The organism is Amycolatopsis decaplanina DSM 44594 (genome assembly GCF_000342005.1).
Classification (GTDB): Bacteria; Actinomycetota; Actinomycetes; order Mycobacteriales; family Pseudonocardiaceae; genus Amycolatopsis; species Amycolatopsis decaplanina.
This window is the reverse complement of record NZ_AOHO01000048.1, coordinates 394,874-622,155: the sequence shown is the minus strand read 5'-3', so window position 1 is coordinate 622,155 and position 227,282 is coordinate 394,874. Positions and strand designations below refer to the sequence as shown.

Here is a 227,282-nt window from a genome sequence, read left to right as displayed (position 1 = left end):
CGGAGATGATCGCGAACGCGACCAGCTGGATCTTCGTCCTACGAACCAGCATCAGCCGGCACCTCCCGACAGCACGCCGAAGATCCCGGCGGGTCCGGTCTGTCGCGGCTGCCCGCCACCCTGCGGCGCACTCGCCTGGCCGGTCTGGGTGCCGCCTACGCTGTCCGGGATCGGCAGCGGCGGGTTCGCGCCCGGCCCCTCGGTGCCCCCGGTCAGTCCCGGCACCGGGACGATGTCCTTGAGCCCGTTCTCACGGCTGCGGCCGAGGTTCTTGAGGATCTCGTTCAGGTTCAGGTCAACCTTCGCGAACAAGTTGAAGTAGTCACCCTTGACCCCGTCGTAGGCGGCGTCGCTGAACGGGAAGGTCAACAGGATCTCCAGCGCCTTCGGCAGATCCGAGCCGGCCTCGCCGAGCTTCTGCAGCGTCGGCTGAAGCGCCTTGAGGTCGGCGACGAGGTCTTCCTTGCTCTTGTTCACCGTGTCGACGGCGACACCGGAGAGGTGGTTGAGCGCGTTCAGCATGGTCACCAGCTGGCCGCGCTGCTGCTCCAGCACACCGAGGCCGGGACCGAGGTTGTCGACCGCGCCGACCAGCTTGTCCTTCTGGCCGTTCAGCGTGGACGAGAGCCGGTTCAGCCCGTCGAGTGCCCGCGTGATGTTCGCGGACTGCCGGTCCAGGTTCGTGACCAGCTCGTTGGTGTTGTTCAGCAGCGCCTTCAGCTCCGGCGAGCGGCCGCTGGTGGCGTTGTTGAGTTCCTTGGTGATGGTGTTGAGCTGTTCGACCCCGCCGCCGTTGAGCAGCAGCGAAAGCGCACCGAGCAGTTCTTCGACCTCGACGCTGCGGTTCGTGCGGGCCAGCGGGATCACCGCGTTGTCGGCGAGTTTGCCCTGGCCGTCGGCGGGCGCGGCCAGCTCGACGTATTTCTCACCGAGCAGGCTCGACTGCCGCACGTTGGCGAGCGCGTTCGCCGGCAGCTTCACGTCGCCGTTCACCCGGAGGGTGACTTCGGCGTTCCAGCCGTCCTGGGTCAGTCCGATCGCTTCGACGCGGCCGATCGAGACCTCGTTGACCTTCACCCCGGCCTGCGGGGTCAGGTCGAGGACGTCCCGGAACTGCACCTTGACCGTGTAGGGGTGGTCACCGAGTTCGGCGCCACCGGGCAGCGGGACGTCGTAGATCCCGCTGAACCCGCAGCCGCTCAACGTCAGCGCCGCGACGGTCCCGGAGGCGATGAGAGCGAGTTTCTTCAGTGTCTTTCGCGGCACTCCGTGCTCGTCGGCTGAGCTCTGCGCCATGAGTCCTGTTTCTTTGCAGCTCATCACTTCGCCGCCGTTCCGTAGAGCTGACCGGCGATGGGGAGCGGAAGCGGCGGCAACTGGCCCGCTTGCGAGGACTGGATCACCTGCGCGATCGACGGCAGCGGCACCAGCCCGTCGACCAGTCCGGCGATCCCCTTGCACGCGTCGCCCAGCGCGTCGAGCGCGTCCGGGGTCTGCTTGAGCAGGTTGCACACCATCACCAGCGGTGGCTGGGTGAGCTCGTTGAGGTTGGCCCGCGCGTCGAGCGTGCCCGACGAGGCGTTGTAGGTGTTGACCAGGTTCCCGAGGCCGACCGGGGCGACGTCGAGAATCTCGGCGAGCGCGCCGCGCTGGTCCACGAGCACCTTGGTCACACTGGCCAGCTTGTCCACATTGGACTTGAGCCGGTCGCGGTTCTTCTCGATGAACGCCTGCACCGCGGTGAGCGTGTCCGACAGCTGCTTCACCGTCGCCGAGAGGTTCTCCCGCTCCCCCGCGAGGAATCCGCTGACGTCGGCGAGCTGCCGCTCGAAGTCGCGGACCTGCTTGTCGCTGTTCACCAGCGTCTGCGAGAAGGAGCCGAGGTTCTCGACGGTCTTGAACAGGTCGTCCTTGTTACCCGACAACGTGCCCGCGGCCTGGCCGAGCTTCGTGATCGTGTCGTGCAGCGCCTGCCCGTTGCCGTCGAAGTTCTTCGCGGCGGTGTCGAGCAGATTCGACAGCGAACCGTTCTTGTTGGCGCCGTTGGGCCCGAGCGACTTGCTGACCCGGGAGAGGCTGGCGGCGAGCTCGTCGACCTCCAGCGGGACCTCGGTGCGGTCGAGGCCAATGACGGCGCCGTCGGCGATCCGCGGGCCGCCCTTGTAGGCGGGGGCGAGCTGCACGTAGCGGTCACTGACCAGCGACGGCGACACGATGATCGCCTTCGCGTCCGCGGGCACCGCTACCGAACGGTCGTACTCGAGTTCGACGCGGACCTGGTTGCCCATCGGCTGGATCTTGGTGACCGTGCCCATGTCCACACCGAGCATGCGGACACTGTTGCCTTCGTAGAGGCCGACCGTGCCGGCGAAATACGCGGTCACGTGGTTGCGGCCGGCGTCCTTGAGCGTCCACCACAGCGCGCCGGCGACGACCAGCGCGAGCACGATCGCGATGGTGAAGCCACGAGCCAGGCCGGCTCCGAGACGGGTACTCATTTCTCGTAGCACCCCTTGTCGTTGATCGGCCCGAACGACGGCAGGACCAGTCCGCAGATGTAGTTGTCGAACCAGCGGCCGTTGCCGATCGTGTTCGTGAACACCCGGATGAACGGCGCGAACCGCGCGATGCCCTGGCCGAGGGCGTCCTGGTTGCGCTGCAGCATCGAGGTCAGCTGGTCGAGCTGGGTGAGCACCGGGTCGAGCTGCGCGTCGTTGTCGTCGACCAGGCCCTTGAGCTGGGTGGCGAGGTTGCGCGAGCCGTCCAGCAGCGCGGCGATCGCGTCCTTGCGACGGGACACCTCGCCGAGCAGCTTGTTGCCGTCGGCCAGCAGCTTCTGGAACTCGGCGTCACGGTCGACGAGCGTCTGCGAGACCTGTCGCGTGTTCGCGAGCAGGTTCGCCAGCTGCGAGTCCCGCGAAGCGATGGTGTCCGAGAGGCGGGAAAGGCCGTTCAGGGCGCTCTTCACGTCCGCCGGGGTCTCCGCGAAGGTCTCCGTGATGACGTCGAAGCTCTTCGCCAGCTGCGTCGTGTCGATGTCGTCGACGGTCTGCGAAAGCCCGCGGAAAGCGTCGAGGACGTCGAACGGCGACATCGTGCGCTCACGCGGGATGGTCGCGCTCGGGTCGAGCGTGCGCTGCCCCTGCGGGTCGAGCGCCAGGTACTTCTGGCCGAGCACGGTCTTGATCTTGATCGCCGCGCTGGTCTTGTCGCCCAGCCAGGCGTCCTTGACCTTGAAGGAGACCCGGACCTTGTCGCCGTCGAGCTTGATCTCGGAGATCTTGCCGACCTTCACGCCGGCGACCCGGACGTCGTTGTCCTCCTGCAGGCCCGAGGCCTCGCTGAAGTCCGCGGTGTAGGTCGTCCCGCCGCCGATGACCGGCAGGTCCTCCGAGTTGAGCGCGGCGATGAAACCGAGCAGCAGCACCGAGATGCCGACCAGCGCGATCGGGATCGGATTGCGTTTCTGGAACGACTTCATGCCGTGCACCTCGCCCGGTTCACCGGCAGCAGCGGCAGGTCGATCGGCGCGTTGATCAGCGGAGGCAGGGCGACGGCCCCCTTCAGCTCACAGGCGAAGAAGTTGAACCAGGAGCCGTAGTCGGCCGTGCGGGTCAGCGCCGTCACCTTCTGCGGCAGGAACTGGATGAAATGCTCGACGATCGGCTGGCTGTCGTTGAGGTTCTTCGTCAACGTGCCGAGCGCGGCGATGTCCTGCTTGAGCGGCTCGCGGGCCTCGCCGAGCAGCCCGGAGGTCGTCTGGGCGAGGGTGCCGAGCGAGTCGATGGCGTCACCGATCGGCTCGCGGTCCGCGGCCAGCCCGGAGACCAGCTGCTGCAGCTTGACGATCAGATCGTTCAGCTGCGGCGTGTGCGCGTTGACCGTGTCGAGCACCGAGTTCAGGTTGTCGATGACCTCGCCGATCACCTTGTCCTTGTCGGAGATCGTGGTGGCCAGCGACGCGGTGTGCTTCAACAGGCTTTCGATCGTGCCGCCCTCGCCCTGCAGGACCTGGATGACCTCGTAGGACAGCTTGTTGATGTCGTCCGGGTTGAGCGCGGTGAACAGCGGTTTGAACCCGTTGAACAGCTGCGTCAGGTCGAGCGCGGGCGTGGTCCGCTCCAGCGGGATGTTCCCGCCGGGCTCCAGGTTCTTCCCCGACGAATCGGTGCCCTGCCCGAGCGAGACGTAGCGCTGGCCGACCAGGTTCCGGAACTTGATCTGCGCGGTGACCCCGGCGGGCAGCTTGCGGCCGGCGTCCACTTCGAACTCGACCTCGGCCTGGCGGCGGTCGACGATGCGGACGTCCTTGACCTGCCCGACCCGGACGCCGGCGATGCGGACGTCGTCGTTGGGCAGCAACAAGGTGGCGTCGCTGAACCGTGCCTTGTAGGCGTTGGTGCTGGTGGTGTTCACGTTGGCGATGCTGATCCCGAGGATCGTCGTGAACAGCACGGTGACCACGATGAAGGCGCCGAGTTTGATCAGCGGAGCGAGCAGTCCCCTCACTGGACGTGCACCTCCGCCCCACGGTAGAGCGGACCGACGAGCAGCGATCCCCAGCCGGGCACGTCCGAGGCGGACATGCCGACCTGCGGGGCGACCAGCTGCGCGAGGAAGTCCGATTCGGACGCGCTGTAGGACGGGCTACCGCCGGGCGCTCCCCCGCCGTTGTAGCCGCCTACGTTCGCGAAGCCGTTCGAAGGCGAAAGGCCGTCGTTGGCCGACCGCGCCGGCGGTTTGACCGTGCTGCCGTCCTTGATCGGGCCGTCCGGCGGGTACTGCGGGAATGGGTCCGGGAACTGCTTCAGGTCGTAACAGCGCGGACCGCGTTTGTCCTCGAACCTCGGCTCGTCCTTGCCCGGCAGGTACGGCCCACGGTTGACGGTGATCTCGATGGTCGCGTGCAGACCGGGCCGGTTGGTCCCCTTGCCGAGCGCCTTGTCGATCTTCGGCAGGTTGTCCGCCATCTGCCCGATCACGCACGGGTACTCCGGCGCGTACTTCGCCAGCAGCTCCGCCGTCGGACGGGCGGTGTCGGCGAGCCGGATCAGGTTGTCGGCGTTGTTCCGCAGGAAGGTCTGCAGATCGACCGAAGCCTGGGTGACGCTGCCGTAGAGGTTCGCCAGGTTCATCTTCTGGTCCACCACGGTGCGGGTGGTGGTGCTCAGGTTGTCCAAGGTCTGCACCAGATCCGGGGCGACGGCGTTGAGGTTGTCCGAGAACTTCGCGAGCTCCTTGAGGTTCTGCTGGAGCTGGGGTTCGTGCGGGTTCAGGTCCCCGACGTAGGTGCCGAGCTGCGCGAGGGTGTCGCCGAGCTGGCCGCCGCGGCCGTTGAGCGCGCCTGCGATCGCCGAAAGCGTGCTCGACAGCTTCTGCGGCTGGACCGCCTGCAAGACCGGCATCAGATGGGCGAAGGCCTGCTCCAGCTCGACCGCGCCGGACGTGCGGTCCTGCGTGATCACGTCACCCTCGGCGATCGTCTTCGACGAAGGCACGTCCGGGATTTCGAGGGAGACGAAGCGCTCACCGAACAACGTCTTCGGCAGGAATCGCGCCGAAACGTTCTGGGGAATCAGTTTCGCCGACTCCGGATTCAGTGCGAGCGTGAGTTCGGCGCCGTCCGGGGTCGCGGCGATGTCCTTCACCGAACCGACGATGAGGCCGCGGACCTTCACGTCGGACTGCTTCAGCAACTGGTTGCCGATGTTGCCGGACTGGAGCTTCACGCTCACCACCGGCGTGAAGGCCTTCTGGTACAGCGCGATGCTCAGCGCCACCCCGCCGACGAGCACGGCGACCAGAAGCAGGCCGAGCAACCTGCGCCGGACTGTCGCGATCATCCTGCGATCCTCACCGTGACGTCGGTTCCCCAGATCGCGAAACCGATGAAGAAGTTCATGATGGACACCGTGACGATGCTCAGCCGGACCGCCTTGCCGACCGCCACGCCGACACCGGCGGGGCCACCGGAGGCCCGGTATCCGAAATAACAATGGGACAGGATGATCAAGACGCTGAACAACAGCACCTTGATGAAGGAATACAACACATCCTGTGGTGGTAGGAACAGGTCGAAATAATGGTCGTAGGTACCCGCTGACTGGTTGTAGATGTAGATAACGACCAACCGGGACGCGAGATACGAACTCAGCAGGCCGATGACGTACAGCGGGATGACCGCGACGAAACCGGCGATGATCCGCGTGGTCACCAGGTACGGCAGGCTCGGCACGCCCATGACCTCGAGCGCGTCGATCTCCTCCGAGATCCGCATCGCACCCAGCTGGGCGGTGAACCCGGCGCCGACCGTCGCCGAAAGCGCGAGACCGGCGACCAGCGGGGCGATCTCACGGGTGTTGAAGAACGCGGTCAGGAAGCCGGTGAAGGCCGAGGTGCCGATCGAGTTCAGCGCCGAGTAACCCTGAAGACCGACGAGGACACCGGTGAACAGGGTCAGGCCGACCATCACGCCGACCGTGCCGCCGATGACGGCGAGCGAGCCGGAACCGAAGCTCACTTCGGCGAGCAGCCGCAGGACTTCTTTGGTGTAACGACGCAACGTCCGCGGCGTCCACAGCAACGCGCGGCCGTAGAACGACATCTGGTCGCCGAGACTGTCCAGAGTCTGCAAAGGACGGTTGGCGACCCCCTTGGCGCGTGTAAGGAAGGTCATGCGTCAGTCCAGCTTTCCGGGCACGATCTGCAGGTAGATCAGCGTGATCACGAAGTTCACCACGAACAGCATGAGGAACGTGATGACGACCGACTGGTTCACCGCGTCGCCGACGCCCTTCGGGCCGCCGGACGGGTTCAGTCCCCGGTAGGAGGCGACGACCGCGGCGATGAAGCCGAAGATCAGCGCCTTCAGCTCGCCGACCCAGAGGTCCGGCAGCTGGGCCAGCGCGGAGAAGCTCGCCAGGTACGCGCCCGGCGTCCCGCCCTGGAGGACGACGTTGAAGAAGTACCCGCCGAGCACGCCGATGACGCTGACCATGCCGTTCAGCAGGAGCGCCACCAGCATCATCGCGAGCACACGCGGCACGATCAGCCGCTGCACCGCGGAGACGCCGAGCACCTCCATGGCGTCGATCTCTTCACGGATGGTCCGCGCGCCGATGTCGGCGCAGACGGCGCTACCGCCGGCGCCCGCGACCAGCAGCGCCGTGACCAGCGGACTGGCCTGCTGCACGGTGGCGAGCACCGACCCGGCGCCCGTGTAGGACTGGGCGCCGAGCTGGCGGGCGAGGGAACCGAACTGCAGCGAGATGACCGCGCCGAACGGGATCGCGACGAGCGCCGTCGGCAGGATCGTGACGCTCGCGATGAACCAGGCCTGCTGGATGAACTCCCGCAGCTGGAACGGGCGCTGGAAGATGCCACGAACGATGTCGAGGCCAAGGGCGAACAGGTTCCCGGTCTCGCGCAACATGCCGATCCCGGGGATCTTCGCCGATGAAGCGGAAGAGCTCACGCGCCACCTGACCCCGGATCATGTGGCCGCAAGCGGTGGTTACCCGGTCTTCCCGGATGCGGGATGTGGGCGACCTGGTCGTCGGGCAGCTGCCCCTGGTGGTGATTCGGCACCGAGCTCTCGGCGGGCGCCGACCGGTGGCCGGCGGTCGCGAGCCGCTGCGGGCGGACGCCGTAGCGCTGCTGCTCCTCCGGGGACAGCGACTCGATGATGCTCTGCTGTGCCTCGGGCGGCAGGCCGTGCAGGATCTGCATGACGCGGTCCTTGCGGCGGACCGCACCCATCCGGGTCGGCACGCCGGGCGTCGGCTGCATCTGCGGCGGCACCCCGCTGATGTCCTCGACACCGCCCGCGTGGTGACCGGCCTCGAACATGGCGCGTTCCGCCGCGAGCTGGGCCGAGTCCTTCTCCTCGCTCATGCCGATGGGGCCGTCCATCTTGCCGTTGAGGAACTGCTTGACGACCGGCTCCTCGCTGGTCAGCAGCACCTCGCGCGGGCCGAACATGACCAGTTCCTTGCGGAAGAGCATGCCCAGGTTGTCCGGAACGGTGCGGGCGAGGTTGATGTTGTGCGTGACGATCAGGAACGTCGCGTCGATCTGCGCGTTGACGTCCAGGAAGAGCTGGGAGATGTAGGTGGTGCGGACCGGGTCGAGACCGGAGTCCGGCTCGTCGACCAGGATGATCTGCGGGTCCAGCACCAAGGCGCGGGCGAGACCGGCGCGCTTGCGCATACCACCGGAGATCTCACCGGGCAGCTTCTTGTCGGCGCCGTTGAGACCGGTCATCTCGAGCTTCTCGAGCACGATCCGGCGGACCTCGGTCTCCGACTTCTTCGTGTGCTCCCGCAGGGGGAACGCCACGTTGTCGTAGAGGTTCATCGAGCCGAACAGCGCGCCGTCCTGGAAAAGGACGCCGAAGAGTTTGCGCACCTCGTAGAGCTGGTGTTCGGAACACGTCACGATGTCGACGCCGTTGATCATGCAACGGCCGCGGTCCGGTTTGAGCAGACCGATCATCGACTTCAAGAAGACGGACTTACCGGTTCCGGACGGACCGAGCATCGCCGAGACCTCGCCCGGAGGCAGGGTCAGCGTGACGTCCCGCCAGATGGCCTGCTTACCGAAGGACTTGGAAAGACCTTCGATGACCACCTCGGCACCCATCGCACCTCCAGGAGCTGTTCCGCGTCGTCGCGCACTGCCGTCCCGTGCCACTGGCCCGAGAGGACGCATGCGTTCGCGCAGCGATACCCGCGTCAACCAGGTGCAACGAGCTGAGTGCGAACAGGTTACTCACCAGTTTTCTTTTCTGGCCAGACCCGCGGGTAACTTTTCGCGCAGTCCGCCACCGGCCCGTGCACCGCTTGCAGCACCGTAGTGCACGTCACTCCCTCGCGCAGATCCACAACCGGGCGCCGCCCAGGTCGGCACGGGACCGCGTCGCGATTAGGGGGCTGAACGCAGGTCAGCGCCCTTGCCACCGTCCGCGCGGCGCGGATCGCGTTTAGCGGGCTAAACGCGATCCGGCACCTTCGGCACACCCAGATGCTTAGCGTGGCTACGCGTCACGATTAGGGGGCTAAACGCAGGTCCGGGCGGGGGTGGAGACAGCGAAGGGGCGGGCATCCAGAGTGGATGCCCGCCCCTTCGACGGTGCTGCGGTAGGCGCTACGCGCCCGAGATCACTTGATGGCGATCTTGGCGCCCGCGGCCTCGAGCTTCTCCTTGGCGGCCTCGGCGGCCTCCTTGTCGACCTTCTCCAGGAGGGCCTTGGGAGCGGCCTCGACCAGCTCCTTGGCCTCCTTCAGGCCCAGACCCGAGACGACCTCGCGGACGACCTTGATGACCTGGATCTTCTTGTCGCCGGCGGACTCGAGGACGACGTCGAACTCGTCCTGCTCCTCGGCGGCGGCCGGGGCAGCGCCCACCGGGCCGGCGGCGACGACGGCAGCCGGGGCGGCCGCGGTCACGTCGAAGGTGGTCTCGAACTCCTTGACGAACTCGGACAGCTCAAGAAGGGTGAGCTCCTTGAAGGCGTCGATCAGCTCGGCGGTGCTCAGCTTCGCCATGGTGGCTTTCCTCTCTGAAACGAACTAAAAGTTCGGGGTGGGGGGTGTTCAGCTCTCGGCGGGTGCTTCGGCTGCTTCGGTACCGGCGTTGCGCTGCTTCTCCTCCAGCGCGGCAGCCAGGCGAGCGACCTGGGACGCCGGCGCCTGGAACAGCGCGGCGGCCTGGGACAGCTTCGCCTTGAACGCGCCCGCCGCCTTGGCGAGCAGGACCTCACGGCTGTCGAGATCGGCGATCTGGTTGATCTCGTCCACGGACAGCGTCTTGCCGTCCATGAAGCCGCCCTTGATCACAAGCGCGTTGTTGTCCTTCGCGAAGTCGCGAAGCGCCTTCGCGGCGTCAACAGCTTCACCTTCGACGAAGGCGATCGCGGTCGGGCCGACGAACAGGTCTTCAAGGCCCTCGATGCCCGCGTCCGTGGCGGCACGCTTGACGAGGGTGTTCTTCGCGACCCGGTACTTGGCACTGGTGCCGAGAGCGCGGCGCAGCTGGGACAGCTGGGACACGGAGAGGCCGGTGTATTGGGTAACGACTGTGGCCGAGCTGCTGCGGAAGCTCTCCGCGATCTCGGCGACGGCCGCCTCCTTGTCGGGCTTCGCCATGGTCGCCTCCTCTCTTGGCTAGTGGTCCACTGGCCTTGAGAGCCCTGAAACGACGAAACGCCCCAGCGCAGACAGGCGCGGGGCGTCAGGGCACACGACGACATGCATCGCGGGCGAGCCTCGTTCCTCCTGCGCGGGTCGCCCGCCCTAGCGGGGCCTTCGTTCTCCAGGCCAGATGACCAGGAGAAGACCAGCGGTCTTCGGTAGAACCTTCACAAGGATACGTGACCCCCTTTCGCCCCCTGCGGCACCCCCTGCCGGATCGCGTTCAGCGGGCTAAACGCGACCGGCGGAGTGCGCGGGAGGCCTCGCGAGGCATCATGGTGACGTGGCGGAGCAGCGTGATGACGGAAAGCCGGGCAGCGAGCCCGGCACGGACATCGAGCCCAAGGCGGGAGGTCAGCCCGCGCCCCGGCTGGACGAGGAGCAACTGCGCCAGTTCCAGCAGTTTCAGCAGTTCCAGGACTACCTGAAGTTCACCGAGGCACAGAAGCAGGGCCTCGTCCCGACACAGCCCGCGCAGCCCGTGACCCAGCACTACGGAGGACAGCCCCCGGCGCCTCCGGGACCGCCACCCGGCGAACTCGTACCTGCTCCCCGGCCTCGCATGCCGCGCTGGCTGCGGCGTCTAGGCGGGAAGCTCCTCGCCTGGATCATCGTGATCGTCCTGCTCTGTGTCGGCGCGACCATCGCCTACCGGCAGATCTTCCCCAGCGACGCCGGGCAGGACACGGCGACGTTCGTCCAGGGCGGCGGCGGCAAGCACCACACCAACCAGGTGCTTTCGACCAATCCCTGGGAGGCCGTGCGGGCCATCTACGACACGATCGGCAAGCCTTACCCGCCTGCCACCCGGGTCGAAAAGGTCTGTCTGTCGATGAGCGAACAGGCGCAGGCCCAGTTCGCCCGTGACCTCGGCTACCCGGACTGCGCCACCGCCGTCCCGGCCCTGAACGCCAAGGTCACCGACATCACGCCGTACATCTACGCGGTGCGCCCGATGTCGAGCGTCGTCCCGCGGCAGAACCTGACGATCCACTCGTGCTGGTACAACATCCGCGGTGGCCCCCTGCTGGGCAGCTTCACCCTGCAGGAAGTCGAGATGGGCCAATGGCTGATCACCGGGCACGCGAACTCCCCCGATCCCTGCCCCGCCCCGCCCACCGGCAACTGACACCCCGCTGACCTGGGCTTCCTGACACCAGATCGCGGTTAGGGGGCTAAACGCAAGTGCCGCCGGGATCGCGATTAGGGGGCTAAACGCAGGTCGGGTCAGAGGTCGTGCGAGGTGAGGAAGCCGGTGAGGGCGGAGCCGAAGGCGGGGTGCATGACGGCGGCCATGTGATCGCCGGGCACGCGGACCAGGCGGGCGCCGGCGATGGCGGCGGCCAGGCGTTCGGGTTCCGCGGCCAGCGGATCGGTGTCCCCGGCCAGGATCAGGGTCGGCACGGCGATCGCCGTCAGGTCCAGTTTCGGATTCGCCGTCCCGCGCGCGACGGCCGCGAGCGCGATCCGGTCCGCCCGCAACGCGTCGGCGAGGGCCCGGAAAGGCGCCGAAGACGGCGGAAGCGTCGAAGGGTCCGAAGCGAGCAGCGCTTCGCTGATCTCCTCCGGCGTGACAACGCGGGTGTCCACGCCTCCGAAGTCGACGATCCCCGAGCCGACCCCGCCGATCGCGAGGCACCGGATCCGCGGGTCGGCGGCCACCGCGCCGAGCGCGATCATCGCGCCCATCGAATAGCCGACCATCGACACCTCGTCGAGGTTCAGCGCGTCGAGCAGCGCCGACACGTCGCGGACCATCGCGTCATCGCCGTAGCTCGCCTCGTCGTGCGGTTTCGCCGATCGTCCGTGACCGCGCGCGTCCAGGCTGATCACGGTCAGCCCCGCGTCTTGGAGAGCGTCGACGACACCGGGCGCGATCCAGTTCGCGTTCGTGTCCGCGGCGAAGCCGTGCTGCAGCAGTACCGGACGCCCTCCACCTTCCCAAACGGTGTAGTTCAGCTGAAGCCCGTCGAACGACGCGAAGGTAGGCATGTCCTCCAGCAAACACGAAAAGAGGGCGGCCCCGCCGTAGCGGGACCGCCCTCTTCTCAGTGATGTCTAACTCAGACTCACGCGTCCTCGGAAAGGAGGTTGCGGGTCCGGGCCGGGTCGACCGGGACACCCGGGCCCATCGTCGTGGAGATCGTGACCTTCTTAAGGTAGCGACCCTTCGCCGACGACGGCTTGGCGCGGAGGATCTCGTCCAGCGCGGCCGCGTAGTTCTCCACCAGCTTCTCGGTGTCGAACGAGGCCTTGCCGATGACGAAGTGCAGGTTGGCCTGCTTGTCCACGCGGAAGTTGATCTTACCGCCCTTGATGTCCGTCACGGCCTTCGCGACCGCGGGGGTCACGGTGCCGGTCTTCGGGTTCGGCATCAGGCCACGCGGGCCGAGGATGCGGGCGATACGTCCGACCTTGGCCATCTGGTCCGGCGTCGCGATCGCGGCGTCGAACTCGAGCCAGCCACCCTGGATGCGCTCGATCAGTTCGTCGGTGCCGACCACGTCCGCGCCGGCGGCCTCGGCCTCGGCGGCCTTGTCACCAACGGCGAAAACAATGACGCGAGCGGTCTTACCGGTGCCGTGCGGCAGGTTCACGGTGCCGCGGACCATCTGGTCGGCCTTACGAGGGTCGACACCGAGGCGCATGGCGACCTCGACGGTGGCGTCCATCTTCGCGGAGGAAGTCTCCTTGGCCAGCTTCGCGGCCTCGAGCGGGGCGTAGAGCCGCTCGCGGTCCACCAGCTCAAGAGCCTTGCGGTAGGCCTTGCTGTGCTTGGGCATTGCTTCTGTCCTTAACTCTTCAACGGATCAGTGTGGTGTTGGAGCCAGCACTGGCTCTCCCACGGTGGTGCTGGGTGGAACTCAGTCGACGACCGTGATGCCCATCGAGCGGGCGGTGCCGGCGATGATCTTCGCGGCCTGGTCGATGTCGTGCGCGTTCAGGTCGGATTCCTTGGTCTTCGCGATGTCGCGGACCTGGTCCCAGGTGACCTTGGCGACCTTGGTCTTGTGCGGCTCGCCGGAACCCTTCTCCACGCCCGCGGCCTTCAGCAGCAGCTTCGCGGCCGGCGGCGTCTTGAGCTTGAAGTCGAACGTGCGGTCTTCGTACACGGAGATCTCGACCGGGACGACGTCCCCGCGCTGCGACTCGGTCGCGGCGTTATAGGCCTTGCAGAACTCCATGATGTTGACGCCGTGCTGACCCAGCGCGGGGCCGACCGGCGGCGCGGGGTTGGCCGCACCCGCCTTGATCTGCAGCTTGATGATCGCCGCAAGCTTCTTCTTCTTGGGTGGCATTTCGTTTGTTCCTTCTTACTGACTTGAGTCCCCCGCACACCTGCCAGTACGCGGGGACTGCCGGCCGTCTGGCGGCCGTCAGATCTTGGAGACCTGGTTGAACGACAGCTCGACCGGGGTCTCCCGGCCGAAGATCGACACCAGGACCTTCAGCTTCTGTCCGTCCACGTTGACCTCGGAGATCGTCGCGGGCAGCGTCGCGAACGGGCCGTCCATGACGGTGACCGACTCGCCGACCTCGAAGTCGACCTCGACCGCGGGGGCGCCGAGTTGCGACTCGGCGGAAGCGGCCTCGCCCTTGCCGGGCTTGGCGGGGGCGGCCGTCTCGACCTTGGGCGCGAGGAACTTGAGCACCTCGTCCACGGTCAGCGGCGACGGGCGCGACGTGGCGCCGACGAACCCGGTGACACCCGGCGTGTTGCGCACCGCGCTCCACGAGGCGTCGTTCAGGTCCATGCGGACCAGGATGTAGCCGGGCAGCACCTTGCGCTGCACCTGCTTGCGCTGGCCGTTCTTGATCTCGGTGACCTCTTCGGTCGGGACCTCGATCTGGAAGATGTAGTCCTCGACGTCCAGCGTCTGGGTCCGGGTCTCGAGGTTGGTCTTCACCTTGTTCTCGTAACCCGCGTACGAGTGCACGACGTACCACTCACCGGGAGCGGCGTTGAGTTCCGCACGCAGCTTCGCGACCGGGTCGACGTCCTCGTCGGCTTCGGCCTCGACGGGCTCGGCGGCGGTGTCGTCGTCTTCGGTCTCGACGGACGCCTCTTCGGCCTCCGCGACATCTCCGGCTTCGTCGACCTCGTCGCCTGCGGCGGGCACCTCGACGGAGTCCAGGTGCTCGGACTGCTCGTCGCCGAGTGCCGCGTGCACCTGCTCGTCGGAAAGCTCGGTCAGCTCATGACCGGCTGCTGTGCCGTTGTCGGAGGTCACGTTCCGTCCTCTCAGTTGATCGGTTGCCGTGGCGCAGGCCACCGTGCGGTGCGCTCAAAGCACCGCGACCGGCTGCCTCAGCTGCCGAAGACGGCACCGACGACCTCTTTGAAGGCCAGGTCGAGGCCGCTCACCAGCGCCACCATGAACACCACGAAGACCAGCACCACCGCGGTGTAGGTGACCATCTGCTTGCGGTTCGGCCAGATGACCTTGCGCAGCTCGGCCCAGACCTCGCGGATGAAGCGCATCAGCCGGGCGAAGATCGACGCCTGCTTCGGCTTGCGGTCGCGCTTCGGGGTCGCCGTGCCTTTGGCGTCCTTGGACTTCTCGGTCTTGTCCCCGGCCTTCGCCTTGCCGGCGGGGCGGGTCTTGTCGTCCGACTTGGCGTCGGCCTTACCGGACGGGCGCGCGGACGCACGGCGCTCACGCCGGGCAGCGGCGGTCACCGGGCGGGACTGCTCGTCGGGCTTCTGCCCGGCGCCGTCCTGCGCCTTCTCACCGCTGGCGTCGCTGTCGCTCACGACCACTCCTCCGCCTTCACCAGTTCGCTAACGCAGGGGTGACAGGACTTGAACCTGCAACCTGCGGTTTTGGAGACCGCTGCTCTGCCAATTGAGCTACACCCCTTTGGAGCCCCGATGCTCTGGAGCTCCCGAGGACGCATTCCATCGTCCCCACCGCCGTGGCGGGGATGACCGTAGTGCGTTCCAAGACCAGAAGTCTACGGCAACCCCCGAACAGCTTCGCAACCGCGCCCCTCAAACCGGCGCGGAGCAGCCTTCCGCGGGGAAACTCCCCACGGCCGACCCCATGATCGTGCCACGATGTCGCCATGAGCGCTCCCGCACCCTCGTCTTCGCCGGCCGCCCGCGTCTCGGCACGCATCGGCGGCATCACGCCGTCGGCCACCCTGGCCGTCGACGCGAAGGCCCGGGAGCTCAAGGCGCAGGGCCGTCCGGTGATCGGGTTCGGCGCCGGGCAGCCGGACTTCCTCACCCCGGCCAACGTGCTCGAAGCCGCCGAAGCGGCCGTCCGGGACAAGGTCAATCACGGCTACACCGCCGCGGGCGGGCTGCCGGAGCTGCGCGAGGCGATCGCGGCGAAGACCGTCCGCGACTCCGGGTTCGAGGTCGACCCCGGCCGCGTCCTGGTGACCAACGGCGGCAAGCAGGCGGTCTATTCGGCGTTCGCGACGCTGCTCGACCCCGGCGACGAAGTGCTGCTGCCCGCGCCGTACTGGACGACGTACCCGGAGTCGATCGCGCTCGCCGGCGGTGTCGGAGTGCAGGTCACGGCGGACGAGACGACGGGCTACCTGGTCACCGTCGAGCAGCTCGAAGCCGCCAGGACGCCGCGCACGAAGGTGCTGCTGTTCGTGTCGCCGTCGAACCCGACCGGCGCGGTGTACCCGCGCGAACAGGTCGAGGCGATCGGGCGCTGGGCGCACGAAAACGGGCTCTGGGTGATCACCGACGAGATCTACGAGCACCTGGTCTACGACGGCGCCGAAGCGCCCTCGATGCCCGTCTTGGTCCCGGAACTCGCCGACCGGACGATCGTCCTCAACGGGGTCGCGAAGACGTACTCGATGACCGGCTGGCGGGTGGGCTGGCTGCTCGGTCCGCAGGACGTGGTCAAGGCGGCGACCGCGTACCAATCTCACTTGTGCGGCAACGTTTCGAACGTCGCGCAACGGGCCGCGCTGGCGGCGGTGAGCGGTCCGCTCGACGCCGTTTTCGCGATGCGTGAAGCGTTCGATTCCCGGCGCGAGAAGACACTTTCCCTGCTTTCCGAGGTGCCGGGAGTGGAGACTCCGTTGCCACTCGGCGCTTTCTACGTCTATCCGTCAGTGAAAGCCTTGCTGGGCAAGGAGATCCGCGGTGAGCGGCCGGCCGACACAGTGGCGCTGGCAGATCTGATCCTGCGCGAGGCCGAAGTCGCCGTGGTGCCCGGTGAGGCGTTCGGGACACCCGGATACTTCCGGATTTCCTATGCGCTGGACGAAAACGATCTCGCCGAAGGGATCACCAGGATGGGCCGGCTGCTCGCGGAAGCTCGGTGACCGCGATGCGCCTGGGAATCGCCCTTCCGCAGTACGGTGCCCTCGCGTCGCTGGACGCCGTCACCGGTTTCGCCGCGGCGGCCGAAGAACTCGGGTACGAGTCCTTGTGGGTCGGGGATCGGGTGCTGGCCCCGGTCTCGCCGTCGGACTTCTACCCCGGCGGCACCCCGGAACGGCCGTACCCGCCCGAGTTCGTGACCTTCGCCGATCCGCTGATCCTGCTGACGGTGGCCGCGAGCGTCACGAACAAGGTCCGGCTGGGCACCAGCACGCTCACCGGAACGGTGTACCCGGCCGTGGTGCTCGCCCGGATGCTCACTTCACTGGATCAGGTGAGCGGTGGTCGCCTGGACGTCGGCTTGGGCATCGGTTGGCTTCGCGACGAGTACACGGCGACAGGCACGCCCTGGAAGGGGCGTGGCGGGCAACTGGAGGAGCTTCTCGACGTCCTCGGGAAGTTCTGGACCGGCGACCCTGTCGAGCACGAAGGCGAACGCTGGCGGATCCCGGCGGCGAAGGTGGGACTGCGACCGGCGCAGAGCCCGCATCCGCCGGTGTTGCTGGGCGGGCTGTCCCCGGTGGCGCTGGACCGCGTCGGCCGCCGCGCGGACGGCTGGCTTCCCGCGGGACTTCCCGCGCCATATCTGGCGAAGCTCTGGCAGACCGTGGCGAGCGCGGCCGAGAAGGCGGGCCGCGACCCCGGTGCGCTGCGGCGGGTACTGCGGATCAACCCGAAGCCCGGAACGGACCTCGAGGACGTCGCCGCACAGCTGAAGGCGGCTGCCGAAACCGGGATCACCGAAGCCTTCGTCGACCCGCATTACCTCGCGCGGGACGTCGGCCACGCTCTCGATCTCGCCGCCGAGCTGCGCGACCTCGTCCCGAACGACTGAACGTGATCCACGTCTCAGAAGACGGGCGATCACCCGTTCACGCGCGATTCACCGACGGTCGGACCGATGACAAAGGTGACCCAGGTCGCGTACAACGAACGGGTGACGCAGCGGAGAACTGGCGGCGGCTGCCTTTTCCTGGTGATCGTGCTGTCCGTCCTGGGGATCGCTTACCACCTGTGGGAGCGTGGAACGTCGGTGACACCGGCGGGGGTCACCACTTCGGATGGCACGGGCCGGTACGTGGCGCTGGGTGATTCCTACACGGCTTCGCCGGGCACCGGACGGCCCGTGGGCACGCCGGCGGGCTGCGACCGCTCGGACAACAACTACCCGAGCCTGCTCGCCGCGAAGCTGCGTCCGGCCGAGTTCGTCGATGTCAGCTGCGGTGGCGCCACGACCGAGCACCTCACCGGCGAGCAGAAGACCCGGGACGGCACGAACGCTCCGCAACTCGACGCCATCGATGGCGACACGACGCTGGTGACCGTCGGGATCGGCGGCAACGACGTGGGCTTCGTCGGCTTCGCGGGCCAGTGCGCGACGCAGCAGCAGACCGCTTCGCCCTGCAAGACCCTGCTGACCGCGGGCGGACGGGACCAGCTGGCCGAGCGGATCACCGCCGCGGCGGACCGGCTCGGCGGAATCCTGGGCCAGATCCGCTCGAAGGCCCCCGAAGCGCGCATCGTGGTCGTCGGGTACCCGACGGTACTTCCGGACGACGACGCCGGCTGCTGGCCGGTCCTGCCGGTCGGCGCGGGGGATGTGGCCTACTTCCGTGACTCACTGAAGCGACTGAACACGGCGCTACTGGAGACGGCGAAGGAGCACGAAGCTGGCTTCGCCGACATGTCGACCGCGAGTAAGGGACGGGACATGTGCAGCGCCGCGAACCGGCGATGGGTCGAAGGCCCCGCTCCCTCGGTGCCGGCGGCGCCGCTGCACCCGAACGCCCGGGGCGAGGAAGGTATGGCGGAGGTCATCGAGAAGCTGCTCAAGCCGGCGTAGTACCCGTCTTGCCTCGTGAGTGGTAAGGACGGTTCTAACCGTCCTTACCACTCACGAGGCTTTGGGGTCAGGCGCGGACGACCGCTTGCGCCTTGCCGAGGACGGCCTTGCCTTCGAACTTGGCGGTGATGTCGACGCGCGCGGTGCCGTCGTCGTTGACCACGGCCACCTTCCCGGTGAACTCGATCGTCGCCGCGCCGTCGTTCGGCACGACCACAGGGCGAGTGAAGCGCGCGAAGTAGTCGACGAGGCGGCCGGGGTCGCCGAGCCAGTCGGTGACGAGCCGCGCCCCGAGCGCCATGGTCAGCATCCCGTGCGCGATGACGTCGGGAAGGCCGACCTCCTTGGCGAAGGCCTCGTTCCAGTGGATGGGGTTGAAGTCCAGCGAAGCGCCGGCGTAGCGCACCAGCTGCTCGCGAGTGACGTCGATCGTCAGCGGCGTCAGTTCTTCTCCGGCGGTGAACGTGCTCACGCGCCCTCCCCTCGGACCACGAGCTGGGCGTTCGTGGTGGCGATCAGGCCACCGTCGGCGCCGGAGATCTCGGCGCGCAGGTTGATGAAGTCGTTCCCGGCGCGGGTCATGATGTTGTCGATGTACGTGGTGAGCGAGAGGACGTCGCCCGCGTGCACCGGCCGCGTGTAGGTGAATCGCTGGTCGCCGTGGACCATCCGCGAATAGTCGAGACCCAGCTCGGGGTCGGAGACGATCGCGTTGATCGACGCGAGGTTGATGATCGTGAGGAACGTCGGCGGTGCGATGACGTCGGGGTAGCCGGCCGCCTTCGCCGCTTCGGGGTCGCGGTAGAGCGGGTTCGCGTCGCCGAGCGCGTCGGCGAACTCCCGGATCTTCTCGCGACTCACTTCATAGGTACTGGTCGGCGGGTACACCCGCCCGGTGAACGACTGGTCCAAGGCCACCCGAGCAGGCTACCGAACCCGAAAAATACCCGAAGCCGCCCTGGTGACCAGGACGGCTTCGGGTGAGACAGGTAGAACCGCTAGACGCTCAGCGGGTCTCTTTGTGAGTCCGGTGCGTACCGCAGTTCGGGCAGAACTTCTTCATCTCCAGGCGATCCGGGTTGTTGCGCCGGTTCTTCTTGGTGATGTAGTTGCGGTGCTTGCACTCCTCACACGCGAGCGTGATCTTCGGTCGCACGTCAGTGGCAGCCACAGCATTTCCTTCTCTACTAGGCCTGGGATACCCAGGATTACCGCGTAGCGGTGGCCGGACTTGAACCGGCGACACAGCGATTATGAGCCGCTTGCTCTGCCAGCTGAGCTACACCGCCTTACATGAACCTGGCCGCGACACGCTTGCGTGACGCGGCTGAGGTTCTGAGCCCCTTTACGGAATCGAACCGTAGACCTTTTCCTTACCATGGAAACGCTCTGCCGACTGAGCTAAAGGGGCCTTGCCTCTCGCGAGGACTTGGAAAGATTAGCAAGTCCCCGCGAGCGGCTGAAACAGGGGGGTACGTTACCGCGAAACCTCAGGTCAGCAGGGTCAAGACGGTCTCGGAGTGCCGACCGGGCGAACGCGCCGTGCGCGCCTGCAGCCAAGCCTCCAGCCGGTCCTCCGGCAGCGGCCGCGAGATGAGGTAGCCCTGCGCCACGTCACAGCCCATCGCCTCGAGCTGATCCCGCGCGACGTCCTCCTCGACACCCTCCGCCACGACCGTGAGGCCGAGCGAGTGGCCAAGTTCGACGATGGAGCGCACGACGGCGAGGTCGCCGAGGTCGGTGCCCATGCCGAGGACGAAGCTCTTGTCGATCTTGACCTGGTCGACCGGTAGCTGCCGCAGGTACGCCAGCGACGAGTAGCCGGTGCCGAAGTCGTCGACGGCGAGCACGATGCCCAGCGAATGCAGCTCCCGCAGGATCGGCAGCGCCTTCTGCGGATCGGACATCACACCGGACTCGGTCAGCTCGAAGGTGAGCAGTTCCGGCGGGATGCCGAAGCGGTCGAGTTCGCGCGCGACCTTCGTCGGGAAGTCCTCGTCGGCCAGGTTCCGCACCGACAGGTTCACCGCGGCGGAGATGCGCAGGCCTTCGTCGAGCCATTTCCGCACGCGCTTCAACGACTCTTCGAGCACGAACGACGTCAGGACACCGATGAGGCCGGCGGCTTCGATCGCCGGGACGAACTCGTCCGGGCCGAGCCTGCCGAACTCCGGATGCACCCAGCGAACGAGCGCCTCGACGCCTTGGATCTGCCGGTTCGGCAAGGTGATCTTCGGCTGGTAGTGGACGCTCAGCTGGCCTTCTTCCAGCGACTGCCGGAACTGCGTGACCATCTGGAACCGGCGCATGAAGATCTGGCCCATGCTGGCCATGTAGCCGCGGACCTCTTCACCGCCCTTGGTCGCGCGGACGGCGACGTCGGCGCGCTGCAGGAGCCCGTCGACGTCGACCTGGTCGTCGTCTTCCGCCGACGAGGTGGCGTAGCCGATCATCGCGTTGGCTTCGACGGAGAGCCGGTCCACCGGGTACGGGGCGACGAGTTCCGCGCGGAGCAGTTCCGCGGCGGCCTGAGCGCGTTCCGGCGCGCAGCCGACGAGGAGCGCCGCGAAGGACGCGCCTTCCAGCCTCGCGAGGGGGACGTCTGGGCCGAGCGCGTCGCGGATCCGGCGGCCCGCGGCGATGACCATCCGGTCGGCCCACACGTAACCGAGGGCGTCGCTGACGGTGGAGAAGACGTCCAGGTCGATCCGGAGCACGACCGCGTCGACCTGTTCCCGTAACGGTTCCTTGGCGACCTGGCGGAAGCCCGGCCGGTTGAGCAGGCCGGTCAGCGGATCGTGGTACGCGTCGTGGCGCAAGGTCGCGAGCAGGCGCCGGTTGTCCAGCGAGGTCGCGAGGTGGCTGGCCATCGTGCCGAGCAGTTGGACGTCGTACTTGCCGAACCCACGCCAGCGGGACAGCCTGTCGTGCGCTTCGACGACGCCGAGGAGTTGGTTCGCGCTGCGCAGAGGGACGACCAGCGCCTCCTGCGCACCTCGGTCGAGCAACGCGGAACGGACGTCGGGATTGGCTTCGGTGATCCGGAAGTGCCGTACGTGGGCGCCGGGCAGGCGCAGCAGCGGGTCGTCGGCGGCCGGGTCGACGGGCGGCAGTTCGTCGCCCGCGACGACCATCCGCATGGTGTCCTTCGGTTCCAGCCGCAGCCTGAGCACGACCCGGCCGGCGGCCAGCTGATCCTTGATGCGTTCGGCGATGGTCGCCCACTCGCGGACGTCCACGCCGCCGACGAGGTCGTCGGCCCGCCCGGCGGGCCGCGCGGCGGCCTGCTGTCCGGATCGCGCGACCATCAGGCTGACGTCGGACAGCGCTTCCATGTCGCGCTGCTCGCGGAGCAGATCGGAGTACGCCCAGTACAACGCGGTGAGTCCGAGGAAGACCGCCAGCACGAGCGGCCAGGCCTTCGGCGTACCGGAAATGACCAAATAACCGGAAAGACCGACCGAGGCGTTGACGAAGCCGACGACGAGGATGCGGCCGGTCAGCCGGATCGCGGTGCTGACCCGCATGCGACGGCGCAGCACGCGGACGGCGGCGAGCGCGAGCAGCGTGCTGACCAGCGGTGCGGTCAAAGTGCCCGCCAGCGCGGCGATCCAGGTCATGTCGTGGGCACCGGAGGCCTGTTTCACCAGTCCTGCCACGGCGAACGCGCCGGTGATCTCCAGCAGGAAGGCGCCGGCGTTGTAGAGGACGCGGCCCGCGACCTTACGGGCCAGCAGTGTTCCGATGCCCGCCGCGAGATGCGCGGCGAGCACGACTTCGAAGGGAGCGACGAAGAATCCGATGACCAGCGGGATCTCGGTGAACGAGATGGTCCACGAGATGCCGCTGCGGACGTCGACGTTGATGCCGAGTTGTTCGGCGAGCAGGAACGCGAGCGCGAGGATCGGCCCGATCCACAGCAGATCGTCCGAGGCCTCGAAGTCCAGCCAGAGGCTGACCGCGGCCGCTGCGGCGATGCCCATGGTGAGTACCGCGAAGGTGTAGACGCGGAACCGTCGCTCGTCGGTACGAGCCTCCGTAACGGCGCCTCCCTTGCCCGCTGCCGCCTGTGCGGCGCTCCCGGGCCTGCCGTTCGTGTCCGGCATCCGACCTTCCTTCCCGGCTGCCCAACCGGTCTTGTCCTACCGCGACCTCGGGGACGAGGGCAATACAGTACCCCGGAGGGCGTACCCAAGTCCCATTCGAGACAGTATGAGATCACCCCAGGGTTAACAATGGGCGCGTCGCGCTGACCTGCGTGGACCAAGGGGTGAAATGGGAGCGTTATTCGCGTTCCTTCCGACTACCGGAAGTCACCTGACGCCACACCCCGGCCAATCTCGTGAAGTTCCCGGCGGACCCGTCGGTAGGGGCTTGAATAGCCCTATGAATAGCCACGCCATCGCCGCCGGGCACGCCGAGCGGCTCGCCACCGTGGACGCCCTGCTCCCTGAAATGCCTGCACTGGAGCCTGTCGAGGGCGCCGTGTCACTCTCCGCGACAGAAGGCGACTCGGCCGCCGCCGGATTGTCGGTACGGACCGAAGCGGGTCCTGATTCTGTTGACTCTCCGTGGCGGGCCCTCGTCGAACATCGCCTCGAAGCCCGGCTCACCGGCCCCCGCCCGGAAGCGGCCTTTGACGCATTACTCACCCGATGGGATGAACATCTGAAGACCGTCGCTCCACCTGGGGATGTCGAGACGGCGGCGACCGTGGTGCGGCCCAGCCGGGACTCCCCCGGCTCGGCCGAATTGCTGCGCCGCGGATTCGCGCCGGTGCTGGTGATCGCGGTCCGCCCGGCCGACCGGCTCGCCGTGACGGGGCCGCCCGCCACTCCCGGAGTGCACATCCGCCCCGCCGAAGCGGATGATCTCGAAACCGCCGTCGGACTCGAACTGGAATTGCAGCGATATGACGCGCAGTTCGGTTCTGTCACTTTGCGCGAGGGCGCGGAGGAAACGATCGCCGCGGACCTGTCGAAACACCTGGGCCGGGAAAATCCGACGTTGTGGATCGCCGAGCTGTACGGACGTCCACTGGGCATGGTGCGGGTGCAGTTCCCCGGTGAGACGGCGTGGATCGGCGGCCGGGTCGCGGCCGACCGGGTCGGCTACCTGTCGTCGCTGGCGGTGGCCGAACCCGCGCGATCGAGCGGGGTGGGGACGGCGCTCGCCGCGCACGCGCACCAGGTCTTCGACGAATGCGGCACCGAAGCCGTGCTGCTGCACCACGCTCTGGCCAATCCGCGCTCGACGCCGTTCTGGTACGCGCAGGGCTACCGGCCGCTCTGGACGTACTGGCAGCGACGACCGGCGGTGCACGGATCCCGATAGGCTCATTCACAGATGATCAGGGGGTTTCTGTGACGAGGGACGATGACGCGGCCCCGGTGGCGCCGACCGGGGTCGACACCGAAAAGCCGTCCGCGGCGAGGATCTACGACTGGTTCCTGGGCGGGACCCACAACTGGGCGGTGGACCGCGAGTTCGCCCGCGCGCTGGAACGGCAGTGGCGGTGGGTCAAACCGGGCGCGCGGCACAACCGCGAGTTCATGAACCGTGTCGTGCGCGCGGCGCTGAACGCGGGGATCCGGCAGTTCATCGATCTGGGTTCCGGTGTCCCGACCGCCGGGAACGTGCACGAGATCGTCCAGGAGGAGCTTGAGCCGGGCGACACCGCGAAGGTGGTGTACGTCGACTACGAGCCGGTGGCGGTGGCGCACGCGGAGCTGATCCTCGAACGACACGAGGCGACCGACTGGGCCGGGATCGTCCACGCGGACATGCGGCGGCCGAAGGACGTCCTGCGGCATCCGGAGACCCTGCGGCTGATCGATTTCGACCAGCCGGTGTGCCTGATGATGATGGCCGTCCTGCATTTCGCCGGACCACACGACGATCCGCCCGCGCTGGTCGCGACCTACCGGAACGCGCTCGCGCCGGGCAGTTGGCTGGGGCTGTCGCACATGAGCTTCGGCGGCCAGACCGGCGAGGACGCCGACGGGCTCCACTGGATGGTCGAGCAGTACCGGAAGACGAGCAACCCGGTGTGGATGCGAGATCGCGAAGAGATCGAGCCGCTCTTCGGGGACTGGCCGCTGCTGGAACCCGGCGTCGTCCACCTGCCCGACTGGCGGCCCGTGCGGGAGCTGCGTCGAGACGAGGAAGGCGCCCGGCCGTTCGCCTGGTGCGGAGTCTCCGTCCACCCCTGACCCCTCCGATCTCTGATCCCGACGCGTCGCCTTTAGGGGGCTAACCGTGACGCTTTGGGGCGCAGAGGTCGGAGGGGTAGGTGATCGCTGACGGCGAACGTGGAAAGGAAACAAACGGGTCGATCGGAGAGTTGAGCTAGGCAGACTCAACTAACCGAGGAGTGCACAGATGACCGACAACCGCCTCCTGCCCGTCCTCCCGCTCGATGACGACGTCGTGCTGCCGGGCATGATCGTCCCGCTCGACCTCGCCGACACGGAGACGCGCGCCGCGGTGGAGTCCGCCCAGGCCAACACGCCTGCCCAGGCTTCCTTCCCGGGGATCCGGTCCAGCGCCGCCACCAAGGCCGAGGTGCTGATCGTCCCCCGCGTCCACGGCGAGTACACCGAACTCGGCACCATCGCCACCGTCGAGCGCATCGGGCGCGTGCCCGGCGGCAAGACCGCGGTATTGCTGCGCGGCACCCGCCGTGCCGTCGTCGGCCGCATCGCCGATGGTCCTGGCGCCGCGCGCTGGGTGCACGCCGAGGTCGCCACCGAGACCACCGACGAGAACTCCGCGAAACTCGCGTCCGAGTACAAGTCCGTCGTCATCGCGATCCTCCAGCAGCGTGGCGGCTGGCAGATGATCGACGCCGTCCAGGAGGTCGAGGACCCGTCCGCGGTCGCCGACCTGGCGGGCAACTCGTCGTACCTCAAGACCGAGCAGAAGCTCGAGCTGCTCTCCGCCCTCGATGTTTCGACACGGCTCGAAAAGGCCCTCGAATGGAGCCGCGAACAGCTGGCCGAACTCGAGGTCACCGACACCATTCGCAAGGACGTCCAGGAGGGCATGGAGAAGCAGCAGAAGGAGTTCCTGCTGCGCCGCCAGCTCGAAGCCATCCGCAAGGAGCTCGGCGAACTCGACGGCACGGCCAACGACGACGACTACCGCGCCCGTGTCGAGGCCGCCGAGCTCCCGGACGCCGTCAAGAAGGCCGCGCTGTCCGAAGTGGACAAACTGGAGCGGACCTCCGACCAGTCCCCCGAGGGCGGCTGGATCCGGACGTGGCTGGACACCGTCCTCGAACTGCCGTGGAACGAGCGCACCACCGACGTCCACGACATCGCCGCGGCGCGCGACATCCTTGACGCCGACCACGCCGGTCTCGACGACGTGAAGGAACGCATCATCGAGTACCTGGCCGTGCGCAAGCGTCGCGCGGAGTCGGGGCTCGGCCCGGTCGGCGGCCGCCGTTCGGGCGCGGTACTGGCGCTCGCCGGTCCTCCCGGGGTCGGTAAGACGTCGCTCGGCGAGTCCGTGGCGAAGGCGATGGGCCGCAAGTTCGTCCGGGTTGCCCTCGGTGGCATCCGCGACGAGGCCGAGATCCGCGGCCACCGACGCACCTACGTCGGCGCGCTGCCCGGCCGGATCGTCCGCGCCATCAAGGAAGCGGGCTCGATGAACCCGGTCGTGCTGCTCGACGAGATCGACAAGGTCGGCGCCGACTACCGCGGCGACCCGACGGCCGCGCTGCTGGAGGTGCTGGACCCGGAGCAGAACCACACGTTCCGCGACCACTACCTCGAGGTCGAACTGGACCTGTCCGACGTCGTGTTCCTGGCGACGGCGAACGCGCTCGAGACCATCCCCGGCCCGCTGCTGGACCGGATGGAGCTGGTCACTCTCGACGGCTACACCGAGCACGAGAAGGTCACCATCGCCCGCGACCACCTGCTCCCCCGCGAGCTGGATCGCGCCGGTCTCGGCAAGGACGACGTCACGCTGACCGACGGCGCGTTCAGCCGCATCGCCGCCGAGTACACGCGGGAAGCCGGGGTGCGCAACGCGAACCGGACCATCGCGAAGGTGCTGCGGAAGGTGGCGACCAAGGTGGCGCTCGGCGAGGTCGAGCTGCCGCTGACGATCGACGCCGACGGGCTCGAGATCTACCTCGGCCGCCCACGGCACCTGCCTGAGTCGTCGCTGCCCGCGTCGACGCAGCGCACGTCGACCCCCGGCGTGGCGACCGGACTGGCGGTGACCGGCGCCGGCGGTGACGTCCTCTACATCGAGGCGTCGCTGGCGGATCCGGAGTCCGGCTCGACCGGGCTGCAGCTGACCGGCCAGCTGGGCGAGGTGATGAAGGAGTCGGTGCAGATCGCGTTGTCGTACCTGCGCTCGCACGGCGCGGAGCTGGAACTTCCGGTCGGCGACCTGAAGGACCGCGGCATCCACGTGCACGTCCCCGCGGGCGCGGTGCCCAAGGACGGGCCGAGCGCCGGCATCACGATGACGACGGCGCTGGCGTCCCTGCTTTCGGGCCGGGTCGTGAAATCGGACGTCGCGATGACCGGTGAGGTGTCGCTGACCGGGCGCGTGCTGCCGATCGGCGGGGTCAAGCAGAAGCTGCTGGCCGCGCACCGGGCGGGGATGAAGACGGTGATCATCCCGCAGCGCAACGAGCCCGATCTGGACGACGTCCCGGCCGAAGTGCTGGCACAGCTGGACGTCCACGCCGTGGCGAACGTCCGCGACGTGCTGGACATCGCGCTGGCGCCGGCGACGGCTCCGGTCGCCCAAGCGGCGTAACGGCGCGAGGCCGAAGCCCCGGATCCCGCCAAGGGTCCGGGGCTTTCGGCTTTTCGAGATCCGGACGAACCCGGACATTGACTCACCTTAAACTCCCTATCACGTTTTGATAACGTGTATTGCGTGCCACCCAGCCGGGGTGCGTGATCCTTGAGAGGGCAAGGTCATGAATCAAGGAATTCTTTCCCCGTTGCGACCGAGGCGCAGGTGCGTTTCGGCCGGTCAGATCGTCTGCCTGAGCATTCTCACCGGATTCACCGCGGCGCTGACCTTCGCCGGTACCAGTGCCTCGATCGCCGCGGGGATCGCCATAGCCCTGTTCGGCGCCGTTCTCCGTCACCCGGTGCCCGCCAGGGCGCCCCGATGAACACGGAATCGGAATTCATGGCGCGGCTGCGCGAACTCCGCGACCGGAGCGGCCTCAGCATCCGCGCGCTGGCCGCCGCGACCGGTTGGTCCCGCAGCACCTTGGCCGACATGCTGGCCCGGAACACCTTGCCCGGCAACGAAAACCAGATGCGAGTCCTGTTGCGCGCCCTGCTCCGGGCGGTCACTGACGAGCCGGGGATCGACGAGTATCTCGCCGACTGGCGTCACCTGATCGGACGTCGTCATCACCGCAATGGCGGATGCGCGCCGCTCGACCGGATACTCGTCGCCCTGGAAATCGCCGCGCAACGCGGCGGAGCCGAAGCACCTGGCCTTCGCAAAGCGAAAGAAATAGTGCTGAGTGAGGGTTCCCTACGAAAGTTCCCTCCTCACGGTGAATACGCCGCGAATTCACCTGGAAGTCCCGTTCCACCCGTACTCTCCGACCCGCTCCTTCCCGCACCACCACATCAGCGGATGTCTCGGAGGCACGAGTGAAGCGACGGAATTTCCTGCGCGCGGCCGTGGTCGGCGCCGGTGTCACGGCGTTCGGAAACAGGCTCTCGGGGGCGGCTCTCGCCGCGCCCGCCCAGAACGGACCCAGCCCGTACGGCGCGCTCCAAGCGGCCGACTCGAACGGGATCCAGCTGCCGACGGGATTCACCAGCCGCGTCATCGCGAGGTCCGGCCAGCAGGTCGCGAACACCGGGTACACCTGGCACAGCGCCCCGGACGGCGGCGCGGTGTTCGCCGACGGGAGTGGCTGGATCTATGTGTCGAATTCGGAGATCACCCCCGGCGGCGGCGCGAGCGCGGTCAAATTCGACGCGAGCGGGAACATCACCGGCGCCCACCGCGTCCTGGCGAACACGCGCCAGAACTGCGCGGGCGGCAAGACTCCTTGGAACACCTGGCTTTCCTGTGAGGAGATCGATCTCGGGTTCGTCTACGAGTGCCAGCCGAACGGTCCGGCCACGGCCGCCGTCCAGCGGCCCGCGATGGGGAAGTTCAAGCACGAGGCCGCGGCGGCCGACCCCGTACGGAAGGTCGTCTACCTGACCGAGGACACCTCGGACGGCTGTTTCTACCGCTTCGTCCCGACGACCTGGGGCGACCTGTCCGCCGGGACGCTGCAGGTACTGAAGGCGGGCACGGCGACCTCGGGCAGCTTCACGTGGGCGAACGTGCCCGACCCCGACGGCTCCCCTACCGCCACCCGCAACCAGGTGTCCGGCGCGAAGCGCTTCAACGGCGGCGAAGGGCTGCACTACGCCAACGACACCGCGTGGTTCACCACGAAGGGCGACAACCGCGTCTGGCAGCTCAACCTGACGAACAGCACCTACGAGCTGGCTTACGACGACTCGCTGGTCAGCCCCGGCTCGGCGCCGCTGACCGGGGTCGACAACGTCACCGGGACCTCGTCGGGTGACCTGTACGTCGCCGAAGACGGCGGCAACATGGAGATCTGCATCATCACGCCGAACGACATCGTGGCGCCGTTCCTGCGGATCAACGGCCAGAGCTCGTCGGAGATCTGCGGTCCCGCGTTCACCCCGGCGGGTAACCGGCTGTACTTCTCGTCGCAGCGCGGCACCTCCGGTTCGTCCTCCGGCGGGATCACCTACGAGGTGACCGGCCCCTTCCGATCCTGAGACAAAGCGTGCGGGCGCCCGGTCCGGGCGCCCGCACGACTCAGGCGTCGGTGCGGGACTTTTCCCGCAGCCGGTTCACCACGAAGAGGGTCAGGGCGACCGCGACGGCGGCGATCACGAAGTACTGGAAGAACCCGGCGTACTCCTCGACCAGGTGCCAGCTCTCCCCGAGGCCGTAGCCCGCCAGTACGAACACCGTGTTCCAGATCAGGCTGCCCAGCGTGGTCAAGGCCAGGAACCGCCAGAACGGCATGCGTTCGATCCCGGCGGGCAAGGAGATGAGGCTGCGGAAGATCGGCACCATCCTGCCGAAGAACACCGCCTTGGTGCCGTGCTTCTGGAACCACGCTTCGGTCTTGTCGAAGTCGGAGGCCTTGACCAGCGGGATCTTCCCCATCCAGCGGCGTGTGCGATCGCGGCCCAGCAGCAGGCCCAGGTAATACACGATGATCGCGCCCGCGACCGATCCGAAAGTCGTCCACACCAGCGCTTCCACCAGCGTGAACGTGCCCTGGCTGGCGGAGAACCCGGCTAGCGGGAGCACCAGTTCGCTGGGGATCGGCGGGAACAGGTTGTCCAGGCCGACGATGATCGCGGCTCCCGGACCGCCCAGCGCGTCCATCAATGAGACCGCCCACCCGGCGAGTCCTCCCATCGGTTCGCTGGCGGTTTGGGCGAGGAGGAGGTTCATGGCGGCCTTTCGTGGTCGTCTGCGGTTGTCAACGAACGTACGAATCACCCGGGTTCCGCACCCTGGGGTGAAGCGGCACAGATCACTGAGGAAAACCGCAATACCGATCTTCGGATACCCCGCTAACCTGGCGTTATGCCTGTTCCGGCAGCGATGCGCCGCTACCTGCGCAAAGCGCTCCGCGGCACGCTGGGCCTGGCGATCGGCGCCATGACAGCGTTCGCGGAGTTCTTCTACGTCCTCTTCGGCGGCATCGCGCTCACGATTCCCGCGCTGCGGCGGCCCGTCTTCACCGGCGCCCGCGTACTGTCCGAAGTGGAACGGCGACGGCTGGAGAAGTACCTCGGTGACGAGAACGCCACGGACTACACCGGACGCCGCGCGATGGCCTATCTCGTTCCGCGGTGCGTCATCGGACTGCTCAGTGCCGGAGTCTTCGTCCTGATCCTGTTGGGCACCGGATCCGGCGTGATCATCGCCTACCAGCTTCTCAACGGTCAGTCCCCCGGAGGCGGGGCACCGGCCGACTGGTACGACCCCGTCACCACCGCGCTCTTCGGCGCGCTGCTCGTTTTCCTCTCCCTGCAAGGGCTTCTCGGGGCCGCGACGCTGGACCGCAAGCTGGCGAGGCACTTCTTCGGGCCCAGCAAGAAGGAACGGTTACGCCGCCGGGTCTCCGAACTCGCCACCAGCCGGGCCGAGGTGGTCGAGGCGGTCAACGGTGAGCGCCGCCGGATCGAACGGGACCTGCACGACGGCGTCCAGCAGCGTCTCGTCGCACTCGGGATGCTGCTCGGCCGCGCGCGGCGGGCAGCCGATCCGGAACACGCGTCGGATCTGCTCCGGCAAGCGCATGAGGAATCCCAGCGTGCTCTCGTGGACCTGCGCGAGGTCTCGTGGCGGGTGTATCCGATCGCGCTGGACACGGACGGGCTGCACCCCGCGCTGGAAGCGCTCGCGGAACGTTCCGGCGTACCGGTCCACCTGCGCGTCGACCTGCCGGAACGGCCGCCGGCGGCCATCGAGACCGTCGTCTACTTCGTCGCGTCCGAGGCGGTCACCAATACGATCAAGCACGCCGCGGCGACGCGGATCGACATCGAGGCCGAGCGGGACGGGGACAGGGTGCGGGTGCGGATCACCGATGACGGCACGGGCGGGGCGCGGGAGTCCGGTGGTGGTCTTTCCGGCCTCGCGATGCGCGTCGCGGCCGCGGACGGAGAGTTCACTGTGGACAGTCCGCTCGGCGGTCCGACCGTGGTGACGGCGGTGCTGCCGTGCGAGTGATCCTCGCCGAGGACTCGACCCTGCTGCGCGAGGGACTGGTCCGGTTGCTGGTCGAAGAGGGGCACGAGGTCGTGGCGTCGGTCGGCGATGGCGACGCGCTCCTCTCGACGACGGCCGCTTATCGGCCGGACGTGATCGTCACCGACGTCCGCATGCCACCTACCCACACCGACGAGGGCCTGCGCGCGGCGCTCGAGATCCGGAAACGCTGGCCGGGGATCGGGGTCCTGGTGCTCTCGCAGTACGTCGAGAAGCGCTACGCCGCCGAGTTGATCACCGGCGACGGAGAACGCGTCGGCTATCTCCTGAAGGACCGGGTCGCCCAGGTGGGCGAATTCCTCGACGCGCTCGACCGGGTCGCCGCGGGCGGGGCGGCGTTCGATCCGGAGGTGGTCCGGCGGTTGCTCGCGCGGACCACGCACACCGATCCACTCGCGAAACTGACCGTCCGCGAGCGTGAAGTGCTGGAGAAAATGGCACAGGGCCACACGAACGCCGGAATCGCCGGGTCGCTGTACGTGTCTCAGAGCTCCGTCGAGAAGCACGTGAACGCCATCTTCGACAAGCTCGGACTGGCCAACACCGCCGGCTACAGCCGTCGCGTCCTGGCGATCCTGCGTTACCTCGGGTCCTGACCGCGAGTTGACAGGCAAGCGACGACTTGCCTATAACTGGGCCGTGGACGGCGACCTGTTCAAGGCGATCGGCGACGCGACGCGACGCACCATCCTGGACGAGCTGACCGAAAAGGACGGTCAGACCCTGTTCGAGATCTGCGGCAGGTTGACCATGAAGCATGGCCTGTCCTCCTCGCGGCAGGCCATCTCGCAGCATCTCGCGACCCTCGAACAGGCGGGCCTGGTGCACACCCGGCGTCAGGGCCGCTACAAGTTCCACCACATCGACACGAGCCCGCTGCGGTCGATCGTCGAGCGGTGGCCCATCGACCGAGAGGAACCGAACCCGTGATCCGGATCAACATCACCAGCGTCTTCGTCGACGACCAGGCCAAGGCACTGGACTTCTACACCGAAAAGCTGGGGTTCATCAAGAAACACGACGTGCCCACCGGAGGCGCCAGCTGGCTCACCGTGGTCTCCCCCGCCGACCCCGACGGCGTCGAACTGCTGCTGGAACCGGACGGGCACCCCGCGGCGAAGCCGTTCAAGAAGGCGCTGGCAGGTGACGGTATCCCGTTCACCCAGTTCGCTGTCGACGACGTGCACGCCGAGGTCGAGCGGCTCAAGGGGCTGGGCGTCGAGTTCACCCAGGACGCCGTCGACATGGGCCCCGTGGTCACCGCCGTCTTCGACGACACCTGCGGCAACCTGATCCAGCTCGCCACGATGAAGTAGGCCCGCGACGAAAGCGACATGGCCGGGGATCGTGAGTGGTAAGGACGGTTAGAACCGTCTTTACCACTCACGAGCAACGGAAAAGCGGGGCTCGGTTCACTGTGGACCGAGCCCCGCTTCGGCGTTTCCTTACTGCTGCACCCATTCCACGAGTTCCACCGGAACACCGTTCGGGTCGGTGACCATGAAGAGGCGCTCTCCCCACGGCTCTTCCCGCAACGGCAACGTGATCTCGACGCCTTCGTCGCGCAGGCGCTTCTCCTCGACTTCGAGGTTTTCGACCGTGAAGGCCACGATCACGCCGGAAGCGCGCTGCTGCCGCAGGTTCTCCGGCAGGACCTCGATCCCCGCCTGAAGCAGAACGATGGCCACCTTCGCGGTTTCGTGCCCGAGGGAGACGAAACCCTCCGCTGCCATCTGCTCGGTGAAGCCGAAGTGCTCGGTGAAGAAACGGCTGGAGGCGGCGACGTCGTCGACGGTCAGCGAGATGGTGGAGGCAAGGACGTTCATGGGTTATCCCCTTCGGTCGGCGGTGAGTTTCGGATGAGCTGATCGGTCAGTACGACCGGCGGCGCGGGACGCCGATGGAGCGGCGCACCGGCATCGAGCGGCCGGGGAACGGCTGCTGATGGCGTCGGTCGTTCCGGCGAGCCTGCGCACGGTTGGTGCCTTCGTTGCCTTGGGGGATTCGAGCGGTCAAGGAGCCTCTTCTCTCACTGATCGGTAGTACGGACGTAAGTTTACATCCGACGCACTGGAAGTCAAGGATACTTTTACGACGGTGGTAAACTTCGTTCATGACCAGCGCGGATGTGGGCTTACGAGAGCTCAAGAAGCAGGAGACACGACAGCTGATCTCCGACCAGGCGACGCTGCTCTTCATCGAGAAGGGCTTCGAGGAGACGACGATCGCCGAGATCGCCGCGGCGGCCAGAGTCGCGAAGAAGACCGTCACCAACTACTTCGCACGCAAAGAAGACCTGGCACTGGACCAGCACGAGGAGTTCACGCACGGGCTGGCGAACGCCGTCCGCGACCGGAAGCCGGGTGAGTCGGCGCTGGCCGCGCTACGGCGCACCTTCCTGGACGCGGTGGCGGAGCACTCGCCCGTGATCGGCTTCACCGGACCGGTCTTCGCGAAAATGGTGCTGGAGAGCCCCACCCTGACCGCACGACTGCGTGAACTGCACGAACTGCGCGAAGCGGCGCTCGCCGAACTGCTCGCGACCGAGACCGGAGCCGACGCGGACGACGTCACCCCGGTCATGGCCGCGGCCGAGCTCAACGCGATCGACCGCGTCCTCTTCCGCGAGGTCCTCCGGCGCTCGCACGCGGGCGAGAGCAACGACGAAATCGCCGAAGCGCTGACGAAGGCGACCCAGCGGGCTTTCGAGTTGTTGGAACCGGCCTTCGGCGACTACGCGATACGCGAATAGCCCTGGGTTTTGTCGGGGGTTCCCGCTAGGTTCCGCTCCATGCCTGAGGGGACTTTGCTGGACGTCGTCTACTGCGAGGGCTGGGATCCGGCCGCTCGCGCGCTGACCGGGCGGCTCTCACCCGGCGCCGCGCGGGAACGCGACGCCGCCGGAGAGCAGTACGCCGTCGCGCTGGTGCGTCCCGGCACCGATGCGCCGTCGGTGCTGCTCGAAATCGCCTGGAAGCATCGCTTCGCCCGCTCAGTGCAGTTCGATGGGCAGGGCAGGCGTCGCGGTTTGTTCGAGTACCGCGTACTCGAAGACGACGCACTGTTCCTCATCAAAGTCGAGCAGTGGACCTATCGGTTCGACGACCAGGAGGAGTTCGACAAGAAGAGCGCCGGCCACCTGGAAATGTCCTTCGGCCCGGATGGCAAGGGCTGGATGCATCAGGCGCCACAGGGTTACGGCGGTGGCTCCAGCAGTGGCCAGGTGCGCAAGCAGGTGTCCGAGCTGACCATGCCGAAGCCCGCCTTCGGTGACTGGGAGGCTCTCGCGAACTCGGGGCCGCTGACCCTCCGGACCCCGGATGCCCCCGACACCGATCCGCCGCTGCCCGCCGACGAGCGCCCCTGGCGGCCGTCCGTGCCGCTGCGACCTTCCGGCATGGACGAGATGTTCACCTCGGGCACACGCTTCTCGCTGAGCGGCGACCACGGCCTCGTCGAGGTCGAACTCCGGGACGCCGGGAAACTCCGCATGCCCAGCGGCAGGCTCGTCGCGGCGGACCCCGCCTTCCTGGACGGGGACGCGGAGCACTTCACGGTCACCGTGCCTCCCGGCGAGTACCAGGTCGAGGTCTCCGTGATCCGATTCGTCGACGAACCGGCCCACGAACGGGTCGCGGCCGCCAAACTCGTCGTCGCCGACGTTCCCGTCGCCAGCTGGGAAACCGCGCTCTGGCCCGGGCAGAACGCGCTTTTCCTCGGGGACGGGGAGTTCTACGGCTACGGCGTGGACAGCGGCACGGGCTGTTTCGCCGACGCCGCCGCCCTCCCCGAGGAGATGGACGACGACCTCCTGGAGAAGTTCGAGGAGGTGGACCCGCACATCGATGTCACCCCGGACGGAGCCGACGGCAACATCATCGCGTTCACCACCGGCTGGGGAGACGGCAGCTACCCGACCTGGATCGGCCGGGCGGCCGACGGCACGCCGGTCTGCTTCATCACCGACATGCTGGTCCTCAACCGTGCCCAGGTTCTCACGGCCTGAGCGGGCCGGCCTTCGAGTTCGACGGAACGCATTTCCCGGAAGTTCCGCAATATCCAAGCGGGACAACGCAAAGTCGCCCTGGTCGTCGACGACCTGGTCTCGCTCGACCCGTTCATCGCCCGCGGCGTCCGGAGCTACGGCGAGGCGTGGTACCCGTCGAGGCGCGCGGTTCACGTCGAGACGTAGAGGAGCATGTCCTTCGGGATGCCACCGATCTCGTGATGAGCGGGCAGCGACCGTTCGTACCGGTAGCCCGCTTTCTCGGCCGCGCGAAAAGAACCGCGGTTCCATGGCTCGATGTACAGCTCGATCCGCTCGACGCCCGGGACGGTCCAGGCGAATTCGGTGATGGCCTTGAGCGCGTCCGTCGCGTAGCCGCGGCGCCGATGCCGGGGCGAGATCGAATAGCCCACGATCCCGATGCCTTCTGACAGCTTTCGCAGCCAGAGACCGATCGTGCCGACGGCGGTTTCGTCAGCGACGATCACGAAGGGGAAGCCCCGCCCCTCGGCCTGTCGGCTCCGCTGTCGCCGCACCCATTCCTCGGCTTCCCGCCGGGTCGGCCGCGCCGGAAGGCTGCCGATGAGCGGAATATAGGGGTCTTCGCCGAGTTCGAGGGCAAGCCGGACATCGGCTTCGGTGAACTCGCGGAGGACGACGGATCCGTGGGCGGTCGGCTCGGTCATCGGCCCATTCTTGTCGGAGGCCGACGGTACGGTCGGGTCCATGCGGGAGCTGATCGTCACCGAGAACTGCACCATCGACGGCGTCATCGAGCTGGCGCGCGACTGGTTCAGCCCGGGCGACACCGATCCGGACATGGATCAGTCGGACGTCATGGCCGCGCTCCGGGAACAACGTGAAAACGCCGACGCGTTCCTCCTCGGACGCGTCACCTTCGAAGACATGCGCGGGTACTGGCCGAAGCAGACCGACGACACGACAGGCATTTCGGCTTATCTCAACGCAGTGAACAAGTACGTGGTCTCGAGCACGCTGACGGAGCCGGAGTGGGAGAACACGACGGTGCTCTCCGCTGATCTGCGTTCGGAGATCGAGAACCTGAAGGCCGCCGAAGGCAAGGACATCGTGACGACCGGCAGCATCTCCCTGGTGCGGGCGCTCATCGCCGAGGGCCTCGTCGACGAGTACCGGCTGTTCGTCTATCCCGTCGTGGTCGGCGAAGGCCGTCGGCTGTTCGAGGGCGCCACTGGCGTTCCGAAGCTGCGGTTGGTGGAGGAGCGGACTTTCGCGTCGGGGATCGTGCTGCTGCGCTACCGGGCCGCGGCGAACTGACGCTTCACCGGGTCGCGCGGCGGGAATTCCCTGCTCACCGGCCGCTCGGTAGGGTCGTACTCCGGTTCGGCGACGGGGAACACGACGGAGGTGGCGGTCATGGTCGACGCGTCGAAGTTCACGGCCGAGGTGTTCCGCCGCGCGGCGGAACGGCCCGAGGTCCCGCCGCGGCTGGCCCGTGCCGCGGACTGCGTCCGGGACGGCAAGTTCAGCTGGGAGGAGGTCGCCACCGGGAACTGCGAGCACCCGCTCGCGCAGGCGCTGTTCGCGCCGAGAGCCCAGGAGAAGCTGTGGCCGCTGTTGGCCGAGGTCGCCGTGGAACTCGAGTCGGCGCCCACGCAGGCCGAACCCCGGCGCGCGCGAAAAGCACCTTCGACGGACGACGACTTCAGCGAGTACACCTACCTTGAAGACCTGGCCGAACCGAACACGCATCCGGCGTGGCCGCAAAGGCCGGACCGCGGACGGTAACGCCTCGCCGGGCGAAAACAGGATGAGAAGCGCACGGCCGCGGGCGTAGCGTCGGCGACCGTGATCGGTGAGACGGGCACGGGAGACGACCCGGCGGACGGCTGGTTCCCCGAGAGTGTGGCCGCGGGCTATGACGCGCCGGGAGGCGCGAACGCGCCAGAAGTGGTGGCGCCCGTGGTGGACGTCCTCGAAGACCTGGCCGACGGCCCGGTGCTCGAGTTCGCCGTCGGGACGGGGCGGATCGCGATCCCCCTGGCCGCACGCGGCGTGCCGGTGGACGGCATCGAACTGAGCCGGGCGATGGCGGAGCGGATCGCGAGCAAGCCGGGCGGCGACGCGGTCGAGGTCACGATCGGCGACATGACGAAAACGCGGGTGGCCGGCGAATTCTCGCTGGTCTATCTGGTGTTCAACACGATCGGCAACGTGACCACCCAGGACGGTCAGGTCGACGTCTTCCGCAACGCGGCCGCCCACCTGCGGCCGGGCGGGCTGTTCCTGATCGAGGTGGGCCTGCCGGACCTGCGCCGCTTGCCGCCCGGGCAGGACATCGTCCCGTTCGCGATGGCGCCTGGCTATGTCGGGTTCGACCAGTACGACGTGGTCACACAGCAGTTCACGTCGAACCACGTCACTGTGGCGCCGGATGGGCGGGGGCGGTTCCGCCGCATCCCCTTCCGGTATGCCTGGCCCGCCGAGATGGATCTCATGGCACGCATCGCCGGGATGCGCCTGAAGTACCGCTGGGCGGACTGGGACCGCTCGGAACTGACCGCCGAGAGCACCAAACACGTGTCGGTCTGGGAACGCGCACCGCGCTGACGGATCAGGACGATCTGTTCGTGGCGATGATGAGTGCGCTGACGACGAGTGGGGGCAATGCCCACAGTGCCGTCGTGAGGTAGCCGGTCCGGGTAGGGAGCAAGGCGCCGTCCGGAGTGGCTGCGGCGAGCAGCAAACCGGCGAGCGCGCTGCCCACGGCCATTCCGATGCTGCGGGCGATCTGGTTGATCGAGAGCACGCTGGCCGTTTCCCCTTGCGGCACACCGACCAGAACGAGCTTGGGCATCACCGCGAAGACACCTCCGACGGCGAAGCCGAGCAGGGCGATCGCGACGAGGACGAGGACGAGCGACCGATTGCCGACGGCGAACAACAGCGCACCGGCCACGGCGATCACGACCGAGAACGCGTACGTCCACCGTTCGGTGATGCGCGTGACGAGACGCGGAATCGCTTTTCCCGCGACGAACCCGAGCAGCGAGAACGGGATCAGTGCCGCACCCGCGGCGACACCGGGAAGCGCGAATCCGTAGTGGGCGCCGGCGGGAGTCTGCACGTAGCGGGTGAACAAGCTGAACAACAGGTACAGACCTGCCCCGGCCACGAGAATCGCCAGGTTCGCGCGGAAAATGGGACCTTGGCCGAGCAGCCGGAGGTTCACCAGCGGCACCGTCGTGCGCAGTTCGATGAACGCCCACACGGCCAGGACCGCGGCGGAACCGGCGAGAAGGCCACCGGCCAGCCACGCGGTCGCCCATATCGAGGGTTCGGCGATGATCAGGAGCACCCCGAGCGTGCCGAGAGCGAGGAGCAGGGCGCCGGGGACATCGATCCTGGGCAGCGCGCCGGGGGCCTCGACAGGCAGTGCCCGCCAGGCGATGACCAGCGCGACGGCGGACAGGAGGAAGCCGAATCCGTACGCGGCGCGCAGTCCGGCGAGCTGATCGAGAAGGCTGACCACCGGGTAGCCGACCCCGATGCCGACTGTCGATGCGACCGACAGCGCGGCGATCGTCGATGTCGAGCGGTCGGGTGGCAGGTGTGCGCGGGCGACGCTCATCAACAGCGCCCCGGCAGCGACCCCGAGCCCTTGCAGGCCGCGTCCGATCAACAGCGCCGCGTACGGAAGCGGGAGCACCGTCAACAACCCACCCGTCATGACCAGGGCCAGGGTGACCAGGATCGTGGCACGGCGATACGGGCCGCTGCCGAGCCTGCCCAGAACCGGACCCGCGATCGCGCCGCTGAACAGCGTCACGGTCAAGGTCCACTGCGCGGCGTCCAGGGATACGTGCATCCCCGTGGCGACCGGAGTGATGAGAGGTGCCCCGACGCTGCCGATCACCGCCCCCGACAACGCCGTGCACACCAGCGCGGCGCTCAGTCGCCCGGTCCGCTGGACGGAGACGTCCATGCGGGTGTTCATCGGTTCGTCTCGGTGGTGATGTGCGTGAACAGACCCGGCTGGATCCGGGTGCGGACCCCCTCGGCCCATGCGGCGTCGACCTCCTCGACGTCCATCGCGGCACCGGTGTTCAGCAGCATCCCGAAGGCGAGGAACGTCTTCACGGTCACCGGGTCGAGTCCGGTGCCGTTCTCGGCCGTGTCCCACAGCCGTGCGAAACACGACCGCACCGCGTCCCTCACCTCCGGATCGCCACACGCGGCGAAGCCCTGAAGCTGCAACAACAACCCGGTCCGATCGGCCAGCAGGTCGAAGTACTGGGCGCCCATCGCCGAGAGCGCCTTCAGGCCGGTCTCCCCCTCGCCCGCGTCTCGCATCCCGTCGCTGAGCCGCTCGAAAGCTGCCTGGACCAACTCCAGGAACAGGGCCTTCTTCGTCCCGAACATCCGGAAGACATACGCCTGCGTGATCCCCGCCGTCTTCGCGATCGCTTCCGTCGACGCCCCGTGCAACCCGTGCTCCGCGAACTCCTTCGCGGCGATGGCCAGCACCTGGGCACGTCGTTCGGTTCCGCTCATCCGTACAGCCATGAGACCAAGTTACTGGTTACTAACCACTAACTCGGTGTGTCCTGCACAACAAACGAAGCGGCCCCGTGACTTGGTCACGGGGCCGCTTCGGTGTGGCGAGTGAGGGATTCGAACCCCCGAAGGCAGTGCCGTCTGATTTACAGTCAGATCCCTTTGGCCGCTCGGGCAACTCGCCGTGGCCGGGTGTCCCCGGCCGAGACGAAAGAATACCCAATGCCGTGGCGGGCCGGTCAACCGGGTTCCGCAGGGCTAGGGTGGAAGCTCCTGACAAGCGAGTACGAGGTGTGAGAACACGTGGCGGATCCCTCTTTCGACGTGGTGAGCAAGGTCGATCGCCAGGAGGTGGACAACGCCCTGAACCAGGCCAGCAAGGAACTCGGTACACGGTTCGACTTCCGGGGTACCGGGACCAAGATCGACTGGTCCGGCGAGGAGGCGATCGCGATCGAGTCCGAGACCGAGGAGCGGGCGCTGGCGGCGGTCGAGGTGTTCAAGGAGAAGCTGATCAAGCGCGGCATCTCCCTGAAGGCCTTCGAGGCGGACGAGCCGGCGCTGTCCGGCAAGATCTACAAGATCGGCGGCAAGATCCTGCAGGGAATCGCGTCGGACAAGGCGAAGCAGATCGCCAAGTTCATCCGCGACGAGGGCCCCAAGGGTGTGCAGGCGCAGATCCAGGGTGACCAGCTGCGGGTGTCCGGCAAGAAGAAGGACCAGCTGCAGGACGTGATCGCCTTGCTGAAGGGCAAGGACTTCGAGATCGCGCTGCAGTTCACGAACTACCGCTGAGCGCGGAGACGACAAGGCCACCTTCGGGAGCTCCGAAGGTGGCCTTCGTCATGTCTACGACGCGGTGATCGTCCAGGTCCCGTCGCCTTCCAGCGACACGAAGGCCGGGCCGGTCACGGGCACGCTGCCCTTGTAGTCGCCGAGCTGGTTCACGGGAAGATCCGAGAAGTCGTCGCTGTGCACCCACACCGCGGTACGGCCGCTGTTCTTGGTGGTGACGGCGACCGACGAGATGCCGTCGGGCACGGCGAAGACCGCTTCGCTCTTGCCCGCCAGGGGTTTGCCCGGCTCGAGCACGGGCAGGGCGCTTTCGTCGGTGATGGTCAGCGTCCAGGCGGCGTTGGCCTTGACGGTGAACGTCTTCGCCTGATGACCGGGCATGTCGTTGATCCATTGCGTGCCCTTGTACGGGCCGATGTCGTTGACGATCAGCTCGTTCTCGGTGTTGACCGCGACGTGCCCGGAACACTTCGGGCAGTCGAAGGTCACGAAGCCGAGGCGCATCGGCCAGGCCATGGGGACCGACGCGTTCCCCTTCCCCGAGTGCTTCTCCTCCGGTTGCGGACCTGGCCGCGGGGTTGTGGTGGACGTCGGCGGCGCGGAGGTCCCCGAAGGCGGGCGCAGCCCTTCCGGGGCGGCCGCCTGCGGGACGACGCGCCCCATGTTCGGCGGCGAACAGGCCACCAGGCCCACGGTCAGCAGCGTGGCACCCAAGGCCGCGCACAAGCGCCTGATCACGTATTTCCCCCTAGTCGAACCCGTCATCGGATCTTCGTCGACCGATAGCCCAGCGTTACCGGACCACTCAGCCGAGCGATTCAGGCCACTCGGACGTGGGTTTCCGCCGCGACGCCTTCGCGGGAGCCCGAAAGGGGTAAAAGCCCGTGTTGTAATCCGGCGATCGCGTTCGAGGAAGGTCACGATGAAGCGCCGTTTCAGCTCCGCACTCGCCTTCGCGCTGTCACTCACGGTGATCGCGTCCCTGTTCACCTCCGCACAGGCCGCGGAGCGCCAACAGCTCGTGCCCGGCTACGGCTCGTACCCGCGGCTCATCCGCCTGGAGCATTCCTCGATCGGCCGCGGCCGCATCCTCGCGTCGCTGACCAGCGAAGACGCGAGCGGCAAGTTCACCCCGATCATGGAGAGCACCGACGAGGGCCAGAGCTTCCACAAGATCGGCGAGGTCCGCGACCGTGACGGCCGCTACGGCATGTGCTGCGGGACGCTGTACGAACTGCCGCAGCGGGTCGGCAGGCTTCGCGCGGGCACCTTGCTGTGGGCCGCGAGCTACCGTCAGGACGCCGGTCCGCAGCGGCGGATCGGCATCAAGATCTGGTACAGCCGCGACGCCGGCCGCACGTGGGCCTTCCTGTCCGAGGCAGCCCGCTCGCACAACCACGACGGCATCTGGGAGCCGGAGTTCGTCGTCGACGCGGGCGGCACGCTGTGGCTGCACTACGCCGACGAGACCGAGGCGCCGCAGTTCGCGCAGGTGATGAACCGGGTCGCCTCCACCGACGGGGTGAACTGGGGCACCAAGCAGCGCACGATGGCCATCCCGCCCCATCGGGTGCGGCCCGGGATGCCGATCATCCGCCGCCTCCCCGACGGCCGGTACTACCTGGCCTACGAGATCTGCAACTACCGCGACCGCTACTGCGATCCGTACTTCAAGATCTCCTCCGACGGCGCCAACTGGGGCGATCCCCTCGACCCCGGCACCCGCGTCACCACCGCCAGCGGCAACTACTTCCAGCACGCCCAGACGATCACGCTGTTCCCCGGCGGCCCGAACGGGGTGCGGCTGGTGATGGTCGGGCAGATCTACACCAACGCCGCCGGGGACCCGCAGGACAAGAACGGCCGGGTCCTGCTCGCCAACGACAACTTCGGCGCCGGGGACTGGTACGAACTGCCCGCGCCGGTGCACATCGTCGGGATCCACAACAACTTCTGCCCCAACTACAGCTCGACGTTGCTGCCGGTCGACGGCGGGAAGAACGTGTTGCAGATCTCCACCGAGTACAACCTCGGCTGCAAGGCGTATTTCGCGAAGGGTCCGGCGTTCTGAGCCACCCGGTAGTGTGAGATCCCGAGCGATCGGCTACGAAGCGGGGGCATCGCATGAAGGGCATCGTGCTGGCGGGGGGCAGTGGGACGCGCCTGCATCCCATCACCCAGGCGATATCGAAACAGCTGCTACCGGTCTACGACAAACCGATGATCTACTACCCGATCTCGGTGCTGATGTTCGCCGGGATCCGCGAGATCCTGATCATCTCGACCCCGGTCGACCTGCCGCATTTCCGGCGGCTGCTCGGCGACGGCAGCCAGTTCGGGCTCAGCTTCGGCTACGCCGAACAGGCCGCCCCGAACGGGCTGGCCGAGGCGTTCGTCATCGGCGCGGACTTCATCGGCGACGACGACGTCGCGCTCGTGCTCGGCGACAACATCTTCTACGGCCAGGGGTTCTCCAGCAGGCTGCAGGCCGCGGCGACCGCGCTCGACGGCTGCGTGCTGTTCGGCTACCCGGTCAAGGACCCGCAGCGTTACGGCGTCGGCGAGATCGACGGCGACGGCAAGCTCCTCTCCATCGAGGAGAAACCGGAGAAGCCGAAGTCGAACAAGGCCATCACCGGCCTGTACTTCTACGACAACCAAGTCGTCGAGATCGCCCGCGACCTCAAGCCCTCCCCGCGCGGTGAGCTGGAGATCACGGACGTCAACCTCACCTACCTGCGACAGGACCGCGCGACCCTGATCGACCTCGGCCGCGGGTTCGCCTGGCTCGACACCGGCACGCACGATTCGCTGCTGGAAGCGGGCCAGTTCGTGCAGGTCCTCGAACACCGGACGGGCGTCCGGATCGCCTGTCTCGAGGAGGTCGCGCTGCGGATGGGCTTCATCGACGCGGAGCAGTGCTTCGCGCTCGGCGCGAAACTGGCGAAGTCCGGCTACGGCGAATATCTGATGAACGTCGCGCGCACCCAGGGTGCTACCGGCTGAACAGATGCTCACACAGGGTGTCGCCGGTCCGGAAGACACCCCGTTCCTGAAGATGCGGGACGACGTCGTCGACGAACGCGTCCAGCCCACCCGAGGTCAGATGCGGCACCAGCATGAAGCCGTCGGCGGCGTCGCTCTGGACGTACTCGTCGATTCCCCACGAGGTGGGACCGGATCGCGTTTAGCCCGCTAACTGCGCCCCGGAAGCCGACCTGCGTTTCGCCCCCTAAACGCGATCCCGAGGCCCACCTGCGTTTCGCCCCCTAATCGCGATCCCGAGGCCGACCTGCGTTTCGCCCCCTAATCGCGATCCGGCGGGTGGGTCAGTAGGGGCGGCGGGCCATCTCTTCGAGGCGCCGGATGCGCTCGTCCATCGGCGGATGGGTCGAGAAGAGTTTCGCGAGGCCGCCGTCCGGCCGGAACGGGTTCGCGATCATGAGGTGCGACTGCGAGACCAGCTTCGGCTCCGGCACGAGCGGCGCCGCACGCGTCCCCTTGTCGAGCTTCCGCAGTGCGGACGCCAGTCCGAGCGGGTCTCCGGTGAGTTCCGCGCCCGACGCGTCGGCCTGGAACTCCCGCGAGCGGCTCACCCCGAGCTTCACGACGGCGGCCGCGATCGGCCCGATCAGCACCAGGAGCAGCCCCACCAGCGGGCTGTCGCCGTCCTCGCGGTTGTTGCCGCCGAAGACGCTCGTGAACATCGCGATGTTGGCGATCACGCTGATCACGCTCGCCAGCGCGCCCGCGACACACGAGATCAGGATGTCGCGGTTGTAGACGTGGGACAGTTCGTGCCCGAGCACCGCCCGCAGTTCGCGTTCGTCGAGCAGGTCGAGGATCCCGGTGGTGCAGCACACCGCCGCGTGCCGGGGGCTGCGGCCGGTGGCGAAGGCGTTCGGGGCCTGGGTGGGGCTGACGTAGAGCCGCGGCATCGGCTGCCGCGCCGTGGTCGCCAGTTCTCGCACGATCCGGTACATCGCGGGCTGCTCGGCCTCCGAAACCGGACGGGCGCGCATGGCCCGCAGCGCCAGCTTGTCGGAGTTGCAGTAGGCGTACGCGTTGACGCCGAGTGCCACCACCAGGCCGATGACCAGCGCGCCCCGTCCGAAGAAACCACTGATCCCGACGATGAGCGCGGACAGCACGCCGAGCAGGACGACGGTCTTCAGCCCGTTCTGGTGTTTGTGCACGGCGTCCTGCTCCTTTCTTTCTCCGAGGTTTGGGGCGAGAGGAAGGTTACTCATCGGAAACAACGCGATCGGGGGACGCGAAGTTCCTTCGCGTGGCCGGATCGCGGGTTATCGTCGAACCCCGGAACGATCATCGGGAGGCGCCTGTGCGAGGACCCGAACTGAGCCGCCGAGCCCTGCTCACGCTGGCCGCGGCCGGTGCCTCAGCGGTCGCCTTCGCACCGGCGGCCAGAGCCGAGAAAGTGCTTCTCGTCGAGGTCGGGGGCACCCCGGAGGCGGTCGCGGTGAATTCCGTCACCGGCTTCGCCTACATCTCGGACCCGTCCACCGGCACGATCGTCGTCCTCGATTCGCGATCCGGCACCGTCGGCGACGTGATCCCGGTCGGCGGCGAGCCCGCAGGCCTGGCCGTGGACACCGTGACCGACCGGGTCTTCGTCACGAACCCGCCCGGCGGGACCGTCCTCGTCCTCGACGGACGGACCAACGACGTCGTCAGCGTGGTGCCCGCCGGTCCTGGCGCGTCCAGCGTCGACGTAGACGAGCAGGCGAACCGCATCTACGCGGTCAGTGATCTCACCGGGACACTCGCCGTCATCGACGGCATCGGCTGCCGCCTGCTGGACCTGGTCCCCGGCCCCACACGGGGATTGTCGTCGACGGCGGTCGACGGCGGTCGCAAGCTCGCGTACTGCACCAGCACGGCCACCGACTCGCTGGAGGTCTTCGACATCGGCGCGGGCAAGTTCACCGGCGGCATCCCGGTCGGGAAGTCACCGACCGGGGTCGCCGTGCACAGCGCGTCCGGGACGGTGTTCGTCGCGAATTCGGCGATCCATCATCTGTCCGTTGTGGACGGCGGCGCGCGCAAGGAGAAGGCGACCGTGCTGCTGCGCTCGGAGTCGTCGGCGCTCGCGGTCCACGAAGGATCCAACACCGTCTACGCCAACGGCGGCCCCAACGGTGTCGCCAGGATCGACGGCGTGACGAGCCTGCTCACCGGCGACCTGTCACTCGGTGTCAACCCCGGCGCGGTCGCCATCGACCAGCTCACCAGGACGGTGTACGTGACGGATCCCTTGCGCGGCAGGGTTTCCCTGATCCGGGATTTCTGAGTCCGCACGTGGAGTAACTCCGGGTATACCGTCGAAAGCATGAAACTAGGTTTGCAGATCCCGGACCTCACCTGGCCGAACGGTGCGAGCGCGCTGGGCGCCGAGCTGGCGGCCGTCGCCAGGAAGGCCGACGAAGCCGGCTTCGACTCCATCGCGCTGATGGACCACTTCTTCCAGATCTCGATGGTCGGCCCGCCCGAGAACGACATGCTCGAGGCCTACACCGCGCTCGGTTTCCTCGCCGCGCACACCGAACGCGCGAAACTGTTCACCCTCGTCACCGGTGTGCACTATCGCGAGCCCGGCCTGCTGGCGAAGGCCATCACGACACTCGACGTCCTTTCCGGCGGCCGCGCCATTCTCGGGATCGGCGCGGGCTGGAACGAAGAGGAATCGCGCGGGCTCGGTTTTCCCTTCCCGTCCACTGCGGAACGCTTCGAGCGCCTGGAAGAGACGCTCCGGTACGTGCGGCAGATGTGGAGTGACGACGACGGTCCGTTCGAGGGCGAGCATTATCGGGCCGAGCGGCTGCTGAACGTGCCGCAGGCGCTGTCGAAGCCGCATCCGCCGATCATGATCGGCGGTGGCGGGGAAAAGAAGACACTGCGGTTCGTCGCGAAATACGGCGACATGTGCAATCTCTTCAACGGCCCGGATCTCGAGCGCAAACTCGATGTGCTCAAGCAGCACTGCGAAAACGAAGGCCGCGACTACGCCGATATCACCAAGACCGTCTATCACACCCTCGACATCGGGCCGAAGGGCGAGAAGGCCGGCGAACTCAACGACGCGCTCGGCAAGCTGGCCGAACTCGGCGTCGACGTCGCGATCGGATCCATTCCCGGCCTTCCCGATCTCGACCTCGTCGAAAAGATCGGCAGCGACGTCATCCCGGTCGCGGAAAAGCTCTGACGGCACTCGCTCACCTCCGCCGTCGACGGGCATGATGGCGGGGGTGAGCGAGTACGAATTGCGCGGCGGACTGCAACCCGACGTCTCGGCCGTGGCCGCCGTACTGGCGCACCACGGTGCCGAAGGGCCGGACGGGAAGGCGCCCAGCGAGGCGCTGATCTTCGCCGTCTCCGGCGGCATCGGCGCCGGCTACATCCTGTGGGACTTCGCGCACGAGACGATGTCGACGATCGTGTTCGGTTTCCGCGCGCACTGGCGATATCCCCAGGAATGGCTCAAGTCCACAGTGGACCGTCTTGGGCTCGGCATCGACCTCCGCACCGGCGGCAAACGCACCGCTGCGAAACGGCTCACCACCGACCTCGAAGCGGGGCGGCCGGTGATCGTCCTCCCCGACCGCGAGTCGCTCGGTTACTGGCATCTGCCGACGGAGATGTCCGGCGGCGGCGGGCACTTCGTCGTCGCGTACGGCGAAGAGGACGGCCGGGTGCTCGTCGACGACCGGAACCTCGCCCGGCTGACGGTGGACCGGAAGACGTTCGACGCCGCGCGCGGCCGGGTCGGCTCGTACAAGAACCTGCTCGCGACGATCCACCCCGGCGAGGTCTCCGACTGGCGGGCGGCCGTGCGCGCCGGGCTGACGGACTGTGCGCGGAACCTCTCGGCGCCGTCGAAGTCGTTCTCGCTGCCCGCCTGGGGACGCTGGGCGAAGGCGATGACCGACGAACGTGACCCCAAGGGCTGGCCTCGGGCGTTCGGGGAGCGGCGAGGGCTCGTCGGGGCGCTGTTCAACGTCTGGGAGAGCGTCACCCCGGCTGGGATGGAAGGCGGGCATCTGCGTGGACTGTTCGCCGACGCGCTCACCGAGGCCTCCGGCCTGCTCGAACTCCCGGCGCTGGCCGAACAGGCGTCGACCTGGCGCGGGATCGGCGAGCGCTGGGCCGAGCTGGCGGAGGTGGCGGTTCCGGCGTCGAACGCCGAGTTCGCGTGGGTGCGCGGGCTGGTCAGCGCGGTGTCGGCGGGTGTCCGAGAGGGCGACGCGGGGCAGGACGCCGCCGCGGCGGCCGGCGAGGAGATGTGGAAACTGCGCGCGCACTACAACGACGAAACGCCGTTCACCGACGTCGAGGTCCGCGACCTGTTCAGCACGATGAGCACCATGATCCGGGACATCCACACCGCCGAGACCGCCGCGATCCGCGAGCTCTCCGAAGCCCTGATGGAGTGAACCGGGCCGGTGTCCGTTGCGCCGCGCGGCCGGAACACGACGCGATCGTTGAAGATCCACTTCGTGCACGCACATCCGCTGGGGACGACCAGTGCGCGTCCCGCTCCCGAGATCCACCTCTACCGCCATCGCCTGCGTCTCACCGACCTTGACTATCTCGGTCACGTCGGGAACGTGCGGCTGCTGGACTACTTCCAGGAAGCCCAGGTCGGGATGCTCGACCCGCGGCGTGAGCACCTCTTCCAGGCCAAGGGACCGGCGTATCTGATCGCCAAGCACAACGTCAGCTACCTGCGCAGGCTGACCTTCCGCGACAACCCGGTCGAGGTGGAGACCGTGGTCGGCCGGATCGGGACCTGCGACGTCGTGGTGAACAGCAGGCTGCGCGACGAACGGGCCGTCTACGCGCGCTGCCGCACCATCTGGGTCGCGTGCACCCTGCCCGAAGGCAGCACACGGCGACTCGGCGACGACGAACGCGAGCGGCTGACGCGGTTCAGCGGGGCGATCGACGAGATTTCCTGAACCACTTTTCAACCGTTTATACTCCGTTTTCCGCAACACCGGAAAACGGCTGGGCCGTTCAGCGGCTGATCATCACACTTTTCGGCCGGTACCTTCGAAAGACCTCTCCCCTGCTCCAGCTCCCGGAGGTATTTCATGCCACGGCCGAAGTCTGTCCGCTTTCTCGCGCCCTTGGTCGGCGCGATGCTACTGACGAGCGGGGTGGCCGTCGCCGCCCCGGCCGCCGAAGACCCCCAATTCATCCGCCTGGCCAACAGGACGTTCGATCCGCTCAGCCAGCGGACGGCCGCGAGCCAGGATTGGAAGGGTGCCTACCTGCTCCAGGTCCGGAGCGCGCTGACCGACGAGCAACGCGGGCGATTGCGTTCACTCGGCGTGCGGATCGGGACCTATATTCCCGATTTCGCCTACGTGGTCCGGCTGAAGCCGGAGAACCGCGAATCGGTCGCGAAATTGAATTTCGTCCGCTGGCTCGGCGAATACCGGCCGGCGGACAAGGTGGAGATCTCACTCGCCGCGACGGGCAGCTACCTGGTGACGCTGGTCGAATCGGACGCGCGGGACCAGCGCGCGGTGGCCGAGCGGATCCTGCGGCTCGGCGGCGGCATCGAGGCGATCTCGCAGAGCGGGCAGCACATCGTCGCGAAACTCGGTGCCGGTCAAGCCTCCACCGTGGCACAGGGCGCCGAGGTGCTCGCGGTCGGCGCGATCACCGCCCCCGAAACCGACATGGCCAACGCCAGGGAGAGCGGGGGCGCGAACTACGTCGAGAGCGTCGGCGGCTACCGCGGCCAGGGCGTGCGCGGCGAGGTGATGGACGGCGGCCTGCGCGTCACCCATCAGGAGTTCAAGGCGCGGCCGACGGTGATGCACGGCTCGAACTCGACCGACACCGGCCACGGCACCTCGACGTACGGGCAGATCTTCGCGTCCGGGGTGAGCGCGCCGCAGCGCGGTCTGCTGCCCGAGGGCCAGGGCATCTTCGCCACCTACAACAAGCCGGACCGGTACGCCCACACCAAGGAGCTGGTCGACGCGGGCGGCAAGTACCGCGCGGTGTTCCAGAGCAACAGCTGGGGCGGTGGGCTGACGACGTCGTACACCTCGGTCTCGGCCGAACTCGACAAGATCGTCTTCGACCTCGACCTGCTGATCTGCCAGTCGCAGAGCAACGCCGGAACCCAGCAGTCGCGGCCGCAGGCCTGGTCGAAGAACGTGCTCTCGGTCGGCGGGCAGTACCACTACAACACGCTCGGCCGCACCGACGACAAGTGAACGGCGGCGCCAGCATCGGCCCGGCCGCCGACGGCCGGATCAAACCGGAACTGTCGAACTACTACGACCGGATCGACACCACGTCGTCCGGCAGCGACACCTCGTACACGGCGTCGTTCGGCGGCACGAGCGGCGCGACCCCGATCACCTGCGGAAACGCCGGCCTGCTGTTCCAGATGTGGGCCGACGGCGTGTTCGACGGCGGCCCCGGCAAGGGGCGCGATGTCTTCGCGAGCCGCCCGCACGCCTCGACCGCGAAGGCGCTCCTGATCAACGGCGCCGATCAGTTCGCGTTCAGCGGCACCTCGCACGACATGACCCGGACGCACCAGGGCTGGGGCACCGCGAACGTGCGATACCTGCACGAACAGGCCAAGGCGAACGGGTGGAAACTGCCGGTGCTGGTGAACGAGACCGACCTGCTGGGCACCGGGCAGTCCAAGAAGTACACGGTCGCGGTGAACGGGACCAAGCAGTTCAAGGCCACGCTGGCCTACACCGACCCGGCGGGCTCGCCCAGCGCGTCGGTCGCCAGGGTCAACGACCTGACGCTGAAGGTCACCGCGCCGGACGGGACCGTCTACTACGGCAACAACGGGCTGAAGGCGGGCAACTTCTCGACCGCCGGAGGGGCACCGAACACCGTCGACACGGTGGAGAACGTCATCCTCGAGAAGCCGGCCGCGGGCACTTGGACGGTGGAGGTCGTGGCGACTCAGGTGAACGCCGATGGTCACCCGGAGACGTCGGCCACCGACGCGGACTACGCGCTGGTGGTTTCTTGACGGTGTGAGGGGCGCCACTGACGCTTGGGTGAACGCGGCATGCCGCAAGTAGGTGACTACTTGCGGCATGCCCGCGCCCGGATGGCGGAGACATCTGCGCCGATGGCCGAGACGGCAGGTTTCGGTTATGAGACGGAAGCGTGAGACCCCTGAAAGGCATGTAACGAGGCGACCCGGGGTGCCGACGTCTGGGATACCTGACGCGAGCCAAGGAGCCTCTCGATGACCACCTGCCGACTCTGCGGCTCGGCCCATCTCGCCAGCGTCGTCGACCTCGGAGCGACGCCGCCGTGCGAACGATTTCTGACCGCGGAGCAGCTCGCGGAACCGGAGCCGACCTATCCCCTGCACCTGCGGGTCTGCACCGAATGCCGGCTCGCCCAGATTCCGCCGCTGATCACCCCGGAGGAGACTTTCACCGAATACGCGTACTTCTCGTCGTATTCCGCCTCCTGGGTCGAACATGCCAAGACGTTCGTCGACGGTGCTGTCGAACGACTCGGGCTCGACGAGTCCTCGTTCGTCGTCGAGGTCGCCAGCAACGACGGTTATCTGCTCAAACATGTTGTGGCGCGGCAGATCCGTTGTCTCGGCGTGGAACCTTCGGTGAACGTGGGCCAAGCCGCGCGTGACGCCGGGGTGCCGACGAAGACCGCGTTCCTCGGTCCCGAAAGCGGGCGCGACGTCCGCGAGGAGCACGGTCCCGCCGACCTCGTCGTGGCGAACAACGTTTACGCACACATTCCGGACATCATCGGTTTCACGCACGGGCTCCGCGCCCTGGTCGCCGATGACGGCTGGGTCAGCATCGAGGTCCAGCACCTGCTGACGCTCATCCAGGAGAACCAGTACGACACGATCTACCACGAGCACTTCCAGTACTACACGGTGGAATCGGCGCGCCGGGCTCTCGCTCGCGGCGGATTGTCCGTTGTGGACGTCGAACTCCTGCCCACCCACGGCGGGTCGATCCGGCTGTGGGCGCGCCCGGACGCCGTCGCCGGGGAGCCGAGCGAACGGATGACGCAGGTCCTCGACGCCGAAAAGGCCGCCGGACTGCACGAAATGTCCGGCTACACCGAATTCGCCGAGCGGGTCACGAAGGTCCGGCTCGAGCTGAACAAGTTCCTCACCGACGCGGCGCTCGAAGGCAAGACCGTCGTCGGTTACGGCGCCCCCGGCAAGGGCAACACACTGCTGAACCACTGCGGTATCCGCCCGGACGTGCTGCGGTACACCGTCGACCGCAACCCGTACAAGCACGGCCGGTTCACCCCCGGAACCCGGATCCCGATCCTGCCGCCCGAGCGTATCGAGGCGGACAGGCCCGATTACGTACTCGTCCTTCCGTGGAACCTCCGGAAGGAACTGACCGCCCAATTGTCCTTTGTGGACGAATGGGGCGGCAAACTGGTCTTCCCCATCCCGCACCTGGAAATCGTCGAGGTGAAGTCGTGAAGGTAGTCCTCTTCTGCGGCGGCTACGGCATGCGGATGCGCAACGGTGACGCGTCCGACGTGCCCAAGCCGATGGCCATGGTCGGCCCCAGACCCCTGATCTGGCACGTGATGCGCTACTACGCGCATTTCGGGCACACCGAGTTCATTCTCTGCCTCGGGTACGGCGCGCACCACATCAAGGAGTTCTTCCTCAATTACCAGGAGACCACCTCCAACGATTTCGTCCTGCGCAACGGCAAGGCGGAACTGCTGTCGACCGACATCGCGGACTGGTCGATCTCCTTCGTGCAGACCGGTCTCGAATCCGCGATCGGGGAACGGCTGCGCCGGGTGCGCCCGTACCTCGAGGGCGACGAGATGTTCCTCGCCAACTACGCCGACGTCCTCACCGACGCCCCGCTGCCGGAGATGATCGAGCGGTTCACGGAATCCGACGCCGGCGCGTCGATGATGGTCGTGCCGCCGCAGTCGTCGTTCCACTGCGTCGAAATGGGCGAGGACGGCCGGATCGGCGCGCTGACCCCGGTCAGTGAGATGCCGCTGTGGGAGAACGGCGGGTACTTCGTGCTGCGCCAGGAGGTCTTCGACCACATCCCCGAGGGCGGCGACCTGGTGGCCGACGGCTGCGGCGAGCTCGCCAAGCGGGGCAAGCTGCTCGCGTACCCGTACCGCGGGTTCTGGAAGCCGACGGACACCGTCAAGGAACGCGTCCAGCTGGACGACGCCTACGCGCACGGCGACCGTCCGTGGGCGCGATGGGAACGCGAACCGGCGCCGGCGGGCACGGCGTGATCGGACTCGGCACCGGCGGGATCCAGCGGATCGTCGCGCTCGGCGCGCATTGTGACGACATCGCCATCGGGGCGGGCGGCACACTGCTGACGATCTGCGCCGCCAACCCGGGTGTCCGGGTGGACGCCCTCGTCCTTTCCGGCGGCGGCACCGAACGGGAGACGGAGGAGCGCGCCGCGCTCGCGGCCTTCTGCCAGGGCGCCGACGTCGAGGTCACCGTGCTCAAACTGCCCGACGGCCGGTTCCCCGCGCACTGGGAAGAGGCCAAGAACGGGCTGGAGGAACTACGCCGCCGCACCGACCCGGACCTCGTCCTCTCCCCGCGTACGGCCGACGCGCACCAGGACCACCGCGGCCTGGCGAAGCTGGTGCCGACGGTGTTCCGCACCCATCTCCAGCTGGAGTACGAGATCGCGAAATGGGACGGCGACCTCGCCAAACCCACCGCGTACGTGCCGCTGCCGGCCGAGCGCGCCGAGGAGAAGGTCCGCCTGCTGCAGGAGCACTACGCCTCCCAACGGCACCGGCCTTGGTACGACCGGGAAGCCTTCCTCGGCCTCGCCCGCGTTCGCGGTATCGAATGCGGACAGCGCTACGCGGAGGCCTTCGACCTCAAGAAACTGACGCTCGACCTCACTCCGAAAGGCTGAAAGCCATGCGTGTGCTGCTGACCGGGCACAAGGGTTACCTGGGCACGGTGATGGCCCCGGTGCTGGCCGCCGAAGGCCACGAGGTGATCGGCCTCGACTCCGGTCTCTACGACACCTGCGTGCTGGGCCCCGAGCCCGAAGACCCCGAGGGCTTCGAAGTCGACCTTCGTGACGTCACGGCCGAGCACGTGGCCGGCGTGGACGCCGTGATCCACCTCGGCGCGCTGTCCAACGACCCGCTCGGTTCGCTGGCGCCGGAGCTGACCTACGACATCAACCACCACGCTTCGGTCAAGCTCGCCAAGCTGGCGAAGGACGCCGGGGTCAAGCGGTACCTGTACGCCTCGACGTGCTCGGTCTACGGCGCCTCGGGCGGTGACGGCCTGGTCGACGAGGACGCGCCGCTGCGCCCAGTGACGCCGTACGCCGAGTCGAAGGTGCGGGTCGAGGACGACGTCCAGGAACTCGCCGACGACGACTTCAGCCCGGTGTACATGCGCAACGCCACCGCCTTCGGGTTCTCGCCCCGGCTGCGCGGCGACATCGTGCTCAACAACCTGACCGCGCACGCCCACCTCTCCGGCGAGGTGCTGGTGCTCTCCGACGGCACGCCGTGGCGGCCGCTGGTGCACGCCAAGGACATCGCGCGCGCGTTCGCGGCGGCCCTGGTGGCCCCCAAGGAGGCCGTGCACGGCAAGGCGTTCAACATCGGCACCGAACGCAACAACGTGACCGTCGCCGAGATCGCCGAAGAGGTCATCGAGGCCGTTCCCGGCTCCACGCTGCGGATCACCGGCGAGGCCGGCGCGGATCCGCGCTCGTACCGGGTCGACTTCTCCCGGTTCCGCGCGGCCATCCCGGGCTTCGACTGCGACTGGTCGGTGAAGGACGGCGCGCTCGAACTGATCGAGGCCTACAAGACCCACGGCCTCACCGAACACGGCTTCCAGCGCCTGTTCACCCGGCTGGCCAGGTTGCAGGACCGTACCGCCGCCGGTGAGCTCGACGACACCCTCCGGCGTCGCTGATGTCGCACGGGGACCTGGAGACGGGCGCCGGCCTGCGCGAGCTGGTCGAGCGCCTGTATCCGCTGTGCCGCAGCATCACCGGCGACGGCGTCCGCCGCACGCTGGAGATCGTCGGCGAGCACATCCCGCTGGAGATCCACGAGGTCCCCACCGGCACCCGGGTACTGGACTGGACGGTGCCGCAGGAGTGGAACATCCGCGACGCGTACATCAAGGACGCCTCCGGCCGCCGCGTGGTCGACTTCGGTGAGTCGAACCTGCACGTCGTCGGCTACAGCGTCCCGGTGTCGCGGAAGATGCCGCTCGCCGAGCTGCGCGAACACCTGCACACCCTGCCCGACCGGCCGTCCTGGGTGCCGTACCGGACCAGCTACTACTCACCGACGTGGGGTTTCTGCCTGGCGCAGGAGACCCTCGACGCGATGCCGGACGGCGAGTACGAGGTGTGCATCGATTCCACGCTGGCCGACGGGAGCCTCACCTACGCCGAGCACGTCGTCCCGGGTGAGGTCGCCGACGAGGTGATCATCTCCTGCCACACCTGCCATCCCTCGCTGGCGAACGACAACGTCGCCGGGATCGCGATCGCCGCCGCGTTCGCGCGGACACTGCAGACACCGCAGAAGCCGCATTACACATACCGGTTCCTGTTCATGCCGGGCACGATCGGCGCCATCACCTGGCTCGCGCGCAACGACGACCGCGTCGGCCGGATCAAGGCGGGGCTCGTGCTGGCGTGCGCCGGCGACCCTGGATCACTGACCTACAAACGAAGCCGCCGAGGCGACGCCGAAATCGATCGCGTGCTCGCGTATGTGCTGGCCGATCGCGCGCACAAGATCGTCGACTTCTCGCCCTACGGCTATGACGAACGCCAGTTCTGCTCCCCCGGCTTCAACCTCGGTGTCGGCTCGCTCACGAGGACGCCGTACGCGGGATATCCCGAGTACCACACCTCCGCCGACAACCTCGATTTCGTCTCCACCGCGGCGATGGAGGAAACCCTCCGGACCTTGCGGGACGCGCAAGCCGTCCTCGACCGCAACCGCAGCTACGTCAACCTCAGCCCCTATGGCGAGCCGCAACTCGGCAAGCGCGGGCTGTACGACTCGCTCGGCGGCCGGAGTGACGCGAAACAAGCCCAGATGGCCATGCTCTGGGTACTCAACCTCTCGGACGGCGAGCACAGCCTGCTCGACGTCGCCGAGCGGTCCGGGCTGCCGTTCGATTCCGTCGTCGCCGCCGCGCAGGCGCTGCACGACGCCGGATTGCTCAAGGATTAGAGACCCCATGCGATCATTTCTGCGTTCCCAAGCCGTCCGGGCCATGGCCGGGCGGCTCAGCTGGGGCCTCGGCGACCAGGCCGTTTCCAGCATCACCAATTTCGTGGTCGGTCTCTACGTCGCGCGTTCGCTCGGCACCACGGCGTTCGGCATGTTCAGCCTCGCCTGGGTCAGCTACGGCGTGGTGCTCAACCTCTCGCGCGGGCTGACGACCGACCCGCTGATGGTGCGGTTCTCCGGGGTGCCCACCGAGACCTGGCGGGCCGCGACCGCGAGGGCGACCGGGACGGCCCTCACCACGGGTGTCGTGTCCGGCCTGATCAGCGTGGTCGCCGGCCTCATCGTGGGCGAGGAGATCGGCGGCGCGTTCGTCGCGCTCGGCTTGGTCATCCCCACTCTGCTGCTGCAGGACGCCTGGCGGTTCACCTTCTTCGCCGCCGGACACGGGAAGAAGGCGTTCCTCAACGACGTCGTCTGGGGGATCGCGCTGATCCCGGCGCTGTTCATCGCGCACCACACGTCCGACACGGTCGTCGCTTTCATCCTGGCGTGGGGGCTTTCCGGGGCGGTCGCGGCCGGCTACGGCTGCTTGCAGTCCGGGGTCCGGCCGGATCCGCGCGGCACGCTCGACTGGCTCAAGCGCCACCGCGACCTCGGTACCCGCTACCTGGTCGAAAACGTCAGCAACAGCGGCTCTTCGCAACTGCGGATGTACGGTCTCGGCGCGATCGCCGGACTGGCGAGCGTCGGCGCGGTCCGCGGGGCCGAACTGCTCCTCGGACCGTTCTTCGCCCTCTTGATGGGACTTTCCCTGGTCACGGTGGCCGAAAGCGCGCGGGTGCTCCAACGGGCCCCGCACCGCCTTCGGAACTTCTGCGCCGTCCTCGGCGCCGGCCAGGCGGCGGCGGCCCTGCTCTGGGGTCTCGCCTTGCTTCTGGTACCCAACGACGCCGGCCGGTTCGTCCTCGGCGACGTCTGGGATCCCGCTTCGGAGCTGATCCTGCCGGTGACCATCGGTATCGCCGCGGCGGGGTTCAACACCGGAGCGGCCGCCGGACTGCGTGCGCTCGGCGCTGCGAAACGGAGCCTTCGCGCCCAGCTGATCAACTCGGCCGGCTATGTCGGCTTCGGGCTCATCGGCGCCTTCTTGGCCGGGGCGTCCGGATCCGCCTGGGGGGTCGCGTTGGCGATCACCAGCGGAACGGCGGTGTGGTGGCTTCAGCTCCGCAGCGCCCATAAAGAAGCCCTTCAAGAACTCCTGACTTCGGACAAGAAAGAGATGAGGACGTCATGAGCACCGCTCCTCGGCTGAGCATCGGGCTCCCGGTCTACAACGGCGAGGACTACCTCGCCGAATCGCTGGACGCACTCCTCGGCCAAAGCTTCGGGAACTTCGAACTGATCATCTCGGACAACGCGTCCACCGACCGCACCGAAGAGATCGGCCGTGAGTACGCGAAGCTGGATTCCCGCGTCCGCTACGTGCGCCAGCCGGTGAACATCGGCTGCGCGCCCAACCACAACTACTGCGTCGACGTCGCCCGCGGCGAGCTGTTCAAATGGGCCTCCGACGACGACCTCTACGCGCGCGACCTGCTGGAACGCTGCATCGAGGCGCTCGACGAGCACCCCGAGTTCGTCCTCTCGCACTCGTGGACGGCGATGATCGACGAGAAGGGCGTCGTCACGCAGGCGCTGGAGTACCCGCTCAACACGGTTTCGCCGCACGCCGCGGAACGCTTCCGCAGCACGCTGTTCGCGCCCGGCGGGGACGACGACGGCGCGGTCATCCGCACCGAGGTGCTGCGCCGCGTCGCGCCGCTGGACAGCTACCACCACGCGGACCGCACGATCATCTCGGAACTGGCCCTGCACGGCCCGTTCCACCAGGTGCACGACTGGCTGTACTTCCGGCGCGACCACCCCGGCCGTTCCGAGCACGAGCACCCGACCGTGCGCAGGCGGGCCACCAACCTCGACCCGAAACGGGCCGACAAGCTCCGTCACCCGATGGTCCGGCTGCTCGGCGAGTACGTCCTGGGGTATGTCAAGGCGATCCGCAACGCGCCGATCTCGGGCGCGGAGAAGCGTGAATGCTTCCGCTACCTGCGGCAATGGATGCTGAACCGGGCGGGGAACCCGGCCATGGGGCGGATGCCCGTCCAGGCCGAGGCCGAAACCGGCCCGCGTGAGGTGTCCGTGGTCTCGGTCGTCGCCGGCCAGGAGGGACGAGTCCGTTGACCCCGCCCGCGAGAATCGGGCTGTTCGGACTCCTCGGATCAGGGAACCTCGGCAACGACGGTTCCTTCGAAGCGGTTCTCGGGTATTTGCGCGCGGAGCATCCGGGCGCCGCGCTCAGCGTGATGTGCGGCGGCCCGGAAATCGTCGCGTCGCGCTACGGACTCGAAACGACCGCGTTGAACTGGTACGAGGGTGAGTACCGGACAGCCTCGGGACCATTGTCCATCGCTTTGAAGGGCTTCGGGAAACTCGTCGACATCTTCCGCACGATTGCGTGGGTACGACGCCAGGACGTGGTGATCGTGCCGGGGATGGGTGTCCTCGAATCCACTCTTCCCCTGCGCCCGTGGGGTTTCCCGTACGCACTGCTGCTGCTTTCGGCGTCCGGCCGTCTGGTCGGCACCAAAGTGGCGTTGGTGAGCGTCGGCGCCAACGTGAGCACGCAGCGAGTCACCCGTTCGATCATCCGCTGGGCCGCGCGGCTGGCGACGTTCCGGTCCTACCGGGACGAGCCGTCGAGGGACGCGATGCGCACGATGGGGGTCGACGTCACGGACGACCGCGTCTACCCCGATCTCGCCTTCGCCCTCCCCACACCGTCGGAACCGGTGGTGCCCCGCTCCGTCGGGGTCGGGGTGATGGCCTATCACGGCGGGAACGACGACAGGGCCCGCGCCGACGCCATCTACGAGTCCTATGTGGACAATATGACGCGGTTCATCGCCGGGCTGGTCGCCGACGGCCGTCCGGTGCGGTTGTTCATCGGCGACCGGGCCGACGAACAGGTCGTCGACGAGATCATGCGGGAACTGGATTCCCCGCTGATCACCGCCGCCGAAACGTCTACTTTGGACGACGTACTGCGGGCCATGTCGGCGGTCGAGACCGTCGTCGCCACCCGCTATCACAACGTCCTGTGCGCGCTGAAGCTGGCGAAACCGACGTTGTCCGTCGGGTACGCCCGCAAGAACGAGGTCCTGATGACGACGCTGGGACTCGGGGAGTTCTGCCAGTCGGCCAGGGAGATCGACGTCGACGCGCTGGTGCGCCAGTTCGCCGAACTCGAGTCCAGGGCGGGCGAACTGACCGAGATCGCCGCGAAACGAGGCGCGGAGCAGGCACGACTACTGGAAGCGCAGTTCGCCGAACTGTCGGCCGCCTTCCTGCCGATGGGAGTCCGATGAAAGTGATCCCGGTGCCCGCCATCGCGGGTGCGTACCTGTTCGAGCCGTCACCGCACGCCGACGAACGCGGCTTCTTCAGCCGCACGTTCGACGCCGACGTCGTCCGGTCGGCCGGGATCGACCCGAACGGATTCCTCCAGGACAGCGTTTCCCGCTCCCGCAAGGGAGTGCTGCGCGGGATGCACCTCCGCTCCGGCGAGGGCGAGGCGAAACTGGTCCGGTGCTCGTGGGGCGCCGTCTTCGACGTCGTCGTCGACCTGAGGCCGGATTCGCCGACGTACCTTGGCAAGGAGACGTTCGAACTCTCCGGGGAGACTCAGGTCTCGCTGTACATCCCGGCGGGCTGCGCGCACGGATTCCAGGCGCTCACCGAGTACGCCGACGTCTCGTACCGGATCGACCGCGCGCACGACCCCGCCGAGGACGTCGCCATCGCCCACGACGACCCGGAACTCGCGATCCCATGGCCGCTTCCGGTGTCGCTGATCTCGGAGCGGGACCGTTCCGCGCTCCCGCTTTCCGCTGTCTTACAGAACACGAGGTGAGAGCATGACCCGTCATCTTCCCCGATCCATGCGGGCCAACGAGCGCCTCCACGCGATGATCCCCGGCGGGGCGCACACCTACGCCAAGGGGGACGACCAGTATCCGGAGAATCTGGCACCGGTCATCTCGCACGGGCTCGGCGCGCACGTCTGGGACGTCGACGGGAACGAATACATCGAGTACGGCTCGGGGCTGCGCGCGGTCAGCCTCGGGCACGTGCACCCACGGGTGAGCGAGGCCGCCCATCGCGAGATCGACCGGGGCGCCAACTTCGCCCGTCCGTCCATTGTGGAGGAGCGGGCGGCGACCAAGTTCCTGGAGACCGTCCCGACCGCCGAGATGGTCAAATTCGCCAAGAACGGCTCGGACGCCACCACGGCCGCGGTCAAACTCGCCAGGGCGGCCACCGGCAGGCCGCTGGTGGCGATCTGCCGCGACCACGCGTTCTTCTCCATCGACGACTGGTTCATCGGCACCACGGCGATGTCGTCGGGTATCCCGGACGGGATCACCGACCTCACCGTGTCCTTCCCCTACGGCGACCTCCCGGCGACCGAACGGCTGCTGCGGGAGAACGCGGGCCGGATCGCCTGCCTGATCCTGGAGGCGTCCACCCAGCTCGAACCACCCGCCGGCTACCTCGCCGGCCTGCGGGAACTCGCCGACCGGTACGGCTGCGTCCTGATCTTCGACGAGATGATCACCGGTTTCCGCTGGTCCGAGGCGGGAGCGCAGGGTCTCTACGGCGTCACCCCGGACCTCTCGACGTTCGGAAAGGCACTCGGCAACGGGTTCGCCGTCTCGGCGCTGGCGGGCAAGCGTGAACTGATGGAACTCGGCGGACTGCGCACCGGCGAGGATCGCGTCTTCCTGCTGTCCACCACGCACGGCGCCGAGACGCATTCGCTGGCCGCCGCGATCGCGGTCATGGAGACCTACACCGAAGAAGGCATCGCCGCGCGGCTTCACGCGCTCGGCGACCGGCTCGCCGCCGGGGTCCGCGAAGTCGCGGCCTCGGCCGGGGTCGGGGAACACGTCGTCGTGCGCGGCCGGGCGAGCAACCTCGTCTTCGGCACGCTCGACGCCGAGAAGAAACCGTCGCAGGACTACCGAACGTTGTTCCTGCGGCAACTGGTCACGGGCGGGGTCCTCGGACCGTCGTTCGTGGTCAGCAGCGCGTTGTCCGAAGAAGACATCGACCGGACGGTCGACGTGGTCTCGCAGGCCTGCCTCGTGTACCGCAAAGCGCTCGACGCGGATGATCCGGCACCGTGGCTGGGTGGCCGTCCGGTGAAGCCGGTATTTCGGAGAAGGGTATGAGTTCAAGGATCACACCTCGCTCGACCGGCACGCGAGCGCTTTGCGCCGCGTTGTCCGTACTACTGCTCCAGGTCGCCGTTGAGAACACAGCGGTGGCGTCCGAAGAGCCGGCTCGAGGGGTGTGCGGCACGACCGTCGGCGTCCCTTCCGCCCCGGAAGGCGCCCAGGTCGTCGAACCAGGCACCGATCTGACCGACAAGACCCGGTTCAGCCCGCCGGGGAGCACGTTCTGGCTGGCACCGGGCACGCACACGCTGAGTCCCGACCAGTTCGGCCAGGTGATGCCCAAGGACGGCAACGTCTACCTCGGCGCACCCGGCGCCGTACTGGACGGACGCGGGATCAACCGCGCGGCCTTCACCACGTCGGCCAAGGACGTGGTGATCCGCGGGCTGACCATCCGCGGTTTCGTCGCCGAGCGGGACCAGGGCGTGGTCAATCACGACTCCGGTGAACGCTGGACCATCGAAGGCAACGTCATCGAGGACAACGACGGCGCCGGGATGATGACCGGGACCGGCCAGCGGGTGATCGGGAACTGCCTGCGCGACAACGGCCAGTACGGCATCAACGCCTACCGTTTCGGCGGCGGGCTGACCGATCTGGTGATCGAGGGCAACGAGATCACCGGGAACAACACCGGCGACTGGGAGACGAAGATCCCGGGCTGCGGCTGCAGCGGCGGGGTGAAGTTCTGGTCCGTGAACGGCGCCGACGTCGTCGGCAACTGGGTCCACCACAACCACGGTGTCGGGCTCTGGGCCGACACGAACAACAACGACTTCCTCATCCAGGACAACCTGATCGAGGACAACGCGTCCGAGGGGCTGTTCTACGAGATCTCCTACAATCTGGAGCTGATCGGGAACACCTTCAACCGGAACGCGCTGGTACAGGGCCGCAACCGGGCCGCCAAGGGCGACAACTTCCCGGTCGCCGCGGTGTACCTCAGCGAATCCGGCGGCGAGCCGAGACTGCCCGCCCGGACCAGCCGGATCGACATCCGGGGGAACATGTTCTCGGACAACTGGTCGGGGATCACGCTCTGGGAGAACGCCGACCGGTTCTGCAACAGCCCGGCCAACACCTCCGCGCTCTCCTGTACGGCACTGGTCTCCCCGACGTCCGCCTGCTCCGATCCGGGCATCGCGACCGAGCCGCTGTACGGCGACTGTCGTTGGAAGACCCAGCGCGTTTCGGTGCACGAAAACACGTTCGAGTTCGATTCGTCGATGGAAGGCTGCCTCGGCCTGTGCGGGCGGATGGCGGTCCTCTCGAACTACGGGACCTTCCCGGCCTGGTCGCCGTACCGGGGCGCCGTGATCTCGGAGGCGATCACCTTCCGGCAGGACAACCGGTGGTACGACAACCAGTACTACGGTCCTTGGACGTTCGTCGCCCACGACACGTCACGGCGCCTGACCGCGGCGCAGTGGCAGGCGGAGCCCTATCGGCAGGACACCTGCAGCGGGTTCGACGAAGCCACGACCTGCTGAAGTTTCACCTGTAAGTGTCCACCTGGGACTGTCCATACTGGCTTACCGTTCCGGTATGCCCGTGTTCCTCGTCATACTGCTGCTGCTCGCGACAGGAGTCGTCCCGGCTTCGACGGCTCCTGTCGCGGTCTGCGCCGCGGGACCGGCGAGTCCGGCGAAACCGGACGACGCCGTGGTCGTCGAACCGGGCACCGACCTCTCCGCGAAGACACGCGACCTCCCGGCAGGCACGACGTTCTGGCTGACCGAGGGCAAGCACACCCTGGGCCCGGACGAGTTCGGGCAGATCATCCCCAAGGACGGAAACGCCTACCTCGGCGCACCCGGCGCAGTCTTGGACGGCGGCGGCGTCAACCGCTACGCGTTCACCCAGCAGGCGCGTGACGTCGTCATCCGCGGCCTCACGATCCGCGGATTCGCGGCGCCGCGGGATCAGGGCGTGGTCAACCACGACTCCGGTGAACACTGGACCATCGAGGACAACACCATCGAGGACAACCGCGGCGCCGCGATGATGGCGGGACCGCGTCAGGAGATCCTCCGCAACTGCCTGCGGAACAACGGGCAGTACGGCATCAACGCGTACCGGGCGGGCGACGGGATCACCGGGCTGCTCGTCGAAGGCAATGAGATCACCGGGAACAACACCGACGACTGGGAGACGAAGGAACCCGGCTGCGGCTGCAGCGGCGGGGCGAAATTCTGGGCGGTGAACGGCGCCGACATCCGCGGAAACTGGGTCCACCACAACCACGGCGCCGGACTGTGGGCGGACACGAACAACAACGACTTCCTCATCGAGGACAACCTGATCGAGGACAACGAGGCGGAGGCGTTGTTCTACGAGATCTCCTACAACGTCGTGGTCCGCGGGAACACCTTCCGGCGCAACACCCTCGTGCAAGGCCGCGCGTTCGCCGCACGTGGCGACGACTTCCCGGTCGGGACGATCTACCTGTCCGAGTCCGGCGGCGAGCCTCGCTTGAAGGCGCGGACTTCTTCGGTGGAGATCGTCGACAACGTATTCGAAGACAACTGGGCCGGAATCACCCTGTGGGAGAACGCGGACCGCTTCTGCAACAGCCCGGCGAACACCTCTTCCGCCTCGTGCACGCTCCTCGTTCCCTCGGTCTCCTCCTGTTCTTCGCCGGGAATCGCTTCACGTCCGCTGTACGACGACTGCCGCTGGAAGACCCAGCGGGTTTCCATACACGGCAACAAGTTCTCGACCGGTGCCGCATGCACGGGGTTCTGCGGGCGGATGGCTCTCTTGGCGAACTTCGGGACCTATCCGGATTGGTCACCTTATCGAGGGTCTTCCGTTTCGGACGCGGTGACGTTCCGGCAGGAGAATCGCTGGTACGACAACGCTTATTCGGGTGAGTGGCGGTTCGTCGTTCATGACACTTCGCGGACTGTGGGGGTTTCGGGATGGCAGGGGGCCCCTTACTCGCAGGACGCTTGCAGTTCCTTTGGGGATGGCGGGTGCTGAGCGGACCTTTCGCGACGGCCATGCTTCATGATCAACGGAGGATTGGGAGCCGCGGGCCCTCCGCGACGATGTAGGAATTGGGACGTTGAGTGTCCCAATTCCTACATCGTCACCATCTTTTCTCATGAGAGGAACTTTCATGCCGTCTGAGAGGAAGAATTGTCGGTACCGGGTCGCACGATGATCCAGTGCGACGAGGAACCTGGACTACCGACCCCCTGCTCACCGCCCCGGACCATCCGGAGGTGGTCCGTGCGACCGATCTCGAAAGGATCGGTGTGCCGCGCCGGACCATCTCCCGCCGATGCGCGGCGGGTGGGCCCTGGCGAACGCTGCTGCCCGGAGTCGTGCTGCTGAGCAGCGGTCCGCCGACCGATGAGCATCGCGTCCGCGCCGCGCTTCTCCATGCGCGGCGAGACGCGGTGCTCACCGGCACTTGGGCTCTCCGCCGCCATGGTCTGGAAAGAGTTCCTCAGCAGGAGGGAGTCCATGTCCTCATTCCGGCGAACCGCGGTGTGGCCGATGTCGGATTCGCCCGCATAGAGCGGACTCATCGCCTCCCGCGCCCCCACTTCCGAGGAGATCTCCCCGTCGCCCCGGTCCCCCGAGCCGTCATCGACGCCGCCCGAAGCCTCACCGACGAAGACGAGATCCAGGCGATGATGGCCGAGTCCGTCCAACGCCGCTTCTGCACCACCGGGATGCTCACCCGCGAACTGGACCAGGCCGGCCGGACCGGAACAGCCCTGCCCAGGAAGGCCTTGACCCCGCTCCTGGCCGGGGCGAGATCCGTCGCCGAGGCCGACGCTTGGCGGCTCTGGCGAAGATCCGGCCTCCCGCCGGGCCACTGGAACGTCCCGATCTTCGACGCGAACGGGAACTACATCGCCACCCCGGACTTCTGGTGCGACGAGATCGCCTTCGCCTGGGAGATCGACTCCTACCGCCACCACGCCGATCCCGCCGGCCATCGCGCCACCGTCGCGCGAAACGCCCGTTATGTCGCCGCGGGGATCGTCGTGCTCCAGACGTTGCCGTCCCGGCTGCGCACGGAGCCGGAGGTGGTCCAGCGCGAGCTGGAAGCCGCGTTTCGGACGGCGCAGGCCCGGCCGCGGCCGAACGTCGTGATCAAGTGGGCCGCGTAGCGTGACCTTCGCCGGGCCTTCTCGTAGCCAGGAACGACTCGTCACCACAGCCAGTGGCCTCGTCTTCTTCCCTCTCGCGCAGAGCTTCGCCCGGCACGCTGGTCATGTCGGCATCGGCCGGAACTGCTCGACGGCGTCACCGGGAAGTGAGCCGGTCCACCGCCCACCCCACCACCGGCACCACCGCGACAGCGACCCCGAAGCCCCCGAAGGTGTCCGTCGGGTAGTGCGCGCCCAGTGCCACCTCGGCCCACCCCATCGCGAGCCCCGCGAAAGCGACCAGCCCCGCCAGCACCGAAGCCCCGCCGAGAGGGCCGAGACCCCGCACATCGATCACCAGCAACCCGACAACCGTCGCGACGGTCACCGCGAACGCCGTGTGCCCGCTGGGATAGGAGAGGAATTCGCCGTGGATGAGCCTGCCGGTCAGCGGTTTCAGGCCGGTGGTCAGCGCGACCGTCACCCCACTGGCGGCCACCAATAGGATCGCCGTCCGCGGCCGCCGGTGCCGCAGGCACAGCCAGCCGAACAGTGCGATGACCATGACCGCGCCCACCGGTTCGCCCGTGAAGTCGATGGCGGCCGCCAGGTACCAGAGCGGTCCCTCGACCCGGTCGACGACGGGGAGCACGAGCGCGTCCAGTCCGGCGGTGTGGGAGGTCCCGGCGTAGCGCAAGCCGAGTGCGAGAGCGACGACGAAGCCGAGGACGCCCAAGGTCCAGAGCGGGATGCGCGCCCTCGGCGGGAGCGCGGGCGGACCGGTGATCACGCGTCGATCGCGGCCTGGTAGCCGCCGACGAGCCGTTCGAGGCCGACCTTCGGCGTGAACTCCTGCTCGTACACCAGCCGGGCCGCCCAGCCCATCTCCTGGTTCCGTTCGGCGTCACCGACGATCTCCCGCAGCTTCGCCGCGAGCGACTCGGGGTTCCCGGGCTCGTGCAGCAGGCCGGTGACACCGTCCTCGACGAGTTCGCGGAAGGCGCCGTGGGCCGCGGCGACCGTGGGGACTCCGGCGGCCATCGCCTCGACCACGACCAGCCCGAACGCCTCCAGCCATTCCGACGGGGCGATGACGGCGTTCGAGCGGGCGATCAGGTTTTGACACTCCTCTTTGGACTGAAGGCCGACGTAGCGGACGTCGTCGCGGCCGTGTGCCCAGCGCGCGACCTCGTCCTGCATCGGGCCGGTGCCGGCGATCACCAGCGGCGGCAGCGGACCGCCCGCCGCGACGAGCTGGTCCCACGCCTTCATCAGCAGGCCGATGCCCTTCTCCGCGGTGATCCGGCCGAGGAACAGCAAGTGCTCCCCCGCGCCCTTGCGCGTCTTGCCCGGATCGGTGACGTAGTTGTACTTCACCGCGAGCCGGTCGGCGGGCATCCCGGCGGCGATCAGGATCTCGCGTTGCGCCCGCGAGATGCAGAAGAACCGCGAGACACCGGACCACCAGCGGTTGCGGTTCAGCACCATGCTCGCGGCCATCGGCACGGTGGCGAGCCCCGAGCCGCGGTAGCACCCGTGCCGCACCGCCGGGATCGGCTTGCGTCCCACGCAGTCGGTGCAGATGTAGCCCTCGCGGTACAGCGTGCCGGGCGGGCAGATCAGGGTGTAGTTGTGCACGGTCGCGACCGTCGGGACACCGGCGTCGGCGCAGGCGGCCAGCACGGACGGCGAAAGCAGCGGGAACGTGTTGTGGATGTGGACGACGTCCGGCCGGTCGTCGGCCAGGCGCCGGGCGAGTTCCGCGCGCACGGCCCGGTTCCACGGCACCTGCAGCGGGACGACGGCCTTGCGCGGCAGGGACATGTCCGCGATGTCGTCACTGCGCCGCTCGAACAGGCCGACCTCGTGCCCGGCCTCGGCCAGCAGCGCGGTCTCCTGGTCGACGACGTTGTTCTCGCCGCTCGGCTGCTCGGATCTGTACCGGTTGTGGATCACGAGGACCTTCACGCCGTCTCCTTGACGAACTCGGGTTCTTCGGCGGGCACACGCACCAGCAGCGACGCGGCCAGGGCCAAGTGCAGCAGGTACGGCGACGCGTCGCCGAGGCCCGCCTCGGTGTAGGAGGCGGAAAGACAGTAGGTGATCAGGAAGATCGCGCACGCCCTGGCGGGTGACGGCGGCCGCAGCACCGCGACCACGACCAGCACGAGCAGGAACGCCGCCACGATCGCGATCCCGACGTAGCCCTGCTCGTGGTAGACGGCGAGCCAGCTGCTGTCGATCGGGAGCCCGTCGTAGGACTTGTCGGTCAGCCCGACACCGAACAGGTACTCGAGCGTCGTCCGCGGCGCGTCGAGCAGCGCGTCCCACACCTTCGCGCGGCCGGTGAGGCTGGAGAAGTTCTCCTCGGACTGTCCTCGCAGGAACCAGGTCTGCAGCAGCCCGCTCAGCGCCACCACGCAGAACACCCCGACGAGGACCAGCCTGGTGAACACCTTGCGCGCGCGGGCGCTGGACATCCACTGCGACATCAGCGCCACCACGGTCCCGGCCACCAGGCCGAGCATCGCGGTGCGGGTGTGGGTCAGCAGCAGGATCGCGAACGACGGCACGATGACGACCAGCGCGTCACGCCGCTCCAGTTTCCCCCCGAGCCACAGCAGGACCGTGAGGCCGATGACGATGGCCGCGTACTGGCCGACCTGCGGCGGGGTCAGCGGCCACAGTGTCCCGGTGAGCCGTCCGCCGTATTCGAACGGCAGCGCGTTGCCCGGGCCCAGCGCGAGCCCGATCACCACCGTCACCAGCACCACGCCGTAGGCCCGGATATGTGTGCGGACGAGGTCGAGGCCGCCGTTCCACCAGCGGGTCAGCAACCACAGGGTGCTCAGGAAGAGGGCGAAGCGGAAGCAGCGGAACAGCGCACCGAAGCCGCCTTCGAGCTTCAGGCTCGAGACCACGCTCAGCACCAGCAGCAGCGTGAGCAGCAAGAGATAGGCACTCGGTCTGATCCGCAGCTTGGTGTTCAGCGCGAGCGCGATCACGAAAGCGGTGCCCAGCGCGCCCATGGTGATCAGCTGGCTGACCGACCTCGGCAGCGGGATGACCGTCTTCGCCCCTGTCGAGCCCAGGGTGTTGACGATCAGCAGCGCCCAGGCGATGCCGACCGCCTTGGGTGTGCCGCGGATCGCCGCCGCCGGACGGATCGCGGGTTCGAGCATGTCAGCCGCCTCCCGCGCGGGTGAGTTTGCTGCCCTGGTCCTGACGGTAGGGCGCACCCTGCCACTCGCCGAAGCCCAGTATCCGGCTCGGCTCGAACGCCACGAAGTTCCATGGCCCGGAGTAGGTGTTGTCGTAGAGCCGGTTGCCCTGGTCGAAGGTGATCGCCTGCTGGACGACCTCGCCCTTGTACGGCGACCAGTCCGGGAACGTGCCGAAGTTCGCGAGCATCGCCATCCGCGCGCAGCTCTCCTCGCAGCCGGCGACGGCCGGGTCGAGCACGAAGCGGTTGTGGTGGATCTCGACGCGCTGGGTCTTCCACCGGCAGTCGGTGTTCAGCCCACCGGTCGCGATCGCGGGCTGCGCGCATTTCGCCTGCTCCGGCACCAGCCGTGTGCAGGATCCGGACGACGTGTTGGCCGGGCTGTTGCAGAACCGGTCGGAGTTCTCCCACAGGGTGACGCCGTTCCAGTTGTTCTCGAACGTGTTCCCGGAGATCTCCAGTTTGTCCGTCCGCGCCTTCACCCGCGGCTCGCCACCGGATTCGGACACGTAGATCGACGCAACCGGGAAGCTGTCGCCGCGGTCGATGTAGCGCTTGCCGTCCACCCAGTTGTTGCGGCGGATGGTGTTGCCGCTGATGACGGCGTTGTAGCTGGTTTCGTACATCAGCGCCGAGCCGTCGTTGTTCTCGATGACGTTGCCCGTGATGCGGAAGTCGTTGTTGTTCGTGTCGGCCCACAAGCCGACACCGCGGTTGCCGTGCACCCAGTTGCCGGTGATGTCGGCGCCGTCGACCGACCAGAACTTGATCCCGCCGGAGCAGCCGCAGCCGTCGATCTTGGTTTCCCAGTCGCCGGTGTTGTTGCCGGAGATCTCGTTGCCCTCGACGACGAGACCGGTGATCCCGTTGTCCTGCGCGTAGGCGTTCAGCCCGTACTGCCCGTTGCGCCGCAGGCAGTTCCCCCGGACTTGCTGCCGCGCGCCCGCCATCAGCGCCGCGCCGTCGTTGTCCTGGACGGTGCTGTGCTCGATGATCCACCCGTCGGCCGAATCGTGATTGACCACGCCCTCGTCGTGCGGCGCGACGAAGCCCTGCACGGTCAGGTACTTGATCTTGACGTCGGCCGCGTTACCGGAGAAGGCGTATTGGTTGATCTTCCGGCCGTCGAGGACCGCTTTCGGGCCGCCGATGTAGACGTTGCCCGGCTTCGGGTTGACCTGGTCGTAGCGGTCGTCGCCGAGTCTGTGCGTCCCCGGTGCCAGCCAGAACGTCGTCCCGGCCGCACTCGACCGTGTCTTCGTGGCGAGGTCGCCCGGCACCGCCGGGTCGATCTTCACCGCCCCCGCCGGCGCTTCGGCCGGGCCCTCCGGCAGTTTGTCGCACACCTGCGCGATCGAACCGGACGGCGCCTCGGCCGGATCCGGTCCGGGCCCGGCCTCGTCGGCCGGGGTGGTGCAGGCGGTGAGCGCCAGCGGGCCGAGCAGCACCAGAAGCGCTGCCCGGCGGAGGCGGTGCGGTCGTGTGATCACAATGGGGGGTCCTCGTTACCTGATTCGAAGGTGAGCACGCTGGTGAACGTGGTTCCGTCGGCGGCGATTCCGCTGCCGAGCAGGGTCCACGCGGGCTCGCGACGGCCGAACCCCGCCGAGTACCAGCCCATCGGCGGCGTGGTCTCGCCGCGATGCGCCGACCAAGTGAGCTCCGGGGGCAGCTCGAACGAGGCCGTCCGGTCCTGGTCGTCGATCGTCCAGGACAAGGACGCCGTCTCACCGGAGAGCGAGACCTCGACAGCCGGGCCGAAGTGGAAAGCGAGACGGCAGTGCTGCGCCTCGCCGCCGCGGACCTCGTCGAGAATCCGTAGTTCAGCACCTTCCAGCTCCACCGAACGCTGGTGGACGGACGGCGCGTACCCGTCGTGTTCCGCACTCCAGCGCGACGGTGTTCCGGCCGCGATCACGGTGGTGCCGGCGTGTTTCGTCCACAGGAACGGGCCGCCGGAGACGGACTGGTCGGCACGGGAGAGTTCGAGCGTGTTGTGCCCGGCCGTGGACCGGAAGTACGACCGCCACTTCGGTTCACCGTGGTAGCAGTAGGTCCCGGGATCGGCGAGGATGTCGACGCCGTCGTGCCGGACCTCCACCGAGAGCGCGTCCGCGTGGGCGTGGGCGGCGATGGACAGGAAACCGTGCGGTCCGCCGTCGCAGCGGCACCAGATCCCGCCGTCACGCAGGATGGTCATCCCGGCGTCGGCGAAGTCTTCCCGCCGCCGCGCCGGACGCCGCGAAGTGACCTGGATGTCCTTGGCCAGCGCGGAGAAGAGCTGCGAGCGGACATCTCCGCCGGGCGTCTCCGGCCACCAGTCCAACCGTCCGAAAAGGACGGATCCGGTGTCGAGCAGCGACGCCCAGCGGCTGGTCTCGCCGCCATCGACGATGAGCCCGAAGCCGTCGTCGGCGTCGCCCTGCCTCGGCGGCCGCAGCCGGTTGTCCACCATGGACGCCAGCGCGTCGGTCATCCGGAGCAGTACGAGCCAGGTCGACTCGGGTACCGCGACACCGGCGGCCTTCGCCTCCAGCGCCCCGGCGAGCCCCAGTTCCAGGACGAGCCCGTGGTACTCGGTGGCGAGTTCACGGTTGATCCCGGACTCGAAGGTGTTGTGGCGCAACATCTTGTCCAGCGAGACCAGCGCCGCGTCCCGCCACTGGGCGGATTCGCGGAACCAGGCGAACGCGCAGGCCGCGGCGAGCTGTCCGGCGTCCTCGGCGATCACGTGGTTGTTCGCCGACGAACCCCGGCTCGGGAACGCGGCCAGCCAGCGCTGGTGATGCCAGATCTGATTGAGCGCCACGGGGTTGTCCTCGAACAGCGCCGGAGCCTGCGCCCAGCCGTCCAGCAGGCGCCGGACCCACACCCACGACAGCAGCCGGATGCCGAGCTCGATCCCGCTGACCCAGTGCACCCCGCGCATCGGCGGGTTGGCCGCCCACCACGACCCGAGGTGCGCGGCCACGCGTTCGGCGTACCGGTCCTCGCCGGTCAGGGCGTACGCGGCGGCCAGCACGGTGAGGTGCTGGTGCCGCGACGGCTCCCAGATCTGCTTGATGTCGCCGACCGCGTCCTCGCTCCGGTACGGGATGTCGAAGGAGTACGCGTCGGACGGCGCGCGGCGACCGGTCTTCGGGTCGTACGACCAGTCCGGGTCGACGAGGTCGTCCCGCTCGACGCCGAAGTATTCGGCGCGTCCGTCCATCAGGCGGTCGGCGGTGACGAGCAGATCCTTCACCGCTTCACCCGAAACGGCGGCGAGGACGTCGTCACCGGGCACCGACGCGAACCGGCGGTCCGGCAGCCAGACCGCCTTCTCCCCCGCGACCCCGCGCCACTGGCGTTTGCGCACGACGTCGGTGACCCGGCCCGCGATCTCGGCGGGCCCCATCCGCGACAGTCTTCGCAGGTACCAGGACGGATCCATCAGCCGAGTCCTTCCGTGTTGTCCTCGGTGAACCCGCGACCGCGATCGACGTCGGCAGGGCGCTGGTCGGTCAACGACGTCACGTTGGTTGTAGAAGGCGCCCTGCCACCGCGATAGCGGGGCCTACGGCCGGGCGGGTTCACGCGTATGGTCATTTCCCCGCCGTCCCCTCAGCTCCGCCATCAAGCTCAGCCGCGTTGATCCGCACCGGCGCACCGGTCTCCAGGCTGCGGTTGACCGCGAGCGTGGCCAGCGTCGTCGAAACGAGCGACTCGACGGACACCGGCATCGCGACGCCGGTCGTCAGCGCGTTGACGAACGCTTCGAGTTCGGCGGCCTGGCCCTTGTCCCGGCCCTTGGGGATCCGCGAGCTGGCCCACTTCTTGCGGCCGAACACCGACGCGCGCGCGAAGTCGTCGAACTTCAGCACCTTGCCGTCGGCGGTGACGTCGATCGTCTCCTTGGGGAACGCCGACGAACCGCTGGTGGTGTACGCGATCGACGCGGTCGAGCCGTCCGGGTAGCGCAGCAGGATCTGCAGGTCCTGGTGCCCGGGAGTCGCGGTGGCGTACACCGACACCGGGTCGGAGCCGAGCAGCCAGCTGACCGTGTCGATGAAGTGGCCGCCCTCGCCGGCGAAGCGCGAACCCTCGCTGTCGGCCTGGTTGTACCAGCTGCCGGCGTCGAGCTGACCGGCGTTGACCAGGTACCGCACGGAAGCCGGGCCGATCCGCGGTCCGAAGTGGAGCACCGACTCGTTCAGCAGCGGGGCGAACCGGCGGTTGAACCCGACCTGCAGCCGGTCGTTGCCGGATTCCTCGATCGCGCCGAGCACTACCTCGAGTTCCTTCTCCGACAGCGCGAGCGGCTTCTCGACGAAGACGGCCTTGCCCGCGAGCAGCGCCCGCCGCGTCAGCTCGGCGTGCGAACTGTGCCGGGTCACGATGAACACGGCGTCGATCGAGGAGTCGTCGAGCATCGTGTCGAGGTCGGTGGTGGCGCGGGCGAAGCCGAACTTGCGTTTGGCGTTCGCGCCCGAAAGCGCGGAGGTGGTGACGACCTCGGTGAGATCGACGCCCTCCATCTCCGCCAGATGCGGCAGGAGCATCGAGGACGCGTAGTTGCCGGCGCCGACGAACGCGACCCGCACGCCACCCGGCTTCGGCACCGAACGCGCGGTCACCGTCTTCGGGACGGCGACCGAGGCGACCTGCTCGGCGGTGGCGGCCGCGCGCTTCTCGTACTCGAACAGCACCGCGACGGCCTTGAGCTCGCCCTCGTTCAGCTTCCGGTACGTCTCGACGGCGTCGGAGAAGTCCGAGACGTGCGAGATCAGCGGCTCGACGTCGAGACGGCCGCTGCCCATCAGGTCGACGACGCATTCGAGGTTGCGCCGCTCGGTCCAGCGGACCTGGCCGATCGGGTAGTCGCGGCCCTCGAGTTCGTACTCCGGGTCGTAGCGGCCGGGGCCGTACGAGCGGGAGAACCGGACGTCGAGTTCCTTCTCGTAGTAGGCGTTCCACGGCAGGTTCAGCGAGCACTTGCCGATGTCGATCACCCGGCCGCGGTCGCGGGCCAGCTTCGCGGCCAGCTCCACCGGCTCGTTCGTGCTGCCGCCCGCGGCGAGGTACACCTGGTCGACACCGTGCCCGGCGCTGATCTCCGCGACCGCGGTGTCGACGACGCCGGACGCCGGGTCGCCGCACTTCAGGGCGCCGAGCTGTTCGGCCAGCGCGCACCGCCCCGGGTCTGGGTCGACGCCGACCACGCGGACCCCGGAGGCGACCAGCAACTGCACGACCAGCTGGCCGATCAGCCCGAGCCCGATGACCAGCGCGATGTCGCCGATCTGGGGTTCGCCCTGGCGGACACCCTGCATCGCGATCGAGCCGACCGTGCCGAACGCGGCGTGCCGCGGGTCGACGCCGTCGGGCACCTTGGTGTACAGGTTCTTGGGCACCCAGTTCAGTTCCGAGTGCAGCGCGTGCTCGTTCCCGGCGCACGCCACGTAATCCCCGACGGCGACGTCGTCGATGCCCGCGCCGACCTCCTCGACCACACCGCACAACGAGTACCCCAGCGGCGTGTACGAGTCGAGTTTGTTCATCGCCTTGCGGTAGGTGGCGCCCAGCCCGTTCGTCGCGACGCTCTGCATCACCTTCGCGACCTGGTCCGGCCGGGCCTTCGCCTTGCCCACCAGCGAAAGGCTCGCCTCGGACACCTTCATCATCTCGGTGCCGGTGGAGATCAGCGAATAAGCGGTGCGGACCAGCACACCCCCCGCCTTGCACGCGGGCACCGGGACGTCGAGGAGCGCCAGCTCCCCGCTCTTGTAGTTCTGCACTACCTGCTTCACGTCGCTCCTCAGCGATCAGGTGGACCGGGCCGAAACGGCGCCGCGGTACCAGTACTCGAGGGTCAAGATGTGCCAGAGATGTTTGGACCGGTCCTGCTGCCCGGACGCGTCTTCGTCGACGAGCCGTTGCAGGGCCTCACGACGGAGGAACCCGGCCTTCACCAATTCACCTTCGTTCGTCACCTCACGCACCAGGGGCGCGAGGTCGCGGCTCATCCAAGCCCGCAGCGGCGCGCTGAACAGCCCCTTGGGCCGGTGCACGATCTCGGCGGGAAGGATGGACAACGCCGCTTCCTTGAGCGCCATTTTCCCCTGGCGCTTCACGATTTTCTTGTCACCGGGGATCCGGAACGCGGCCTTCACCACCTCGATGTCGACGAACGGCGTCCGTACCTCGGTGGAGGCCGCCATGCTGGACCGGTCGGTGTAGGCGAGGTTGAGCCCGGGCAGGAAGAGCCGGGAGTCGGCGAGGCACATGCGGTTCACGAAGTCCGACAACGTGTTGTCGTGGTAGGTGTCCGCGTGTTCGGTGATCACGTCGTCCACCGCGCCGGCGAGGTCCGGGTTCAGCAGACCGGCGAGTTCGGCCTGGTCGTACATCGTGTAGCTGCGCCGGAACGCCGTCTCCTCCGGCAGTTCCGCGAACGAGAGGAACCGCTTGGCGAAGCGGACCGAACGGAACCCGCGCTTCGACGTCGCCACCGGCAGTCTGTCCACAAGGGACTCCACCGGACGGCGGACGAGACCGGGCACCCGCTGGTACCGCACGGCGATCTTGTTCGCGAGGTGTTTGCGGTACCCGGCGAACAGCTCGTCGGCGCCCATACCCGAGAGCATCACCTTGACGCCGGCCTCGCGGGCGGCGGTGCAGATCAGATAGCTGTTGATCGCCGCCGGATCGCCGATCGGCTCGTCGAGGTGATACGTCATCCGCGGGAGCAGATCCAGCACCTGCGGCGCGATCTCGATCTCGTGCAGGTCGACGCCGAACTTCGCGGCGACCTTCTTCGCGTACATCAGGTCGTCCGGCATCGCCTCGAACTTCGCGTCCTCGGCCCGGAAACCGATGGTGTACGCGGAGATCCCCGGCTGCTCGCGCGCGGCGAGGGCGGTCAGGTAGCTGGAGTCGAGTCCGCCGGAAAGGAACGTCGCCACCGGCACGTCGGCGATCAGGTGCTTGCGCGTCGAGTCCTCGATGACGGCGTTGAGGTCGAACTCCCCCTCATACTCAGCGCCTTCCTCGGCGACCTGGCGCAGCGACCAGAAGGTGCCGCGCTCGACGTCGCCGTTCGGCCGGAACCGTGCCCAGCTGCCCGGCGGCAGCTTCTCGGCCTCGCTGAACGCGCAGCGGCCGTCCGGAACCCAGTAGTAGAGCAGGGAAGCGACGAGCGCGGTGTCGTCGACGGTCAGCGAACCGCCCAGTTCGGCGGCCAGTGCCTTCAGCTCGGACGCGAACGCGACGCCCTTGCCGCGCCGCACCAGGAACAGTGGCTTGATGCCCAGCTGGTCGCGGACCAGCACCAGCTCGCCGGAACACTCGTCGAAGACACCGAACGCGAACATGCCGCGCAGCCTGTGCAAGCCCTGGGTGCCCCACTGACGCCAAGCTTCCAGCAGGACCTCGGTGTCGGACGTCCCCCGGAAGCGCACACCGGCGGCCTCGAGTTCCTTCCGCAGCTCCGGCGCGTTGTACAGCTCGCCGTTGTAGGTCAGCGCGAACCCGTCCTTGACCATCGGCTGCGCGCCGGTCTCGGTCAGGTCGACGATCGACAGCCGTCGGTGTCCTAAATGGACTTCACCCTCCCCGGCACGATGGTCGTACCTGCCGGAACCGTCCGGACCCCGGTGGGCGAGGGTTTTGGTGAGCCGATCGGTGAGCGGTCCCCCGTCCGGCCAGAAGTAGGCCCCTGCGATGCCGCACATCTCTACTTTGCTCCCCTTACAAGGCTTCGGCGTTATCCGGTGACACAGGCGAGAATCGTTTGGTCGGCTGATCGGCGTTGTCGTGGTCTTCCGGCCGCTTGTACGGCGTCGGCGGACGCCGCCGCGCGCTCTTCTTCTCCCTCGGCGGCTCCAGCACCCGCTCGACGGTGCGTTCGACGCCCGTCTCGACCGGCGCCACCGTCGAGAGCCGCCGCACTCGGACGTCCTCGTCGGGGAACATCTCGACCGGCTTCGGCGCGGGCCGGGGCGTTCGCCGTTCCGGCAGGGCTTTCCGCTCGGGCACGACCTTGCGCTCCGGCACGACCGGCCGGGCGGGCACCACCGGCCGCGCGGGGACGGGCAGCGGTTCCGGCACGGCACCGGCGCGGCCGCGCAACGCGGTGTGCAGGCCGTCCCACAGCGTCCCATCGGTGTGGTCGCGCGGATCCGGATCCACCACGACGACCCCGATGATCGGGATCCGCCGGTCCGCCAGCTGACGGGCGACGGTGTGCAGCCATTCGGTGTTCGCGTGCCCGGCGCGGACCACGAGGATCGTCTCCTCACCGAGGAATTCGAGGTCGGTCCACGCCGTGCCGGGCTCGACCGAGCCGACGCCGATACGGCGCTCCTTGCCCGTCACCGGTGTGTCGCCGCGGTCCAGCACCTGGATCGGGCCTTCACCCACCAGCTCGCGGAGGTTCGCCTTCGGCAGGTCGTCGACGAGCGAGACCGGCCCCTTCCCGGCCAGTTCGCGCGCCATGTCGACGGCGAGCGCGGCGGTGACCTGGCGGGCGCCGAGATCGAGCAGCGACACCGAGCCGCCTTCCCGCCGGACCGCGCGGACCAGGGTCGTCGCGACCCGCTGCCGCCGGGTCGCCGCGCGCGAACGGCGCAGGAAACGCGGTGGCTTGGGCAGCTGCGCGATCACGGAGGCGCCGAGGTGCCGCGAGATCTCGCGGCGCAGCACCGGCCGGTCCTTCACCACGCTCGTGATGGCCGCGAGCCCCAGACCGGCGAGCAGCCCCAGCGCGAGGCCGATCCCGGCATCGGTGGCGAGGGTTTTGAGCAGCGAAGACGGCAGGATCCGGGGCGCGTCCACGATCTGCGTCCCGGCGGCGACCTTCGGCGTGCCGATGCCCGCCTCCTGCGCCCGGCCGTCGTAGTCGGAGATCTTGGACGTCAGCTCCGCGCGGCGCGAGTACAGCCGTTCCAGCTGGGCGGGGTTGGCGTTCCGGCCCTTGGCCTCCTCGCTGACGATCGACGCTTCGATCGGGGTGAGCTCGTTCTGGGCCTGGTTGCGCTGGTCGAGCAGCGCCTTCTGCTGCGCCGCCGCGGCCGCCTGGTTGCGGCCGATGTACTCGGTGATGAAGGCGTCGGAAATCGCCTGTGCGCGGGCCAGCGCCTCGTCCTTGGTCTTGCCCTTGACCGTCAGCTGGAGGACGTTGTTCGTCAGGCCGAGCCCCTCGTAATCCTTGAGGAACTCCTCCGGCGCCTGCGTGCTGTTCAGCTTCTTGAGCGCCTCGCCCGCGGTCTTCGTCGTCTTGAGCACGGCGACGTCGGTCCGCATCAGCGTTCCGCTGTCGGTCGGCGAATCGTCGGGGTGGATCACGAGGATCTGCGCCACCGCGGTGGGCGGTGACGGCAGGAGCATCGCGACCAGCCCACCGGCGATCAGCCCCAGCAGGGCGGTGGCCACCCACAGGCGACGTCGTCTCCGTACCGAGACGACCAGCCGCTGCAGGTCGATGAGCGGCTCGGACTTCGCTTTTTCGGCGCTGGTCACGCTGTACCTGCCAGTGCTTCGTGGTCGGTGGGGGTGGACGCGGCTGGCCGGGTGCGGGTCGGCCGGACGGGGCGGATCAGCACGGTGCCCACCATGGCGAGACCGGCGTCGGCGACGGCTTCGGCGATCCCGACCAGTTCCCACGCGGACCGGGAACCGAGGCTCGCCACGACGAGGACCCCGTCCGCGCCGGTGTCTTCGACGACGGGGCGCGCCGGGTTCACCGTCACGACGGTGAACCACCGGTCGGCGAAAGCGGCGAGCCGTGCGGCGGCCGCCTGCCCGGCGTGGTCACCGTCGGCGGCCATCACGAGCAGTCGCCGGTGCGGGAGCCGGGAAACCAGGCGCCGGTACAGGACGTCGGAATCGATCTCGTCGGCGAAGACGTCGACCCGCGGGATGTTCCACGGCCTGTCGTCACGGAGGAGCTTGGCCCGCAAGGTCGTGCCGGCGTGCCGCCGCTCCACGGCGTCGAAGGTGGCCAGCACCGGGCCGCCGATGGCCGCGGCGATCTCCTCCTCGCCCCGCAGCCGCCGGTCGGTGCGAGCCCTGAAGAGGTGGCCGAACAGGCCGACGAGGAAGAACAGCGCCGCGCCGCCGAGGGCGAGCTGCGGCAACGTGGGCGCGGCCGCCGAGGACGGCAGCTCGGCCGAGCCGAGGACCACCATGTTGCCAAGGCCGCTGGCGGTGTCGGCCGCGTTCAAGGTGGACATCGCCGACTCGATCGACGAGCGCAGGCCCTGCAGTTCGGTGCGGAGCTGGACGCTCTCAACGGTCGTCTTGCCTTCGTCGACCTTCGCGGAGAGTTCGCTGATCCGCTGGTTCGTCTGCACGACCTGCTGCCGCAATGTCTCACGGCGTTCCTGCGCGAGCTGGACCGCCGCGTCCCCGGAACCGGCGATGATCTGCGTCGAGTACTTCACGAACTCGCTCGCGATCCGGTCGGCCATCCGCTGCGTCTGTTCGGCGGTATCACCGGTGGCCTCGATGGTGATGACATTGCCCTGTGCGACCGACGTGGCCACCTTGTCCCGCAGATCGGCGCCGGTCTCGCCGTCACCGAGTCCGGCGGCGGCCCGGTCGAGCACGACCGAACTGGTCGCCACCTCGGCCTGGGTGAGCAGCTCGTCCGCCTCGCGCGGGCCCTGCAGCAGCACGCTGGACGTCGTCCGGTAGCCGGGGGAAAGGATCACCGACGATCCCGCGCCGACCAGGGCGCCGAGGAGGGCGAGGACCACCAGGGTCCGCCATCTCCCGCGTAGGACCTGTCCGATCATGGACAGGCGCACCGTATCGTCAGTCAAAGCCGGGATCTCCCATCGGTGCCTGGCACCACCGCGGATGGCGTACCACCAACCCGTCGGACCGACCACGGCGTTGGTTACAGGATTGCCCGAGTCTTGTTCAAAACGCGACCGGGAAGTCGATCATCGGACCGCGGCCGCGTAGGCCGCGAGCAGGGCTTTCTGGGAGTTCTCCCAAGAAAGCGGACCGGCGACGCGCGCCCGCCCCAGCTCGCCCATCCCGGCCCGCTGTTCCGGCGAGTCGAGCAGATGCGCGATCAGCTTCGCGAACTCCGGCTCGTCGTTCGCCGGCGCGTACAGAGCGGCTTCTCCGGCCGAAACCCTGGCCTCCCGCAGTTCGAAGGAGACGATCGGACGGCTCATCGCCATGTACTCCATGATCTTGTTCATGGTCGACACGTCGTTGAGCGGGTTCAGGGGATCCGGCGACAGGCACACGTCGGCCGCGGACAGGTAGCGCAGCAGGTCGGCGTCGGGGATCCGGCCGGTGAACTCGACCTGGTCGTCGAGCTCGAGTTCCTTGGACAACGCCACCATGGCGTCGAAGGCGTCACCGGCGCCGATGAACACGGCGTGCCAGTCGGTGCGGCCGACCTCGTCACGCAGCGAAGCCAGCGCGCGCAAAGCGTAATCGACGCCGTCCTGCGGGCCCATCACGCCGAGGTACGCCAGCAGATGCGGCTTGCCCTTCTTCAGCTCGGGTTCGACCGGGACCTGGTGGAACCGCTCTACCACGGGAGCGCTGCGCACGACGAAGACGTCGTCCGGCGACTTGCCACCGCGCTTCACGGCGACGTCCTTGTAACTCTCGTTGGTCGCGATGACGATGTCGGCCGTCTTGTAGGTGCGGCGCTCCAGCGCGCAGACCGCGCGGTACAGGAAGTCCTCTCCGCGGTCGAAGCGCGAGAGGTACAGCTCCGGGCAGAGGTCGTGCTGGTCGAAGATGAACTTCGCGCCCTGGCGCTTGAGGTACGACGCGACCAGGAAGAGCATGTCCGGCGGGTTGCAGGCGTGCACGACGTCGATCTTTCCGCCCCTGCCGACCTTGCGGGCGAGCCGGAGCGTGTGCCACAGCGCGGAGCCGTACTCCTGGACGTACCCGGCCGGACCACCGGTGGCGGCCTTCAGCGGATACCGCAGGATGTGGACGCCGTCGATGGTGACTTCGGCCTCGGTGTCCCGTTTCGTCCCTTGTGGACAGATGACGTGGACCTCCCAGCCGGCGCCCGAGAGCGTCTGGCACTCCTGCCAGACGCGGCGATCGAAGGGGACGGAAAGGTTCTCGACGAGGATGAGAGCTTTACCAGGCAAGACCGACATATCCCTCTTCAGCCCGGCGCCGGTCGGCGTCGGGTACGCGGACGAGATCGATGATGGTGCGGCCGCCGCCGGCCGGGAGCGCCGCGAGGACCTCCGGATCGGTGCAGCCGATGAGGCAGACCTCGGCGTGGTCGACGACCTCGGCGACGGAACCGGCCAGCAGCTGGCCGAGATGCGGCAGCCTGCCCTCGATGTACTCGCGGTTCGCGCCCATCAGCCGCGAAAGGCTGACGTTGGCGTCGTAGATGCGGAGGTCGTAACCCTTGCCGAGCAGCCGCTCCGCGAGCTCGACGAGCGGGCTCTCGCGGAGATCGTCGGTGCCGGGTTTGAACGACAGACCGAACAGCCCGACCTTGCGTTTGCCGGTGCGCGCGACCAGGTCGAAGGCGCGCTGGAGGTGTTCGTCGTTGGAGGGCAGCACGTGCGACAGGATCGGGACGGCGACGTCCGCGCGGTGCGCGGCGTAGACCAGGCCGCGCAGATCCTTGGGGAGGCACGAGCCGCCGAAGGCGAACCCGGGGCGGAGGTAGGCGGGGCTGATGTTGAGCTTGCGGTCGGCGAGGAAGACGTCGATCACCTGGTGCGAGTCGAGTCCCAGCGCGCGGCAAATGGCGCCGAGCTCGTTCGCGAAGCCGATCTTGAGCCCGTGGAAGGAGTTGTCGGCGTACTTCGTCATCTCGGCGACCGGGATCGCGACCCGGAAGACCTCGCCGGGAAGCCCTTCGTACAGCGCCGCGACGACGTCGCCGCTGGCCGGGTCGAGCTCGCCGATGACGGTCTTGGGCGGGTCGAAGAAGTCCTTGACACTGCTCCCCTCGCGCAGGAACTCGGGGTTCACCGCGACACCGAAGTCGACGCCGGCGGTGCGGCCGGACGACTTCTCGAGGATGGGGACGAGCAGGTCCAGGCAGGTGCCCGGCAACATGGTGCTGCGGAAGACGACGGTGTGACGCTCGGTCTTGTCCTTGAGCGCCGTGCCGATCTCCTCGGCGACGCGCTCCAGGAACGCCGTCGACAGGCTGCCGTTCGGCGCCGACGGGGTACCGACGCAGATCAGGGAGACGTCGCTTTCCGCGATCGCCTGTCCGACGTCGGTGGTCGCTCTCAGTCTGCCCTGTGCGACCACTTCCGCGGTCAGTTCCCCGATCCGCTCCTCGACCACCGGCGCCTTGCCGCTGGAGATGAGGTCGATCTTCACCGGGTTCACGTCGACCCCGACGACCTCGTGCCCGCGTCCGGCAAGGCACGCCGCCGACACGCAACCGACGTAACCGAGCCCGAAGACACTGATCTTCATGACGAATTCCTCCAGCCGCATTCCGCTGCCCGTTGGTCGGCGGGAGGACCGGGTTCGTTACCGGCGTCCGGAAGTCGCCTGCTTTTGGCGGAATGCCTGTGCGACAAGGGAATTACGCATCGTTCCTGGGACGCGAAACGCTACAGGGCGCGCGTAAGGGTTTCGTCTCGATCTCGGGCCCGGGCGGGAGGGCGGCCCGGCACCTTTACTCCCTCGCCAAGCGAGACCCTGACAATTAGGGTCGATTCCGTCAACGACGCACGTCGTGGGGAATCCGTCACGAGGACGGGCACCGCATCACGCGTGCCTTGGGGGAAATACCGATGCGAAGAACCCTGCCCGGAAGATCGCTGCCGGCCGTCGGCGCGCTGACCTTGGCCTTCACCCTCACCGGAGCGGTGGCCGCGGTCCCCGCGCACGCCGATCCCGGCCCGAACCTCAAGATCACGGCGGGCGTGCCGGACGGGCGCTGGCTCCGTGGCGAGACCATTCCGATCGACCTGACGATCACCAATATCGGCGATGCCCCGGCGAACGAGGTCAAGGCGCAGGGAAGTACCTACTCCGGCCCCTATTACGGCTTCGACCAGAACACCTGGGGGGAGCTGCATTTCGACGGACCCGGAGCGTCATTCCAGGCGGGCGAAAGCCGAACCTATCGCCTGACCGGCCGGATCTGGGGCGTCGAAGCGGGCAACCCCGTCGCGAGGATCGAGGCGCTGACCCCGGGCGACGCCGACTACACGGACAACGTCGTCGACGTTCCGGTGAACGTGGTCCCACCCGAGACCACCGAACGCGTCGCCGGCCAGGTTTACGGGGACAAGAACCGCGACGGCGTGCTTTCCCCCGGAGAGGAACTGGCCGGGATCACGGCGCGGGTAGGTAGTTTCGGAATGCCCCAGGAGCTGTCGGTGGTCACCGACGCCGCTGGACGGTTCTCCTTCGACGCCGTCCCGGTCGGACCCAATCGGGTCCTGTACTTCCGCGATGTCCCCGACGGCTGGCTGCTGCCGGAGGACACCGTGATGCGCCTGGACGGCAGCGGCAAGTACGAAGCACTGAGCATCCGAGGCCAGCAGCCGCTCAGCCAGGCACTTCAAGCGAAGATCGAACTCGACAAGACGAGTTATGTGCCTGGAGAGACGGCCAAGGCGACGGTCACGCTGACGAACAGCGGCGCGCACCCGCTCTCCGGCTTGTTCGTGACTTGCGGGAACGGCGGCACCGACACGGAATTGAAGATCCCGCAGGAACAGTGGGGCGCGTTCGGCTCCTCGCAGGCGGGTGCGCTGACCCCGGGGCAACGAGTCGTCCTCCCCCTGACCGCCCAGGTACCCGAAAAGGCCTCCTACTTCGGCAAGACCTCCCTTCACTGCGACTTCAACGGCAAGACCTACCTGGCCGGCCCGCAGATCTCCGTCGAAGCCAAGGTGCCCGGCAAGCGCGCCGACGCCCGCGGACTGGCCTGGGTCGACAAGAACAACAACTACCGGCCGGACGACGGTGAAGGCCTGGCCGGCATCACCGCCACTTTGTCCACAAGGGACAACAAGCTGGTTTCGTTCGCCAGGACCGACGCAAAGGGCTACGTGACGTTCCCCGGGGTCGCCGTCGGCGAATACGTGTTCCGTGTGGCGGCCCCGTGGAAGGCGGTTCAAGGCGACTCGACCATCCTGCACGTCGCGCCGCCCTACGGCTGGGACTGGTCGGTGCAGATGGAGCCGCGCTGAGTCTCGTGAGTGGCAAGGACGGTTCTAACCGTCCTTACCACTCACGACATCGTTACCCCACCCACTTCGCAGCCAGGCCCTGGCCCACGGAGGTCGCCTTCCCGTGGTCCTCGATCGGCGACACCTTCGAGTTCTTGAAGCAGATGTAGGTGACCCCGGAGTCGACGCCGCCGTTCGCCGGGTCCGGGTTGATGCCCAGGGCCTTCGCGGTCGCGTAGGACGCCTCGCCGATGATGTCCTTCGGGCCGGTGTCCCCGATGACGGTGTACAGCACCTTGTTGTTGTAGATCACCGCGCACGAACCGGCACCCTTGAGGCCGGCCTTCTCGAAGTTCCACGTGCTGCTGATACTCGGCACGACGATGTAGGGCGTCTGGTCGGCGATCAGCGCCTTGCCGTCGGAACGCGGGTACGCGGTGCCGTCCTGGAACCACGGGTCGGTGTTCTTGTTGCACCGCGCGGTCGGCTGCCCGTCACAGTCGACGTCCATGTCGGCCTTCCAGAACACGGCGCTTCCGGCGTCGCAGACGGCGATGGTCCGGCCGGTCTCGTCGTCGGTCTTGTACTTGCCGTTCGAGACCTGCTTGCAGTTGGTGGTCTTCGCCAGCAACTGCTGCGCCGTCGGGGCCGCCTGGACGGAGACGGGAGCCTGTGAAGCCACGGCCGCCGCTGGTGCCAGCCCCGCGGCCACCACCATCGCCGAGAAGAGGAGCAGTTTCCGCATGCCGAACACCCCTTAGTTAATAAAGGTTCCTTATCGAGGGTGCTCAGGATGCCTTCGCCGACAGTTCAGCTCAAGGGCCGGCGGGATGTTGTTTTCCCACCATGCAAAGAAAATTGGTCAAAATCGGGCAAGCCTGGCGAACCGTGCCATGATCCGTCCCGCTCGGCGATACAAGCCATCCCGCTCACCGAGCACGCTGTCGATCCACTCCTGGTCGATGTCGTGCCGGACCTCGATCCGCGGCCGCAGCCAGCCATCACGCGAAGCCTCGCCGCCTTCGGTCGTGTAGACCCGGGTCGCACCGGAACGCCGGAGCTTGCTCAACACCCGCCGGTCGTAGGCGCCGAACGGCGGCGCGTACGCGCGTACGGGCTCCCCGCTCAAGTCGGCGAGCAGCTTCGGCGCGGCTTCGAGTTCGCGCCGGGCGTTCCTGCCGTCGAGCCGCCGCCAGTCGCGGTGCTCCCAGCCGTGCGAGCCGATCGACATTCCCGCCTCGACAAGCCGCCTGAGCCCTTCGGCGTCGACGAAACCGCGCTGCCCGATCCGGCCGGCCAGCGGGAAGAACTCCGCGGTGAGATCGCGCTCCACCAGCCTGGGGAGCGCGATCTCGACGTCGGAGGAGTTGCCGTCGTCGAAGGTGAGCTCGACGTCGTCGCGTCCGGCCACCGTGTCGAGCACCCGCTCGAACTGTTCGACCGTCACCCATGTTTCGTCTTCGCCAGGATCCAGCGCGCGCACCGGTTTGCCCACGCCGCCGATCGCCAGGATCACCATCCGCGCCTCATTCGGGACCGAGTGTGTTTTTCCCGATTAATCGAGTTGGCGAATGGGGTAGTTACATGATCCCGCAAAGTGTCCACGAATGGATTACTTGCGGATCTCCAGGGTGCAGCACTTCGGGCCGCCGCCCGCCTTCCTGAGTTCGGAAATGTCCAGGAAGACCACTTCGTAACCGCGTTCGGTCAGCCGCGCCGCCAATCCGGTCGCCTCGACCGGCAGGACGACGTTGCGGCCGTCGGACACCCCGTTCAGGCCGAAGCACTCCGCGTCGACCCGGTCCGCGATTACCGCGTCCGGGAACATCCGCTCCAGCACCCTCCGCGACCCGGCCGAGAAGGCTTCCGGGTAGTAGGCGATCTGGGCGGACGTGGTGTCGGTGGCCTCGGCGAGCACGAACAGCGCGGTGTCGAGGTGGTAGTAGCTCGGGTCGATCAGCCGCAGCGACACGACCGGGACGCCGAGGACCTCCTGCGCTTCGGCGTGCGCGGCCGGGTCGGTGCGGAAGCCGGTGCCGGCGAGCAGGACCTTGCCGGTCCAGGCGAAGTCGCCTTCGGCCTCGTTGATCTTCTCGGGCATGGTGATGTCGCGGTAGCCGTGCTCGACGAACCAGCGGCGGAAGTGCTCGGCCTCGGCGGCGCGCTGCGGGGCGCGGAACCGCGAGCCGAGCACGCGTCCGTCGACGACGGTGCCCGAGTTCGCGGCGAACACCATGTCGGGCAGGCCGGACTGGGCCTCGATCTCCTCGACGGTGTGGCCGAGGCGTCGGTAGGTGTCGCGGAGTTCGGTCCATTGCGCCATCGCGGCGTCGACGCTGACCGGGACGGACGGGTCCATCCACGGGTTGATGACGTAATCCACCGCGAAGTACCGCGGCGGGCACATGAGGTAGCGGCGCGTCGTGGGTACACGGGGCTGCTGCTCCAGTTCCGGCATACCCCGAAGGCTAAAGCTCACCCAATTCCGCAATCAATCGCTGTTCGCTGCGCACATACCTGCTAAACATTGCGTGTGAACACCATCGACCAGCGAATCGTTTCATGCCTGATGGCCAACGCGAGGTCAAGCTACGCCGACATCGGCAAAGTCGTCGGCCTGTCCGCGCCCGCGGTGAAACGACGGGTCGACCGGCTGCTCGAAACCGGGGTCCTGCGCGGGTTCACGGCGGTCGTGGACCCCGAGGCGCTGGGCTGGGGCACCGAGGCGTTCGTCGAGATGACCTGCAACGGCAACATCACCCCGGCCCGGATCCGCGCGCGGCTGGAGCCGTTGCCGGAGGTCGTCGCGGCCTACACGGTGTCGGGCGCGGCCGACGCGATCGTCCATCTGCGCGCCTCGGACATCCACCACCTGGAGACCGCGCTGGAGCGGCTGCGCGGACTGGAGATCGTCGACCGCACGGTCTCCACCGTCGTCCTGTCCCGGCTGTTGGAACGCCCGCCGACCCCCGAGGCATGAACCTTTCCCGGCTACTGGAACGCCCGCCGACCCCCGAGGCATGAACCTTTCCCGTCTTCTGGAGCGCCCGCCGACGCCCGAAGCGTGACACCCTCGACCCTGTGACCGATCAGATCCGCTCCAGCCATGACGGCGGCGTCGCCGTGCTCACCATCGACGCGCCCGCGACCCGCAACGCCCTGACCCTCGACCTGTCCGCACAGCTGGCCGCGGCCGTCTCGCGGGCCGAAGCCGACGAGAGCGTCCACGCTCTGGTCATCACCGGCGCACCGCCGGCGTTTTGCGCGGGCGCGGACCTGGACACGCTCGCCGGCGCCCGGGAGGACGGGCTTCGCGCGATCTACGACGGTTTCCTCTCGGTGGCGCGCTGTTCCTTGCCGACGATCGCCGCGGTCGGCGGTGCCGCCGTGGGCGCCGGACTGAACCTCGCGCTCGCCGCGGACGTCCGCATCGTGGGACCGAAGGCGAAATTCGTGGCCAGATTTCTCGATCTCGGCATCCATCCCGGTGGCGGGATGACGTGGATGATCCAGCGGCTCGTCGGACCGCAGAAGGCCGCGGCGATGACACTCTTCGGTGAGGTCGTCGGCGCCGAAGCCGCCGTCGAATGCGGGCTCGCGCTCCGGCTCGTCGAGGACGATCTGGTCGAGACCGCCCGTGAACTGGCGAAACCCGCCGTCGGCGCCCCGCGCGACGTCCTTCTGGCGACGAAACGCACGCTTCGGCACACCGCGTCGCTGAGCGACCATTCGGCCGCCGTCGACGCCGAGATCGAGCCGCAGCTGGCGTCTCTCACCGCACCGCCGTTCACCGAACGACTGGCCAGGTTGAGGGCGTCGATGACCGGCCAATGACCGTTCCTCGACCGGACTTCACTACGCTTGAAGGAGATACGGCTCACAATCGAGCCGCATCGCCGACCGTTACCATCGGTAACAGATAAACCGGATAATCCCCGCTCAGCGACGAGCTCAGGACACTCGAGAAGTAGGTCCAGACCGTTTTTGCGGCAACCTGGGAAGTGTGCCGAGGACTAACCTCGGGACATGGCACCTGTGACCTGGCCGACATCGCCGGGCGAGGGCACCGGATCTCCGGCAAGGCCGGGGACGACGCACGTCGGGAGAGAGGGAATCCCTGACCTATGAGCACGAGTGCGAACGGCAACGGCTCCTTGTCGGCCGTCAGGCCGACCGCAGTCGCCAAGCTGGACCGGGTGGTCATCCGGTTCGCCGGCGACTCCGGTGACGGCATGCAGCTGACGGGTGACAGGTTCACCTCGGAAGCGGCCGCCTTCGGCAACGACCTGTCGACCATGCCGAACTTCCCCGCGGAGATCCGCGCGCCACAGGGCACCATCCCGGGCGTCTCGAGCTTCCAGGTGCATTTCGCCGACTACGACATCCTGACGCCGGGCGACCGGCCGGACGTCCTGGTCGCCATGAACCCCGCCGCGCTGAAGGCGAATCTCGCCGACGTCCCGACAGGTGGGACGATCATCCTCAACACCGACGAGTTCTCGAAGCGGAACCTGGTCAAGGTCGGTTTCGAGAACGACCCACTCGACGACGACACCCTTTCGGCCTATCAAGTCCACCGGGTGGCCATGTCGACCTTGACCAGGGGCGCGCTCGAAGAGACCGGGCTGTCCAAAAAGGATGCCGAACGCGCGAAGAACATGTTCGCGCTCGGGCTGCTCTCGTGGATGTACCACCGCCCGACCGAGGGTACGGAACGGTTCCTGCGCGAGAAGTTCGCGAAGAAGGCCGACATCGCCGAGGCCAACATCCTGGCCTTCCGCGCCGGCTGGAACTACGGCGAGACGACGGAGTCGTTCGCGACGACGTACGAGGTCGCGCCCGCGAAGCTGAACCAGGGCACGTACCGCCAGATCACCGGGAACACCGCGCTGGCGTACGGGCTGGTCGCCGCGGGTCAGCAGTCCGGTCTGCAGATCCTGCTGGGCACGTACCCGATCACCCCGGCGTCGGACATCCTCCACGAGCTGTCCAAGCACAAGAACTACGGCATCCTCACCTTCCAGGCCGAGGACGAGATCGCCGGCATCGGCGCGGCACTCGGCGCCTCCTATGGCGGTGCGCTGGGCGTCACCTCGACGTCCGGGCCCGGTATCGCGCTGAAATCCGAGGCCATCGGCCTCGCGGTGATGACCGAACTGCCGCTGGTCGTCGTCGACGTCCAGCGCGGCGGCCCGTCGACCGGCCTGCCGACCAAGACCGAGCAGGCCGACCTGCTGCAGGCGATGTTCGGCCGCAACGGCGAATCCCCGGTGCCGATCATCGCGCCGCTGTCCCCCGCGGACTGCTTCGACGCGGCGCTGGAGGCCACCCGGATCGCGCTGAAGTACCGCACCCCGGTGTTCCTGCTGTCGGACGGCGCGATCGCGAACGGCTCCGAGCCATGGCTGATCCCGGACGTCGAGAACCTGCCTGATCTGCGCGTGGAATTCGCCACCGAGCCGAATGCCGAGGACGGTTCCGGGGAATTCTGGCCGTATGTGCGCGACCCCGAGACCCTCGCCCGCGCGTGGGCGGTACCGGGCGCCGCCGGTCTGCAGCACCGCATCGGCGGGCTGGAGAAGGCCGACAAGACCGGCCACATCTCCTACGACCCCGACAACCACGACAAGATGGTTCGCCTGCGCCAGGCCAAGATCGACGGCGTCGACGTCCCGGACCTCGTCGTCGACGACCCGAGCGGCGGCAAGGCACGGGTGCTGGCGCTCGGCTGGGGCTCCTCCTACGGACCCATCGGCGCCGCGTGCCGCCGCGTCCGCAAGGACGGCATGCCGATCGCGCAGGCGCATCTGCGGCATCTCAACCCGTTCCCGGGCAACCTGGGTGACGTACTCCGTTCGTACGACACCGTCGTCGTCCCTGAAATGAACCTCGGCCAGCTTTCGATGCTCCTGAGGGCCAAATACCTCGTCGACGTGAAGTCGTACACGAAGGTCGCCGGGCTGCCCTTCAAGGCCGAAGAGCTGCAAGGCGTGTTCACGGAGATCATCACCAGTACGGAGGGGGCGAAGTGACCGCGATCGACCTGGGGATCCCCACCCTCGGCGGCTTGGACCTTGTGCCGGCCGAGACCGAACCGCAGAAGGCGAAGGACTACAAGTCGGACCAGGAGGTCCGCTGGTGTCCCGGCTGCGGGGACTACGTCGTGCTCAACGCCGTGCAGTCGTTCCTGCCGACACTCGGCCTCAAGCGCGAGAACATCGTGTTCATCTCGGGCATCGGGTGCTCGTCCCGGTTCCCGTACTACCTGAACACCTATGGCATGCACTCGATCCACGGCCGGGCGCCGTCGATCGCGACCGGGCTCGCGACCGCGCGACCGGATCTGTCGGTGTGGGTCGTCACCGGCGACGGTGACGCGCTGTCCATCGGCGGCAACCACCTGATCCACGCGTTGCGGCGCAACGTGAACATCAAGATCCTGCTGTTCAACAACCGGATCTACGGCCTCACCAAGGGGCAGTACTCGCCGACGTCCGGGCCGGGCATGGTCACGAAGTCCACCCCGATGGGCTCGGTCGACACCCCGTTCAACCCGCTTTCGCTGGCGATCGGCGCCGAGGCGTCGTTCGTGGGCCGCGCGCTCGACTCGGACCGCAAGGGCCTGACCGAGGTGCTGGAGGCCGCCGCGAAGCACCGCGGGTCGGCGCTGGTGGAGATCTACCAGAACTGCCCGATCTTCAACGACGGCGCTTTCGACGTCCTCAAGGACAAGGACGAGGCCGCCACCCGCCTCATCCCGCTGAAGGCCGGCGAGCCGATCAAGTTCGGGCCGCAGGGCGAATACGGTGTCACGCGCGGCGGCTGGGCCGGGCTGGAGGTCGGGAAGGTCGCGAACATCGGCGAGGAGAACCTCGTCGTGCACGACCCCGCGATCGAGGACACCTCGTACGCGTTCGCGCTTTCGCGGATCGGCGACCAGAACCTGAACCACGTGCCGACCGGCATCCTGCGGCAGGTCGAGCGGCCCACCTACGACGACCAGGCGCGTGCCCAGGTCGAAGAGGCCCGCACCGCCCGCAAGCCTGATCTGCAGGGGCTGTTGCGCGGCAAGGACACCTGGACTGTTTTATAGGTCGCGCGCTGACGGAAAAACGCCGAAGGGGCGTCCGTTCCGCATTCACCTCACGGTGGGTGCGGAGGGCGCCCCTTCATCGTGTTTCTAGGTGAGGGGACGGAACCCCACGCGCTCCGCGTCGGCGGCGGAGCGGAACCAGACCTCCGCGACCATCTTCGGGAACTGCGGCGAGTCCTCCGTGCAGTACCGCAGGGCCGTCACGCTGGCCTTGACCGCGAAGTCGTCGGCGGGGCGGCCACCGCCCGGCCGCGGCATCGCCGAACCGGGACCGAACGGGCCGGGCGGAACGGATTCGGACGCCGGAGCGGCGACCTGCCGCGCGGGCGGGGGCTCCGGCGCCGGCATCGCGTCGCCAGGCTGGACGGCGGGCTCGAACAGCGAACCGCTCTGCCCACCGGACAGTTCCGGCTCACGACGCTCGATCGCCCGCATCGACGGCTGGATCGGCTGCGGCGGCTCGAAACCGCCGCGCACCGTGCCCCGCGGCGTGCGCTTGGGCAGCACCTGGGTGGCTTCGGCGGACATCTCGGGCTCCGAGTCCAGGAGGCCGGCCTTCGCTTCTTCGCCGGACCCGAGGGCGTACGCGGGCGGGTCGTGCAGCTCTTCTTCCCGCTCGAACCAGTTGGTCTCGACAGGTGCCTGCTCCGTCTCCACGCGTGACGCGGGGCTGAACAACGACACCGGTTCCGGCTGCGTCTCGACGCCTTCGGGGTCCAGCTGGATCTCCAGGCGGGACCGATACGGCCCTTCGCCCGGCAAAGGCGGCTGGGGCTCGGGTTCCGGCTCCGGCTCGACGTCCAGTTTCGACGCGGGCTGGAGGTACTCGGTCGCTGCGGCGACGTACGGGTTCTCGGGCTCGGGTTCGGGTTCCGGCTCCGGCAGGGGCGCCGGGATGAACTGCGTCCGCTCGGCCGCGGGCTCCGGGTCCGGCTCCGGGGCCGTCTGGGGCGCGGTGCGGTACTCGGCCTCGTACTCTTCTTCGGGCTCGAAGGTCCGCGTCGCGGTCGAGGCGTGCTCCGGCTCCGGCACGGTCGCCTCGGCAACGTCCTCATGGACGTCCTGGGCAGGTTCCGGGGCCTGCTCCTCGGCCGATTCGGTCCACGTCTGCGCGGGCGCCTGCTCGATGAGAGTCTCGGGGTACGCGGGCTTCGGCTCCTCGACGGCCGCGAAGTCCTCGTCCAGCTCGTCGTGCGACGGCTTCGTGAGGTACGCGGTCCCGCCGGCGACGGCCGCCGCCCCGGCGCCGAGGCTCACCCCGGCGGGCAGCCGGGACGTCTCGGCGTGCGCGGTGGCCAGCGAGCTTTCCAGCTCACGGATGCGCTTGCGCGCCGGGACCACCAGCACCAGCCAGGTGAGCAGCGCACCGACGACGAACGCCAGCAGACTCCACAGCCAAACCTGTCCGAAAATGGACATCTAACCTGCCCTTTGTCAATGCGTTCGCGCGACCAGGTAGTCGGCGACCGATTCGCAGGCGTCCCGGGCGGGCGACGCGGGCAGCGCCGCGAGCTCGGCACGCGCCCGACGAGCGTAGTCGGAAAGGGTTTCGCGTGCGCGTTCGAGTCCGGACGAGGCCCGCAGCAGGTCCAGGGCCTCGGCGACGAGCTTGTCGTCGGAGATCGGGCCGGACAGCAGCTCGACCAGGCGCGGGTCGGTGGCCGGGTCGGCCAGCGCGTACAGCATCGGGAGCGTGCGGACGCCTTCGCGCAGGTCCGTGCCCTGCGCCTTGCCGAGCTCGTCCGAGGCGGACGCGATGTCGATCACGTCGTCGGAGATCTGGAACGCCGTCCCGATGATGTCGCCGAAGCGGCGGAGCGCGTCGATGTAGTCGTCGGGCGCGCCGGACATCATCCCGCCGAACCGGCCGGAGGTGGCGATCAGCGACCCGGTCTTCTGCGCGATGACCGTGAGGTAGTGCTCGACCGCGTCGTCGCCGTCGGCCGGGCCGACCGTCTCGCGCATCTGGCCGGTGACCAGCTCGCCGAAGGTCTCGGCGATGATCCGGGCCGCGTCGGTGCCGAGGTCGGCGACCAGCCGCGAGGCGTGCGCGAACAGGAAGTCACCGGTCAGGATGGCGATGGTGTTGTCCCAGCGGGCGTTGACGCTTTCCGCGCCGCGGCGCATCGTCGCCTCGTCCATCACGTCGTCGTGGTACAGCGTCGCGAGGTGCACCAGCTCGACCGCCGCGGCGGCGGTGACCACCTGGTCGCCCTGCTTCGGCCCGAACTGCGAGGCCAGCAGCGTGAACAGCGGACGGAATCGTTTGCCACCAGCCTCGACCAGGTGCGAAGCGGCGTCCTCGACGGCCTTGACGTCACTGCGGACGACCTCGCGGAGCAGGGTCTCGACCTCGGCGAGACCGGTCGCGAGGGTGCGCAGGAGCTGCTCGTCGGCGATCTGGAGTCCCACGGACGCGCGCAGGTCCTCGATGGCACCACCTGGGGCAGGTGAAGACACAGACACGTCGGCTCCGCTCTCTTTGACACCGTTCGGGGTTGCTTCCAGCGTAGTGGCTACCCGCTGAGGCCTGTTGACGTGCTGTCCAGGGGAAACGGTGACGAACATGACACCCCCGCCGAGTATCCCGCCCGCCTCGGCGTGGGGCAGGTCAGCGGCGGCGGATCTTGATGTCGTCCATGCAGGTCGCCTTCCCCGCGACGTCGCGGTACGGATAGCCCTTGGCGTCCATCAGTTCCATGACCTTCAGCTCGGCTTCGTCGAGCACGTCACGTTCCTCTTCGCCCCGCAGCGTGATGCGGAAGGTGAACGCGCCGAGGTGCGCGCTGTAGGTGAGCAGGCCGTCTTCGGTGAACCCGATCGCCTGGTGGTGACTCAACTCGGCGAGGAGCCGGGCGCGGGCGTCGGCGTCCGGATGGTCGAACTTGCCGTTGACGAGGACGCGGTAGGTCGGCATGCGGCCGAATATACAGATCTGTATCCGAATACGAACCCGAATATCCAACGGGTGTCCATGATCCACGGCCGAGTGAAACACCCGTCGCGCGCGCAACGGGCGAATCCGACACGCAGATAGTGATGACAAAGGAAGAACGGCCATCCGGCTCGCTCTCCGTCACGTGAGGAGGACGTGGAAATGCGCATCACCATCGCAAGCCGGGCCGGCCTGGTCGGCGCACTGCTACTGGCGGGTCTCGGCGCCGGGGTGACACCGGCCGCCGCGTCGAACCCGGCGGGCGTGGCCTCGCTCGGCTCCGCCGCCTTCACCAAGGGCACCTCGGCGCCGATCTCGATAGCCTCGCTCGCCGACTGCGCGGTCGAGGGACCGACGAGCAACTCGTCCGGGGTCGTGAGCAGGACCGGGATCACGTTCGGTGGCGGCACGTCGACGTGCACGACGACCGTCGTCGACCCCGAAAACGACGTGACCACGACGAAGTCGGAGGCCAAGGGGCAGAACTTCGAACTGTCGGCCCTGGTCTCGTCGAGCGGGCCGCGGATCAAGATCAGGTCTTACACGGTCAGCTGCACGGCCACCCAGAACAACACGAACGCGAGCTGGACCTACGGCGGCGCGACCGGACTCGGCACCCTGCCGTCACCGGTGCCGGTCGGCTACGTCAAGCCGATCACCAAGTCCAACGGCACCCTGCTCGCCGAAGCGATCTTCAACGAGCAGACGTTGCCGGGCGACGGCAGCATCGGGCTGACCATGCTGCGGATCAAGTTCGCCCCGGCCTCGAACATCACCGGCGAGGTGGTCATCGGGCGCACGGCCTGCTCGCCCACTCCGTAAGCCGTCCCGCCGGGAAGGGGCGTCCGGAAATCACCGGACGCCCCTTTTTCATTCTGGCTTATATAAGCCTCTGCTGATACCTTGGCGGCAACCGAGCCGAGGAGGACACCGATGGTCGACGTGACCAGCCAGATCAACTCCGTCCAGCGCCGACTGGGCAAGCGCGTGGTCGAAGCGGGTGAGGCGGTGACGGCCACCGTCAGCCAGGTCTACGACACCGGCCTGGACGACCTCTGGGACGCCTGCACCAATCCCGACCGCATCCCGCGCTGGTTCCTGCCGGTCAGCGGCGATCTGCGCGTCGGCGGCAAGTACCAGCTCGAAGGCAACGCGGGTGGAACGGTCGAACGCTGTGATCCGCCGAAGAGCTTCGCGGCGACCTGGGAGTACGGCGGTGACGTCAGCTGGATCGAGCTCCGGCTGAGCCCCGAAGCCGATGGGCGCACCCGGTTCGAACTCGACCACACCGCCGTGCCAGGCGAGCACTGGGACCAGTTCGGGCCGGGTGCCGTGGGCATCGGCTGGGACATGATGCTGAACGGGCTCGCGCTCCACCTCGAATCCGGTGAGCCCAACGACCCTGAGGCGGCCATGGCCTGGATGACCAGCGAAGAGGGCGCGCGGTTCATGACCCTGAGCAACGAGGCCTGGTACGAGGCCGACGTCGCCAACGGGACGGACGCGGCCACCGCGCGCACGCGCGCCGATGCCACTTTGGCCGCCTACACCGCGCCGCCGGAGAGCTGAAGATCCTCGGCGAGCTCCGGGGCGCGAAGCAGGTCGATGAGCTCGTCGTCCGCCCGGAACACGGCGCGGGCTCCCGGCATCCCCGCCTGCCGGAGCATCGCGTGGAGGACGTCGGCGTGCGGCTGGTCGAGCAGGGTCCAGACCATCGCGCGCCGTTTCACGTCGTCCCCCAGTTCGCGCGCGGCCCACCAGCCCATGACGAGCGCGCTCACCTGGTTGACCGCCGTTTCCCGCCCACGCGCCAATTGTGCGCGGTTCAGCCCGCACACCTCGATGGTCTGCTCGCCCTTTTCGGTCAGCGCGCGGTAGGTCCCGATCGACAGCACCAGGAACAGGTGTTCCAACGGGTCTTCGGCGGTCGGATCGATCAGCAGGCTGTTGCCGTCTTCGTCCACCGGGAACAGATCGCGCTTGTGATGGCTGTTGCAGTACTCGCACGCGAGCACGTGGTTGAGCCAGTCGAACGCGCGCCCCGGGTTCCGCGCGATCGGCTCGAAATGGTCCACAGTGGACCCGAGACCATCGCCGCAGTACATGCAATAGCCGCGGCCGGCGGCCATGATGTCCAGCCCCGCCCGCAAAGAACGCCGTACCGCACGCGAAACCCGCCAGAGCCGCCGGGCTTCCTTGGTGTCACCGGAGGGGATCCGCGCGGTCAGCTCTTCGAGATCGGCCACCACCCGCCCCGGCAGCGCGATCCGGCGGATCCCGATCACCGATCGTCGGCCTCGAACCGCCTGGCCACCTCGTCGACCCGGCTCGGCGGCGAACTGCTCAGCATGCCCCGCAGGCGTTCCCATTCCCGGACGCCGTTCGCGTCCGCCCGGCCGGAAGCCACCTGGAACTCGAGCTCGGCGAGGTGCTCCCGGAGTTCGACCGCCTGGGGCGAATAAGGCGTGTCCAAGCCGAAAAGGTCGGAGAGCACGGCGTCGTCCCCGGAGCCGAACACGACCCGCTCGTACAGCTCCTCGGAGACCACGCGCGGCGGTACCTCCTCGTCGGGTCCGGAAAGCCGGATGAGGCCGCCCGGGTCGGCGGCCTGGCAGACGTAGGGGCTGTGCGTGGTGACGATGAACTGGATCCGCGGGAAATGCGCCTTGAACCACGGCCCCATGCGTTTCTGCCACGACACGTGGAGATGCGCGTCCACCTCGTCGATGATCACGACACCGGGACTCTCGTGGTCGAGCCCCGCGCCGTCGAGTTGCTTGAGCAGGTCGACCACGAGCGCGGTCACCGTGCGGTAGCCGTCGCTCATCTCGCGCAGCGGGAACCGGTCGCCCCGGTACTCGACCCAGAGCCCGTCCGAATCGACGTCCCGGATCCGGTAGCCGCCGGGCAGAAGACCGTCACCGAGGATCTCCAGCGCCGTGTCCTTCAGTTCACGGGCTCCCGCTTTTCCTTCCAGGGCACGGAGATGCTGATTGATCAGCCAGGCGACGCCCTCGGCCAGCGAGGCGTCTTCGTGGAACAGGCTGGCCATCCGCGCCAGCGATCCCGCGCCGCGCATCCACGACTCGGCCTCGCCGCTCCCGCCCGCCAGCCGCCGGAAGGGCCCATACGCCGCGCAGAACGGCTTGCCCGGCGGAAGTCCGGAGATCGGCAGCAGGCCGGAGTCGAGCCAGCGGACCTCGACCGGCGCCGGACCCTCCTCGCGCATCACCGAAAGCTCGATCGACCCGGACGTCTGGTCCGTCGAGATCCAGCTGCCGGCGTCCGACAGCAACCCCCAAGCGACGTCCGGCGCCGCCGCGACCGCGATGGCGCGCAGCAGCGAGGTCTTGCCCGAACCGTTGCGCCCGGCGAGCACCACCCAGCCGGGGCCGGGCAGCCGGAGGTCGACGGCGCGGGCGCCGCTGAAGCCGCGGATGTTCTCCAGCCGGACCCGCTCGATGTACATGGAGAAAGCTTACGACGGCACGGACGTCACCTGGCCACCCGAAAGTGGGTCGCCATCACGAGTTCCATCACGGCGTGCGCCTTGGCCACGTCCACGGCCGAGAGCCCCTTCGAGCGATCCCAGTCGTCGATCCCTCGCTCCCGCTGGGTCGAAAGCAGCAACCGGACATGCCCACGCGAGTCGAGGTTGCCGAGCGGTGAGACGTACATGAGGAATTCGCCGGCCCCCTTGTTGCGAAGAGTGGCCCCCGGGTTTCCACTGAACGAGATCCGGCGGTGGTCTTCGAAGGTCCCGTGCGGATCCGCGAGCCACTCACCGGGCGCGCCGCCGTTCGCGGTGGCCCCGGCCTCGATCTGCAGCCGGTGTCGTGGTTCGACGAAGTAACAGGAGCCCGGCGTGACGATCGGCGCGAAGTCCGGCCCGAAGGTCTTCTTGACCGCGTCGCGGAACACCGCGCATTCGACGTTCGGATCGGCGGCACCGGCGGCGAGGATCACCTCGGCGCCCGCGGGCACCTGGGCCTCGACCGCCGGATCGCAGTTCTCGCCCTTGCTGTTGGAGACCCAGTCCGCGCAGGCCCCGACCCGGGCGCTGTCCTGACCGTCCGGCGGGTAGACGAGATCGCGGGGCAGCTTCGCGGCCCCGGCGGTGGCGAAGTCGCGGAGGAGTCCACAGTCCTTGCCCCGGCTGGCGCTACGGATCTCGAAACCGATGGCCCGCAGGAAGCTGACCGGAACCGTGATCGCGCACCCGCCGATCCCGCCCTCGCGACGGGTTTCGACTTGGTATGCCTTCACGCCGCCCAGGTCGACGACGGCTCCGTCGTTCCGGAGCGCCGTGTGAGCCGGGTCCACGTCTCGGACTTCGAGCACTTCGGCATCGTCCCGGACGAGCACACAGCGCTTCCGACCATTCTTCACCTCCGGACGGGTGGTCGCCAGCGCGGCGTCGAGCGGCTGCCGCAGCGCGTATGTGACGCGATCGATCAGGGCACAGAAGTCGGTCGCGGCGAGGGTGGCATCGACGGCCTGTTCGTCACGATCCGCGGGACGCGGTTGCTTCGGCTGCCATTTCGGAAACTGCGGTGGCGACAGGGGCGTGTCCACGGAATCCGTACAAGCCGTCAAGAGGCCGATGAGTACTGCGCCGAGAATCACTCTTCGAAACTTCATTACGCAGAGTGTGCGAATTCCTTGAGCCGACCACCAGGTAGAACCCCGTTTCCCGGGGCACATTCACACCATCGGTTTTCACGGATAGTCACCAGGCCCGCTGCCGCTATTCAGTGAGGAACAGGACTTTATGCAGACGGGTTCGCCGCCCAGGGAACCCTGGTAATCTTCCCGGCGTCGGATTACGCAGGGTGCATCGGGGAGACGCGCCTTGTAGCCACGGGAGGGGCACATGACGACGGTGACTTCGGGGCGGCTTCGGCCATTCAGTGGGGATCGGTTCGGCGCGGCGGGGGTGCATGGCCGTGCCTGAGGGGTCGCCGACCTATGAACCCGGGTTGCGCTGGAGTGAAGTCGACCGCTTCCGTCCGGCTGGCGGCTCCTACGGGACGCCCGTCGCCCAAGGTGCGGGGTTCAAGTACGACGAAGCGACACTCCATGAGCTGGTGAAAGAGTGGAACGCCCTAGCCCAGGAGTACAGGGACGACCTCGTAGACGCAGAGTTCATCGCCAAGGTCGAGCCCCCGGGGCGGGAATACGCAAGCGGGGACAACGCGACGATTACCCGCCAGTCGGGCCAAGCGCTCGTGGACGCCCTCAATCAGCGCGTCGCCTACTGCAAGAATATGGCCGCCAAGTATGTAGCCGCGCTAGGCAAGTACGCCGCTGCGGACGAGCAGGCCAGAACGGTCATCAACCAGCAGCCGGAGGGCATCGCCTGATGCGACGCACCATTCTCATCCTTAGCGCGACCGCCCTGGTTCTCTCCGCGTGCTCGACGCCCACCACCAATGGCACCCCTACACCCAGCACCGGCGGGTCAAGCCCGAGTCCCTCGAACTCGGCCAGCCTGCCGCCCGGTGTGCCCAAGGTCGAGCACCCGATCGACGTAACACGGTTCAAGCAGGCTCCCTGCACTGCCCTCACGGACGCACAGGCCAAGGAGCTCCTCGGGCCCACTACCGAATCCAAGCAGCGAGACGGAGCGGCGGGGCCTGCCTGCAGGTGGACCGTGCCTTCGTCTCTCAATCCACGGATAGACGTGGTCTTTGGCAGCGGTCCAGATGGAGGCACCGCTAGCGTCTATGCCGCCAAGGAAAAGGCCTACAAGCTGGTCGAACCGCTCGAGCCCATTGACGGTTACCCAGTGACTGCGTACGGCGTCACGGACCGCCGCGCCGAAGGCGACTGCTCAGTCTCGCTGGGCATCAGCGACACACAAACCATCGGCATCGCCTTGCTCCAGTCCGAGGCGAACATCGGTGAAAAGGACCCCTGTACCGCCGCTCGTGAAGGCGCGGTCAGGGTGCTGACCACCATCAGAGGGGGCAACTGATGACGGCTGGACCGCTCACCGCAGCCCAGATCTACGAGCAGGTCACCGGAGGTGAGGGCACCGGCTCGCTCTCCGAAGCGCAGGTCCGTGCCTTCAACCTGACCCAGCGGCACCACGAGCGCGCGCAGAAGCTCACAGCGCTCACCCAGAAGACCATGGCCGGCTGGCAAGGTGGCGCCAGCGACGCGGCCGCCGACGCGACGAAGCCCGTCGTGGAAGCCGCGTACGACGACGCGATGCATCTGGCTGTGGCGCAGTCGGCCATCAGCGCGCAGATGGACGCGTTCGGTATGGCCAAGAACTCGGTCAAGCCGGTTCCGCCGAATCCCCCGGAGCCGACCGCGCTGGACGTCTTGAACCAGCTCACGGGTAAGCCCTCTTACGCTGAGAAGGCCAAGGGGTATCAGGCCGACAGCCAGCACAACATCGACACCTTCGCGACCTACCACTCGGCCAGCACCTCCAACGGTGACGAGTTGCCCGCCCAGTACGCGCAGCTCACCGACCCCGGCGGCAGCGTCACCCTGGACGAGGGTGGCGCCGGGAAGCCGACGGCGAAGGGATTCGGCGGCTCCGATGGGCGCGATCCCGGTATCGGCGAGCCCTACCGCGGACCGAGCGGACCTGGTGGGCCGAGTGCACCGGCGCCGGGTGGCGCGGCTGAAAGCGGCCCGCAGCCAGGTCAGCCTCAGCCAGGCCAGTCGTACCCGGGCACGCACCAGCCCGGCGTGCAGCAGCCGGACGACGGGACCCGCGCGAATTCGTATACGCCGCCCCAGACCACACCGGTCGTGCCGCCGGCGGCGAACCTCGACTTCGGGCCGACCGGCAAACCCGGCCCCACCTACAACCAGCCCGGCACCTTCCCACCCGGATACGGCCCGTTCGGTCCGGGAGCGAGCGGCCCCGGCGTTCCGGGAACAGGCGCCAAATCACCCGGCGTGCCGGGCGGCGGTTTCCGCGGCGGCGTCCCCGGTGTTCCCGGCGGCGCCGGTCAACCCGGTATGGGTGGCCGAAGCGGCGCCGGGATGCCGGGCGAGGGCGTGGGCGGCCGTGGCGCGGCGGGAACGGCCGGTGCCACCGGTCGTGGCGGGGCGAACGGGATGCCGATGGCGCCCGGCGCGGCCCGTGGGAAGGGCGAGGAGGACAAGGAGAAGAAGGCTCCGGCGTACCTTCAGAACCCGGATCCGGACGAGACCTTCGGCGGCTACACCGAAAAGCCGATGCCGCCGGTGATCGGCGAGAAGAAGAAGTAGCACCACAGTCCCAGGGGAGGGTGACACGTGGTGCTCGCGCGCCCGGTCGAGATCACGCTCGACACCTTGTTGACCGCTTTCCGTCACGCCGGCTGCGGAGATCCTCACCTGATCTTCGCGGGCGGGCTGCGCTATATCCCGCCGTCGTCGCGGAACGGCGAAGACCGGGCGGCGTTCGAGGAACTCGGCGAGCTCGGCTTCACCGAGGGCAAACGGCTGACCAGCGACTTCGAGGACGTCCTGCACATACTCGACCGGCCGAACACCGAGTATTACGCGACGGTGCGGACGGAGGCGGAGCAGTACAGCGTGCTCGTCGCCGTTCGCGGACGTGCCGCGGTGACCGCGATCTGCGCAGGAAACCGCGTGTGGCTGAAAGGCGTGCGGACCTCCGACCGCGCGGCGGCGCTCGTGATGAACCTGCCCGAGTACCCGCCCGCGCGGTTCGCCCCGTTCTCCTTGCCCCAGGACGACTTCAAGGGCGACGGCGGGAACAACCTCTACGACGAGCCCGAGTCACGGAGCCGGGACGCCCGACGGCTGGACGAGGTCTTCGAGCAGCCTTACTTCGGCGTCGGGTTCGTCGCCGCGGCCATGCGTCCTGACGGGGGTAGACGCACTGAGGCCACGGACGGCCTGTCCTATCTGGATCTCGACGCCGGACGGGTGGCCATGCACTTGAGCGGTTCTCCCCGGAACCGGTACATCACCGTCCTTCCCGGCGAACCCGCGCTACTGGCCCAAAAGGTCGCCGCGCTGCGTGCGAGCCTCGACCACTGACTCGATCAGGTGCACCGACCGCACCGGGTCCAGCGCGACAGCGTCCACAGTGGACTGGACATACGGTTCGACATCGCCGGGCCGATGCAGGAACAGCCCGCATCGCCGATGTTCCAGGTACACCAACGGCCGGTCGTCGCCGAATTCCAGCAGGATGTAGGCGTCGCCGGGATGCGCTCCGGCGGCGAAGGGGATGACCCGTAGTTCGACGGTGGGCCGCTCGGCCATCGAGACGAGATGCCGAAGCTGATTCGCCATCACCCGCGGGCCGCCGACCTGACGGCGCAGTGCCCCTTCGTCGACATATGCGACGAATTTCTTCTTTCCCAGCATTTTCTGCCGTTCCCGCCGCGCTTCGATCGCCGTGGCGGAAAGGTCCGTAGCCCTCGCGTAGGAAGGCGTCTGAAGCAGATCAGGGAGGAGCGTGGTCGCGAAAGTGACGATCTTGCTGGCCTCCTTTTCGTACTGCGCGAGGGTTTTCATCTGGAGGGACGCGTCTGCGAACCACCAGGGCTCGCTGTCGCGAGACAGTGACAGCAACGCGTCCCGCCGCTGCCCGGTGACCTGATAGATCGCGAGCAGCGCCGACACCTCTTCGGCGGACGCCGCGCGCACACCGGTTTCGATCCGGCTGATCGTCGACTGGGACCACGCCAGTTTGTCGGCCACTTCGGTCGCGGCCAATCTGGCGGCCTTCCGTGCGACTCGAAGTCCCTCGGCGAGCGCTCTCGCCTGGGGTGTGGGCTTCGGCTTCGGCATCGCTCCCCTTCTCCAGGCGAGCAACCTGCCCTGTGCGCCCCGGCAAGTCGTCCCCCGAGGCGGGCGACCTCGCGGATGGCGTCGGAGATGGCGCGGAAGTCCGGGCCCAGGTCGGCGAGGATCCGCCGCCAGTAGTCCTGGGTCGCGAACTGGCCGTTGAGATAGACGACCGGGATGCCGGACCCGCTCTGACGTCGCGCTGACACGAAAAAGCCCCCTCACGACAGCGAGGGGGCTTTTCGCGAAGCAGGACTACTTGAGGGCGAACCCGCCGGAACCCGCCCAGTCGAGGGCGAACGCCGGGAGCAGGCCGAGGACCAGCGTGACGATGACGCCGAGCGTGATGGCCGTGGTGGTGAACGCGCCGGGCACGGTGACGGTCGGGCCGTCGGGAGCCGGCTCGGAGAAGTACATCAGCACGATCACCCGCAGGTAGAAGAACGCCGCGACGGCACTGAAGATCAGGGCGACGACGACCAGCGGCGCCATCCCGTCGGACAAGGCCGCCGAGAACACCACGAACTTGCCGACGAAACCACTCGTCAGCGGGATACCGGCCAGCGCGAGCAGCAGGAAGGTGAACACCCCGGCCAGCACCGGAGACCGCTTCGCCAGCCCCGCCCAGGCGGACAGGTGCGTCGCCTCACCGTTCGAGTCCCGCACCAGCGAGACGACACCGAACGCGGCGAGTGTGGTGAAGCCGTAGGCCAGCAGGTAGAACAGCGTGCTCGAAAGGCCGTCCTCGGTCATCGCGATGGCACCGACGAGCAGGAACCCGGCGTGCGCGATGGACGAGTAGGCGATCATGCGCTTCACGTCGGTCTGCGTCAGGCCGAGCACCGCACCGATCAGCATCGAGATGATCGCGACGGCCCAGAGCACGCCGCGCCATTCCCAGCTGGTCGACTCGAACGCCACCGAGAACACCCGCAGGATCCCGCCGAACGCGGCGACCTTGGTGCAGGCACCCATGAACGCGGTGACCGGGGTCGGCGCGCCCTGGTAGACGTCCGGCGTCCAGGTGTGGAACGGACCGACCGAACCCTTGAACAGCAGGCCGACCGCGAGCAGTCCGAGCCCGGCGAACAACAGCGTGTCCGACCGGTCCGAACCGGCGGCGGCGTTGGCGATGTCCGAAAGCTTCACGGAGTTCGCGTAGCCGTAGAGCAGCGCGAGACCGTAGAGGAAGAACGCCGACGAGAACGCGCCGAGCAGGAAGTACTTGACCGCGGATTCCTGCGAGAGCAGGCGACGCCGGCGGGCGAGACCGCACATCAGGTACAGGGGCAGGCTCAGCACTTCGAGCGCGATGAACATGGTGAGCAGGTCGTTGGCCGCGACGAACGACATCATGCCGCCGAGCGCGAACAACGTCAGCGGGAAGACCTCGGTCTGCATGCCGGTGGTGCCGACCTGCGCGCGGTCCTGGACCGTGCCCGGGCGGATACCGGCCTGCGCGACGAACGCGCCGCCCGGCTCGACCGAGCGGTCCGCGATCAGCAGCACCGCGCCCAGCGCCAGCGCCAGCAGCGTGCCCCACAGGAACAGCGACGGCCGGTCGATGGCGATCGCGCCGCTGAAGGTCGTGACACCGCCCTTCGGCGCGGACGAACTGGCGTACCAGGCGAGGAAGACGCCTGCCGCCCCGATGCCGATCAAGGACAGGAAGACCTGCGACGGCCACCGCATGTGCTTGGGCAGGAAGGCTTCGAACAGCACGCTGACACATGCGGCGCCGAGGATGATCAGCACCGGTGTGACGGCGAAGTAGTCGATCGACGGCACCTGCACCGGTGGCGCCTGAGTCAAGAAGAGCACGGTTTACTTGCCTCCCTGCACGGACGACATGGTCGCCTGCACCGACGGGGTGATCGTGTCGAGCACCGGCTTGGGATAGAACCCGAGCGCGATGATCAGCACGACCATCGGCGCCAGGATCGCGATCTCCTTGCCGCCGAGGTCCTTGATGGCCTTGGTCGCCCCGAGTTCCGGAGCCATCGCCGTGCCGGGGCCACCGCCGGCGCCGATGAGGGCGTCACCGCGGACAGGGCCCTGCATGACGCGCTGGTAGAGCCAGAGCACGTAAGCCGCGGCCAGCACCATGCCGACCGTCGCGATGATCGTGTACACCGGGTAGTCCACAAAGGACCCCAGCAGCACCAGGAACTCACTGATGAAGGAGTTGGTGCCGGGCAGGGACAAGGTGGACAGGCCGGCGATGAGCAGCATCCCGCCGAGCAGCGGGGTCACCTTCGCCATGCCGCCGTAGTCGGAGATCCGGGTGGACCCGCCGCGCATCACGATCAGGCCGACGACCACGATCAGCATGCCGGTGGCGAGGCTGTGGTTGAGCATGTACGACACCGAGCCGACCATGGCCTGCTCGTTGAAGGTGAAGATGCCGAGCGCGATGAAGCCGAAGTGCGCGATCGACACGTAGGCGATGAACCGCTTCATGTCGCGCTGCCCGGCCGCGAGGATCGATCCGTAAATGACACCCGCGACGGCGAGCACCAGCACCCACGGCGCGAGTTCCTTGCTGGCCTCCGGGAACATCGGGAGGCAGTAGCGCAGGAACCCGAACGTGCCGACCTTGTCCAGCACACCGACCAGCAGGACCGCGACGCCGATGGGCGCCTGTCCGGCGGCGTCGGGCAGCCAGGTGTGGAACGGCACCAAAGGGGCCTTGATCGCGAAAGCGAGGAAGAACCCGAGGAACAACCAGATCTGCGTGCCCAGCGGGGCGTCGCGGACGACCGTGACGAGGGTTTCCCAGTCGAAGCTGCCCTTGCCGAGCTTGTCCGACGCCAGCGAGTACGCCCCGATCGCCGAGGCCAGCATGATCAGGCCGCCGAGGAACGAGTACAGGAAGAACTTGACCGCCGCGTACTGCCGGTTCGCGCCGCCGTAGCCGCCGATCAGGAAGTACATGGGGATCAGCATGATCTCGAACAGCACGTAGAACAGGAAGACGTCGGTCGCGGCGAACACCGCGATGGTCAGCGCCTCCTGCACCAGGATCAGCGACAGGAACCCGCCCGCCGAGCGCCCGGCCGGGAGCTTGTCGGTCAGGCCCAGCGCGCCGACCACGATCGGCACGAGCAGGCCGATGACCGCGATCATCACCAGCGCGATGCCGTCGATGCCGAACGAGATGTGGATGCCGAAGTTCGGGATCCAGTCCATCGAGGACTTCTGCTGGATCCGGTCCCCCGAGGGCGTGTAGCTCGCCCACATCGGGATCACCAGCAGGAACGTCAGGAGCGACACCACGAGCGCGGTGAGCGTCGCCAGCCTGTCGTTCTTCTTCATCCCCGCGACGACCGCGGCGCCGACCAGCGGCAGCAGGATGGTTGCGAGTACCCAGGTCATCAGGAGAACCTCACCAGCAGGAGTGCCGCCAGAAGCAGGAATGTGCCGCCCAGCATGGACAGTGCGTACGAGCGGACGAAGCCGGTCTGCAGGCGGCGCAGGCGCCCGGATCCGCCACCGAGCGCGGCGGCGAGGCCGTTGACCGCGCCGTCGACCCCGCGGTTGTCCACGTAGACCAGCGCGCGGGCGAGCCAGGTGCCCGGACGGGCGACCAGCGTCTCGTTCAGGGTGTTGCCGTACAGGTCGTTGCGCGCGGCCTTGACCACGGCGGAGACCCGTTCGGGGCGTTCCACCGGAACGTCCTTACGGCCGACGAAGAGCCACGCCGCCGCCGCGCCGAGCACGGACAGCGCCACGGTGAGGAACGGGACCAGCGCGTGCGGGATGACGCTGTGGCCACCCTCCTCGAGCGGACCGACCACCGGCGCCAGCCATTCCGCGAACCGGTCGCCGAGGGCGAAGAACGCGCCGGCACCGACCGAGCCGACGGCCAGGATGATCATCGGCCACTTCATCACCGCGGGCGATTCGTGCGGGTGGAAGTCTCGGCCGTCGCTGGACTTGATCTCCTTCCAGCGTTCCTTGCCGAAGAAGGTCATCACCATCAGGCGCGTCATGTAGAACGCGGTGAGCCCGGCGCCGAGCAGTGCGGCGCCGCCCATCACCCAGCCGCGCCAGCCGCCCTGGGCCAGGGCCGCTTCGATGATCGCGTCCTTGGTGAAGAAGCCCGAGAGCGGCGGGATGCCGATCAGCGCCAGGTAGCCGAGCGCGAAGGTCCAGAAGGTGACCGGCAGGTGCTTGCGCAGCCCGCCGAACTTCCGCATGTCGACCTCGTCGTTCATGGCGTGCATGACCGAACCGGCCCCGAGGAACAGCCCGGCCTTGAAGAAACCGTGCGCCACCAGGTGCATGATGCCGAGCGCGTAGGCGATCGGCCCGAGGCCGACGGCGAGCATCATGTAACCGATCTGGCTGACCGTGGAGTACGCCAGGACCTTCTTGATGTCGTCGTAGGCGCAGCCGATGATGCACCCGATCAAGAGCGTGACCGTGCCGACGAGGGTGACGATCAGGCGGCCGTCCGGGGTGGCGTTGAAGATGTCGTGCGCGCGGGCGACCAGATAGACGCCGGCGGTGACCATCGTCGCCGCGTGGATGAGGGCCGAGACCGGGGTCGGGCCCTCCATCGCGTCGGGAAGCCAGGCCTGCAGCGGGAACTGACCGGATTTACCGCAGGCGCCCAGGAGCAGCAGGATCGCGATCGCGGTGACCGCGCCGGTCGGGATCTGGCCGACGGCACCGAAGACCTCGGCGTAGCCGGTGCTCCCGACGTACTTGAACATCAGGAAGATCGCCAGCGCGAGCCCGACGTCACCGACGCGGTTCATCAGGAACGCCTTCTTCGCCGCGGTGGCCGCGGACGGGCGGTCCTGGTACCAGCCGATGAGCAGGTACGACGCGAGACCCACACCTTCCCAGCCGAGGTACAGCGTCACGAAGCTGTTGCCCAGCACAAGGATCAGCATCGAGGCGACGAACAGGTTGAGGTACGCGAAGAACCTCGACCGGTCGCGGTCGGAGGCCATGTAGCCGATCGAGTAGAAGTGGATCAGCATGCCGACGCCGGTGATCAGCAGCACGAACGTCAGCGAAAGCGCGTCGATCCGGAGCCCGAAGTCGACCTGCAGCGCCGAAACCGGGATCCACGAGAACAGTTTGACGTCCGCGGTGGCCTTCGTGTCGGCCGTGAAGAACAGGATCAGGCCGTACACGAAGGACAGCGAAACGGTCGCACTGCCGAGGAGGTGTCCCCAGCCCCTGGCCCGCTTACCCGCCAGCAAAAGAATAAGGGCGCCAAGAGCCGGGAAGGCCACCAGCAGCCACGATGATGCGGTCAACTCGGTGCTCCTAGTACTTCAGCAGGTTGGTGTCGTCGACCGAGGCCGAGCGCCGGGTGCGGAAGATCGCCATGATGATCGCCAGCCCCACCACGACCTCGGCGGCGGCGACGACCATCACGAAGAACGCCATCACCTGGCCGTCGAGCGACCCGTTGATCCGGGCGAACGTGACCAGGGACAGGTTCGCCGCGTTCAGCATCAGCTCGATGCACATGAACACGACGATCGCGTTGCGGCGCACCAGCACCCCGACCGCGCCGATGGCGAACAGCAGCGCGGACAGGAGCAGGTAGTACGTCGGGGTCATTCCTTCTCCCCTTCAGACTTGCCGACCAGAGCGTGCGGGCCTACAGCGTCGTCGGACGTCCCGGCGACCTGCTTCCGCTCGTTTTCCAGCCGTGCGGCCGAAGTCGACTCGATGATCTCCGAGAGCGACTCCCTGGCGATCGAGCCGTCGGGCAGCAGCGCCGGGGTGGCGACCGAGTTGGCCGTGGCGAAGACACCCGGGCCGGGCAGCGGCGAAGGCCGGTCGTGCTTGCCGGTGAACCGGTCGACGACGAGTTCCTTCTGCGACTTCTTGCCGCCCTTGGCGTGCCGGTCGGTGAACGCGAGCACCATCGCGCCGAGCGCGGCGGTGATCAGCAGCGCCGAGGTGAGCTCGAACGGGAACAGGTACTTGGTGAAGATCAGCCGTCCCAGCCCGCCGGGGCCGCCGCCGTCGAGATTCGCGGGGTCACGCGGCAGCGCCGGGGTGACGTTGGCCAGCGCGCGGGCGAGCCCCGCGGCGAGCAGCCCGCCGACGCCGATGCCGAGCAGGGTCGCCATGACCCGCTGTCCGCGCAGCACTTCGACGACCGAGTCGGAACTCTCCCGGCCGACCAGCATCAGCACGAACAGGAACAGCATCATGATCGCGCCGGTGTAGACGATGATCTGCGTGAAGCCGAGGAACGGCGCCTGCTGGATCATGTACAGCGCGCCGAGGCACAGCATCGTGAGGACCAGCCACAGCGCCGAGTGCACGGCGTTGCGGGAGAAGATCATGCCGAGGCCGCCGAGCAGCGCGAGCGGGCCGAGGACCCAGAACGCGATGGTCTCGCCGGTGGTGATCCCGGCCGAAACGTCCGGCGCCTGTGCGAGGAGAGCCGTGATCACTTGATCGGCTCCTTCGTCTCGGCGGGCTGCTTGCGCGCCAGCTCGGGGCCGTTGACGTAGTAGTCCTGCTCGTTCTCGCCGAGCCGCATCGGATGCGGCGGCTGCTCCATGCCGGGCAGCAGCGGCGCGAGGAGGTCTTCCTTGGTGTAGATCAACCGCTGCCGGTCGTCGTCGGCCAGCTCGTAGAAGTTGATCATCGTCAGGGACCGGGTCGGGCAGGCCTCGACGCACAACCCGCAACCGATACAGCGCAGGTAGTTGATCTGATAGTCGGCGCCGTACCGCTCACCGGGCGAGAAACGTGCCTCTTCGGTGTTGTCGCCGCCTTCGACGAAGATCGCGTCCGCCGGGCAGGCCCATGCGCACAGCTCGCAGCCGACGCATTTCTCCAGCCCGTCCGGATGCCGGTTGAGCTGGTGCCTGCCGTGGTAACGCGGAGCCGCGGGGGCGCCCGCCTCCGGGTACTCCTCGGTGGCGACCTTCTTGAACATCATGCCGAAGGTGACACCGAAACCCTTGATGGGATCAAACATCCCCATCGCCGGCCTCCCTTCCACTGGAAACCGCCGCGGGCTTGCGCTTGGCAGCCCGGGCTTCGGCCTTCGCGAGGGCCTTCTGACGCGGGGTCTTCTCCGGGACCTGCAGGTCGAGCGGCGGCACCGGGAACCCGCCGCCGGTCACCGGGACGTAGTCGTCTTCCGGAACCTTCTTGTCCGGCAGCAGCAGGCTCAGGATGACGACGACGAGGATGAGCGCGCCGCCGCCGATGAGGATCTGCGGGGTGGACAGGCCGCCCGAGTTCTTGATCGCGCGGACCGTGACGATCACGACGATCCAGACCAGGTTGACCGGCACCAGGACCTTCCAGCCCAGCCGCATGAACTGGTCGTACCGCAGCCGAGGCAGCGTGCCGCGCAGCCAGATGAAGCCGAACAGCAGGATGAACAGCTTCGCGGCGAACCAGATCAGCGGGAGCCAGCCCTGGTTCAGCGCGTGGTCCGCGCCGACGAACGGGAACTTCCAGCCACCGAGGAACAACGTGGTCGCGAACGCCGAAACGATCACCATGTTGACGTACTCGGCGAGGAAGAACATCGCGAACTTCATCGAGCTGTACTCGGTGTGGAAACCGCCGACCAGCTCGGATTCGGCCTCGGGGAGGTCGAACGGCGCGCGGTTGGTCTCACCGACCATGGAGATCAGGTAGATCACGAAACTCGGCAGCAGCAGGTAGAAGTACCAGCCGGTCTGCTGCGAATCGACGATCGCCGAGGTCGACATCGAACCCGAGTAAAGGATGACGCCGACGATGGACAGGCCCATCGCGATCTCATAGGAGATCACCTGCGCGGCCGAGCGGAGCCCGCCGAGCAGCGGGTACGGCGAACCGGACGACCAGCCGGCCAGCACCAGGCCGTACACACCGATCGAGGAGCAGGCCAGGATCACCAGCACACCGACCGGCAGGTCGACCAGCTGGAGCACGGTCCGCTCACCGAAGATCGAGACCACCGGGCCGAACGGGATCGCCGCCAGCGCGATCAGCGCCGGCACCGCGGAGATCACCGGCGCGAGGAAGTACACCTTGCGGTCGGCGGTGTCCGGGATGATCTGTTCCTTGAACGGCAGCTTGATCGCGTCCGCCAGGGACTGCAGGTAGCCGCCGGGCCCGACCCGGTTGGGGCCGGGGCGGTTCTGCATCCGGCCGACCGCCTTGCGCTCCCAGACGATCAGGAAGATCGTCAGGATCGGGCCGATCAGCAGGATGACGACCGTCTTGAGCAGGATCAGCCACAACGGGTCGTCCGCCAGCAGCGCCGCCCGCTCGGCGGCGTCCGGCATCTGGCTGAGCAACGGAGTCACTTCTCACCTCCGGTGAGGTTGACGGCCGAACCGTGTCCGGCGCCGAGGGAGGCGCGGACGGCCGAGCCGTCGGAGTTGCCCGGGAGCCACACGACGCCGTCCGGCAGGTCCGCGACCTCGATCGGCAGCGTGATGGAACCGCGTTCGGTGGAGACCTTCACGCTGCCGCCCAGGCCTTCGGCGGTCTTCGCCGAGAGCTTGGCGACGACCTCGCGCTGCGTGCCCTTGAGGTGCGGCTCGCCGTCCTGCAGCGAACCGTTGTCGATCAGCTGCCGCCAGGTGGCGAGGAGGACCTTGCCGTTCCCCTGGCGGTCCGTGAAGGCCTCCTTGAGGGACCCAGAGTCCGTGAAGGGGGCCTTCACGGAACTCTGGGGCAGCTTGGCCAGATCGGCGGCCGAAGCGGCCGGGGTCTGGGTGAACAGGTCGGCGTCCATCTCGACGGCGAGGGTGTCGAGCACCCGGCAGTCCGGCAGGGCGCCGGTGCCTTCGAGGGTGACGGCGAACTCGCGGCGGCGGCCTTCCCAGTTCAGGTAGCTGCCCGCCTTCTCGACCGCCGGGGCGATCGGGAGGACGACGTCCGCGTGCTCGGTGACCCCGCTGTGCCGCAGTTCCAGGCTCACCACGAACTTCGCGTTTTCGAGCGCGCGGCGGGCAAGGTCCGGGTCCGGCAGGTCGTCCGGGTCGACGCCGCCGACGAGCAGGCCGTCGAGGTCGTTCCCGGAAGCGGCCTTGAGGATCGCGGTGGTGTCGCGGCCCGCCGTGGCGGGAAGCGTGACGCCCCAGGCCTTTTCGACCTCGGCGCGAGCCGAGTCGTCGGTGACCGGACGGCCACCGGGCAGCAGCGTCGGCGCCGCGCCCGCCGCCAGGGCACCGCGTTCACCCGCGCGACGCGGGATCCACGCGAGCCGGGCGCCGGTGCGCTCCACCAGCCGGTGCAGGGCCGAGAAGAGGCCGGGGACCTCGGCGGCACGCTCGCCGACGAGAATGACGGCACCTTCCGACGCCAGCGCCTGGTCGACGTCCTGCGCGTGCTGCGCGATCCCGTCGATCGCGGCGGCCTCGGAACCCGGCGCGCAGGCCAGCAGCTCACCGAAGGTCTTGCGGACCGAGGAGGTGGTCCACTGTCCCAAGTGGACGACGCGGGTGCGGTTCTTGCGGGCCGCCTTGCGCAGCCGCAGGAACACGATCGGCGCCTCGTCCTCCGGCTCGAACGCGACGCACAGCACCGTGCGCGCCCGCTCGATCTCGCGGAAGGTGACGCCGCTTTCCGGTGTCGTCCCGACCACGTGCGACGCGAGGAAGCCCAGTTCCTCGGCCGAATGCGGGCGGGCCCGGAAGTCGATGTCGTTGGTGCCCAAGGCGATCCGCGCGAACTTCGAGTACGCGTAGGCGTCCTCGACAGTCAGACGGCCTCCGGTCAGCACCGCGGCGCCCTTGCCGGCCCGCGCCTCGGCGAGCCCGGCAGCCGCCGCGCGCAGCGCGTCGGTCCAGGAAGCCTCTTCGAGCACGCCGTCGGCGTTGCGGACCAGCGGGCGGCGAATACGGTCGTCCGCGGTCGAGTAACGGAAGGCGAACCGGCCCTTGTCGCAGAGCCACTCTTCGTTGACCTCGGGGTCGTCGCCCGCGAGCTTCCGCATGACCTTGCCGCGGCGGAAGTCGGTCCGCTCGGCGCAGCCGGACGAGCAGTGCTCGCACACGCTCGGCGAGGACACCAGGTCGAACGGCCGCGAACGGAACCGGTACGCGGCCGACGTCAGCGCGCCGACCGGGCAGATCTGGATGACGTTGCCGGAGAAGTACGACTGGAACGGCTGCCCGGACGTCGTCCGGGAGGCCAGGTCCAGCACGTCCGCGGTCTCGGCGGTGCCGATCTGCTGGTGAGCGCCGCGTTCGAGGAGCTCGATGAACGGGTCGCCGGCGATCTCGCGGGAGAACCGGGTGCAGCGCTGGCAGAGCACGCAACGCTCACGGTCCAGCAGCACCTGCGAGGAGATCGGCAGCGGCTTCGGGAACGTCCGCTTCGTGTCGACGAAGCGGGAGTCCGCGCGGCCGTGCGCGAGCGCCTGGTTCTGCAGCGGGCATTCGCCGCCCTTGTCGCAGATCGGGCAGTCCAGCGGGTGGTTGATGAGCAGCAGCTCCATCACACCCTGCTGGGCCTTGTCCGCGACGGCCGAGGTCAGCTGGGTCTTCACGACCATGCCGTCGGCGACCGTCATGGTGCACGAGGCCTGCGGCTTCGGCATCGGGCGGCCGCCCATTTCGACCTCGACCAGGCACTGGCGGCAGGCGCCCGCCGGGTCGAGCAGCGGGTGGTCGCAGAAGCGCGGGATGACCGTGCCGAGCCGTTCGGCGGTGCGGATCAGCAGCTCGCCCTTGGGCGCGATGACCTCTTCACCGTCGATGACCAGCTTGACGTGGCCCTCGGGGACCGAAGTGTCCTCAGTGGACGTTCCGGGCTTGTCGGGTGCGATCGTCATGCCTGCGCCCCCACCAGTTCCTGCTCCTGCTTCGGAGCCTTGTTCTTCTCACACAAAGCCAGGAATTCATCCCGGAAGTACTTGATCCCGCTCTGGATCGGCGAGACCGCGCCGTCGCCGAGGGCGCAGAACGAGCGGCCGAGGATGTTGTCGCAGACGTCGAGCAGGGTGTCGATGTCCTCCTCGGTGCCCTTGCCCTCGACCATGCGCTCCAGGATCTGCGCCAGCCAGTACGTGCCTTCGCGGCACGGCGTGCACTTGCCGCAGGACTCGTGCTCGTAGAACTGCGTCCACTTCATCACGGCCCACGGCACGGAAACGGTCTCGTTGAAGACCTGCACGGCCGTCGTGCCCAGCATCGACCCGGCTTCCGCCGCGCCCTCGAAGTCCAGCGGAACATCGAGGTGCTCGGCGGTGAACATCGGCGTGGACGAACCACCCGGCGTCCAGAACTTCAGCGGGATGCCGTCCTTCATGCCACCCGCCATGTCGAGCAGTTCGCGCAGCGTGGTGCCGAGCGGGCATTCGTACTGACCGGGCTTCTCGACGTGGCCGGAGATCGAGTAGATCTTCGGGCCGGGCGACTTCTCGCGGCCCATCTGGCGGAACCAGTCCGAACCACCGTTGACGATGTACGGCGCGCTGGCGATGGTCTCGACGTTGTTCACCGTGGTCGGCGCGGCGTAAAGACCGGCGGCGGCCGGGAACGGCGGCTTGAGCCGCGGCTGGCCGCGACGGCCCTCCAGCGAGTCCAGCAGCGCCGTCTCCTCGCCGCAGATGTACGCCCCGGCACCGGCGTGCACGGTGATGTCGAGGTCGAATCCGGAGTCGAGGATGTTCTTGCCGAGGTAACCCGCTTCGTACGCCTCGCGCACGGCCGCGTTGAGACGGCGGATGCAGTGCAGCGCCTCGCCGCGGACGTAGATGAAGCAATGGTGCGAGCGCATCGCGTACGAGGCGATGATGCAGCCCTCGATCAGCGAGTGCGGGTCCGCCATCATCAGCGGGATGTCCTTGCAGGTGCCCGGCTCGCCCTCGTCGGCGTTGATGACCAGGTAGTGCGGCTTGTCCTCGTTCGGCGGCATGAAGGACCACTTGATGCCGGCCGGGAAGCCCGCGCCGCCACGGCCGCGCAGACCGGAGTCCTTGACCAGCTGGACGATCTGCTCGGGAGTGGCCTTGAGCGCCTTGCGGATCGCGGTGTAGCCCTCGAGGGCTTCGTAGGACTGGATCGTCCAGGAGTTGGGCGAAAGCCAGCGCTTCGTGAGGACCGGGGTGATCGGGTCAGCCATTACTTCTTCTCCACTTCAGGGAGCGGAACGTCTTTCATGGCGGGAGCCGTCCAGCCGCGATCTTGCGCGACCTGCGCTCCCCGGAGGGTTTCGACGGCCTGCGAAGGACCGTCGATGTCCGTGCGGTACTGCTGCGCGTCCTCCGGGAAGAACCCGGCGAGCTGCAGTTCGGCGCCCTTGAAGTCCGTCAGCGGCGCGCCGCGCGTCGGAGCGGGCTTCTTGCCCGCCTGCAACGCGTCGACCAGCGCGACGGCCTTGTCCTCGGTCTGGTTGTCGAAGTACTCGTAGTTGACCTGGATGACCGGGGCGAGGTCACAGGCCGCGAGGCATTCGGCGTGCTCCAGCGTGATCGAGCCGGGCTCGTTCGGCGTGCCCGCGGTCTCGTTGTGCCCCAACGGCTTCTCTTCGGAGCCGAGGTGCGTCTGGAGCTTCTTGTAGATCGCGTCGCCGCCCATGGCCGCGCACAGCGTGTTGGTGCAGACGCTCACCAGGTGCTCGCCGCACGGGCGGCGCTTGTACATGGTGTAGAACGTCGCGACCGCGCTGACCTCGGCGTCGGACAGGTCCAGGTTCTGCGCGCAGAAGGCGATGCCCTCCTGGCTCACGTAACCCTGCACCGACTGCACGAGGTGCAGCATCGGCAGCAAAGCCGAACGCGACTGCGGGTACCGCGAGATCAGGTTCTGAGCCTTGGCGTAGGTGTCGGCGTCGAAGATGTCTTCGAGCTTCGCGTTCTCCAGGATCCCTTCCGCCTCGGCGGGATCCGGCGCGATCGCGATCACGTCGACGTCACCACCGGCGGCGATGTGGGTCTGCTCGGCCAGGCTGGTGCCGGGCTCGGGCGTCGGTGTCGTTCCGGGCTGGGTGCTCAACGGTCCACTCCCCCCATGACGGGGTCGATCGAGGCGATGGCGGCGATCACGTCCGCCACCAGGCCGCCTTCGGCCATCGCGGGCATCGACTGCAGGTTCACGAAACTCGGTTCGCGCACGTGGACCCGCAGCGGCCTGGTGCCGCCGTCGGAGACCAGGTGCACGCCGAGTTCGCCGCGCGGCGACTCCACCGACGTGTAGGTCTGGCCCGGCGGGACCTTGAAGCCCTCGGTGACCAGCTTGAAGTGATGGATCAGCGATTCCATCGACTGGCCCATGATCTTGCGGACGTGCTCGAGCGAGTTGCCCATGCCGTCGCTGCCGATCGAGAGCTGCGCCGGCCAGGCGACCTTCTTGTCCTCGACCATGACCGGGCCCGGCTCGAGCTTCTTCAGGCACTGCTTGATGATCCGCAGGCTCTGGTGCATCTCCTCGACGCGAAGCAGGTAACGCGCCCAGCAGTCCGCCTCGGTCGAGGTCGGGATGTCGAACTCGAACTCCTCGTAGCGGGAGTACGGCTCGGTCTTGCGCATGTCCCACGGGAGACCGGCGCTGCGCAGCACCGGGCCGGTGACGCCGAGCGCGAGGCACGCGTCGACCGGCAGGTAGCCGACGCCCTTGAGCCGGTTGCGCCAGATCGGCTGGCCGGTGAAGAGCTTGTCGTACAAGGGAAGCCGCTCGTCCATCGTCTTGACGAACGCGCTGACGACCTCTTGGTAGTCGTCCGGCATGTCCTGGGCGAGGCCGCCGGGGCGGATGAACGCGTGGTTCATCCGGAGCCCGGTGAGGTGCTCCAGCAGGTGCAGGACCTCTTCGCGCTCACGGAAGCCGAGCGTCATCGCCGTGGTGGCACCGAGTTCCATGCCGCCGGTGGCGATGTAGACCAGGTGCGAGCCGATGCGGTTGATCTCCAGCAGCATCACGCGCAGCAGTTCGGCGCGGCGCGGGGCCTGGATGCCGAGCAGCTTCTCGACACCGAGGCAGTACGCCATCTCGGTCGACAGCGGGGCGAGATAGTCCATGCGCGTCACGAAGGTGACGCCCTGGGTCCACGTGCGGTACTCGCAGTTCTTCTCGATCCCGGTGTGCAGGTAGCCGATGACCGAGCGGAGCTGGGTGACGGTCTCGCCCTCCATCTCCAGCACGAGCCGGAGCACGCCGTGCGTCGACGGGTGCTGCGGGCCCATGTTGATGACCATGCGCTCGTCGTGGCGGGAGTCCTCGATGAGGTCTTCCCAGTCACCGCCGGAAACGGTGTAGACGCGGCCTTCGGTGGTCTCGCGGGAGTCTGCGTACTCGACGCTGTCGCTGCCTTCAGGCGAAGTGTCCGTGCCTGTGGTGACGTCGGAGAGGTGTTCGGTGCTCACGAGTACGACCTCCGCTGGTCCGGCGGCGGGATCTCCGCGCCCTTGTATTCGACCGGGATCCCGCCGAGCGGGTAGTCCTTGCGCTGGGGGTGGCCGTCCCAGTCGTCCGGCATGAGGATGCGGGTCAGCGCCGGGTGGCCGTCGTAGACGATGCCGAACATGTCCCAGGCTTCCCGCTCCTGCCAGTCGGCCGTCGGGTAGACCCCGACCAGCGACGGGACGTGCGGGTCTTCGATGTCGAGGGTGACCTCGAGCCGGATGCGGCGGCGGTAGGTCATCGACGTGAAGTGGTAGACCGAGTGCAGCCGCTGCGGCACGTCGACGCCGTAGTCCACGCCGGAAACCGAGCTGAGCAGTTCGAAGCGGAGACCGGCGTCGTCGCGCAGGACCTTGGCGATCTCGACGAGGTGCTCGCGGGAGACGTAGAAGGTGATCTCGCCGCGGTCGACCGTGGTCTGCTGGATCGCGTTCGCCGGGATCTTGTTGTCCGCCAAGGCCGCGTAGAACTCGTCGGCGAACTCGTCGAACCAGCCGCCGTACGGGCGCTCCGCCGGGGGCGGGCTGTACGCGGGGAGGCGGACGCCGCCGTAACCGGAGGTGTCACCGGTGCCGCGCACGCCGAACATGCCCTGGCGCTCTTTACCGGTGACGACCGGCTCGGCCGGGCGCGTGCCCTGCGGTTCGAGACCGCCTTCGGGACGCTCGGCGCTGGACTGCTCGCCGCCCGTTTCCGGGGTCTCTTCGGGGGTGTTGTCTTCGGGCACGTCGCTCACTTCTTCGCGTACTTGATCGAGGAGGCGATCAGCTCGGTGCGCTCACCGCTGGCGGCGCGGATCGCGGCCCGGCGGGCGTTGATCGGCTCGTCCTGGATCTTGGCGTGCAGCTTCAAAATCGCGTCGAGCAGCATTTCGGGGCGCGGCGGGCAGCCGGGGAGGTACATGTCGACCGGGACGATGTGGTCGACGCCCTGCACCACGGCGTAGTTGTTGAACATGCCGCCGGACGAGGCGCAGACGCCCATCGCCAGCACCCACTTGGGCTCGGCCATCTGGTCGTAGATCTGGCGGAGCACCGGCGCCATCTTCTGCGTGACGCGACCGGCGACGATCATCAGGTCCGCCTGGCGCGGCGTCGCGCTGAAGCGCTCCATGCCGAAGCGGGCGATGTCGTAGCGGGAACCGCCGACGGTCATCATCTCGATCGCGCAGCAGGCGAGGCCGAAGGTGGCGGGCCACATGGAGTTCTTGCGGGCCCAGTTCACCAGGCCTTCGAGACTGGCCAGGAGGATGCCGTTGGGGAGTTTTTCTTCGAGGCCCATGCTTCTCTAGTTCCAATCCAGGCCGCCGCGACGCCACACGTAGGCGTACGCGAAACCGACCGTCGCGATGAACAGCACGATCTCCACCAGGCCGAACATGCCCAGCGCGTCCGCGGAGACCGCGAACGGGTAGAGGAAGACCATCTCGATGTCGAACAGGATGAACAGCATCGCGGTGATGTAGTACGCGACCGGCATCCGGCCGCCGCCGACGACCGGCTGCGGCGACGGTTCGATACCGCATTCGTAGGCCGCGAGCTTCGCCTTGTTGGCCCGGCTCGGGCCGACGAGCGGACCGAGCAGCACCGAGAGCACCGCGAATCCGAGAGCGAGGACGAACAAGAGGACCAAGGGGAGGTACATGTCCAGGTTCGGCACCGAGGGGGTGCTCGCCTGGGTCAGCACGGGCAACATCAGCACGGGGTTTTCGCCATCCTTTCCGCGCCGCTGCGGTTTTCGAGTCGGGGTTCACCGCTTCCCTCGGTCGGCACCCTAAGTCACCTGGGTCACACCGCCGAGAGTTAGGCAACCCTTACGGGCCGTGCATGACGACCCCCTTGCTTGTGAAATAGTTCACAAGCCTCCCGTCAAGGATGTGAAGCGATTCACAAAGCATAGGGCGAGTGTAGGACGTGACTCACATTCTTGTCCCTAGGCCCCGCGCTATAAGGTTGCCCTAACTTGACCGCACGGCCAGTACGGTTACGTCCGACGTGCGATACCGGTGACCTGCGACGTCGTTCTCAAGATCGGCTTCCCGGGTCCGTTTGCCCACATTTGTCCTGTGACCGATACCACTGCGTGGAGTACCCGTGACTGGTCCAGACGTGTGGAGCTGAAGGGGACTTTCCCCGCGTCAGACGCAGCGAAAGGGCCCTTTCACCGCGTCTTATGCGGGTACGGCGCCCTTCGCGTCAGCAGACGGAGAGGCCCGCCCGACTCCCGTCGAGGAGATTGCGAAAGCGGCTTTCGCAACCTCTTTGTGGGCGTGGGGCCTTCATGTACTCCGGAGCCGTCAGCGCGGAGTGGGCGTCGCCCGTGCCAGAGCGGCGATCAGACGGTCCACGCCGTCCCCGCCCTTGGCGTCGTAGCAGCCCGAAAGTCCCTTGTAGACCAACGGAAGGATCGAGTTGATCCGCAGCCCGTACTTCGTCGCCGCGTGCATGATCTTCGGCTTCCCGATCAGCTTCGCGAACACGTTGCCGAGCCGGTAGTAGCCGCCCATCAGCTCCCCGACGGCGCGCGGGTAGCCCTCCAGCGCACGCTCGCGCGAAGGTCCTTCCCGCCGCGCCAGCGCCTGCACGACGAACTCCGACGCCAGCTGCGCGGACTCCATCGCGGCCGAGATGCCCTCACCGTTGAACGGGCTGACCATGCCACCGGCGTCGCCGAGCAGCAGCAGGCCGTCGCGGTAGTGCGGGGTGCGGTTGAAACCCATCGGGAGACCGGCGCCGCCGACCTTGCCGATGGCGTTCTCCTCCCGGTAGCCCCACTCCTCGGGCGTCCCGTCGAGCCACTGGCGCAGCAGCGCGCGGTAGTCGGTGCTGCGGAACGCGGCCGATGTCGACAGCATGCCGAGGCCGACGTTCACCGTGCCGTCGCCCAGCGGGAACGCCCAGCCGTAACCGGGCAGCAGCTTCGGGTCGCGCGGGTCCGAGCGGTCCCACAGCTCCAGATGCCCCTCGATGAACGGATCATCGTGACGCGGGCTCTTGTAGTACTGCCGGACGGCGACGCCCATCGGGCGCTTCTCGTTCTTCTGGATGCCGACGCTCAGCGCGAGCCGCGCGGAGACGCCGTCGCAGGCCAGTACCAGCGGAGCGCGGTAGCTCACCGGCGTTTTCTCGGGGCCGACCTTCGCCTCGACGCCGATCACGCGGCCGGTCGGGCTGGTGATGGCGCCGGTGACGGTGGTGCGCTCGTAGAGCCGCGCGCCCGCCTTGACCGCGGTCTTCGCGAGCAGGTCGTCGAAGTCCTGCCGGGTCCGCGAAACGCCGTACGGTGGGTAGCTCGTCAGATCCGGCCAGTCGAGTTCCAGCGTCAGCTCGCCGGTGAGGATCCGCAGGCCGCGGCTGTGCACCCAGCCCGCGTCCTCGCTGGTGTCGATCCCCAGGTCGATGAGCTGCTTGACGCCGCGCGGGGTCAGGCCGTCGCCGCACACCTTCTCGCGCGGGAACTCGGTCTTCTCCAGCAGCAGCACGTCGACGCCCGCGCGGGCGAGGTACGTGGCGGCGGTGGAGCCGGCCGGTCCGGCGCCGACAACGATTACTTCGGCGTCGTGATCAGAGCTGCGACGGGTCATACGCGCGAGTTTACGGATGGCTTCTTCGCGCGGTGGATGGCGACGACGCCGAACGTGAGGTTCAGCCACTCCACCTCGGTCCAGCCTGCGCTCGCGATGATCTCGCCCAGTGTCCGCTGATCCGGCCACGCCAGCATGGATTCGGCCAGGTAGGAGTACGCCTCGGGGTTCGACGAGGTCCTGGCGCCGACCCAGGTGAGCAGCTTCGCGATGAACTTCCGGTGCAGGAACCGGATCGGCGGGAATGTGGGCGTCGACACCTCGCAGATCACCAGGCGGCCGCCCGGTTTGACCACCCGGGCGATCTCGGTGAGCGCGGCCTTGGTGTCGACGAAGTTCCGCAGCGCGAGCGAGATGGTCACCGCGTCGAAGCTGTCGTCGGCGAACGGCAGCCTCATCGCGTCGGCGGCCACCATGGGGACGCCGCGATGCTTGCCCGCCTTGAGCATGCCGACCGAGAAGTCCGCCGCGAGGCACCAGGCGCCGTTGCGCGCGTACTCGACGGTGGACACGCCGGTGCCCGCCGCGAGGTCCAGCACCTTCTCACCGCGTTTGGCGTCCAGCACCCGGCCGGTGATGGTGCGCCAGCGGCGGTCGAAGCCGAAGGTCATGAACGAATTCGCGCGGTCGTAGCCGTCCGCGACGTCGTCGAACATGGCGGCGACTTCGTGCGGATCCTTGTCAAGACTCGCTCGGGACATACCCCGAACAGTAACCCGACTCCGCTGAGACACTTCGGCCAAGCGGGAGCAAAGCGACGCCCCGTAGGGTCACCTGGCCCGGTGAAGCAACGCCGGGGCACGGTGCGCACCGGCCCCCGCGACCTCACCGGCGAGGATCCTCCGCTCCAGCAACCGCAGTTCCGGCCCGGGTTCGAGGCCGAGCTGATCGACCGAGACCCGGCGCGCACGCCGGTACGCCGCCAGCGCGTCGGACGTGCGCCCGGCTCGCCAAAGAGCGTCCATCAGGAGGTACTGGGCACGCTGCCGCAGGGGGTGCCGCCGCACCAGATCCGCCAGCTCGACGGCCGCGCTCGCGTGCCGTCCGAGGTCCAGTTCGGCCTCGTAGAGCTCTTCGATCAGGACCAGGCGGTGCTCCGAGAGGCGCATCGTCTCGTCCGAAAGCAGCGGGACGTCCAGGCCCTCATAGGGCGCGCCGTGCCAGTGCGTGAGGGCCTGCCGGATCAGTGAGGCACGCTGCGCGGGATCCGCGGACTTCAGCGCCTGGCTCGCCAGCGTCTCGAAGGTCTCGACGTCGAGTTCGCCCGGGTGGACCTCCAGCCGGTAGCCGCCGTTGTCGAAGCCGAGCCGGTCGCCTTCGGGCAGGGCCTGCCGCAGCTTGTGGACGTGCCAGTGCAGCTTCGGCACCGCCCGCGGCTCCCACTTGCTCTCCCACAGTGCCTCGGTGAGCACGTTCACCGGTACGAAGGTGTTCGCCCGGACCAGCAGCACGCCGAGGAGCGTTCTCCTCATCCGGCCGTGCAGCGGGACCGACCGCGAACCGGAAGAGATGCTGAACGTGCCCAGTACTTCGAACCTCACGTGCCGTCCTCTCGCTCGATGGCGTGAGGGGACGATGAATGCCGGTTGTACAAAAGAGATACAAAGTGATCATGTGTGTGCGGAGAGCATTCCCCGCACCGACCGTGGCCAGGCGAATTCCTCCGCGCGAGCCCGCGCCGCCGAGCGTCGCACGTCCTCGGGACTCTCCAGCAGACCAGTGACGGCGCCCGCGAACGCCGGGGCGCGATCGTCGACCGCCTCGCCGCAGCCGGGCCGCACGATCTCCCGCAGCGCCGACGACGCCGAGACCACCACCGGCGTGCCCGAGGCGAGCGCCTCCAGCGCGGCCAGCCCGAACGTCTCGTGTGGACCGGGTGCGAGGGAGATGTCCGCGCTGGCCAGCAGGCGCGCGACGTCGCCGCGTCCGGTAAGGAAGCCGAGGAAGGTCACCGGAAGCCCACGCGCCCGCCGTTCCAGTGATCGCCGCCGGGGCCCGTCGCCGGCGATCACGAGCCGCACGCGGTGCCCCGCCTCGGTCAGCTCGGCGACGGTGTCCACACTGCGCTCGACGTGCTTCTCCGCCGACAAACGTCCACAGTGGACGAGCAGCGCGTCCGCGTCACCGGACAGCGTGTGCCGCCAGCCGTCGTCGCGCCGGGCAGGGGCGAACGTCGTGAGGTCGACACCGAGCGGGACGCGCCGCACGTTCGGCGCGGCGATCCGGTCGAACTCCGCGCGGGCGAACGCCGTCGTGCAGACGACCGTGTCGTAGCGCCGCGCCATCCGCCGGTTCGCGACGTCCGCGACCCGCCGCGCGAGGAGTTCCGGCATCAGGAACTGCTCCAGCAGCCTGTCCAGCCGCTCGTGCGAGATCACCATGCTGGGCACGCCGTTGCGCCGCGCCCAGACGCCCATACCGCGCAGCGTGAGCCTGTCGGACACTTCCAGCCTGTCCGGCTCCAGGCGTTTCAGCACCGCGCGCACCCGGTGCGGATCGACCGCGCGATAGCCACCCGTGCCCGGGATCCGCGGTGCGGGAAGGGAAAACCGGCGGACTCCCGACGGCAGCGTCTCGTCCGCGTAGCGCCGCCCAGGCACCACGAGGGTCACCTGATGGCCGCTGGCCACGTAACCGGCGCCGAGGTGATGCAGCGCCGTCCGCAGCCCGCCCGAGCGTGGTCCGTAGAAGTTGGCCAGCTGGACGATGTGCATTTCAGGCCGCGCGCGCGACTTTGCCTTGGACGGCCTCGTAGTGGCCGACCAGTTCGTGGCAGACCGCGGGCCAGGTCCGGCCGAGGACGACCTTGCGCGCCTTCTCCCCCAGCCTGGCCCGGAGCGCTTCGTCGCGCAGGTCGTTCACCTTGTCCACCAGCGCCGTCGCGAATCCGGCCCGGTCGGCGGGCAGCAGATAACCGGTGCGTCCGGGCAGGACCAGATCCTTCGGTCCGCCCGCGTCCGGCGCGAGCACGGGGAGCCCGGACGCCATCGCCTCTTGGATGGCCTGGCAGAACGTCTCGTGCGGTCCTGTGTGGACGAAGACGTCGAGGCTCGCGTACGCGGCGGAAAGCTCCTCGCCGTAGCGGGCACCGAGGAAGGCCGCGCCCGGGATCCGTTCGCGCAGCATCGGCAGCTCCGGCCCGTCACCGACGACGACCACGCGGATCCCGCCGACCCCGGCGAGCGCGGTCAGCCGCTCGACCTCCTTCTCCGGCGCGAGCCTGCCGACGAAACCGACCAGAAGTTCGCCGTTCGGCGCCAGTTCGGCACGCAACGCGGGATCGGCGTGGACCGGCGAGAACCGCTCGATGTCGACGCCTCGCGCCCAGCGGTGCACCCGCGGGATCCCGTGCAGTTTCAGCTGTTCCACCGAATCCGTCGACGGCGCGAGCGTGCGGTCGGCCCGCGAGTGCAGGCGGCGCACCCAGCGCCAGGCCGCGCGGGCGGCGATGCCGAAGCCGTACGCGGCGGCGAAACCGGCGATGTCGGTCTGGTACACCGCGACACACGGCACCCGCAGCCGTCTGGCCGCGGCGAGACCGCGGGCGCCGACCACGAACGGCGACGCCAGATGCACCACGTCCGGCCCGAAATCGGCCAGCGCGGTGAGCACCGTCCTGGTCGGCACACCGACCGGGAGGGAGTTCACGCCGGGGAAGTCGAGGGCGGGAATGCGCACGACCGGGGCGCCGAGGTACTCCACGGGACCCGGGCCCGGGGCGATGATCAGCACGTCGTGCGCGCGGTCGCGGAGGTGTTCCACGACGCGGAGCACGGAGTTGGTCACGCCGTTCACCTGGGGCAGGAAACTTTCGGTGACTATCGCGACTCGCACGCCGATCACTGTCGCATCCGGTTGTGACGCCCACGCCAACAAAAACGGAACAGACGACATGTCATCTCAAGGTCGTGTTCCGTAAACCAGGATCGGCCACACTAGGCAGGCATGACCCTCCTGTCGTCAAGGCCGCCTCAGCCCGTCGAGCCCGGGCTGGTGTCGAGGGCCCTCGAAGTGGCCGGGCGGCTGGCCAACGACGCGACCGACGTGATCACCGCGACCGCGGGCCGGGGCGCCCAGCCCGATCCGAAGGACTCCCCCTTCGACTGGGTGACCGACACGGACCGGATCCTCGAACGCCACACCCGCCGCGTGCTGACCGCGGAATTCCCCGGCATCCCCGTCGTCGGCGGTGAATTCGGCGCCGACCACGGTGCCGACGTCGCCGAATACCGCTGGGTGGTCGACCCGGTGGACGGCACCGCGAACTACGTCGCCGGTGTCCCCTGGTGCGCGTACAGCCTCGCCCTGATCGACGCTTCGGGCCCGGTGGTGGGCGTGGTCGCGGACCCGTACCGCGCCCAGATCTACGCCGCCGCGCGCGGCCGCGGCGCCCGGGCGAACGGCAAGCCGATCACGCTGACCGACCGCTGCGGGACCGCCGGCGCGATCGTCTGCACCGAACTCACGCGCAAGGGCGTCTGGCCCGGAATGGGCCAGTTCATCGAACGGGCCGCCGCCGCGCACGCCGGGGTCCGGGTGCTCGGCTCGGCGGCACTGGCGATCGCGCAGGTCGCGCTGGGGCACGCGGCCGCGGCGGTGCTGCACAGCTACCGCGAATGGGACGTCGCCGGTTCGGTCGCGCTGGCCATCGAGGCCGGGGCCGTGGTGCTGGACCGGCACGGGGAGGACACGGCGCTGCCGGTCGACGCCCTGCTGGTGGCGGCGCCGGGGGTGGCCGACGAGGTACTGGGGTGGTGGCAGGAGTCGGTCGGCTGAGTTCCGCCCCCAGCACGCGAGTCCCGCCTCTGATCACGCGAGTCTCGCCCCCAAGCACGCGAGTGCCGATTCCGCACGTCAAGCCCGCGTGCCGCATCGGACGACTCGTGTGATCAGACGGACGACACACGTGCTTGGGCGCGGAACTCGCGTGATCAGAGGCGAGACTCGCGTGCTTGGGCGCGGAACTCGCGTGATCAGGCGGCGGACTCGGCGAGAGATCGCCGGTAAGCCAGCCGCTGCCGCCGGATCCACCACAGCAGCGGACCGGCGATCAGCCAGGTGAAGAAGATCATGCTGCCCAGCGGCAGCAGCGTGTTCGCCGCCGAGCGCCCGGCCACCCGCGCGAGTTCCGGGTCGCCGACGTCGTACTCGATGTTGACCAGCTGCCCGGCGGCCAGCCCCGACGGGTAGAGCACGCCGTTGGCCGGGCTGTGGATGATGCCGTCGGGGGTGGCGTAGTTGATGATCGTCCGGTCGAAGGCCACCGATTCGACCTGCGCGGTCGCCTGGCCGAGCTGTGCTTCGATCGCGCTGTCGTTCCGGATGGCGGCGAACAGCAGCGAGACGCCGAGCACGGTGACGAGTGAGGCGACGACGAGGGCGGCATACCACCCGATGCGCCTCACCCGTTCCGCTTTGGCCGTCACGCCGCGAGCGTAGCGCTACCCGTCAGTGGGCGTGTCGCTCGGCGAGGAAATCATGGGTCGCCTTGATCTGCGGGTAGGACTTCGGTGCGACCGGGGCCACAGCGGCCCGCGAAGCAGCGGCCGGCCCGCCGTTGGGCCCCACGGCGGGCTTGCCCTTGGTGTACAGCCACGTCCGGAACAGGTCGTACAGCGGCTCGCCCGAAACCTTCTCCGCCAGCGCGATGAACTCTCCGATCACCGCCGGCTTGCTCTTCTTCACCTGCTGCCAGGTCTGCAGGATCCGGAAGAACGTGTCATCGCCCACGGCCTTGCGCAACGCGTGCACCGCGAGCGCGCCGCGGTCGTAGACGGCCGCGTCGAACTGCTTGTCCGCGCCCGGGTCGGCGGGCAGGACCTGCCAGAACGGATCCTCGGCGGGCCTCGAGTCGTAGAGGTACTGGGCGAGTTCGTCGGCCGTGCCCTCGCCGGTCTCCTCCGACCACAGGAACTCGCCGTAGGAGGCGAAGCCCTCGTTCAGCCAGATGTCGCTCCATTTGCCCAGCGTGACGCTGTCGCCGAACCACTGGTGCGCCTGCTCGTGCGCGACGACCGAGGTGTTGGAGCCGGACCGGAAGGCACGGGCGCCGTAGACCGGCCGCGTCTGGTTCTCCAGCGCGAAGGTGATGCCGGTGGTGACGACACCGCCCTGCGCCTCGAACGGGTAAGGCCCGAACTTCGAGGCGAGGAATTCGGTGATCTCCGGCGTCCGCTCGATGCTGGCCTTGGCCGCGCCGAGCGATTCGCCGAGATCGGCGCCGTAGGCGGTGACGAACGGCTTGCCGTCCGGCGTGGTCTGCTCGTGCACCTCGAACTTGCCGACCTCGAGCGACGTGAGGTACGTCGCCTGCGGTTTGGTGCTCCGCCAGTTCCAGCGCGTCCAGCCCGGCCGGTGCACCGTCTTGCGCACGAGCGTGCCGTTCGACAGCGCGGCGACGTCGTTCGGGACCTCGACCGAGATGTCGTAGGTGGCCAGGTCGGTCGGGTGGTCGTTGGACGGGAACCACCAGGCCGCGCTCTGCGGCTCGTCGACGGCCAGCGCGCCGTCCGGCGTCTTCTTCCAGGCGGTGAAGCCGTCGATCTTCACCTTCGACGGCGTGTCCGCGTAGGCCACGACGACGGTCGCGGTCTGGCCTTTCTTCAGCGGTGTGGCCGGCGTGACGGTCATCTCGCCGGTGCCGTCGGTCGACGTCGCGAACCGCGCGGGCCGATTGTCGACCCGCACGCTCGACACCTTCAGCCCGAAGTCGAGGTTGAACGCCGAGAGGTCCTGCGTCGCGGTGAGCAGGATCGTCGTGGCACCGGACAGCAGGTCGGTGGACGGCTGATAGGTCAGCCGGAGGTCGTAGTGACCGACGTCGTAGCCGCCGTTCCCGGCGTGCGGGTAGTACGGGTCGCCGATGCCGATCGAGCCGGGCGCGGGTGCGGCCGCCGCGGAGCCGGCGAGCAGCACCGAGACGACGCCCGCGGTCAATCCGGCGAAGCCGGCGCGAGTCTTCAAGCGCATTGCGAATCCCTCCCAGGATGTGTCGGCGCGCTCGAACGTAGCCAGACGATCACCACGGAGACACATCCGAAGGAGGGATTCCTACCCTCTGGACCGAGACGGAAAATACCTAGACAGCGCGCACGGCCGACGACACCGCCGTACGGAGCCGCGCGTGCAGCTCGCGGTGGCGCGTTCGGTCCACCCGGACCTCCACCACCCGCAGCCCCGGCGCGGGCTTCAGCGCCGCGCGGAACTCGGTGAGCGTCTCGGCGACGACGTGCGGCACTCGGTAACCGGCGCACAGGGCACCGAGGTCGGCGCCGTGCGGCGTGCCGAACACACGCTCGAAGCTGGCATCGTGCTCGGGCGCGCCCTGCTCCAGCAGGGAGAAGATGCCGCCGCCGTCGTCGTTGAGCACCACGATCGTCAGGTCGGGGCGTTGTTCGGCGGGCCCGGTCAACAGGCCGCTCGCGTCGTGCAGGAACGTCAGGTCGCCGAGCAGGGCGTACGAATGTCCCCTGTGGACGGTCGCGGCGCCGATCGCGGTCGACACCATGCCGTCGATCCCGGCGACGCCGCGGTTGCGGTGCACGAGGACGTCGGGCCGCAGCCGTCCGGCGAGCGCGACGTCCCGGGTCGGGTTGGAAGAGCCGACGACCAGCAGCGATCCCTCCGGGACCGCGTCGACCAGTTCGGTGGCCAGGCGCAGTCCGCTCGGCCACGGTTCGGCGGCCAGCGCTTCGGTCACCGCGGCCGACGCCGCCTTGTCCGCGCGCTGCCAGCTGGCGAGCCACTCCGGATCGGCCGGTTTGGTCGGCTCGTCGAACCACTGGCCGACCTGGCGGACGTTGTGCGCGGGCGCGGGCCAGTCCGAATCCGGCCGGACCAGCAGCACCTCGACGTCTGGATCGGACAGCACCCGCTGGACCTGCCGGAACACCGTCGGACGGCCGATGCACAAGACCTGTTCGGGCTTGTGCCGCGAGATGAACTCCTCGACGCCGAGCAGCCACGCGCCCGACGAGATCGCCGTCGCACCCGCCATCCCGATGCCGCCGGTCTCGGAGACGACCGGCCAGCCGTGCAGTTCGGCCCATTCGCTGGCCGCCTGCACGCCGGTGTCGCAGGCGATGACCAGACCGTGACGGGCCGAGGGCACCACGAACGAGGGAAACGCGCCGAAATCGGGAAGCTCGGTCCAGCGAGCGCCGTCGGGACGCCCTTCGAGTGACTCGTACCACTCGCCGTCATCGTCGATGTCAGGGACGAGCGGCTCGCGGAACGGGATGTTCAAATGCACCGGCCCGCAGCGCCATTCGCCGTACGCGGCGTTCCAGGCGCGGCAGATCTGGCCTCGCCAGTACGAGTTCTGCCCGGCGCGGCGTTCGGCGACGGCGAGCTCGTCGAAGTAGCGGACGGCGTTGCCGTAGAGCTGGTGCTGGTCGATGACCTGGCTCGCGCCGGCGGCCCGCATCTCGGGCGGCCGGTCGGCGGTCAGCACGATCAGCGGGACGCCCGCGCGATCGGCCTCCAGCACGGCGGGGTGGAAGTTCGCGGCCGCGGTGCCCGAGGTGCACAGCACGGCCACGGGACGGCCGGTGCGCGCGGCGATGCCGAGGGCGAGGAAGGCGGCACCGCGTTCGTCGATGCGGACGTGCAGCTGGAGGCGTCCGGCGGCCGCCGCGTCGTACAGCGCGATCGACAGCGGGGCGTTGCGTGAGCCCGGGCAGAGGACGACGTGCGAGACGGTGTTGCGGACGAGTTCGTCGACGATGACCCTGGCCTGCGCGGTGGAAGGATTCACCGGCAGACCTCGGGTTTCACACTACGACTCACGGCCACACGTCCTATTCTCCCAAACGTGGATGACGCCCAGGTTTCCGAGCTGTTCGACCCCGCCTTGTGGACCGAGGTCGAAGGTTTCGACTTCACCGACATCACCTATCACCGCTCCTCTGAGAGCCGCTCAGGCAAACGTGTCGTACGTGTCGCGTTCGACCGTCCCGAGGTCCGCAACGCCTTCCGCCCGCACACCGTCGACGAGCTGTACCGCGCGCTCGACCACGCGCGGATGAGCTCGGACGTCGGCTGCGTCCTGCTCACCGGCAACGGCCCGTCACCGAAGGACGGCGGCTGGGCGTTTTGTTCCGGTGGTGACCAGCGTATTCGCGGACGCTCCGGGTATCAGTACGCGGACGGGGAGACCTCCGACACGATCGATCCGGCCAGGGCCGGACGGCTGCACATCCTCGAGGTCCAGCGGCTGATCAGGTTCATGCCGAAGGTGGTCATCGCGGTGGTCCCGGGATGGGCGGCAGGCGGCGGGCACTCGCTGCACGTGGTGTGCGACCTCACGCTCGCCTCGGCCGAGCACGCGCGGTTCAAGCAGACCGACGCCGACGTCGGCTCCTTCGACGGCGGCTACGGCTCGGCGTACCTGGCCAAGCAGGTGGGGCAGAAGTTCGCGCGGGAGATCTTCTTCCTCGGGCGCGAGTACACGGCCGAGCAGATGCAAGCGATGGGCGCGGTCAACTCCGCCGTCCCGCACGCGAAGCTCGAGGCCGAAGCGCTGGACTGGGCGTGGGCGATCAACGGCAAGTCGCCGACCGCGCAGCGGATGCTCAAGTACGCGTTCAACCTCACCGACGACGGCCTGGTCGGCCAGCAGCTCTTCGCCGGCGAGACCACGCGGCTGGCGTACATGCAGGACGAGGCCGTCGAAGGCCGCGACTCCTTCCTGGAGAAGCGCTCCCCGGATTGGTCGGCGTTCCCGTACTACTACTGACCCCGCAATTCGTCATCTACTTGCGCTAGTTGCGTGCGCAACGATCGCAAGTAGATGACGAATTGCGGACGTAGGGTGGCGGGATGCGTGAGGTGCGGGTCGACGGGAGCCTGGAGTCGATCGCCGAGTTGACCGCGGCACTGGCCGAGGCGCTCGACGGCGGCCCGGCCGTCCTCCCCTACGCGTCGGTGGCCCTGCGGGACGCGATGGAGCCGGAGCGACCGGCCGAGCCCGGGACGGCGGTGATCATCGCCACCTCCGGTTCCACCGGCGAACCCAAGGGCGTGCTGCTGTCCGCGTCGGCACTGACCGCGTCGGCTCACGCGACCCACGCGCGGCTCGGCGGGCCGGGACACTGGTTACTCGCGACCCCGGTGCAGTACATCGGCGGACTGCAGGTGCTGGTCCGCTCGCTGCTGGCCGGGACGACACCGGCCGTGCTGCACGCTTCCGGTTTCCGGCCGGACGACTTCGCCGAAGCCGCCACGCCACTGCTGTCCCTGGACGGCCCGCGCTACACCGCGCTCGTGCCGACTCAGCTCGGGCGGCTGCTCGACGCGGGCGGCGCCGGACTGGCGGCGGCCCGCGCGTTCGACGCGATCATCGTCGGCGCCGCGGCGACCACCGCGGATTTGCGCGAACGCGCCGCCGAAGCGGGCGTGAAGATCGTGCCCGCGTATGGCATGAGCGAGACCGCGAGCGGCTGCGTCTACGAAGGCGTACCGCTGGACGGAGTACGCGTCGAACTCGAGGACGAGCGGGTCTGTATCACGGGTGACGTGCTCTCGCACGGCTACCGACTGCGACCTGAGCTGACCGCGGAGGCCTTCGAGGCGGGCCGCTTCCGCACTTCCGACCGCGGCCGGTGGTCGGCCGATGGGCGGTTGGAGATCCTCGGGCGGATCGACGACATGATCAACACGGGCGGGGTGAAGGTGGCCGCCGCGGCCGTCGAACGGATCTTGACCGCACAACCCGGAATCAGGGACGCGTGCGTGGTCGGAGTACCTGACCCCGAGTGGGGCGAGGCCGTCGTCGCGCTCGTCGTCGGCGCTGGTTGCGACATCGATTCGCTGCGCGCCGCGTGCCGTGCGGAGGCCGGCCCGGCGGCCGCTCCGAAGCGGGTCGAATTCACCGAAGAGCTACCGCTGCGGGGTCCGGGGAAGGTCGACAGGACGGCCGTCAGGAATCTCCTACGAAGGTCGTGAATTCTCCACCGATTACCGGGACGTTGTTGACACGATCATTACCCACGGGTTTACGTCTAGGTATGACGCGCTGGACACGCACAGTATTGGCCTGCACCGCCGTCACGATGGGACTGGTCGCTTTGGCCGGGCCCGCGCTGGCGGACGAACCGGAAACCGCCGTTCCGAACAGCGGCACACTCACCTGGACCCTGGAAGACACGATCAACGATCTGAAGTAGCCGGATTCGTCCCTGCTCGCGGTGGCTCGGCACCGCGGGCGGGTGACGAGCCCCGCATACCGGCCGGTAGTGACCAGGGCCAGAATGGCGACATGGCGACTGCTGGTGAATGGATCGAAGGGGCGCGCCCGCGGACGCTGCCCAACGCGGTGGCGCCGGTGGTCGCCGGAGTCGGCGCGGCGGTCGCGCTCGACGGCTTCTCCTGGTCCCGATCGATTCTCGCGTTGCTCGTCTCACTGGCCCTGATCGTCGGCGTCAACTACGCCAACGACTATTCCGACGGCATCCGCGGCACCGACGAAAACCGCGTCGGCCCGCTGCGGCTGGTCGGCTCCGGAGTCGCGAAGCCGAAGGCCGTCCTGGCGGCCGCTCTCGTGGCCCTCGGACTCGCCGGAGTCCTCGGACTCGTGCTCGTCGCGATCAGCGGGCTGTGGTGGCTGCTGGCGATGGGCGCGGTCTGCATCCTCGGCGCCTGGTTCTACACCGGCGGCAAGAAGCCCTACGGCTACTACGGTTTCGGCGAGATCGCGGTCTTCGTCTTCTTCGGACTGGCCGGCGTGCTGGGCACCGTGTACGTCCAAGCCGGACAGATCAGCTGGACCGCGCTCGGCTGCGCGGTCGCCGTCGGCTCGTTCTCGACCGGTGTGCTGACCGCCAACAACCTCCGCGACATCCCGACCGACATCGAGTCCGGCAAGCGCACACTCGCCACCCGGCTCGGCGACCAGGGCACGCGGCGCCTTTACCTGGTGCTGGTCGCGGTCCCGTACGTCGTGAGCGTGCTTCTCGCCTTCGTGACGCCATGGGCGCTGCTGGGCCTGCTGACCGCGCCGTTGCTGGTGAAGTCGGTCAAGGCCGTCGGCGGCGGGGCGCTGGGGAGGGCGCTGATCCCGGCGCTGCGGGACACCGGGTTCGCGATGCTGGGGTGGGCGGTTCTGACCGCAGTCGCGCTGGCGCTCTGAGGCTTTGGGCTCTGCGGCTTCGCGGCTTGCAGACTTCGCGGCTTCGCGGGAGGCCATGACCGGACCTTTGCCGCCGCACTGTGTGGATTTCGGGACGTTGGATGACCCGAAATCCACACAGTGCGGCTCGAAGGGGCCGGTCAGGCCTTTCGGCTCACTTCGGGCCCGGACGGCGCGAGAGGAATGAACGGACCGTTCATCCCTTGAGTTTCCCGCTTCAAGCCACTACCCGTTGTACTCCGACGCTTAGGCGACCACTAGATGCGGCCCAGGCGATAGCAAAGGTCCCTTGCTCTTTTTGGCGATCCAGCGAACCTGAGGTAAGCGGCCCAGACGAGACAAGCCCCGCTCAGGCCTCCGGAGCGAGCTTCCCGCTCACCAGGAACTCCCGGTACTTCTCCAGGTAAGGCGCGATGTCGATGTTCTTCTGCGCCAGCCACGCGTCGTCGTAGTACGTGTTGGCGTACCGCTCACCGCCGTCGCACAGCAGCGTGACGACGCTGCCCGCCTGGCCTTCCGAGATCATCCGCGAGATCAGGGTGAACGCGCCGAAGAGGTTCGTCCCGGTCGATCCGCCGGCCCAGTGCCCGGTCCGTTCGCGCAGCACGCGGATGGCCGCCAGCGAAGCGGCATCCGGCACCTGCAGCATCTCGTCGATCACGCCGGGCACGAACGACGGCTCGACGCGCGGCCGCCCGATCCCCTCGATCCGCGACGGCATGCCGGTGCTGTAGTCGAGCGCCCCGGTCTGCCAAGCGCCGAAGAACGACGAGTTCTCCGGGTCCACGACGGCGATCTTCGTGGTGTGCCGCTTGTAGCGCACGTAGCGGCCGAAGGTCGCGCTCGTGCCGCCGGTCCCGGCGCCGACGACGATCCACGTCGGCACGGGGTGCCGTTCGGATTGCATCTGCGCGTACACCGATTCGGCGATGTTGTTGTTGCCGCGCCAGTCCGTCGCGCGCTCCGCGTAGGTGAACTGGTCGAGGTAGTGGCCATTGCACTCCGAAGCGAGCCGCTCGGCCTCCGGGTACATGTCCGGCGCCCGGTCGACGTAGTGGCATTCGCCGCCGTAGAACTCGATGAGCGCGATCTTCTCCGGCGAGGTGCTGCGCGGTACCACGGTGATGAACCGCAGCCCGAGCATGCGAGCGAAGTACGCCTCCGAGACCGCCGTCGAGCCGCTGGACGCCTCGACGAGCACGGTGTCCTGCCCGATCTGGCCGTTCACCAGGCCGTACAGGAACAGCGACCGCGCGAGCCGGTGCTTGAGCGAGCCGGTCGGGTGGACGGACTCGTCCTTCAGGTACAGGTCGATGCCCCACTCGGCGGGCAGCGGGAAGACGTGCAGGTGCGTGTCGGCGCTGCGGTTCGCGTCGGCCTCGATGATGCGGACGGCTTCACGGACCCAGCTGCGGCTGTGCAGACGGCTCACGCTGCCCCGTCCACTCGGTCGCCGCGCAGCTGCGAGCGCAATTCGGCGCGGGCGCGGGCGCGCTTTTCGTTGCGGCGGGCGAGTCCGGCGGTCACGCGCGCGTTCAGCGGGCGGAACAGCAGCAGACCCAGCGGCAGCCCCACGACCAGGCCGATCAGCAACGCGACCAGCAGCGGGACGTTGACCAGCAGCAACCCCCCTGCGATGACCCCGACCAGGAGAAACCTGGCCAGCACGTACAGCGTCAGGTCACGGGGCAGGTGATTATCGCTCACATCAACGCAGGCTACGCGTTGCCGTCGCGGCCCTCGTCCAGGCCCGCGTTGTTGGGCCGCCCTTCGAAGCGGGTGGAGAGCACGACGGTCGTGTTCGTGCGGCCCACGCCGGGGATCCGCCGCAGCCTGCCGAGCGTCCGCTCGAGATCGTCGACTGTCGACACCCGCACTTTGACGACGAACGCTTCGTCGCCCGCGACGGCGTAGCAGCTCTCGACCTCGTCCAGGGCGCCGAGCGCCTCCGCGACGTCGTCTTCGGTCGCGGTGTCGGTGGGGTGGATGCCGACCAGCGCCGTCACCCCGAGTCCGACCGTGTTGGGGTCGACCATGGCGTGGTAGCCGGTGATCACGCCGGCGGCCTCGAGTTTGCCGACCCGTTCGTGCACCGACGAAGCCGAGAGCCCGACAGACCGGCCGAGGTCTGCGTAGGTAGCCCGCCCGTTCTCCCGTAATGCCGCGATGATCTTCCGATCCACCTGGTCCACCGCTACACCTTAGGTGTCACGGCCCGATTCGCGTGATCAGGGCGCGTTTTCATACATCCATGACAAGACCGCGGGGCCCGGTGGCGCATGTCGTGGTTGTCGGTTTTGACCTTTAAGGGCTCTTTACTGTTGGACAACCGTTCGAGTACCTGACGGGTGAGATGCAACGATTGCCGTGTTGGCTACCCGGCACGACGGGCATCAGGCCCGCCTCCGGTTTAGCACTGGAACCGTGAAGGAGGCGGAAAATGACCGCGACCATGGGCGGCAGGTTGCTCACCCCCGGTGAAGTGGCGGCCCTGTTCCGGGTCGACCCCAAGACCGTGACCCGCTGGGCGACCGCGGGCCGGATCGGCTCGATCCGCACTCCCGGCGGGCACCGCCGGTTCCGCGAGGCCGAAGTGAACGAGCTCCTCGCCGAGCTGACCACCGACGCCAGCGAGCCCGCCCGCAAGGTCTGACCAGGCATTTCCCCTAAAAAGGACTCCAGTGACGAAGGGCTCGTAACCCGCCCTTCGTCACATTGGGGTATCCATGGGTCCCCCCGCGCACGGCAAAGAGGCTAGCCTCGTGGGACTGGGCAACGTCCTCCACGCGGAAAGGGACCGAGCATGATCTACCTGCTCGCGGCCATCGGAGCGCTCACCGTCGCCGTGGTGTTGTGGCGCGCGTTCGGGATCGAGCGTGTCGGGGTGCCCTCGTCGCGACCGACGCTGGCCCCGGACGACGATCCCGACTTCCTGCGCAAGCTCGGTGAGCAGCAGCGCAAAGGTAAAGACGAGGACAAAGAGTAAATACCGGGCCTGGAGCTCCGCTCCTCCGTTGAGGGTGGCGGGGGGGGCATGGATGGACTAGGGCTGGATCGGCTGGTACTGCTGGCCACCGAAGCCGTCGGCGACGGTGGCGGCCAGTTCCAGCAACGCCAGCCGGGTGTCCTCGTCGAGCCGGTCCAGTTCGATCTCGGCGCCCTCTTCCAGGTGCGGGTCGAACGGGATGCGGCAGACCGAACGGACCCGCGCGCCGAAGTGTGCGGAGAGCTTGTCGAGATCGACGGAGCCACCCTTCGGCCGCACCGAGTTGATCACCGCGACGGACCGTTTGACCAGGTCGCCGTAGCCGTGTGCCTCCAGCCAGTCGAGCGTGGCCGACGCACTGCGCGCCCCGTCGACGGAGCCTGACGAAACCACCACCAGCGCGTCCGCGACGTCAAGGACGCCCTTCATCGCCGAGTGCATCAAACCGGTACCGCAGTCGGTGAGCACGATGTTGTAGAAGTGCTCCAGCAGGTTGACCGTGCGCCGGTAGTCGTCCTCGGAGAAGGCTTCCGAGACCGCCGGGTCCTGCTCGCTGGCGAGGATCTCCAGCCGGCTCCCGCCCTGCGAGGTGTACGAACGGACGTCGCTGTACCTGGTGATCTTGTCCGCGTCCCGCAGCAGGTGCCGGACGGTCGCGGTGGTCTCGATCGGGATCTTCTGCGACAGCGTCCCGCGGTCCGGGTTCGCGTCGACGGCGACGACCCGGTCACCGCGCAGCGACGCGAACGTCGAGCCCAGCGTGGTCGTCGTGGTGGTCTTGCCGACGCCGCCCTTGAGGCTCAGCATCGCGATCTTGTAGCACCCGCGCAGCGGCTGGTTGATCTGCGCGATCAGTTCGCGCTTGCGCGTGTCCTTGGGGCTCTCCCCCGGGTTGACCAGCTTGCCGGTGCCCACGTAAAGGGCCTTGCGCCAACCCGACTGAGGCTTGCGCTTCTGCGGCTTCACCAGGCTCGCGGTGGCGAGTTCGTCCGGGAGCGCGTGCCTGCCCTGCGGCTGCGGCAGCCCTGGCACCGCTTGCTGCGGCTGCGCGTACTGCTGCTGAGGCGGGTACTGGACGGCCTGCTGCGGAGGCGCCTGCTGAGGCTGCAGCGGGGGCAGGTTCTGGTCGTAAGGCTGCTGGTACTGCCCTTGCGACGGCTGCGGCAGCAAAGGCTGCTGTTGCTGCGGAGCGGGCTGCTGCGGGTACTGGCCCTGCTGCGGGTACTGGGGCTCCGCGTACTGGGGCTGGACGACCTGGGTCGGCTCGGCCTCGAAGCCGCCCGCGGTCGGATGCGGCGCCGAGTCCGTCCGGTCCTCGGAGAACAACTCCGAGGGCTGGACGCTCTCGTTCGGTTCGGGGTGGCCAGGAGCCGATTCTTCGCTGGGTCCGGTCACCGCTGAATTCCTCCTCCGCGCACGTCTTCCCCCGCTGCCTCAGTATTGACGGTAGTCGGCACACGTGCAGCGGCGACGGTCAGCCCCCGGCGTAGGAGTGCAGGCCCGAGGTCACCAGGTTCACGAAGAACATGTTGAACACCGTCGCCGAGAACCCGACGATGTTGATGATCGCCGCCCGCTTGCCCCGCCAGCCCGCGGTGGCGCGGGAGTGCAGGTACGCCGCGTAGACGACCCACGCGACGAAAGCCACGGTCTCCTTCGGGTCCCAGCCCCAGAACCGGCCCCAGGCCGCCTCGGCCCACACCGCGCCGCACAGCACGCCGAAGGTGAAGATCGGGAAAGCGAAGATCGTGGTCCGGTAAGCGATGCGGTCGAGGACGTCCGCGGCGGGCAGCTTCGGGCCGAACTTGGCGAACTTGGCCGGGTTGTCGTCGTGGGCGGTACGGAAGAGGTAAAGGACGCTCGCGACGCCGGGCACCAGGAAGACACCGGAGCCGATGATCGCCGCGGAAACGTGGATGACCAGCCAGTACGACTGCAGTGCGGGCTGCACGGGGGCCGCGATCTGATACAGCATGGTGCCGTTGACGAACATCAGGATCACGACCGGCAGCAGCAGGAAGCCGGTGAGGTGGCGGACCGGGAACTTCCGCATGATGACGATCCACGTCACGACCGCGATGAAGGTCGTGGCCATGCCGTACTCGTAAAGGTTGCCCCAAGGCGCGCGGTGCACGGCGAGTCCGCGCAGCACGATCGCGCCAAGGTGCAGCAGCGCGGCGAGCACCAGCAGCGCGGCGCCCATGCGGCCGATGCGCTCGGGGCGGCCGACCTCACGCGGAGGCTCCGATGGAGTCACCGTCGTCCCCGTGCTCACCGGCGGCCCGCCCGCGCCGACCAGCTCGCGGGCTTTCTGCTTGCTGCGCTCCGCCGCCAGCCGGCCCTTCGCGCCGAAGCCCTGCTCGATGAGGGCGAACATCAGCGCGAGGACGTAGATCGCCGCCGCGGTGGTGTAGGAGTAGTCGCTGTACTGGGACAGCGTCTCGTTGATCGGCATGACCTCTAGTTGCCTCTCTGCCCCTGGACCAGCTTGTCGCTGATCCGCTGGAACTCTTCGCCGTAGCCCGCCTGATCGGTGCGCGCCAGCCCGGCGACCTCGATCACGGTACCCGTCTCACCTTCGCGGGCCGGTGTCACCCGGACCCACACCCGACGCCGTTTGACCAGCAACGATCCCGCCAGCCCGATCAGCATCGCGACCGCGCAGACCAGCACCCAGCCCTGCACCGGGTCGTGCGAGACCTGGATGGCCACCCACTCCTGGACGCCGTCGAACCGGACCTTCGTGCCGTCGTCCAGCACGGTCTCCTGGCCCTGGTCCAGGTTCTGCCGGGTGAGCTTCTTGAGCCTGCCGTCTTCGACGAGCGACTGGTCGATCTGGAAGATCGACTGCCCGCGTCCCGCGTCGAGGCCGAGGTCACCGCGGTAGATGTCGACGGCCACCGCCGGCTTGTTCGCCTCGGGCCGCGACGACGTCAGCACGTTGCCGTGCAGGAACGCGGTCGGGGCGAGCAGGCCGGTGATCGCGAGCTGGCGGGTGCGGCGTTCGATCGGGTCGGTGATGCCCGGCTGGTCGATCTTCGTCGCGCCTTCGGAGAGCTTCGTCGGCTCGTCCGCGGGACGCCACGGCGTGATGTTGGTGCGCACGGTGCCGTCGGGGAAGGTCACCGTGAACTTCGGGGAGTAACCGAAGTTCAGCAGGTAGACGCGGTCGCCCGCGGTGCGCAGCGGCGAGTTGACCTCGAGTCCGTACGGCTTCCACGCGCCGGTCTTCAGATCCTCGCCGGACTGGTACTCCATGTTGGAGTGGTAGTAGTTCGCCTGCCCGCTCTCGGTGTAGCGCGCCTCGAAGTCCTTGAGCCGGATGCAGAACGCGTTGAGGTCGGTGCCGTCGACGCGCAGTCCGGCGTTGAAGGTGTCGTAGCCGAGGATGCCGGAGTTGCACCACGGGCTGTTGTCGGCCTGGACGATGACCTGGCCTTCGTAGCCGAACATCTTGCCCAACGCGAAGAAGATGATCAGGCCGAGCATGCCGAAGTGGAAGACGAGGTTGCCGGTCTCGCGGAGGTACCCGCGTTCGGCGGAGATGCTTCGGCTTCCGTCGGCCTCTTCGCGCTCGACGCGACGCCAGCCTTTGAGCAGCGCGTGCGTGTCCTTCATGACCGTCTCGGGGGTCCGGTCGGTCGTGGTGGACACGTGATGCGGCATCCGCGAGAGCTTGCGCGGCGTGAGCACCGGCTTCGCACGCATCGCCTTCGCGTACTCGAAGCTGCGCGGCGCGAGACAGCCGATGAGCGAGACCATCAGCAGGATGTAGATCGCCGAGAACCAGACGCTGCCGTAGACCTCGAAGAACTGCGTGCGGTCGAGCAGTTCGCCCCACCAGCCGTGCGCGGCGATGTACTCGTCGGTCTTGACGGCGTTGAGGTTCCGCTGCGGCAGCAGAGCGCCGGGCATCGCGGCGAGCGCGAGCAGGAACAGCAGCACCAGCGCGGTGCGCATCGACGTCAGCCCGCGCCAGGTGTTGCGCAGTAAGCCGAGGACACGCTTCAGCGGCGTCTGGCGATATTCGTTCTTCGGTGGGGCTTCAGTGGTGGTCACAAGGGCAGCCTGATGTCGTTCACGAGGGTGTTCCGGATCCAGCCGGTCATGTCGGTCCACAGGCCGGTCACCAGCAGGACGCCGACGATCAGCAGCAGGACGCCGCCGAAGACCTGCACTTGACGGCCGTGGCGGCGCAGCCAGTCCGTCGCGCGGACGGCCCAGCGGGCACCGAACGCGATGAGGAGGAACGGGACGCCGAGGCCGAGGCAGTAGACCAGGATCAGCACGTACCCGCGCACCGCCGCCCCGCCGGTGGCGCTGGCCATGGAGATGACCGCGGACAGTGTCGGCCCGATGCACGGCGTCCAGCCGAGCCCGAACACCGCGCCGAGCACCGGCGCGCCCCACAATCCGCCGCGCGGTACGTGGTGCGACCGGAACTCGCGCTGCAGCCCCGGGATCCAGCCGAGGAAGACCAGGGCCATCGCGATCGTCAGCACGCCGCCGAGGCGCTGCAGGAGGTCCATGTTGAGCTGGACGGCGTCGGCGATCCACACCAACGTCCCCAGCGTCACCACGAAGACGACAGTGAACCCGAGCACGAACAGCGCCGCCGCGCCGACGACGGCGAAGCGGCCTTTCTTGCGCTCCTCTCCCACGCTGACCGCGGGGGCGTCCGCCCCGACCAGCGCGGCCAGGTACGCGAGATACCCGGGCACCAGCGGCACGACGCACGGTGACGCGAAGGAGATCGTCCCGGCCAGCAGCGCGACACCCGCGGCGAGCAGCAACGGCCCGGAGAGGGCGAGCTCGGTTACACCCGTCGCCAACGTGGCCACGCCTCTTGAGGAGTTACAGCGTTCACACGGCTGAGCGTAGGCAGTGTGGTCCAGGTGAAAACGCCGGGGCTGGCCCAACGGGACCTACGTCGCACCCGGTCAGGACCTTGGTCCCGTCCCCCTCGCCGCAATTTGGCACCAGATTGCGATCCTTGCGCGTGCAAGGACCGCAACCAGGTGCCGAATTGCGGAGAGGGGTCAGGCGGGTTCGGCGACGAGGCGCTGGACGACCGGCAGCAGGTCCGAAGCCAGCAGGTCCCGCAGGAACACCGCCGCGACGCGGTGCTGTTTGTCCAGCACGATCGTCGACGGGATGATGTTGCGCGGATAGCCCGAGAGCTGCAGCAGCGTCCGCCCCGACGGGTCGTAGATCGACGGGTACGTCAGCTTCCGGTCCCGCATGAAGTCCTGTGCCGGGGCCCGGTCGTTGTCGCGCAGGTCGATCCCGACCACCTGGACCCCGGACGCCTTGGTCTGGTCGTAGACCTTCTGCATCTCCGGCGCCTCGACGCGGCACGGCGCGCACCACTGGCCCCACAGGTTCAGCACGATGACCTTGCCGGGGAAGTCCGCGATCGAAAGCTGTTTCCCCTCGTTCATCAGGTCGTCGCCGGACAGCGTCGGCGACGGCTGGCGGTCCGCGACGTCGTAGGTGATGTCGACCTTCCCGCCCGGCGAAACGAAGTTGAACGTGCCGCCGGTGACGACGGCGTCCTTGCCGGTGGTGCAGCCCGTGACGACGAGCATCAGCACCGCCATGGCCGCCAGCGCACGCTTCATGCCCCGGTCACCTTCGGGTCGGTCGTGCCGGCGGGCTCGCTGTAGACGATCCGCACGAGTTCCTCGCCCTCGAAGACCAGGCTGGTCAGCGACGCGAGCGAGCATTGCCGGTTGCGCGGGTCGTGCCAGAGCCGCTTCGCCTCCAGGAAGCGCCGCACGGTCCAGATCGGCAGCTGGTGCGAGACGCACAGCGCCTCGTGGCCCTCGGCCGTCCGCCGCGCCCGGTGGATCGCACCGAGCATGCGGTGCGCGATCTCGACGTACGGCTCGCCCCAAGACGGCCGGAACGGGTTGACCAGCTTCGGCCAGTGCTTCGGCTGGCGGAGGGCGCCATCGCCGACGGCGACCCGCTCGCCCTCGAACTGGTTGTCCGCCTCGATGAGCCGTTCATCGGTCTCGACGTCGAGCCGGTGCGCGGCCGCGATCGGCGCGGCGGTCTCCTGCGCGCGCTGAAGCGGCGAAGCCACGACGTGCGTGATGTCGTGCGTCGCGACGGCCTCGGCGACCGTCAGCGCCTGACGCTGACCGCGGTCGGAGAGCTTGAAGCCGGGCAGGCGGCCGTACAGGATCTTGTCCGGGTTGTGCACCTCACCGTGGCGGAGCAGGTGCACGATCGTCGTCTCGCTCACGCCTGGACCGCCTCGGCGGCGGCGCGGGCGGCCACGCGAAGCGCGGACTCGATGATCTCGAACTCGGCGTCGCCCATGGCCGCGTTGACGAACCACGCCTCGTACGCGCTCGGCGGCGCGTACACGCCGTTGTCCAGCAACGCGTGGAAGAACGCCGGGAACCGCCAGGTCTCCGAGGCCTGCGCGCCCGGGTAGTTCGTCACCGGGTTCTCGCTGAAGAACACGCTGACCAGGTTGCCCGCGTACTGCACGGTGTGCGTGACACCCGCCTCGGTCAACGACCGGCCGAACAGGTCGCCGAGCCGCTTCGTGTTGGTGTCGAGGGCCGCGTACACGGCGTCGTCGGCCGCGCGCAGCGTCGCGAGCCCGGCGGCGACGGCGACGGGGTTCCCCGACAGCGTCCCCGCCTGGTACACCGGCCCGCCCGGGGCCAGCTTCGCCATCACGTCGGCGCGGCCGCCGAAGGCAGCGGCAGGCAGCCCGCCGGACATCACCTTGCCGAAGGTGTAGAGGTCTCCGGCGACGCCTTCGAGGCCGAACCAGCCCGCCTTCGAGACGCGGAACCCGGTCATCACCTCGTCCATGATCAGCAGGGCACCGTGCTCGTGCGCGATCTCCATGAGCCCCGCGTTGAAGCCGTCGGTCGGGGCGACGGCGCCCATGTTGCCCGCGGCGGCTTCGGTGATGATCGCGGCGATCGAGTCCGGGTTGTCCACAAAGGACTTCCGGACCGCGTCGAGGTCGTTGTAGGGCAGGACGATCGTGTCGGCTGCCTGCGCGCCGGTGACACCGGGCGACGTCGGGAGGCCGAGGGTCGCGACGCCGGAGCCCGCTTCGGCGAGCAACGCGTCGACGTGGCCGTGGTAGCAGCCCGCGAACTTGATGATCTTCGTCCGGCCGGTGAACCCCCTGGCCAGCCGGATCGCGCTCATCGTCGCCTCGGTGCCGGAGTTGACCAGGCGCACCTGCTCCACCGGCTCGACGCGGCCGATGATCTCCTCGGCGAGTTCGACCTCACCGCGCGTCGGGGTGCCGAACGACAGCCCGTCGACAGCGGCTTCGCGCGCGGCGGAGACGACGTCCGGATGCGCGTGCCCGAGGATCATCGGCCCCCACGAGGAAACCAGATCGACATAGCGGTTGCCGTCCGCGTCCCAGAGGTGCGGGCCCTCACCGCGCACCATGAACCGCGGGGTGCCGCCGACGGAGTTGAAAGCCCGCACCGGGGAGTTCACCCCACCCGGGATCGCGGCCTTCGCTCGTTCGAACCATGCCTTGGACTGATCGACTCCGGTAGTCACATCCCCAGTCTCGCAAATCCGCCGATGACACCCGCCGCCGAGTCCTCGCGGTTCCGGGCATGGCGTGACCAGGCCCACTAGGGTGGGAAACACTCCTGTCGAAACCCTCGCGGAGGAATCCACGTGTCCACGGTGTCGTCACCACCGACCCACCACCGTCGCCTGCGCTGGCAGGCCCTGGCCGGATTCATCGCCATGTCGGCGATCGTGGGGGTGGTGGCCGCGCTGGCCGTGGCCACCCGTTCCGAAACGCACAACGCGCTGGCCCGCCCGTCGTGGGCGCCGCCGGGCTGGCTCTACGGTCCGGTGTGGTCGGTCCTGCTCCTCGTGGTCGCCGTCGCGGGCTGGTACTACTGGCGGACCGACGGCGAAACGCGCGGCTTCGCCTTCTACGGCGTCTGCCTGCTGCTGACCCTGCTGTGGACGCCCTTGTTCTTCGCCGGCGGCGCGCACGCCCTGGCTTTGGCCGACGTCGTCGTACTGGACTTCGTGGTGCCCATCACGATGATGGAGTTCGGGCGCCGGTCGAGACTCGCCGCCTGGCTGCTCGTGCCGTATCTGCTGTGGTTGCTGTACTCGACCGCGGTCAACGCCGCCGTCGTCTGGCTCAACTAGTTCTTGGGTTTGCGGCCCTTGGCCCGCACGGCGAGCAGGAACTGGCGGATCGCGTCCACCACCAGGATCGCGGCCAGCACGCCCAGCCCGATGGCGCCGGCGAGCGGGCCTCCGAAATAGCGCTGCGATTCGAGGGTCGTCGTTTCGCCGTAGGTGATCACGACCGGGACGACACCGGCCTTCCAGCACGCGAAAGCGCCCCACACCGCGAGCGCGGCGAGGACCAGCTCGACCGCCCCCACCACGGCGCGCAGGGGTTTGTGCAGCCGGGCCGCGGGCCGGGTGTCCTCCGGTGGCCACAGATCGGCGCCGGTCGGCTGGGGAAGGTCGATCACGGTGAGCAGTTTCTCATGACTCTGTGGTGCGAGCACGCACCAAATTCCCGAGAGCCTCGCGGAGGGCGTCCGGGTCCTTGGCCCAGGCGCGCACGAAAACGCCGTCGTCGAGCTTCAATCCGACTTCGCCGTGCTTCTTGGGGATCGTCCAGCCTCCACCGAGGACCCGTGAGCCGACCGGCGTCTCGTCTTCGAGGACCTCGGTGATCCGGGCCGCCTCCAGGGTTTCCCTGCCCTGCCGGTAACCGTCCACGGTGACTTCCAGAGAGAGGTACCGGCGGCGCGCGTACACCCAGGGCACGGTGATCGCCACCAGCCCGACCGCGACCAGGATCCAGGCCGGCCAGTGGACCGGGCCGCCCGTCGTCAGCTCCGCGAGCAGCCCGGCGAGGGCGAACAGCGGCGCCCACAGCAACGCCGTCCAGCCGACGCCGGGTTCGTCGTAGAGGGACGGCTCGGGCGTCATGGCAGCGTGCGCCCGACCTTCGGGAAGTGATCGGCGACGCTGGGCAGGTACATGAGGACCAGCGCGATCGCCACCAGCAAGGTGGACACCAGCAGGAACACGTTGAGCGAACCGCGAAGGATCAGCAGTTCCACCAGCACCAGGAAGACCGCCCCGACGGTGAGGACCGTCCTGGCCGACCGTGTTCCCTCCCGGGCCTTGTACGCGAACAACGCGAACAGGACGGCGAAGGTGAGCGCGCCGCCGAACAGCATCCACAGCAGGGTGTTCACCCCGGAAGCGACCTGCGCCGGATCGGCGGGCTGGCCGGGGACCGGGTTCTCTTTGATCTGCTTGAGGATTCCCTCGGTCAGTTCCTGTTTCAGCACCAGCAGGGCGACCTGCCCCGCCACCAGGACGACCCCGGCCGCGATCCACAGCCAGAACGAGATGGCGACCGGCCTCGGAACCGTGATCTTCGGCGGCTTCTGGCCGGGCAGGATCGGGTCGGGTGACATCCCCCGCTTGCGGCGCTCGTCGTCCGTTTCGCCCGCTTCGCTGTCGCTCACGCGAGGCAGCCTAGTCCAGCCAAACAGCGGCTTCGGCGGCCCAGTAGGTGAGGATCATGTCCGCGCCGGCGCGGCGGATCGACGTCAGCACCTCGAGAATGGTGCGCTCGCGGTCGAGCCAGCCGTTCGCCGCGGCCGCCTCGACCATCGCGTACTCGCCCGAGATGTTGTACGCCGCCACGGGAACCGGCGACGTCTCGGCGGCGGCCTTGATGACGTCCAGATAGGACAGCGCGGGTTTGACCATGATCAGGTCGGCACCCTCGGCGATGTCCAGCTCGATCTCGCGCAACGCCTCGCGTACGTTGCCCGGGTCCTGCTGATACGTCTTCCGGTCCCCCTTCAGCTGCGAATCGACAGCCTCGCGGAAGGGGCCGTAGAACGAGCTGGCGAACTTCGCCGAATAAGCGAGGATCCCGGTTTCGGTGTACCCGGCACGGTCCAGCGCGCCGCGGATGACACCGACCTGACCATCCATCATGCCGCTCGGACCGAGCAGATGCGCACCCGCTTCCGCCTGCGCCAGGCCCATTTCCGCGTACACGCGCAGGGTCGCGTCGTTGTCGACACCGCCGTCGGCGTCGAGGACGCCGCAGTGGCCGTGGTCGGTGAACTCGTCGAGGCACGTGTCCGCCATCAGGACCGTCGCGTCGCCGAGTTCGGCCCTCAAGTCGCGCAGGGCGACGTTGAGGATGCCGTCCGGGTCGATCGCACCGGAGCCTTCGGCGTCCCGCGTCTTCGGGATACCGAACAGCATCAGACCGCCGACACCGGCGTTGACCGCCTCGACGGCGGCTTTGCGCAGCGTGTCACGGGTGTGCTGGAAGACCCCGGGCATGCTGGAGATCGGGCGGGGCACGTCGGCGCCCTCGGCCACGAACATCGGGAGGATCAGCTGGCGCGGGCGCAGCGTCGTCTCACCGACCAGCCTGCGCATGGCCGGAGTGGTACGGAGCCTGCGGGGGCGATGTTCGGGAAACACCCTTACGACGGTACTCCCGATCGCTCGAGGGAAGGTGAACGGCTCGTTGGGCCGGTCGGGCGGATCTTCCCTAAGAAAGGGTAAAGAGTCACCTTTGTCCGATTTTCGGCGTTGTGACGTGGGTTACCTTCCCCTTCATGTCGAGTTCAACGGTGACCGACCAACTGGAAGAACCCCCCGTCGGCTGGCGCGCACGGCTGCGCCAGGTCGGGCCGGGGATCATGGCCGCGGCGACCGGGGTCGGCGCGGGCGACCTCGTCGCGACGATGGTGGCCGGATCGCGCTTCGGGTACACGCTGCTGTGGGCGGTGCTCGTCGGCACGATCTTCAAACTCGCGCTGGCCGAAGCGGTCGGCCGCTGGCATTTGACGTCGGGCCGCACCATCCTGTCGGGCTGGCGGTCGCTGGGGATCTGGGCACTGATCTACTTCGGGATCTACGCGGTGATCTGGGGCTTCGTCTACGGCGCGACCGCGATGTCGGCGTCGGGCCTGCCGCTCAACGCGCTCTTCCCCGCGCTCTCGGTGCGGTACTGGGCGATGATCTGCGGCCTGCTCGGCTTCGCGCTGGTGTGGTTCGGGCGCTACGCGATCATCGAGAAAGTGATGACCGTCCTGGTCGGCATCATGTTCGTGACCGTGGTCGGCACCGCGATCCTCGTCGTGCCGAACTTCGCCGAACTGTTCAAGGGCGCCGTCCCGACCCTGCCCGACGGCTCGCTCGTCTACGTCCTCGGCCTGGTCGGCGGCGTCGGCGGCACGATCACCATGGCGGCCTACGGCTACTGGACGCTCGCGAAGGGCTGGCGCTCGGCGAAGTGGCTCCCGATGATGCGCGCCGACAACGCCGTCGGGTACGTCATGACCGGGATCTTCGTGATCGCGATGCTGATCGTCGGCGCGGAACTGCTGCTGGGTCAGAAGATCATCTCAGGTGACAAGGGCCTGCTGTTCCTCGGCGACACCCTCGCCGCGGACTACGGGCAATGGGCGCGTATCCCGTTCCTCATCGGCTTCTTCGCCGTTTCGTTCACGTCGGTGATCGGCGTCTGGCACGGCGTGAGCCTGCTCTTCGCGGACTGGTGGCGCATTCTGCGGCTGCCCACGAACACCACGGAAAGCGTTGAGATGTATGAAAAGAAGGCCGGAGAACGCAGTGTCGCGTACCGGGGATACGTGCTGTGGCTGACCTTCCCGCCGATGGCGTTGCTGTTCCTGGACCAGCCCTTCCAGCTCACCGTCGTCTACGGCGTGCTGGGCGCGTTGTTCATGCCGTTCCTGGCGGCGACCTTGCTGGTACTGCTGAACACGTCCCGGGTGCCACGGGAGGGGCGTTCGCGGTGGCTGTCGAACGGGCTGCTGGGCATCTGCCTGGCGATGTTCGCGTACCTGGCGTACACGGAGGTCGTGAAGTTCTTCAGCTGAAACGCTCGTGAGTGGTAAGGACGGTTAGAACCGTCCTTACCACTCACGAGGCCTTACAGCGGGATGGACTTGCTGTTGCAGCCCCCGCCCCCGCAGGCCGTCACGATCAGCTGGGCCGAACCGTTCGGCAACCTGATCGACGCCCGCCTCACCCCGTCGTCGACGATCACCTGGGTCATCCCGCCCTGCGGGGACACGGCGAACCGCGCGGTGAGAGCCGAGACGGGGGAACTGTCGGACACCGTGACCACCAGCTGTCCCCGATCGACGAGGCCCCGGACGCTTTGCGCCGCGCACCCGAGCGGACTGCAGACTTCGAACGACGTGGCCGGCGCGGCGGAGGCGGTGGCCGCGAACCCGGCGAAACCGAGCGCCAGCACACCCACGGCGGTAGCGGCACGAGCGAGAGATTTCATGATCACTCCCCGGTGATTGTCGGAATCACCGAGGCTATGGCCCGCTGCTACGCACACGGCGAAGTTTCACCGAGGACCGAAAAAGCCCCCTTCCCACACGAAACGTGGGAAGGGGGCTTCATCGGCGATCGTCAGGAGCGGCGTGCCCGCTTCGCCTTGCGAGGCGGCGGAAGCGCACCTTCGGCGCGAAGCCGGGCGGCGTGCTCGGCGAGCGCGTCGACCAGGTGCGGGACGTCGGCCTTCTCGGGCTGGACGTCGACCCGCAGCCCGAACTCCACGGCGGTCTCCGCGGTCTTCGGGCCGATGCACGCGACCAGGGTGCGGGTGTGCGGCTTGCCGGCGATGCCGACGAGGTTCCGCACGGTCGAGGACGAGGTGAAGCAGACCGCGTCGAAACCGCCGGTCTTGATCATCTCGCGGGTCTCGGCGGGCGGCGGCGCGGCCCGGACGGTGCGGTACGCGGTCACGTCGTCGATCTCCCAGCCGCGTTCGCGCAGGCCGGCCGAAAGGGTCTCGGTGGCGATGTCCGCCCGCGGCAGCAGCACACGGTCGACCGGGTCGAGGACGTCGTCGTACGGCGGGAACTCGGCGAGGAGGCCCTCCGAGGACTGCTCACCTTCCGGGATCAGCTCGGGGATGATGCCGAAGGAGCGCACCTTCGCGGCGGTCGATTCGCCGACGCAGGCGATCTTCACGCCCGAGAAGGCGCGGGCGTCGAGGCCGAACTCCTCGAACTTCTCCCACACCGCGCGGACGGCGTTGGTCGAGGTGAAGACGATCCACTGGTAGCGGCCGTCGACGAGACCCTTGACCGAACGTTCCATCTGCGCGGGGCTGCGCGGCGGCTCGACCGAGATGGTCGGGACCTCGTGCGAGGTGGCGCCGTGGCCGCGAAGCCGCTCCGCCATCTCGCCGGCCTGCTCCTTGGTGCGCGGCACCAGGACCTTCCAGCCGTACAGCGCGCGCGACTCCCACCACGACAGCTTCGAGCGCTGGCCGACGGCCTGGCCGATGGTCACGATGAGCGGGCCGACGAGTTCGCCCGCCTCGTTCGCGACGGTGGCCAGCGTGGTGTCCAGGGTGCGCTGGGTGTTGATGGTGCCGTTCGAGGTCACCGCGACCGGGGTGGTCGGCGCCAGCCCGTGCTCGGTCAGCGCGGACGCGGCCTCGGCCAGGTGCGCCGACGTCGCGTGCAGCACGATCGGGCCCGGGGTGGCGGCCAGCGCGGCCCATTCGACGTCGCCGCGGACGTCGACCTCGGTGTGCGTGCCACCGAGCGCGACACCGGCGTACGCCGGAACGGCCGCGCCGGGCGAGACGCCCGGGATGATGTCGAATACGGCGCTGGTCCGGGACACGGCCTGCACCTCGGCGACGACGGCGGGCTGGGTCAGCGGGTCACCGGCGATCAGCCGGAGCACCAGCCGTCCGGCCTTGGCCTCGTTCACCAGGTCCTTGGCGACCTCGGTGGCCTCGCCGACGGCGGGGCGCACTTCGGCGCCCTCGGCGGCGAAGGCCAAGACGCCCGAAGGGACGTCCGGGTCGGTCACCACGACCTCGGCCTTGGCGAGCAGCTCCTGAGCGCGGACGGTCAGCAGACCGGCGTCACCGGGGCCCGAGCCCACGAAGGCGATACGCCCGGTGGTCTTACGCGCGGGGGTCATCTGTGCGTTCTCCTCTTGAGCGGCCGCAGTCGAGCGCGGCCCTACCTTCAACGTTCTGACTCACTGGGCGGGGCCGGACAGCGCACCGGCCCCCAGGTCGAGCAGCTCGGCGGCCAGTGTCCGGCCGAGCTGATCGGCATCGCGGAAGTCGGCGAGCGCGGAAGCGCGCACCATGTCGACCGCGTCGCCGTCCCCTTCGACGGCGGCGGTGCCCCGCAACGAGATCCGCTCGACGACCCGCCCTTCGGCGTCCAGGTCCTCGACGATCTCCGCCAGCGCTCCGACCGGCGCGCTGCACCCGGCTTCCAGCGCCGCGAGCAACGCCCGCTCGGCGGTCGCCACGGCACGGGTGCCCTCATCGTCCACTGTGGACCTGAGCAGGTGCTCGATGTCCACGTCACCGGTCCGGCACTCCACCGCCAGCGCACCCTGCGCGGGCGCGGGCAGCATCTGGATCGGGTCGAGGGTCTCGGTGATCTCCTCCGCCCGGCCGATCCTGGCCAGTCCGGCACGCGCCAGGATGACGGCGTCCAGCTCTCCGTCGCTCACCTTGCGCATGCGGGTGTCGATATTGCCTCGGATCGGCACGATTTCCAAACCGAGACCGAGCGCGCGCAGTTGCGCGGTCCGCCGCGGCGAGCCGGTGCCGACGGTCGAACCCGGCGGGAGCTCGCCCAGCGTCAGCCCGTCACGGGCGATCAGCGCGTCGCGAGGGTCCTCACGGCGCGGCACGGCGGCGAGCGTGATGCCCGGCTCCGGCTTCGTCGGCAGGTCCTTGTACGAGTGCACGATGACGTCGACTTCCTCGCGCAGCAAGGCTTCGCGCAGCGCGGAAGTGAAGACGCCGACCCCGATCGTCGGGATCGGCGCGGACGATTTGTCGCCCGGGGTCGTCACGGTGACGAGTTCGACCTCGGCCCCGGTGGCGCGCAGGGCGTCGGCGATGGTGCCGGTCTGCGCGAGGGCGAGTTTGCTGCCGCGCGTCCCGATGCGGATGACTCTGCTCACTGATGATCACTCGTCCTTTTTCGCGGTGCTGCGCGCGACCGCGATCGCGCCGCCAGGGCGCTCCTGCTCTGGAAACTCGCTTGTCATTACTCGGTGCCCTGCCGTCGCGATAGCGGAGCCTCCGGCCGAAACGCGCGCGCCGGGTCGTTTCCCGAGGGCGGGATCGGGCCGCGATCACTACCGCCACCCTTTGGCGCGGTGGGACTCGCCACCGCGGCGGGCGCCTGCGGGTCGAGGCAGAACAGCTCGCGCAGCGCGTTGGCGTAATCGGTGTCGGCCGTCTCGGCGGCCAGCTGCTTGACCCGCACCGTCGGCGCGTGCAGCAGCTTGTCGACCACACGACGGACCGTGCGACCGACCTCCTCGCGGACCCCGGCTTCGAGGTCCGGCAGGCGGTTGTCCAGCCGCAGCAGTTCGGCGTCGACCACCTCGGCCGCCCGGCGCCGCAGCGCCGTCACCGTCGGGGTGACCTCGGCGCTGCGCTGACCGGCGAGGTATTCGCGCACCTCGTCGAGCACGATGCCGGTGGCCTTCGCGGTCTGCCGTTCGGTGGTCGGCGTGCCCGCTTCACGCATGCGGCGCTGGATGGTCTCGAGGTCGACGACGGTGACGTCGGCCAGCTCGGTGACGTCGTGGCCGACGTCACGCGGGAGGCCGAGGTCGCAGACGACCAGCGGGCGCCCGGCGCGGGCCGGGACGTGTTCGGCGGTGAAGACCGCGGCCTGCGCGCCGGTGCAGCAGACGACGACGTCCGCCTCGGCGACCGCGTCCGCGATCCCGCTCATCTGGACGGCCTTCGCGGGCACTCCCTGCTCGACGCTCGCGGCGGCGAGGCGGGCGGCCCTGGCTTCGGTGCGGTTGGCGATGGTGATCTCGCCGATCCCGGACTTGCGCAGCTGGGACGCGGTCAGCGCGCCCATCGAACCGGCGCCCACGATCAGCGCGTGCTTGCCCGTGATGTCCCCGGCCGCGGCCAGCGCCTCGGAGACCACCGACGCGCCGAGCTGGTCCAATCCGGTCTCGGTGTGGACGCGCTTGCCGACACGCAGCGTGGTCTGGATCAGCTCGTGCAGCGTGCGGCCGACGGTGCCCGCCTCACGCGCGGTGGCGTACGAGGACCGGATCTGGCCGAGGATCTGCGTCTCGCCGACGACCATCGAGTCCAGCCCGGAGGTGACCGAGAACAGATGCTCGATCGCGGCGCCCGCGTAGTGCACGTACAGCGAGTCGTAGAGGGCCGCGGGCTGCATCCCGGCCTGGCGGGCGAGCACGTCGGAGACGTCGTTCAGACCGCCGTGGAAGGTCTCGACGACGGCGTAGACCTCGATGCGGTTGCAGGTCGAGACGAGGATCGCCTCGCTGACGTGCTCGGCCTGCTGCAGCTCGTGGAGCACCTTGGTCACGTCGGTCGCGGGGACCGCGACGCGCTCCAGGGTGTTCAGCTCGGCACTGCGATGTGAGAGCCCGACCGCCAACACGCTCATTTCAGCGCACCACCATTCCGTTGCCGTGGCCGTTCACGCTGCCATTCTCGGGGCTCCCGGGGCCACTGTCTCCTCCGCCGTTGCCGTTAGCGGCCAGATCGGCGCGGCGAGCGACGTGGAACGACAGGATCTGCAGTTCGACCGCGAGATCGACCTTGCGCACCTCGATATGTGCCGGAACCTGCAGCACCACCGGGGCGAAATTCAGGATGCACTGCACGCCACCTGCGACAAGCCGGTCGCAGACCGACTGCGCGGCGGTGGGCGGAGTGGCGATGACGCCGATGGAGATCTGCCGTTCGGCGCAGACTTTGGGGATCTCGTCGAGATGCGAGACCGGGAGGCCGCCGACCGGGACGCCGACCAGATCCGGGTCGAGGTCGAACAGCGCCTCGACCGGGAACCCGCGGCCGGGGAACCCGCCGTAGTTGGCCAGCGCGTGCCCGAGGTTACCGATACCGACCACGGCGACCTTGTGCTTGCGGGTCAGGCCGAGGATCCGCTCGATCTGGCTGACCAGGACCTGGACGTCGTAGCCGACGCCGCGGGTGCCGTAGGAGCCGAGGTAGGACAGGTCCTTGCGCAGTTTCGCGGAGTTGACACCCGCGGCCTGCGAGAGTTCCTCGCTGGAGATCGTCGTCGCGCCCTGCTCGGCCAGTCCGGAGAGGACACGGAGGTAGACGGCGAGGCGGGCGACAGCGGCCTCGGGGATCGACTTCGCGCGGACCGCTTCCGGTTCGGCGGTGGCCTCGACGGCGGGCATCTCCGCGGTGGGCGCGTTGTCGGCGTCCGGTGTCACCCGGGTGCGCCGGCCTCGTTGCGACACCACGCTTGTCCGCTCCTCTGGTCCTGCTGACGACATGAGTCGCCCGAACCGGGAAAATCGGCTCTTGACCCGCGGCGCTGAGTCCGGTTCGATGCCGGGCGCTTTTCGGAGGCGACGTACCTACGGTAGCCACTTGTGAACGCAGGCACAAAGTCACAGGTGAACGCTGTGGTCAGTCTCTCGCCGGGCGAACTCGCGTGATCGGGCACCGCACTCGCGTGATCAGAAGCGGATCTCGTGTCTACCGAGCGTTGACCGACACCGTGTGCAGTCCGGTGGCTCCATCCGGGACCGTTCCGACGCGCTCCTCGGTCTGCGTGTAGCCCGATTGGTCGGTGGCCCGGACGGCGATCTCGTGCTGACCAGGGCCGACCTGGACCTCGGTCCACCACATCCGCCAGGTGTCCTTCGACGTCTCCGCCGACAGGACGGCCTCCTGCCACGGCCCCTGATCGACCCGGACCTCGACCTTCGCGACGCCGGTGTGCTGCGCCCACGCGGTCCCGGACACCACGACCTTGCCCGCGTTCACCGCCGAACCGGGCGCGTCGATACGCGACTGCGTCTTCACCGGCGCTTCCCTGGCCCAACCTCGGTCGAGCCAGTACGCCCGGCGCTCCTCCCAGGTGGTGATCTCCAGCTCGGTCACCCATTTCGTGGCGGACACGTAGCCGTAGAGGCCGGGGATCACGATCCGCGCGGGGAAGCCGTGCTCGATCGGGAGTGGTTCGCCGTCCATGCCGAGCGCGAGCATCGCGCCGCGCCGCGGATCCAGGGCGGCTTCGACCGGCGTTCCGCAGGTCCAGCCATCGACACTGGTCGCGAACATCTGCTCGGCGCCGGGTTTCACGCCCGCTTCGTTCAGCAGGTCGCGCAGGTCGATGCCGAGCCAGCGCGCGTTGGAGATGTACGGGCCGCCGACCTCGTTGGAGACGCAGCACAGGGTGACGTCGCGTTCGATCAGCGGCCGCGAGCGGAGGTCTTCATACGTGTAGGTGACTTCCCGATCGACCATCCCCCGGATCTGCAGGCTCCAGTCCTCGGTGCGGACCTGCGGAACCACCAGAGCCGTGTCGATCCGATAGAAGTCCTTCGAAGGAGTGAGATACGGCGGGGTGCCGAGCTTCACGAAGTCCGCGTCGGGCGGGATCGTCGGCGCGGTCCTCGCCGCGACGAGCCTGCCGACGGCGGCACGCGACTCCTCCGCGTTCTTCCTGGTCCCGACGATCTGGCCGGTCAGCGCGGCGACACCGGCGCCCGCCGCGACGGAAGCTCCGGTGATCAGCACCTTCCGCCGGTCCGGGCCCTCGCCTTCACGGTCGTCGAAGAACACCTTCGGGCGGAAGAACGAGTGCAGCCGGGTGAACACGACGAGCGCGGCGACGGTGGCGATCACCGGCGCCAGCAGCGCGATCTGCCCGAGGTCGGTGCGCACGAACACGGCGGCGACGCCCGCCGCGCCGAGGACGCCGACGATCACCTGCCCCGGCAACGGCTTGCGGCGCGAGAGCTGCCCGGCGAGCAATGCGATCAGCACGAGCACCACGGCCAGGCCGATCTTGAGGACGACCTTGTCCCAGGTCCCCAGCGTCTGTTCGGCCCAGGCGACGACCGCGTGCGGGCTGTGGTCGATGACGAAGTTCGCGACGGCGACGAACGGCGAAGCCGTGTACCCGACGAAGCCCGCGACGAGGTGTCCCACGCCGAGGGCGGCCGCCAGTGACAGGAGCCCGGTCAGTGCGGCTTGCGAGAAGGTGAGCCTGCGTTCGTCGTCCACGACTCCATCTTCGGAGCGGAATGGCCAGAAGGTCGGCTGATCGCCCCTTACGAGTGTGTTACGCCAGCGCCTTCCGGAGCCTGTCCTCTTCGACTCGCCAGTAGCCGTGCTCGGCGTCGTCGATGAGGATCACCGGCACGCGGTCGCCGTATTCGGCCCGCCATTCGGGGTCGCTGTCGACGTCCCGCGCCGACCAGGCGACGCCCAGTTCGCCGCAGATCCGCTCGATGTCCTGTTCCGCGACCTCGCACAGATGACAGCCCGTGCGGGTCATGACGGTCACGTGATGCGCCATGGCCCCATCTTCACCTGAGGCGCAAACGCCGGAGCTTCCCGGTGGCCGAATGCGGCAGGGACTCCGCGAACTCGACGGTGTGCGGCACCTTGTACCCCGCCAGATGCTCGGCGCAGTGCTCGACGACCTGCTGTTCCGAGAGCGAAGCACCGGGCGCGGGGACGACGACGGCCTTCACCGCTTCGCCGGTCCGCTCGTCCACGACGCCGACGACGCCCGCCTCGGCGACCTCCTCCAGCATCGAGATCACGTTCTCGACCTCGTGCGGGAAGACGTTGAAACCGTTGACGATGATCAGGTCGTTGGCCCGGTCCACCAGGTGCAGGTCGCCGTCGGTGTCGAGGTAGCCGACGTCGCCGGTCCGGAACCAGCCGTCCTCGTCGGGGCCGTGCGAGCCGTCGGGCCAGTAACCGGAGAACAGATTCGCGCCGCGGATCGACACCAGACCGGTGCCGCCGTCCTCGTCGAAGGCGTCGCCTAGGTCGTCCGGGTCCAACGGGACGGGCTCCGCGTCGCCGTCGCTGTCGACCAGCCGGAGTTCGACACCGGGCAGGGGCCGCCCGACCGAGCCCGGCTTCGGGTAGCCGGTGACCAGGGTCGTGGTGACCACGGGCGCGCATTCGGTGAGGCCGTAGCCCTCGTAGACGTCCAGTCCGGTGGCGCCGCGCAGCGCGGTGAGGATCTTGGGGTGCAGCGGCGCCGCGCCCGACGTCATCCGCCGGACGGTGGAAAGGCCCTGCCCGAGTTCCTCGGGGTCCATCGCGGCGAATTCGGCGTACATCGCGGGTACGCCGGCGATCGACGTCACCCGGTATTCGGCGCAGTCGGCCAGTGTCCGCTCGGCGAGGAAACGTTCGGACAAGATCGCCGTCGCGCCGACCGCCGTGGTGTGCAGCAGGCCGGGGCCCAGGCCGTAGACGTGGAACAACGGGATGGTGATGAGCACGCGGTCGCCGTGCACGAGCGGTGCCGGGACGATCCGGCTCAGCTGGTCGAGGTTCGCCAGCAGTGCCCGGTGCGACAGCATCACGCCGCGCGGCGGGCCGGTCGTGCCGGAGGTGTACGAGATGACCGCTATGTCCTCACCGGCCCCGGCCGCCTCGACCGGTTCGACTGCTCCATCCGAAGTAAGGCGTGGTGAGAGGCTTGTCACTCCATCGGGGAGTTGCTCGGTGGCTTCGCGTTCGAGGAGGAGCCGTGCGCCGCTGTGCTCCAGCAGCCCGCTCAGCTCCGCCACCGGAGCCTGCGGCGAAATCGGGACGACCACCGCGCCGGCCCGGAGCGCCCCGAACAGCGAGACGGCGAACGCGGCCGACGTCGGCAGCCGCAACGCCACCCTGTCGCCGCTTTCGATTCCCGCGTCGAGCAGGGCGTGGGCCAGCGCGTGGGCGGCGTTGTCGAGTTCCGCCCAAGTCAGCGCGAGCCCTCCACCTGTCTCCTGGACGGCCGCCTTGCCGGGCCACTGGCGGGCGGCCTCGGCGAGCAAAGTGGGCACGCTTCCTTCGGCAACCTGCTCCGCGCTCAACTGCGAACCTCTTCCCTGGAGTGAACGGCGTTGCCAGTTTGTCATCTCGGCCACCGTCATGGGTGTCACTCGCTTTCGTCGCAGTTCCGTAACCCCCGCACCGCTACCTACTTCGCGGTAACTACACGTATGCTGCTGGGCGTCGTCGAGTGGTGTTGATCACTCGATGGTGAGAAAGGGAGTCCGGACGTGCAGATCTTGCAGGCCCACGCGGCGGTGGGACATGCGGGCCGGTCCTCCCTGTCCGGAACGGGAGGTGCACCGTGACCCTTCCCGCGCCGAATCCCGTCTCCATGCTGGCGGGCCACATCCTCCGCCGGAGCGGTTTCCCCGCGGCGCCGTCGTCCCGGCCCAAGGCCGAGGAAGCGACCGACGCCGCCGCCGAAGCCGCGAAGGCCGAAGCGTGGGAGCTGGTCAGCGCCGCGCAGGGTGGCGACACCTCCGCTTTCGGCCGGCTCTACGACCGCTACGTCGACGTCGTCTACCGCTACGTCCTGTTCCGCCTCGGCGACCGGGACCTCGCCGAGGACGTCACCAGCGAGACCTTCCTCCGCGCGCTGCGCCGCATCACGTCGGTGAGCTACCAGGGGCGTGACGTCGGTGCCTGGTTCGTCACCATCGCGCGCAACATCATCCTCGACCACGTGAAGTCGAGCCGGTTCCGCCTCGAGGTCGTCACCGACGAGGTCGCCGAGCCCAACGGGGCACCGATCGGGAACGTCGGCGTGCAGGCGGTCGCGGGGCCCGAACAGCAGGCCATCAGCCGCGCCACCCGCGCCGAACTGCTGCGTTGTGTCGCCGAACTCGGCGAGGATCAGCGCGAGTGCATCGTGCTGCGGTTCATGCAGGGGCTTTCGGTCGCCGAGACCGCGGCGATCATGAAGCGCAACGAGGGCGCCATCAAGGCCCTTCAGCACCGCGCGGTACGCCGTTTGGCACAACTTCTGCCCACGGGACTGCGTTAAAGTTCCATATTCGTCCCGCACCGGGCCTTGCCGTAACCCATGGGCGTCTCCGCTCGTTTTCACTGCCAGACCGGTGGTCAGGACCGGGCTGATCAGATGGAGACTTCGCCGTGGGCGTGCCGGGATGGTTCGCGCGGGAGCGGGCGGACGGTGACCGCTTCGCCGACCTTGTCGACGGCACCGAGTCCCCGGACGGCGACGAGTTCGCGCACGAACTCGCGCTCGTCGGCGGCTTGCGCGAACTGGGTGCCGGCGGCGCTCCCGACGCGGAGACACGGCAACGGATCCGCGACGAGATCGCCGGGCGCCTCGCCGAAGCCGAAGCCGCGCCGAAGCGTCGTGGCCACGCCGTCGCCAACCTCGCCGCGGCCGCCGTCGCGCTCGTGCTGGCAATGGGCGGCATCACCCTGCTGCTGTCCAAGGACGCACTGCCGGGCGATCCGCTTTACGGCATCAAACGGGCGGGTGAATCGGCCTCGCTCGGGCTCACCTTCGACCAGCAGGACAAGGCGAAGAAGCATCTGGAGTTCGCCGCGAACCGCGTCGGCGAACTCGGCGAACTGACGAGGCAGGGCGCGCCCACCGACGCGTACTTCACCGGCCTCACCGATTTCGAGACCGATCTGCGCGCCGGTGTCTCCCAGCTGACCGCGCTCGTCACCGATCAGGGCGGCCAGACCCGGCTGGCCGACCTCCGCTCCTGGGCGCGGCAGCAGTCCGACCGGCTCGGCCTTCAGGTCGGCCACGCCCCCGCCGAGGCACGCGACAAGTTCGCCGCGGCCCGTGTCCTGCTCGACAAGGTCCAGGCGCGCACGACGGATCTCGGCTCGCGCCTGGTCTGCTACACGATCACCACGGGCTCTTCCGACGAACTGGGCGCGGTCCCGGCCGCCGGTGACTGCGTCCGCAACCCCGACTCGCCCGAAGCCGTCCTGCCGCCGGTGACCGCTCCCCCACCGTCGTCGGCGCCCACCGGGTCGCCGGCACCGACTTCGGTGCCGCCGTCGTCCGGCGTGGACACCGCGGCCCCGACCGGACCGCTCGCGCCGCCGACGGGAGGCACGCCGCCGCCCGTGGTGGCCACGCCCGGCCCGACGACGAAGACGCTTCCCCTGCCGACGACCACCACGCCACCGCCGCCGCTGATTTCGATTCCGCCGCTCATTCCGGGGTTACCGCCGATAACCATCGGCTGACTCACTGTCGATGAGGGAGGCACCACACCCGGGACAGCGTGGTCGGCCGCTCGCTACGCTGTGCACAGGCACCTGGGATTCCGGAGGCGGTGTGCGTGTCAGTTTGGCGGGGCAAGGATAAGAGTCAAGAGCTCGAACGGCTCGCCGCGCTCGCGGGCGAGGCGTCGGCCGAGGCCGCCATGGCGACCGCGTCCGCCGAAGCCCTCGAACCGCCCGCGCCGCCCGCTCCGCCGGACCTCACGGCGGCCGCGTTCTTCGACGTCGACAACACCATGATGATGGGCGCGTCGATCTTCTACTTCGCCCGAGGACTGGCCGCGCGCAAGTTCTTCACGTCCGCCGATCTGGCCGGGTTCGTCTGGCAGCAGGTGAAATTCCGGCTCGGCGGCCGGGAGAACAAAGAGGACATCAAAACCCACCGCGAGCGCGCACTGTCCTTTGTGGCCGGCCGCACCGTGCGGGAACTGACCGACATCAGCGAAGAGATCTACGACGAGCTGATGGCGGACAAGATCTGGTCCGGCACCCGGGCGCTCGCGCAGATGCACCTCGACGCCGGACAGCGCGTCTGGCTCGTCACCGCGACCCCGATCGAACTCGCGGCCATCATCTCGCGGCGCCTCGGCCTCACCGGCGCGCTGGGCACCGTCGCGGAGACCAAGGACGGCGTCTACACCGGCCGTCTCGTCGGCGACCTGCTGCACGGCCGCGCGAAAGCCCACGCCGTCCGGGCACTGGCGTCACGCGAAGGGCTGAATCTCAAGCGCTGCACGGCGTATTCGGACTCGCAGAACGACGTCCCGATGCTGTCGGTCGTCGGGACCGCGGTCGCGGTGAACCCCGATGGCGGTCTTCGCGACGTCGCGCGGGCACGTGGCTGGGAGATCCGTGACTTCCGGACCGGACGCAAGGCCGCGAAGATCGGCGTGCCTTCGGTGCTCGGCGTCGGCGCGGTGGCCGGTGCCGTCGCGGCCGGCATGGCCTACCGGAAGCGCTGACACACCCCTACGCAATTAGTCACCTACTTGCGTGGGCGTCTGCTCGCGCGCGACATCGACCGGCGCAAGTAGGTGACTAATTGCGTAGGCGATCGCGTCAGCCCTTGAAGACGCTCTTCCGCTGCGAAAGGCGTTTGTACAGCGACTGCTGGATCGACTCCCGCACCTGGTCGGTCAGCGTGAACACCAGCATCGGGTCGTCCACGGCGTCCGCGTCGTAGGTGTCCGTGCGGATGGGCTCGCCGAACTCGATGCTCCACTTCGTCGGCAGCGGGATCGCGCCGAGCGGGCCGAGCAGCGGGAAGAACGGCGTCACCGGGAAGTACGGCAAGTTCAGCACCCGCGCGAGCAGCTTGATGTCCCCGATCTTCGGATAGATCTCTTCGGCGCCGATGACCGACACGGGAATGATGGGCACCCCGGTCCGCAGTGCGGCGGAAACGAAACCACCGCGGCCGAACCGCTGCAGTTTGTACCGCGACGAGAACGGTTTCCCGATGCCCTTGAACCCTTCCGGCCAGACACCGACGAGTTCTCCCTTGCGCAGCAGGCGTTCCGCGTCGGCGTTGCAGGCGAGCGTCTGCCCGGACTTGCGGGCGAAGGAGCCGACCAGCGGCACCTGGAACACCAGATCCGCGCCGAGGCCGCGCAGATGCCTGCCGCCGGGGGCGTGGTCGTGCACGGCGACGGCGGTCATCAACGCGTCGAGCGGCAACGTGCCGGAGTGGTTCGACACCAGGAGCGCGCCGCCGTCGGCGGGCAGGTTCTCGACGCCGAAGGTGTCGACCCGGAACCACTTCTCGTACAGCGCGCGCAGCGGCGGCAGCAGCAGGGTCTCGGTGAGCTCGGCGTCGAAGCCGAACTCGTCGACGGTGTAGTCACCGGTCAGCCGGTCCCGCAGGAACCCCAGCGCCGTCCTGAGCGAGGCAGGGAGGAGGTCCGCGTCGGCCGGGCGGGTCCTGGCCGGCGAGACCCGCGCCGCGCTGGGGAACTCGACGACGGGCGCGTCCGCCCGGCGTTCCTGCTCCAGGTGCTCTTGCGCTTCTTCCGACTCGCGAAGATCCCGATCCGCTTGAACGGCCGGGTCCGGCTTCTCTCTGCCGGGGCCGTGCAACGGGATGACCTGCGCTTCAGCGCCGCTCACGTCTTCCGCCTCGCCTTCGTGAGAGTTATCGGGTCCGTTCTCGTGCGGCCTGCTCACCGGTGTGCCGCCTGTCCGGTCGCCGCGGCCACCAGTACCTTGCCCGCGAACCCGGCCAGCCTGCCGCCGTCCACCACGGGCCGGAGCCCGCGGCCGGTGATGTAGTCGTCGAACGCTTCCCGCGTCGTCCACCGCGGGGTGTAGCCGAAGTCCTTCTTGAGCTTCGTGATGTCCACGACGCGGCCGAAGTTCAGCAGCCGGACCTGGTCGGCGGAGAAGTCGACCACCCTCGCTCCGCGCAGCACCTTGCCGACCGACGGCACGACAGCGCTGGGCATCGGCAGTTCGACTCGTCCGGCTCGCCGGATCGCCTGAGAAAGAGTGAGTACCCCCTCCGAGCCGACGTTGAACACGCCGGGTTTGTCGTTCAAGGTCGCTTGCTCGAACACGGCCAGCGCATCCGAGGCGTGGAGCAGCTGAATCCGCGCGTCGTAGCCGAAGACGGTCGGGACCACCGGCAGCGCGAAGTAGCGCGAGAGCACGGTGTCGATCTCGGGACTGATGATGTTGGCGAACCGGAGCAGCGTCGTCGTGATGTCGGGACGACGGCGCATGAGCCCGCGGACGTACCCCTCCATCTCGACGGCGTCCTTCGCGTAGCCGCTGGTCGAGGTGGGGATAAGCTCGGAATCCTCGGTGAAGACGGCCTGCGAGCGCGCGCCCGCGCCGTAGACGGCGGCCGTCGACTTCACCACGAGCTTGCGCACGAGCGGCGAGCGCTGGCAGGCCGCCAGCAGCCGCATCGTGCCGATGACGTTGACCTCTTTGATCGCCGTTCGGCGTGCGGGGCCAGCCGGATGCGCGGTGCACGAGGCGTGCACCACGGTGTCGACCTTGGCCGTGCTGATCACCTTGGCGATCAGCGGGTTGCGGATGTCGGCGCGGACGTACTCAGCGTGCCCCATCCGCTGCAGCACCGACTTCTGCGGGGGCGTGGTGTCCACGCCGATCACCCGCTCGAACTCCGGATTGTTGCCGAGTCTGGCGAGCAGCTTCCCGCCAAGGTCTCCCCCGACCCCGGTCACGAGCACGATGTTCGACGGCATAGGACTCCCTGCGGCTTTGGGCGGTTCTCGGACTTCGATCACGGGGTCCTGATGACCTTGAGCGCGAATTGGTCCACCAAGTGTGCGCGTACCCGCACTCACTGGAAGCATCGCGCGGCTGCCCTTGAGATGTTACCGCTCATTAGGGGTAGTCGAGCCAGCGCTTACATGCTATTAACCCGCTGCTCGCAGAGGGGATGCACGTCTCACTCGAATGGGCGGAAACCGCCCACGAAATGGGAATGGCCCGTCCAGAAACTGGACGGGCCACTCACCGGCTGTGTCTTACTTGCCGGCCTTCCTACGCTGAACGCGCGTCCGGCGCAGCAACTTGCGGTGCTTCTTCTTCGACATGCGCTTACGGCGCTTCTTGATCACAGAGCCCATCGTGAGCGCTCCTTCCTTCGTCGTCGGTCACGCTGCCCGGCGCAGCGTCCAACGGGTGGAGCGCACAGGCACGAGCGGTCTTCCAGGGTACTCGCGCCCCGGAAGACGCCCTCGGGCGGGCACGCTGTGCTCCGCGAAGCGAGCCTCAGCCCACGTCGAAGTACGCGCCCTGCAGATACTCGTGCACGGCCTTTTCGGGCACTCTGAACGACTTCCCGACGCGCACCGCGGGCAACTCGCCCGAGTGAACTAGGCGGTAGACGGTCATCTTGGAGACCCGCATCAGCGTGGCCACCTCGGCGACCGTCAGGAACTGGACCTGGCCCACTGTGTTGACCTTGGACAGGTCATCTTTCTTGTTCGGCGGCATGATTCACCGTGTCCTTCGACACGTGTCGCGCCACGAGGCTTCCCCACCTGTGGTATCGACACGCACGTGCTCTCCTGAGAGTAGCGGGACACGTGTGGCTAAAGCGACGCGAGTCACCGAGATGGGCCCGTCCGACCTTCCCGCAATTAGTCACCTACTTGCGGGGCACCCTGCTCGCGCGCGTCCTCGACCGGCGCAAGTAGGCGACTAATTGCGGGAGTCGTGGGCGCGGCCCAGTTCGGTCGAGCGGTCCTTCGCGGCCTCGATGGCGGCCAGCAGCGCCGCGCGGACGCCGTGCTTCTCCAGCTCGCGGATGGCATTGATGGTCGTCCCGGCGGGCGAGGTGACGGCTTCGCGCAGCAGCACCGGGTGTTCGTCGGACTCCGCGAGCATCTTCGCCGCCCCGACCGCCGACTGGATGATCAGCTGCCCGGCGAGCGCACGGGGCAGGCCGAGCAGGATCCCGGCGTCGATCATGGCCTCGACCAGGTAGAAGAAGTACGCGGGCCCGGAGCCGGACAGCGCCGTGACGGCGTCCTGCTGCGACTCGGGCACCTCGACGACCTGCCCGACGTGCGAGAGCAGGTCCTTCACCACCGCGATGTGCTCGGCGGTCGCGTGCGCGCCCGCCGAGACCGCGCTCATCGCCTCTCCGACGAGCATCGGGGTGTTCGGCATGACCCGCACCACGGGGACGCCATCGGCCAGCCTGCGCTCGTACAGGGCGGTCGGCAGGCCCGCGCACAGCGAAACCACCAGCGATTCCTTGCCGAGCAGCGGCGCGAGTTCGTCCAGCACCGGTTCGATGTCCTGCGGTTTGACCGCGACGACCAGCACCTCGGCCCGGCGCGCGGCGTCGGCGACGGTGACCCCGTGCACGCCGTAGCGCTCGGTCAGCTCGGCCGCGCGTGCCGGATACCGCTCGGTGAACAGCAGGTCGGCGGGGCTGTGCCCGCCGTGCAGCAGGCCCGAGAGCAGGGCCTCCCCGATCTTGCCCGCACCCAGAACCGCGATCACGCTCATGCCTTTCAGCGTGCCAAACCGCCGTCAGCCCCCGGGCGCCGGGGCAAGCGCCAGCTGCCGTGCCTGGCAGACCAGCCTGCCCTGCGAGTCGACCACGAGGGCGTCCGAGTCGAACCAGGACTCGTGCACCGACTGACTCTGGACGATCACCCGCAACCAGCCCGGCGCCGGCCGGGTGCGCAGCAACGCGGTCAGCTGCACGGTCGGCGCCCAGCCGACCCGGCCGAGGTTGTAGACCACCGGCGGGTTCACGTCGCTCGCGAGCAGGGCGAAGTACGGGTCCGCGAGCCCGTGGCGCGGCCGGACCCACAGCCGCATCCTCGGCGGGTCGCCGATCCGCCCGTGCAGGTAGCCGACGCTCGCGGGATCGAGCCGGACCTCGCAGCCCTTCGCGAGGTTGAACAGGCCTTCGGAGGTCTCACCGGTCACGGGCACGGCGCCGGGCGGCGGCTCCACGGGCATGGCCGGGACGTCGGTCCACTCCGGCCGCCGCATCGGCAGCCGCCCGGTGGTCACCCTGGCCTCGACGCAGCTGCGACCCCGCTGCTCCAGCAGGACCGCGACGACCGAGGCGCGCCTTCCGACCTTCCGGACGTCCATGCGCAGCAACACCGGCCCCACCGCCGGCGGGTGCAGGAACTCCGCGCTGATCGCGAGCGGCTCGGACGGCGGCTCGCCGCGTTCGTGCAGAAACGCCAAGGCGGCCCGTGCCATCAAGGCCATCAGGAAGCCGCCGTGAGGATGTCCGCCGATCGACCATTCGGTCCGCAGTACGGCCGTGAAAGTGCCGTCACCCAGTGATCTCGTCGCGCACGCCGCGTCGAAGGAGGTGCTCGATTCGTAGGCCGCGCTCACCGAGCACTGACCCAGGCCACGAGCCGATCCATCGGGGTGCGGGAGATCAACAAGCGCAGCTGGTTCACGGTCGGAACTTTACGTGTACCAGCGCCTTGGGCGCAGGGAGGAATGAATCTCCGCACCCGGAGACGATCTTTGTCACTGACCGAGGTGAAGCCTCGCGAACAAGAGTGACTCCGCGAGGTCCCGCGACCGCTGCGCGGCGCTCGGCGACCGGCGGGTGTTGATCTCCAGCACGACCTGCCCGGAGAAATCGCTGTTCACGAGCTTTTCGAGCAGTTCGGCGCAGGGTTCGATCCCGCGTCCGGGCACCAGGTGCTCGTCCTTCGGGAGGCCCGTGCCATCCGCCAGGTGGACGTGCGCGAGCCCGGACCCCATCCGTTCGGCGAGCGCGAGGGCGTCCATCCCGGCTGCCGCTGTATGGGACAGGTCGAGCGTGTAGTGGCGGAACCCTACGTCCGTAGGGTCGATCGAAGGCCGGAAGGCCGACACGCGTGACGTCCGCGAGCCACCGGGCGGGCGGACCTTGAACATGTTCTCGACCGCGATCTCGATACCGCCGGTTTCCTCGAGTTCGTCGACGAGGTCGCCGAACGCGTCGCCGTAGCGGCGCTGCCAGCGGAACGGCGGATGCACCACGACCGTGCGCGCGCCCAGTTCCTGTGCCGCGTCCACGGACATCCGCAGGCGCACCTCGGGATCCGGCGACCACACGCGCTGGGTGATCAGCAGCGAGGGCGAGTGGATCGACAGCACCGGCACACCGGTGCGGCGCGACCAGCGGCGCAGCGCGGAGACGTCCTGGCTGACCGGGTCCGCCCAGACCATCACCTCGACACCGTCGTAGCCGAGGTCGGCGGCCAGCTCGAACGCCGCACCCGCCCGCAACGGCCAGACGGACGCCGTCGAGACGCCTACGGCTATATCTGTCGCGCCCTTCGCGATCTCGCTGCCAGGGCGCGAGTCCCCGAGTGCACTCACGCGGAGAGCCTAAGGGCGCCCTGCCAGCGAGATCGCGAGCCTCCGGCAAAGAGGGCGCGACGGTGAAGTCTCCGTCGCGCTGACGCGCTTTCGGAGACCCGTGTGGTCACCTTCGGCCTGGTCACCTTGGCGCTGGCCCCGAGGCCGCTAGCGCGCGACCAGCAGGAGTGCGGCCGGTGAGACCGTCACCACCAGTCCGACCAGAACCGCGAGCACCAGGGTCTGCAGGTCTTCCGCCTTGCGGATCTTCCGGACGATCCACACCAGCGCGACGATCACCAGCAGCGCGGCGACCAGCGCGGCGGCGGGGATGTTCACCCACAGCCAGTTGAAGCCCAACCAGACCCCGGCGCCGCCGACGACGCCGAGGGCGAGCTGACCGGCCAGCGCCAGCCACTGCTTCCCCGGCGATGCCTTCTCCGCGGGTGCCGGGGGCTCGTCCTCCTCGACGATGTCCTCGGCCGGGTCGTCTTCGTAGTCGTCCTCGTAATCGTCGGCGCGGTAGCCGTAGTCGTCGCGACCGAAGTCCGGACCGCCGTCCGGGTAGGCCGGGTCGGCGAACTCGCGCTCGTACTCGTCGAGGTTGTCCTGCCGGTCGCGGTCGTCGAGCGAATGCGGCGGCACGAACGGCATCGGCGCCGGGTGCCCCATGGTCGGGGGGCCCGCGTCGAACGGGTCCGGTTCGGGGTCGGCGTCCGGTTCGACGGGCGCGGGCACGGGCGGGGGCGGCACCGGCGGGATGCCGCCGATCTCGGTGTCCTCGGACTGCACCTTCTGCCTGCGTTTACGCCATCCCGCGAGGCCTGCGGGCGGTGCCGCCGGCTCGACGGGCGCGGGCGCCTCGGGTTCGGACGCGGTTTCGTCGCCGACCGCGGCGAACTGTTCGGTGCTCGGTTCGGCCTTCGGCTGGGGCGGACGGGCCGCCGGACGGCGGCGCCGCGCCGGCTGGGCCGGCGGCGCCGCGAACGCTCCGCTGGCCATCGGGCCCGGCTGGTCCTGCACGTCGTCGGCCGGGGCGTCGAGGCCGCCGTCGAGTCTCGCCGAGAGTCCCGACGACGGAGGTCCGGCGGGCGGCTCGGGGCGACGGCGGACCGGCGGCACCGCGCCGCGGGTCTCCTCCTGGCCCGCGGGCCGCGGACGGCCACGCGGGGGCAGCCCCTCGGAGTCCGGCGGACGTTGCTGATACCCGGACTGCTCCTGCGGCGGAGCCGGCCGCACGAACTGACCCGACTGCTGCGGCGGACGCTGCTGGTAACCGGACTGCTCCTGCGGCGGAGCGGGCCGCACGAACTGACCCGACTGCTGCGGCGGACGCTGCTGATAGCCGCTCTGTTCCTGGGGCGGGCGCACCGGCGGCGTCTGCCGGGTCGGGGTGGACGCGACGTTCGGCGGCACCGGCAGCGGCGCGGAGTCCTGCTGCGGCGGCGGAAGCGGACGCGCTCCGGAGTCTTGGGGGCGCGAGCGGCGCGGAGGACGGTTGGGCGGCGGCGGGGTGTCGCCGGACACCCTGTCGATGATCGCCTGCGGCGCGGTGTCACTCACCGACGGCGCGCGCCGTCCGCGAGCAGGCTCGGGAGCCTCGTCGTCGTCGGCCGCGCGGCGTCGCCTGCGGCGCCCGCCTTCGGGCTGGGCTCCATGCTGCGCGAGCAGCTCCGCCACGGTCTTCTGCGGCTGGCCGCTCTCTGTCTCGTCCGTCATACCGTGCTGTCCAATGCGCGCTCCAGCCGTTGTGAACCGGCACGCGACGGGGCATCGGCGGCGTCGCGCGCGCTATCCACCGTCATCCGCATTTCCGTCACCTCGTCACCGTGCCCGTTCTCCGTCGACTAAGTCCAGTCGGGCGCTGCCGCCCACAGTCTCGTCCGCACCATTCGAATGGTCCAGCCGTCGAAGGATGACACCTTCTCGCAGCGCCCACGGACAGATCTCCAGTTCTTCCAGGGAAAGCGCCCGCATGGTGGCTTGTGCGACGAGCGCGCCTGCCACCAGCTGATGCGACCTGCTCGCGCTGACCCCCTCGAGTTGTGCCAGGTCATGGGCGGTCATCCGGGAGATGAACGCGATGAGCTGGCGCAACGCGGTGTCGGTCAGGGTACGGCGCACATGCGGCCCGATGGCCGACGGCGCCGCTCCGGTCAGCCGGGCGAGTGACCGGAACGTCTTCGACGTCGCCACGACACGATCGGGTTCACCCAATTTGGCGACCTTCTTCGCGAGCGGGGTGAGTTGTTCTTCGAGCCACGCCGAAGTCGCGATGAGCTCCGACCGGGTCGGCGGGTCGTGCTGGAACCGCGTCCGGGTGGTCCGGCCCGCGCCCAAGGGCAGCGATTCGGCCAGATCCGGCTCTTCGTCGCGGCCCATCGCGACTTCCAGCGAGCCGCCGCCGATGTCGAGCACGAGCAGCTTTCCCGCCGACCAGCCGAACCAGCGGCGGACGGCGAGGAAGGTGAGCCGGGATTCGTCGATCCCGGAAAGCACCTTCAGTTCGACGCCGGTCTGTTCTTGGACCTTCGCCAGCACCTTCGGAGCGTTCTTGGCTTCGCGGACCGCGGAGGTGGCGAACGCCATGACCTCTTCGCAGCCGAGCCGCGCCGCGGCCGCCTTCGCCGATTCGACCGCACGCACCAGACTGTCCGCGCCCGCACGGCTCAGGTCGCCGGTGCGCGTGATCTGCTCGGCGAGCCGGAGGACGGCCTTTTCGGAATGCATCGGGGTCGGGTGGGCGCCACGGTGGGCGTCGACCACGAGCAAGTGGACGGTATTGGAACCGACGTCGAGTACCCCTAGGCGCACGAGCGTCTACGGTACCCGCCCCCACGTCAGGTCACGAAACCGTAACCGTGATCTGTGTCTCTTGGCCGAGCGCTGACGAAAACCTGCCGAAGGGGCGCCGGATCGCACACCAGGTGAAGCTGGGTGTGGAGGCGCCCCTTCATCAGGTTTCCGTGGGCCTTCGGCCCAAAGAGGGCGCTCGACGGTGAAGTCTTCGTCGGGCGCGGAGCGCCCTTTGGAAGACCCCTCGGTCAGCCGAGCATCGGTGATTTACGTCTCGAACTTGTAGCCGAGGCCCCGGACGGTGACCAGGTGCCGGGGCGAACCCGGGTCCGGTTCGATCTTCGACCGCAGGCGCTTGACGTGGACGTCGAGGGTCTTGGTGTCGCCGACGTAGTCCGCGCCCCACACCCGGTCGATCAGCTGACCGCGGGTGAGCACACGGCCCACATTGCGCAGCAGGTACTCGAGCAGATCGAACTCCTTCAGCGGCAAGGAGACCTCCTGACCGTCGACGGTCACCACGTGCCGCTCGACGTCCATGCGCACCGGCCCGGCGGTCAGCACGAGCGGGGCCAGATCGCCTTCGGAGCCCGGCTCGCCGCCGCGGCGCAGCACCGCCCGCACCCGCGCGATGAGCTCACGGGCCGAGTACGGCTTGGTGACGTAGTCGTCGGCGCCGAGTTCCAGCCCGACGACCTTGTCGATCTCGCTGTCGCGCGCGGTCACCATGATCACCGGTACCGCCGAACGCTGCCTGAGCTGCTTGCAGACGTCGGTGCCGCTCATACCGGGGAGCATGAGGTCGAGCAGGACGATGTCGGCGCCGTTGCGGTCGAACTCCTCGAGTGCCTGCTGCCCCGTCACGGCGACGGCGGCGGTGAAGCCCTCTTTGCGGAGCAAGAACGCGAGCGGGTCGGCGAACGACTCTTCGTCCTCGACGATGAGAACCCTCGTCACAGGTTTCCTCCATGGTCGGGGCTTTCTTGCCCTGTTGCCACGAGACGGGGTGTCCGCTCGGGGGTCTTTTCCGGCCGGGACGCCGGCGGAGCCTGTTTCACGGGCGCGGCCGGTTCGGCGGGGATGTGCGCGGGGATGCGCAGGGTGAAGGTCGACCCGGTGCCGGGACGGCTCCACAGGCCGACCGAACCGCCGTGGTTGGCGGCCACGTGCTTGACGATCGCCAGTCCCAGCCCGGTGCCGCCGGTCGCCCGCGACCGTGCCTTGTCCGCGCGGTAGAACCGCTCGAAGACACGCTGCTGCTCGTCCTCGGCGATGCCGATGCCGCGGTCGGTCACCGCGATCTCGACCTTCCCGTCGACCAGCCGCCTGCTGATCGACACCGGGCTGCCGGCCGGCGAGTACGCGACGGCGTTCTCCAGCAGGTTCGACAGCGCGGTGACCATCAGCGTGCGGTCACCCTCGATGAGGAGTCCGCTGGCGGAGTCGGTGGTGATGGTGATCTCGGCGGATTCCGCCGACAACGTCGTCCGGCCGAGCGCCTCGCGGACCACGGCGTCGACCTCGACCACGTTCAGGTCGGGCAGCCGCTCGGCGCCCTGCAGCCGCGACAACGCGATCAGTTCGGTGACGAGCTGGCCGAGCCGCGTCGATTCGCGGAGGATCTTGCCGCCGAAACGGCGTACCTCTTCCGTGTCTTCCGCGGCGTCGAGGACGGCTTCGGTGAGCAGCGCGATCGCGCCCACCGGCGTCTTCAGTTCGTGACTGACGTTCGCGACGAAGTCCCGCCGGACGGCTTCGAGGCGGATCGCCTCGGAGTGATCGACAGCCTCGACCACGGTGAACCCGTCGCCGAGCGGGCGGACCTCGCCGAGGACGGCCTCGGGCTGGCGGCCCCTCGCCTCCAGCGGGGACAGGTCGATCTCCATCGGCTCGTCGGTCTCGACCACCTGCTCGGCGGCCTTGCGTGCCCGCGGATCGGCCTGGTTGACCTTCACCAGTCCCAGCTCGTAGGCACGCGGGTTGTGCAGGACCATGTCGCCGAACTTGTTGAGGACGACGACGCCGTTGTTGCTGGACCGCACGAGGCGTTCGAGCAGTTCGGCCACGGTGGGCCCGGTCGGTCGCCGCTCCTCGCGGCGGGCGCGGCCCCTCGCGATCAGGAAGCCGAAAACCACACCGACGATCAGTCCGCCGACGGCCAGGGCGAGTGCAACAGGCGTGGTCACAGGGGAATCGTAAGCGCGCGGGTAGCGTTTTGGCCTAGTCCCGGCCGCGTACTCGTGATGCCTATGACACCTGGGGGCACCCTGTTCGCCTGCGGGTCAGCCGCCGTTCACGTGGCCGATCCTTGGCCGAGATCTCCTGGGTGAGGCGGGTCACCCGAAACGGGGATGCCGGCGGCGGCCAATGCCCGGATCCCGACCTTCGTCGGGATCATCCGGGCGGTGTCCTTCCCACTCACAGGCGAATAGCGACGTTCCCGTCACGGCTGCCGGGGATTGTTGGAAGACTGTCGCCGTGGAACTCGTCAGTGACATCTCCCTGATTCGCGGAGAAGAAGAGCTGTTCGACCGGACGGCTCATCTGTTCGTCGCGGCGACCGACATCGCGTGCGCGGCCGACGACCTCTACACCTGGGCGCTTTCCCGGCCGTCGCTCACGCGGCAGGGCGAACGGCTCGTGCACGACAAGCGGATCCGCAAGCTGTACCGCCCCGGCGTCCTGCTGAACGAGCAGACCGCGCAGCACCTGCACCGCCTGTCCGGGCTCGGCGCGCAGATCCGGATCGGCACCGAGGAGATCAACGAGACGATCCTGCTCGACGAGCGGGTCGCGATCATGGCGGGCGACGAGGGCAAGGCGGTGCGCTCCTACAGCGTCATCTCGCGGCCCGAGCTGGTCCAGGGCATCCTGTCGCTGTTCGAAACCGCTTGGCTGGCGTCCACCACCCTGGAGACGTTCGACGCGCGGTTCGCCGACATCCGGATGGAGGCACCGCAGATGCTCGAGTTCCTGACCACCGGCTGCAAGGACGAGAAGGCCGCGAAGAGCCTCGGCATGGGCGTGCGCACCTATCAGCGGCGCGTCTCGGAGCTGCTGGTCGCGCTCGGCGTGACGTCGCGGCTCCAGGTCGACGCGCGGGCGCGGGAACTCGGCCTCTTGTGAGGCGCTGGGCGGGATTGGCCGTGCTGCTCGCGCTCGCGGGCTGCACCACCACGATCTCCGGCGCCGCCCAGCCCGAACCGGAGAGCCCGCCCTCGAACCTCGCCCTGGTCGACCCGGCGCGGACGGCGTCGGTGCTCACGGCGGTGAAGACGGCCACCGAAGCGGTGTTCTCCTACGACAGCACGGCCGTGCCCGCTTATGAGAAGGCGATCGCCGACAACCTGACGCCGGGCGCGCGCGACGAGCTGGCGAAGCTGTTCGCCGAAGTCCGGAACTCGGCGGAGCCGATCAAGCTCGTGACGCGGGTGATCGTCTCGGCCGCGGTCGAGCAGACATCGGACAAGGCGCGGGTGCTGACCGTGCTCGATCAGAGCAGTACCAGGGCGGGTGCCACCAGCAAGGGCATCGCTTCGGTGCTGCTCGCGACCGTGCGCGAGGGCGACCGCTGGCGGATCGGCAAGGTCGAGGTGAACCCGGCCGCGCCCTCGCCCGCGGCGGAGAAACCGGGCGCGGGTGACCGGGTGATCGCGCGGGTCCGGGACTCCGCCCGTGAAGGTGCCCTGCGCGCCGCGGAAGCCCTGCTGAACGTGGACCCGGCCGACCCCGAAGGCACGTACGCCCGCTACGAGTCCGTGTCGACAGGGCAGCTGCTGACCCAGTTCCAGCAGGACAAGGCGGCGCGGCTGAACCAGATCCGCTCCGGGAGCGCGAAGGCGTCGATGGCACCGAACCCGGTCGCCGCGGTCATGGAGGTCGTGGACGACAAGGCGAGCGTGCTGCTCCACGCGACGTCGGACGTCACGGACGCGGCCGGGCAGGCGACGAAGAAGTACCTGCCGATCGTCCTGCGCCTCCAGCGGCTGCCCGAGGGCTGGAAGGCCGCCGGGATCGAGATGGTCCAAGCCCTCCCCTGACGCGATTCGGCACCTGCTTGCGATGGTTCGAAGTGCGAACGATCGCAAGCAGGTGCCGAATTGCGAGGGGTCAGCGGCCCTGGTTCGCCACGGCGGCCGCGGCTTCCTTGGCGGCCTCCGGGTCCAGGTAAGTCCCGCCGGCGGTAACCGGCTTGAGGTCTTCGGTGAGGTCGTAGCGCAGCGGGATGCCGGTCGGGATGTTGAGCCCGGCGATCGCGTCGTCGGAGATGCCGTCGAGGTGCTTCACCAGCGCCCGCAGCGAGTTGCCGTGCGCGGCGACCAGCACGGTCTTGCCCGCGCGCAGATCCGGCACGATCGCGGACTCCCAGTACGGCAGCAGCCGCGCGACGACGTCCTTGAGGCATTCGGTCAGCGGGGCGGCGTCACCGAGGTCGGCGTAGCGCGCGTCGCCCACCTGGCTGAACTCGTCGGCCGGGTCGATGGGGGGCGGCGGAGTGTCATAGGAGCGGCGCCAGAGCATGAACTGCTCCTCGCCGAACTCGTCCAGGGTCTGCTTCTTGTTCTTGCCCTGAAGCGCGCCGTAGTGCCGCTCGTTGAGGCGCCAGTCGCGCTTCACCGGGATCCAGTGCCGGTCGGCGGCGTCGAGCGCCAGGTTGGCGGTCGAGATCGCCCGGCGCATCAGCGACGTGTGGACGACGTCCGGCAGCAGACCGGACTCCGCGAGCAGCTGCCCGCCCTTGCGCGCCTCCTGCTCGCCCTGCGCCGACAGCGGCACGTCCACCCATCCGGTGAACAGATTTTCGGCGTTCCACGTGCTCTGCCCGTGACGCAGCAGCACCAGAGTCCCAAGCTCAGCCATGGGGTTCAGCCTGCCAGAGTGGGCGGAAGCGCCGGCCAGAGGGCCGCGCTTGACCTTGTTTCTACGGAGAGTGCGTTACCCGCGAGTAACACCTTCACCCGTCCAGAAGACGGGTTGCCAACAAGTCCTGATCCCCCGAAATCAGGCTGCACTCCGTTATCCCGACTTTCAAAGTTCACTCTAACGGAGTAACCAGTAGTCTTGTGATTACAGGTGGAGATCTGACAGGTTGACTACGTCCCGCGCGGCCGGATTCCACGCACTCCCCGGCTCGACGCGGGTGACGACCGCGACTCGTCTCCCCCCTGCCGAGTCGCGGCGCCCGCCGGCCCCGTTGGCATCCCCCTCGTCACCGGGTCCACCTTGGCGGGAACTTCAGCGGGGCGGCTCGAGATCGCGACTCCCCCCTCCCTCGAGCCGTCCCGCCTGTTCTCCTCAGTCCAGCGGGGGCGCGGACGGCAGATCCGAAGCGGTCGCCATCGCGGGTTCCGCCGGGCGGCGCCGCTTGCGCAGCCACCACACCAGCGCGGCCGCGGGAACACCGAAGACCAGCAGGAAGGGCGCCATCGCGCCGATCACGGTCAGCAGGCCGCCACCGAAGGTCAGGAACGCGTCCCAGCCGTCGGCCAGTCCGCCGAAGAACCCGCTTCGGGACTCCTCCTCCGCCGCCGCGACCGTCTCCGCCTTCACCTGCAGCGAGATCGTCGACATGGCGACACTTCCGGCGAGGCTTTCGCGCCGCTTCTGGAGCGACTCGAGCTCCGCCTCCCGGCTCGTCAGCTCACTCTCCACGGAGGCGATCTCCGAAACCGACGTCGCCTTCGCGAGCAGCGCACGGATGCGCTCGACGCTCGCCCGCTGGGTGGCCAGCCGCGAGTCGACGTCGACCATCTGCTCGGTCACATCCGTCGCGGTGACCTCGCGTTTCACCTGCTTGCCCAGCTTCCCCAGCTGGTCCAGCACGCCGTCGAGACGCTCGGAGGGCACGATGACGTTGACCGACGCCCGCTTGTCCTGGGTGCTCTCCTGCCCGGTGTAGCCGGCGGCGCCCTGGGTGATGACGCGCACCTGCGAGATCACGTCGGCGACGTTCGGCGCGGTGAGCTCCAGGCTCGCCGTGCGCACCAGCTTGCGGTCGGTGATCCCCGGCTGCCCCGCGGGCGCCGGGGCCTTGTCCGAACCCGCCTTGCCCGCGCTGTCGGTGCTCTCTTTGCTCGGCGCCCCCTGGTTCGGCGCCGCTTGCCTGGTGTCGGCCGACATCGGCATCGCGGCGGATTCGCCGCCGGAATCGTTCGCCGAGCAGCCCGCCAGCGCCAGCACGATGCCGGCGGCGGCGACCCATCTCACTCCGTTGCGCATCAAACCTTCTCCCTCCAGTGATGCGAAGAGAGACGGAGCCGGATCCGGTGCCGTTGCACCGTTCGGGTCACGAGTCGGTCAAGGCTCCCGGTTCGTGCCCGTTCGAAGGCTCGACGAGATGTTTGAACGCCTGCAGGTTCGCCAGCGACTCGCCGCGGGAGACGCGCCAGTCCCATTCGCGTTTGATCGATTCGGCGAATCCGAGTTCCAGCAGCGTGTTGAAGTCGCCGTCGGCGGCCTCCAGCACCTGCCCGAGGATCTTGTCCAATTCGGTTTCGGTCACGGTGTCCAAACCGAACCGTCCGACCAGGTAGATGTCGCCGATCGCGTCCACGGTGTAGTGCACGCCGTACAGTTTCGCGTTGCGGCGCAACAGAAAACGATAAACGTCCTCATGGGACTCATCGGGACGCCGGCAGACGAAGGCTTCGACGGCGAAAGCGTGGTCCCCGGCGACCAGCCAGCAGTTGGTCTGCAGCTTCTTGGTACCGGGCAACGTGACGAAGTACTTTCCCTCACCACGCCTTTGGTATTCCAGGCCCGCATTGTCCAAAGAGGACCGCAGGATCTCGTCGAGTGTCAAACCGCCACCTCCGCGCGCTGTTCGAGGGCACGCCGGAACGCGCCGGTCGCTTGAGCGTACGTGTCCAGCAGCCGGTCCGTCGTGCGGCGCCAGGAGAAGCGTCGCGCGTGGACGACGGCGTTGGCCGAAAGTTCGGCACGCCAGCCGGGCCGCAACGCGACGTTCGCGAGCGCGCCCGCCCAGTCCTTCGCCTCGTGCGAAGGCACGAGCAGCCCGGAAACCCCGTGCGGCACCGCGACCGGCAGACCGCCGACCTCGGCCGCGATCACCGGCGTCCCACAGGCCTGCGCCTCAAGGGCGACCAGTCCGAACGACTCGTTGTAACTCGGCACGGCGACGATGTCGGCCGCCCGGTAGACGTTGACCAGCGACCGGCCGGGCTGAGGCGGCATGAACCGGGTCTGCTCCTCGATCCCGAGTGAGACGGCCAGTTCGCGCAGGGCCTGCGGCTGCTCCAGACCGGTCCCGGACGGCCCGCCGACGATCAGCACCACCAGCCGTGACGCCAGCTCCGGCCGCTCGCGCAGCATTTCGGCCGCGGCCAGCAGGAGGACGTCCGGCGCCTTCAACGGCTGGATCCGGCCCGCGAAGGCCAGCACGATCGCGTCCTGCGGCAGGCCCAGCGCCCGGCGCGCGTCCTGCTGGGAGCCGGGCGTGAAGCGGTCGAGGTCGACGCCGGGCGGGATGGCGTGCACGGCGCGCGGGTCGGCGTCGTACAGCTCGATCAGCTCGCGGGCCTCGACGCGGGTGTTCGCGACCAGGCAGTCCGCCTCCTCGACGACCTGCTCCTCGCCGATCACGCGGGTGCGCGGCTCGGGGGTGTCGCCCTCGGCCAGCGCGGCGTTCTTGACCTTGGCCAGGGTGTGCGCGGTGTGCACCAGCGGCACGCCCCAGCGGTCGCGGGCCAGCCAGCCCGCCTGGCCCGAGAGCCAGTAATGCGAATGGATGAGGTCGTAGTAGCCCGGCTCGTGGAACGCCTCGGCCCGCAGCACCCCGGCGGTGAACGCGCACAGCTGCGCGGGCAGCTCGTCGCGTCCCAGCGGCTCGAACGGCCCGGCCGGGATGTGCCGGACCAGCACGCCGGGCGCCAATTCGGCGACCGGGGGCTGATCCGAGGAGGTCGCCCGCGTGAACACCTCGACCTCGACGCCGCGGCGGGCCATCTCGGTGGCCGTCTGGCTCACGTAGACGTTCATCCCGCCGGCGTCGCCGGTACCCGGCTGCTCGAGCGGAGAGGTGTGCAACGACAGCACCGCGACGCGCCTGGGCGCGGCATCGAACCCGTGCAGAGGGATCGTCACCTGGTCAACACTCCCGAAGTCCTACTGATCGGCGAACCCGCGCAGCAGATCACCGAACTCGTCCGCCGCTTCGGCGAACGGCAGATGCCCCACCTCAGGTAGCCAACGCATGGCAGCCCCCTGAATCTTCCCCGCCGCGTATTCCGCCGACGTCGGATCGATCACAGCGTCCGCGAGACCATGGACGATAAGTGTCGGTTTGTCCAGATCGCGAAGTACGTCCTCGCTCCCGACGTCGCGCCGGAACAGCGCGGAGCGCACCGAGGGCGGGGTCGAAAGACAGGCGCCGAGCAAGGACTGGGCGAGTGTGCCGGACACCGGGGCGGCGGTCATCCGCTCGCTGAACTGCACCAACGCGGGAATCGCGACCGCGGGATCGTCCGACAGCACCGCCGGGATGGCGTCGCGCATGGCGGGCCCGACCTTGCCGCCGGGCCGGTTCTTGCCGATTTCTGTGATAGCGCCCACAAGTACGACCCCGCCGAGCCGTGAGGAGCCGTGCACCCGGAGGTAGTCGGTGATGACCAGCCCGCCGTAGGACCAGCCGACGACGATCGCGTCGTCGCCGGCGAAGTCGAGAACGGAAGCGAGATCCTCCGCCCAGACCCGCGGATCGTCGTAGCCGGCGGAGGGCACCTCGGAGTCCCCGTGACCGCGCAGGTCCATCGCGACCAGGCGGAACCGCTCACTGAGCGCGGGGTCCGCCAGCTGCGGCGCCCAGGCCCGGCCCGACTGGGCCCAGCCGTGCACGAACACGATCGGACGGGTGTTCTCGGCGCCCTCGACCCACAAACCGATGCGGGTCCCGCCGTAGCCGACTACCTCGGTCTTCATATCCGCAGCCTATGAGGTCCCGCACGCAAGGGGCTCAATGCGCTTTCATCTTTTGAAGTCGCGCGCCGGCCGCGAGGCCCCGCGAACGTGGCTGCGGGCCGCCCTTCCAGGGAACCGCCGCGCTCAATGCCAAGTCACGGCCCGTAGACACGTTCGCGGTCGCGCGATCATTTGACAGCCGAAAGGGCCTTCCAGGACTTCCAGTCGTAGAACCAGTTCTTGACGTCCGATTTGGTCGGGCTGCCCAGTTTCGAACCGGTGATCTCGACCGGGTCGCCGATGAGCGCCGAGTCGAAGTACTTCTTCGCGTCCGCTTCGAGCAGGTTCACGCAGCCGTGCGAGGTGTTGGCCTTGCCGATGTTCGCCGCGTTGTCCTGGTTCTCGTGGATGTACTCGCCGTTGTTCGAGATCCGGCAGGCCCACTTCTTGTTGACGTTGGTGTAGCCGTAGCGCGCGTTGTCGAACCGCGCCGTCGGCTCCTTCGTCATCACGATGAAGGTGCCGTTGGGGGTGTTCCGCTGGACGTCGCCGTCGAGGCCGTTCGAGCACGGGTAGCTCGCCGACTCCGCGCCGCCGCGGTAGACCTTCATGACGTGGTCCGGGGTGTTGACCTTGACCACCTGGTTACGGCCGATCTTGAACTTGGTGGTGACGTCGGCCTTGCCGTACGCGCCGCCGCCGAGCGCGACGCCGTAGAGCTTCGCCTCGACGTTGACCGTGATGTTGGCGGGCCAGTACTCCTTGGGCCGCCAGTCGACCTGGGTGTCCGACAGCCAGCCCCAGGAGCCCTCGACGTCCTTGTCGGTCTTGACCTTGAGCGCCTTCTCGGCGGCCGCCTTGTCCTTGACCGGGGACGCGAACTTCACGCTGATCGGCATCGCGACGCCGACCTCGGCGTCGTCGGCCGGGTTCAGCGTGGCGCGGACCTCCTTGGCGGGCTTGATCGTGGTGAAGCTGCCCTTGAGCTCGGCGGGCTTGTTGTCGCTGCCGGTGGCCTTCGCGGCGTAGGTGTACGTCTTGCCGTAGCCGAGGGCCTCGGAGCTGGTCCAGGTGAGCCCGTCGGCGGAAAGCTCGCCCTTGACCTCCTTGCCACCGTCGCCGGTGACCTTGACCTCGGTGAGCTTGCCGTCGGCGACCTTCACCACGACCGGCGTCACCACGGAGGCGTCCTTGGCGTCGGCGGCGGGTTCGGCGGTGATCTTGGCGACCGGGGCGGCTTCCTGTTCCCCGCCACCACCGCTGCCTTCCGGCTTGGCGTTGCCGCCTTCCTCGCTGGAGCAGGCGGCGGCCAGCATGGCCGCTCCCGCGGCGAGCGCGGCCTTGAACACCGTGCGCCGTTCGATCACCGTGTACCTCCCATGAAGATCCCCGTCTCCCCGCGAGCTTCTACCCGCTCAGCGCTGGGAACCTCTCCGACGTTACCCGCGGCGACGGAACTCACCCTCACCACTCACGGGGATAGACGCACGAAGACGGGGTGGGGTTGTTCACCCTCCCGCAATTCGTCACCTCCTTGCGGTCTTTGCGAGTGCAAGGACCGCAAGGAGGTGCCGAATTGCGCGGGCTAGAGCGAGCAGTTGATGAGCAGCGGCTCCGGGTGCAATGACACGCCGAAGCGAGCCTCGACGCCGTCGCGCACTTCGCGCGCCAAAGCGAGGAGGTCCTCGGTCGAGGCCTTGCCCCGGTTCGTGAGCGCGAGCGTGTGCTTCGTCGACAGCGAGACCCGGCCGCCGGGCCCTTCGTGGCCCTTCCCGAACCCGGCCCGCTCGATCAGCCACGCCGCGGACAGCTTCGTGCCGCCGGGCGCCGGGTACTGCGGCACGCGCACGTCCTCGCCGACGACGTCCACGATCCCCGCCAGCACCTTCGCCAGCCGCGCCTCCCCGATGATCGGGTTGGTGAAGAACGAGCCCGCGCTCCACGTGTCGTGATCGTCGGCGTCCAGGACCATGCCCTTGCCGCGACGCAGCCTGAGGACCGCCTCACGTGCTTCGGCCGCCGGGACCCTGTCACCGATTTCGACGCCGAGCGTGCGGGCGAGTTCGGCATAGCGGATCGGGGCGGAGAGGCCGTCTTCGGTGACCTTGAAGCGCACTGTGAGCACGATGCCCGCGTCGGTCCCCTTCAGGATCGACGTGCGGTAGCCGAAGCCGAGTTCTTCGGCGGTCAACGTGCGGATCTCGCGGCCGGCACGGTCGTAGAGGTCGACCGAGACCAGAGACTCGGCGACCTCGCAGCCATACGCGCCGACGTTCTGGATCGGCGTCGCACCGACCGAACCGGGGATCCCGGAGAGGCATTCGAGTCCGCCGACGCCTTCGGCGACCAGGCCCTCGACGAAACCGTCCCAGTTCTGGCCCGCCGCGACCTCGACGAGGTCTCCGTCACGTGTCCAGCCGGTGTTGCCGACCTTCAGCACCGCGCCCTCGAAGCCGTCGTCGGCGACTACGAGGTTCGAACCGCCGCCGAGCAGCAAGACCGGCTCGCCCGCTTCGTCGGCTTCGCGGACCGCGTCGACCAGGGCCTGCACGGTCTTCGCCTCGGCATAACGCCGTGCCGGACCGCCGAGCCGCAACGTGGTGTGATCGGCGAGGGCGGCGTGCTGGGTGGGAGTTTCGGCAGTGCTCACGCCCGTGAACGGTACTGTCTGGCGCCATGGCCTCCCGTATCGAGCACCGATCGGCGTACTCCGCAAACCTCGCGACCACGTTCGAAGCGGTCGCCGGCGAGGCCGCGCTGCGGGCCAGGCTCGAGCAGATCGGCGGCGACGACGCGGAGCTGCTGGAGTACGCCCCGGCCGGGGACGGGGTGCGCTACAAGCTGCGTCAGGGCATCAGCTCGGACAAGCTCCCGTCGGCCGTGCGGACGCTGCACCGGGGAGATCTGATCGTCGAGCGCGAGCAGACCTGGAAGGCCGCTGGGGCCGGTTACACCGGCACGGCGACGGCGTCGGTCTCGGGCGTGCCGGGTGAGATCACCGCGAAGACGTCGCTGACCGGCGAAGGCGAGCGGACGACGCTGGTCAACAGCGGCGAGGTCAAGGTGCGGATCCCGTTCGTCGGCGGGAAGCTGGAGAACGTGATCGCCGAACAGGTCACCAAGCTGCTGGAACGCGAGGCGGAATTCGTCGCGAAGTGGCTGACCGAGCGCTGAAACCGGTCGGGGCGCCGACACGGGGGACGACCAACCCCAACCGGCTCCGCCGCGTGGACCGGTGGCTCGCGGGCGACCCGGACGTGACGCGGCTGCTGCACCGCGCGGACGAGCCGCTAGTGGTGGATCTCGGCTACGGTGCCTCACCGGTGACCACGGTCGAGATGGCGCGATGGCTGCGCTCCGTCCGCCGTGACGTCCGCGTGCTGGGCCTGGAGCTGGACGCCGAACGGGTCGCCGTCGCGCAATCCGCCGTCGACAAGCCTTGGCTGGACTTCCGGCGCGGCGGCTTCGAACTCGCCGGGACGCGGCCGGTGCTGGTGCGCGCGTTCAACGTGCTGCGCCAGTACGACGAAGCCGAGGTCCCGGGTGCCTGGTCGCTCATGCTGGACGCGATGACACCGCGCGGACTCCTCGTCGAAGGCACCTGTGACGAGATCGGACGGCTGAGCACCTGGGTCACGGTCGGGCACGACGGGCCACGCACCCTGACCTTGTCGGTCCATCTCGCCAGCCTGGAACGTCCGTCCACAGTGGCCGAACGGCTGCCCAAGATTCTCATCCACCGCAACGTTCCCGGCGAACGCGTCCACGAACTACTGTCCACTCTGGACACTTGCTGGGCGACGGCCGCGCCGCATCAGAACTTCGGCGTCCGTGCCCGCTGGTCGCATACCGTCCACCTGCTCACCGCCCGCGGCTGGCCGGTGCTGAACCGGCCGTCGCGGTGGCGGCTCGGTGAACTCACCGTGCCGTGGTCCTCGGTGGTCCCCGGCTAGGGCGTGCCCTGGGAATTCACCGGCCGAACCCCGCTCCGTCACCCCAAAGCGACCTGCGGTGATCACCATGGAACCGTGGAACTGCTGGAGTACGTCACCGGGCTGCTCGAGGGCACGCTGGGATCACCCTGGCTGTGGGTGATCGTGTTCCTCGTGTCCGGGTTGGACGCTCTTCTTCCGTTCATGCCGAGTGAGACCACCGTCATCACCGTCGCCGTCCTGATCGGCACGGACTTCCCTCAGCTGGCACTGCTCGCGTTGGTCGCCGCGCTCGGGGCCTGGCTGGGCGACTGTCTCGGCTACACCATCGGCGCCGCCGCGGGCCCGCGGGCACTCGCCCGTCTGCAGCGCGGCCCGGACGGGGTCCGGCGCTACGAATGGGCGAAGATCCAGGTGCGGCGCAACGCCGTCCTGCTGATCCTCGCCGCCCGCTACCTGCCCGGCGGTCGCGTCGCGAGCGGGCTCGCCAACGGCAGCCTCGGCTACCCACCGCGCAAGTTCGTCCCGCTCGACGCCCTCGGCGCGGGCATCTGGGCGGTGTACAGCGTCCTGATCGGTCTTGTGGGCGGAGCGGCCTTCGCGGACGAACCGGAGAAGGGCCTTCTGCTGTCCTTCGCGCTCGGCCTGCTGCTGGTCTCGGCGATCGAGATCGGGCGGCGGATCCGCGTCCGCATCCTGACCCGGCGCCGCGCGGCGGCCGAGACCAGCGACAATGGTGTATGTGTCGAACCCTGAACGTCGCTATGTGATCTCCTTCGGCTGCCCTGACCGCACCGGCATCATCGCCCGCATCTCGGGTTTCCTCGCCGAGCACGGCGGTTGGATCGTCGAGGCGGCGTACCACACGGACCCGGACACCGGCTGGTTCTTCACCCGCCAGGTCGTGCGCGCCGACTCACTCCCGTTCGACGCCACCGAACTGCGCACCCACTTCGCCGACGTCGCGAAGTCGCTTTCGACCGAGTCGAGCTGGCAGGTCACCGACACCGGCGAGCGCCGTCGCGCGGTGATCCTCGTCTCCAAGGCCGGGCACTGCCTCTACGACCTCCTCGGCCGTGTCGCGTCCGGGGAACTGGACGTCGACGTCGCCGCCGTCATCGGCAACCACGCGTCGCTGGGCGACATCACCCGCGCACACGGCATCCCGTTCCACCACGTCCCGTTCCCCGCCGGCGATGCCTCGGCGAAGGCGGCCGCCTTCGCCGAGGTGCGGAAACTCGTCGACGAGCACGACCCGCACGCCGTCGTCCTCGCCCGGTTCATGCAGGTCCTGCCCCCGGAGCTGTGCGAGGCATGGGCCGGGCGCGCGCTCAACATCCACCACAGCTTCCTGCCGTCGTTCGTCGGCGCGCGGCCGTATCACCAGGCCCACGCGCGCGGGGTGAAACTCATCGGCGCGACCTGCCACTACGTCACCGCCGACCTCGACGCGGGCCCCATCGTCGACCAGGACGTCATCCGCGTCGACCACGGCGACTCGGTCGAGGACATGGTCCGCAAGGGCAGCGACATCGAGAAGGTGACATTGGCGCGCGGGCTGCGGTGGCATCTCGAGGGCCGCGTGCTGGTGCACGGGAACCGGACCGTCGTCTTCTAGTGGTTCACTGTGGTCATGGGGACCTCAGAGATCAAAGTGATCGAGACGCACGAAGCGCTGCGTGAGCACCTCGGCCACCCGGCCGAGAGGACCAAAGGGAAGATCATCCCCTTCCTCGATCAGCACGCGCGCACGCTGATCGAACACTCGCCGTTCTACCTGCTGGCGACGGCCTCGTCCGACGGGACCTGTGACGTCTCCCCGCGCGGCGACCCGGCCGGTTCCGTGAAGGTGCTCGACGACAAGACGCTGGTGCTGGCGGACCGGCCGGGCAACAAGCTGCTCGACAGCCAGACCAACATCCTCGACAACCCGCACGCCGGGCTGCTGTTCCTGGTGCCGGGGATGAACGAGACGCTACGGATCAACGGCCGCGCGAAACTGATCGCGGACGCGCCGTTCTTCGACGACCTCGTGGTCAAGGGAAAGCGGCCCGCGCTGGCGATCCTGGTCGAGGTCGAAGAGCTGTACCTGCACTGCGCCAAGGCTTTCCTGCGGTCCTCGCCGTGGAAGCCGGACACCTGGCCGGAGCGGGCCGGCCTGCCGACCGCCGGTCAGATCTTCCGCGACCAGATGAAGCTGGACGTCACGGTGGAGGCGCTGGACGCCGCGCTGACCGAAGGTGCCCTCACCACGCAGTACTGAGCCCCTGCGCGTGCGATGAAGGGGCCTTTCATCGCAAATTTTGCGATGAAAGGCCCCTTCATTGCAGCGGGAACGGGTCAGACGCGGACCAGCATCTTGCCGGTGTTCGCCCCGTCCAGCAGGTCCAGGAAGGCCTGCGGCGCATTGCGGATACCGTCCACAATGGTCTCGGAGTACTTGAGTTCACCGGAGGCGACGAGCGGCGCGACCTCCTTGACGAACTGCGGCTGCAGTGCGAAGTGGTCGCCGACCAGCATGCCGCGCATGGTGAACCGCTTCGCGATGATCGACGCGAGGTTGCGCGGCGCCGCGGCCGGTTCGGTGTTGTTGTAGACCGAGATCATCCCGCAGATCGCCATCCGGCCGTGCAGGTTGATCGAGTCGATGGCCGCTTCGAGGTGCTCGCCGCCGACGTTGTCGAAGTACACGTCGATGCCTTCGGGCGCCGCCGCGCGCAGCTGCTCGATCACCGGGGCGTCCTTGTAGTTGAACGCCGCGTCGAAGCCCAGCTCGTCGGTCAGCCACTTGACCTTGTCGTCCGTGCCGGCGCTGCCGATGACCCGCTTCGCGCCCTTCAGCTTCGCCAGCTGACCGACGACGGACCCGACCGCTCCCGCCGCGCCGGACACGAAGACGGTGTCGCCCTCCTTGAACTCCGCGACGTCGAGCAGCCCGGCGTACGCGGTGAGCCCGGTCATGCCGAGGACGCCGAGGTACGCCGTGACCGGCGCGGCCTCGGGGTCGACCTTCACCGCGTGCTTCGCGGCGACGACGGCGTGCGAACGCCAGCCGAGGCCGTGCAGCACGATGTCGCCGGGCTCGAAATCGTCCACGGTGGACTCGAGCACTTCACCGACGGCGCCGCCGTGCATGACCTTGCCGACCTCGTACGGCTCGGCATAGGACTTCGCGCTGCTCATCCGGCCGCGCATGTACGGATCCACGCTCAGCACCTGGTTGCGGACCAGGATCTCCCCTTCACCCGGGACCGGGATCTCGACGTCGGCGATCTCGAAGTTCTCGAGCGTCGGGACACCGTGCGGACGGGAGGCGAGCCGGATCTCGGTTGCGTTCACGAGGTAACTCCAAAGTCTGTAGCCGAAGCGGGGCGATCGCCCCGTATCCATGACCGGTACAACGGGCTAACCGGGGCGACCATTCCGATTGTGGTGAGCGCTACACGACTTCGGCGAGCTTGCCGAGCACTCCCTCGTAGATCCGCTTGAGCCCACCGGGCGCGAAGGTCTTCTCGAAGAAGCCGCCGATGCCGCCCGCGCCGTCCCAGGTCGTCTCGATGCGGACGAGACTGCCGTCCGGCACCTCGCGGACGGTCCAGGTGGTGATCATGCTGGAGTTCGCGTCGGTCTCGACAAGGGTGCCTTCGGACGGCTCGGTCACCGTCGCGGCGACGTCACGCACACGCTTCGACGTCGCCTGCAGCTTCCAGCGCGCCTTCGTGCCCGCGCCGACGCCGCCTTCGGTGACCTCATAGTCGCGGTAGTGCTCTGTCAGCAGCTTCGGCCGGGTTTCGGCGTAGTCCGCGACGAGCGCCCTGACCTTGTCCGCCGGCGCCTCGATGGTGCGCTCCGCGATGGCCGTGACCTTTCCCATCCCACTCCCTTTCACCCGTGTTGCAAGACAGCGTCCACGATTCCACCGCCGCCCGCAGCCGGAGCGGGCGACCCCTCGCGCAAGTACATGAAGGCCCCCTTCCTGTACCTAGGCACAAGGAAGGGGGCCTTCATGTACTTCAGGGTCAGATGAGGGACTTCTCCTTCAGCCAGTCCTTCGCGACGTCGCCAGGCTTCTCGCCGTCCGAGTCGACGCGCTTGTTCAGCTCACGCAGTTGCACGGTGTCGAGGGCCTTGCTCACGGCGTTGACGGCGGCCGCGAAGTCGGCGCCGCGCTCGTCGAGGACCTTCTTGTTCACCGCGGGCACGACGTTCTCGGTCGGCACGATGGCCAGATCGTCCTCCAGCGCCACGAACTGCGGGTCGCCGACGAGCGGGCTCACCGAGTCGACCGGGATGACGGTGACCTTGCCGGACCGCAGTTGTTCGACGCGCGGGCCCGCCTCCTGCACGGTCTGGAAGGTGGCCTTCAGCTTGTAGACGTCCGTGAAGCCCTTGAAGCAGGGAAGCCGCTTCTCGCACTCCGGCCCGCCCGCGACGATGACGTTGTCGACCTTGGACAGGTCGCTGATCTTCGCGAGACCCTTCTCCTTGGCGAGGTCGGCTTTCACGATGTAGGTGTTCTTGTCCTCCGCCGGAGAGTAGTCCAGCAGGCCCACGCCATCGGGCTCGAACAACTTCTTGAGCTGCTCGTGCTCGCCCGCCGCGTCCTTCGCGGCCTCCTTGCCGAAGCCGGTGGTTATAGCGGCGCCCTGGTACTCCGGGACGAACTGGAGTTCGCCGGACTTCAGCGCCGGGTAGATCAGCTCGCGCGAACCGAGGTTCAGCTTGCGGGTGATCGGATAGCCCTTGGCCTCCAACGCGTTCGCGTACAGCTCGGCGAGGATCAGGCTGTCGGTGAAGTTGAAGGAGGCGACCACGATCGGCGTCCCGCCCTTGCTCTGCGCGGCCGGGGCCGCCGCGTCGCCGCCACCCCCGCAGGCGGTCAGACCGAGGACGGCGGCGGCGAGCACCGCGCCCACTCGAACATTCCGTGTCCAGCGCACGTGCACACTCCTATGACTCGTTCAGGGGAATGGACAGTATCTCCGGGTCACGACAGAATCCACATTTTGAGAGTTGCGCCCCTTGTGCTCCCAGAGAACGGAATCCGCCGCCCGATCGGGGTAAGGTCGGCCGGTGCGAGCATCCTCCGTCTTCCCCGTTCACGCCCAGGGCGGACGGCCGCTCTTCGAGTGGCGGTGGGTGGACCGCAACCTCGACGAGATCTTCGAGCGGCTCGGTGAGCACATCACGCTGACCGCGGCGGCGCTCGCCATCGGACTGGTGGTATCGATCGGTGTTTCCGTGGTTTCGCTGCGTCGCCGTTGGTTCTACGTCGTCGCGCTGAGCGCGGCGGGTTCGTTGTACGTCATCCCGAGCCTCGGCGCCTTCGCCGTGCTGGTGCCCTTCACCGGCCTGACGTCCTTCACCACAGCGGTGATCCCGTTGGCCACGTACACGTTGTTGATCCTCATCCGCAACATCGTCACCGGTGTCGAACAAGTGCCCAAGGAAGTCCGCGAAGCCGCGATAGGCATGGGTTTCACGCGTTCGCGATTGCTGTGGCAGGTCGAACTCCCGCTCGCGCTGCCGGTGGTGATCGCGGGCCTGCGGGTCGCGGCGGTGACCACGATCGGGCTCGTGACGGTGACTTCCATGCTCGGCAAGGGTGGTCTGGGGTACTTCATCCGCAACGGGATCCAGACCGCGACGCCGAATCCGACTTCGATCATCGTCGGTGTCGGGCTTTCCGTGGTACTGGCCGTGGTGGTGGATCTGGTGCTGTGGCTCGGTGGGCGCGCGCTCGCGCCGTGGTCGCGGAAGGCGGCGTCGCGATGAGCATCATCGACCAGACCATCGAGTGGTTCGGCGAACCGAACCGCTGGAGCTGGACCGATCCGGCGGGCGTGCCGTACCGGACGGTCGAGCACCTTCAGTTCTCCTTGCTGGCGCTGGCGATCTCGGCCGTGCTGACGATCCCGCCCGCGTTGTGGCTGGCGCATTACCGCCGCGCGCAGTTCCTGGCCACGAGCGTGGTGAACATCGGCCGCGCGATCCCGAGCTTCGGGCTGGTGATCCTGTTCTGGTTCCTGGCTTCCCGGCTCGAAGCCGACACGACGTTCTGGCCACTGATGCTCGCGCTGGTGGCCTTGGCGCTGCCGCCGTTGTTCACGAACACCTACGCGGGCGTCGTCCAGCTGGAGCAGGAAACCGTGGACGCCGCGCGCGGAACCGGTCACCGCGAGTGGCAGATCATGCTGCGCCTGGAGTTGCCGCTCGCGTCACCGGTCATCCTCGCGGGTGCTCGCGTCGCCTTCCTGCAACTGGTGGCGACCGTCGCGATCGGCGCGATCGTCAACGACGGCGGCGGGCTCGGACGGTACATTGTGGACGGTTTCGCACTGGGGGATCCCGGCCACGGAGAAATCCTGGCGGGCGGCATCGCGGTCGTCGTACTGGCTTTGGTGTGCGAAGGAGTCTTCGCACTCGTCACGCGCTGGGTGACTCCACGCGGGCTGGCGATCCAGTCCCGCGCGGAAACCCGTTCCTGAGCGCCGAAACCAAAGCCGCCACCTCCGGTCCCAGCGACCGGTCCACCTCGACAGGGGGCACCAGCTCCCGCAGCCGCCCGTAGGCCGCCCGCAGCCCGGGCGCCCCGTCCCCGGACGCCAGCCACCGCGCCTGCGAACCCGTGATCAGCTCGCACGCCGTGATGGCGAACATCCGCGCACAAGCGTCCCGGAGCTGATTCCCCGCCGCCCAGGCGAACGCCTGCACGTCCTCCTGCCCCGCGGACGTGTCGACGGAACCCAACGTCGCCGGTGCGGCCAGGCGCCGCAGCGCGTGCAGTTCCCCCACCGCGCGTTTGTGCAACGGCACCAGTCCCGCCTGCGGCCCCGGCGCGGGCGTCAGTTGCGCGGGCAACCCGCTGAACCGCTCGTCCAGCAACCGGTGCGTCCGCTGGACGCTCACCTCGCCGAGATGCACCAGCGTCGCCGTCACCGCGTCCATCCGCAACCCGAGTTCGACGGCGTGGAAGCCTGCCGTGGAAACGAATTCACCGTCCAGGAACACCGGCGAGTCGGTCGGCGCCGAACGCCCGAGCACCTCGTCCAGTTCGGCGGCGACCCGCGTCAGATGGGCGATCGCGCGCGGCGCGACCCGCACGGAAACGGGCGCCTGCACGACCTCCGGCCGCTCGACAGAGCCCTGGATCAGCCCGCTCACCTCGAGGAGGACCGAACGGAGAACCTGATCGTCTCCGGCCAGCGAAGGACGATAGACCGCTCGCGGGGCGCCGAGGACGTCGATCGCGATCGCCGCGGCCAGCGTCTGCAGGTCCACGAGCCCGCGGACCTCGGTGAGCGCGAAGGCGGCGAGCGTCTCGGCCAGTGGCGAGCCCTGGATGAGGGTCGCACCTTCCTTGAGGCCCGGCTCGTACGGCTTCGCCAGCACCTCCGACGCGGGTGTCTCGACGCCGTCCACCAGCACGGTCCCGACACCGAGGAAGGTCTGGAACGCGTGCGCCAGCGGGATGATCTCGCCGGCGCTGCCCAGTCCCGTCCTCGGCACGGCAGGGGTGAACCCCTCGTTCAGCCGGTCGACGACGAACGTCACCAGCTCCGGACTCGCACCCGCCTCGGGCGCGAGCAGATCCCGCAGGCGCACCAGCAGAAGCCAACGCACTTCTTCGGCCGAGAGCCAGGGCGGGCCGCCGACGGCACGGCCGATCAGCAGGTTCCGCTGGTGCGCGCTCGATGCGGGCGAAGCGACCCCCGCGAGCCGCCCCATGCCGGTGTTCACCCCATAGACGGGGCGCTCGGTCAGCGCGGCGAGGACACGGGCGCGGTTCTCGCCGAGCCTCGCCAGCAACGCCGGATCGATCTCGAGGAGCCCTGCCTCGAAGGCGGAATCCAGAGCGAAGTCCTTTGTGGACAGCCTCACTCGACGGGACGCGCGAGCCCGTCGATCACCTCGGCACCCGGCAGGGACGCGAGGACCGGGCCCGGGATCAGCAGCTTGCCGCCGCGGATGCCACTGCCGATGACCAGTTCGGGTTCGTCCGCGACACGCTGGTCGATCAGGATCGGCCACGCCTCGGGCAGACCGACCGGCGTGATGCCGCCGTACTCCATGCCGGTGAGCGAGACAGCCTCGTCCATCGGGGCGAAGGAGGCCTTGCGGACGTCGAGACGGCGCTTGATCACGCCGTTCACGTCGGCGCGGGTGGTGGCGAGGATCATCGCGGCGGCGAAGCGGACCTCGCCGGCGCGTTTGCCCGCGACGACGACGCAGTTCGCGGACGCGGAAAGCGGTGAGCCGTATGCCTCGCAGAACGCGGCTGTGTCGGCCAGTTCGGCGTCGATCTCGACGACACCGACGGCGTCCGGATCGGGCAGGGCGGCGAGTGCCTTGGCGACGGGCTCGGCGAGCAGGTCCGTACGGGAGAGGGCGGGGACGACGGTGAGGCTTCCGGCGATGGTCCAGGTGGTCACGCCGCCACGATAGTCACCAGTTGCGGCCGCCGCGCTGGACCTCGATGAGCTTCGGGCGGACGTCCACGAGGTAGACCAGGACCGCGACCAGTGCGGGCAGCCACAGGATCATGCCGCCGCCGTAGAACTGGAAGAAGGTCAGCACCACGGTGGCACCACCGGTGATGAGCATCCAGATGGGCTTGGTCTTCCGATCGGCGGCCGAATACGCGTCCGCGCGCTGCAACAGCGCGTGCACGAAAGCGAACAGCCCCGTCAGCGCGCCGCCCCAATGGATGGCGATGAGGATCCAGGTGGCAACGAACACGAACTCAGCTTACGTCAAACCGGGCGAATACCCCGGCCCCCTGGCACCGAAGCGGGTGCCAGGGGGCCGAGAGTTCACGCGGACCTTTACTTCTCGGTGGTCTTCGGCGCGGTGGCCGGCTTCTTGGCGGCCGGGCCGGAGGTGGCGCGGCGCGCGGTGGTCGTGGTCTTCGGCGCGGTCTTGTTGGCGACCTTGCGCGAAGCCGAGCGGGTCTCGTGCGCGAGGTCGTCACCGATCTCCTCGACCTCGTCGGCGATCTCGCCGGCGACCTCGGTCACCTTGCGGGCGGTCTTCTCGCCCGCCGAGCGGGTGCCCTTGGTGACCTTGCCGAGCACGGTGTCGATGCGCTCACGGGCCTCGGTGGTCGCGTCCTCGACGCGGTCCTGCGCGGTGCTCAGGGCGTCCTCGAGCTGCTCGATGGCCTTCTTGACCTGCGGCTGCGCGGCGATCTTGTCCCACGCCTGCTCACCGGACTCGGCCAGCTTGTTGTACAGCTTCAGCGCGGCCTCGGTGTACTCGTCGATGACCTTGCGCAGCTCGGCCGGGTCCAGCTTCTCGCGGAGACCCTCGACGTCGTGCGGGAGCTCTTCGATGTTCTTGCGGGCGCTCTCGCTGCCCTCGACGACCTTCTCCTTGGCCTTCGACACGGCGTCGACGACGGCCTGGCCGGCCAGGTTGCCGGCGCCGAGGGCGGCCAGCAGCGGGGTGCGGACCTGGTCGAGGGCGGTGTGCTTGCGTTCGGTCTTGGTGGCCGTGGTCATGCTGACTCCTTGGATTCGGCGGCTGGGTTTTCGGTTTTCGCCTGGGCCGCCTGCACTGGTTTCGCGGCGGCGTTCTCGCGGCGGAACGATTCGTAGACGTCGAGCAGGACCTGCTTCTGCCGTTCGGTCAGCTCGGTGTCGGCGCGGATCGCGTCGCCGACCGGGCCGCCCGTGGGCAGATCGAGGATTCCCGCTTGCACGTAGAGCGCCTCGGCCGAGATTCGCAGGCCCTTGGCGATCTGCTGCAGGATCTCCGCGCTGGGCTTGCGGACCCCGCGCTCGATCTGGCTCAGGTACGGATTGGACACGCCGGCGAGTTTCGACAGCTGCCGCAAGGAGATCTTCGCGTTGCTGCGCTGCTGGCGGATGTACTCACCGATGTCGGAAGCGATGTCCGCGACCTTCTCCATCGGTCCGCCCGATGTGGGCTGATCCCGGTCGGTGTCTGACATCGGTCACCTCCTCGCGACGTCTTCGACGCTACGCGCGAGTGCTAGCAATTGCAAGCACTCTGCTTGCAACCATCGGGTGTGTTGGTGCTCACCCGGCTACGGTGAAGGGATGTCGAACGCGACGCGGCTGCGGCGGCGCCTCGTCGAGCATCTGCTCGCCGAGGGCGTACTGCACGACGCGCGCTGGATGACCGCGTTCCGCTCCGTGCCGAGACACGTCTTCCTGCCGCGGTTCTTCGTCCCGGCGCCGAACGGCTGGGCCGCGATCGACAACGGCGACGACGAGTGGCTCAGGCGCGTCTACTCCCCCGGCGTTCTGGTCATCCAGCTCGACGACGATTCCGGGCTCTGGGAACGGGCGCGGTATCTCGGCGCGCAGCCGGGAACGCCGACGAGTTCGTCCAGCCAGCCGTCGATCATGGCGATCATGCTCGAAGAGCTGCGGGTCGCCGACGGGCATCGCGTACTCGAGATCGGCACGGGCACCGGCTACAACACCGCCCTGCTGTGCCATCGGCTCGGTTCCGGGCTCGTGTACACAGTGGACATCGACCCGGAGCTGGTCGGCGCCGCACGCGAGCGGCTCGCGGAGATCGGGTACGCGCCTTCGTGCGCGGCGGCCGACGGCGCCGAAGGATTCCCGGCGGGCGTGCTCTACGACCGGGTGATCTGCACGTGCTCGGTGTCGTCGATCCCGCCAGCGTGGCTGGAGCAGACCGTGCCGGGCGGGCTGATCGTCACCACGCTGAACCGGCCGATCGGTGGCGGGCTCGTCCGGATCGTCGCGGGTGAAGGCGCGACGGGACACGGGCGGGTGCTCGCCCGCGACGGTCGCTTCATGCCGCTACGCGCGCACCGGTTCAAGCAGTCGAAGGTGCCGGACGACGACGTCGCCTGGCGGCCGGCCCGGCTGCCGATGGAAGTGCTCACCGAAGTCCGAAGCCGCTTCGAGTTCTTCGCCGGGCTCCATCTCCCGGGCGTGACGGCCTCGCGAGAAGGCCAGAGCACCAGGCTGGCCCATCCGGACGGCTCATGGATGCGACATCGGCAGGCGGGCAGCGCGTTCGAAGTGGCCGAAGGCGGCCCGCGGCGGCTGTGGGAGATCGTCGAAGCCGCGTACGAGGAGTGGCTTGGACTCGGCGAGCCTGGCCGCGACCGGTTCGGGCTCAGCCTGGACGGTGAGGATCAGGTGATCTGGCTGGATTCACCCGACGGCCGCACTTGGCCGCTGCGTCCCTGAAAGCAGGCCTCGCACCCACTTCTCGACGTGATCGACGGCGTCGTCCACCGGGATGCGGGTGGTGTCGAACAACTCGACCGGCGGATCCATCGAAGGCGCTTCCGCTTGCAGCCACTCGTTGAACTCCAGCATCTCTTCGACGCGCTCCTCGTCCCACTCGCGCCAGGCGGGCCGCGCGAGCAAACGCTTGCGTAGCGCGTCGGGCTCGCTGACGAGCGCCAGGTAGTGGATGCCGGAGAAGAAGACGCGCTCGGGCAGCCGCTCGAACTCGGGCGGCGCGACGGTGCCGCAGAGCACGACCGGCCGCCCGTTCTGGTGCAGCATCGCCGCCATCCGCAACCAGGTGGAGCGGAACGCGGGATGGCCGGGGACGTCGTCACGCAATGCCCCGGTCCACAACACGTCCTGCTCGACCACGAGCGCGAGGTCGCCGAGCCGTTCCGCCAGCCGCGGCCCGACCGTCGACTTACCGGCGCCACTCGGCCCGGTCAGCGCGAACAGCGGCAGCCGCCGGAACGGCCACCGGTGCGCGCATACCGCGCACACCAGCAGCCCGCTCTCGACTCGTGGCCGTTCGGCGCGATCGCCGCAGGCCGGGCAGATCTTGAGATCGAGGACCACGGTCAGTCGAAGAGGCCCTCGAGGAAGCCACCCTTGCGACGCTTGTGGCCGTATCCGTGCGGGGAGTCGGCGTACCCGCCGCGGTACCCCTTGGGCGAGTCGGCGTACCCACCCCGGTAGCCCTTCGGCGAATCGGCGTACCCGCCGCGATGCGGCCGCGGGGAGTCCGGACGGCCGTAGTGTGGCGCCGGCGCGTGCCCGCCTCCCTGATACGGCGGAGGCTGGTGCCCGCCGTAGTACGAGCTCTCGGCGCTGGTGATGGCTTCCAGCTCACCCCTGTCCAGGAAGATGCCGCGGCATCCCTGGCACTGGTCGATGTGGATGCCGTTCTTGTCGACGGTCTTCATGGCGTTCTGGCACTTCGGACAAATCACGTATCAGAGGTTACGCATTTTTCGCCCGCGAGGTCAGCAGGCGCACAGGCAAAACGGGTGTCCGGCCGGATCCGCGTACACCCGGAAGGCCTCCGGAGAGTCGTCGAGCAGCTTCGCGCCGATGGCCAGCGCGCGCTCGTGAGCCGCTTCCATGTCGGTGACGTCGAGATCGACGTGTGCCTGCTGCGGGTTCTCGGCGGACGGCCACGCGGGCGGCCGGTAGTCCGGCACGCGCTGGAACGAGAACCGCGCGCCGCCCTCCGGGTTCCGCAGGGTCACCCAATGGCCGTCTTCGGCGACTTCGGCCGCCTTCCAGTCGAGCAGCTCGCGGTAGAACTCCGCCAGCGCGACCGGATCCGGGCAGTCGAGGGCCACCGCGCCGAAGGTCGGTACCGCACCCATGGTTCAGCCTCCACGATGATCGAGTAACCAGTGAAACGATTATGAGGGTTATCGGAGCCGATGACAACAGGTCTCGCCCGTACACTGGGCGAGGTGAACACCGACGCGTCCCTGGTGGTCGAGTTTCTGAACACGGTGAACGTCGAACGCGGCACCGACCTCCTGGACGATCTGGAGTCCTGGCAACGCTGGGCCCGCGATCACCGGCTGCGCGCGGATACCCCCGCGGCCGCGCGCGAAACCCGGGACGCGCTGCGGGCCGCGATCGGCGACCCGCGCCTCCCCCGGCTCGGCCTGCGCGCGCCGGCGGAGATCGTCCTCGGCCCGGAAGGCCCGCTCCTGGTCGCGGAGACGGTCTGCGAGGCGGTGCTGGCGGCCTCGACCCGGCTGAGCGTGCTCGGCGAATGGATCCGGCTCAAGATCTGCCCGGCGGACGACTGCCTTTGGGCTTTCCGCGACGAATCGCGGAACCGGTCGAGGACGTGGTGCTCGATGCGGGCCTGCGGGAACCGGGAGAAGGCGCGGGCCTGGCGGGCACGGACAGCGGACGTCTCCACCTGAGCGGCGGGACGCGCGTGCCTGGACCCGTCACACGCGTGCTTGGAGGCGGATCTCGCGTGCTTGGAGCCGTGACGTCCCCAACCACGCGAGATCCGCCTCCAAGCACGCGAGATCCGGCAGGCATCGTGACCCACCGGACCCGCGCGACCACAACTTCTGGGGCCACCCACCCCCGAGTTACCCCCAGGGGTTGTGCACACCGTTAGGCCAAAGACGTGAAAAGCTGTGGATAACCCTGGGGATGACTCCACTTCCTGTGGACAACTCCAGGTGCAGCCTCCGAAGTGTGGTATACGCACCGCCGTTCAGAAGAGCAGCTGCGCGACCGTGTAGATGACCAGCCCGGCCAGCGCGCCGACCACCGTGCCGTTGATCCGGATGAACTGCAGATCCCGGCCGACCTGGAGCTCGATCTTGCGCGAGGTCTCCTCGGCGTCCCAGCGCTCCACGGTGTCGGTGATGATCGTGGTGATCTCCTTGGAGTAGTGCGTGACCAGATAGGCCGCCGCGCCCTCCACCCAGGTGTCCACTTTGGACCGGATGTGATCGTCCGAGACCAGCCGCCCGCCGAGGGTTTCCAGTCCGGTGCGCACGCGGCGCCGCAGCTCGCTCGAGGGGTCCTCGGCGGCGTTGAGCAGCATCTCCTTCGCCGTCGCCCACGCCGAGCCGATCAGCTTCTGCACCTCGTCGTGCCCCAGCATCTGGGATTTGACCTGCTCGGCGCGCGCCATCACCTCGGGGTCGGTCTGCAGGTCCTGGGCGAACTCACCGAGGAACTTGTCCAGCGCCAGCCGCATGGGGTGGTTGACATCGGTCTTCACGGCCCACACGAACGACAGCACCTCGCCGTAGACCTTGTCCGCGAGCATCTCGTCGACGAACTTCGGCGACCAGCTCGGCGCCCGGTCCGAGACCACCCGCAACATCGTCGTGTGGTTGTCCCGCACCCATTCGTAGGCGCGGTCGCACATCAGGTCCACCAGCTTGTGGTGCGCCCCGTCGGCGAACACGCCTTCCAGGATCTTGCCGAGCGGCGGACCCCAAGGCCTGTCCACGATCCGCTTGACCACGGCCTGTTCCATGATCGCCTGGACGTCTTCGTCGCGGAGCACCTTGACCGCCGCCCGCACGACGGTGGCCAGTTCGGACGTCACGCGTTCGGCGTTCCGCGGCTGTGAGAGCCAGCCGCCGAGCCGCTTCGACACCTCGACACGGCTCAGTTTCTCGCGGACCACGGACTCGGACAGGAAGTTCGAGCCGACGAAGTCACCGAGGCTGCTGCCCAGCGCGTCCTTCTTGTTCGGGATGATCGCGGTGTGCGGGATCTTGATCCGCAGCGGATGCCGGAACAGCGCCGTCACCGCGAACCAGTCGGCGAGCGCGCCGACCATCCCGGCTTCGGCGGCGGCGCGGACGTAGCCGACCCAGGCGGGCCAGCCCGCGGCCTCGGCCCAGCTGGTCAGCAGGAAGATCACCGTCGCGCCGAGCAGGAACGACAGCGCGACCGTCTTCATCTTGCGCAGGCCGCGGCGCTTCTCCTCCTCGGCGGCGGTTCCACCGGGCGGATCGGCTGGGGTCACCTTGGCGGGCGTCAGTTGCTCCACACCGCCATTGTCCGTGAGGATGGCTGATCGTGCGCGAACCTGTCCTCGTACCCCGCCTCCAGCCCTTCACGTCGACCATCTTCGCGGAGATGACGGCACTGGCCGTCCGCCACGAAGCCGTCAACCTCGGCCAGGGTTTCCCCGACACCGACGGGCCTGCCGGAATGCTCGACGCCGCCAAGAACGCGCTGTTCGGGGGTGCGAACCAGTACCCGCCGGGTCCGGGACGGCCTGAGCTGCGCGCGGCGATCGCGCGGCATCGTCTCCGCTACGGCGCCGAGTACGACCCCGACACGGAGATCCTGGTCACCGCCGGCGCCACCGAGGCCATCGCGGCGTCGCTGATCGCGCTGACGCAGGCGGGTGACGAGGTCGTCGTCATCGAGCCGTACTACGACTCTTACGCGGCCGCGGTCGCCATGGCGGGAGCGGAGCGACGTGTCGTCGGGCTGGTGGAACGCGACGGCCGGTTCGCGCTGGACGTCGAGGGCCTGCGCGCCGCGGTGTCCGGCCGGACCAGGGCGATCCTGATCAACTCGCCGCACAACCCGACCGGCACGGTGTTCACGCGCGCCGAACTGGAAGCCGTCGCCGCGCTCTGTGTGGAAAACGACCTGATCGCGATCACCGACGAGGTGTACGAGCACCTGGTGTTCGACGACGCGGAGCACATTCCCCTCGCGACACTGCCCGGCATGCGCGAGCGGACCGTCTCGATCTCCAGCGCGGGCAAGACGTTCAACTGCACCGGCTGGAAGATCGGCTGGGTCTGCGCGAGCCCTGAACTGGTCGCGGCGGTGAAGGCGGCGAAGCAGTTCATCACCTTCGTCTCCGGCGGCCCGTTCCAGCCGGCCGTCGCCCACGCGCTGGACCACGAACTGCCGTGGGCCGAGAACCTGCGCACGAGCCTTCAGGACAAACGGGACCGGCTCGCGGCGGGTCTCGCGGAGGCGGGGTTCGCGGTCCGGCCGACCGCCGGGACGTACTTCGTCTGCGTCGACGTCCGGCCGCTCGGCTTCGAAGACGCCTCGGAACTGGCCTGGGAGCTCCCCGAACGGGTGGGCGTGGCGGCCGTGCCCGTAAAGGTGTTCACCGATCACCCGGAAGAGTGGAAACACCTCCTGCGTTTCGCGTTCTGCAAACGCAATGAGGTCATCGACGAAGCGGTCACCCGATTGCGCAAACTCCGGTGACTCGTCCGATGTCCTCGACGGCGCTCAGGCCCAGCCACCCTTCTCGAGCGCCCGTCTGAGCCGGTCCAGACACCGTCTTCGCACCCTGCCGACACTGGCCGGACTGATGCCCAGTTCCCCCGCGAGCTGGACGTAGGACAGCTCCGGCCGGTGCGCGAGGAGCCGCATCAGCCGTCGATGCGAGTCCGGCAGGCGATCGACCGCGGCCCAGAGCGCGCGGTCACGTTCGGCGCGGACGACCTCGGCCTCCGGGGTCGTCTCCGGACCGGGGAGCGGACGCGGCGTTTCGCGCCTGTTCCTGGCGATCATCCGGAGCGCGCGGCGCCGCGCGGTGGTCGTCAGCCAAGCCCCGACCTTCGCTTCGTCACGTAGCGCGCCAGGCGCGCGAAGCAGTTCCAGCCAGGCGTCCTGACAGACGTCCCTGGCGTCGGCATCGCTCAGCCGGTAGGCCTTCAGCGCCTTGAACACCGCCGCCGACACCGCGTTCACGTCCCACATCCCGGACTCTCCTCTCCGGCGGCTCGCGTCCGCCGCGCCGATCACCGAACGCGACTTCGACGGCACGCACCGCAGCAGGGATCCGGAAAAGGTCAGGTCACCAAGGATTTGAGTAGTTCCACCCGTCCTCGGATGGCCGCCGGGCACATACCGAGAGTGATCAACTTCGGTACTCCGTGCACCGGAGCCGGTTGCGTCGTTCCGCCTAACGGGCTGGATCGGCGGCGGCTGAGGTGAAACACTCCCTTCCGGTGCTAGAACTGGTGCAGCCCCGGGGGAACTGCGACCTGACCGGAAGAGACCCCAAGCAAGATCGAACTCACGCGGAACACGTGGGTTTCAGGCGCGGACGGTGGTGATTGCTGTGAGTGGTGCGGCAGTCGTGCGCCGTCGCGGCCTCACGGCCCCGAAAACCTGTACGCGAATTCTTTTCGCGGGCGGGCTCGCGCTCACCGGCTGGATCCTCGGCGCCGTCCTGAGCACCCCGGCTTCGGCCGACGAACAGACCCCGGTGACGCCGGAGACCTCCGTGGTCCTGCCTTCGGATGAAGCCGGGGCCGGGAAAGCGACTACTCCAAAAGAGTCCACTTCGGACTCCGCCGCGGCCGAGACCACGAAACCCTCCGAAACCTCCGAAACTCCGAAGGCTGGGTCCTCTCAAGAAGAGCCCGCTCCCGTTTCGAGCGAGGAGCCTGAGGCCACTGTGGAGGAAGAGGCCGTTTCGAGCGCGAGTTCCGTCGAGAAGACCTCTTCTCCGGAGCCGGAAACCAAGACCGCGAAGCCTCAGGCGTCCGACGGTTTGCTGGGCGGCCTCATCGGCGGCGTGCTGAACATCGTCACGAACACGGTCGGCGGCGTCGTCCAAACCGTCGGCGGGGTCGTCGGCGGAATCGGCGACCAGGTCGTCACGCCGATCATCACGCCGAATCCGTGCTGCGGCGCCGGTACCCCGGGGATCCTGCCGGGCACCGGCGACATGCTCGACCCCGTCTTCGGCGGCGGCTCGGGCGAGTCGGCGAGCGGCTCGGTCACCATCGCCGTCCCGGCCAAGGCCGCGACGCAGAACGCGCCCGCGCCCGCCATCCCGGACCCGCGTCCGCTCGTCCCCGCCGAGAGCCCCGTTCCGGCGGCGGCAAGCCAGAACCACCGCGTCACGCTGCCCGTCCGGGTCAAGTACGACGCCCAGCCCGCTCCGGCCGCGCACGCCGGATCCGCCACGCACGCGTCCCCGGACGGCGGCGGCTCGGGCGGCGGCGGTGGCCTGCCGAACACCCCGGTGGCGCCGGTCGCGCCCACGACGACCGCCCAGCCGGGCCACGACCACTCCGGCGGCGGCCGCGGGCCGCTCGCCGTGCTCGACTCCGGAATGCCCGCCACGCAGCTGAAGCTCATCGGAACCGGCTGCGACCACGAAGGCGAGCGCACCGGCCGGGAAGCCGCGCTTCCCGCCACCTCCCCCGACTGACCTGACCGGGTCGCCGGGGAGAGCCACGTCCAAACCAAGATCAACTTCGGGTTTCGACGTCTTCTGAATCCTCTGGCACAAGCCGCTTTTCCGCCTGCCCCTCTGTTCAGGCATCCCCTTTGTCTTCCCGAACGGCCGACCGCGCCCGGCCGGTTCGGATCCCGGCCCCGGCGCCGCGCTGCCCCTGCGGCGCCGGGACCAGCACGGGTGGACTTCGGGGGCTTCTGCTCACCGCGCCGAGCAGGAGCCGGCCAAGCTCGAAGTCCGCCTGAACCGCGGGCGGTTCCCGGCACGTCGAGGGGCTGTGCCGGGTAACCGCCGCGGTGCCCGCCGACGAGGTTTCGACCTCGGGGCGGGCCGGATAGCCGGTGCGCTGGTCGTGCGGCGCCGATGCCCTCCCTGGAGCATCGGCCGCCCCGCCGGCGCACCGGCTATTTCCGTTTCCGGACCCGCAATTCGTCACCTACTTGCGCTCTTCCTCCCACGCAAGTAGGTGACGAATTGCGGGGGTCAGGTGACCTGAACGGCCACAGGGGCGACCGTGGCGGGGGTCGCGGCCACCGAAGCGGCGGCCGCGCCCAGTCGTCGCACGGCCTCGAAGAGCCTCTCGGCCGGAAGCGCGTACGGCAGCCGCAGCCAGCGCTCCAGTCCACCGTGGACACCGAACCGCGAGCCCGGCGCCACCTGCACCCCGTGTCCCGCCGCCGCGACGGCCAACCGCGTGCTCATCGGCTCCGGCAGACGGCACCACAGCGAAAGCCCGCCGGGCGGCACGGTGAACGTCCACTCCGGGCAGTACCAGTTCAGCGCCCCGGTCAGCGCGTCGCGCAAGGCCAGCGTCTCCTGGCGGCGGTGCGCCAGCGCGGCCCCGCCGTCGTCGAGCAGTTCGGCGAGGACGAGTTGCTCGAAGACCGGCGACCCCAGGTCGACGGCGAACCGGGCCGCGATCAGCCTGCCGATGACGTCCTCGGAGGCGCGGATCCAGCCGAGCCGCAGCCCCGCCCAATGCGATTTGGACGCCGAGCCGATCGTGATGCCGAGATCGCCCATGAACGCGCCCAGCGGAGGCGGCCCGTCGACCGGATCGCCTTCGAGGTCCAGTTCGACCAGCGTCTCGTCGATGATCGCCGGGGTCCGCGCGCGGCCCAGCGCGGCCGCGAGCCGCTCCCGGCCGTCGGCGTCCAGACGCAGGCCGGTCGGGTTCTGGAAGTCCGCGACGAAGTATGCGAGCCTCGGCGCGGATTGCCGCAGCGCGGCCTCGATCCCGACGATGTCCCATCCGGTGGCCGGGTCCAAGGGCACCGGTACTCCGATGGCGTGCGCGGCGCCGATGGCTTCCAGCGAGTTCGGGTACGTCGGCTGCTCGACCAGCACCCGGTCACCGGGGCCGGCCAGCATCCGCAGGACCTGCACGAAAGCGTGGTGCGCGCCGTTGGTGACCATCACCTGGCCGGCGTTGGTCGGCAGCCCGCGTTCGGTGTAGCGGCGGGCGATCCGCTCACGCAGGATCCGCAGGCCACGCACGTGGTAGCCGTTCTCGCCGAGGTGGTCCACCAGCGCCTTCCGCGCGGCGTCCACCGCCGGGACCAGGCCGGGAATGGCGGGCGGGCAGGCCTGGGCGAGGTCGATGAGGTCCTCGCCGGTCGGCAGGATCGCTTCCCTGCCCCGGCCGCCGGGAGACGCGATCCAGGAGCCGGCCCCGCGTCGGCTGGCGACCAGGCCGTCGGCCCGCAGCTTGTCCAGCGCGGCGCCGATGAGCGTGCGGCTGACGTCCAAAGCGTCGGCGAGCTCCCGTTCGGCCGGGAGTTTCGTGCCGAGCGGCAGCCTGCCGTCGAGGACCAGCAGTTCGACGGCCGCCGCGAGATCCGCGGCACCGTGTCGAGAACCACTCTGCCGCCAACTCCCCAGCAAAATGGCCAATTTCGCACCTGAAACGCGTCCAGTCAGCGGGATCAGCGGTTCCATAAGGCCAATTGTTCCAGATTGGCCATGGTCAAGGTGGCCACTTACCCCCGATGGTGCATCCGTGGCACTCAAACTCGACCTCAGACCCGTCGGCATCTCCCAAGACACCGCCCGCCGCTCGATCCAGCTCGTCGCCGGACTCGTCCTCTACGGCGGCAGCATGGCCATGCTGACCAGGTCCGGCCTCGGCCTCGACCCGTGGGACGTGCTCCACGAAGGTCTGATGAAGATCACCGGCCTCTCGTTCGGCACGGTCACCGCGATCGCGTCGGTCCTGGTGCTCCTGCTGTGGATCCCGCTGCGGCAGCGGCCCGGTATCGGCACCGTCGCCAACATCGTGGTCATCTCGCTCACCGTCGACTTCGTGCGGATCTTCCTGCCCGATCAGGACGTGCTCGGCTGGCAGCTTCTCAACCTGGTCGCCGGCGTCGTGCTCAACGGCCTCGGCGCCGCGGTCTACGTCGGCGCACGGCTCGGCCCCGGCCCCCGCGACGGGCTGATGACCGGCCTCTCGGCCCGGACGGGCAAGTCGATCCGCCTCGTCCGGACCCTCATCGAGATCACCGTCCTGGCCGCCGGCTGGCTGCTCGGCGGCACCGTCGGCGTCGGCACGGTCCTCTACGCGCTCGCCATCGGACCACTGACGCAGGCTTTCCTGCCGTACGTCATCTGGCGCGAGCGTGAGTAATCAGCTGGCCTCGCGCTGTTCCACCAGGCGACGGACGGCGAGGTAGTCGATGCCACGTTGCGCGAGGACGTCGGCGGCCACGCCGGGGACAGCCGTCAGCGCGAGCAAGAGGTGCTCGCCTTCGATGCGCTTGCTGCCGACGTCGATGGCTTCGCGAAGGCTCTTCTCCAGCACCTTCTTCGTCTCCGGCGTGAACGGCCGATGGCCGCGTCCGGTGCGCTGTCCACCGGTCAGCGCGCCGGGGCCATGGGTTTGCTCGACCCGCTCGACGATGTGCTCGACGTCGATGCCGAAACCGCTCAGGGCTTCGACATTGGCGTCGCTCATCCCGCCCCGGCGCCGGACGCGGCGGAGGTCGTCGGCCAGTTCGTCCGCCGGGCAGCCCAGTGCGATGAGCGCGCCGGTGCGCTGGGCGAGTGACGTCAGCAGGTGCAGCGGATCGACGTTCGCGGACGTCTCGTCCGACGCGACGCGCTGGGCGCCGATGACGACTTCACGGAGTTCGGGGGTGAAGCGTTCGAACATCAGTGCCTCCCGTGCTTCTTGTGCACCGCTTGCCTGCTGACCCCCAGCTCGGCCGCGATCTCCTGCCAGGACCAGCCGTGCACCCGCGCGCTGCGGACCTGCACGGCCTCGAGTTGTTCCAACAGCCGGCGCAAGGCGGCGACGGCGCGCAATCCCACGCGGGGATCGCGGTCACCGGCTCGCGCGGCCAGATCTGTCGCTTCGGTCATGACGTCAACCTACGTTGACATCTCGCCCGCGTCAACCTCGGTTGACAGTTAGGGTCGGGTCATGGTCGAAATCGCAGTGGCGGAAAGGGACGGAGTAGGCGCGGACGGAGCGACGCGCCCGACCGAAGACCACGTCGCCGTGCTCGGCAACGCCGTGGTGGTGCTCGACGGGGCGACCGCGCCGAGGCCGGATCTGCCGTCCGGCGGCTGGTACGCGAGCCTGCTCGTGCACAGCCTGTCGCGGGCACTGAGCGCGGAACCCCAGGCGGATCTCGCGGTGTTGCTCGCGGAGTCGATAGCCGACGTCGCCCGCCGCGAAGGACTCGAACCGGGACGATCGCCGTCGAGCACGGTCGCGATCGCGCGCTGGACGGACGACACCGTCGACGGGCTGGTGCTCGCCGACAGCCCGATCATCGCCTTCGGTCCTTCCGGCACAGACCCGCTCACCGACGACAGGCTCGGCTCGCTGCGCGAAAGCGGTCAGCTCCGCACAGGCGCCGACGTCCGCGCGAAACGCAACGCGCCGGACGGCTTCTGGGTCGCCGAAGCGGAACCGAAGGCGGCCGCAGAAGCCGTACGCCGCAGTTGGCCGCGCTCGGAGGTCGACGCCCTGCTGCTGGCGACCGACGGCGTCGCGATCGGTGTCGACGAGTACGACCTGTTCGACTGGCCGGAGGTGCTCGCCATCAGCCGGGAGCGTGGTCCGGACGCCGTCCTCGACGCGGTGCGCACGGCGGAGAAGCAGGACCCGGACGGCGAGCGCTGGCCCCGCGCTAAAAGGCACGATGACCAGCTACTGGTACTGGTCGACTTCGGGGTAACCCCCGGGTAAAACCGGGGGCTTCCCGGATCGGAAAACCGCGCCCGCGCGAGCACGCTGGACGCATGACGTTCCCCGGGGAGAGATCGCGGGCCAGACCCTGGCTGATCGCGTCGGGCGCGGCCATCGGCTGGGCACTGTTCACCATGGTCGTGCTCCACCTGATCAGCTCACGCGATCCGATGTTCGACACGTTGTCCAGTTACGCCTATGTCGATCGCGGCACGGGCATGCTCGGGGCCAGCGTGCTCTCCCTGTCCATCGGCTCCCTCACGGCGCTCGGCGCGCTGGCCGCGGCCGGGATCCCGCTCAGCCGCACCACGAAACTGCTGTTCGCGCTGTGGTCGCTGGGGCTGGCGGCGGCGGCGATCTTCCCGGCGAGCTACCCCGAATTCCCGGATCCGGTCAGCGGCGAGATCCACCTGTACGCCTGTCTCATCGCCTTCCTCAGCCTGCCCGCCGCCGGCTTCACCCTGCGCGACAACCTGAGCGGCACCCCCGCGGCCAGGCTCGTCGGGCGCCTGGCCTGGGGCAGCGCGGCCGGGCTGATCGTCTTCGGGCTCAGCTTCATCTTCGTGCGCCTGTCCGACATCCCGTTCTTCAAGACGCTGACCGACATCGCGCCGGTCGGCGTCATGCAGCGGGTTTCGCTGGTGGCGCACGTGATCCTGATCGCCGGGATGCTGAAGGTCGCGTCAGCGGCTCACCGCGTCGGTGAATTCGGGGGCGTAACCGTAGAGGCCGGGCAGACCGCCCGTGTGCAGGAAGACAACGTGCTCGTCGGCCGCGAAATGGCCTTCGGCGGCCCAGTCGATCAGCGCGGCGGCCACTTTGCCGGTGTACACGGGATCGAGCGCGATTCCTTCCGTGCGGCCGAAAAGCCGCACCGCGTCCCACGTCGCGCCGGTCGGGATCCCATAGCCGGGGCCGATCGTGCGGTCGTCGATGCGCAGGCCTTCGAGTGACGGCGGTTCGCTCCCCAGCAGCACGGAGGCCGCGATGGTGAGATCGGCCAGGTTGTCGAGGGCCTCGTCGACCGGATGGCTGACGCAGGCGATGTCCAGCGTCAGCCAGTCGAGGCCGGCCGTTCCGACGACGAGCCCCGCGGACGTCCCGCCGCTGGCGTGCGGGGCGACCAGCCGCGCCTTGGTGATGCCCAGCTCGGCGAGCTGCCCGGCGATCTCCCGCGCGGCCGCCACGTACCCGAGCGCCCCGACGCCGTCGGAACCGCCGACCGGGAACGTGGCCACCTGGCGCCCCTCGGCCGCGGCCTCGGTGATCAGCCGGTCGTAGGTCCTTCCCGTCTCCTCGCCGTCGCGGCAGATGTGCACGTTCGCGCCGAAGAGATGATCGAGGTAGACGTTGCCGGACCTTTCGTACGCGTCGCCGTCGCGAGGAACCTTCGCCGTCAGCACGAGCTCGCACCGCAACCCGAGCTTCGCGCAGGCCGCGGCGGTCTGGCGGCCATGGTTGGTCTGCAGCGCGCCGAAGGTGATCACCGTGTCGGCGCCGTTTTCGATCGCCGCGCCGAGCAGGAACTCGAGTTTGCGCAGCTTGTTGCCGCCCACGCCGAGTGGATGCACGTCGTCCCGCTTGAGCAGCAGGTTCGGCAGGCCGAGGGCCTCGCCCAGCCGGGGTGCCGGATGCAGCGGAGTCGGGTAGCCGCCGAGGTCGACGCGGGGGAAGCGATCGAGGTTCATGCAGGTCACGTAACCACACCGATCGCCCGCGATCGAGGTTACCCGGTGGTATCGTTCGTTTGAACGAACGAGAGAGTCAGGGGGAGCCATGACCACGTCGAAACCGCAGCTCGCCTTCACCGGTCTGGCCGAACAGGCCTCGTTGCTCGCCACCGGAGCCACGACGTCGGTCGAGCTCACGCGCTTGGCGCTTGAGAAGGCCGAGGCCAGCCAGCCTGTTCTCAACGCCTTCAAATGCCTACGCGCCGAAGAAGCCCTTCGCGAGGCCGAGGAGGCCGACCGTCGGCTGGCCGCCGGCGAGACCGCTCCCCTGCTCGGCGTCCCCACCGCGATCAAGGACGACCTCGACGTCACCGGCCTGCCGACCGCGTTCGGCTGCGAGGGCGACTTCTCCGTCGCGACGGCGGACTCCCCGCCCGTCGCCGCCCTCCGCGAGGCGGGCGCGGTGCTCATCGGCAAGACCAACACCCCGGAACTCGGCCAATGGCCGTTCACCGAAGGCCCCGCGTTCGGCGCGACCCGCAATCCGTGGGACACCGAGCGCACCCCGGGCGGTTCCTCGGGCGGCGCGGCGGCGGCCATCGCGTCGGGGGTGATCGCCGCCGCGCTGGGTTCCGACGGGGCCGGGTCGATCCGGATCCCGGCCGCGTGGACCGATCTGGTCGGGATCAAACCGCAGCGCGGCCGCGTCCCGACCGAACGCGAACTCTTCCACGGGCTGACCGTGGTCGGCCCGCTCGCGCGCACCGTCGCCGACGCGGCCCTGCTGCTCGACGTCGCCGCCGGGACCGGGACCGCGTTCCAAGCGGCCGCCCGCCGCGAACCGGGCCGGATGCGGATCGGGCTGTCCACCCGGATCCCCTTCACCGCGACGAAAACCCGGCTCGATCCACAAGCTCACGCGGCCGTCGTCCGGCTCGCGGAGCGGTTCGCCGCACTCGGCCACGAGGTCGTCGAGATCGAACCCGACTACCGGCTGATCGGCCTCACCTTCCTGCCGCGTTCGCTCGTCGGCGTGCGTGACTGGTCCCGTCGCGTCCCGGACCAGGCACGGCTCGACCCGCGCACGCGCGCCAACGCACGGCAGGGCTCGGCACTGGCCGGACCGGCGCTGCGGCTCGCCCGTGCCACGGAACCGTTGCTGCAACGGCAGATCGGCTCGGTGTTCGGCCGGGTGGACGTCGTGCTCACGCCGACCACCGCCACACCGCCACCGCGGATCGGCACCTTCGACCGGCTCTCCGGTTGGCAGACCGATCAGGCCATGATCGCCGCGTGCCCCTACGCTTGGCCGTGGAACGTGCTGGGCTGGCCGGGGGTCAACGTCCCCGCCGGGCTGAGCCCGGAAGGCCTGCCCCTCGGCGGGCAACTGCTCGGCCCCTCGCACGCCGAGGAGCGGCTGATCTCGCTGGCCGCGCAACTGGAAGAGGTCGAACGGTGGCAGGACCGCAAACCCGAGACCGCTTGGTGAACACCCGCGAAACCATCCTCCACGCCGCGCTCAAGGTGGTCGGGGAACAGGGTGTCGGCGGGCTGACCAACCGCCGGATCGCGCGGCAGGCCGAGGTCTCGCTCGGCACGCTGACCTACCACTTCCCCAGCCAGACCGTGTTGCTGCGCGAGGCGATGCTGCTGTTCGCCGAAGAAGAGACCACGAAGCTGACCGGGTTCGTCGACGCCTATCGCGAGCAGGGCTTGAGTGTCGAGCAGGCCGCGTCGGTGGTCGAACAGGTCATCGCGCGGCTTCCGTTCGGCACCGACGAACTCGGCGCGCACGAGCTGTACCTGCAGGCCGCGCGCGACCCCGGGCTCCAGGACGCGGCCGCGCGGTGTTTCGCCGCCTACGATGAACTCGCGCTGGTGATCCTGCGGACACTCGGCGTGCCGTCCCCGGAGCGGCTGACCGGTCCGGTCGTCGCGCTGATCGCCGGCCTGCAGTTGCGCAGACTGGCCACGGGCGACGACGGCGTCGGGGTGGCGCAGTCGTTGATGATGCTCGTCCGCGGCGCGTCGTGAGCGGCCCGCCGATCGTCAAGGGGACGGCGGCGTGGAGATACTTCGGCGACTTCCGGGCCGGGCTGCTGGCGGGCCAGGTACTGGTGCTGCAGGTCGCGCACCCCGTCGTCGCGGCCGGGGTGCGGGATCATTCCGACTACATCGAAGATCCCTGGACACGGCTGATGCGCACGGCCGCGTCGCTGTCCATCTACATCTACGGCGGCCCGGCGGGCGCGCGATACGAGGCGGACCGGCTGCGCGCGCTGCACCGGTCGTTCACCGGCGTCGACACCGACGGCCGCCGCTACAGCGCGCTGAACCCGCACGCGTACGCCTGGGTGCACGCCACGCTCGTCATGGTTCCCGTTGACACACAACGGTTCTACGGCACTCCGATGACCCCGTCCGAATTGGACGAGTACTACGCGCAGATGTGCGACGTCGGACGGCTTCTCGGCCTGCGCGAGCAGGACCTGCCGTCGACGTGGCCGGAATTCGAGCGGTACTACGCGGACATGATCGACGGTTTCGGCCCGAACGAGACGATTTCGACGCTGTTCGAGACGATCCGGACGGTGAAGAAGCCGTGGCGATGGCTGCCCGACGCACGCTGGGTCCGGTTACAACGATGGCAGTACCGGGGGCAGATGTTCGTCATCCGCGCCACGCTGCCGCCCGTGCTGCGGGATCGCCTCGGTCTACAGTGGACGGACAGGGACCAGCGCCGGTTCGACCGATTCCGTTCGGCGGTGAGGCTGGCAGGCGGGCTGGTGCCGGTGACGTCGCGTTCCTCGCTCGTGCGCCGGATCGGCAGGCTCAACGTCTGGTTCCGGGCGCATCCACGCGCGTACCGCTTCCTGGCTCGTGAGTGGTAAGGACGGTTAGAACCGTCCTTACCACTCACGAGCCACCCTCACTGGAGTAAGGGCAGCCGTCCCCTGTACGGGGGACCCCGATTCACTCCGCACTGTGACGCTTTCCCGGGCCGTCGTCGTTAACTTCAGGCGGGATGGGGAATTCACCGAGGGGGCGGCGCACGGCGTCGTCGGTCATCGCCCGAGTACTCGCGCTCTGCGCGCTGGCGTCCTTGCTACTGGGCGGCAACGCCCAGGCGGACGGCGTGTCGAGCGGCGCGGACGTCCAGGTCGCGCAGACGCTCGGCACCCGGGATCTCACCGTCGTGCTGCGGCGGATGGACATCGCGCCCGGGCCACTGCACATCGACGTCGTCACGCATGCCGGGAGCGCTCCGGGAACACTGAAACTGCGCGCGTCCACCGCGGGGACGACGTTTTCCGAAACCACGGTCCGGCTGGACGGGAAACCCGGCGCCCATCCGGCGCTGCTGCGGGTCGATCAGCCGGGGCCGTGGGAGCTCGGCCTCGACGACGGGACGGACACCGGGTCGATCCCGTTCATCGTCCCGGCCAGGGTCATTCCCCCTTGGGAGAAGGTGACTTTCGGCGGCTTCGTCGCCGCGGGCGTGTTCCTGGTGCTCGGTCTCGTCGTCGCGATGCGCGTCAAGCGGCCGCAGCTCGCGCTGATCCCCGCCGGTGGGATGGTCGCCGCGCTCGCGGTCGCGATCACCGGCGCGATGCTGTCCGCGTCCACCCCGCCGCCGCCCGCACCGGGTGCGGCGCTGGACCCGACGATCGACAACATCCAGGACCCGTACGCGAACGCGCAGATGTCCACTATGGACTTCTCGCGGCCGCCGGTGAACCTGGCCGTGCGTTCCCCGAACGCTCGGTCGGGCGGTCTCGCCGAGGTCCGGCTGGCCCTCGCCGACGGTGCGACAGGCCGCCCCGTCGACGATCTCCTGGTGCACGACAACGCCTTGATCCACCTCGTCGTCATCTCACCGACGGGCAGGCTCTGGCATCTGCATCCGGTGCGTGTCGGCCTTGGCGACTACCGGGTGAAGTTCACGCCGCCCGAGGCCGGGACCTACGCCGTCGCCGCGGAACTCGCCCGGCGAGGCGGTGGAGTGCAACTGGTCCGCACCACGATGGGTGTCGCGGCCGGAACGGACTCCCCCGCCGAACCCGTACCCGCCGGAGCGGGCGCTCGTGTCGTGAACGGGAACCCGGTCGACCTCGAGGTCGAACCGGGTACGCCGACCACGATCACCGCGCGGTTCGGCAAGGCGGATCTCCAACCGTGGCTGGGCATGCTCGGCCACCTGATCGTCGTCGGCCCGATAACCGGCGACCACCGGGTCGGCGCGGATGCCGCTGCCGCGCCGACCTGGGCCCATGTGCACTCGATGATCCCGCAATCGCCGGGGATGCCGGGCAAACCTGACGAGACCGTCGCCGCGTACGGCCCCGACGTCCCGTTCACCTACACCTTCGCCGCACCCGGCAAGTACCGGATCTGGCTGCAGGCCGAACGCGACTACACGGTGCTGACCGTGCCCATGCAGATCGAAGTCCCGGCGGAAGGGACACCGCAGTGAACTCCACAGTGGACAGACGTAAGCCCGTCCTGCTGATCTCCGTGGTCGCCGTGCTCGTGGCGGCGATCGCGGCCTGGCTGGTGTGGCCCAGCAGCGGCGGGGAGCAAGTGCGGCGCTCGACGCAGGGTCCGTACACGGTGCAGCTGTCGGTCGAAGATCCGCACCAGGGCGGGAATGTGTTCGCGCTGACCGTCACCGGTGCCACGCCGGACGTCGTCACCCTCGAACCCGTGATGCCGCAGATGGGACACGCGCTCGCCCCGTCGCCCGCGATCGCGGAGGGGCCGGGCCGGTTCCGCACCGGCGACGTCCTGCTGCCGATGCCGGGGCAATGGGAGATCACCGTTTCACTGCGCGGGCCGTCCGGCGCCACGCAGCACGTTTTTCCTTTGCTGGTCAAGTAGGAGAGAGAGGTCGGGGGTATGGATCTCACCGCGGGAGGGGCGAGGGCCGTCTCGGTGGCACGAAGTGAACGCACCGGTCTCGTACCGGCGGGCACGGTGCTGGCCGGGTCGGTGATCTCGCTGATCGGGCTGACCTGGGACATCCAATGGCACGGCGACGTCGGCCCGGACACGTTCTTCACGATGCCGCACCTGTTCCTGTATTCGGGCAGCGCGATCTCCGGGCTCGCGAGTCTCGTGGTCGTGCTGATGACCACGGCCGCGCGCCGGGCGGGGCGCCCGATAGACGCACGTGTCGGCGGCCGCGCGGTCAACGTCTTCGGCAAGGTCTTCGCCGCACCGGCCGGCTACCTGGTGACCGGGACCGGCGCGGCGATGTTCCTGTTGTACGGCCTGTGGGACCAGTGGTGGCACGGCTTGTACGGCTTCGACGCGGTGATCGACTCGCCGCCGCACATCGGGCTGTTGCTGTCCATCACGCTGAGCATCATCGGCACGGTCATGGTGTTCGCGGCCGCGCGGGAGCACCGCTGGGGCACCGTCGGCGTGGCCGGCAGTCTCGGTGTGCTGATCGCGTTCAGCACGGTGACCGTGCTGGGGCTGCAACAGATCGACGTCGACGGCCTCGACGTCGTCTCCGTGGGCATCGCACTGCTTTCGGTGCTGCTGGTCTCGGCGGGCGCCGGGTTCCGGGGGCGGCCGGGCGGAGCGGTCCGGGTCGCCGCGGCGCTGGCAGTCATCCAGGCGATCACCTGGTGGTTCTCGCCGTGGGCGGCGAAGGCGTACGCGAGCGCGGTCGGCCTGCCGATGCGCGACTACATCGACGGCGTTCCCGCGATGCCTTCGATGATGCCGATGGCGCTGCTGCCGATCGCGGCCGTGCTCGAAGCGGTCTACCTGCTTTCGCGACGCGGCTGGTCCGCGGGCCGGGTTTCGGTGCCGGCGGGCGTGATCGGCGGATTCCTGGTCGGCGCGAGCATGCCGATCCAGAACGCGATCGTCTACGGCGCCGACTCGATCCGGTGGCCGATCGTGTTCGCGACCGCCGCCGGCGGCGCGGTGGCCGGGTTGCTCGGCGGGTTCGCCGGGTGGCGATTCGGCGGGATGCTGAGGCTGCTGGCCCCGGCGAAGGGGGACAACGCGCATGCGTAAGACACTGCTGGCCTTGGCGGCGGCGATCGGGTTGCTGTTCGCGACCACACCCGCGGCGAATGCCTACGAACCGGTGAACATCGTCCACACCGAACGAGTGCAGGTCGGACCGTACGGGATGACGGTCGGGTTCAGCACCTGGCCGTTGCGCGCCATGCAATCGCTGGACTTCACGTTCATCCCGGACGGCGGGATCGCCGGGAAGACGGGGACGCTCGCGTTCGTCAATCCGGAGACCGGGCGACTGGGCCGTGGCCAGCCGCTGGCGAAGCATCCGCGGAAACTGGAGGTGTGGGGGCTGGACATCCGTGCCCTGCAGACGCAGGGCTCGTGGACGTTCCGGTTCGAGATCGAGGGGCCCGCGGGCAAGGGCGCGGGGGAACTCCGCGATCTGGTGGTGCTCGAACAGCCGGGGCCGCCGATGGCGGTGAGCTGGTCGATCAGCCTGATCCCGCTGATCGTCCTCGCCGTCCTGATCGCCGTCGCCTGGCGGCGCACGAAATCCAGGCTCACTCTGTCTGTCGCCCGCTGACGAAAACCCGCCGAAGGGGCGCCGTTTCGCGTCAACACCCAGTTGACTGCGAATGCGCCCCTTCATCGTGTTTTCGTGGCCTTCGGCCAAAAGAGGCGCGCGACGTGAAGTCTCCGTCGGGCGCGGAGCGCCCTTGGGGAGACCTTGTGGTCAGGTCAAGGGCTAAGATCGAACTGTCCGGCCTTGACCGCCTTGAGGAAGGCGTTCCACTCACCGGAATCGAAGACGAACACGGGACTTTGGGCCAGTTTGGTGTCACGGACCCCCACCAGGCCTTCCCTGCCGAGATTGACCTCGACGCAGTTCCCCCCGTTGGGCTCGCTCGCGAAGGACTTCTCCCACGCGGAGTCGTCGAACAGCGACACGGCCGTGGTCGGATCGTAATCCGCCGCCGATGGATAATCGGCCATTGGTCGTACCTCCGAACGTCGGTCGGGGGCGCGGGTCGCGACCTGCGCGAACCGTCACGGTCCCGGCTTCTCCCTGCCTCAACGGGACTATCCCGCACGGCCAAGTGGGTGATCAACTCCGCCCACCCTCGACATGAAGATTATTCCAGGAGTAGGATTAATCGCAGCGGCCGGGGCTCGGTTGTTGGTGAATCGCTCGCAGTACGCGAAGACCTCGGCGACGGACGTCATCGGGTGCGTTCAGCAGGGAGTTTCGCCGTTCCGGCAGGCCACCGACGGCAGGTGACCGGCAGGGACACCCTCCCCGCGGCGCATGACCACCCACCGCCGACCTCGTGGGGGAGGATCAGCGTGATCATTCAGGACACCATGCCGGCGACGGTACTCGCCGTCGGCAGGCTCATGGCCGGGACGGCGGGCGAAAGCCGCCGCTCCGCGCATCTTTTCGACTTGCACTCCGGGGGTTCGCACCCCGAGTTCCTGCACGCCCGTTGCGGCGCGGCGATGCCTTACGACCACCTGGAATGGATCCCCGTCGGTTCGGGGATGCCCTGTGAGCGTTGTCTCGGCCTGGCCGGTTCGGCCGACCAGGCGCGGTTGCCGCGTCCGAGCCGGGGGGTGTGACCGCCATGGCCGTCCGCCTCACCACGCTGCTGTTCCGCCGTGAGGACGAACGCCTGGCCTCGGCGAAGCACCACCGCAACATCGGGCTCGAACTGCGGCAGCGGTTCGGGTTCAGCCTCATCCAGGCGCCGTTGCGCAAACAGCCACCGTGGAACTCCGAAGTCGATTCGCCCGGCGCGCACCGGGACCTGATCAGGACCGGCCGGCCGCTCGAAGGTCAGTTCGAGCTGACGCCCCTGATCGGGTATCTGACCGGCCGGGCCTGACGTATCAGGGCTTACGGCCCAATCCGCCGAGCCCGCCGGTGAAGGTGGGGTCGTCCGCGAACCGGTCGCTCGCGCGGGAATCCGCTTCGTCGAGATGCCAGGTGGCCATCCAGTCGATGCCCGGTTCCACCAGTTCCAAGCCGTCGAAGAACGCGGCGAACTCAGCGCGGGATCGCAGATGGAACGGTGCGCTCGTCTTCTTGTACAGCTCCTGGACGTCCTCCCGGTTGTCGCCTTCCTTGCGTGTGACGCCGTCCTCGGTCAGATGCGAGGCGAGGAAGTACGAACCCGACGGCAGAAAATCGATATAACGCTCGACCATCTCGTGGACGGGTTCGTCCGGGCCGAGGAAGTACAGCAGGCCGACCAGGACCAGCCCGATCGGCTGCCGGGGGTCGAGCACCCCGGTTTCGAGGGCGCGTTTCCAGATGTCGGCGGGGTCCCGGACGTCGCCTTGCAGGACCGCGTGCCGCCCGAGCAGCCCCTCGCGTTCCAGCAGCAGCTGGGAATGCGCGACGGCGACCGGCTCGATGTCGACGTACACGACCCGGGCGCCGGGGTTGATCGCGCTCGCGATCTGGTGGACGTTGCCGACGGTGGGCACACCGGAGCCGATGTCGAGGAACTGGGTGATCCCCTGGCGCGCCAGGTAGCCCACGCCGCGGCCGAGGAAGTCGCGTCCGACCCGGGCGAACGTCTTGACCTCCGGGAACTGTTTGAGGACCTGCGCGCCGAACTCGCGATCGATGGCCCAGTTGGCCGAACCGCCGAGGAACCAGTCGTACACCCTGGCCACGTTGGGTCGTTCGAGATCGACACCTTCGGGGACTTCGGGGTCCTGCTGCGTCGTCATACCGTCACACCTCGTCAGAGACCGGGTTTGCGGGCGACCCCGCCGATGGCGCAGTTAAGCGCAGGCGAGCGGGGGGCGTCCAGTCGCCATGCGCCGACCGGGACCAGACCGGGCGCCACGAGGCCGAAATCCCCGAAAAAGCCGAGGATCTCTTCCTTGTCGCGAAAGGACGCCGGTGTACTCGACTGTTCATACTGCTTCACGACGCGCTGGACCTGTCCCAGCTCGTCACCTTCCACTCCGGACATCGTGACGTGGGACAGGACGTAGAACGACCCCGCGGGCAGCAGTCGCCGGTATCGCGCGACGACGTCCGCCAGTTCGGTGCCCGGCACGAAATGCAGGACCGCGACGGTGAGCAGGGCGACCGGTTTCGCCGGGTCGAGCACGCCGGTTTCGAAGGCGCGCTCCCAAACGTCGTCCGGGTCGCGCAGGTCGCCGCCGATCACCGCGTGCCTGGCGGGATCCCCGTTCTTCTCCAGGAGGATCCGCGCGTGCGCGACGGCGACCGGTTCGTTGTCGACGTACACGCACCGGCTGTCGCCGTCGACCTCACCGGCGATCTCGTGGACGTTGCCGACCGTCGGCACGCCGGAACCGAGGTCGAGGAACTGGTTCACGCCGTGCTCGGCGCAGTGCCGCACCGAACGGCCGAGGAAGGCCCGGTTGGCCCTGGCGAGTGCGCGGATGAGTGGGAAGGCCGTGACCAGCTGTTCGCCGAATTCCCTGTCCACCGCCCAGTTCGCGGTTCCCCCGAGCGCCCAGTCGTAGATTCGGGCGGCGTTGGGCCGCTCGAGATCCACACCCTCGGGGAGGAACCGTGGGGCCATCTCAGGCTTGCATCTGCGTGCGGTACAGCTCGGCGAGTTCCTTGAGGAACTGCCGGGTCTCCTGACGTTCCAACGCGGCGCCGCGCAACCTGTCCCAAGAGTCGACGAAGATGTTGAAGTCCTTGACATCGTCGAGGTACAACCCGCCCGCGGAATGCTCGATGTAGACGAAATCCCTGGTGCGATCGGGAAAACGCATGATGGTGAAGTCGTTGGGCACCGCGGCGAGCCGCGCGCCGAACGGCAACACGTGCACATACACGCGTGGATGCTTTTCCAAAGCCAGCAGATGCTCGACCTGGTCCAGCATCACCGCCGGGGCGGAACCACCGGGAGCACGGCGCAAGGCGCCTTCGCTGATGATGAACCGGTAGTAGGGCGGCTGCTGCTGCTCGAAGACGGCCTTGCGGTCCAGCCGGTTGCGGACCAGCGAAGTGACGTCCGTGGCGCCTGCTTCGGTGAACTGCTTGAGCATGTAGTGCTCGGACTGCAACGGGCCGGGGATGCGCTCGCCGTGCCAGGTGAGGATCTCCGCGGCCGCGGGTTCGAGGTCGGTGAAGGTGCGGAACCAGTGCGGCACCACGGATCGGTAACCGGACCAGTGGCCACGCTGCCCGGCCGCGGCGCGGGCCAGGTTCATCAACGTGTCGGCCTCGTCGCCGTTGATCCCGAACGCGTTCAGCATCGATCGCACATCCCCGAGCTTGACCCCGACGGCACCGGACTCGATCTTGTTGACCTTGCCCTGGGTGCAGCCGAGAACCTCGGCGACCTGCTGCTGTGTCATCCGCGCGGCGTTGCGGGCATGCCGGAGCTCGTTCCCGAGCTGCTTCCGGCGCGAGGTGACGGTGCTGGCCATCGCCTTGCTCTCCCGGACCACATAACCAGGACCACGGCTGCCCGCCGTCCTGCGCGCGAATACTCGAACCCACCCAGGGTACTTCACCTTGCGGGGTTCGATGATGACATTGCGCAGCGTTCCAGGAAACGGCCGAAAACACCAGTCACCTGGTACGTCACCCTGGTGGCGGAGCGATCTCGTCACATTACGGGCACACCGGTCGGGCATAGTGACCGAGTGGACCAATCCCCCTTCGCCAGGCAGGTCACCGATGGCGTCTTCGGGTACGTCCAGCCCGACGGCTCGTGGTGGATCAACAACTGCGGGTTCGTCAACGCGGGCGATCACACAGTGGTGATCGACACGTGTTCGACCGAACGGCGCACCAGGGCGCTGCTGGCGACGGCGGAATCGACCGGCGGGGCGCCGGTGACCACCGTGATCAACACGCATCACCACGGCGACCACACGAACGGCAACTACCTGGCGACCGGCGCGACGATCGTCGGGCACCGGAAGACGCGCGAGGTGATGGTCGCGACCGGGATCAACACCTACGAGAACTCGTTCACCGGGAACGATTGGGGCCATCTGGAGCTGCGGCCACCCGAGGTGCTGTTCGACGACCGGCTGACCGTGCACGCCGGCGACGTCCGGCTGGAGCTGATCCACCCCGGACACGCCGCGCACACCACCAACGACGTACTCGTCTGGCTGCCGGAGCGGCGGGTGCTGTTCGTCGGTGACCTGATCTTCAACGGCGGCAGCCCGTTCGCGCTGATGGGCTCGCCCGCCGGCTGGCGGAAGGCGCTGGACCTGGTCCGTGAGCTGGAGCCGGCGACGATCGTGCCGGGCCACGGCCCGGTGTGCGGCCCCGAGGCGATCGACGTCGTCGACGGATACCTGGGTTTCCTGCAGAAACTCGCCTCACACGGGAAGGCCGCCGGGCTGACGCCTCTTCAGGCTGCTCGCGAAGCGGATCTCGGGCCCTACGAGGCATTGTCCGAACAGGAGCGGTTGCCGGCGAACCTGCACAGGGCCTACGCCGAACTGGACGGTCTCGCCTGGGGCGCGCCGATCGATCTGGGGGCCGCGCTGGCGGACATGGTCACCTTCAACGGGGCCCCGATCCGCTGCTTCTCCTGACGTACTCCACTCAGGGCGGTCGAGCGCCGTGTCGCGAAAGCATCATTTCGCGACGCTTTCCTCGCGCGCGTCCGAAACCCAGCCCCCCACCCGTCCCTGGGGGACGGCCCCGCACCCAGCGTAGCGGCGACCACGCCGGCCCGGGGCGCCCGAGCCGAGTTGTCCACAGGTCCGCCCGGTTGTGGACAACTCCCGTTTGATCCCGTCTCGCCCCGGCGCCGTATCCCTCGACGGGGATAGGCTCGGCACGGGAATCGAAGCGGAAGGGTGCGGATGAGCAAGAAGGCGAGCATCGGGGTCACCGGTCTGGCGGTCATGGGCCGCAACCTGGCCAGGAACCTGGCGAGGCACGGGCACACGGTGGCCCTGCACAACCGCTCCGAGCAGCGGACGAAGGAACTGGTCGAGCAGTTCGGCGACGAGGGCGACTTCATCCCGGCGTATTCGGCGCAGGAGTTCGTCGACGCGCTGGAGCGGCCGCGCCAGGTCGTGATCATGGTCAAGGCCGGTGCGCCGACGGACGCCGTGATCGACGAGTTCGTCCCACTCCTCGAGAAGGGCGACGTGATCGTCGACGCGGGCAACGCGCACTTCGCGGACACCCGGCGCCGCGAGGCCGCGCTGCGCGAGAAGGGCATCCATTTCGTCGGCACCGGTGTATCCGGCGGCGAGGAGGGCGCGCTGCACGGGCCGAGCATCATGCCGGGCGGCTCCAAGGAGTCGTACCAGTCGCTCGGGCCGCTGTTCGAGGACATCTCGGCGAAGGTCGACGGCGAACCGTGCTGCACGCACGTGGGCGCGGACGGCGCCGGGCACTTCGTGAAGATGGTGCACAACGGCATCGAGTACGCCGACATGCAGTTGATCGCCGAATCGTTCGATCTCCTGCGCGGCGCGGGCGGTTACTCCCCCGCCGAGATCGCCGAGGTCTTCAGGACCTGGAACTCGGGACGGCTGGACTCGTACCTGATCGAGATCACCTCGCAGGTACTGGCCCACACCGACGCCGCTTCCGGCAAGCCGTTCGTCGACATCGTGGCGGACCAGGCGGAGCAGAAGGGCACCGGCCGCTGGACCGTCCAAATCGGACTGGACCTCGGCGTACCGATCAGCGGCATCGCCGAAGCCGTCTTCGCGCGCTCGCTGTCCGGTTCGTCGAACCTGCGCGAGGCCTCCCGCGGTCTCGGCGGCCCCTCGCGTGCTCCGCTGACAGGGTCCGCTTTGGACACCTTCGCGGACGACGTCGAGCAGGCTCTGTACGCGTCGAAGGTGGTGGCGTACGCCCAGGGCTTCAACCAGATCCAGGCGGGCGGCGCCGAATACGGCTGGGACATCGACCTCGGCAAGGTCGCGTCCATCTGGCGCGGCGGCTGCATCATCCGCGCGAAGTTCCTGAACGACATCACAGCCGCGTATGCCGAAGAACCCGCGCTGCCGACGCTTCTGACCTCCGGCGGCTTCCGCAAGGCCGTCGAGGACGCTCAGGACTCCTGGCGTTCCGTGATCTCCACGGCGGTGCGCCTCGGCATCCCGACTCCGGGATTCTCGACCGCGCTGGCCTACTACGACGGTCTTCGCGCGGAGCGGCTTCCGGCCGCGCTGGTGCAAGGGCAGCGGGACTACTTCGGTGCCCACACGTACCGCCGCGTCGACCGCGAGGGTTCGTTCCACACCGCTTGGGCCGCCGACGGCCGCCCCGAATCCTCCGCCTGACAAGGCTGAAGGGGACTTTCCCCGCATCGCATGAGACGAAAGCGTCCTTCACCGCCTGAGATGCGGTGAAGGACGCTTTCAGCCCTCCCCGCGCGCCGCGACGATCTCCGCCAGCGCCCGCAGGATCACCGCCTCGGTCTTCTCCTTCGTGAGCCCGAGACCGGTCAGCAGGTCGTCGCCGAGTTCGAACAGGGCCAGCAGGATGTGCTCGGTGCCGATGTAGTTGTGCCCGAGCCGCAGCGACTCCCGCATGGCCAGTTCCAGCGCCTTCTTGGCCTGCGCGCCGAACGCCATCTTCGCCGCTTCCACCGGCTCGTCGGTGGGTTCCGGCAGCCTCGCCTCCGCGGCCTCGCGGACGGCCTCGAGAGTCACGTTTTGCGCCAAGATCGCCCCCGCCGCGAGCGCGGCCGGTTCGGCGAGCAGGCCAAGGACCAGGTGCACGGGCTCCATCTGCGGACTCTTCGCCGAGACCGCCGCGTCCCGCGAAGCGACGACGACGTGCCGTGCGCGATCGGTGTAGCGGCCGAAAACCTTCACCAGGTCTTCGAGCGAAGAGCCACTGGAGTCGACAAAGCGCTTCTGCGCGGCCTGTTTGGACACCCCCATGTTCTTGCCGATTTCGGTCCAGGACGCGCCGGAGCGCCGCGCCTGGTCGACGAAGTGGCCGATCAGGTGGTCGGCCACTTCGCCGAGGTGCTCGCCGAGGAAGACCGCGTCGGAAAGCTGACCGAGCACGTCGCCGTCGGGATGCTGCTGCTTGATGTGGGAGATGAGGTCGTCGAGCCGGACTGGATTCGTCATGCCGTCAACTCTAGGTTGACGAATGCGAGATCGTCAACCGCGGGTTGACGCAAAGGTCGCTTTGAGATCGAAGCCATTGGCCTCCAGCGTCTCGAACCGCGGCGCCGGATCCGCGGCGAACAGGCGGCGCGCGGCGATGTGGTCCGGTGGCCGGTTCACCGACTCGACCCCGGCGAGCACGCCGTCGCGGAACGACAGCACCGAGAACTTCCCGCCCTCGCGATCCCCGGTCACGACGGTCTTCTCCGCCCCGGTCAGGATCCCGGCGATCTGCAGTTTCGCGCCGAGCTGGTCGGTCCAGAACCACGGCAGGCTGTCGTAAGGCGCGGGTTCGCCGGCGATGGCGGCCGCCGCCGCCCGCGCCTGGTCGACGGCGTTCTGCACCGACTCCAGCCGGGTCGCCGTCCCCGCCTGGACACACGGGAAGTTCGCGCAGTCCCCGACCGCCGAGATCTTCGGGTCGCTCGTGCGCAAGTGCTCGTCGACGACGACACCGTTCGCCACGGCGAGCCCCGCCTCTTCGGCGAGCCGCGTCCGTGGTTCCACCCCGACCCCGACCAGTACCAGATCGGCGGGCAGCAGGCTGCCGTCGCTCAGTTCCACCTCGGTCACCCGGCCCTCGCCGCGCAGCGCCGCGACGCCCTTGCCGAGCAAGATCGTGTGTCCCGCTCCCTCGTGCAGCGCGGCGAAGTACGCCGAGACCTCCGGAGTCGCGACGCGGGCCATCAGCCTGTCCTGCACCTCGACGATCGTCACAGGCCGCCCGGCGTGCGCGGCGAATTCGAGCCCGATGAACCCGCCACCGACCACGACCACGTTCTCCGCGCTTTCCAGCGCGGCTCGCAGGACATCGGCCTCGTCCTTGGTGCGCAAGGTGAACACACCATCCAAAGTGGACCCCGGCACCGGCAGTACGCGGTTGACCGATCCCGTCGCCAGTACGAGATGGTCGTATTCGTGGGCGCTCCCGTCCTCGAGCACCACCTTCGCGCCGTCGCGATCCACTGACGCGACGCGGCCCGGGATCAGTTCGATGTTCTTTTCCGCGAAGAAGTCCTCGGGCCGCAGACGCAACTGAGCGTCACCCGCTGTCCCGGCGAGATAGCCCTTCGACAACGGAGGCCGTTGGTACGGCAGCCCGGGTTCGTCGCCGATCAGCACCACCCGCCCGTCGAACCCCTTGTCCCGCAGCGAGGTCGCCACTCCGAACCCGCTCTGCCCGGCCCCTACGACGAGGACGGTCTCCATCGGCGCTCCTTCCGTTGTGCCCGATGTCCATTCAACACAGCTCCGGCCTCTTCGACCGCCCTTTCGCAACGTGATCCTCACGCGGTGGACGCGCTACGGTCATGCCCGACGAGTCCACTGGTGTTCCCGCACGTCACAGGGGGTTACATGAGCCGACCCGAGCCACACCCGGTCGACGCACGTCCGCCGCTGCCGAAGCTGACCCTGCTCGGCCTGCAGCACATGACGATCATGTACGCGGGCTCCGTGGCCGTCCCGCTCGTCGTGGGCAGCGCGCTGAAACTGGACGCGGCGACGATCGCGTTGCTGGTCAACGCGGATCTGCTGGTCGCGGGGATCGCGACGCTGATTCAGGCGATCGGGATCGGGAGGATTTTCGGCATCCGGCTGCCGGTGGTGGCGGGCGCGACGTTCACCGTGGTCAACCCGATGATCATGATCGCGTCCCAGTACGGCATGCAGGCCGTCTACGGCGCCATGATCGCGTCGGGCGTGTTCGGCCTGCTCATCGCGAAACCGTTCGCGAAGATGATCCGGTTCTTCCCGCCGCTGGTTTCGGGCACGCTGCTCATGGTCATCGGCATCTCGCTCATCGGCCCGGGTGTCGGACTGATCGCCGGCCACGACACCGGATCACCGGATTACGCGAAGCCAGCGAACATCGCGCTCGCGTTCGGCGTGATCGCGGTGATCGTCCTGTTCACTCGCGTCCTGCGCGGGTTCGCGAGCCAGATCGGCCCGCTGCTGGCGCTGCTGATCGGCCTGGCCGCGGCCGTCCCGATGGGTTTGGTGAGCTTCAAGGGCATCGCCGACGCCGACTGGTTCGGCCTCGCGTCGCCGTTCCACTTCGGCCCGCCGACCTTCCCGATCGCGGCCGTGCTCTCGATGTGCGTCGTGATGCTGGTGACCTACACCGAATCCACCGCGGACCTGGTCGCGGTCGGCGAGATCACCGGACGGCCTGCCACGGATTCGGACCTCGCGCGCGGTCTCGCCACCGACGGTCTCTCAGCCATCCTCGGCGGCGCGATGAACTCTTTCCCGGACACGGCTTTCGCGCAGAACGTCGGCCTCGTGCAGATGACCGGGGTACGCAGCCGGTGGGTGGTCGCGATGGCGGGCGGCCTGCTCGTGCTGATGGGCCTGGTGCCGAAGGTCGGCGCCTTCGTCGCGGCCGTGCCGGAACCGGTGATCGGCGCGGTCGCGGTGGTCATGTTCGCGATGGTCGCCGCGGTCGGCGTGCAGAACCTGAAGAAGGTGGAGTTCTCCGGCAATCACAACACCTTCATCGTCGCGGTGTCGATCGGGGTCGGGCTGCTGCCCGCGTTCGCCACGAACCGGTTCGGGAACTCGATCTTCTTCCAGCATTTCCCGGCGTGGTTGCAGACCGTCTGCGGCAGCCCGATCACGGTCGCCGCGATCGTCGCCTTCACCCTCAACCTGCTGTTCAACCACCTCGGCAAACGCCGCGAGCCGGATCTCTTGCAAGCGCCCTAGCGTGTCCCCGCGACCTTCGGCTTGGAGACACCTTCTAGCAGAAGAGCCACTTCGGCCACAGGTTGCACTCCTCGGTCGGCGTCGTCGAGGGCGGCGGCGGAGTCGTGCCGGGCGGTTGTGGAGGGCCAGTCGATCCCGTCGGCTTCGGCGGGTCGGCGGGCGCGTGCGACGAGGTCGGTGTCGTCGTCGTTTCGTCCGGGGAGTCGGACGTCGACGCGGCCGAACTCGACGTGCGACGGCTCGACGACGTCCTGCTGGGCTGCGAGGAAGTCCCGCCTTCGCCGGTTTCGACCGTCTCGGTGGACGGGACCGCCGACGTCGCGTCGGCTCCTCCGTTTTCCGAAGGCCGCTTCGGCATCTCGATGACACTGATCCGGTTCGGCTGCGCATTCTGCTCGGGTTCGGAATCGAACCCGACGAGAACAGCGGCCGTACCGCAGGCGACGACCACGGCGATCACCACCGCGATAACTCTCCAGCGTGACTTTGCCCGTGACTCCTCGTGGTCGTCCCAGCCCTCGCGAATAAGCAGGTCGGCGACCGAAACGTCGTCGTCATCCACCAGCTGAAACCTTTCGCACCGGGAACGAGCGAAGAGTAGTTCTACCGCAACTCACCGCCGAACGGGTGAAGTTAACCAAAAATTATTCACCCAATGGAACACGCCAGCGTAGACCGGTCACACAGCGTGTATTCATATGCTTCCGCGCATATCCGCGGTGACCCACCTCCGGCTCGCGTATACAGCGCCCTCCGCGGGTGGTGTAATCGACGGTGCCAGCACCGGAAGAGGGGGTTCGGACGGATCATGGAGGCTGACGCCCTCGCCGTGCCCGGAGCCGGGAATTCCGGTCGTCCGACAGGCGCGCCGCTCGGAAACGAGCCGGTCGGCGATCTCGGCCTCGCGGGCGACCACGCCGCCGTCTGGTCGTACGACTTCGAAGGCGAGACCCTGTCCTGGCTGCCCGGACTGGAGAACCTGCTGGGCGGAGGCACCCTCACCGAAGCCGAGATCGAGTCCAAGCTCGCCGATCTGGTGGCCCCGCTGACCTCCGGCACCCGGACTTCCCCGCCTTGGCGCGAGTTCGAACTCGAGCAGTCGTTCCGGAACCCGGCGGGTGAGATCCGCTGGGTCCGCCTGCGTGCCCGCACCATCGGCGATGACAACGGCTCGTCGGGACTGCTCGGGATCGCCACCGACGTGACCGACGTCCGCGAGAACCGGCAAGCCCTCGAAGATCTCACTGACCGTTACCGGCTTTTGGTGGAACTCAGTCCCGACGCGGTCTGCGTTCACGAAGCCGGCGTTGTCACCTACGTCAACCGGGCGGCCGTCACCGCGCTCGGAGCGTCCTCGACCGCCGAACTGATCGGGCGGCCGATCATGGACTTCGTCGCCGACGAGTCTCTCCCGGCCCTGTTGGACAGGATCGCGTCACTCCACCGTCAGGGGGCGTCGACCGATCCCGCCGACACCGTCATGCTCCGTCTCGACGGCACGAAGTACCTGGTCCAGAGCATTTCGGTGCGCACCACGTGGGAAGGCAGGCCCGCGTTCCAGGTCATCATGCGCGACATCAGCGCGCAGAAGGCCGCCGAAGCGACACTGCGCTACCAGGCCGCGCTGATCAGCCACGTCAGTGACGCGATCATCGCGACCAGCCGCACCGGCGTGGTGACCAGCTGGAACCCCGCCGCCGAGAACGTCTACGGCTGGACGGCGGGCGAGGCGATCGGCGGCATGGTGAGCGACCTCGTCGGCGCCGCGCTCGACCCGGAAACGGTGCTGCGCAGGGGCGGCGTCATGCAGACGACCCACCGCCATCGCAACGGCTCGACACTGGCCATCCGCGTCTCGGCCGCGGAGATGAACGACGGTTTCGTCCTGGTCTGCGCCGACGAAACGGCCCGGCGGCGCGCCGAGCAGCACTACAGCACGGTGGTCGCGTCCCTCGACGAAGGCGTGATCGTGATCGGCCCCGGCGGGCTCATCGAATCGGCCAACCCCGCGGCGTGCCGGATCATCGGCGTCGACCACGACGACCTCATCGGCGTCCCGTGCGTGACGCTGGAGCTGTACGACGACCAGGGCCGCCTCCCGCCTGCCCGGATGCCGCCGGTGGTGACCCGGCGCACCGGGGTCACGCTGGCCGGTCTCGTGCTGCGGCTGCGGAGGCCCGACGGCGCCGACGTCTGGATCTCGCTGACCTCGCGGCTGCTGACCCCGGAAGACCCGTCGGCACTGGCGGTGGTCGCCTCGTTCACCGACATCACCGAACGCCGTGCCATCGGTGAGCGGCTCGCTCACGAGGCGACGCACGACCCGCTCACCGAACTCGCGAACCGGACGCTCGTGCTGGACAGTCTCGCCGAGGCGCTGTCCGGCGCGGGCCGCGCCGAGCTGACCACGCTGCTGTTCATCGATCTCGACAAGTTCAAGGTGATCAACGATTCCCTCGGGCATTCCGTCGGTGACAAGGTGCTCCGCATCGCGGGCGAACGGCTGCGCCGGGGGATCGGCGAGAACGATCTCGTCGGCAGGCTCGGGGGTGACGAATTCGTCGTCGTCACCGCGGAGATCACCGAACCGCACGAAATCAAGGCGCTGGCCGAACATCTGCGCGAAGCGCTGACCGAACCGATCACCGTCAACGGCAGGCAGCTGCACATCGACGCCAGCATCGGCATCGTCACCGCTGCCAACGATGACACCCGGACCGCCGAAGACCTGCTGCGTGACGCGGATGTCGCGATGTACCAGGCGAAAACACTCGGCCGTGCGCGCTACGAGTTCTTCGACGTCGAGCTGCGGGAGCGGATGCAGCGGCGGCTCCGCATGGAACAGGACCTGCGCGACGCCCTGCAGAACGAGGAACTCTGGGCGGCGTACCAGCCGGTCGTGGACATCGACTCCGGCGAGATGGTCGCCGTGGAGGCGTTGCTGCGCTGGAAACATCCGGCGCACGGCAGCGTCTCGCCCGCCGAGTTCATCCCGCTGGCCGAGGAAAGCGACCTGATCAACCTGATCGGCAAATACGTCCTGCGCACGACCACCCGCGAGATCGCCAGACGGCGCGAACAGCTCGGCATCGACCTGAATCTCAAGGTCAACCTGTCGGCCCGGCAGCTGGACGACCCGCATCTGGTGGCGGGGGTGCAGGACGCGCTGAAGACCACCGGGCTACCGCCGCACGCGCTGACCCTGGAAGTCACCGAGAGCGCGCTGATGCGGGACCAGGCCGCGGCCGCCGAAGTTCTGACGTCGTTGCGCGATCTCGGTGTTTCGCTGGCGATCGACGACTTCGGCACCGGCTACTCGTCGCTCGCGCAGCTGCAACGGCTCCCACTGGACACGCTCAAGATCGACCGCACGTTCGTCACCGGCATCGCGGAATCGCGCGACGCGGCCGCGATCGTCAAGAGCATCATCGCGATGGCGCACGCCGTCGACCTGATCGTCGTCGCCGAAGGCGTCGAAGACGAAGAGCAGCTCGCGGTCCTGCGTGAGCTGCGCTGTGACCAGGCGCAGGGCTTCCACCTGGGTCGCCCCGCGCCTCCCGACGAACTTTTCGGAGCCGTTGAATGAGTGTCGAGATCAAAGCCGGAGAAGACCGCTACGACATCGTCGTGGACGGGAAGCCGGCCGGGTTCCTGGAAACCCGCACCCGCCCGGACGCGATTCTGTTCCTGCACACCGAGATCTCGGACGACTTCGCGGGCCAGGGTCTGGCGGGCAAGCTCGTGACCGCGGCGCTCGACGATGTCCGGTCGCAGGGCAGGTCCGTCCTGCCCTACTGCCCGTACGTGCGCTCGTTCATCGCGAAGCACCGTGAGTACGAGGATCTCGTCCCGGCGGACAAGCGCGCGGAATTCGAACTCTGAGCCCTCAGCTCGGATATCTCGTCAGCAGTTTCGCGAGCTCGTCCTCGGTGAGGATGACGTCCAGCTCGCGCAAGGTCGCGTCGAGCCGCTCGGGCGGGATCGTGGTGGTCTCCTTGGTCCCGTCCGGGCGTTCGACGATGAACTCTTCGCCGACCAGTTTGCGGCTCAGCCCTTCCTCCAGCCGCATGATCACCAGCTGTCCGGTGAACGGCGACCGCGGATGTGTCGACGTGTAGTGGTGGTAGACCTCGTAGTCGATCCGGTGCATCGGCGTGAGCGTGAAGGCGTGCAGGTCGGTCCAGTCGTCGCCCTCCTGTTTCTGCAGGCGCCACCGGTCGCCGTCGGCGACGAGCCGGTGCGGCCAGCCCGCCTGATCCACCACGGCGCCGTCGACCAGCGGCATCGGCACCAGCATCCCGGCGCCGAAGCCGACGTCGACCAGGTGCTGGACGCCGTCAGCCTCGACCACGAGCGTCATATGCGTGTACGGCCCGTTCTTCTGCGGCTGCACCCGCGCGACCAGGCGGCGCACGGTGTAGCCGAGTTGTTCGGCGGCCGCGGCGAAGAGACTTCCGTGCTCGTAGCAGTAGCCACCGCGACGACGGCGGACGAGTTTGCCGATCACGTCTTCGAGCGCGATCCCCTTGTGCTGCTCCAAAACGACGTCGACGTTCTCGAACGGAACGGCCAGGATGTGCGCCTTCGCCAGCTCGCGCAGCGCGGCGGCGGAGGGCTTCGCGCGATCCTGGCCGATCCGGCCGAGGTACTCGTCGAGGTCGAGGGTGCCGACGGTCCATTCGTCGACCTGCTCAGGTGCGAGTGTCATGCCTTGAGCCTGACACCTCCACCTGACTCGAGGTCAAGATCAGCGTCCGGCCTCCTGGGTGATGGACCGCGCGGCCACCGTCCCGTCGTCGCCCGCCTGTCCCTGGACGGCGACCGTCGAGCCCGGCTTCAGGTCGGAGAGCTTGCCGGCCTGGGTCACGCTGATCGTCGTTTCGTCCGTTGTGGACACCGTGATTTCACCGCCCTGCGCGCTCTTGACGTAGACCTTGTTCCCCTCGACGCGGTCGATCGTGCCCGTGGTGCCGCGCCCCGCCGCGCCGCGGGGGCCGCCCGCCTGCCCTTGTCCGTTCGGTGCCGCGACCTGCCGGGCGGGCGCCGGGGAAGCGGCCGAGCCGAACGCGGCGTGCGTCCAGACGCCGAGGGCGAACACGGTCGCCAGCACGACCAGTCCGGCCAGCACCTGTGTGGTCCGGGTGAACGGCCGCGCGGCGCGGCGCATCTCGCCGTGGAGATCATCGGTCACCGCCGGACCGGCGACGATCTCCTCCGCGGTCTCTTCAGCAGACGACATCGAGACTCCTATTCGTGACGCAAGGCGTCGATCGGCCGCAGCTTCGCGGCCCGGTTCGCTGGAAAGACCCCGAAGAACAGCCCGATCAGGGCGGAAACGGCGAAAGCGAGGAAGATCGAGGACGGCACCACGACCGGCTGGATCCCGGAAATCGTGAACCGGCTGCCGATCAGCCCGATCGCGACGCCGAGCAGCCCGCCGAACAGGCTGAGCATGGTCGCCTCGGCGAGGAACTGACCGAGGATGGCCGAACGCGGCGCTCCGACCGCCTTGCGGATGCCGATCTCACGGATCCGCTCGGTCACGGTCACCAGCATGATGTTGGTGACGCCGATGCCGCCGACCAGCAGCGAGATCGCCGCGACGGCGGCGAGCAGCACGGTGAACGTCTCGGTGGCCGCTGTGCGGGTCGCGAGCAGCTGTTCGGAGTTCTGGATCTGGTAGTCGGCCGTGCCACCGTCACGGATCCCATGCCGCGCGTCGAGGATCGCGGTGATC

232 protein-coding genes, 4 tRNA genes and 2 pseudogenes (2 of these 238 running past the window's edge) are annotated in these 227,282 nt (G+C 68.5%); 94 read left to right on the top strand and 144 right to left on the bottom strand.

The genetic code is table 11. From position 1 onward, the window contains the following. The 11 genes from H074_RS15645 to rplJ all read right to left on the bottom strand — a co-directional run. On the bottom strand, positions 1-52 hold the 5' portion of the coding sequence (locus H074_RS15645; protein ID WP_007031014.1) for an MCE family protein. It extends 1,214 nt beyond the left edge of the window; only the first 52 of its 1,266 coding nucleotides appear in the window; the start codon lies at positions 50-52; its stop codon lies beyond the left edge, outside the window. Beyond that, a complete protein-coding gene (locus H074_RS15640; protein WP_007031013.1) occupies positions 52-1,296 on the bottom strand; it encodes an MCE family protein in 1,245 nt (414 codons plus the stop codon). Before H074_RS15640 ends, H074_RS15645 begins: the two co-directional genes overlap by 1 nt. Before the next feature lie 23 nt (positions 1,297-1,319). Beyond that, positions 1,320-2,498 carry an MCE family protein gene (locus H074_RS15635; protein ID WP_007031012.1) on the bottom strand — a complete coding sequence of 393 codons (1,179 nt, stop codon included), beginning with the start codon at positions 2,496-2,498 and terminating at the stop codon, positions 1,320-1,322. Beyond that, the gene (locus H074_RS15630; RefSeq protein WP_007031011.1) at positions 2,495-3,481 is read right to left on the bottom strand and encodes an MCE family protein; all 987 of its coding nucleotides are present in this window, start codon (positions 3,479-3,481) and stop codon (positions 2,495-2,497) included. Before H074_RS15630 ends, H074_RS15635 begins: the two co-directional genes overlap by 4 nt. Further along, positions 3,478-4,509 carry an MCE family protein gene (locus tag H074_RS15625; protein WP_007031010.1) on the bottom strand — a complete coding sequence of 344 codons (1,032 nt, stop codon included), beginning with the start codon at positions 4,507-4,509 and terminating at the stop codon, positions 3,478-3,480. The genes H074_RS15630 and H074_RS15625 overlap by 4 nt, the downstream gene beginning before the upstream one ends. After that, entirely contained in the window at positions 4,506-5,843 is a 1,338-nt protein-coding gene (locus tag H074_RS15620) for an MCE family protein (protein ID WP_007031009.1), read from the bottom strand. The genes H074_RS15625 and H074_RS15620 overlap by 4 nt, the downstream gene beginning before the upstream one ends. Beyond that, the gene (locus tag H074_RS15615; RefSeq protein WP_007031008.1) at positions 5,840-6,676 is read right to left on the bottom strand and encodes an MlaE family ABC transporter permease; all 837 of its coding nucleotides are present in this window, start codon (positions 6,674-6,676) and stop codon (positions 5,840-5,842) included. The genes H074_RS15620 and H074_RS15615 overlap by 4 nt, the downstream gene beginning before the upstream one ends. Before the next feature lie 3 nt (positions 6,677-6,679). Next, positions 6,680-7,432, bottom strand: a complete 753-nt coding sequence (locus H074_RS15610; RefSeq protein WP_020633292.1) for an MlaE family ABC transporter permease — start codon at positions 7,430-7,432, stop codon at positions 6,680-6,682. 38 nt (positions 7,433-7,470) lie between these two features. Continuing rightward, positions 7,471-8,640: an ABC transporter ATP-binding protein gene (locus H074_RS15605; protein WP_007031006.1), complete on the bottom strand. Its 1,170-nt coding sequence runs from the start codon at positions 8,638-8,640 to the stop codon at positions 7,471-7,473. A 518-nt stretch (positions 8,641-9,158) separates the two neighbouring features. After that, a complete protein-coding gene (gene rplL, locus H074_RS15600; RefSeq protein WP_005152072.1) occupies positions 9,159-9,545 on the bottom strand; it encodes a 50S ribosomal protein L7/L12 in 387 nt (128 codons plus the stop codon). A gap of 48 nt (positions 9,546-9,593) precedes the next feature. Next, complete coding sequence (gene rplJ / locus H074_RS15595) at positions 9,594-10,145, bottom strand: 50S ribosomal protein L10 (RefSeq protein WP_005152070.1); 552 nt, start codon at positions 10,143-10,145, stop codon at positions 9,594-9,596. A gap of 328 nt (positions 10,146-10,473) precedes the next feature. On the opposite strand from rplJ, the gene H074_RS15590 reads away from it, so the two are divergent. After that, on the top strand, positions 10,474-11,319 hold the full coding sequence (locus H074_RS15590) for a hypothetical protein (RefSeq protein WP_007031005.1): 846 nt from the start codon (positions 10,474-10,476) through the stop codon (positions 11,317-11,319). A 98-nt stretch (positions 11,320-11,417) separates the two neighbouring features. Here H074_RS15590 and H074_RS15585 read toward each other — a convergent pair whose 3' ends face one another. From H074_RS15585 to H074_RS15560, 6 genes are all read right to left on the bottom strand, one after another. Further along, positions 11,418-12,182: an alpha/beta fold hydrolase gene (locus H074_RS15585; protein ID WP_007031004.1), complete on the bottom strand. Its 765-nt coding sequence runs from the start codon at positions 12,180-12,182 to the stop codon at positions 11,418-11,420. A gap of 77 nt (positions 12,183-12,259) precedes the next feature. After that, the gene (gene rplA, locus H074_RS15580; protein WP_007031003.1) at positions 12,260-12,973 is read right to left on the bottom strand and encodes a 50S ribosomal protein L1; all 714 of its coding nucleotides are present in this window, start codon (positions 12,971-12,973) and stop codon (positions 12,260-12,262) included. A gap of 81 nt (positions 12,974-13,054) precedes the next feature. Then, complete coding sequence (rplK, locus tag H074_RS15575; protein ID WP_005152062.1) at positions 13,055-13,489, bottom strand: 50S ribosomal protein L11; 435 nt, start codon at positions 13,487-13,489, stop codon at positions 13,055-13,057. A gap of 78 nt (positions 13,490-13,567) precedes the next feature. Further along, positions 13,568-14,422, bottom strand: coding sequence for a transcription termination/antitermination protein NusG (nusG, locus tag H074_RS15570; RefSeq protein WP_007031002.1), 855 nt, complete (start codon positions 14,420-14,422; stop codon positions 13,568-13,570). 77 nt (positions 14,423-14,499) lie between these two features. Further along, a complete protein-coding gene (secE, locus tag H074_RS15565) occupies positions 14,500-14,952 on the bottom strand; it encodes a preprotein translocase subunit SecE (protein ID WP_007031001.1) in 453 nt (150 codons plus the stop codon). Positions 14,953-14,979: 27 nt separating this feature from the next. After that, positions 14,980-15,052: transfer RNA gene (locus H074_RS15560), tRNA-Trp, on the bottom strand. Positions 15,053-15,257: 205 nt separating this feature from the next. On the opposite strand from H074_RS15560, the gene H074_RS15555 reads away from it, so the two are divergent. The 3 genes from H074_RS15555 to H074_RS15545 all read left to right on the top strand — a co-directional run bounded on the left by H074_RS15555 (position 15,258) and on the right by H074_RS15545 (position 18,388). After that, the gene (locus H074_RS15555) at positions 15,258-16,487 is read left to right on the top strand and encodes a pyridoxal phosphate-dependent aminotransferase (RefSeq protein WP_007031000.1); all 1,230 of its coding nucleotides are present in this window, start codon (positions 15,258-15,260) and stop codon (positions 16,485-16,487) included. After that, positions 16,484-17,380: a TIGR03619 family F420-dependent LLM class oxidoreductase gene (locus tag H074_RS15550; protein WP_007030999.1), complete on the top strand. Its 897-nt coding sequence runs from the start codon at positions 16,484-16,486 to the stop codon at positions 17,378-17,380. Before H074_RS15555 ends, H074_RS15550 begins: the two co-directional genes overlap by 4 nt. A gap of 75 nt (positions 17,381-17,455) precedes the next feature. Then, positions 17,456-18,388, top strand: a complete 933-nt coding sequence (locus H074_RS15545; RefSeq protein ID WP_007030998.1) for an SGNH/GDSL hydrolase family protein — start codon at positions 17,456-17,458, stop codon at positions 18,386-18,388. A gap of 67 nt (positions 18,389-18,455) precedes the next feature. On the opposite strand, the gene H074_RS15540 is transcribed toward H074_RS15545, so the two are convergent. The 6 genes from H074_RS15540 to H074_RS15515 all read right to left on the bottom strand — a co-directional run bounded on the left by H074_RS15540 (position 18,456) and on the right by H074_RS15515 (position 22,494). Beyond that, a complete protein-coding gene (locus H074_RS15540; RefSeq protein ID WP_007030997.1) occupies positions 18,456-18,860 on the bottom strand; it encodes a MaoC family dehydratase in 405 nt (134 codons plus the stop codon). Further along, complete coding sequence (locus H074_RS15535; RefSeq protein WP_007030996.1) at positions 18,857-19,306, bottom strand: MaoC family dehydratase N-terminal domain-containing protein; 450 nt, start codon at positions 19,304-19,306, stop codon at positions 18,857-18,859. Before H074_RS15535 ends, H074_RS15540 begins: the two co-directional genes overlap by 4 nt. A gap of 88 nt (positions 19,307-19,394) precedes the next feature. Beyond that, positions 19,395-19,559, bottom strand: coding sequence for a 50S ribosomal protein L33 (rpmG, locus tag H074_RS15530; RefSeq protein WP_005152047.1), 165 nt, complete (start codon positions 19,557-19,559; stop codon positions 19,395-19,397). Positions 19,560-19,604: 45 nt separating this feature from the next. Then, positions 19,605-19,677 (bottom strand) — tRNA-Met (locus H074_RS15525). Between the two features lie 49 nt (positions 19,678-19,726). Beyond that, positions 19,727-19,799, bottom strand: a tRNA-Thr gene (locus H074_RS15520). Positions 19,800-19,878: 79 nt separating this feature from the next. Beyond that, complete coding sequence (locus H074_RS15515; protein ID WP_007030995.1) at positions 19,879-22,494, bottom strand: putative bifunctional diguanylate cyclase/phosphodiesterase; 2,616 nt, start codon at positions 22,492-22,494, stop codon at positions 19,879-19,881. Positions 22,495-22,774: 280 nt separating this feature from the next. On the opposite strand from H074_RS15515, the gene H074_RS15510 reads away from it, so the two are divergent. From H074_RS15510 to H074_RS15490, 6 genes are all read left to right on the top strand, one after another. Further along, complete coding sequence (locus H074_RS15510; protein ID WP_007030994.1) at positions 22,775-23,722, top strand: GNAT family N-acetyltransferase; 948 nt, start codon at positions 22,775-22,777, stop codon at positions 23,720-23,722. A gap of 29 nt (positions 23,723-23,751) precedes the next feature. Continuing rightward, on the top strand, positions 23,752-24,600 hold the full coding sequence (locus H074_RS15505) for an SAM-dependent methyltransferase (protein ID WP_039922453.1): 849 nt from the start codon (positions 23,752-23,754) through the stop codon (positions 24,598-24,600). 169 nt (positions 24,601-24,769) lie between these two features. After that, positions 24,770-27,172, top strand: coding sequence for an endopeptidase La (gene lon / locus H074_RS15500; protein ID WP_007030992.1), 2,403 nt, complete (start codon positions 24,770-24,772; stop codon positions 27,170-27,172). A gap of 190 nt (positions 27,173-27,362) precedes the next feature. Continuing rightward, entirely contained in the window at positions 27,363-27,539 is a 177-nt protein-coding gene (locus H074_RS39295; RefSeq protein ID WP_235096771.1) for a hypothetical protein, read from the top strand. Between the two features lie 17 nt (positions 27,540-27,556). Beyond that, entirely contained in the window at positions 27,557-28,039 is a 483-nt protein-coding gene (locus H074_RS15495; protein WP_039922452.1) for a helix-turn-helix domain-containing protein, read from the top strand. Next, on the top strand, positions 28,036-29,196 hold the full coding sequence (locus H074_RS15490; RefSeq protein WP_007030990.1) for an alkaline phosphatase PhoX: 1,161 nt from the start codon (positions 28,036-28,038) through the stop codon (positions 29,194-29,196). Before H074_RS15495 ends, H074_RS15490 begins: the two co-directional genes overlap by 4 nt. Before the next feature lie 40 nt (positions 29,197-29,236). Here the strand turns inward: H074_RS15490 and H074_RS15485 are convergent, their stop codons facing one another. Beyond that, positions 29,237-29,887, bottom strand: coding sequence for a DedA family protein (locus tag H074_RS15485; RefSeq protein WP_007030989.1), 651 nt, complete (start codon positions 29,885-29,887; stop codon positions 29,237-29,239). A 135-nt stretch (positions 29,888-30,022) separates the two neighbouring features. Between H074_RS15485 and H074_RS15480 the strand changes: the two genes are divergently transcribed. The 4 genes from H074_RS15480 to H074_RS15465 are packed head-to-tail and all read left to right on the top strand — an operon-like array spanning position 30,023 to position 32,529. Then, a complete protein-coding gene (locus H074_RS15480; protein WP_235096770.1) occupies positions 30,023-31,174 on the top strand; it encodes a sensor histidine kinase in 1,152 nt (383 codons plus the stop codon). Further along, entirely contained in the window at positions 31,165-31,809 is a 645-nt protein-coding gene (locus H074_RS15475; RefSeq protein WP_039922451.1) for a response regulator transcription factor, read from the top strand. Before H074_RS15480 ends, H074_RS15475 begins: the two co-directional genes overlap by 10 nt. Positions 31,810-31,852: 43 nt before the next feature. Further along, positions 31,853-32,143 carry an ArsR/SmtB family transcription factor gene (locus tag H074_RS15470; RefSeq protein ID WP_007030986.1) on the top strand — a complete coding sequence of 97 codons (291 nt, stop codon included), beginning with the start codon at positions 31,853-31,855 and terminating at the stop codon, positions 32,141-32,143. Beyond that, a complete protein-coding gene (locus H074_RS15465; protein ID WP_007030985.1) occupies positions 32,140-32,529 on the top strand; it encodes a VOC family protein in 390 nt (129 codons plus the stop codon). The genes H074_RS15470 and H074_RS15465 overlap by 4 nt, the downstream gene beginning before the upstream one ends. Positions 32,530-32,658: 129 nt before the next feature. Here the strand turns inward: H074_RS15465 and H074_RS15460 are convergent, their stop codons facing one another. Both H074_RS15460 and H074_RS40745 read right to left on the bottom strand, forming a co-directional pair. Further along, the gene (locus H074_RS15460) at positions 32,659-33,039 is read right to left on the bottom strand and encodes a VOC family protein (protein WP_007030984.1); all 381 of its coding nucleotides are present in this window, start codon (positions 33,037-33,039) and stop codon (positions 32,659-32,661) included. 46 nt (positions 33,040-33,085) lie between these two features. Further along, positions 33,086-33,229 (bottom strand): hypothetical protein, encoded by a 144-nt coding sequence (locus tag H074_RS40745; RefSeq protein WP_158633258.1) that lies wholly within the window; start codon positions 33,227-33,229, stop codon positions 33,086-33,088. 97 nt (positions 33,230-33,326) lie between these two features. Between H074_RS40745 and H074_RS15455 the strand changes: the two genes are divergently transcribed. Both H074_RS15455 and H074_RS15450 read left to right on the top strand, forming a co-directional pair. Continuing rightward, a complete protein-coding gene (locus H074_RS15455; protein WP_007030983.1) occupies positions 33,327-33,965 on the top strand; it encodes a TetR/AcrR family transcriptional regulator in 639 nt (212 codons plus the stop codon). A 39-nt stretch (positions 33,966-34,004) separates the two neighbouring features. Next, positions 34,005-35,219, top strand: coding sequence for a DUF4241 domain-containing protein (locus H074_RS15450; protein ID WP_039922448.1), 1,215 nt, complete (start codon positions 34,005-34,007; stop codon positions 35,217-35,219). A 170-nt stretch (positions 35,220-35,389) separates the two neighbouring features. On the opposite strand, the gene H074_RS15445 is transcribed toward H074_RS15450, so the two are convergent. Beyond that, entirely contained in the window at positions 35,390-35,905 is a 516-nt protein-coding gene (locus H074_RS15445; RefSeq protein WP_039922587.1) for a GNAT family N-acetyltransferase, read from the bottom strand. Between the two features lie 40 nt (positions 35,906-35,945). On the opposite strand from H074_RS15445, the gene H074_RS15440 reads away from it, so the two are divergent. Beyond that, positions 35,946-36,515 (top strand): dihydrofolate reductase family protein, encoded by a 570-nt coding sequence (locus H074_RS15440; RefSeq protein WP_007030980.1) that lies wholly within the window; start codon positions 35,946-35,948, stop codon positions 36,513-36,515. On the opposite strand, the gene H074_RS42055 is transcribed toward H074_RS15440, so the two are convergent. Beyond that, positions 36,494-36,616: a hypothetical protein gene (locus tag H074_RS42055; protein ID WP_268744763.1), complete on the bottom strand. Its 123-nt coding sequence runs from the start codon at positions 36,614-36,616 to the stop codon at positions 36,494-36,496. The genes H074_RS15440 and H074_RS42055 overlap by 22 nt on opposite strands. Here H074_RS42055 and H074_RS15435 point away from each other — a divergent pair. Together H074_RS15435 and H074_RS15430 are read left to right on the top strand one after the other, a co-directional pair. Continuing rightward, the gene (locus H074_RS15435; protein WP_007030979.1) at positions 36,615-36,986 is read left to right on the top strand and encodes a hypothetical protein; all 372 of its coding nucleotides are present in this window, start codon (positions 36,615-36,617) and stop codon (positions 36,984-36,986) included. The two genes, H074_RS42055 and H074_RS15435, sit on opposite strands and share 2 nt — an antisense overlap. Positions 36,987-37,046: 60 nt before the next feature. Next, complete coding sequence (locus H074_RS15430) at positions 37,047-37,808, top strand: class I SAM-dependent DNA methyltransferase (RefSeq protein WP_007030978.1); 762 nt, start codon at positions 37,047-37,049, stop codon at positions 37,806-37,808. 4 nt (positions 37,809-37,812) lie between these two features. On the opposite strand, the gene H074_RS15425 is transcribed toward H074_RS15430, so the two are convergent. The 3 genes from H074_RS15425 to H074_RS15415 form a co-directional block, all read right to left on the bottom strand. Continuing rightward, positions 37,813-39,195, bottom strand: coding sequence for an MFS transporter (locus H074_RS15425; protein ID WP_007030977.1), 1,383 nt, complete (start codon positions 39,193-39,195; stop codon positions 37,813-37,815). Next, on the bottom strand, positions 39,192-39,764 hold the full coding sequence (locus tag H074_RS15420; protein WP_235096769.1) for a TetR/AcrR family transcriptional regulator: 573 nt from the start codon (positions 39,762-39,764) through the stop codon (positions 39,192-39,194). The genes H074_RS15425 and H074_RS15420 overlap by 4 nt, the downstream gene beginning before the upstream one ends. Before the next feature lie 93 nt (positions 39,765-39,857). Further along, positions 39,858-39,939 (bottom strand) — tRNA-Tyr (locus H074_RS15415). A 119-nt stretch (positions 39,940-40,058) separates the two neighbouring features. Between H074_RS15415 and H074_RS15410 the strand changes: the two genes are divergently transcribed. Beyond that, complete coding sequence (locus H074_RS15410) at positions 40,059-40,550, top strand: YajQ family cyclic di-GMP-binding protein (RefSeq protein ID WP_007030975.1); 492 nt, start codon at positions 40,059-40,061, stop codon at positions 40,548-40,550. Positions 40,551-40,604: 54 nt separating this feature from the next. Here the strand turns inward: H074_RS15410 and H074_RS15405 are convergent, their stop codons facing one another. Further along, the gene (locus H074_RS15405; RefSeq protein ID WP_007030974.1) at positions 40,605-41,288 is read right to left on the bottom strand and encodes a hypothetical protein; all 684 of its coding nucleotides are present in this window, start codon (positions 41,286-41,288) and stop codon (positions 40,605-40,607) included. A gap of 184 nt (positions 41,289-41,472) precedes the next feature. Here H074_RS15405 and H074_RS15400 point away from each other — a divergent pair, with 184 nt between their 5' ends. Both H074_RS15400 and rfbA read left to right on the top strand, forming a co-directional pair. Then, on the top strand, positions 41,473-42,621 hold the full coding sequence (locus tag H074_RS15400) for a sialidase family protein (protein WP_007030973.1): 1,149 nt from the start codon (positions 41,473-41,475) through the stop codon (positions 42,619-42,621). Positions 42,622-42,674: 53 nt separating this feature from the next. After that, positions 42,675-43,556: a glucose-1-phosphate thymidylyltransferase RfbA gene (rfbA, locus tag H074_RS15395; protein WP_007030972.1), complete on the top strand. Its 882-nt coding sequence runs from the start codon at positions 42,675-42,677 to the stop codon at positions 43,554-43,556. On the opposite strand, the pseudogene H074_RS40260 reads toward rfbA, so the two are convergent. Both H074_RS40260 and htpX read right to left on the bottom strand, forming a co-directional pair. Further along, a pseudogene (locus H074_RS40260) lies at positions 43,546-43,710 on the bottom strand (F420-dependent methylene-tetrahydromethanopterin reductase); the annotation flags it as partial. The gene rfbA and the pseudogene H074_RS40260 overlap by 11 nt on opposite strands. 169 nt (positions 43,711-43,879) lie before the next feature. Next, complete coding sequence (gene htpX / locus H074_RS15390; RefSeq protein WP_007030970.1) at positions 43,880-44,746, bottom strand: zinc metalloprotease HtpX; 867 nt, start codon at positions 44,744-44,746, stop codon at positions 43,880-43,882. 146 nt (positions 44,747-44,892) lie between these two features. On the opposite strand from htpX, the gene H074_RS15385 reads away from it, so the two are divergent. The 19 genes from H074_RS15385 (at position 44,893) to H074_RS41005 (ending at position 65,223) form a co-directional block, all read left to right on the top strand. Continuing rightward, on the top strand, positions 44,893-45,861 hold the full coding sequence (locus tag H074_RS15385; protein WP_007030969.1) for a YncE family protein: 969 nt from the start codon (positions 44,893-44,895) through the stop codon (positions 45,859-45,861). Positions 45,862-45,900: 39 nt separating this feature from the next. Further along, positions 45,901-46,773, top strand: a complete 873-nt coding sequence (locus tag H074_RS15380; protein ID WP_039922444.1) for an LLM class F420-dependent oxidoreductase — start codon at positions 45,901-45,903, stop codon at positions 46,771-46,773. A 43-nt stretch (positions 46,774-46,816) separates the two neighbouring features. Then, positions 46,817-48,001, top strand: a complete 1,185-nt coding sequence (locus tag H074_RS15375) for a BtrH N-terminal domain-containing protein (protein ID WP_007030967.1) — start codon at positions 46,817-46,819, stop codon at positions 47,999-48,001. A 63-nt stretch (positions 48,002-48,064) separates the two neighbouring features. Then, positions 48,065-48,526 carry an acyl-CoA thioesterase gene (locus tag H074_RS15370; RefSeq protein WP_235096768.1) on the top strand — a complete coding sequence of 154 codons (462 nt, stop codon included), beginning with the start codon at positions 48,065-48,067 and terminating at the stop codon, positions 48,524-48,526. 135 nt (positions 48,527-48,661) lie between these two features. After that, positions 48,662-49,801 carry a S8/S53 family peptidase gene (locus H074_RS41565; RefSeq protein ID WP_235096767.1) on the top strand — a complete coding sequence of 380 codons (1,140 nt, stop codon included), beginning with the start codon at positions 48,662-48,664 and terminating at the stop codon, positions 49,799-49,801. Next, entirely contained in the window at positions 49,798-50,586 is a 789-nt protein-coding gene (locus H074_RS41560; protein ID WP_235096766.1) for a S8 family serine peptidase, read from the top strand. The genes H074_RS41565 and H074_RS41560 overlap by 4 nt, the downstream gene beginning before the upstream one ends. A gap of 222 nt (positions 50,587-50,808) precedes the next feature. Then, positions 50,809-52,044: a class I SAM-dependent methyltransferase gene (locus H074_RS15360; RefSeq protein ID WP_007030965.1), complete on the top strand. Its 1,236-nt coding sequence runs from the start codon at positions 50,809-50,811 to the stop codon at positions 52,042-52,044. Beyond that, the gene (locus H074_RS15355) at positions 52,041-52,838 is read left to right on the top strand and encodes a sugar phosphate nucleotidyltransferase (protein ID WP_007030964.1); all 798 of its coding nucleotides are present in this window, start codon (positions 52,041-52,043) and stop codon (positions 52,836-52,838) included. Before H074_RS15360 ends, H074_RS15355 begins: the two co-directional genes overlap by 4 nt. Continuing rightward, entirely contained in the window at positions 52,835-53,488 is a 654-nt protein-coding gene (locus H074_RS15350) for a PIG-L deacetylase family protein (protein ID WP_007030963.1), read from the top strand. Before H074_RS15355 ends, H074_RS15350 begins: the two co-directional genes overlap by 4 nt. 5 nt (positions 53,489-53,493) lie before the next feature. Beyond that, complete coding sequence (locus tag H074_RS15345; RefSeq protein WP_007030962.1) at positions 53,494-54,516, top strand: NAD-dependent epimerase/dehydratase family protein; 1,023 nt, start codon at positions 53,494-53,496, stop codon at positions 54,514-54,516. Then, positions 54,516-55,799: a DUF4910 domain-containing protein gene (locus H074_RS15340; RefSeq protein ID WP_007030961.1), complete on the top strand. Its 1,284-nt coding sequence runs from the start codon at positions 54,516-54,518 to the stop codon at positions 55,797-55,799. Before H074_RS15345 ends, H074_RS15340 begins: the two co-directional genes overlap by 1 nt. Positions 55,800-55,806: 7 nt before the next feature. Further along, positions 55,807-57,093: an MATE family efflux transporter gene (locus tag H074_RS15335; protein WP_007030960.1), complete on the top strand. Its 1,287-nt coding sequence runs from the start codon at positions 55,807-55,809 to the stop codon at positions 57,091-57,093. Then, positions 57,090-58,040, top strand: coding sequence for a glycosyltransferase family 2 protein (locus H074_RS15330; RefSeq protein WP_007030959.1), 951 nt, complete (start codon positions 57,090-57,092; stop codon positions 58,038-58,040). Before H074_RS15335 ends, H074_RS15330 begins: the two co-directional genes overlap by 4 nt. Beyond that, on the top strand, positions 58,037-59,224 hold the full coding sequence (locus tag H074_RS15325) for a polysaccharide pyruvyl transferase family protein (protein ID WP_007030958.1): 1,188 nt from the start codon (positions 58,037-58,039) through the stop codon (positions 59,222-59,224). The genes H074_RS15330 and H074_RS15325 overlap by 4 nt, the downstream gene beginning before the upstream one ends. Further along, positions 59,221-59,769, top strand: coding sequence for a dTDP-4-dehydrorhamnose 3,5-epimerase family protein (locus H074_RS15320; protein WP_007030957.1), 549 nt, complete (start codon positions 59,221-59,223; stop codon positions 59,767-59,769). The genes H074_RS15325 and H074_RS15320 overlap by 4 nt, the downstream gene beginning before the upstream one ends. 4 nt (positions 59,770-59,773) lie before the next feature. Further along, the gene (locus H074_RS15315) at positions 59,774-61,090 is read left to right on the top strand and encodes a glutamate-1-semialdehyde 2,1-aminomutase (RefSeq protein WP_039922443.1); all 1,317 of its coding nucleotides are present in this window, start codon (positions 59,774-59,776) and stop codon (positions 61,088-61,090) included. Next, the gene (locus H074_RS15310; RefSeq protein WP_235096765.1) at positions 61,087-62,586 is read left to right on the top strand and encodes a right-handed parallel beta-helix repeat-containing protein; all 1,500 of its coding nucleotides are present in this window, start codon (positions 61,087-61,089) and stop codon (positions 62,584-62,586) included. Before H074_RS15315 ends, H074_RS15310 begins: the two co-directional genes overlap by 4 nt. Before the next feature lie 55 nt (positions 62,587-62,641). After that, the gene (locus tag H074_RS15305) at positions 62,642-64,078 is read left to right on the top strand and encodes a right-handed parallel beta-helix repeat-containing protein (protein WP_007030954.1); all 1,437 of its coding nucleotides are present in this window, start codon (positions 62,642-62,644) and stop codon (positions 64,076-64,078) included. Between the two features lie 188 nt (positions 64,079-64,266). Then, on the top strand, positions 64,267-65,223 hold the full coding sequence (locus H074_RS41005) for a hypothetical protein (RefSeq protein ID WP_235096764.1): 957 nt from the start codon (positions 64,267-64,269) through the stop codon (positions 65,221-65,223). 136 nt (positions 65,224-65,359) lie between these two features. On the opposite strand, the gene H074_RS15295 is transcribed toward H074_RS41005, so the two are convergent. From H074_RS15295 to H074_RS15245, 11 genes are all read right to left on the bottom strand, one after another. Beyond that, positions 65,360-65,992: a phosphatase PAP2 family protein gene (locus H074_RS15295; RefSeq protein WP_007030951.1), complete on the bottom strand. Its 633-nt coding sequence runs from the start codon at positions 65,990-65,992 to the stop codon at positions 65,360-65,362. Continuing rightward, positions 65,989-67,170 (bottom strand): glycosyltransferase family 4 protein, encoded by a 1,182-nt coding sequence (locus H074_RS15290; RefSeq protein WP_007030950.1) that lies wholly within the window; start codon positions 67,168-67,170, stop codon positions 65,989-65,991. Before H074_RS15290 ends, H074_RS15295 begins: the two co-directional genes overlap by 4 nt. Then, a complete protein-coding gene (locus H074_RS15285; protein WP_007030949.1) occupies positions 67,167-68,384 on the bottom strand; it encodes an O-antigen ligase family protein in 1,218 nt (405 codons plus the stop codon). Before H074_RS15285 ends, H074_RS15290 begins: the two co-directional genes overlap by 4 nt. A 1-nt stretch (position 68,385) precedes the next feature. Next, complete coding sequence (locus H074_RS15280; RefSeq protein ID WP_007030948.1) at positions 68,386-69,915, bottom strand: right-handed parallel beta-helix repeat-containing protein; 1,530 nt, start codon at positions 69,913-69,915, stop codon at positions 68,386-68,388. Beyond that, positions 69,912-71,858 (bottom strand): heparinase II/III family protein, encoded by a 1,947-nt coding sequence (locus H074_RS15275; protein ID WP_007030947.1) that lies wholly within the window; start codon positions 71,856-71,858, stop codon positions 69,912-69,914. The genes H074_RS15280 and H074_RS15275 overlap by 4 nt, the downstream gene beginning before the upstream one ends. Before the next feature lie 151 nt (positions 71,859-72,009). Next, a complete protein-coding gene (locus H074_RS15270; protein ID WP_039922440.1) occupies positions 72,010-74,214 on the bottom strand; it encodes a bi-domain-containing oxidoreductase in 2,205 nt (734 codons plus the stop codon). 15 nt (positions 74,215-74,229) lie between these two features. Beyond that, positions 74,230-76,137, bottom strand: coding sequence for an asparagine synthase (glutamine-hydrolyzing) (gene asnB / locus H074_RS15265; protein WP_007030945.1), 1,908 nt, complete (start codon positions 76,135-76,137; stop codon positions 74,230-74,232). Positions 76,138-76,153: 16 nt separating this feature from the next. Then, positions 76,154-77,923, bottom strand: a complete 1,770-nt coding sequence (locus H074_RS15260; protein ID WP_007030944.1) for a Wzz/FepE/Etk N-terminal domain-containing protein — start codon at positions 77,921-77,923, stop codon at positions 76,154-76,156. After that, positions 77,920-79,200, bottom strand: coding sequence for a GumC domain-containing protein (locus H074_RS15255; protein WP_051071943.1), 1,281 nt, complete (start codon positions 79,198-79,200; stop codon positions 77,920-77,922). The genes H074_RS15260 and H074_RS15255 overlap by 4 nt, the downstream gene beginning before the upstream one ends. Before the next feature lie 150 nt (positions 79,201-79,350). After that, on the bottom strand, positions 79,351-80,547 hold the full coding sequence (locus H074_RS15250; protein ID WP_007030942.1) for a glycosyltransferase family 4 protein: 1,197 nt from the start codon (positions 80,545-80,547) through the stop codon (positions 79,351-79,353). Next, positions 80,528-81,844, bottom strand: a complete 1,317-nt coding sequence (locus H074_RS15245) for a nucleotide sugar dehydrogenase (protein ID WP_007030941.1) — start codon at positions 81,842-81,844, stop codon at positions 80,528-80,530. The genes H074_RS15250 and H074_RS15245 overlap by 20 nt, the downstream gene beginning before the upstream one ends. 323 nt (positions 81,845-82,167) lie before the next feature. Between H074_RS15245 and H074_RS15240 the strand changes: the two genes are divergently transcribed. After that, positions 82,168-83,577, top strand: coding sequence for a hypothetical protein (locus H074_RS15240; RefSeq protein ID WP_007030940.1), 1,410 nt, complete (start codon positions 82,168-82,170; stop codon positions 83,575-83,577). A gap of 52 nt (positions 83,578-83,629) precedes the next feature. Here H074_RS15240 and H074_RS15235 read toward each other — a convergent pair whose 3' ends face one another. From H074_RS15235 to ddaH, 3 genes are all read right to left on the bottom strand, one after another. After that, positions 83,630-84,301: a glycoside hydrolase family 75 protein gene (locus tag H074_RS15235; protein ID WP_039922576.1), complete on the bottom strand. Its 672-nt coding sequence runs from the start codon at positions 84,299-84,301 to the stop codon at positions 83,630-83,632. Between the two features lie 117 nt (positions 84,302-84,418). Continuing rightward, positions 84,419-85,075 (bottom strand): polysaccharide deacetylase family protein, encoded by a 657-nt coding sequence (locus H074_RS15230; RefSeq protein ID WP_007030938.1) that lies wholly within the window; start codon positions 85,073-85,075, stop codon positions 84,419-84,421. Positions 85,076-85,168: 93 nt separating this feature from the next. After that, positions 85,169-86,014 (bottom strand): dimethylargininase, encoded by an 846-nt coding sequence (gene ddaH, locus H074_RS15225; protein WP_085940938.1) that lies wholly within the window; start codon positions 86,012-86,014, stop codon positions 85,169-85,171. A gap of 75 nt (positions 86,015-86,089) precedes the next feature. Between ddaH and H074_RS15220 the strand changes: the two genes are divergently transcribed. From H074_RS15220 to H074_RS15205, 4 genes are all read left to right on the top strand, one after another. Then, entirely contained in the window at positions 86,090-86,536 is a 447-nt protein-coding gene (locus tag H074_RS15220) for an Lrp/AsnC family transcriptional regulator (RefSeq protein WP_005151923.1), read from the top strand. A gap of 101 nt (positions 86,537-86,637) precedes the next feature. Next, positions 86,638-87,390: an enoyl-CoA hydratase gene (locus H074_RS15215; RefSeq protein WP_007030936.1), complete on the top strand. Its 753-nt coding sequence runs from the start codon at positions 86,638-86,640 to the stop codon at positions 87,388-87,390. A gap of 290 nt (positions 87,391-87,680) precedes the next feature. Continuing rightward, a complete protein-coding gene (locus tag H074_RS15210; protein WP_007030935.1) occupies positions 87,681-89,588 on the top strand; it encodes a 2-oxoacid:acceptor oxidoreductase subunit alpha in 1,908 nt (635 codons plus the stop codon). Continuing rightward, positions 89,585-90,649: a 2-oxoacid:ferredoxin oxidoreductase subunit beta gene (locus tag H074_RS15205; protein WP_007030934.1), complete on the top strand. Its 1,065-nt coding sequence runs from the start codon at positions 89,585-89,587 to the stop codon at positions 90,647-90,649. Before H074_RS15210 ends, H074_RS15205 begins: the two co-directional genes overlap by 4 nt. 87 nt (positions 90,650-90,736) lie before the next feature. Here the strand turns inward: H074_RS15205 and H074_RS15200 are convergent, their stop codons facing one another. From H074_RS15200 to H074_RS15190, 3 genes are all read right to left on the bottom strand, one after another. After that, on the bottom strand, positions 90,737-92,068 hold the full coding sequence (locus H074_RS15200; protein ID WP_007030933.1) for a sunset domain-containing protein: 1,332 nt from the start codon (positions 92,066-92,068) through the stop codon (positions 90,737-90,739). Between the two features lie 15 nt (positions 92,069-92,083). Then, complete coding sequence (locus H074_RS15195) at positions 92,084-93,109, bottom strand: polyprenyl synthetase family protein (protein ID WP_039922439.1); 1,026 nt, start codon at positions 93,107-93,109, stop codon at positions 92,084-92,086. Between the two features lie 151 nt (positions 93,110-93,260). Beyond that, the gene (locus tag H074_RS15190) at positions 93,261-93,566 is read right to left on the bottom strand and encodes a DUF6204 family protein (RefSeq protein WP_007030931.1); all 306 of its coding nucleotides are present in this window, start codon (positions 93,564-93,566) and stop codon (positions 93,261-93,263) included. A gap of 180 nt (positions 93,567-93,746) precedes the next feature. Here H074_RS15190 and H074_RS15185 point away from each other — a divergent pair, with 180 nt between their 5' ends. Both H074_RS15185 and H074_RS15180 read left to right on the top strand, forming a co-directional pair. After that, positions 93,747-94,406 carry a hypothetical protein gene (locus H074_RS15185; protein ID WP_007030930.1) on the top strand — a complete coding sequence of 220 codons (660 nt, stop codon included), beginning with the start codon at positions 93,747-93,749 and terminating at the stop codon, positions 94,404-94,406. Positions 94,407-94,517: 111 nt separating this feature from the next. Beyond that, positions 94,518-95,153 (top strand): SRPBCC family protein, encoded by a 636-nt coding sequence (locus H074_RS15180; protein ID WP_007030929.1) that lies wholly within the window; start codon positions 94,518-94,520, stop codon positions 95,151-95,153. Here H074_RS15180 and H074_RS15175 read toward each other — a convergent pair. From H074_RS15175 to H074_RS15165, 3 genes are read right to left on the bottom strand one after another with little or no spacing between them, the layout of a single operon-like run. After that, entirely contained in the window at positions 95,129-95,869 is a 741-nt protein-coding gene (locus tag H074_RS15175; RefSeq protein ID WP_007030928.1) for an HNH endonuclease, read from the bottom strand. The two genes, H074_RS15180 and H074_RS15175, sit on opposite strands and share 25 nt — an antisense overlap. Next, complete coding sequence (locus H074_RS15170; RefSeq protein WP_007030927.1) at positions 95,866-97,053, bottom strand: AAA family ATPase; 1,188 nt, start codon at positions 97,051-97,053, stop codon at positions 95,866-95,868. The genes H074_RS15175 and H074_RS15170 overlap by 4 nt, the downstream gene beginning before the upstream one ends. Positions 97,054-97,079: 26 nt before the next feature. Beyond that, entirely contained in the window at positions 97,080-98,159 is a 1,080-nt protein-coding gene (locus tag H074_RS15165) for a hypothetical protein (protein ID WP_007030926.1), read from the bottom strand. Between the two features lie 365 nt (positions 98,160-98,524). Between H074_RS15165 and H074_RS15160 the strand changes: the two genes are divergently transcribed. Genes H074_RS15160 through H074_RS15145 form a run of 4 tightly spaced genes read left to right on the top strand, consistent with a single transcriptional unit; the run spans position 98,525 to position 101,597 of the window. Continuing rightward, a complete protein-coding gene (locus H074_RS15160; RefSeq protein ID WP_007030925.1) occupies positions 98,525-98,947 on the top strand; it encodes a hypothetical protein in 423 nt (140 codons plus the stop codon). Beyond that, positions 98,947-99,561: a DUF3558 domain-containing protein gene (locus tag H074_RS15155; RefSeq protein ID WP_083920420.1), complete on the top strand. Its 615-nt coding sequence runs from the start codon at positions 98,947-98,949 to the stop codon at positions 99,559-99,561. Before H074_RS15160 ends, H074_RS15155 begins: the two co-directional genes overlap by 1 nt. Continuing rightward, a complete protein-coding gene (locus H074_RS15150; protein ID WP_007030923.1) occupies positions 99,561-100,817 on the top strand; it encodes a PPE domain-containing protein in 1,257 nt (418 codons plus the stop codon). Before H074_RS15155 ends, H074_RS15150 begins: the two co-directional genes overlap by 1 nt. Positions 100,818-100,844: 27 nt before the next feature. Beyond that, positions 100,845-101,597 (top strand): ESX secretion-associated protein EspG, encoded by a 753-nt coding sequence (locus tag H074_RS15145; protein ID WP_007030922.1) that lies wholly within the window; start codon positions 100,845-100,847, stop codon positions 101,595-101,597. On the opposite strand, the gene H074_RS15140 is transcribed toward H074_RS15145, so the two are convergent. The 20 genes from H074_RS15140 to H074_RS15045 form a co-directional block, all read right to left on the bottom strand. Next, complete coding sequence (locus tag H074_RS15140) at positions 101,550-102,356, bottom strand: helix-turn-helix domain-containing protein (RefSeq protein WP_007030921.1); 807 nt, start codon at positions 102,354-102,356, stop codon at positions 101,550-101,552. The genes H074_RS15145 and H074_RS15140 overlap by 48 nt on opposite strands. A 252-nt stretch (positions 102,357-102,608) precedes the next feature. Beyond that, positions 102,609-104,174 carry an NADH-quinone oxidoreductase subunit NuoN gene (gene nuoN / locus H074_RS15135; RefSeq protein WP_007030920.1) on the bottom strand — a complete coding sequence of 522 codons (1,566 nt, stop codon included), beginning with the start codon at positions 104,172-104,174 and terminating at the stop codon, positions 102,609-102,611. A 3-nt stretch (positions 104,175-104,177) separates the two neighbouring features. Continuing rightward, the gene (locus tag H074_RS15130; protein WP_007030919.1) at positions 104,178-105,728 is read right to left on the bottom strand and encodes an NADH-quinone oxidoreductase subunit M; all 1,551 of its coding nucleotides are present in this window, start codon (positions 105,726-105,728) and stop codon (positions 104,178-104,180) included. Continuing rightward, positions 105,728-107,626, bottom strand: coding sequence for an NADH-quinone oxidoreductase subunit L (gene nuoL, locus H074_RS15125; protein WP_039922434.1), 1,899 nt, complete (start codon positions 107,624-107,626; stop codon positions 105,728-105,730). The genes H074_RS15130 and nuoL overlap by 1 nt, the downstream gene beginning before the upstream one ends. 10 nt (positions 107,627-107,636) lie before the next feature. After that, positions 107,637-107,936, bottom strand: coding sequence for an NADH-quinone oxidoreductase subunit NuoK (gene nuoK, locus H074_RS15120; protein ID WP_005151882.1), 300 nt, complete (start codon positions 107,934-107,936; stop codon positions 107,637-107,639). Beyond that, positions 107,933-108,784: an NADH-quinone oxidoreductase subunit J gene (locus H074_RS15115; protein ID WP_007030917.1), complete on the bottom strand. Its 852-nt coding sequence runs from the start codon at positions 108,782-108,784 to the stop codon at positions 107,933-107,935. The genes nuoK and H074_RS15115 overlap by 4 nt, the downstream gene beginning before the upstream one ends. Then, a complete protein-coding gene (gene nuoI, locus H074_RS15110; protein WP_007030916.1) occupies positions 108,781-109,323 on the bottom strand; it encodes an NADH-quinone oxidoreductase subunit NuoI in 543 nt (180 codons plus the stop codon). Before nuoI ends, H074_RS15115 begins: the two co-directional genes overlap by 4 nt. After that, positions 109,310-110,647 carry an NADH-quinone oxidoreductase subunit NuoH gene (nuoH, locus tag H074_RS15105; protein WP_007030915.1) on the bottom strand — a complete coding sequence of 446 codons (1,338 nt, stop codon included), beginning with the start codon at positions 110,645-110,647 and terminating at the stop codon, positions 109,310-109,312. Before nuoH ends, nuoI begins: the two co-directional genes overlap by 14 nt. Continuing rightward, the gene (locus H074_RS15100) at positions 110,644-113,124 is read right to left on the bottom strand and encodes an NADH-quinone oxidoreductase subunit G (RefSeq protein ID WP_007030914.1); all 2,481 of its coding nucleotides are present in this window, start codon (positions 113,122-113,124) and stop codon (positions 110,644-110,646) included. Before H074_RS15100 ends, nuoH begins: the two co-directional genes overlap by 4 nt. Beyond that, positions 113,121-114,416, bottom strand: coding sequence for an NADH-quinone oxidoreductase subunit NuoF (gene nuoF, locus H074_RS15095; RefSeq protein WP_007030913.1), 1,296 nt, complete (start codon positions 114,414-114,416; stop codon positions 113,121-113,123). Before nuoF ends, H074_RS15100 begins: the two co-directional genes overlap by 4 nt. Next, complete coding sequence (gene nuoE, locus H074_RS15090) at positions 114,416-115,288, bottom strand: NADH-quinone oxidoreductase subunit NuoE (protein WP_007030912.1); 873 nt, start codon at positions 115,286-115,288, stop codon at positions 114,416-114,418. Before nuoE ends, nuoF begins: the two co-directional genes overlap by 1 nt. Next, the gene (locus H074_RS15085; protein ID WP_007030911.1) at positions 115,285-116,655 is read right to left on the bottom strand and encodes an NADH-quinone oxidoreductase subunit D; all 1,371 of its coding nucleotides are present in this window, start codon (positions 116,653-116,655) and stop codon (positions 115,285-115,287) included. The genes nuoE and H074_RS15085 overlap by 4 nt, the downstream gene beginning before the upstream one ends. Beyond that, positions 116,652-117,419, bottom strand: coding sequence for an NADH-quinone oxidoreductase subunit C (locus H074_RS15080; RefSeq protein ID WP_007030910.1), 768 nt, complete (start codon positions 117,417-117,419; stop codon positions 116,652-116,654). Before H074_RS15080 ends, H074_RS15085 begins: the two co-directional genes overlap by 4 nt. Positions 117,420-117,424: 5 nt before the next feature. Continuing rightward, complete coding sequence (locus tag H074_RS15075; RefSeq protein WP_005151847.1) at positions 117,425-117,973, bottom strand: NuoB/complex I 20 kDa subunit family protein; 549 nt, start codon at positions 117,971-117,973, stop codon at positions 117,425-117,427. Between the two features lie 6 nt (positions 117,974-117,979). Beyond that, entirely contained in the window at positions 117,980-118,387 is a 408-nt protein-coding gene (locus H074_RS15070; protein ID WP_039922573.1) for an NADH-quinone oxidoreductase subunit A, read from the bottom strand. 601 nt (positions 118,388-118,988) lie between these two features. Further along, entirely contained in the window at positions 118,989-120,275 is a 1,287-nt protein-coding gene (locus H074_RS15065) for a geranylgeranyl reductase family protein (protein WP_007030908.1), read from the bottom strand. Continuing rightward, positions 120,272-120,976, bottom strand: coding sequence for a demethylmenaquinone methyltransferase (locus tag H074_RS15060; RefSeq protein ID WP_039922431.1), 705 nt, complete (start codon positions 120,974-120,976; stop codon positions 120,272-120,274). Before H074_RS15060 ends, H074_RS15065 begins: the two co-directional genes overlap by 4 nt. Positions 120,977-121,045: 69 nt before the next feature. After that, positions 121,046-121,816, bottom strand: coding sequence for an AfsR/SARP family transcriptional regulator (locus H074_RS15055; RefSeq protein WP_007030906.1), 771 nt, complete (start codon positions 121,814-121,816; stop codon positions 121,046-121,048). A gap of 69 nt (positions 121,817-121,885) precedes the next feature. After that, a complete protein-coding gene (locus H074_RS15050; protein WP_007030905.1) occupies positions 121,886-122,989 on the bottom strand; it encodes a glycosyltransferase family 4 protein in 1,104 nt (367 codons plus the stop codon). 1 nt (position 122,990) lies between these two features. After that, positions 122,991-124,109: a glycosyltransferase family 4 protein gene (locus H074_RS15045; RefSeq protein ID WP_200865778.1), complete on the bottom strand. Its 1,119-nt coding sequence runs from the start codon at positions 124,107-124,109 to the stop codon at positions 122,991-122,993. A gap of 111 nt (positions 124,110-124,220) precedes the next feature. Here H074_RS15045 and H074_RS15040 point away from each other — a divergent pair, with 111 nt between their 5' ends. Then, positions 124,221-125,051 carry an inositol monophosphatase family protein gene (locus H074_RS15040; protein ID WP_034310664.1) on the top strand — a complete coding sequence of 277 codons (831 nt, stop codon included), beginning with the start codon at positions 124,221-124,223 and terminating at the stop codon, positions 125,049-125,051. A gap of 197 nt (positions 125,052-125,248) precedes the next feature. Here the strand turns inward: H074_RS15040 and H074_RS15035 are convergent, their stop codons facing one another. The 3 genes from H074_RS15035 to menD all read right to left on the bottom strand — a co-directional run bounded on the left by H074_RS15035 (position 125,249) and on the right by menD (position 129,030). Then, complete coding sequence (locus H074_RS15035) at positions 125,249-125,701, bottom strand: DUF3592 domain-containing protein (protein ID WP_007030902.1); 453 nt, start codon at positions 125,699-125,701, stop codon at positions 125,249-125,251. A gap of 22 nt (positions 125,702-125,723) precedes the next feature. Beyond that, a complete protein-coding gene (locus H074_RS15030; RefSeq protein ID WP_007030901.1) occupies positions 125,724-127,244 on the bottom strand; it encodes a M1 family metallopeptidase in 1,521 nt (506 codons plus the stop codon). Positions 127,245-127,353: 109 nt separating this feature from the next. Beyond that, positions 127,354-129,030 (bottom strand): 2-succinyl-5-enolpyruvyl-6-hydroxy-3-cyclohexene-1-carboxylic-acid synthase, encoded by a 1,677-nt coding sequence (menD, locus tag H074_RS15025; protein WP_007030900.1) that lies wholly within the window; start codon positions 129,028-129,030, stop codon positions 127,354-127,356. A gap of 57 nt (positions 129,031-129,087) precedes the next feature. Between menD and H074_RS15020 the strand changes: the two genes are divergently transcribed. From H074_RS15020 to H074_RS15010, 4 genes are all read left to right on the top strand, one after another. Continuing rightward, positions 129,088-130,011: a 1,4-dihydroxy-2-naphthoyl-CoA synthase gene (locus tag H074_RS15020; RefSeq protein ID WP_007030899.1), complete on the top strand. Its 924-nt coding sequence runs from the start codon at positions 129,088-129,090 to the stop codon at positions 130,009-130,011. An 83-nt stretch (positions 130,012-130,094) separates the two neighbouring features. Then, on the top strand, positions 130,095-131,219 hold the full coding sequence (menE, locus tag H074_RS15015; RefSeq protein ID WP_007030898.1) for an o-succinylbenzoate--CoA ligase: 1,125 nt from the start codon (positions 130,095-130,097) through the stop codon (positions 131,217-131,219). A gap of 62 nt (positions 131,220-131,281) precedes the next feature. Continuing rightward, on the top strand, positions 131,282-131,440 hold the full coding sequence (locus tag H074_RS41000; protein ID WP_167333169.1) for a hypothetical protein: 159 nt from the start codon (positions 131,282-131,284) through the stop codon (positions 131,438-131,440). A gap of 92 nt (positions 131,441-131,532) precedes the next feature. Continuing rightward, positions 131,533-132,402, top strand: a complete 870-nt coding sequence (locus tag H074_RS15010) for a 1,4-dihydroxy-2-naphthoate polyprenyltransferase (protein ID WP_007030897.1) — start codon at positions 131,533-131,535, stop codon at positions 132,400-132,402. A 349-nt stretch (positions 132,403-132,751) separates the two neighbouring features. Here the strand turns inward: H074_RS15010 and cds1 are convergent, their stop codons facing one another. From cds1 to H074_RS14995, 3 genes are read right to left on the bottom strand one after another with little or no spacing between them, the layout of a single operon-like run. Beyond that, positions 132,752-133,834 (bottom strand): L-cysteine desulfhydrase Cds1, encoded by a 1,083-nt coding sequence (gene cds1, locus H074_RS15005; protein ID WP_007030896.1) that lies wholly within the window; start codon positions 133,832-133,834, stop codon positions 132,752-132,754. Beyond that, positions 133,831-134,109, bottom strand: a complete 279-nt coding sequence (locus H074_RS15000) for a DUF4229 domain-containing protein (RefSeq protein WP_007030895.1) — start codon at positions 134,107-134,109, stop codon at positions 133,831-133,833. Before H074_RS15000 ends, cds1 begins: the two co-directional genes overlap by 4 nt. Positions 134,110-134,120: 11 nt before the next feature. After that, complete coding sequence (locus H074_RS14995; RefSeq protein WP_007030894.1) at positions 134,121-134,594, bottom strand: Lrp/AsnC family transcriptional regulator; 474 nt, start codon at positions 134,592-134,594, stop codon at positions 134,121-134,123. 248 nt (positions 134,595-134,842) lie between these two features. Between H074_RS14995 and H074_RS14990 the strand changes: the two genes are divergently transcribed. Together H074_RS14990 and H074_RS14985 are read left to right on the top strand one after the other, a co-directional pair. Continuing rightward, positions 134,843-135,055, top strand: coding sequence for a BldC family transcriptional regulator (locus tag H074_RS14990; RefSeq protein ID WP_005151795.1), 213 nt, complete (start codon positions 134,843-134,845; stop codon positions 135,053-135,055). 150 nt (positions 135,056-135,205) lie between these two features. After that, positions 135,206-135,388, top strand: coding sequence for a hypothetical protein (locus H074_RS14985; RefSeq protein WP_005151794.1), 183 nt, complete (start codon positions 135,206-135,208; stop codon positions 135,386-135,388). A 57-nt stretch (positions 135,389-135,445) separates the two neighbouring features. Here H074_RS14985 and H074_RS14980 read toward each other — a convergent pair whose 3' ends face one another. From H074_RS14980 to hemL, 7 genes are all read right to left on the bottom strand, one after another. Next, a complete protein-coding gene (locus H074_RS14980; RefSeq protein ID WP_007030893.1) occupies positions 135,446-136,783 on the bottom strand; it encodes a MinD/ParA family ATP-binding protein in 1,338 nt (445 codons plus the stop codon). 79 nt (positions 136,784-136,862) lie between these two features. After that, positions 136,863-137,843 carry a c-type cytochrome biogenesis protein CcsB gene (ccsB, locus tag H074_RS14975; RefSeq protein ID WP_007030892.1) on the bottom strand — a complete coding sequence of 327 codons (981 nt, stop codon included), beginning with the start codon at positions 137,841-137,843 and terminating at the stop codon, positions 136,863-136,865. A gap of 5 nt (positions 137,844-137,848) precedes the next feature. Next, entirely contained in the window at positions 137,849-139,447 is a 1,599-nt protein-coding gene (gene resB / locus H074_RS14970) for a cytochrome c biogenesis protein ResB (protein WP_007030891.1), read from the bottom strand. After that, positions 139,444-140,229 carry a cytochrome c biogenesis CcdA family protein gene (locus H074_RS14965; RefSeq protein WP_007030890.1) on the bottom strand — a complete coding sequence of 262 codons (786 nt, stop codon included), beginning with the start codon at positions 140,227-140,229 and terminating at the stop codon, positions 139,444-139,446. The genes resB and H074_RS14965 overlap by 4 nt, the downstream gene beginning before the upstream one ends. Before the next feature lie 198 nt (positions 140,230-140,427). After that, positions 140,428-141,009: a TlpA family protein disulfide reductase gene (locus H074_RS14960; RefSeq protein WP_007030889.1), complete on the bottom strand. Its 582-nt coding sequence runs from the start codon at positions 141,007-141,009 to the stop codon at positions 140,428-140,430. Next, positions 141,006-141,638 carry a histidine phosphatase family protein gene (locus H074_RS14955; protein ID WP_007030888.1) on the bottom strand — a complete coding sequence of 211 codons (633 nt, stop codon included), beginning with the start codon at positions 141,636-141,638 and terminating at the stop codon, positions 141,006-141,008. Before H074_RS14955 ends, H074_RS14960 begins: the two co-directional genes overlap by 4 nt. Beyond that, the gene (hemL, locus tag H074_RS14950) at positions 141,635-142,939 is read right to left on the bottom strand and encodes a glutamate-1-semialdehyde 2,1-aminomutase (RefSeq protein ID WP_007030887.1); all 1,305 of its coding nucleotides are present in this window, start codon (positions 142,937-142,939) and stop codon (positions 141,635-141,637) included. The genes H074_RS14955 and hemL overlap by 4 nt, the downstream gene beginning before the upstream one ends. A 123-nt stretch (positions 142,940-143,062) precedes the next feature. Here hemL and H074_RS14945 point away from each other — a divergent pair, with 123 nt between their 5' ends. Continuing rightward, positions 143,063-143,554: a tryptophan-rich sensory protein gene (locus tag H074_RS14945; protein WP_007030886.1), complete on the top strand. Its 492-nt coding sequence runs from the start codon at positions 143,063-143,065 to the stop codon at positions 143,552-143,554. On the opposite strand, the gene H074_RS14940 is transcribed toward H074_RS14945, so the two are convergent. Genes H074_RS14940 through hemB form a run of 4 tightly spaced genes read right to left on the bottom strand, consistent with a single transcriptional unit; the run spans position 143,551 to position 145,885 of the window. Further along, complete coding sequence (locus tag H074_RS14940) at positions 143,551-143,925, bottom strand: hypothetical protein (protein ID WP_007030885.1); 375 nt, start codon at positions 143,923-143,925, stop codon at positions 143,551-143,553. The genes H074_RS14945 and H074_RS14940 overlap by 4 nt on opposite strands. Beyond that, positions 143,903-144,355, bottom strand: a complete 453-nt coding sequence (locus H074_RS14935) for a hypothetical protein (RefSeq protein ID WP_007030884.1) — start codon at positions 144,353-144,355, stop codon at positions 143,903-143,905. The genes H074_RS14940 and H074_RS14935 overlap by 23 nt, the downstream gene beginning before the upstream one ends. Continuing rightward, on the bottom strand, positions 144,352-144,903 hold the full coding sequence (locus H074_RS14930; protein WP_007030883.1) for a hypothetical protein: 552 nt from the start codon (positions 144,901-144,903) through the stop codon (positions 144,352-144,354). The genes H074_RS14935 and H074_RS14930 overlap by 4 nt, the downstream gene beginning before the upstream one ends. A 10-nt stretch (positions 144,904-144,913) precedes the next feature. Beyond that, entirely contained in the window at positions 144,914-145,885 is a 972-nt protein-coding gene (gene hemB / locus H074_RS14925) for a porphobilinogen synthase (protein ID WP_007030882.1), read from the bottom strand. A gap of 137 nt (positions 145,886-146,022) precedes the next feature. On the opposite strand from hemB, the gene H074_RS14920 reads away from it, so the two are divergent. Further along, a complete protein-coding gene (locus tag H074_RS14920; RefSeq protein WP_039922423.1) occupies positions 146,023-147,309 on the top strand; it encodes an Nramp family divalent metal transporter in 1,287 nt (428 codons plus the stop codon). A 53-nt stretch (positions 147,310-147,362) separates the two neighbouring features. Here the strand turns inward: H074_RS14920 and H074_RS14915 are convergent, their stop codons facing one another. The 8 genes from H074_RS14915 to H074_RS14880 all read right to left on the bottom strand — a co-directional run bounded on the left by H074_RS14915 (position 147,363) and on the right by H074_RS14880 (position 156,274). Continuing rightward, positions 147,363-147,725 carry a hypothetical protein gene (locus tag H074_RS14915; RefSeq protein WP_039922570.1) on the bottom strand — a complete coding sequence of 121 codons (363 nt, stop codon included), beginning with the start codon at positions 147,723-147,725 and terminating at the stop codon, positions 147,363-147,365. Positions 147,726-147,856: 131 nt separating this feature from the next. Next, positions 147,857-149,389, bottom strand: coding sequence for a bifunctional uroporphyrinogen-III C-methyltransferase/uroporphyrinogen-III synthase (locus H074_RS14910; RefSeq protein ID WP_007030879.1), 1,533 nt, complete (start codon positions 149,387-149,389; stop codon positions 147,857-147,859). Between the two features lie 60 nt (positions 149,390-149,449). Further along, entirely contained in the window at positions 149,450-150,397 is a 948-nt protein-coding gene (hemC, locus tag H074_RS14905) for a hydroxymethylbilane synthase (RefSeq protein WP_007030878.1), read from the bottom strand. Positions 150,398-150,483: 86 nt separating this feature from the next. Then, the gene (locus H074_RS14900) at positions 150,484-151,881 is read right to left on the bottom strand and encodes a glutamyl-tRNA reductase (RefSeq protein ID WP_007030877.1); all 1,398 of its coding nucleotides are present in this window, start codon (positions 151,879-151,881) and stop codon (positions 150,484-150,486) included. A gap of 1 nt (position 151,882) precedes the next feature. Next, positions 151,883-152,710, bottom strand: coding sequence for a redox-sensing transcriptional repressor Rex (locus H074_RS14895; protein ID WP_039922421.1), 828 nt, complete (start codon positions 152,708-152,710; stop codon positions 151,883-151,885). Between the two features lie 238 nt (positions 152,711-152,948). Beyond that, positions 152,949-154,484: a molybdopterin-dependent oxidoreductase gene (locus H074_RS14890; protein WP_007030875.1), complete on the bottom strand. Its 1,536-nt coding sequence runs from the start codon at positions 154,482-154,484 to the stop codon at positions 152,949-152,951. Between the two features lie 58 nt (positions 154,485-154,542). Beyond that, a complete protein-coding gene (locus tag H074_RS14885; RefSeq protein ID WP_007030874.1) occupies positions 154,543-154,779 on the bottom strand; it encodes a glutaredoxin family protein in 237 nt (78 codons plus the stop codon). 10 nt (positions 154,780-154,789) lie between these two features. Continuing rightward, positions 154,790-156,274: an AMP-binding protein gene (locus H074_RS14880; RefSeq protein WP_085940949.1), complete on the bottom strand. Its 1,485-nt coding sequence runs from the start codon at positions 156,272-156,274 to the stop codon at positions 154,790-154,792. 293 nt (positions 156,275-156,567) lie between these two features. On the opposite strand from H074_RS14880, the gene H074_RS14875 reads away from it, so the two are divergent. The 3 genes from H074_RS14875 to H074_RS14865 all read left to right on the top strand — a co-directional run bounded on the left by H074_RS14875 (position 156,568) and on the right by H074_RS14865 (position 159,463). After that, positions 156,568-157,269: a sigma-70 family RNA polymerase sigma factor gene (locus H074_RS14875; RefSeq protein ID WP_007030872.1), complete on the top strand. Its 702-nt coding sequence runs from the start codon at positions 156,568-156,570 to the stop codon at positions 157,267-157,269. A gap of 110 nt (positions 157,270-157,379) precedes the next feature. After that, positions 157,380-158,465 (top strand): DUF5667 domain-containing protein, encoded by a 1,086-nt coding sequence (locus H074_RS14870; RefSeq protein WP_007030871.1) that lies wholly within the window; start codon positions 157,380-157,382, stop codon positions 158,463-158,465. A gap of 95 nt (positions 158,466-158,560) precedes the next feature. Continuing rightward, positions 158,561-159,463 (top strand): HAD family hydrolase, encoded by a 903-nt coding sequence (locus tag H074_RS14865; RefSeq protein WP_007030870.1) that lies wholly within the window; start codon positions 158,561-158,563, stop codon positions 159,461-159,463. Between the two features lie 97 nt (positions 159,464-159,560). Here H074_RS14865 and H074_RS14860 read toward each other — a convergent pair whose 3' ends face one another. The 11 genes from H074_RS14860 to H074_RS14815 all read right to left on the bottom strand — a co-directional run bounded on the left by H074_RS14860 (position 159,561) and on the right by H074_RS14815 (position 170,290). Continuing rightward, positions 159,561-160,664: a lysophospholipid acyltransferase family protein gene (locus H074_RS14860; RefSeq protein ID WP_007030869.1), complete on the bottom strand. Its 1,104-nt coding sequence runs from the start codon at positions 160,662-160,664 to the stop codon at positions 159,561-159,563. Further along, complete coding sequence (locus tag H074_RS14855; protein WP_007030868.1) at positions 160,661-161,710, bottom strand: NAD-dependent epimerase/dehydratase family protein; 1,050 nt, start codon at positions 161,708-161,710, stop codon at positions 160,661-160,663. The genes H074_RS14860 and H074_RS14855 overlap by 4 nt, the downstream gene beginning before the upstream one ends. A 285-nt stretch (positions 161,711-161,995) precedes the next feature. After that, entirely contained in the window at positions 161,996-162,097 is a 102-nt protein-coding gene (locus H074_RS39280) for a 30S ribosomal protein bS22 (RefSeq protein WP_007030867.1), read from the bottom strand. A gap of 145 nt (positions 162,098-162,242) precedes the next feature. Continuing rightward, positions 162,243-162,467, bottom strand: coding sequence for a helix-turn-helix domain-containing protein (locus tag H074_RS14850; RefSeq protein ID WP_007030866.1), 225 nt, complete (start codon positions 162,465-162,467; stop codon positions 162,243-162,245). A gap of 207 nt (positions 162,468-162,674) precedes the next feature. After that, positions 162,675-163,490 (bottom strand): pyrroline-5-carboxylate reductase, encoded by an 816-nt coding sequence (gene proC, locus H074_RS14845; RefSeq protein WP_007030865.1) that lies wholly within the window; start codon positions 163,488-163,490, stop codon positions 162,675-162,677. A gap of 24 nt (positions 163,491-163,514) precedes the next feature. Beyond that, entirely contained in the window at positions 163,515-164,345 is an 831-nt protein-coding gene (locus H074_RS14840; RefSeq protein WP_007030864.1) for a thioesterase family protein, read from the bottom strand. A gap of 141 nt (positions 164,346-164,486) precedes the next feature. Beyond that, positions 164,487-165,272, bottom strand: a complete 786-nt coding sequence (locus tag H074_RS14835) for a sugar phosphate isomerase/epimerase family protein (protein WP_085940947.1) — start codon at positions 165,270-165,272, stop codon at positions 164,487-164,489. A 204-nt stretch (positions 165,273-165,476) separates the two neighbouring features. Further along, positions 165,477-167,027: a hypothetical protein gene (locus H074_RS14830; RefSeq protein ID WP_007030862.1), complete on the bottom strand. Its 1,551-nt coding sequence runs from the start codon at positions 167,025-167,027 to the stop codon at positions 165,477-165,479. 105 nt (positions 167,028-167,132) lie between these two features. Next, the gene (locus H074_RS14825) at positions 167,133-168,122 is read right to left on the bottom strand and encodes a Ppx/GppA family phosphatase (protein WP_039922417.1); all 990 of its coding nucleotides are present in this window, start codon (positions 168,120-168,122) and stop codon (positions 167,133-167,135) included. A gap of 249 nt (positions 168,123-168,371) precedes the next feature. Beyond that, complete coding sequence (locus H074_RS14820; protein ID WP_005167072.1) at positions 168,372-169,061, bottom strand: response regulator transcription factor; 690 nt, start codon at positions 169,059-169,061, stop codon at positions 168,372-168,374. Beyond that, a complete protein-coding gene (locus tag H074_RS14815) occupies positions 169,058-170,290 on the bottom strand; it encodes a sensor histidine kinase (protein WP_007030860.1) in 1,233 nt (410 codons plus the stop codon). Before H074_RS14815 ends, H074_RS14820 begins: the two co-directional genes overlap by 4 nt. Before the next feature lie 292 nt (positions 170,291-170,582). Here H074_RS14815 and H074_RS14810 point away from each other — a divergent pair, with 292 nt between their 5' ends. Together H074_RS14810 and H074_RS14805 are read left to right on the top strand one after the other, a co-directional pair. Beyond that, positions 170,583-171,230, top strand: coding sequence for a hypothetical protein (locus H074_RS14810; RefSeq protein ID WP_007030859.1), 648 nt, complete (start codon positions 170,583-170,585; stop codon positions 171,228-171,230). Positions 171,231-171,250: 20 nt separating this feature from the next. Continuing rightward, entirely contained in the window at positions 171,251-172,144 is an 894-nt protein-coding gene (locus H074_RS14805; protein WP_235096763.1) for a hypothetical protein, read from the top strand. 70 nt (positions 172,145-172,214) lie between these two features. Here H074_RS14805 and H074_RS14800 read toward each other — a convergent pair whose 3' ends face one another. From H074_RS14800 to H074_RS14770, 7 genes are all read right to left on the bottom strand, one after another. Then, entirely contained in the window at positions 172,215-172,964 is a 750-nt protein-coding gene (locus H074_RS14800) for a phosphoglyceromutase (RefSeq protein ID WP_007030857.1), read from the bottom strand. Positions 172,965-173,399: 435 nt separating this feature from the next. Then, a complete protein-coding gene (locus H074_RS14795; RefSeq protein ID WP_007030856.1) occupies positions 173,400-174,323 on the bottom strand; it encodes a DUF4349 domain-containing protein in 924 nt (307 codons plus the stop codon). 67 nt (positions 174,324-174,390) lie between these two features. After that, positions 174,391-174,906, bottom strand: a complete 516-nt coding sequence (locus H074_RS14790; RefSeq protein ID WP_007030855.1) for a type III secretion system chaperone family protein — start codon at positions 174,904-174,906, stop codon at positions 174,391-174,393. Further along, entirely contained in the window at positions 174,903-176,207 is a 1,305-nt protein-coding gene (gene mshA / locus H074_RS14785) for a D-inositol-3-phosphate glycosyltransferase (RefSeq protein ID WP_007030854.1), read from the bottom strand. The genes H074_RS14790 and mshA overlap by 4 nt, the downstream gene beginning before the upstream one ends. A 21-nt stretch (positions 176,208-176,228) precedes the next feature. Continuing rightward, a complete protein-coding gene (locus tag H074_RS14780; protein ID WP_007030853.1) occupies positions 176,229-177,041 on the bottom strand; it encodes an alpha/beta fold hydrolase in 813 nt (270 codons plus the stop codon). A gap of 167 nt (positions 177,042-177,208) precedes the next feature. Further along, positions 177,209-178,387, bottom strand: coding sequence for a L,D-transpeptidase (locus H074_RS14775; protein WP_007030852.1), 1,179 nt, complete (start codon positions 178,385-178,387; stop codon positions 177,209-177,211). Between the two features lie 218 nt (positions 178,388-178,605). Next, positions 178,606-179,670, bottom strand: a complete 1,065-nt coding sequence (locus H074_RS14770) for a UDP-N-acetylmuramate dehydrogenase (RefSeq protein WP_007030851.1) — start codon at positions 179,668-179,670, stop codon at positions 178,606-178,608. A 26-nt stretch (positions 179,671-179,696) separates the two neighbouring features. On the opposite strand from H074_RS14770, the gene H074_RS14765 reads away from it, so the two are divergent. From H074_RS14765 to H074_RS14745, 5 genes are all read left to right on the top strand, one after another. Beyond that, a complete protein-coding gene (locus tag H074_RS14765; protein WP_007030850.1) occupies positions 179,697-180,194 on the top strand; it encodes a DUF2505 domain-containing protein in 498 nt (165 codons plus the stop codon). After that, complete coding sequence (locus H074_RS14760; protein WP_007030849.1) at positions 180,176-180,973, top strand: hypothetical protein; 798 nt, start codon at positions 180,176-180,178, stop codon at positions 180,971-180,973. The genes H074_RS14765 and H074_RS14760 overlap by 19 nt, the downstream gene beginning before the upstream one ends. Positions 180,974-181,048: 75 nt before the next feature. Next, positions 181,049-181,708 carry a DedA family protein gene (locus tag H074_RS14755; protein WP_007030848.1) on the top strand — a complete coding sequence of 220 codons (660 nt, stop codon included), beginning with the start codon at positions 181,049-181,051 and terminating at the stop codon, positions 181,706-181,708. Beyond that, positions 181,686-182,570: a formyltetrahydrofolate deformylase gene (purU, locus tag H074_RS14750; protein WP_200865777.1), complete on the top strand. Its 885-nt coding sequence runs from the start codon at positions 181,686-181,688 to the stop codon at positions 182,568-182,570. The genes H074_RS14755 and purU overlap by 23 nt, the downstream gene beginning before the upstream one ends. Positions 182,571-182,585: 15 nt before the next feature. After that, a complete protein-coding gene (locus H074_RS14745) occupies positions 182,586-183,215 on the top strand; it encodes a pyridoxamine 5'-phosphate oxidase family protein (RefSeq protein ID WP_007030846.1) in 630 nt (209 codons plus the stop codon). 77 nt (positions 183,216-183,292) lie between these two features. Here the strand turns inward: H074_RS14745 and H074_RS14740 are convergent, their stop codons facing one another. The 3 genes from H074_RS14740 to H074_RS14730 form a co-directional block, all read right to left on the bottom strand. Further along, complete coding sequence (locus tag H074_RS14740) at positions 183,293-184,291, bottom strand: NADP-dependent oxidoreductase (RefSeq protein WP_007030845.1); 999 nt, start codon at positions 184,289-184,291, stop codon at positions 183,293-183,295. A gap of 100 nt (positions 184,292-184,391) precedes the next feature. After that, positions 184,392-184,826 carry an SRPBCC family protein gene (locus H074_RS14735; protein ID WP_007030844.1) on the bottom strand — a complete coding sequence of 145 codons (435 nt, stop codon included), beginning with the start codon at positions 184,824-184,826 and terminating at the stop codon, positions 184,392-184,394. Between the two features lie 145 nt (positions 184,827-184,971). After that, a complete protein-coding gene (locus tag H074_RS14730; protein WP_039922405.1) occupies positions 184,972-185,892 on the bottom strand; it encodes an ABC transporter substrate-binding protein in 921 nt (306 codons plus the stop codon). Positions 185,893-186,091: 199 nt separating this feature from the next. On the opposite strand from H074_RS14730, the gene H074_RS14725 reads away from it, so the two are divergent. Beyond that, entirely contained in the window at positions 186,092-186,727 is a 636-nt protein-coding gene (locus tag H074_RS14725) for an ABC transporter permease (protein ID WP_007030842.1), read from the top strand. Continuing rightward, on the top strand, positions 186,724-187,440 hold the full coding sequence (locus H074_RS14720) for an ABC transporter permease (protein WP_039922563.1): 717 nt from the start codon (positions 186,724-186,726) through the stop codon (positions 187,438-187,440). The genes H074_RS14725 and H074_RS14720 overlap by 4 nt, the downstream gene beginning before the upstream one ends. Here the strand turns inward: H074_RS14720 and H074_RS14715 are convergent. The 5 genes from H074_RS14715 to H074_RS14695 form a co-directional block, all read right to left on the bottom strand. Then, entirely contained in the window at positions 187,379-188,833 is a 1,455-nt protein-coding gene (locus H074_RS14715) for an aromatic amino acid lyase (protein ID WP_007030840.1), read from the bottom strand. The two genes, H074_RS14720 and H074_RS14715, sit on opposite strands and share 62 nt — an antisense overlap. Continuing rightward, positions 188,830-189,384: a YbaK/EbsC family protein gene (locus H074_RS14710; protein ID WP_007030839.1), complete on the bottom strand. Its 555-nt coding sequence runs from the start codon at positions 189,382-189,384 to the stop codon at positions 188,830-188,832. Before H074_RS14710 ends, H074_RS14715 begins: the two co-directional genes overlap by 4 nt. A gap of 13 nt (positions 189,385-189,397) precedes the next feature. Continuing rightward, complete coding sequence (locus tag H074_RS14705; RefSeq protein ID WP_007030838.1) at positions 189,398-189,691, bottom strand: DUF2516 family protein; 294 nt, start codon at positions 189,689-189,691, stop codon at positions 189,398-189,400. Between the two features lie 86 nt (positions 189,692-189,777). Further along, positions 189,778-190,452 (bottom strand): hypothetical protein, encoded by a 675-nt coding sequence (locus H074_RS14700; RefSeq protein WP_007030837.1) that lies wholly within the window; start codon positions 190,450-190,452, stop codon positions 189,778-189,780. Next, positions 190,449-190,862, bottom strand: a complete 414-nt coding sequence (locus H074_RS14695) for a helix-turn-helix domain-containing protein (protein ID WP_051071942.1) — start codon at positions 190,860-190,862, stop codon at positions 190,449-190,451. Before H074_RS14695 ends, H074_RS14700 begins: the two co-directional genes overlap by 4 nt. Before the next feature lie 151 nt (positions 190,863-191,013). Here H074_RS14695 and H074_RS14690 point away from each other — a divergent pair, with 151 nt between their 5' ends. Next, the gene (locus tag H074_RS14690) at positions 191,014-192,144 is read left to right on the top strand and encodes a methyltransferase domain-containing protein (RefSeq protein WP_007030835.1); all 1,131 of its coding nucleotides are present in this window, start codon (positions 191,014-191,016) and stop codon (positions 192,142-192,144) included. Here the strand turns inward: H074_RS14690 and H074_RS14685 are convergent. The 3 genes from H074_RS14685 to H074_RS14675 are packed head-to-tail and all read right to left on the bottom strand — an operon-like array spanning position 192,109 to position 193,541. Continuing rightward, positions 192,109-192,765 (bottom strand): P-loop nucleotide/nucleoside kinase family protein, encoded by a 657-nt coding sequence (locus tag H074_RS14685; RefSeq protein WP_007030834.1) that lies wholly within the window; start codon positions 192,763-192,765, stop codon positions 192,109-192,111. The genes H074_RS14690 and H074_RS14685 overlap by 36 nt on opposite strands. A 2-nt stretch (positions 192,766-192,767) precedes the next feature. After that, positions 192,768-193,139 carry a TFIIB-type zinc ribbon-containing protein gene (locus H074_RS14680; RefSeq protein WP_083920419.1) on the bottom strand — a complete coding sequence of 124 codons (372 nt, stop codon included), beginning with the start codon at positions 193,137-193,139 and terminating at the stop codon, positions 192,768-192,770. Positions 193,140-193,172: 33 nt separating this feature from the next. Next, positions 193,173-193,541, bottom strand: a complete 369-nt coding sequence (locus H074_RS14675) for a VOC family protein (protein ID WP_007030832.1) — start codon at positions 193,539-193,541, stop codon at positions 193,173-193,175. 60 nt (positions 193,542-193,601) lie between these two features. Here H074_RS14675 and H074_RS14670 point away from each other — a divergent pair, with 60 nt between their 5' ends. Beyond that, a complete protein-coding gene (locus tag H074_RS14670; RefSeq protein WP_007030831.1) occupies positions 193,602-194,102 on the top strand; it encodes a CGNR zinc finger domain-containing protein in 501 nt (166 codons plus the stop codon). 305 nt (positions 194,103-194,407) lie between these two features. Here the strand turns inward: H074_RS14670 and H074_RS14665 are convergent, their stop codons facing one another. Continuing rightward, on the bottom strand, positions 194,408-195,706 hold the full coding sequence (locus H074_RS14665) for a DUF445 domain-containing protein (RefSeq protein ID WP_007030830.1): 1,299 nt from the start codon (positions 195,704-195,706) through the stop codon (positions 194,408-194,410). Positions 195,707-195,735: 29 nt separating this feature from the next. Between H074_RS14665 and H074_RS14660 the strand changes: the two genes are divergently transcribed. After that, positions 195,736-196,899 (top strand): pyridoxal phosphate-dependent aminotransferase, encoded by a 1,164-nt coding sequence (locus tag H074_RS14660; RefSeq protein WP_007030829.1) that lies wholly within the window; start codon positions 195,736-195,738, stop codon positions 196,897-196,899. Positions 196,900-196,923: 24 nt separating this feature from the next. Here the strand turns inward: H074_RS14660 and H074_RS14655 are convergent, their stop codons facing one another. Further along, a complete protein-coding gene (locus tag H074_RS14655; RefSeq protein ID WP_235096762.1) occupies positions 196,924-197,463 on the bottom strand; it encodes a sigma-70 family RNA polymerase sigma factor in 540 nt (179 codons plus the stop codon). 298 nt (positions 197,464-197,761) lie between these two features. Here H074_RS14655 and H074_RS14650 point away from each other — a divergent pair, with 298 nt between their 5' ends. Further along, positions 197,762-198,862, top strand: a complete 1,101-nt coding sequence (locus H074_RS14650; RefSeq protein ID WP_235096761.1) for a hypothetical protein — start codon at positions 197,762-197,764, stop codon at positions 198,860-198,862. Between the two features lie 510 nt (positions 198,863-199,372). Here the strand turns inward: H074_RS14650 and yczR are convergent. Beyond that, positions 199,373-200,827, bottom strand: coding sequence for a MocR-like transcription factor YczR (yczR, locus tag H074_RS14645; RefSeq protein WP_007030826.1), 1,455 nt, complete (start codon positions 200,825-200,827; stop codon positions 199,373-199,375). 61 nt (positions 200,828-200,888) lie between these two features. On the opposite strand from yczR, the gene yczE reads away from it, so the two are divergent. Further along, positions 200,889-201,515 (top strand): membrane protein YczE, encoded by a 627-nt coding sequence (yczE, locus tag H074_RS14640; protein ID WP_007030825.1) that lies wholly within the window; start codon positions 200,889-200,891, stop codon positions 201,513-201,515. Here yczE and H074_RS14635 read toward each other — a convergent pair whose 3' ends face one another. After that, positions 201,516-202,040, bottom strand: a complete 525-nt coding sequence (locus tag H074_RS14635; protein WP_007030824.1) for a Clp protease N-terminal domain-containing protein — start codon at positions 202,038-202,040, stop codon at positions 201,516-201,518. Next, on the bottom strand, positions 202,040-202,249 hold the full coding sequence (locus H074_RS14630; RefSeq protein ID WP_007030823.1) for a sigma factor-like helix-turn-helix DNA-binding protein: 210 nt from the start codon (positions 202,247-202,249) through the stop codon (positions 202,040-202,042). Before H074_RS14630 ends, H074_RS14635 begins: the two co-directional genes overlap by 1 nt. Before the next feature lie 61 nt (positions 202,250-202,310). Here H074_RS14630 and H074_RS14625 point away from each other — a divergent pair, with 61 nt between their 5' ends. Both H074_RS14625 and H074_RS39275 read left to right on the top strand, forming a co-directional pair. Beyond that, positions 202,311-203,084: a protein phosphatase 2C domain-containing protein gene (locus H074_RS14625; RefSeq protein ID WP_007030822.1), complete on the top strand. Its 774-nt coding sequence runs from the start codon at positions 202,311-202,313 to the stop codon at positions 203,082-203,084. Positions 203,085-203,137: 53 nt separating this feature from the next. Beyond that, a pseudogene (locus H074_RS39275) lies at positions 203,138-203,689 on the top strand (DUF998 domain-containing protein); the annotation flags it as partial. Between the two features lie 78 nt (positions 203,690-203,767). Here the strand turns inward: H074_RS39275 and H074_RS14615 are convergent. Further along, entirely contained in the window at positions 203,768-204,772 is a 1,005-nt protein-coding gene (locus H074_RS14615) for a D-cysteine desulfhydrase family protein (RefSeq protein WP_007030820.1), read from the bottom strand. A gap of 88 nt (positions 204,773-204,860) precedes the next feature. On the opposite strand from H074_RS14615, the gene H074_RS14610 reads away from it, so the two are divergent. From H074_RS14610 to H074_RS14580, 7 genes are all read left to right on the top strand, one after another. Further along, positions 204,861-206,243 carry an amidase gene (locus H074_RS14610; protein ID WP_007030819.1) on the top strand — a complete coding sequence of 461 codons (1,383 nt, stop codon included), beginning with the start codon at positions 204,861-204,863 and terminating at the stop codon, positions 206,241-206,243. Further along, complete coding sequence (locus tag H074_RS14605) at positions 206,240-206,788, top strand: TetR/AcrR family transcriptional regulator (RefSeq protein WP_007030818.1); 549 nt, start codon at positions 206,240-206,242, stop codon at positions 206,786-206,788. Before H074_RS14610 ends, H074_RS14605 begins: the two co-directional genes overlap by 4 nt. Further along, complete coding sequence (locus H074_RS14600) at positions 206,785-207,645, top strand: oxygenase MpaB family protein (protein WP_007030817.1); 861 nt, start codon at positions 206,785-206,787, stop codon at positions 207,643-207,645. Before H074_RS14605 ends, H074_RS14600 begins: the two co-directional genes overlap by 4 nt. A gap of 134 nt (positions 207,646-207,779) precedes the next feature. Continuing rightward, positions 207,780-209,228: a hypothetical protein gene (locus H074_RS14595; protein WP_007030816.1), complete on the top strand. Its 1,449-nt coding sequence runs from the start codon at positions 207,780-207,782 to the stop codon at positions 209,226-209,228. Further along, positions 209,225-209,632, top strand: coding sequence for a FixH family protein (locus H074_RS14590; RefSeq protein WP_007030815.1), 408 nt, complete (start codon positions 209,225-209,227; stop codon positions 209,630-209,632). The genes H074_RS14595 and H074_RS14590 overlap by 4 nt, the downstream gene beginning before the upstream one ends. Positions 209,633-209,650: 18 nt before the next feature. Beyond that, positions 209,651-210,784 (top strand): hypothetical protein, encoded by a 1,134-nt coding sequence (locus H074_RS14585; protein ID WP_007030814.1) that lies wholly within the window; start codon positions 209,651-209,653, stop codon positions 210,782-210,784. Next, entirely contained in the window at positions 210,777-211,316 is a 540-nt protein-coding gene (locus H074_RS14580; protein ID WP_007030813.1) for a hypothetical protein, read from the top strand. The genes H074_RS14585 and H074_RS14580 overlap by 8 nt, the downstream gene beginning before the upstream one ends. A 155-nt stretch (positions 211,317-211,471) precedes the next feature. On the opposite strand, the gene H074_RS14575 is transcribed toward H074_RS14580, so the two are convergent. Next, entirely contained in the window at positions 211,472-211,726 is a 255-nt protein-coding gene (locus H074_RS14575; RefSeq protein ID WP_007030812.1) for a DUF397 domain-containing protein, read from the bottom strand. A gap of 351 nt (positions 211,727-212,077) precedes the next feature. Between H074_RS14575 and H074_RS14570 the strand changes: the two genes are divergently transcribed. Together H074_RS14570 and H074_RS14565 are read left to right on the top strand one after the other, a co-directional pair. After that, positions 212,078-212,350 (top strand): hypothetical protein, encoded by a 273-nt coding sequence (locus H074_RS14570; RefSeq protein WP_007030811.1) that lies wholly within the window; start codon positions 212,078-212,080, stop codon positions 212,348-212,350. Between the two features lie 5 nt (positions 212,351-212,355). Continuing rightward, positions 212,356-212,616 carry a hypothetical protein gene (locus H074_RS14565; RefSeq protein WP_039922558.1) on the top strand — a complete coding sequence of 87 codons (261 nt, stop codon included), beginning with the start codon at positions 212,356-212,358 and terminating at the stop codon, positions 212,614-212,616. Positions 212,617-212,620: 4 nt separating this feature from the next. Here the strand turns inward: H074_RS14565 and H074_RS14560 are convergent, their stop codons facing one another. Genes H074_RS14560 through H074_RS14550 form a run of 3 tightly spaced genes read right to left on the bottom strand, consistent with a single transcriptional unit; the run spans position 212,621 to position 215,158 of the window. Beyond that, entirely contained in the window at positions 212,621-213,469 is an 849-nt protein-coding gene (locus tag H074_RS14560) for an SAM-dependent methyltransferase (RefSeq protein WP_007030809.1), read from the bottom strand. Positions 213,470-213,483: 14 nt separating this feature from the next. Next, complete coding sequence (locus tag H074_RS14555) at positions 213,484-214,299, bottom strand: SAM-dependent methyltransferase (RefSeq protein WP_007030808.1); 816 nt, start codon at positions 214,297-214,299, stop codon at positions 213,484-213,486. A 1-nt stretch (position 214,300) separates the two neighbouring features. Beyond that, complete coding sequence (locus H074_RS14550) at positions 214,301-215,158, bottom strand: helix-turn-helix domain-containing protein (RefSeq protein WP_007030807.1); 858 nt, start codon at positions 215,156-215,158, stop codon at positions 214,301-214,303. 219 nt (positions 215,159-215,377) lie between these two features. Between H074_RS14550 and H074_RS14545 the strand changes: the two genes are divergently transcribed. Both H074_RS14545 and gndA read left to right on the top strand, forming a co-directional pair. Next, on the top strand, positions 215,378-216,286 hold the full coding sequence (locus H074_RS14545; RefSeq protein WP_007030806.1) for an MBL fold metallo-hydrolase: 909 nt from the start codon (positions 215,378-215,380) through the stop codon (positions 216,284-216,286). Positions 216,287-216,559: 273 nt separating this feature from the next. Then, the gene (gndA, locus tag H074_RS14540) at positions 216,560-217,999 is read left to right on the top strand and encodes an NADP-dependent phosphogluconate dehydrogenase (RefSeq protein WP_007030805.1); all 1,440 of its coding nucleotides are present in this window, start codon (positions 216,560-216,562) and stop codon (positions 217,997-217,999) included. Positions 218,000-218,077: 78 nt separating this feature from the next. On the opposite strand, the gene H074_RS14535 is transcribed toward gndA, so the two are convergent. After that, a complete protein-coding gene (locus H074_RS14535) occupies positions 218,078-218,800 on the bottom strand; it encodes a Clp protease N-terminal domain-containing protein (protein WP_007030804.1) in 723 nt (240 codons plus the stop codon). Between the two features lie 33 nt (positions 218,801-218,833). Continuing rightward, a complete protein-coding gene (locus H074_RS14530; RefSeq protein WP_007030803.1) occupies positions 218,834-220,048 on the bottom strand; it encodes an NAD(P)/FAD-dependent oxidoreductase in 1,215 nt (404 codons plus the stop codon). 147 nt (positions 220,049-220,195) lie between these two features. Here H074_RS14530 and H074_RS14525 point away from each other — a divergent pair, with 147 nt between their 5' ends. Further along, entirely contained in the window at positions 220,196-221,545 is a 1,350-nt protein-coding gene (locus H074_RS14525) for a nucleobase:cation symporter-2 family protein (protein ID WP_039922555.1), read from the top strand. Between the two features lie 34 nt (positions 221,546-221,579). On the opposite strand, the gene H074_RS39270 is transcribed toward H074_RS14525, so the two are convergent. After that, positions 221,580-222,107 (bottom strand): hypothetical protein, encoded by a 528-nt coding sequence (locus H074_RS39270; RefSeq protein WP_007030801.1) that lies wholly within the window; start codon positions 222,105-222,107, stop codon positions 221,580-221,582. Positions 222,108-222,353: 246 nt separating this feature from the next. Between H074_RS39270 and H074_RS14515 the strand changes: the two genes are divergently transcribed. Both H074_RS14515 and H074_RS14510 read left to right on the top strand, forming a co-directional pair. Beyond that, positions 222,354-225,131 carry a sensor domain-containing protein gene (locus H074_RS14515; RefSeq protein WP_007030800.1) on the top strand — a complete coding sequence of 926 codons (2,778 nt, stop codon included), beginning with the start codon at positions 222,354-222,356 and terminating at the stop codon, positions 225,129-225,131. Continuing rightward, complete coding sequence (locus H074_RS14510; RefSeq protein ID WP_007030799.1) at positions 225,128-225,427, top strand: GNAT family N-acetyltransferase; 300 nt, start codon at positions 225,128-225,130, stop codon at positions 225,425-225,427. The genes H074_RS14515 and H074_RS14510 overlap by 4 nt, the downstream gene beginning before the upstream one ends. A 4-nt stretch (positions 225,428-225,431) precedes the next feature. Here the strand turns inward: H074_RS14510 and H074_RS14505 are convergent, their stop codons facing one another. The 3 genes in view from H074_RS14505 to H074_RS14495 are tightly spaced (at most 39 nt apart) and all read right to left on the bottom strand, a layout consistent with a single transcriptional unit that may run on beyond the window. Then, positions 225,432-226,253 carry an arylamine N-acetyltransferase family protein gene (locus H074_RS14505; RefSeq protein ID WP_007030798.1) on the bottom strand — a complete coding sequence of 274 codons (822 nt, stop codon included), beginning with the start codon at positions 226,251-226,253 and terminating at the stop codon, positions 225,432-225,434. A gap of 39 nt (positions 226,254-226,292) precedes the next feature. Beyond that, positions 226,293-226,784, bottom strand: coding sequence for a DUF5666 domain-containing protein (locus H074_RS14500; protein ID WP_007030797.1), 492 nt, complete (start codon positions 226,782-226,784; stop codon positions 226,293-226,295). Between the two features lie 8 nt (positions 226,785-226,792). After that, on the bottom strand, positions 226,793-227,282 hold the final stretch of the coding sequence (locus H074_RS14495) for an ABC transporter permease (RefSeq protein ID WP_007030796.1). Its footprint extends 713 nt past the window's final position; the window shows 490 of its 1,203 coding nt (coding positions 714-1,203); its start codon lies off the right edge, out of view — the gene reads right to left on this strand; the stop codon is at positions 226,793-226,795.

What these genes read in the sequence shown, in the direction of transcription:
- H074_RS15640 (WP_007031013.1), bottom strand. Translation starts at nt 1,296, where the DNA reads ATGGCGCAGAGCTCAGCCGACGAGCACGGAGTGCCGCGAAAGACACTG.
- H074_RS15635 (WP_007031012.1), bottom strand. Translation starts at nt 2,498, where the DNA reads ATGAGTACCCGTCTCGGAGCCGGCCTGGCTCGTGGCTTCACCATCGCG.
- H074_RS15630 (WP_007031011.1), bottom strand. Translation starts at nt 3,481, where the DNA reads ATGAAGTCGTTCCAGAAACGCAATCCGATCCCGATCGCGCTGGTCGGC.
- H074_RS15620 (WP_007031009.1), bottom strand. Translation starts at nt 5,843, where the DNA reads ATGATCGCGACAGTCCGGCGCAGGTTGCTCGGCCTGCTTCTGGTCGCC.
- H074_RS15615 (WP_007031008.1), bottom strand. Translation starts at nt 6,676, where the DNA reads ATGACCTTCCTTACACGCGCCAAGGGGGTCGCCAACCGTCCTTTGCAG.
- H074_RS15610 (WP_020633292.1), bottom strand. Translation starts at nt 7,432, where the DNA reads ATGTTGCGCGAGACCGGGAACCTGTTCGCCCTTGGCCTCGACATCGTT.
- H074_RS15605 (WP_007031006.1), bottom strand. Translation starts at nt 8,640, where the DNA reads ATGGGTGCCGAGGTGGTCATCGAAGGTCTTTCCAAGTCCTTCGGTAAG.
- rplL (WP_005152072.1), bottom strand. Translation starts at nt 9,545, where the DNA reads ATGGCGAAGCTGAGCACCGCCGAGCTGATCGACGCCTTCAAGGAGCTC.
- rplJ (WP_005152070.1), bottom strand. Translation starts at nt 10,145, where the DNA reads ATGGCGAAGCCCGACAAGGAGGCGGCCGTCGCCGAGATCGCGGAGAGC.
- H074_RS15585 (WP_007031004.1), bottom strand. Translation starts at nt 12,182, where the DNA reads ATGCCTACCTTCGCGTCGTTCGACGGGCTTCAGCTGAACTACACCGTT.
- rplA (WP_007031003.1), bottom strand. Translation starts at nt 12,973, where the DNA reads ATGCCCAAGCACAGCAAGGCCTACCGCAAGGCTCTTGAGCTGGTGGAC.
- rplK (WP_005152062.1), bottom strand. Translation starts at nt 13,489, where the DNA reads ATGCCACCCAAGAAGAAGAAGCTTGCGGCGATCATCAAGCTGCAGATC.
- H074_RS15555 (WP_007031000.1), top strand. Translation starts at nt 15,258, where the DNA reads ATGAGCGCTCCCGCACCCTCGTCTTCGCCGGCCGCCCGCGTCTCGGCA.
- H074_RS15515 (WP_007030995.1), bottom strand. Translation starts at nt 22,494, where the DNA reads ATGCCGGACACGAACGGCAGGCCCGGGAGCGCCGCACAGGCGGCAGCG.
- H074_RS15510 (WP_007030994.1), top strand. Translation starts at nt 22,775, where the DNA reads ATGAATAGCCACGCCATCGCCGCCGGGCACGCCGAGCGGCTCGCCACC.
- lon (WP_007030992.1), top strand. Translation starts at nt 24,770, where the DNA reads ATGACCGACAACCGCCTCCTGCCCGTCCTCCCGCTCGATGACGACGTC.
- H074_RS15495 (WP_039922452.1), top strand. Translation starts at nt 27,557, where the DNA reads ATGGCGCGGCTGCGCGAACTCCGCGACCGGAGCGGCCTCAGCATCCGC.
- H074_RS15485 (WP_007030989.1), bottom strand. Translation starts at nt 29,887, where the DNA reads ATGAACCTCCTCCTCGCCCAAACCGCCAGCGAACCGATGGGAGGACTC.
- H074_RS15480 (WP_235096770.1), top strand. Translation starts at nt 30,023, where the DNA reads ATGCCTGTTCCGGCAGCGATGCGCCGCTACCTGCGCAAAGCGCTCCGC.
- H074_RS15460 (WP_007030984.1), bottom strand. Translation starts at nt 33,039, where the DNA reads ATGAACGTCCTTGCCTCCACCATCTCGCTGACCGTCGACGACGTCGCC.
- H074_RS15455 (WP_007030983.1), top strand. Translation starts at nt 33,327, where the DNA reads ATGACCAGCGCGGATGTGGGCTTACGAGAGCTCAAGAAGCAGGAGACA.
- H074_RS15450 (WP_039922448.1), top strand. Translation starts at nt 34,005, where the DNA reads ATGCCTGAGGGGACTTTGCTGGACGTCGTCTACTGCGAGGGCTGGGAT.
- H074_RS15445 (WP_039922587.1), bottom strand. Translation starts at nt 35,905, where the DNA reads ATGACCGAGCCGACCGCCCACGGATCCGTCGTCCTCCGCGAGTTCACC.
- H074_RS15440 (WP_007030980.1), top strand. Translation starts at nt 35,946, where the DNA reads ATGCGGGAGCTGATCGTCACCGAGAACTGCACCATCGACGGCGTCATC.
- H074_RS15435 (WP_007030979.1), top strand. Translation starts at nt 36,615, where the DNA reads ATGGTCGACGCGTCGAAGTTCACGGCCGAGGTGTTCCGCCGCGCGGCG.
- H074_RS42055 (WP_268744763.1), bottom strand. Translation starts at nt 36,616, where the DNA reads ATGACCGCCACCTCCGTCGTGTTCCCCGTCGCCGAACCGGAGTACGAC.
- H074_RS15425 (WP_007030977.1), bottom strand. Translation starts at nt 39,195, where the DNA reads ATGAACACCCGCATGGACGTCTCCGTCCAGCGGACCGGGCGACTGAGC.
- H074_RS15420 (WP_235096769.1), bottom strand. Translation starts at nt 39,764, where the DNA reads ATGGCTGTACGGATGAGCGGAACCGAACGACGTGCCCAGGTGCTGGCC.
- H074_RS15400 (WP_007030973.1), top strand. Translation starts at nt 41,473, where the DNA reads ATGAAGCGCCGTTTCAGCTCCGCACTCGCCTTCGCGCTGTCACTCACG.
- rfbA (WP_007030972.1), top strand. Translation starts at nt 42,675, where the DNA reads ATGAAGGGCATCGTGCTGGCGGGGGGCAGTGGGACGCGCCTGCATCCC.
- H074_RS15380 (WP_039922444.1), top strand. Translation starts at nt 45,901, where the DNA reads ATGAAACTAGGTTTGCAGATCCCGGACCTCACCTGGCCGAACGGTGCG.
- H074_RS41565 (WP_235096767.1), top strand. Translation starts at nt 48,662, where the DNA reads ATGCCACGGCCGAAGTCTGTCCGCTTTCTCGCGCCCTTGGTCGGCGCG.
- H074_RS15360 (WP_007030965.1), top strand. Translation starts at nt 50,809, where the DNA reads ATGACCACCTGCCGACTCTGCGGCTCGGCCCATCTCGCCAGCGTCGTC.
- H074_RS15345 (WP_007030962.1), top strand. Translation starts at nt 53,494, where the DNA reads ATGCGTGTGCTGCTGACCGGGCACAAGGGTTACCTGGGCACGGTGATG.
- H074_RS15340 (WP_007030961.1), top strand. Translation starts at nt 54,516, where the DNA reads ATGTCGCACGGGGACCTGGAGACGGGCGCCGGCCTGCGCGAGCTGGTC.
- H074_RS15335 (WP_007030960.1), top strand. Translation starts at nt 55,807, where the DNA reads ATGCGATCATTTCTGCGTTCCCAAGCCGTCCGGGCCATGGCCGGGCGG.
- H074_RS15330 (WP_007030959.1), top strand. Translation starts at nt 57,090, where the DNA reads ATGAGCACCGCTCCTCGGCTGAGCATCGGGCTCCCGGTCTACAACGGC.
- H074_RS15320 (WP_007030957.1), top strand. Translation starts at nt 59,221, where the DNA reads ATGAAAGTGATCCCGGTGCCCGCCATCGCGGGTGCGTACCTGTTCGAG.
- H074_RS15315 (WP_039922443.1), top strand. Translation starts at nt 59,774, where the DNA reads ATGACCCGTCATCTTCCCCGATCCATGCGGGCCAACGAGCGCCTCCAC.
- H074_RS15310 (WP_235096765.1), top strand. Translation starts at nt 61,087, where the DNA reads ATGAGTTCAAGGATCACACCTCGCTCGACCGGCACGCGAGCGCTTTGC.
- H074_RS15305 (WP_007030954.1), top strand. Translation starts at nt 62,642, where the DNA reads ATGCCCGTGTTCCTCGTCATACTGCTGCTGCTCGCGACAGGAGTCGTC.
- H074_RS15285 (WP_007030949.1), bottom strand. Translation starts at nt 68,384, where the DNA reads ATGCTCGAACCCGCGATCCGTCCGGCGGCGGCGATCCGCGGCACACCC.
- H074_RS15275 (WP_007030947.1), bottom strand. Translation starts at nt 71,858, where the DNA reads ATGGATCCGTCCTGGTACCTGCGAAGACTGTCGCGGATGGGGCCCGCC.
- asnB (WP_007030945.1), bottom strand. Translation starts at nt 76,137, where the DNA reads ATGTGCGGCATCGCAGGGGCCTACTTCTGGCCGGACGGGGGACCGCTC.
- H074_RS15255 (WP_051071943.1), bottom strand. Translation starts at nt 79,200, where the DNA reads ATGATCGGACAGGTCCTACGCGGGAGATGGCGGACCCTGGTGGTCCTC.
- H074_RS15250 (WP_007030942.1), bottom strand. Translation starts at nt 80,547, where the DNA reads ATGTCGGTCTTGCCTGGTAAAGCTCTCATCCTCGTCGAGAACCTTTCC.
- H074_RS15245 (WP_007030941.1), bottom strand. Translation starts at nt 81,844, where the DNA reads ATGAAGATCAGTGTCTTCGGGCTCGGTTACGTCGGTTGCGTGTCGGCG.
- H074_RS15240 (WP_007030940.1), top strand. Translation starts at nt 82,168, where the DNA reads ATGCGAAGAACCCTGCCCGGAAGATCGCTGCCGGCCGTCGGCGCGCTG.
- H074_RS15235 (WP_039922576.1), bottom strand. Translation starts at nt 84,301, where the DNA reads ATGCGGAAACTGCTCCTCTTCTCGGCGATGGTGGTGGCCGCGGGGCTG.
- H074_RS15230 (WP_007030938.1), bottom strand. Translation starts at nt 85,075, where the DNA reads ATGGTGATCCTGGCGATCGGCGGCGTGGGCAAACCGGTGCGCGCGCTG.
- ddaH (WP_085940938.1), bottom strand. Translation starts at nt 86,014, where the DNA reads ATGCCGGAACTGGAGCAGCAGCCCCGTGTACCCACGACGCGCCGCTAC.
- H074_RS15210 (WP_007030935.1), top strand. Translation starts at nt 87,681, where the DNA reads ATGAGCACGAGTGCGAACGGCAACGGCTCCTTGTCGGCCGTCAGGCCG.
- H074_RS15200 (WP_007030933.1), bottom strand. Translation starts at nt 92,068, where the DNA reads ATGTCCATTTTCGGACAGGTTTGGCTGTGGAGTCTGCTGGCGTTCGTC.
- H074_RS15190 (WP_007030931.1), bottom strand. Translation starts at nt 93,566, where the DNA reads ATGCCGACCTACCGCGTCCTCGTCAACGGCAAGTTCGACCATCCGGAC.
- H074_RS15185 (WP_007030930.1), top strand. Translation starts at nt 93,747, where the DNA reads ATGCGCATCACCATCGCAAGCCGGGCCGGCCTGGTCGGCGCACTGCTA.
- H074_RS15180 (WP_007030929.1), top strand. Translation starts at nt 94,518, where the DNA reads ATGGTCGACGTGACCAGCCAGATCAACTCCGTCCAGCGCCGACTGGGC.
- H074_RS15170 (WP_007030927.1), bottom strand. Translation starts at nt 97,053, where the DNA reads ATGTACATCGAGCGGGTCCGGCTGGAGAACATCCGCGGCTTCAGCGGC.
- H074_RS15160 (WP_007030925.1), top strand. Translation starts at nt 98,525, where the DNA reads ATGGCCGTGCCTGAGGGGTCGCCGACCTATGAACCCGGGTTGCGCTGG.
- H074_RS15155 (WP_083920420.1), top strand. Translation starts at nt 98,947, where the DNA reads ATGCGACGCACCATTCTCATCCTTAGCGCGACCGCCCTGGTTCTCTCC.
- H074_RS15150 (WP_007030923.1), top strand. Translation starts at nt 99,561, where the DNA reads ATGACGGCTGGACCGCTCACCGCAGCCCAGATCTACGAGCAGGTCACC.
- H074_RS15140 (WP_007030921.1), bottom strand. Translation starts at nt 102,356, where the DNA reads ATGCCGAAGCCGAAGCCCACACCCCAGGCGAGAGCGCTCGCCGAGGGA.
- H074_RS15130 (WP_007030919.1), bottom strand. Translation starts at nt 105,728, where the DNA reads ATGACCTGGGTACTCGCAACCATCCTGCTGCCGCTGGTCGGCGCCGCG.
- nuoK (WP_005151882.1), bottom strand. Translation starts at nt 107,936, where the DNA reads ATGACCCCGACGTACTACCTGCTCCTGTCCGCGCTGCTGTTCGCCATC.
- nuoI (WP_007030916.1), bottom strand. Translation starts at nt 109,323, where the DNA reads ATGGGGATGTTTGATCCCATCAAGGGTTTCGGTGTCACCTTCGGCATG.
- H074_RS15100 (WP_007030914.1), bottom strand. Translation starts at nt 113,124, where the DNA reads ATGACGATCGCACCCGACAAGCCCGGAACGTCCACTGAGGACACTTCG.
- nuoF (WP_007030913.1), bottom strand. Translation starts at nt 114,416, where the DNA reads ATGGCTGACCCGATCACCCCGGTCCTCACGAAGCGCTGGCTTTCGCCC.
- H074_RS15075 (WP_005151847.1), bottom strand. Translation starts at nt 117,973, where the DNA reads ATGGGCCTCGAAGAAAAACTCCCCAACGGCATCCTCCTGGCCAGTCTC.
- H074_RS15070 (WP_039922573.1), bottom strand. Translation starts at nt 118,387, where the DNA reads ATGTTGCCCGTGCTGACCCAGGCGAGCACCCCCTCGGTGCCGAACCTG.
- H074_RS15065 (WP_007030908.1), bottom strand. Translation starts at nt 120,275, where the DNA reads ATGACCCGTCGCAGCTCTGATCACGACGCCGAAGTAATCGTTGTCGGC.
- H074_RS15060 (WP_039922431.1), bottom strand. Translation starts at nt 120,976, where the DNA reads ATGTCCCGAGCGAGTCTTGACAAGGATCCGCACGAAGTCGCCGCCATG.
- H074_RS15050 (WP_007030905.1), bottom strand. Translation starts at nt 122,989, where the DNA reads ATGCACATCGTCCAGCTGGCCAACTTCTACGGACCACGCTCGGGCGGG.
- H074_RS15040 (WP_034310664.1), top strand. Translation starts at nt 124,221, where the DNA reads ATGACCCTCCTGTCGTCAAGGCCGCCTCAGCCCGTCGAGCCCGGGCTG.
- H074_RS15030 (WP_007030901.1), bottom strand. Translation starts at nt 127,244, where the DNA reads ATGCGCTTGAAGACTCGCGCCGGCTTCGCCGGATTGACCGCGGGCGTC.
- menE (WP_007030898.1), top strand. Translation starts at nt 130,095, where the DNA reads ATGCGTGAGGTGCGGGTCGACGGGAGCCTGGAGTCGATCGCCGAGTTG.
- H074_RS41000 (WP_167333169.1), top strand. Translation starts at nt 131,282, where the DNA reads ATGACGCGCTGGACACGCACAGTATTGGCCTGCACCGCCGTCACGATG.
- H074_RS15010 (WP_007030897.1), top strand. Translation starts at nt 131,533, where the DNA reads ATGGCGACTGCTGGTGAATGGATCGAAGGGGCGCGCCCGCGGACGCTG.
- H074_RS14990 (WP_005151795.1), top strand. Translation starts at nt 134,843, where the DNA reads ATGACCGCGACCATGGGCGGCAGGTTGCTCACCCCCGGTGAAGTGGCG.
- H074_RS14985 (WP_005151794.1), top strand. Translation starts at nt 135,206, where the DNA reads ATGATCTACCTGCTCGCGGCCATCGGAGCGCTCACCGTCGCCGTGGTG.
- ccsB (WP_007030892.1), bottom strand. Translation starts at nt 137,843, where the DNA reads ATGCCGATCAACGAGACGCTGTCCCAGTACAGCGACTACTCCTACACC.
- H074_RS14960 (WP_007030889.1), bottom strand. Translation starts at nt 141,009, where the DNA reads ATGAAGCGTGCGCTGGCGGCCATGGCGGTGCTGATGCTCGTCGTCACG.
- H074_RS14935 (WP_007030884.1), bottom strand. Translation starts at nt 144,355, where the DNA reads ATGACGCCCGAGCCGTCCCTCTACGACGAACCCGGCGTCGGCTGGACG.
- H074_RS14920 (WP_039922423.1), top strand. Translation starts at nt 146,023, where the DNA reads ATGTCGAGTTCAACGGTGACCGACCAACTGGAAGAACCCCCCGTCGGC.
- H074_RS14915 (WP_039922570.1), bottom strand. Translation starts at nt 147,725, where the DNA reads ATGAAATCTCTCGCTCGTGCCGCTACCGCCGTGGGTGTGCTGGCGCTC.
- H074_RS14910 (WP_007030879.1), bottom strand. Translation starts at nt 149,389, where the DNA reads ATGACCCCCGCGCGTAAGACCACCGGGCGTATCGCCTTCGTGGGCTCG.
- H074_RS14900 (WP_007030877.1), bottom strand. Translation starts at nt 151,881, where the DNA reads ATGAGCGTGTTGGCGGTCGGGCTCTCACATCGCAGTGCCGAGCTGAAC.
- H074_RS14885 (WP_007030874.1), bottom strand. Translation starts at nt 154,779, where the DNA reads ATGGCGCATCACGTGACCGTCATGACCCGCACGGGCTGTCATCTGTGC.
- H074_RS14855 (WP_007030868.1), bottom strand. Translation starts at nt 161,710, where the DNA reads ATGCCGTCGAACATCGTGCTCGTGACCGGGGTCGGGGGAGACCTTGGC.
- H074_RS39280 (WP_007030867.1), bottom strand. Translation starts at nt 162,097, where the DNA reads ATGGGCTCTGTGATCAAGAAGCGCCGTAAGCGCATGTCGAAGAAGAAG.
- H074_RS14850 (WP_007030866.1), bottom strand. Translation starts at nt 162,467, where the DNA reads ATGCCGCCGAACAAGAAAGATGACCTGTCCAAGGTCAACACAGTGGGC.
- proC (WP_007030865.1), bottom strand. Translation starts at nt 163,490, where the DNA reads ATGAGCGTGATCGCGGTTCTGGGTGCGGGCAAGATCGGGGAGGCCCTG.
- H074_RS14830 (WP_007030862.1), bottom strand. Translation starts at nt 167,027, where the DNA reads ATGACGGACGAGACAGAGAGCGGCCAGCCGCAGAAGACCGTGGCGGAG.
- H074_RS14800 (WP_007030857.1), bottom strand. Translation starts at nt 172,964, where the DNA reads ATGGCTGAGCTTGGGACTCTGGTGCTGCTGCGTCACGGGCAGAGCACG.
- H074_RS14795 (WP_007030856.1), bottom strand. Translation starts at nt 174,323, where the DNA reads ATGCGCAACGGAGTGAGATGGGTCGCCGCCGCCGGCATCGTGCTGGCG.
- H074_RS14780 (WP_007030853.1), bottom strand. Translation starts at nt 177,041, where the DNA reads ATGAAGACCGAGGTAGTCGGCTACGGCGGGACCCGCATCGGTTTGTGG.
- H074_RS14765 (WP_007030850.1), top strand. Translation starts at nt 179,697, where the DNA reads ATGGCCTCCCGTATCGAGCACCGATCGGCGTACTCCGCAAACCTCGCG.
- purU (WP_200865777.1), top strand. Translation starts at nt 181,686, where the DNA reads ATGGTGTATGTGTCGAACCCTGAACGTCGCTATGTGATCTCCTTCGGC.
- H074_RS14745 (WP_007030846.1), top strand. Translation starts at nt 182,586, where the DNA reads ATGGGGACCTCAGAGATCAAAGTGATCGAGACGCACGAAGCGCTGCGT.
- H074_RS14735 (WP_007030844.1), bottom strand. Translation starts at nt 184,826, where the DNA reads ATGGGAAAGGTCACGGCCATCGCGGAGCGCACCATCGAGGCGCCGGCG.
- H074_RS14720 (WP_039922563.1), top strand. Translation starts at nt 186,724, where the DNA reads ATGAGCATCATCGACCAGACCATCGAGTGGTTCGGCGAACCGAACCGC.
- H074_RS14700 (WP_007030837.1), bottom strand. Translation starts at nt 190,452, where the DNA reads ATGACCACGGCCACCAAGACCGAACGCAAGCACACCGCCCTCGACCAG.
- H074_RS14695 (WP_051071942.1), bottom strand. Translation starts at nt 190,862, where the DNA reads ATGGAGAAGGTCGCGGACATCGCTTCCGACATCGGTGAGTACATCCGC.
- H074_RS14690 (WP_007030835.1), top strand. Translation starts at nt 191,014, where the DNA reads ATGTCGAACGCGACGCGGCTGCGGCGGCGCCTCGTCGAGCATCTGCTC.
- H074_RS14675 (WP_007030832.1), bottom strand. Translation starts at nt 193,541, where the DNA reads ATGGGTGCGGTACCGACCTTCGGCGCGGTGGCCCTCGACTGCCCGGAT.
- H074_RS14670 (WP_007030831.1), top strand. Translation starts at nt 193,602, where the DNA reads ATGACAACAGGTCTCGCCCGTACACTGGGCGAGGTGAACACCGACGCG.
- yczR (WP_007030826.1), bottom strand. Translation starts at nt 200,827, where the DNA reads ATGGAACCGCTGATCCCGCTGACTGGACGCGTTTCAGGTGCGAAATTG.
- H074_RS14635 (WP_007030824.1), bottom strand. Translation starts at nt 202,040, where the DNA reads ATGTTCGAACGCTTCACCCCCGAACTCCGTGAAGTCGTCATCGGCGCC.
- H074_RS14630 (WP_007030823.1), bottom strand. Translation starts at nt 202,249, where the DNA reads ATGACCGAAGCGACAGATCTGGCCGCGCGAGCCGGTGACCGCGATCCC.
- H074_RS14625 (WP_007030822.1), top strand. Translation starts at nt 202,311, where the DNA reads ATGGTCGAAATCGCAGTGGCGGAAAGGGACGGAGTAGGCGCGGACGGA.
- H074_RS14615 (WP_007030820.1), bottom strand. Translation starts at nt 204,772, where the DNA reads ATGAACCTCGATCGCTTCCCCCGCGTCGACCTCGGCGGCTACCCGACT.
- H074_RS14610 (WP_007030819.1), top strand. Translation starts at nt 204,861, where the DNA reads ATGACCACGTCGAAACCGCAGCTCGCCTTCACCGGTCTGGCCGAACAG.
- H074_RS14595 (WP_007030816.1), top strand. Translation starts at nt 207,780, where the DNA reads ATGGGGAATTCACCGAGGGGGCGGCGCACGGCGTCGTCGGTCATCGCC.
- H074_RS14585 (WP_007030814.1), top strand. Translation starts at nt 209,651, where the DNA reads ATGGATCTCACCGCGGGAGGGGCGAGGGCCGTCTCGGTGGCACGAAGT.
- H074_RS14580 (WP_007030813.1), top strand. Translation starts at nt 210,777, where the DNA reads ATGCGTAAGACACTGCTGGCCTTGGCGGCGGCGATCGGGTTGCTGTTC.
- H074_RS14575 (WP_007030812.1), bottom strand. Translation starts at nt 211,726, where the DNA reads ATGGCCGATTATCCATCGGCGGCGGATTACGATCCGACCACGGCCGTG.
- H074_RS14565 (WP_039922558.1), top strand. Translation starts at nt 212,356, where the DNA reads ATGGCCGTCCGCCTCACCACGCTGCTGTTCCGCCGTGAGGACGAACGC.
- H074_RS14560 (WP_007030809.1), bottom strand. Translation starts at nt 213,469, where the DNA reads ATGACGACGCAGCAGGACCCCGAAGTCCCCGAAGGTGTCGATCTCGAA.
- H074_RS14555 (WP_007030808.1), bottom strand. Translation starts at nt 214,299, where the DNA reads ATGGCCCCACGGTTCCTCCCCGAGGGTGTGGATCTCGAGCGGCCCAAC.
- H074_RS14550 (WP_007030807.1), bottom strand. Translation starts at nt 215,158, where the DNA reads ATGGCCAGCACCGTCACCTCGCGCCGGAAGCAGCTCGGGAACGAGCTC.
- gndA (WP_007030805.1), top strand. Translation starts at nt 216,560, where the DNA reads ATGAGCAAGAAGGCGAGCATCGGGGTCACCGGTCTGGCGGTCATGGGC.
- H074_RS14535 (WP_007030804.1), bottom strand. Translation starts at nt 218,800, where the DNA reads ATGACGAATCCAGTCCGGCTCGACGACCTCATCTCCCACATCAAGCAG.
- H074_RS14530 (WP_007030803.1), bottom strand. Translation starts at nt 220,048, where the DNA reads ATGGAGACCGTCCTCGTCGTAGGGGCCGGGCAGAGCGGGTTCGGAGTG.
- H074_RS14525 (WP_039922555.1), top strand. Translation starts at nt 220,196, where the DNA reads ATGAGCCGACCCGAGCCACACCCGGTCGACGCACGTCCGCCGCTGCCG.
- H074_RS14515 (WP_007030800.1), top strand. Translation starts at nt 222,354, where the DNA reads ATGGAGGCTGACGCCCTCGCCGTGCCCGGAGCCGGGAATTCCGGTCGT.
- H074_RS14510 (WP_007030799.1), top strand. Translation starts at nt 225,128, where the DNA reads ATGAGTGTCGAGATCAAAGCCGGAGAAGACCGCTACGACATCGTCGTG.
- H074_RS14505 (WP_007030798.1), bottom strand. Translation starts at nt 226,253, where the DNA reads ATGACACTCGCACCTGAGCAGGTCGACGAATGGACCGTCGGCACCCTC.
- H074_RS14500 (WP_007030797.1), bottom strand. Translation starts at nt 226,784, where the DNA reads ATGTCGTCTGCTGAAGAGACCGCGGAGGAGATCGTCGCCGGTCCGGCG.